The following is a 174,711-nucleotide window of genomic DNA, read 5'->3' on the forward strand; positions in this document are numbered from 1 at the left end:
TTCAATGTGTCCCAAATTCGATAAAGCGATGCAGCTGATCAGCAAACGGTGGACGGGCTTAATCATTCACCAGCTGCTGGACGGCCCTAAGCGATTTTGCAACATTGAATCCGCCATGCCCATTAGCGGCCGGCTGTTGTCCGAGCGGCTGAAGGAGCTGGAACAGGAGCGAATCGTTCATCGGGAGGTCTATCCCGAGACGCCGGTTCGCATCGAATATTCGCTGACCGAGAAGGGACTTGCGCTGGGCCCGCTCTTCAAGGAGCTGGAACACTGGTCGCACGAGTGGATCGAACTGGACGAGGCGGATTGCCCGGCCGTCGCGGAAGACCGGGCTTAGGCGGCCAATCGCTTGCCTCCCGCTCTCTGCCGGCGCATGCCAACTATATAAGGAACAGCCCGCTGCCGGAATCGGCGAGCGGGCTGTTCACGTTGAAGGACATTCATGATTAATGGGCATAATTCACGGCGTTAATCCACGTCGCGTTCCGCACGTTCCGCACGTTCCGCATCTTCCGCTTCCCGCTGCATGACCTGATCCGCAAGCTTCTCCAGCCTGCGCAGATGGAACGCGTATTCGAACACGGCGGAGCCGACGAAGATGAGCCGCTTGCGCTCGTCCGGGTCCTGGATGAGGTACTCGGTCAGCTGCATGGCAAGCCGCGCCTCCCGCTCTTCGGGGGGCTCGAACGATGCGCTTTGCTTCAACTTGCCTTCGAGCTTAAGCAGAATCTGCTCGTGGTATTTGGTCAGATCTTCGATCTGGTCGTCGAACTGCTTCGCCCATTTGCCGGCCTCCGGCGCGGCAAAATAATGTTCCTCGACCGCCTCCAGCAAATCCGCCCCCCGCTGCAGCGCTTTGATGTGCTGTTTGGAGACGAGCAGCTGCCGCGCTCTAGCCTGACGGCGGTTCGGCAGCAGCGAGCGCTCCTCCTCGAACAGCGTATAGCGCTCCTCCAGCTTGCGCAGCGTGCCGGTCAGCTTCCCTTTCTCCTTCCGGTGCACATCTTCCTTCAGCTCGTTGGAGATCGCCATACGCAAGAGCAGCGACAGCTCGTTGAACGCTTCGTGCACCTGCTCGTTGAACTGCTTGCGCGGGCGCGGCGGGAAGATGAGCAGATTGACCGCGAAGGCGGCCCCCATCCCCGTCAGCACCTGGAAGAACCGCTCGGCCGCGAACCACCAGCTTTGGCCGTCGGTCTCCATGATGACGACGACGGTCACGAGCGTCAGTGCGATCGCGCTTTCCATTCGCAGTTTGATACAGATCATAATCACGATAATACAGACAAGTCCTACCGATATGGCCGTCTGGCCGAACAGCTTGATCGCCGCCAAGCCCAGAATTGCGCCGAGCACGTTCGTCTGCAGCTGGTCGACCGTGTTCTGCCACGACCGCGAGATGGACGGTTGAATGGAAATCGCCGCGATAGCCGCGATAATCGGGGTCGTGAAACCAAGCAGCCCGCTGAGATAAATCGCCAGCGCCACCGCGAGGCCCGTCTTCAAGACACGCGCTCCGATCGTCATGGAGCCGCCCCCTCTCCCGCGCCGCGCAGCCGCATCTCCGCATGCGCCGCTTCGCGGCCGTTGACGAGCAGCCACAGCCGGTGGACGCCGGGATAGTGCTTGCGCGTCGTGAGGTCCGCCCAGCTGAGACGCTTGGCGCCAGCGATCCGGGCCCCCGGTTCGGCCAGCGTCTCCTTCAGCAGGAACTTCTTGCGCGATACGCTGCCATTGGCCTTCACGTAGTCGACGCCCAGCTCCAGCCGCAGCTTGAAGGCCCCCTGTTCCAGTTGCTGATCCGCCGCCGTGCCCGCAACCGGGTTCAGTTGAGCCGCATAGCGAATTTCCGTCGTCTCGCCGATGCGCGCCTCGTCCGGCGTCACGTCCACCACGGCGTGTGCCACGTTGGCGGCAGCTTCTTCGTCCGCGTAGCCCAACAGCGCCATGATGGCCGGATCGGCCGCTTTGATGAGCGACCGGCAGCCGCGCCGCACGATCCAATTCGTCCGCTCGTTATCCCCGATCCAGCGCTGCGCGATGTCCAGCACAAGCGCCGGGTGATCCTTGGCGATATCGTTCAAGTTATTGGCCACGCTCTTGCGCACGTAGAGCGAGGCATCCGCCTTCAGCTTCTCCAGAATCGGCAGAATCGGCGCGGGGTCGCGCTTGAACGCCGGCAGTGCCGGCGCCCATGGCAGTCTTGGCCGGCAGCCCTCGCTCGCCAATCGCCGGATATGCTCATCCTCGCTGTCCGCCCATTCGAGCATGCGCGCCATCGTCTTCTCCGGCTCCGCCAAGATGAACGGGCGAATCGCGAACTCCGCCGACGACTTGCCCGTGAACCGGGCGAGCGCGTCCATCGACCGCGCCCAATCATTCATTCCGTACACTTCGACGAAGTCCGGGAAGAACAAGTAGGGGAACCCTGTGCACCGTTCGTCGATCGCGTACAGAATATCCAGCGCCTTGCTATATTCGGCTGGCAGACCGGCCCCCAAGGAGACCGTAATCCGCCGCATTCTGGCCTTTAGCTCCAGCTGCTCCCACTCTCCGCTGAGCACGAGCGCGACGAACCGTTCTTGGTCGAATGGCGCCCATGCCGAATGGACGAGCGCCGCGAATTGCCGCAGGAACGGCTCATTGTACATCGCTTTTAATGGCTCGGCCATCTTCACATCGCCTCCTCACGCTATTATAGCCGATCCGTCTATTGCCCGCATCCGGACGTATCCAGACACATCCGGACGCTTGGTCCTTCGGCCAACTTTTATACCCCCGGGGCCCGGTTAGCAACCATCCCCTGTTTGCGCGCCAAAAAAAAGCGCGGGGCGTCTCTTCCAAGACGACGCTCCCCACGCTTTGGCTTCGTGCTATTGAACCAGGCTGCTCATCGCTTACGAGTAACGGGAAATTACGTTCGCCAGCTGCTGCGAGATCGAATAGGGTCCCGTCGCCAGCTCGCTATTCGAGAATCGAACGCGGACGAACGTTTCGTCCATATCCATCGCTTCGGCGAACAGCCCTGCGAGCCCCCGCGCTTTGCGGTCAATCTGGAGCAGCACTTCCAGCTCCGTGCCGCGGTTATAGAAGATCACTTCCAGCTCGTCGAGACGTCCGCGGTAGCTGCCCGAGGTCGGCACGAACTCGAACTCCTGCACGAACGGGTACCGCCCGCCGATCCGGGATGCGTACTCGCACTCCGCCTTGCGAAGACGGAAGCCCAGCTGCTCCACCGCTTCGAGCACGGTCGCCATGCCTTGCGTCGGCACGACTTCGATCCGGTCGTTGTCGCCCGGGTCGAGCGCTCCGCGGATCGCCAGCTCCGTCTTCACCCATACCGGCGCGCGTCCGATCGTAAGCGGCGTCTCGAGCGGCAGCACGAACGAGAACGGCACTTCCTTCTGCTCGCCTGCGCGCAGCTTGAACGGGCTGCTCACGTGGAACCGGGCCAACGCGACCGTCACGTTGTGCTTATGATCGTTGCTTTCCTTAATATACTCCGTCATGACCGACACTTCGATCGTGTCGACGTCTTGCTCGACGCTGCCGCCTTTCATGCGCACGACGCCGCGTACTTCCTCGCCCGGCGTGTAACGCGCCTTCTCGAGCAGCGTATCCAGCGTGGCCGAGCCGATTCCGATACTCGCAAGAAAACGATTGAACATGAAAAATGCTCCTCTCCAATGATCCCGATATGGTATGCGCGGTCCGCATGCAGCTGTATTTCGTTATGCTATTCGTTTTGTACGCGGCAATCGCGCCGAAGGTTTCGCCGCCTCCGCCGCGTAACGGACCGTCCTGGAATGGACAATCGGACATGGAGCGCCGACGATCGCCCCTGTGCGGCCGCCTAGCGCAGCGGATATTCGCAGCGGCTTAAGCCGCATGACGCGGTATCCCGTTCACAGGTCGGGGCGCGCCAGCTCCACGTTCAGCCGAGCCGGATCGGCGTGACCTTCTCGGCCGCCGCTTGCGGCTCCTCTTCTTCCGCAAGCTTGGCATATGGGAAAATGATCGCGAACGTCGTACCGACGCCGAGCTCCGACTCGACCTCGACGCGGCCCTGGTGGTTGTCGACGATTTTGTAGCTGACCATTAACCCAAGCCCCGTCCCCTTCTCCTTCGTCGTATAGAACGGCTGCCCGATTTTGGAGAGCGTCTCTTCGGGTATGCCGGGGCCGCAATCCTGAATGCGGATATAAATATCGTCCGCTTCCCGTCGGCAGTTGATCTGGATTTTGCCCCCGCCGCTCATCACTTCGATCGCGTTCTTCAGGACGTTGATGAACACCTGCTTCAGCTGGTCCTCCACGCCGTGAATCCACAGCGCCTCTTCGCCCAGCTCCGACTCCAGCTCGATGCCGTGCAGCAGCGCCTGCGCCTCCAGCAGGACGACCGTATCGCGCATAATATGGCGGATGTCCCTGTAGGTCAATTCATATACTTGCGGCTTCGACAGCATGAGCAGCTCGCTGACGATGGATTCGATGCGGGTCAGCTCGGACTTCATGATGTCGAAGTAATTGCGGTTGCTCGCCCTGCCTGTGGAGATGAGCTGGATGAACCCTTTCAACGAGGTGAGCGGATTGCGGATTTCGTGGGCGATGCCGGCTGCGAGCTGGCCCGCCACGTAGAGTTTCTCCGAATTAATGAGCAGCTCTTCGTTCTTCTTGCGCTCCGAGATATCGCGGATGATCACCTGATAAGCCGGCTTGCCGCCGAACTTCGTCCGGGTCTGGACCACCTCCGAATGGAACGGCTTGCCTTGGGCTGTATACCACTGCATCTCGACCGGCTGAGGGAACCGTCCGCCAGACATTGTATTCAGCAGTTTGCGCATCGATTCATGGCAATCCGGATGCAGGAACTGATAGATCGAACGGTCCAGGAGCGCCCGGTCGTTCTCCGCCTCGAACAGCGCGAGGCCTGAGCGGTTGACGTACTCCCAGCGGTCGTCCCGGATGATCGCGATCATATCGATAGAGTTCTCGACGAGCAGGCGGTATCGTTCGTTCATCGTGCTGAACCGCTGATCGACGAAGTTCGCGAGCAGGCTGAAGATGAAAATAAGCGACGTCGCCATCCCCAGCACGACGGCGAGCAGCTGCATATATTCGTTGAGCTTGTCGGTCGTCAGCACGACGCTGTATTCCGCGGCGACCGATTGCACGCTGAACAGCTGAACCGCGAAGCTGACCATGCCGAAAATAATGCCGGGCAGCAGCGGAAACGCGCCGCGGTTCCGTTCGAACAGGGCGAAGGCGACGACCGTGCCGACGAAGCTCAGCGCCCCGCCGAGCGTCATCATACCGACGTTCAGCTCCACGTGATCCACCTGGCTGCTCAGGAGCGAACCGTAATTCAAGAACGCCTGGCCCAGCGCGATCAAGAGCCCTGCCGCTGCCAGACGCAAATAAGGATTCGCTTTGCCCCGCATGAGCCGGAAGGCGAAATACGCCGTTATCATGACGAGCAGCTTCGCAACCGACGTCCAATCCATGAGCAGCATCGTATCCGTGGCGAACAGCATGATGAACTGCGACACCCAAAGCCCCAGTCCGTAGACGACCGCCCCGCTGAACAGCCAGTAACGGCGAAGCGTCCGCGTCATCCGAAGATGGCCGAGCATATAGCACATCGTGAACGACGAGAACACGTTGATCGCGAGCGCCAAGAGAGGAAACATCCACATATCCGAGCGGATCAGCTGCGTCATTCTATATAACCCCGATCCTCGTAGGTTTGACAATCGAAGGTAAATTTCGACAGTTTTACAGATAATCCTTTTTTTCGACGCGAACAAAATGCCACTTAAGACTTTCGACTCATGTCTCACGTCTATAATGCAAGGCGTCTTCGGCCGCGCTATAATGAATCGATAAAGAGAACGTGTAGAAGGAGTTTGGACGTATGTGGAAGGTATTAAAGGAATTCAAAGAGTTCGCGGTCAAAGGCAACGTGCTCGACCTCGCGGTCGGCGTCATTATCGGCGGGGCTTTCGGCAAAATTGTCACCTCGGTCGTGAACGATATCATAATGCCGCCGATCGGCAAAATACTAGGAGAGAAGAGTTTCGTTGACCTCTTTATCAACTTGGATCCCGAGAAGGTACTGCCGAGCGGAGAGAAGCCGCATACGTTAGCCGAAGCGAAAGCGCTGGGCTCGGCGGTCATCGCCTACGGCAGCTTCATCAACGTCATCCTCGATTTCACGATCGTCGCCTTCTGCGTCTTCATGATCGTCAAGGGCGCGAATGCCCTGCGCCGCCTGAACACGAAGGAAGAGGCGCCGCCAGCCGCCGAGCCGGCCGAGAAGGAGTGCCCGCAGTGCCTCTCGCTCGTGCCGATTCGCGCGAAGCGCTGCAAGTATTGCACCTCCCATCTGCATGATGCGGAAGAGCTCGGACCCGAAGGAAGCGTGGTGACGTAAGCCATGACCGGCATGTCCAGCAATCGGGCGGAGGAACGCTTCGATATTTATGACGAGGCTGGCGCCTGGATCGGCACCGCCGCGCGAAGCGACGTACATAAACACGGCTATTGGCATCATTCCATACACTGCTGGCTCGCGCGTGCGGACGAGCAGGGGCGCAAGCTCGTGCTGTTCCAGCAGCGGCATCCGGGCAAGGACACGTTCCCATTGCACTTCGACATTACGGCGGCGGGGCATCTGTCGGCCGGCGAGACCTACGAGGAGGCCGCGCGCGAGATCGAGGAGGAGCTGGGCGTTCCCACCCCCTTCGAGACGCTGATTCCGCTTGGCGAGACCCGTAGGGAGATGAGCGGATCGGCGCAGGGCGTGCCGTTCGTCGACCGGGAGATCAGCCGGATATTCGGCCTGCCGTTCGAAGGCGAGCTGACAGACCTGCGCCTGCAGGCGGACGAGGTCGTTGGCGCGTACGAAGCCGAGCTGTCCGCGATGATCGATTTATTCGAAGGAAGGCTCGCACAGGTTGAAGCGCAAGGCGTCCGGTTGACCGCCGAAGGCACGCTGACGCCGGCCTCCGCGATGATCGAAGCCAGGCACTTCGTGACCCGTCCCGCTTCCTATTACGTCGGGGTGTTCCGGCAGCTGCTAGACCTGCTGGAACACGGGAATCCGTCCGATTGACCGCCGTCTTCCCTCGGCAATGACAGCACGAATAACCTCTACCGCTCGTATTTTCTGCGTGGTAGAGGTTTTTTCGCATGCTGCACCAAAGACCGGCGCTCTATCGCCGACCGTATCGCCCGATGCAGCATCTCCCGCCTAGCCCCCAACCGCTTGCTATTAAGCGCCAGGCGAACAACTCTGCGGTCTCTCATGTTGTCCGCCGCCGCGAATAAGCACGACGATTGAATAGGCTTCCCTTACTTTAACCTCGGCGCGCCTTACCGGCTGCTTCTGCGCGGCTTCGCCGTGACCGCGAGCAGCGGCGGGGTCAACCGCCCCTTGCGCTTGCTCTCTTGCGACGTCCGGGCGTTCTTCTTCCTCGCGTTGCCCTGCCCGGTTGCCGGGTGCCTGACTGCGGGGGATTGCGAGCGCACATTGACATTCCCCGCGATTCGCTGCACCGGACTCGGCGCATTAGCCGATTTTCCCCCAGCCGAAGCTTCCTCCTCCGCTTCGTCGTCCCGGCCGCCGCTCATGGCCATCTCCCATTGACGGTACCAGTTGTCGATCATACCGTGAATGTTATAGAAGATTGTATTGCGCGGCGCGAGGTCGAAGTCGTTCAGTTCAGGTTCGCCGAATATGCGGGCCGCTTCCTGATGAATGCAGCCATGCAGGTTGGACCCTTCGATGAAGCGCCCCAGCTCGTCGGCCGTCGAGAACGATTGCGGCGCGTTGCGGATACGCATTTCCGCCTGCAGCGGATAGCAGGCCGAACGTCGGATCGGCTCGGGCACTTCTTGCCAGGCCGCGACAAGTCTGGGATCATACCCCGCTTGCTGATACCACTGCAGCGCTCGGCGGATATAGTCCCGATGGAAGCGCAGGAACAGTTCGCCATAACCGGGCGGCAGCACGGACGGGTTGTCATGATGATTGGCATGATGCCAGCGGGCGTGCTCGGCGAGCAGCGCCTGCGGGAAATTCGGAATCGTCGACATGCCGTGTCCTCCTCTCTATGCGTTTGTCGTTGCTTCTTCCAGTGTATGCGGCAACTGCCCCGCCCGTTAGCATGCCAAAAAGGGAAAGCACCGCCGTGATCACGGCGGGCTTCCCCCTCCTCGCTTCTTGCGCTGAAATCGTTTAGCCGAACGTCAGGTTAGGACCGCACGGTCCGTTGGAGACGCAAATATCGAACGTAATGCGGACGTCGCAGCAGGTGCCGAACACGCAGGTGATCCGGACGCAGGAGAAGCGGCCGTGACGGAAGAAGCAGACCACTTGGCAATCCGGTCCGAGCAAATCCTCGATCACCCGTTTGCTTCTACAACGGATGGCGCGAACCAACCGTGCGGCATTCGCCTCCAACTGCAGTTTATCGAAAAAGTTGGACAGTTCCCGGCCTGCTTCCTGGATGCCCGCAACCGCGTTGTCCCTGTGGCCGTGTCCATGCCCGCAGCAATCGGATACGCGAGCGCGCTTGGATCTCGCGCCCATCGACATGTTGATGTTTTTTACTTTCAGTCTGGCAGACATTCGTTTATTCCTCCTCCCTACCGAACATACTGCAGTTTATGAACGATACCAGAGATTGGTATAGACGTAAGACGCGGGAGAATCGCACAATTGAGCGTTTGCCGGTTATTCGATAGATTTGGTGGCGAGCCCGATTGTAAGGTAAAATGGAAGCTGCGAGGATAGGCAAATATACGCTTCGGCGGAGGGACAAATACGTTGGCATCCATACAAAGCAATCAAGATTCATGGAATACAGGGGCATACGCGGCATGGGTGAGCCGATTCGGAACACCCTCGGAGGCGGCAGGCAAAATGACGGACGATCCAGCCAAGCGTCTCGGCGCGGCCATGAAGCATCTGGGCGATGTGCGCGGGAAGCGAATCGCCAACCTGCTCGGCTCGAACGGCGCGAAGGCGGTCCCGCTCGCCCTGCTGGGCGCGGAGGTGACCGTCATCGATTTCTCCGCCGACAACCAGCGCTATGCGCTTGAATTGGCCGAGGCCGCAGGTGCGGAGATTCGCTACGTACTGTCGGATGTGCTGCAGCTGCCGGAGGAGCAGTTCACTGGGGAGTTCGACATCGTCTACATGGAACATGGCATCCTGCATTATTTTCAAGATTTGCGTCCGCTCTTCCGCGTCGTGCACCGCTTGCTGCGCCTTGGCGGGCAGCTGGTGCTGCAGGACTTTCATCCGGTGACGACCAAGCTGATCTCTTCCCGCGGCACGACGGCCAATATCCGCAAGCACAAAGTGGACGGCGATTATTTCAGCGCGGAGCTGGAGGAGAAGGACGTCGCATTCGCGAAGTTCCTCCCGGCAGGCAGCGCCGCCGCGGCGCCCAAGGTGCAGCTGCGCAACTGGACGCTCGGCGAGATTGTCACCGCGGTGGCCGGCGAAGAGTTGACCGTCCGCGTGCTGGAGGAGCTGCCGAACCTGTCGTCGGACGTGTTCGACAAGGGCATCCCGAAGACGTTCACGCTGACGGCCGAGAGACGGTAAGCGGCGTGAAGCCCCGCCCCTGCGGCTGGTCGCGATCGCGACGACTGCTCGCGGGGCTTTTTTTATTCGGGCGCGAATCAGGGGAGTGACTTGTCGGGTCGGATGCTCTAAGATGAGGGTTGACCGCTGACTTGCGGCCGTGTACCGTATCGAACGCCGTGCGATTAATGTTCGCTTATAATATTCCTTGACGGGAATATTCTGTTAATGGTATATTCGTTTTGCAAGCAAGAAGTCCTCACTAAGGATAAAGGAGCAACGGTCCATGGACAGGGAAACGATCCTATTCGGGGCGTTGGCGGACGCAGTGAGCTAACGAATGGCAAGGCGAGTAACCACTTTTCGAGGAGGAATGGCAAATGGCGAATCAACTGGCAACGAAGGTCGAAGGACAGGTATTGACACTGGAGCGGGTATTCAATGCGCCGCGGGAGCTCGTCTTCCAAGCGTTCACGCAATCCGAGCATTTGAAGCATTGGTGGGGACCGCGCGGCTGGGAAATCACCGTCAGCGACATGGATTTCCGCCCGGGCGGCAGCTGGCACTACTGTTTCAAGTGCATGGACCAGAGTCAAGGCGATTTCTACGGCATGGAATCGTGGGGCAAAGCGGTCTACGACCAAATCGAGACGCCGGAGCGGATCGTCTATACCGACTATTTCTCCGATGCGGAAGGCTCGCTGTCCGATACGATGCCTCCCTCCCATATCGTCATGACGTTCGAGACGACCGACGGCGGCAAGACGAAGGTCGTCAACCGCGCCGCTTATGCTTCGGCCGAAGCGCTGCAGACGGTGCTGGACATGGGCATGGAGCAAGGCATCGGCGAGACGTACGACCGCCTCGACGAATACCTGGCGGCACAGCAATAATCACCTTCATCATACAAGCAGCGGCAAGCCGCGGATGCGCTTCATCCGGGATTGCCGCTGTTTTTTCGGCTGGCAGGCAGCCGGCTCGATCCTCCCTCAGACTTGACGCATCAGGACCGTCGGCGATGCCTCACGAATTGCGATCGGCAAGCTCAGGTCCGTAATCAGCCTCCGGCGCGAATCGGCCCTTTCCCTTCAGGACCTCGTCGAAGAATTGCAGGATCAGCCGATTTTCGGTTTCGAGGCATGCCTTGGCGTCGACGGCCGCTTCCCCGCCCTGCAGCAGGTTGGCCAACAACGGCGACACCATCGACAGATCGGTGAAGCTCAAATGCTTGGCCCCCTTAAAATGAACGGTGCGCATGTCTGCGGCATTCCGGTCCGCGGCCGCGTTCCCCGCATAGGTCGAATTGCTCTGCAGCTGTCCCCACACATCGTCGGAATACAGATTGAACAGCGGGGTCGCGTATGGTTTGCCGCTTGCCTTGAAATCGCCGGAGGCTGAATCGTAGGTAAGCTCACTGAACATCGGGCCGTCCAAGTTGACGACCGCGTCGACATCGCTCCGTTCCCGGCCTACCCAGACGCTCGCCGCGCCGCCCATCGAGTGGCCGAACACGCCGATCCGGCTCGCATCGATATGCGAGTAGACCGAAGCGCCGTCGCCCTGCGAGGCCGCCAATACCGTATCGATCACGAAGTCCATGTCGTCCGTCCGCAACCGCATCCACTTTTGAATGAGTCCGTAAACCTGCTCAGTCGTATATATGCCATCTTGATTGGCGTCTTGCACTTCCTTCAAATACGATTGGTCGATGAAGGTGCGCTCGCCGTCCTCGGACACCGAATACAAAGCGTGATGCGGATGGTCGATCGAACATACGACGTACCCATGGCTGGCCAGCTCCCTGAACGTGGAAGCGTTGCTGGCCTTGATGCCGTTCGCCCCGTGCGAGAAGACCAGCAGCGGGAAGCTGCCGTCATCCGTTCGCGGATACCAGAACTGTACATTCACGAATCGCTTCTTGCCGCCGCTCGCGAAAGGATCGAGGCGATCTTCGTCCGTAAAGGTGTGCGTTTCCGTCGAAATCGCGTACTCGCCCGTGGTTCTTGGCGGCGTATACGGCGGGAACACAATAAGCGGCGCGAACGCGATGAAGGACAGGACGATCATTGTGAATGCCTTCATCAGAATGCGCACGGGGCGATATAAAGCTTGATCCGCGCGTTGCCGTGCGAGCGAGTACGCCGCCCTGCCGGTTAGCAGGAGCAGCAGCAGTGCGGGCAGCACCCAGCGGAAGCTCCATTGGGCCGCTGGCGTAAGAAGCAGGATGACCAGCATCACGCCGCCCGCGATTCGGACGGAAGCCCGCAACCGTGTATGAATTGTTTTCGTCGCCATGCAGTAAACCGCGTAGGCAATCTCGAACAGCAATATAAGTCCTAGCAGAATAAGTCCCATTGTAAATCTCCTTTCGGCCTTCGCCGTTTGACGTAATGTTAGCTAGCATAAGAAAACGCCGAAAGGATGTATATAGTAAATCGATAAGCTGTATCTACAGACCGATAAGTTGCAAAAAAAGCGGTCCAGCCGCTAAGCTAGACCGCCTCGTCGCCAGCTGCGGCCAAGCGGCCCGCCTGCGCAATGCCTTCATTCTCCCTTGTTCCTCCACGCCCGGAGCTGCGCGTTGATTTCATCGGCCGATCTGCGGTCGCTCCGCCAGGAGAGCAGACGCACGATCGCATAGACGACCGCGATTTGCGCCGCCAGCAGCAGCACGCCGGATGCCTGCTCCACGAGCCCCATCATCGCGGCCAGCGCGACCAAGATCGCCTCTAGCGCAATAAAGTGCACAGCCATCCGCATGCGCATCTGCCGCTCGGTCGCCTGCTCCGGCGCATACAAGATCAGCCCCGTCAGAGCCGCGGCCAGCGAGAAGACCATGATCGTATAGATGGATTTCAGATCGAACGCGAGATTCGGGTCATACAGCTGCCGTAATACCGTGAGCATCATCATGATGGACGCGAAGATGATGAAGAATTGCATAGTCAATTTATGTAGATGCGCGAACAATTTCATGCCGCTCCTCCTTACAGGCCGAGTTTTTGTCGAAGCACGGGCACGTACTGCCTGGATATGACGACTCTTTCCCCGTTATCGAGCACCGCTTCGAAGCGGCCGCTCAGCGTCGGGTACACGTGGGCGATTTTCGTCATATTCAGAATCGTCGATTTGGAGGCGCGAAAACATTTCCTCTCCTCGCACAACGCCTCCAGCTCATACAGCTTCTGCTTCACTTCATAGACGTTGTCTTTGCCGTACAAAAACACTTTCCCGTCCACCGCTTCGAAATAATACACGTCGCTCAATTTGACGCGATGCGTCCGGTCTCCTCGGTACCCGAGCAGCAGGAACGTCTCCATTCTCAGCCTGCTCGCGAATTCGACGAGGTCGGGATCGACCTCATGGCACCGGATCAGGATTTCTTCATCCTCGTTCCGGGCGATTTCCTCCACCGATACTTTCATGTGCTCCTCCCTTTTGGCGCAGCCTTGTTCAGTCCCCATCGGATACAAAAAAGGCGCGGAACCGAAAAATCGGTACCGCGCCGCAAATGGCGTGAATGGTGCTGATGAAGGGAATTGAACCCCCGGCCTACGCATTACGAGTGCGTTGCTCTACCCCTGAGCTACATCAGCATAGTAGTCAATCGCTTCAAGCGACTCTTATAATGTATAATACCCACCACGTTCAAGTCAATCCCTCGTCGTAAAAAAATCTGTGTTAAGTGTCGTTGCCACAAATAAATGAAGTTTCTTGCCCAACTTCGGGAACCAAACCCAGGTCTCGTTCGTCCCTAAATAAGGGCTCGCAAGCAGCTTCTTGCGAGCATTGTCCATCCGTGTAGAAATTCGACGAAACCGGGCAAATATGGTATAAGTTAAGAAGTTATGAACTCAAAACCGTTACCTTGAAGTTAGGAGTGTTCGGCCGGTTATGCTGTTTAACTCGTATGTATTTATTTTCGCTTTTCTTCCCATAACGGTAATCGTCTATTTTCTGCTGAACCGGTTCCGTTTGTCGTACGTCGCCAAGACATGGCTGGCGCTCTCCTCCTTATTCTTCTACGGATGGTGGGACGTCAAGTATGTGCCGCTCATTCTCGGCTCTATCGCCTTCAACTACACCATGGGACGGCTGCTCATGCGGGTGCCGGGCGGGTACAAGCCTCCCGATGACCAGCCGCTCGCCTACCAGACCGAGCCGGGCGTGGGCAAACGGAAAGCGCTGCTTGCCTTCGCCATCGTCAGCAACGTGCTGCTGCTAATCTACTATAAATACGCCGACTTCTTCCTGACGAACCTGAACGACATTGCCGGCACGGACTTCGCGCTGCTGAAGCTTGTCCTGCCGCTTGGCATCAGCTTCTTCACCTTCACGCAGATCGCCTTCCTCGTGGACGCGTACAAGCGCAAGGCGCGCGAGGCGAATATCGTCAGCTACGTGCTGTTCGTCACGTTCTACCCGCATCTCATCGCCGGCCCGATTCTCCACCACGGCGAGATGATGCCGCAGTTCGACCGCGTGCGCAGCAAAGTATGGAATTGGAAGAACGCCGCGCTTGGCGTATTCGTCTTCGGCATGGGCCTCTTCAAGAAGGTCGTCATCGCCGATACGTTCGCGGGTTATGCCAGCGACGGCTTCAATACGGCGACGCAATTCGTCGATTCCTGGGTCGCGGCTCTCTCGTATACGTTCCAGCTGTACTTCGACTTCAGCGGCTACACGGACATGGCGATCGGCGCTGCGCTGCTCTTTAACATTCGTCTGCCGCAGAACTTCAACTCGCCGTACAAGGCGCTCAACCTGCAAGACTTCTGGCGCCGCTGGCATATGACGCTCAGCCGCTGGCTGCGCGACTACATTTATATCCCGCTTGGCGGCAACCGCAAGGGCGAAGCCCGCATGCTCGCCAACAACATGATCGTATTTCTCGTCGGCGGACTTTGGCATGGCGCGGGCTGGACGTTCCTGTTCTGGGGCTTCCTGCACGGGTTCGGCCAGATCGTACACCGGCTGTGGGGCAAGCTGTGCAAGAAGCTCGGCTTCCAGCTGCCGAAGTGGACCGCATGGCTCATCACGTTCGTCTACGTCATCATCGCATGGGTGTTCTTCCGCGCTACGTCGTGGGATCAAGCGATCCGCATTCTGAAAGGCATGAGCGGCCTTCAGGGCTTCGACTTCAACCGCCTTACGATGGATGCGCTGCTGCCGCCGATCCTGCTGCTGCTGCTCTTCTTCCCGATCGTGCTGTTCACGCGCAACTCCTCCGAACGGATGGAGACGTTCCGGCCGACCTGGAAGATCGGCTTCGTCATTGCGTTCTTGTTCATTATGTCGCTGCTGTATTTCAACCAAATCAGCGAGTTCCTGTACTTCAATTTCTAGAAAGGCGGCGAGAGGAACATGGCCTCCGAAGAGATTTTACCGAAGCGATCGCGATTTCCGAAGCCGCGACGCACCGTCTCGATCCGCGCCAGCAAACGTATGCTGGCCGGCTTCGTCAGCGGCTCGCTCGTATTCGCGGCGGTCGCCGTGGCGTTCATGTATTTCATAGATCCGCTTCAGTTCTACCATAAATCGTGGTACACGCCGGTGTTCTCGAACGAGCAGCGTTACCAGAATCCGGGACTAGCCCGGAATTATGACTACGACACGATCATTCTCGGCTCGTCGATGACCGAGAACTTCCTGCCCGCCGTCGTCGACGAGGAGCTGGGCGGCAAGACGCTGAAGCTGTCCATCCGCGGATCCTACGCGCAGGAGCAGAACGATATCGCACAGGTGGCGTTCGCAACCGGCAAGGTTAAGCAAGTGCTATGGGGACTCGATTACTTCGCCCTCAAGCCCGCAGACCTGGACGCGCAAGGTCCTTATCCGCATTACCTGTACGATGACAAGTTCTGGAATGATTACAAGTACTGGTTTAATGTGACGCCATATCGCGAATTGGCGGAAGGCCTCTACAAGCGATCCTCCGCGACCGAGAACACGAAGCGGCTGATGGGTCTGGAATATTTATACAACTGGAACTATTACGTCACGTACGGCAAGAAATACGCGATGAAAACGTACCAAAAGGCGCTGACCGACGAGGCTGGCTTCGGCAACAACGAAGAGCCGCTCGAGGTCGTGCAGAACAACTTCACCACCTATGTAGAATCGGTGATCAAAGCCCATCCGGAGACGGAATTTTATATTTACTACCCGCCGTATTCCATCCTTCGCCAAGCCGTATGGCGCGACCTGAACATCCCGCGCTATGAGCAGCAGCTGACGATGAAGAAGTGGATGTACGATCGGTTCAAGCAGTACCCGAACGTAAAGGTGTACGACTTCCAAACCGAGGCGGAATGGACGTTCAACCTCGATCTGTTCAAGGATTTGTCCCACCACAATATGAACGTGAACACATGGATCACGCGGGCGATCGGCGCGGACGACCCCAAATACCGGGTGACCGACGCGAACGTGGATCAATTCGTGACCGATTTGCGCGAGCAGGTCGAGGACGTCGCGGTCAACGCCGCTGGCGATCTGCTGCGCGTGCCCGTCCGTCTCGCCGACAATCCGTCCAAGACAGTCACCTTCTCCGCCAAAGTGCTGCGCGGGCAGACGAACGAGCTGCTCGTACCGGGCAAAGAAGCGGCGAGCGTCCTTGGCGCCGAGATGACGTATGACGCGGCGACGAAGACGCTAACGATCGTCCGTGGTGACCGCAACCTAATCATTACGGCAGGACAGAAGGAAGCGACGTTGAACGGCGCCTCGATCGCCGTCGCGACGCCGGTCGAGATTGTCGGCGGCCGCTCCATGGTCCCGCTCGTCTTCCTCGCCGAGACGCTCGGTTGGAAGGCAGAGACGACGGAGACGAACGCGATGACGAGAACGATCACGCTGCAACAATAGCCAATGCCTAGAACGACGAAGGGCGCCGCAGGAGAAAATTCCTGCGGCGCCCTTCGTCGTTTCGTACATGCTGCTCTACAACAGCCTCGCTTACCTGGCCTCCGACCGGGCTAGCTCCGGCTGCGTACCGGCGCCAACTGCGTCCGATCCGTCCTGCCGTGCGTCAGCGGACAACTGCAGCGGCAGCGATAACGTAAACTCGCTCCCCTTGTGCTTCTCGCTGCGCATCCCCAGTCTCCCGCCGAGCAGCGTGGCGAGCTGACGGCTGATCGAGAGGCCAAGGCCTGTCCCGCCGTAGGTGCGGTTTATCGCCCCGTTCTCCTGCCGGAACGCCTCGAAGATCAGTTCCTGCTTGTCCTTGTCGATGCCAATGCCTGTATCCGAGACGGTGAACGCGATTCTCGGCCGGACGGCAGACGCTGCAGCCGCGCCCGCGGCGATCTCCGCCGCGGCTGCGGGCTGCCTTGCGCAAGCCGCCGCCCCGCGCCATACGCGTCCCTTTCCCCGCTTCGGCACCTCCTTCGGCACGGCTGGAACGTCCAGGCGGACGGCCAGCTTCACGCTGCCCTCGCTCGTGAATTTGAACGCGTTCACAAGCAGGTTGCGCAGAATCTGGTTCGTGCGGAGCGCATCGGTCATAATGGTGCACGGCACGTTCGGATGGACGTCCGTGTCGAAGCGCAGGCCTTTCTGCTGCGCCAGCGGCAGGAACTGATGATGAAGATTCTGCACCAAGTCGTGGGTCGAGACGCGGTCGATCATGATATCCATCTTGCCGGCTTCCACCTTCGAGAGATCGAGGATGTCGTTAATCAATTGCAGCAGATCGTTGCCCGCGGTCTGAATCAGCTCCGCATATACCGTATCTTCCGCATTATAACGTTCTTCCTCGTTATCCCGAATGAGCTGCGACAGCAATATAATGCTGTTCAGCGGCGTCTTCAGCTCGTGCGACATGTTGGCCAGGAACTCGGATTTGTACGAAGAGGCAAGCTCCAGCTCCTTCGCCTTCGCCTCGATGTCCCGCTTCGCTTCGCGCAGCTGGCGCGTCTGACGGCGCAGCAGCTTATTCATCGTGAGCAGCTCGTCGGTCCGCTGCTGCTCCTTCTGGAAGTCGCGGAAGAAGAACAAGAATAAGGCGCACATGAGCATACGGCTCGGGAGCGCGTATGGCGTAACTTCCGTCCAGTATTCCCACGGCGTCATCGACTTGTTAATGAGCACCGAGCCGGTCGCCAGTACCGCGTTCAGCAGATTGACGGAAACGATGAGGAAGACGCTCTTCCACAAGTAACGCCAGCTGAGCCGCTTCATCGCGACATGCAGGCCGGCGCAGGCCGCGCCGATGACGACCATCGTCACGCACCCGAGCACAGCCGTCAAATCCCAACTAAAGAAGAAACGCCCGCCCCCGATACCCGCGCCGATGACCAGCGCCATCCAGGGACGGGGCAGCACGAGCACCGCGACGAGCGTGGGGACAAAGCGCAAGTCCAGCATCGTCACCGCCCCGATCCGAACGCCAAAAACCATCGCCAGCCATCCGCTGACGATGAAACAGACGATCGCAAGCCCGTACTTCATGCGGGCCGAGGCGTGCGCGAATAAATATTTGTATCCGATATTAAATAAATAGGCAATCGTGATCATCATGCTAATGCTGGCAAAGAATGTTTTGGCTAAGGTCATGGTGCCGCCTCCCAACTAGCAGAACGCCCCGATCCATCACGTGCCCATCGGTGCGGGAAAACGCTGCCAACCCCATTGTACAACAGGCTTGTTTGTTCTTACCAGAGACCATTCGCGCATAAATTAATGGCGTAACAAAGAGAGGCATGCAGCGCAAGCTGCCGTGAGGAGGAAGAGGATGTACGGGAATCCGGGTCCCCATGCGGGGGCACCAATCGTGTATCAAGCCGAGCCGGGACTATCGTTAACGGTACAGCATATTCGCAAAAGGCTTCACGATCTATCCGCCACTTACCTGCACCGCGCCGTTCGGGTCGAAAGCGTTGATAGCGTCGTCTACGAGGGCATCATCGTTCATGTCGACCGTTGTTTCCTGTATTTGCAGTGCAGCGCGGCTATCCCCGACGGACGAGGATTCGCAGCCCCATACAGCACGGTACTTCCGCTCGTCTTATACGAATTGCACGTTATTACCCTGCTCGCCGGATCATGAATCATGATCGGGCTTAGGACCGCGGCCCGCCGTCCCCGTCGATAGCGCTTCGATGACGGCATCCAATTCGGCCGCGCACTCCAGCGCATCGCGGAACGGCCGCTGCTCGCCCAGCGCCCGCTCGATCCATCCGCGCATCGGCTCGGATAGCGCAAGCTCGCTCCGCCAATCCCCATCATCCGCCTCATCTTGCGGCGCGTACCCAGAATACAGCAAGAACAGGGCAAAGTGCCCCGCGCCGTATAGGTCGCTCCCCGGCTCCGGCCGCCGCATCCGCCGCTTCACGCCCCCCCAATCGCCGTCGCTGCCCGCCCGGTCGCCGTCTTCTTCCCCGAGCGCCTGTCGAAGCGACTCGGGCAGACGCTCGCCGATGCGGCAGGCCAGACCGAAGTCGATCAAATAGATGACCGCCTCCTCGGCATCCGTCCCCTTGCATTCGAGCACGTTCGGAATACGGACATCGCGATGGACGAAGCCATGCGCATGCAGGTGCTCAAGAGGCGCAAGCAGCTCGCGCAACGTACGCGCCGCGGCCAGCTCGTCGTAGACGGCCCCCTCTTCCATCATGCGCGTCTCGAGATTCGCGCCGCGTACGAGCTCCATCACCAGCACCGAGCGGCGTCGTTCCTCCTTGTAATCCAGCCATCGCGGGATTTGGGGATGATCGAGCGCCCGCATAATGTCGCTCTCCCGCCGCAGCAGCGTCCGCGCGGTCTCGCCTTTGCTCGGCTTGCTTACCTTGACAAGCACCTTGGCGCCGCTATCCCGATGCATGGCCGCATACGCCTGGCCATAGCTGCCCATGCCGAGAAATCGCTCCACGCGATACTTGTCCGCGATCACCGTTCCCTCGCGCAGCGGATAGTCCCGCCATTGCTGCGCGATTCGGCGCAGCCGTTCTTTTAATGTGCCACCCATCATCTATCGCCTCGCCTATTTGCGCTGCCTTCGGAAACCTTCCCGCGCATTATCCGTATGAAATATCAAGAGCATACACAATGTGTACGTACGATAACAAGGAGGGATTCGTCCATGCTGAAGCATATGCTGAAACGTTTCGTCTATTCCCTTATGGGTAATAAGCATTACGGTCACCATGGTCACCACCATCATTACAGCAGCAGCGATTATAAGCACGGGTATCACCGGCCGCCGCGGCAGCCTCACTATCCGCCACCGCCGCCGCCGAACCATCATTACGGTCACGGCCATTACAAACGCAAATACAGCAGCTTCTCCAGCTAATGCCGGAGAAGCCGATTCGACAGTGGGCCGCCTGCTTATCGCGAAGGGCGGCCTTTGTCGTTCGCAAATATCCATCAACAGGCATAAGCGCCATGAATCGGAAGCACAATAGAGCAACAACAATTGATGCAAAACTCGAATCGCCGCGAAATTTGTTAGAAATGATTGAGCAAATTAAACATGCGTCTGACGCAGCCTTTATAAGCGGCTAAAAACTCGGAGCTATAATCAAAGTAACCAATATCACCCGGAGGTGCATGACAATGACGAAGGTCATTACCTTTAAAAATCGCAAAGTACCCGTCCACTATCCATCCGAGCACAAAACAGCCATCCAAATGCTCCACAATAAATTGCGCGAAATGGAATTAAACTTCGATTTCCGCCGGAAGTGGAAACGCATCGCTTCCGTCGAAATGGTGCGCGACGTCGCCATTCTGCAGTACAACGACGGCACGAAATTGTACATGGAAGTCTCTTAATCATGCGGCGCCTAGTCGAAAGGGGCCGGTGCGGAATCTCCGCGTGCCCGGCCCTGAGCGGCCGGCATGCGGTTTTTTATTTGTTCCGGAGAATTCCGAAGAAGAGCTGATACCAAAAAAAGGACAGATGCCCGCGGCGCCCCTCCCCTTGATTCGGTCTTAAGCTAATTTCGCCAAATGCTCGCCCACGCCGCGCGCTTCAACCGGCCGGCCGAGTAAATGCCCTTGCAGAAAATCACAGCCCCACTCCCGTAGAAGGGCTAGCTGATCCTCGTCTTCAATGCCTTCCGCTACCACTTCGAGCCCGAGCCGATGAACGAGCGATATCATCGACTCGACGATCACGCGCTCCGTATGCTGGCGGCAAATCGGATGGATAAAGGAACGGTCGAGCTTCAGCGTATGAATCGGCAGCTCCCGGAGGTACGTCAGCGAGGCATAGCCCGTGCCGAAATCATCCAATGCGATCCGGACGCCCGCTTGGCGCAGCCTGCGAAGCGAGGCGATCGTCGTCTCGCCGGCCTCCAGCATGATGCTCTCCGTAATTTCGAGTTCCAGTCCGCTTGCCGGCATTCCGCCTTCCGCGAGCAGCCGCAGAATGCCGTCCACGAATGCGGGCGCGCGAAGCTGCACCGGCGAGAGATTCACCGCCATGACGATGCCCGCGTTCCCCTTGCCGACCGCCTCATTGTACATGCGGCACGCCTCCCGGATGACCCATTCGCCGATCGGAACGATGAGGCCGGTCTGTTCGGCCAGCGGCACGAATTCCGCGGGCGAGATCGCCCCGAGCTCCGGATGCGCCCAGCGCAATAGCGCCTCGAAGCCGCGCAGCCGCCCGGATGCTTCGTAGATAGGCTGGTAGTGCAGCGACAGTTGTCCCCGTTCCAGCGCACTGCGCAGCTCTCCCTCCAGCTGCAGCCTCCGTCCGGCCCGAACCGCGTCCGCTTCCGTATACACGCCGATCCGGTTGCCGCCCGCCGTCTTCGCTTGCTGCATCGCCGTATCCGCGTGACGAAGCAGCTTCTCCGCGCCCCGCCCGTTCTTCGGATATTCCGCGATGCCGATGCTGCACGTTGGGTACAGCACATGTCCATCCACGACGAGCGGCGCTTCCACCTGCGCCTTCAGACTGGCGATGCAATCGGCCTCCTCGCGACGGCGGCATTGCTTGAACAGCACGAAGGCATTCCCGCCGATGCGGCATGCGATGAAACCGGCCAGCTCCTCCGCTTGGAATCGTTCCGACAAGAGACGCAGCGTTTGATCGCCGAATACCGTCCCCCTGGATTCGTTAATAAGATGAAACCGGTCGAAATCAACGACCGCGACGATGACCTCCGCATTCGCTCCCCTTGCGTAGGCAATGACCTGCTCCAATAATACGAATGCCGCCAGTCTGCCCGGGAGCCCGGTCAGTTGATCCAGCTCGCCCGACTTGCCGCCGACTCTCTCCTGTGCAGCCCGGAGCAGTCCCCGAACCGGATAACCTGCATCCATTCCTTTCATGTTTCCTCTCCGCTTCATCATGATGGTAGTTGTGCGTAACCTCTGCGATGACCATGTCGTATAGTCCGATTCTCACACAGATTCATTAGGAAAGTTAGACGATAATGATTAGAATTCCGTTAAAGGGGGATTCAAGCCTTGCTTTTATTATAACGCAAGAAGTCCTTGGACCTATATAGGAATCAAAAAAACCGTCCTTCACGCCAGAGCGCAATGAACGGTTTGGGATGGATAAATATGCGTTACGAGCCGGATCGGGTATTGTTCTCCTGCACGTACTTGTAGCCAACGCCCCATACGGTGCGGATGTACTTTGGCTCTTTGGGATTATGCTCTACTTTACGTCTTAAATTCACAATATGAACATCGATGGCCCGGTCGGTGACGAACGAATCGAAACCGCGGATGGCGCTAATGAGGTCTTCACGGCTGAATACTTTGCCCGGATGGGCGAGAAACAGCTTCATCAGTTCGAATTCCGAGAACGTCGTCTCGACCAGTTGTCCGCGGACGAGCAGCAGTCTGCGCTCCGTATCCAGCCGGATTGCCGTCTCGGCTTCCTTGCCAGTCTCCTGCGGGGCTTTGGCCGCGGCCGCCCCCATCTGCGAATGAATCAACTGCGCACGACGGATTAATGCTTCCGAACGCGCGCTCAGCTCATGCATACTGAACGGTTTGCACAAATAATCGTCCGCCCCGGCACGGAGCGCTTGAACCCGTTCGCTCACGTCCGTCTTCATGGATACCACCATTATCGGTACGCTGGAGAATTGCCGAATCCGCTTGCAAAGATCGGTGCCGTCCCCATCGGGCAGCATCAGATCCAATAGCACCAGGTCCGGCGTAACCGATTCCAACAGCTTAACCCCGGTCGCTCCGTCGAACGCCTGATGAACCTCGTACCCTTCGCCCGACAAATACATCGATAGCATATCGCTCATCATGACGTCATCTTCAATGACTAATATTTTATACATTGCTGTCACCTCGAAGCGAATTGAAGATTGGCGTTGACTGCGTCTACTATCAATATACAATAGCTGGCACGGTGCAACAATAGATTGTTAGAAGATTGTTAGAAAAGTGTGTCGATTTGGTAAGTATTGTGCAACTACTTGTCATCGCCCGCCAGCGCTTTCAGCATCGGACGAAGCACCAGCTGCACGCACGCCGCTGCGCTGTTGATGGCTTGCACGTCGATGCGTTCGATCGGCTGCTTCAGCAGCGATTCCAGCTGATCAGCCATTGCGGCCAGCTCGGCCGCCGACAGATTGCCCGCTGAGCCTTTGAGCGTGTGAGCCAGCCGCCGCGCCGTCTGATAGTCGCTCGCCAGGAGCGCTTGGCGAAGTCGGTCGCCGAACTGCGCGCTCTCCGCGGCGAAGACATGCAGCATATGACGCAGAATCTCCCGCTTGCCGCCCACCCGAGCGAGCGCGGAGACCATGTCCATCCCAGGCACGCTCAGCAGCGCGATTCCCTCGTCGCTCGCGTGGAGCGGCGATTCCGCCGCGGCAGCAGAGAGCGCTGCGGCCACATGCCCCTCTTCGCCGGCATGGAGCCACTTTAACACGGTCTGTCGCATTTTCTCGGCTTGGATCGGCTTGGTCAGCACGTCATTCATGCCGATCTTGTAATAGCGTTCGTGGTCCTCCTTGATCACATTCGCGGTCAACGCGATGATCGGCAGCTTGTCGAATCTCGCTTCCGAACGAATAATCGAGGCCGCTTCGTCGCCGTCCATCTCCGGCATATGGATATCCATCAGAATCAGGTCGTACGTCTCGCCGCTGTCGAGCATTTGGAGCACTTCAAGTCCCGTCTCCGCCACCTCGACCGTAAAGCCCCATTCGCTCAGCTGTTCGGCCGCCACAAGCTGGTTAATCGCGTTATCCTCGGCTAGCAGGATCGTCCCTCGCCGCGGGAAGTTCTGCTCCTCAGCCGCAGACGCTTCCGCTAGAGCGGCCGTCCCTTCGCTGACTTTGCCGAGAACGGGCACCAGTGTCTGATAGAGCGCCATGCGGGTGACCGGCTTCACGAGAATGGCGTCAGGACGTTCCTCCTGCGGCAGCTTCAGCAGCTCCTCGCGCCCGAACGCCGTCGTCAGCGCAATCGTCCGTACGCCGGTCGCCAGCGCCGTCTCGTGGAAGGACTGCCACGTGTCGTCGCCGAACATATCCGGCATCTCGAAGTCGAGCAGCACGGCAGCTGGCAGCGCGCCGATTCCCGCCCGCGCAAGACGCTCCTGCGCCGAACGCCACGAGCCGTGAGGGATCGGCAGGAGCCCCATGTCCTCGAGCATGCCCGACCAATGCTGTGCCATGAGCGGATAATCCTCGACGACCCAGATCGCATTCTCGTCGAGATGATAAGGCTCGTTCATTGCGTCGGACTGCGCCGCGAACTGCAGCGTGAATTCGAAACGGCTGCCGACGCCGGCTTCGCTCTCGTACGAAATCGCGCCGCCCATCATCTCGACGAGGCTCTTGGCGATCACGAGCCCCAAGCCCGTGCCGCCGTATTTGCGCTGCGTGGACGATCCGGCCTGCGAGAACGACTCGAACAGGCGCGCCTGCTGATCTTCCGCAATGCCGATGCCGGTGTCCTCCACGCTGAACCGGACGACCACATCTTCGCCCGGCTCGAAGACGAGCAGCTGCACATGCAGCTTGACGTGCCCCCGGTTGGTGAACTTCACGGCATTGCCGCACAGGTTGAGGAGCACCTGCTCGATTCGCAGCGGATCGCCGATCAGCGCTGCCGGCAGCCGCTCGGGTGTCTCCATCAGGAATTCGAACTGCTCCTTGCCGCCGACGAACACGCTTAGAATGTCGGCCAGCTTCTGCAGCATCTCCTCAAGATTGAAGGAGACCGCGTTCAGCTCGATTTTGCCGGCCTCCACCTTCGAGAAGTCGAGAATATCGTTAATGATGCGCAGAAGCGCCTCGGAGGACGCTTGCATCTTGTCCGCGTAGTCCCGTTGGAGCTGCGTCAGCTCCGTCTTCTGCATCAGCCGCGTCAAGCCGATGATGCCTGCGAGCGGCGTGCGGATTTCGTGGCTCATCCGTGCAAGGAACAGCGTCTTCGCCGAGCTCGCCTCGTCGGCCTCCCGCTTGGCTTCCGCCAGCATCTCGTTCACCCGGGTCGTCTCCGTCACGTCGCGCGCGATGCAGGAGAAGAAGCGTTCGCCAGTGCCTTCGTCTTGATGGGCGACTAATATTTTGGACACGTTCACGATCCGTCCGTCCGGCGATTGAAGCTCGGCCATATTCTCCGTGAAGCCATGGGCTATCGCGTGGTCGATCCCCAGCAGCAGCGTCTCGACGAACCGCTCCGGCACCTCCTCCGCGAGCGGCGCTTCCCCGGACATGTCCAAGCCCAGCATCGCCCTGCCGGCGGGGTTCAGATAGATCAGGCGATAATCGGCGTCGAACGTCGCGATCAAGTCGTGCGCCGCCTCCAAGACAGCCAGCTGTCGGCTGCGCGTCTTCTCCTCCTGCTTCTGCTTCGTAATATCGCGCGAAATCCCGACGACGCCGACCACTTTGCCTTCCCGGTCCGTAATCGCGCTCGAGCTGTGCGACACCGGAATCCGCGTACCGTCTTTATGCACGAGCACCCACTCCCGTTCGTAGTTCTTGTTGTCTAAGCGATGTTCGCGCAGCACCGATATATCGGGGGCGACCGGCCGGCCCAGGTTCGCGGAGAGCAGCGATGCCGCCTCTGCCAGCGACTCCGGCGCGATGAACAGCAGCGGCGTATGCACGCCGATGACCTCCTCTGCGCTGTAGCCGAGCATCCGCTCCGCGGCTTTGCTGAAATAGGTGATTCGGTAATCTTGATCCACGACGATGAACGAATATTGATTCTGATTGATGATCGCTTCTAACTGGTCGAACATCTCGCGCAGGTGAACCGTCATCTCGTTGACCGAATGCGATAACCGCGTAATCTCGTCCCGGCCTGTCTCCGGCACCGGGATGACGTCGAACTGCCCCGCGGACGCTGCCTCCGTCACATCGGTCACCCGCTGGAGACGGTCAAGCAGCCGGTTAATGTACAGCCACAGCAGAAGCGCCATGACGATCTCCGCGGCCGCGATCCGCAGCACCATCCGCCAAATCAGCGGCGTCAGCGGCTCCTCGAACTCCTTCATCGCCACCTGCATGCCGATATGCCAGCCGGTCTGGGCGACGTCGGCGTGGAACACCATCGTCCGTCCAAGCGCCGAATCTGTCTCTGTATAGCCATGGTCGCCGCCGAGCATGCTATCGGCGGCCGACGCGAAGGGCAGCTCCGGTGACCGCACGTTATAGACGAGTTCCTTGCTAATGTCCGGGTAATACAGGATGCTGCCTTCCCGGTTATACAGCAGCACGATGTCTCGCAGCCCGACGCGAAAATCGAGAAAGTTCTCCGCCAGCGTGTCCATGCGAATCGCCGCGTTCAAATAACCGGCCGGCTCATTGTCCTGGCCCGGTACTGGCAGTCGGATCATGAATAGACGCTCTCCCGTTCGGGGTCCGACGAACGGATCGGTGATCGACGAATAGCCGATGCTCGTCGATTTCGCCCACGGCCGCCAATTCGGCCCGGCTTGAGTGCCGCTTGGGAAATGCGTGTAACCCTGTCCGTCCGTATAGGATAGCGAGAAGTATGGCGAGTCCTTCCGCGACGTTTCGATATGAAGATAGGCCAGGCGCTCGGTCTCGCTGCCAAAGCGGACGATTTCGGAGCGGCTTATCGCCATGACTTCCGCGCGGCGTTCATCCAGCCAAACCGACAGACTGTCCGCGCTGCTGCGTACCTTGGCATACGCCTTCTCGATCAGCGCTTCCTTGATCGTGGCTTTCGCCGTGGCATAGTTGCTCATCCCGACCAAGACGAGAGGCAGCAGCGTGATCAAAATGACGAAAACGAGAAATTTGGTGCGGATCGATACATGGCTCATCCCATTGTTCGCCCTCCTGCGTAACTTTATGTACCGATTCTCCCTCTATATGGGAAGGGACTGCCTTCATTATAACGGCCGTCCGGACGAACGCCTACTTGGAAACGTTATCCATAATTGCGATACAGACAAACCTGGAATCCGATGGTAAAATTGTACCGTTCAATACGATTTAGCCAGTTGAATTTTAATCGCCTTATTGACTATACTTTGTCTAGCAATGCGTGACCGGATAGGAACGAGGTGAAGGAATCATGCCTGTTTTCAGAACGATTTTTGATACGATGGATACGCCGATGGCGCTGCTGAAGGACGCCGCGAACGGCCCCTACTTCGAACGGGTGAACGAAGCGTTCGTCCGTTTCGTCGGCTTGCCACGGGATGAGCTGACCGGCCAGTCGTTGGAGGCGCTCTTCCCCGGCTGCCGGTTGGAAGAACTGCAAGAGACTGCATGCGTCTATACGTTGCAGGGCCTTCAGGAACAAGCGATGCGCATCAAACTCTCCTGCCGCAAGCTCGATATTGCCTTGGAGGCCATCTGGCTGCTTACGGCGGAGGACGTCAGCGCCGCGCAATGGATCGAGCGCCAGTCAAGCGCCCATCCCGTGCTCATGTCAGGCATCGTCGAGGCGAATTACGTGATCAGCAAGCTGGAGAAGACCTCCCCTTCGGCGGCGCTTGCGCCCGTGCAGGAGCTGGACTACCTGCAGAAATCGATCCTCTCCATTATTCACCCGGACGAGCAAGCGCGCACCATCGCGGCGATTCAAGAAGCCGCCCGAAGCCGCAAACCCGGCAATTTGACGATTCGAACTAAGCGTCTGGCCGACGCGGTAGATCTGGAAGTCCGCCTCGTGTTCCAGCCCTTCTATGACGGGAGCGGCGAGCTGAAGCAGTATGCGTTCGTAGTTATGGACCTGCGCCCGAGTACGGAGCCAGTCGATCCTGCCGTCAAGCTGAAGATCGTCATGGCCCGCTGCAATATCACCGCCCTGCAGCTGTCGGAGACAACCGGCATCTCCGTGCAGACGATCTCCAAGCTGCGCAATGGCAAAATCCGCAAGCCGCAGCGTCTGACAGCCGAGCTGATCGCCACAGAGCTGGGCGTCAAGCCGCAAGAGATTTGGAGCTGAGCCGCCGTCGCGACTATATCGTTCCATCGAGCCCGCAGCGCGTCGTCAGCGAGCATACGGCTCCTTGGGCGGCGCCAAATCAGGAACAACAGGCTCGCCATAACACAACAGAGGGCTGTTGATCGTCGCCTCCGACGAACAACAGCCCTTATTCATGCGCTGCACGTATTCATGACTCAAGAAACAATCGACGTCTTCTCCGTCTCGTCCGCCGCTACGAGCCGCAGCGTCCGGTCGGAAGCCGCCGTCTCCAGGAGGAAGCGCGAGTCGCTCGTGGCCAGACGCGTCCAAGCTTCCACGCAAGCCGGATCGAAGTGCGTGCCGCTGCCCTCCAAAATAATCGCCATGGCGTTATCATGCGACATCGCCTTGCGGTAAGAGCGCGAGGAGGTCAACGCGTCGTAAACGTCGGCGACCGCCGTAATCCGGGCAAGAACCGGAATGCGTTCCCCTGCCAGACGATCGGGATAGCCCGTGCCGTCCCACTTCTCATGGTGGGAGCGAATGACGGACAGCTCGTCGGCGAAGAAACCGAGCCGCCTGCACATGTCATATCCCCAGACCGGATGGCGCTCGATCATGCTCCGCTCCTCCGGACTCAGCTTGCCGGGCTTGTTCAGCACCGCGTCAGGCACCTTGATCTTCCCGACGTCGTGCACGACGCCGCCCTGCGCGATCGCGCGCAGCTCCTCGGCCGATCGGCCCATCTCTTCGGCGAGCCGCAGCGCGTACAGCGCCACCCGCATATTGTGGCCGGCCGTGTAAGCATCCCGAACCTCGGTCGCCATGATCAGCGCCCGAACGCTTGGTGTAATGCAGGCTTCGAGCCAAGCGCGCGGATCGGATTTGAACAGCACTTTCAGCGAAGAGCTGAAGGAGCCCTGCGAGAAATATTGGCGGGCCAGGCCGCTGAGCATGATCACCATCGAAGCGAGCACCAGCACGTGATACATCCACCAGCTCAGCATCCAGGCTTCGCCGGTAATCATAATATATTGGGAGGCGATCAGCAGACCGGTGCTGTAGACGATCGCCCGTTGAATTGGGAATCCGGCAGCCAAGTAAGATTGGCGGTAGTGGAACATCGTCCATAGACAGCCCGCGCAGGTCAGCGCGGCCGCGATCCATTTGTACGGATGCTGGTTAATATGGAGCGACTCGACCGCATTCGGCATCAGGAAAGCCAACACGCAGATTAGTCCAAGCAGCGTCCCCCAGACCGGCATCAAGAAGCGCCGCCGCTGCGCCAGCCAGCGGACAAGCGGCAGGTCTGTCGGCGCCGCCGATAGACAGAGCCAGACGACTGCGAGCATGATGCTGAGCTGAGACGCAATACCCGGCAGAGTCGAGGCGTGGATCAGCAGCCCCGGCGTCGAAAGCCCGTGCAGAATGAACAGCTCCGCGAGGGAAAGGTAGGCGAGCGCCAAAAATTCCACCTTGATATTGCGCAGCCGATAGCCGGTAATGCCGACCGCCACCGCGAACAATGTCGCGAGCGCAGCGATGATGCTCACGATATAGAAGTGCCCCGATGGGGAGTGAATCGATATGTCTGCCGTATGTGCCGATCGCAGCCATTCATAGCAAAATAAAGGGATCGTTGTCGCGAGCAGCGGGCCGAGAAGAAGCACCGTTCTCTCTTTCACGCGCATGGAGATTCCTCCTGTTGTCCGTAGGACGATATACCTTGCCTAGTCTCTCCTCTCAGAATACGCGCACCAGTCCTTGTCCGTCAACGGAAACGAGTAAAAGCCGGCTGTCCCGGACATATTTCCCCCTCCAGGTCAACCGGCTTGTCGCCCATGGCCGCTAAGGCCTATCTGCTCCGAACGCCTGCCGGGCCGTTCGACCCGCAAGCGGACCACTCCCGCTCCCGGCATCCTCGGCCGCAAGATTTGGCTTATCGGCGCTCCAAGTATAGATTTCCCGAGCCCGTCTCGACCTCGACGCGAATGTCGCCGCCGCCGAAGACGACCTGCTCCTTCGCCCCATCCGCGTCCGACTCCTGCCCCTCTTCCCACTCGTTCTTCAAATCGCCGGAGCCCGTCGCGAACAAGAAAGTGGCCGATTCCGGTGGCGCAAGCGTCGCGATCGTCACATTGCCGCTGCTCGTCTCCGCGATTACGTCACCGCTTAATTGATCCGCGGTCACATAGATATTCCCGCTGCCCGTGTCGGCATTCACCTTACCGGCCGCAACGTCCGTGAGCCTCAGGTTGCCGCTGCTAACGTCCATCTGCACGACGTTCGCCGTTGACGATTCCGCATGGATGTTGCCCGAACCCGCTTCCAGCTCCATCTTCCGCGAAGTCAGGTTCTTCACGTGCACATTCCCCGAACCGATGCTCGCGACTAGCTCGTCGATCTTCAAATCCGACAGGTCCACGTTACCGCTTCCGCCCTCGATCGCAAGCTTGCTCCACTCGCGATTGGGCACTTCAAGCCGCAAGTCCACGTCCAGGATGTTGAGTCCAATCGAGAAGCCCGTACTCGCCTTGACATCGACGAGAAGCTCCTTGCCGCTCGGGACGAGCTTCACCTCGATGCGATCGAGGAATTTCTTGCTTGCGCGGCCCGTCAGCGTCGCCTTGAACGCATCGCCCTCGCCCGGAACGATATCGATATCGGCCGCGCTCGCGCCCAGCTTGATCCGTTCGATGCCTGCGGCGCTCACGCTAGCCTCCTTCTCCACTTTGACGGTGCCGAAGGAGAAATCGCCTTCGGAGCCGAACGTCACGACCGTACCGATCGCCCCGGCCGCGAATAACGTTAATCCGGCAATGACCCAGTTTCTCATTTCGCGCGCCCCCCGATAATTCTAGAATTGAATTTCAAATAGTTCACGGTCATCCGCATAAATCCGCGCGTCACGACTTTCATGCCCGCCCCGGCGAGCATCGACAGCCCGATCAGCGTCATCGCGATGAAGGCCCCTTGCACCCGGTTGAAAGCCTCCCCGAACAAGCCTTCGTAGACCGCATAGAGCGAGGAGAGCGCGAGCGCCCCGACGACAACCCACAGCGCCAGGATGACCGCCAGCAGCCCCACGTAAGGCCCAAGGACGAAGATCAGGTTGAAGAAGCCCATGCTGACCGTCGTGAGGACCGCCCGCGAGACCGAGGAGATCCGTCCGCTGCGCGCCGCTTCCTCCACCCGGTAGCCGAGCAGCAGCTCTCTGGCGATCTGACGCGGGTCGCCAAGCTCGCTCGCCGCCTCGGCATCGCTGCGTCCCTGTGCGGCCGCCATTCGAAAATGTTCTTCGTAGTCGTACATCCATTCCTTCCGCTGCCCCTCCGGCACCGGTGCCAGCAGATCCCACAGCTGCTGCAAATATTGCGCGCGTATCGTGCTCATCGTTCCACACCTTCCTTAATGATTTCGTCCACAGCAATGGAGAACGAGCGCCATTCCGTAATGAGCGCCATCAGGTGCGAGTGTCCCTGCGGCGTGAGTTTGTAATATTTGCGCGGCGGCCCTTCCGGCGATTCCCGCAAATACGTGGAGAAATACCCCTCCTGCGTCAGACGGTTGAGCAGCGGATAGACGCTGCCGACCGCCACCTCGAACTTGGACGACATCGCCACCGCCAGCTCGTAACCGTAGCGGTCTTCCCAAGCGGTCAACGCGAGGACGCACAGATCGAGTACGCCTTTCTTGAACTGAACATTCATGCAACCGCTCCCTATGCGATATGGTTTGGTATTCAACAATACAGAATAGCTAATCAAAAAAAATTTCTAGCTTCCAGTTGTTCCCTACAGCTATAGTATATGGCTTGCTATTCAATAATGCAATATAGCCTAAGAAAAAAATGGAAAATACCCGCAAACGCCCTTTCTCCGCCGCTCGCCTGTTTCTTCTAGACGGACGAGGCGAGGCGGCAGCGCCGTCTTTTGCGGCGATGCGCGTTACATTTCAGGAGAGGCTGATTGGTTCGCGTTCGCAATCGTGAGATTGGAATGCAGCACTCAGCGGTAGAGAAAAATGACTTATAGGCATGAAACGTATAAACGATTGTATTTCAAGATATGGTATGCTAACCCAGAGAAACACGCCAAGTACGATAAACACACGGAGGTATATGAATGAGCCAGTATGCAGTCACGCAGCATGAAGACGTCTACACGCTGTACACGTTAGCCGACGCTTCCACCGATTCCGCGGTCACCATCTGTCCCGAGCGCGGCGCCATCGCCATCAGCTGCCGCCTGAACGGCGAAGAGCTATTCTATCTAGACCGGGATACCTTCGTCGACCCAGAAGCTAACATTCGCGGCGGCAATCCGATCCTGTTCCCGATCTGCGGCCAGCTCGTGAATGGGCGCTACGAATGGGATGGCGTGACGTACCCGATGCGCAACCACGGCGTCGCGCGCAACCGCCCGTGGGAAGTCGTCTCGTATTCCGCCGAGGGCGAAGCGGTGTTAACCGTGCGCCTTGTTAGCGGAGAAGGTACGCTCGGCGAATATCCGTGGCACTTCGAGCTGTTGTTCACGTACGTGCTGAAGAACGGCGAGCTGCACATCCGCCAAACGTACCGGAACCTCTCGGATACCGCTATGCCGATGTACGCCGGATTCCACCCGTACTTCCGGACCTCGTCGAAGGCGATCGTCTACAACACCGACGCGACGCGGTATCTCGACTACAACGACAACGAAGTGAAGCCGCTTGAAGGCGTTGTCGATCTTGAGGGGCTGAAGGAATCGATCGCCCTGCTGGACGCCGGCCTCAGCCAGATCGGCTTCCCGGGTCCGGACGGCAGCGGCGCGGTCACGCTCCGCTATAGCGATGCCTTCAAATACGTCGTGCTTTGGCAGGTCGACGGCAAACCGTTCATCTGCGTCGAGCCGTGGATGGCGCTGACGACCGAGCTCAACCGGCGCGAGGAGCTGCCGATGGTAGCCGCGGGCGAAGAGCTGCAGCTCGAGCTGAGCATCGCTTACACCAAGGCGTAGGCCGAAGCTTAGGACAAGATGTTCGAGCGGGGTTCATAGGATCGCGCGTCTTCGCCCACAGAACACGCGCCATGGCGACCGCCTGGAAGCCCCGACGAAGCGTATTCGATACGAAAGACACGCACGATTGCGCTCCTCCCGTGTAGACGAGCGAAATTTAAGCATGTAAACAAAGGGCCGTATCTCTCGCATGGCATGCTGCCATCCGTGGAGATACGGCCCTTCTCTTGTGCTTGCTTACCGCGATCGCCGGCGCTTTGCCGTTTGCTTAATGAGCTTAAACACCGCATTCAAAGCATCCTGCCCGCGGCTTTCGTTCATCTTCGCGATGTAGGTCTCCCGGTCGCGGAACAAGATGCCGACGCGCTCGAGCAGCGTGCCCGACGTGATCGATTCTTCCTGCAGCACCTCGCAGTATCCGGCGGCCTCGAACGACTCGGCGTTCAGGATCTGGTCGCCCCGGCTCTGCTGGCGGCTAAGCGGAATGAGCAGCATCGGCTTGCGGAGCGCGAGAAACTCGAAGATCGAGTTCGCGCCCGCGCGGGAGATGACCAGATCCGACATCGCCAGCACGTCCGGCAGCTCCGCCTGCACGTACTCGTATTGCCGGTAATCCGGCGATTCCAGCTCCGGCAATACGTTGCCCTTGCCGCACAGATGCACGATCTGGAAGTCGCGCGTCAGCATGCCCAGCGACGCCCTCACCGCTTCGTTGATGCGACGCGCGCCCAAGCTGCCGCCCATTATGAGCAGCACCGGTTTGCCTGGTTTGAAGCCGCAGAACGCGCGCCCGCGCGCGGCGTCCCCCTGCAGCAGCTCCTCGCGGATAACCGCGCCCACATGATGCGCCTTGCCCGCAGGCAAATGCGACTCCGTCTCCGGGAACGTCGTGCAGACGCCCGTCGCGAAGCGAATGGCGATCCGGTTCGCGAGCCCCGGGGTTAGATCCGATTCGTGCAGCAGCACCGGTACCCGGTTCAGCCAAGCGCCGAGCACGACGGGCACGGAGACGAACCCGCCTTTGGAGAAGAGCACATCCGGCTTCACGCGGCGTATGATCTGGTACGCCTGCATTGCGCCCTTGACCACCTTGAATGGGTCCTTGACGTTCTGCCAATCGAAGTAGCGTCTCAGCTTGCCGGTCGCAATGGCGTGATAACGGACGCCCGGAAGCGTGCCCGTGAGCTGCTTCTCGATCCCATTCTCCGAGCCGACATAATCGATCTTCCAGCCTTCTTCCTGAAAACGCGGAATGAGGGCGAGGTTAACCGTAACGTGTCCGGCCGAACCGCCCCCCGTGAACATGATTTTCTTCATACAACCTCACCAGCTTATGTTAGTTGCTTGCGTATACCTCACCTTATGACGAAATGCCGTCCGATCATGACTCCCGTCGCAAAACCTTAACGGGAGAGCTGATTGGTTTGCGTTCGCAATCCGAAGATTGAGAATGCAGCATTCAAGGCTGATTGGTTTGCGTTCGCAATCCGAAGATTGAGAATGCAGCATTCAGCTTTAATATCTTGTATTTGAGCAAAGCAGCACGTGCCGCTCGAACCGACCTTTGCGCACGACGCATCGGTCCAGAACAGCCATTCCCGCCAAAGGCAGCTCATCGTCGATCGTCTCCGTCGTCACGATCGCGACGCGGGGCGCCAAGCGCCCAGCCGCCCGAAGCATGGCAACTCGCACATCCGGGGACAGCACCGAACATAAATTATACGGCAAATCGAGGACGACCGCATCATAAGCCTCTTCGCCTTCCGTCTCAAGCAGATCGCCGCGCTTCACGACGTCCGGCATGCCGTAATGGGCCAGATTCGCTCTCGCTCCCCGCACCGCAAGCGGGTTGATGTCGCGGCCTACGATATCGATGCCCATCGACAGCGCCTCGATGACGACCGTCCCGATGCCGCAGCACGGGTCGATCGCCTTCGTCCCTTCGATGCGGGGCACCGCGATGTTCGCGACCGCCCTCGCGACCCGGGTGCTTAGCGCCGTCGAATATGGATGCGGCTTCTGATTATGCGTCAGCCAGGCCGCTTCGGCGCGCTCATAGTCGCCGAGCAGCCAGCGGCCGTCCGCATGCGCGAGTCCGATCAGCCGATCCGGACGCTTCATCTCCGCGCGCCCCCGGATCGCGCTGCCGATTCGCCGCGCCGCAGACAACCGCTCCTCGTATGACGCGGCGCCGTCCGTCTCCACGAAGACGACTTTGTACGAGTCCGCGCCGATATCCAGCCCCGCGGCCGCGGCCGCCAGCTCGTCAAGACTAGCGGCGGCCAGACTGACCTGCAGCCTGCCGCGAATGAACGGGCTGCGCGCCGGCGGCAGCGAGAAGGCCGCGCGCACGCAGCCCTCCCGCGGATCTTGTCCGAACAGCGCGCGCATCTCCATGGCGCATAGCTCCGTCTCGTCCTCATGACAGACGACGGGATAAAGATATATAGGAGCCAAATCGGTCTCAATCATGATGCGAACACTCCTTTAGTTCCTCCGGCCGGGTCCCCGGTCCCTCTTGGCGGGGCCTCAAGCGCCAAGCCCCCTCGTGCCAAAGCAACCCAAGACGGGAACGCCGATCCACCAGCGCAGCCTGCGGCACCCTACGCCCGCTCCTTCCTTACTGCCCGCCTGCCCGGCGGTAGGTCCGGAACACAATATCCTGATTATAGTTGCCGAAACCCTCGCCGTACAGCGTCATGCCGCCCACATGAGTCGCGACGGAAGGCACTTCGAGCCGCAGCGTCCAGTCGTTGCGCGTCATGACGATATCGGACAGCGTCACATCCGACAACCGCTGCCCATCGATGAACGTCCCTTCTTCCGTAACCCGCACCATTTTGAGCCAGCCGTACTGGTTGACCGTCCACCACATCGGCGTAAGCAGTCCTCGCCCCTCCCCCGGATCGCCCGGGCTCGTCCAGACGCCGAGCAGCGTGTCGTTCAAGTAGAAATGAATATCCGATGGCCAGTTCTCCCGCGTCCCCGGCGCTTCCGATCCGATCTCCATGGACAGCTCGATCTCCTCGAGCGTCTGTCCCGGCAGCACGTAGTTGGGGATGCGGTATTCGACGAACCCGTGCCCGAACCACAGAATCTGGGCGTTCATCCGTCCCGGCTCGAAGAAATAACGCGGATCGTCGAATTGCCCGATCACGCTCTCCGTCGTCGCCAAGCCGCATGTCGGATGCACCTCGCAGCGCGTGAAATGGCCGACCGGGATGGCCACCTCCTGGCAGTCCCGCCGCGTCTTGTCGGCGCCTCCCACCTCGGGGAGCGCCATCTCTACCCGGCTGGCGGCGAGCGAGCACATCTTGTGCGTGCCTCCGCCGCGCCGGATCAGCTCGGAGCGGATGAGACCGCCGGTCTCCAGCTTCTTCGTATGCATCGTCACGATCGCGCTGGAGAGCCCGAGCGCCTGCGCCAGCTCCTTCACGTTCATCGGCCCCTCCGCAAGCAAGTCGAGAATGCGCAGCCGTACGTCGCTGGCGAGCGCTTCGTAGAGCGGCAGCCATTTGCGGTCCGTGTTGGATTGAATAATCGTCATTGTCGTTCTCCTTCATTAATTACTGCATTAACAGAAATATTAATTCAAAAAACGGGAAAAGAAAAGCTTGAAATCGCTTTTATGATCGTGTTTAATGTTGTTGAAAGCAGAAATTCATTAACTAGTTAATAATATAATTAATTCTAAGCAGAGGTGACCATCATGTCAATTAAAGCTACCATGATCGTGGATAAAGATTTCAAGATCGGCGAAGTGGACAAACGCATTTATGGCTCGTTCATCGAACATCTCGGCCGCGCCGTCTACGGCGGCATCTACGAGAAGGATCATTCGACGGCGGACGCGCAAGGATTCCGCGGCGACGTGCTGGAGCTCGTGAAAGGGTTGGACGTGCCGATCGTCCGCTATCCGGGAGGCAATTTCGTCTCCGGCTACAATTGGGAGGACGGCGTCGGCCCGGTCGAGCAGCGTCCTAGCCGGCTGGAGCTCGCTTGGCGCACGATCGAGCCGAACTGGGTCGGTTTGAACGAATTCATGGACTGGTGCAAGAAGGCGAACACCGAAGCGATGATGGCCGTCAATCTCGGCACCCGCGGACCTGCGGAAGCACGCGACCTGATCGAATACGCCAACCATCCGTCCGGCACGCTGTTCAGCGACCTGCGCCGCAAGCACGGCTATGAGCAGCCGCACGCGATCAAGACGTGGTGCCTTGGTAACGAGATGGACGGCCCTTGGCAGATCGGCGCGAAGACGGCGGTCGAATACGGACGGATCGCCAACGAGACGGCCAAGGTCATGCGCCTGGTCGACCCGACGATCGAGCTCGTGGCGTGCGGCAGCTCGTCGCTGCAGATGCCGACATTCCCGGAATGGGAAGCAACCGTGCTCGATCTTACCTATGACAACGTCGATTTCATTTCGCTGCACCAATACTACGGCAATCCATCCAACGATTCCGCGAACTTCCTGGCGCTCTCGCTCGGCATGGACAGCTTCATCAACACGGTCATCTCCACCGCCGACTACGTGCAGGCCAAGAAGCGCAGCAAGAAGAAAATCAATCTCTCGTTCGACGAGTGGAACGTCTGGTTCCATTCCCACGCTGCGGACCGCAAGCTCGATCCGTGGCAGATCGCGCCGCCGCAGCTGGAGGACATCTATAACCACGAGGATGCGCTCGTCGTCGGCTGCATGCTCATCAGCTTGCTGAAGCGTGCCGATCGGGTCAAAATGGCGTGTATCGCCCAGCTCGTCAACGTTATCGCGCCAATCATGACGGCAAACGGCGGCGCGGCTTGGAAGCAGACGATCTACTACCCGTACATGCATGCGAGCCTGTTCGGCCGCGGCACAGCGCTCGTGCCGCTGATTCAATCGCCGAAATACGACGCCAAAGATTACACCGACGTTCCTTACCTAGAGTCGGTCGCCGTGCACAACGAAGAGACAGGCGAAGTGACGATCTTCGCCGTCAACCGCAACCTGGAGGAATCGCTCGGCTTCGAAGTCGATCTGCGCAGCTTCGGCGGCTGCAGCCTGATCGAGCACATCGTGCTGGAGAATGACGATCTGAAAGCAGCGAACACGCTGGAAGCGCCGGATCGCGTGAAGCCGCATACGAATGGCAGCGCCCGCGTGGACGGCAGCAAGATCGAAGCATCGCTGCCGAAGGCGTCGTGGAACGTCATTCGCGTGAAACTGGGTTAATCAGATGAACGAAAAGCGCCCGCGGGAATCTCTCCCGCGGGCGCTTCTGCGTTGGAGCGGACGGGCGCTATTTGCGTCCACGCAGCCGCACGACGCGCACCCCGCCGCGCACGGCTGGCCGGCCGCCCATCCCCGCGCCCGCCGCGGGCGGTTCCTGCCACGGCGAAGGCAGCGTCTTCACGCGCGCAAGCCCCGTCCCCGCGGACACGGCCCGCTTCAAGACGGCCGGCGCGAACGAACTGCCGATGAACGCGGCGACCTCGGACCAGTGCCCTTGCTTCATCAGCCAGTAACAAGCCGTGCCGCCGATGAAGTCGTAGACCATCATTTGTTTCAGCATCGACACCGGTATGACGAGCATGACGAACCGAGTCCGCCTGCGTTTGATTGCGATGCTCACGGCAACCTCCCTTTTCATTGCCCGGGCCCCCGAGCCAGTCTACCTCTCACCAGCTTATTCGATATGGGCGTTGTCCCATGTATTCGTGTCGTACAATTCACAAAAGAAGACTATTGTGCGCATAGGCCGCATTATATGTAATAAGCGCAGGGCTTGGCCCTGCAGGGAAGAAGGGAGTGTGCATGACCGTTGAGCGGACTTGCCAAATCGCGCGGGGCGGACAACGACCAAGCGGCCGCGTTGTCGCACAGCGCCGATATTCTGCTGGACTCGAATCTGCATAGCTTGGAGCGATTGGAAGCCGGCGGCCCGATGAAGGTGACCGATTGGAGCGCACTCTCCGTCCGGACGCGACTGATCGTAATACTGGTGGCCGCATCTTCGCTCGCGGCGATTGCTTTCGCCTTGTACGCCGCAATCGCGATCGCCTGAATCTTTGCGGTGAACCCTCAACGCCAAGGCGAACGACCAGCTGAGAAACACATAACAGCCCCGTCCGGTACGATCCGGACGGGGCCTGCGTTACTAACCAAACCTTGTCTACGGCTGCCGTTGCTTAACCAGCTGCTCCTGTGCAAGACGAATCATCTCCCGAACCATCGTCCCGCCGATTTGGCCGCCGATATGTCCGGCCGCCTCCGTGGTCAGATTGCCGTTGCCGCCCTCGCGCGACAGCGGCACGCCAAGCGATTGCGCCACTTCGTATTTGACGTCGTCCGGCCGGCTGGGATCGACCGCGTAACCTTCGCGGCGCATCACTTCCGCCTTGAACGCGGCGAGCCCCTGCTCGGCGCCGGGCACGACATGTTTTCTCCGGTTTCTTCGCGCCATCTTCGCTGCACCTGCCCTTGTCTAAAGGATGTGCTTCTATGTTGCCCGGGCTATCGCGCGAATATGCTACCGGTACCGGAAGGTCAGCGTGACGACGCCGCCGCTGCCGAACGTGCACTCGAACGCCTGCACGGCGCCGGTGCGGAAGACGGGGGCTTTGAGCGGTTCGATATCCTTCGTCGACATGTAGGTCCGCTTGACGGTCAGACTAAGCTCACGGCGCGCGATGGCTTCCTCGACCTTTGCTTCGAATTGCAGCGGATCCTCCGCCAGCAGCTGATTATGCCGATAGTAGTTGTACATCGTCCCGAGCGCCGCGGGAAGACCGTTATCCACCCATTCATGGTCCTGCCGAAGCTCATCGTCCGTCACGTTGAAATAGCCGTAATAGACGCGTCCCTGTTTGTCGGGGACCGGATCGTCCCACGTGACGTCTACGTTGTAATAGTCGCCCTCCAGCCGGATTTTATTCCATGCATGAGGCTCGCCGCCGACCGTACCCGTGACGATATGCGCCTCGATCCCCGACATGTTGAGCAGCAGGTTGGCTGCGTTCGCGTAGCCCTGGCACACCGCGATCCCCTTCACCAGCGCGCCGTAAGCGCTGTAGGAATCGTCGGGAACCGTTCCCTGCTTATAGTTCGCTTCGTCGTATGCGGTATGCAGCACGAGGTAGTCGTGAATAGCCAGCTCTTTCTCGTAATCGCTCATGCCGGGCTCCACGATGTGCTGCAGCGCCTGCTGGGCGGCACGATAGATCTCGCCCAGCCGCCCGCCTGTGGCAACCGGCACGTATCCCCGCTTCACTGCTTCGAGCAGCTCTTCCTCGCTCGAGGCCCTGATCGCACCGTACTGCTCGCGGATCCGGTTCACGATCACGGCAGCCTCCTCGACCGTCGCCGCCCCTTTAGGTCTGAAATACACCAGATCCGCTTGGATGCTCCCCTGCATAAGCCCGCTTGCCGCCATCGCGCCGACAGCTTCCCTCGACCAGCCGGCAATCCGGTCCTCGTCCGCGAACGCCGGGACGGATGCGAGCTTCATTTGTTCCCGAATGCCTGCCTTGCCGATCGCATTGTAAAGGATAAGGGCCATCTGCTCGCGCGTCACCGGCGACTTCGGGTCGAACCTTCCGCTGCTCGCGCCGTTCACGAAGCCCAGCTTATAGCCAAGGGCCGCGTAGAAGTTGCGCGTATCCTTGAACGGATTTGCAACCGGATCGTTCAGCCGCTGATCGGTGAGCGACTCGTAGAGGAGTACGGCCAGCTCTGCGAATTGCTCTCTCGTAATCTTATTGCCGTAACGACCGCTCACCCATGACGGCATTAATTGATGAGCAGCAGCTTCCCTTATATCGTCGGCGGCCCATTCGCTCGGTCCCCGCGGCGCGGCGGCCGCTTGCGGATGCCCTTCTCCCCAAGGCCACGCAATCGCGCACCCCGCCAGGAAAAGCAGCCCCAGCAGCATCGTTGTCGTTCGTATGCGTCCCATCTTTTTGTTATCCATCTCCCATGTTCAATCCGCGCGAGAGCCGCAATGTCTCACTCGCACGCCATAAGTTAAACGCCATCCATAGGAAGAAGTTTCGCGTTAAATAGGAACTTTTTTACAAAAGAAAAGACGGCTATCCAGCCGTCCTCCCTCTGCTTCTTCAAAAACGCCGCGCTCCCGTCTTCAGGCCAGCCAGCCGTTCTTCTCCGCAATGCCGATCGCGTCGATCCGATTCTTCGCCTCCAGCTTCTGAATCGCTTCGGACAAGTAGTTGCGCACCGTCCCCGCGGTCAAATACAGCCGCTTGGCGATATCGCCGGCGCTCAGTCCTTCAGCTGCCAGCTTCAATACCTCTCTCTCCCGCTCCGTGAGCGGATTCTCTGCCTCCCAGAACGTGAGGGCGAGCTCTGGGCTGACCGCCCGGCCGCCCTCGTACACCGACCGAAGTGCGGCCGCCAGCTCCTCGATCGGCGAATCCTTCAACAAGAATCCCTTCGCTCCGGCGCGAATCGCCCGTTGGAAATACCCCGCCCGCGAGAACGTCGTCAAGATGACAACCCGGCAGGACGATTGCTCCGCCTTCAGCCGTTCGGCGACGTCCAGCCCGCTCATAAGCGGCATCTCGATATCAAGCAGACAAATATCCGGCCGTTCCTCGGCGACGAGCGCCAGCGCCTGTTCGCCGTTGGCCGCTTGGCCAACTACCTCGATATCATCCTCCATATCCAGCAGGGCGCTGAGCGCGCCGCGCAGCATCGCCTGATCTTCCGCGATGATCACTCTCATCGTCCGCTTGCACTCCTTTCGACCGCGACCGACTTGGCCACCTTCGGCGCCGTAATCGACATTCTTGTCCCCTTGCCTTCGGCTCCGGACTCATATCGTATGCTTCCCTCGATCAGCCGAAGCCGATCCCGCATGCCTTGCAAGCCGCTTCCGCCTTGGCCTGGCGCGACCGGTACCCGCCCGGCCGCCTCCGGCATGCCGACACCGTCGTCCTCGATCGTCAGCACCGTCTTGTCCGCTTCCTCCTGCAGCGCGATGACGCAGCTCCGCGCTCTGCTGTGCTTCACGACGTTGGTCACCGCTTCGCGCAGACACATCCCGAGCAGATTATCGATAATCGGCGAACCGGCCCGCGCGCCGACCTCCCCTTCCGTCCGCAGCTCGATGCCCGCCGCCTCCAAGATGCGCGCCGCGCTCGCCACTTCGCTCTCCAGCGTCACCGCGTTCATCTGGGCGACCAGCTCCCGCACCTGCTTGAGCGCCGCGCGCGAGGTCGACTGAATGTCCCGCACCTCCTGCACCGCCCGCTCGGGGTTCTTGGCGATCAGCTTCTCGGCCAGCTCGCTCTTCAGCGTAATGAGCGAGAGCGTATGGCCGAGCGTATCGTGCAGATCGCGCGAAATCCGCTGCCGCTCTTCCTGACGTGTCAGGCGCGCGATCTCTTCGTTCGCATCGGAGAGCCGCTCACGCAGCTCTCTGGATCTGCGTCCAAGCCGCATCGCGACAGGCATCGAGAACATGACCAGAACGGCCGGCAGCAGCTGGAGCATCTTCTCTGAATCGCTGAACAGCGAATAATATTGGAAGACCGAACCATAGAGCAACAGCAGCACGCTCATGGAGAAGAGCATGTCGCGGCGCGACTTGAGCAGGCCGATCACCGGCGCTGGATAGAAGGCCATGTACAGGAAATTCTCATCGTACCTGAAACAGGCCAACGCCACGAACGCGATTTGCACCATGACGAGCGTCAGCCGTCCGGATTCCTGACGATAGCTTAGTACGTAAATAAAGGCGAAAATCGCCACGAAGCCAAGCCCGATCAGCCGCTCCTCGAGCGGCCGATGGAACAACGTGTAGAGCGGGAAAGCCATATACACAAGCCATACGAGCGTAAAGCTTGCCGGCGGTCCCTCCCGGGGCCGCTCCGAGCGACGAAATCGAAACATGCCGTCACACCGCTTCCTGTTTTTTGATAATATACGACGATACTAGCATAAAGACGATCACGTATGCAGCCAGAATCGCGATGCTCGCCCACTCGACGGCGCCCCCGGCCACGATCCGCCACGCGCCTTGGCCAAGCCGGTTGGTCGGCAGCGCCTCCGCGATATCGCGCATCAGCTTCGGCATCGTCTCCGTCGGCATCCACAGTCCGCCCGCGACCGACATCGCCATGTACACCAGGTTGCTGACCACTTGGACCAGATCCACGTTGCGGATCGTGCCAAGCAGCGTGCCGAGCGACATGAACGCGAACCCGCCGAGCCAAATCCACAGCCCGCTCTCGATCCACTGCCCGGCCGTCAGCTCGACGTCCTTCACGAGCGCGCCCAACAGGAACAAGAACACGATCGTGAAGAGATTAAGCACGCCTTGCGAGACGAGCTTCGCGACGACTTGGGCGTAGCCCGGCAGCGGCGTGATCCGGACGAGCCGGTGCCAGCCCTGCGCCCGTTCTCTGGAGAAGCGGACCGCCAGCGACGTGACGCTCGCGCCGACGACGCCGTACACCGTCATGGACATCAGATAATACGCCTTCCAGTCCGTACCGCCCACTTGCACCGAACCGCCTACCGTCCCGGTGAATATAAAGTAGAATACCGCCGGCATGATAATGGTAAAAATAACGAACCTCCGGTTGCGGACCGTCCGCAGCAGTTCTGCCTTCACCTGCGCGACAAGCGCGGTCATCGTTCCGTTCATTAGCCATCGCTCCTTCAGTTAAAGTTATTTCGCGCTTTGGACCAGCGACTGGAATGCCGCCTCGAGTCCGCCGCTTTGAATTTCGATATCCTTCATCGGTACCTGCCGCCCGATCAGCTCCGCGATCAGAGCGTCTGTGTTCCCGCTGCTTACATGCGCCCGCGGCCCATTCCACTCGACGCCGCTGACGCCGGGAATCGCCAGCAGCGTCTCGTTCGTTACGCCTGCGCCCGGCACGAACGAGATGATCCGTCCAGTCGTCTCCGCCTTGATCTCGCTCGGCGTGCCGTCTGCGACGAGACGCCCGTTGTTGATGACGACGATCCGGTCCGCGATGCTATCCGCCTCTTCGAGATAGTGCGTCGTCAGGACGATCGTGCGCCCGCTGCCGGCCATCGCCCGCACCGTATCCCAGAACACCTTGCGGCTCGTCACGTCCATGCCAACGGTCGGTTCGTCGAGGAACAAGACCTCGGGATCGCCCGCCAGCGCTAGTGCGAAGCCGAGCCGGCGCTGCTGGCCGCCGGAGAGAGAAGCAGCCATTTTATCCCGTTCCTCCTCCAAATTCGCAAACCGGAGCAGCTTCTCGAGCGGCAGCGGATTCGGGTAGTAGCTGCGGAACAAGTTGATCGTCTCCGCCACCTTCAACCCGTCGACGACGCTCACCTCCTGCAGCATGGCGCCGATCCGCGCCCGCACCCCGCGCTCGTTCGGCGATCCGCCGAGCAGCTTCACTTGTCCGCTCGTCGGCTGCTGCAAGCCGAGGATCATCGAGACCGTCGTCGTCTTCCCCGCGCCGTTCGGTCCGAGCAGCGCGACTACGCTGCCCCGCTCAATCGCCAGGGACAGGTTATCGACCGCCCGTTTGCCTTTGAATGCCTTGCTCACTTGCTTCAATTCGATTGCCGCCGCCATCAGGCTTCACGCTCCGTTCATTGGTTTCGCCGTGCGCTTCGCCGCACACGGATCAGGTTATGCAGCTATCGTACCGAATCGGGGGATACGGTAACATGCATGAATAACACCCGTTTCATATGACAGTTGTCATACTGGGACTCAAACCACACCTGCTTAGCGGGCATGCACAAAAAAGGCGATCCTTCGGTCATCAAGAGATGACTGTAAGAATCGCCCTGTTGCCCTTTGCATAGGCGCGCTGCAGATCCGGGGTCAGACCGCGCTTGTAGACACCGTATACGGGGGAAGATTGGTATTCTCTTGATAAAAGTGCTCCACGCAGCTTGCTATGTAACTAATATCTGCTTCACTAAGATGTGTCCCCATGGGCAAGCTCAAGAGCTCGTTGACGTACCTTCTTGATCTATAATTGGCGTACAACATCTCATGTCCTGCGATAAAAGGCTCTTGACTAATAGCCGTTGGATAATGAATACCACATTCCACGCCCGACTTCAAAAGGTGCTCCATCAACTCGTCCCTTCGTTCGCACCGTATTGCATATTGATGGTAGACATGGCGATTCTCCGGCTCGACCATCGGGAGCACGATAGGCTTCACGTCCGCGAAGACTCTTGCATAGACCGCAGCGACCTCGTTACGCGCCTTAATCCAAGATTCCAAATAATCTAACTTGGTCACGAGTACAGCCGCCTGAATGGAGTCCAGCTTGGAATTACGGCCGGTTCGGCGATATTCGTATTTCGATATTCGCCCATGGTCTCGGATCAGCCTGATTTTGTCCGCTAACGCCTCGTCGTTGGTCGTAATAGCCCCTGCGTCGCCGAACGCCCCCAAATTTTTGCTGGGATAGAAGCTAAAGCAGCCTAAGTCTCCGATCGAGCCGGCCATTCGGCCTTTGTACGTTGCACCATGGGCTTGGGCGCTATCTTCAACGACGGCCAGATTATAGGCATCCGCCAATTCCATAATCTTGGTCATAGGGGCCGGATGTCCGTACAAGTGAACGGGTATGATCGCTTTTGTGTCTGGGGTAATTAATCGTTCAAGCTCGTCCGCATTCATCGTCAAATTTGAACCTACATCCGCGATCACTGGTCTCAACCCGACGTTGATAACGGCATTCGCGGTCGCGATGAACGTGCAGTCCGGAATGATCACTTCTGCGTCTTTCGGCAAATCAAGCGCCGCCAAGGCAATCTCCAGCGCATCCGTCCCGTTACCGACCCCAAAGCAGTATTTCACCCCCAGATAGCGGGCGAACTTCTCTTCGAAAGCGAGAACGTCGCTTCCGTTGACAAAGGTATTATCGCGAATGATCGCCGTCATTTTCTCGATGACGTCGCCACTCACCTGCTGGTTGACGGTTGCAATATCCGTTAACTTAATCATGATCGCGACCTGCCCCGATTTGTATAAGTTCGAACCCGCTATTGCGGCACTGTTCTTTCGTCAGCACTCTTCTGCCGTCATAGATGAGCGTTTGGCGCATGCGTTCTTTCAATTGTGCGAGATCAGGCTCGTAGAACTCTTCCCATTCTGTTAGAATCAACAAGGCATCCGCATCGATTACCGCATCGTACTTGCCGGCCGTATACTCGACCGACACCCCCTCCAGCACAATCTGGGCTTTGCGCCGCGCGGCCGGATCGTAAGCGCTTATGGACGCCCCCAGCGCGCTTAATGCATGAATTACGTCGAGGCTTGGCGCCTCCCGCATGTCATCCGTGCCAGGTTTAAACGCCAATCCCCAGACGGCAAAACGGTATCCTGCCAGATCATTCCCGAACCGCCGTATGATGTTCGCGACCAAACGCTGTTTTTGCCTGTCGTTCACGGACTGAACCGCCCTCATGATCGGCACGTCGAGACCGTAAGTGTTGGCCGTCTTGATTAGCGCCTCGATATCTTTCGGGAAACAACTGCCGCCATACCCAATTCCGGCATTCAAAAATCCGCTTCCGATGTTAGGGTCCATACCAACGACATTCCGCACGGAAGCAATATCCGCGCCTACAGCTTCACAAAGATTCGCCAGTTCATTAATCATGGATACTCGTGCCGCCAGCAAATAGTTGGAGGCGTATTTGGCCATCTCCGCCTCCACCGGACTCATGATTTGAATGACCGGATTTTGCAAACCGGACTCGTACAAGCGCACCAATCTGTCTGCAGCACGGGGATCCTTCGTACCGATGACGACCGAATGAGGATGGAGAAAGTCTTGCAAGGCGCAGCCTTGGCGTAAAAATTCCGGATTCATCGCGATGCTGAAGTCGACTTGCTTGCCAAGTTTGGCCGCCGCATGCCGTATGACGCGTTCCAGTCGCGCCGTTGTACCGGCCGGGACCGTAGACTTGACAACAATGACCGTGTCGTTCGGAATGACAGCCCCTAATTCTTCGCACACGTTAAGCAGGCTGGAGAGATCAGCGATTCCATGTTTAACGGAGGGAGTCGGCAAACAGAGGAAAATCAATTTCGCGGATTCTAGGACATCGGATAACCTGGAGTGAAACGAGAGCCGTCCATCGTGAACGCCTTGTTGTACCAACTCGTGAAGACCTTCTTCGTATATATCAACCTGCTCGGCTTCGAACTGCCTCAGCTTGCTCTCGTTATTCTCGACGCAATACACCCTGCAGCCGAAACTAGCGAAAGACGCGGCGGCAACCAAACCGACATATCCTGCTCCGATAACGACAATATCCACCTTTATTTCTCCTTATGTTGTAGTCATATTTAGTGCCAACGCACCTTTCGGGTTGGCACCTAACGCTTGCATTCTCAACCCCATAGGTAAGCGCACCTCCCCCTCGCTATATTGTGATACAAATTGTATACACCAATAAGTGGAAAAGGTTTCAGGGTCTAACGGACTATTTTCGTTTCCTGAAACTTGAAGTTGCGTTTTCATCGCGTTTCCTGTAAACTATTGATTTGTAGTACAAGTAACCCCTTATTATTTCCTCAATTAGGATTATTGGATTTATCTCACAATTCCTCACATCCGAACACCATTCCTTTTTATTCAAACGGCTGCAAGAAGGAACACGGATTCACACTGGCGCGGTCTTCGGAACCGCAAGGACGATTGAGAGGTTAGGGCTTTCGTTGTTTTCGTGCAAGACATGACATTACGGAAAACATGAGCGGTTACGCTACCATATATGGCGCAGGCAAGCGCATAAATGCACAAAGACCCTCGTTTCTTCGCGAAACGAGGGTCGTCTAATTTCATTATCTTCAAGCGCCGCGGCCGATGGTCGCCATCCCGCGCTTGTTCGTCAGCGCAGACGCTAACGTGGCCGCTCCGAGCCCCAGCCCGATCAAGAAGCAAAGTCCTGCCGCGATCGGCAGCGCCGACCATTCCAAGACCGGGTGGCCGATCATCGTTTGCCAGCCCATGAGAAGCAATCCGATCCCGTACGACAAACCCGCGGTGTGCACGACGCCCTGTCGAACGCGGGCCGACCACGGCGTGCGCAGCGTCAGCCAGGCGATGATCGGGTGCGCCTGCAGCGCGTGGAAGCCCAGGCCGTGCAGCCAGATGATATTCCCCTCCGCTCCGACGTAACGGCCGAGATTGAGCGAGATCCAGATTCCCGCGCCGAAGGAGATCATGACCGCCGCCATCGTATATCGAAGCGCCAGTGTCAGCTCCGGATGCCGTTCATACGTGCGGCGCCGGAAGAAATACGTCGCGAATACCACATAGAAAACCACCAGCAGCATCGCGACAGTTGCAAACACATTACCGACTGCGGCATCGAAAGCCTCGGTACTATTCGTGAACCGGGGATTGATGCCCCTTGCGTTCTGCACCGTCTCCGCCGCGTACGAATACAACGCCAGCACAATATACGACCACCGGAAGAATGCGCGCATTCTTCCGCCCATGCCCGCCAGCGGCATAACCGCCGCGGTCGATAGGATGAAGAGGCCAAGAGCTCCATCGAACGAGAACGCGTTCCTCATATTGCCCTCCGCCCCGACCTCCGCTCCGCTGACCAGCGTCCAAATCCCGCATATAGCCGCCAATACGAAGCCTAACAGCCCAACGCCGACCAACCATTTTTCCCCCGTGAAGAACGTCGCTTTCGCGTTGTTCCCCCGCGTCCCTCCCGTTCGCGCTTTCATCGCTTCTACCACCCTTCGCCGATTGGATACCCTCATTCTAGAGGAAGGATATGGATGGGCACGACGGGCGGCGGACGGAGCGCGGACTGGACTTAAGTGACGCCATCTCCCTCCGTCCCCGGAAGGAGCGCGCAAGAACGGAAGACGGAGCCTGCCGTGGTCGTCTGGGTATCGACATCAATGTCACGGTTAGCGGCCCCGCAATGAACGATCGCACGAAAAGCCCCCTCCGGCAATGAACCGAAGGAGGCAGTACTATATTATCCGGAGTAATAGGGCAGATTCGCATTCAGGTCGCGCCGTCTAAGTGGTCAAGCTATCATCGGTTCAGCCCCATTGCTTCAATGACCCCCTTATATCGGATAGTGCACAGGTACGAAGTAGGTCACATAACCTCGATAGCCGCTTGGGAAGGCGTAATCGGTTGACCGCCAACAGGACGGGTGCCATGGCGTGAAAGCACACCAAGGCGGTCTCGGCGTGCCGCCACCGCCCGGGAACGGCGGGAACGGAGGTTGAGGCGGCTGTGGCTGCGGCTGTACTTGCTGCGGGAGTGTCGGCCCCAAGTATTGAATGCCGACCAAGTCCTGGTTGCTCACCTGGGTGAACTGGAAGCTGCCGTCAGGATTGACGATATTAATCGAAACGGTGCCGCTGCCCAGATCGGCGCCAGGCGCCGGCGGCGTGAAGGCAATCAGCTGCCACGTTACCAGACCGAAGCCCGGAATACTGGAGCGGAAGAAATGGCCTACGCGGCCGTTCAGAATTTGTTGGTTAATGACTTGCGGGTTAATGAACTGCGGCGTGATCGACAAACGAATCGTTCCCTTCATCGTGAAATTCACTCCATACAGGTGTACGCCCATCGGCTTGTATGGGTGAATTGTCTCCGCTCCAGCCCAGAACGTCCCGTCAGGTCCGCTCCTATCCTGCTGCAGCGGCACGCGCGGCTGGCACAGACAAGCATCGCGCCCGACCTACCCGTCCGCCCGACCCACCTCGCGGTAAGCATCGATGAACGCCTGCGATGCTTTGGTCAGCCTGCCGTTCTGCAATCCGATCAGTCCGCTCAGCGCGGGCGCCGGGTTACCCTCCAGCTCGAATTTGCGGAAAGGGACGCCCCTGTGCAGTTTGACGACCGTCTCGGGCACGATCGTCGCGCCGAAGCCCGTCGAGACGAGCTGCATAAGCGTCGTCATGTCCGAGCATTCGCAGACGATGTTCGGCGACAGGCCGCGTTTAACGAATTCGTCGCGAATCATTTGATTGATGCCAAGCCCTTCCGTGCTGGGCACAATGAGCGGATAATGTTCGATGCGGCCAAAAGAGATGGAGCCGCCCGTCTCTTCGATATCGTAGCCGCCGACGAAATAATAGGGCTCCGACTTTACGTAATGCAGCGTGAATCCGCTTAGTTCAAGCGGCAGCCGGACGATCGCCAGATCCAGCACCCGCTCCCGGACCAGGTGGCACAGCTGGGACGAATCGTTCTGCTGGATGCTGAACGTGAATTGCGGGTAACTCTGCTGGAAGAGGCGCAGAATGCGAGGCAGGCGCTCGTCCGACAACGTGTTAACCCCGATCGACAGCCGGCCGGTCCAGCCTTGGCGGATCGCCTGGATTTCCTCCTCCGCTTCTTGCAGCGAGGCAATGATTCGGGTCGCATGGCGATACAAGGCCCGCCCTTCATCAGTTAGCTGCATCCCTCGGCCTTCCCGCTCGAACAGCGCCGCGCCCAGCTCCTGCTCCATCGCCTTCAGCTGCTGGGACAGCGGCGGCTGTGCCATATGAAGTCGTTTGGCCGCCGCCGTAATCTGCCCTTCCTCCACGATCGCCACGAAGTACCGCAGCTGCTTGATGTCCATGTACGATCCCCCTTCCCATCCCAATCCATATGAAAAAGATATGATAGACAGATGATTTTCATACTTTCTATATCTCACACCCCATGTTACCATGTGGGCTGACATCAGAGAGAACTTATTTAGGAGGAATGCGCCATGAATAGCGGGCGTATAACGCCGAAAGTCGCATTAGCCGGCGTACAATGGATGTTCTTCATCCTCGCCAATACCATCGTCGTGCCGATTACGCTTGGCCAGCTATTCGGACTGCCGCCCGGACAAATCGCGTTCACGCTGCAAATATCGTGTATTTTGACCGGCGCCGTCTGCATCCTGCAGGCGCTCGCCGGCCACCGCTTCGCGATCATGGACGGTCCTTCGGGCGTCTGGTGGGGCGTGACGCTCAGTCTCGTCGCGGCCGCTTCCGCGAGCGGCACGCCGATCGCCGAGATCGGCGGCGGACTCGCGGCCGGCTTCATGCTGGCCGGCTTGCTCATGGTCGTGCTCGGCGGCCTTGGATTCAGCCGCCAGCTGACGAAGTTGTTCACGCCGGTCGTGATGAGCATATCGCTGTTCCTGCTCGCCGTGCAGCTCATTATGCACTTCTTCGAAGGCATGCTCGACATTCAGCCCAGCGGCCACATGAACGGACCGGTGGCCGCCTTGTCCGTCGGCATCGCGGTGCTCGTCGGCATCCTGAGCGTCAAAGGCCGCGGCCCGCTCGCCAACTTCTCCATGCTGATCGGCATCACGGCCGGCTGGCTCGCGTACGAGCTGCTGTTCCCTTCCGCCGGCGGCCCAGCCGCCGTGCAAGCAGCGAGCGCGACGCCGCTGTTCCCTTGGGGAGCGCCTCGCTTGGACGCGGGCATTCTGCTCGCTTCGTTCATCGTCGGCCTCATCAACATGTCCAACACCGTCACGGCGCTGCATACGACCGGCCGATTATACGGCCAACCGCCGACGGATGGGCAGCACCGGCGCTCCTTCCTTATCACGGGGCTGTCGTCGATGATCGCCCCGCTGTTCGGCCAGCTGCCCTTCGGCACGTTCGTCTCCTCGCTCGGGCTGCTGGAGAGCACGCGCATCCTGCACCGGCAGGCGCTTGCCATTGGCGGCGCATTGTTCCTGGCGCTCGGCCTCGTGCCGCAGCTGGGCCAATGGTTCGCCGCATTGCCGATCAGCGTCGGCAGCGCGGTACTGTTCATCGCTTACCTGCAGATGTTCGGCACCGCGTTCCGCGCCATTCAAGGCCAAGGCATCGATGCCCGCGGCTTCTACCGGATCGCCGTGCCGCTGCTGCTCGGCATCAGCATCATGAACACGCCGGCCTCCGTATTCGCCGAGCTGCCGCTGTTCCTCCGTCCGCTCGTCGGCAACGGACTCGTCGTCGGCATTCTCGTCTCGGTCGCGCTGGAGTTTCTCGCCCGTCGGGCCGCGCAAGCAGAGGCCCGGCTTCCGGGCGTGGGGGCAGAGCCATTGAAGATGGATGGTTAATGTATGGCAAACTAAAAAACACAGCGCTTCGGAACGAATCGAAACGCTGTGTTTTTATTATTCTAACCTTTCCTATGCTTAAACCTTCACGCCCTTAACCTTTCGCCAGCTTCGCCGCCAGCTGTTCCACCATGTAATGGCTGCCCAGCACCTGGTCCGCGCGAATCGCGCAGCGCGATGGATCGGCGAGCGAGTCGAGCACATGCTGGACGACGCCCTCGAAGCCGCGGCGCTTCAGATGCGAGTCCCAACCGCCGAAAGCAAGCGAACGGCTGCCGGCCGCCGCGTCGAACAACACTGCCCGCTCCAAATCTTCCACGATCGCCGACCGGCCGCCGCCGTGCAGTTCAACCCGTTCGGCATCCGCGCCGGCAGCGCGGTCCATCGAGAACGTGCCTGCGCACTGCCGGCCGACCGCGCCCTGCAGCATGCCGAAGACAGAGCGCAGATAGCCCTCGCCGTCCGCCGCGATCGATGCGCCCGCCAGTTCCGGATCAGCGCCTTCGTCGCCGCCGCACAGCCACATCGCCAGGTCGATGCCGTGAATCGCGTCGTCATAGAGCGTTTCCTTCACGCTGCGCTTCTGCGGCTTCGTCCGGTTCTTCTGGACGATGACCGTCGCCGCGCCGCCCGCTTCCGCCATCCAGCTCCGCGCTTGCGCGATCATCGGCGCGTATCGCCGGTTGAACCCGACGGCCAGCAGTCTGCCCTGGCGCTTCGCCTCGGCCGCCATCTCCTCGGACTGCCCGATATCGCAGGACAGCGGCTTGTCCACGTAGACGTGAATCCCTTCGGCCAGACAGCGCATCACGATGTCATAATGCGTCTGTGTCGCGCTGTGAACGAAGACCAGCTCCGGCCGCTGCTCCAGCAGCGCCTCCAGCCGGTCGTAACGACCTTCGATCCGGTACGGATCGGCGGCAGCCTGTACGGAAGCCAGCGTCCGGCTCATCAGACCGACGATCTCCACCTGCGGATGAACGCCCAGAATCGGCAAATACGCCTTGCGCGCGATATCCCCGATCCCGACGATTCCGACTTGAATCCGTTTCTCTCCCATCGCTCTCGCTCCCTCTCTAAACCTACTGCCAGCATAGCACGAACCACCTCGCCCGACAAAAAAAGAAACCTTCGCGCCCGGACGACGGGGACGAAGGTTTACTCGGCTTCCATGCTTTTCGGTTGTCTTAAGACCATCGCCTGCAGCGAAGGCATCCGCTTCTCCAGCCAATGAACGCCCATCAGCAAGAGCGTCAGCCCCGCCAGCGAGCAGCCTACGAGCACCGGCACATGCCATGCCGCAACCGCCCCGGAGAAGAACGGGATGAACGAGACGGCGAGCACCGGCGGCGCGTTCAGCTTCATGAGATGTATGAGCTGAATGACGATCAGCGTATTCAAGAACAGCGCCGCGATACCGGGCACGTAGTTGAAGATAACCGTTCCGACCAGCGTAGCGATAAAAGCGCCCAGCGCAATCCGCGCGATGCCTCGGTAATCGGTGCGGGACATGAACAGGAAGCAGAACGCCCCGAGCGCCGGATAGAAGAGCATCCGGAGCGAAGGAATATGATGGGCAACCCAATAAATAAGCGCGACGTAGCCGCAAATGGCCCACACGCGCAGATTGAAATGAAACATGTTCGGCCAACACTCCATTGTAACATGTAGTGTCAGGTTAAACCCGACCATTGACCATTCTACTCCCCGTAGTCCGATGCGTCAATCGCTAATTATGCGAGCTTATCCGAACCGTGTGCGGCATGCATCCATGCGTACTCACCATACATCGAGCCGACTTTCGTCACTTGGAAATAACCCCCGGCTTAGCTTCATTCGAACTAATCTCTCGAATCGCGTATAATAGGACCATAGACACTCGTAGAAAGAAGGCTTCGGATTGCGCAAACGCATAGTATTAACCGGACTGCTCTGCGCCTTGTTCATGCAGGTCGCTCCGATTCCCGGTCACTCGGAGAGCGGCCCGTTGGCTACGGGGTTGAAGAACTACCGGCTGCCTGCAGCGGGAGGCGACCTCTCGGCCAGTCTGCTCGGCGCGGACAAGTTCCAGGTCGCATGGCGAGTTGCGGCAGGCGACCCGAACTGGCCGCTTCGCGTTGCGGCAGACGGCACGTTCTTATATTCGAAGGCCGGGAACATCGCTGGACTGCTCCCTTCGGGCGAGTCAGTGACTCCAGACGGAACGGCCGCGCTCGTCGCATCCACGCCTCGCGCGGGCATCGCGTTCGGTCCAAGCTCCATCGTCTCCACTGTTCGCGGCCAAGCATGGACCTATCCTCTCGCGGACGGAACATCCCCGCTCCCCGGCTCCCTTCAGACGGATGCTTCGGGTAATTTGTACGCGCAGGACCAATCCGGCGGCTGGTACTCGCTCACCGCGCAGGGCCAACTTCGCTACCGGCTCCAAATCGCGTTACCGGCAGGCAGCCGCATGTCATGTAAAGTCGCGCCTTCCGGCGACGCGGCGTGCCAATCCGGCCTGCTGGGCATCATCGGCATCCGGGAGAAGAACGCTGCGCCACGCGTGCTGATCGATGGACGGGAGCAATTTTACGGACAACGGCCTTTCATTCGCAGCGGCGTGACGCTCGTTCCCCTTCGCGGCATATTCGAAGGACTGAAGGCCGATGTTCGATGGAATGCGGACAGCGGCACTATTACCGCTTCGCGAGACGGCGTCGTCGTCAAGCTGACCGTCGGGAGCGCGGGGGCCAAGATCGGCTCGCGCACCATCGCCCTTTCCCAGCCGCCCGTGATCGTGAACTCGGCCGTATTCGTGCCCTTGCGGTTTATTGGCGAGTCGCTGGGCGCGACTGTAATCTGGGAGAAGACATCGACGATCCAGATTTTCTCGCCATAATCCGGGCTTGTGCCCCGCTTAGCGAATTCTGAGGAGGAAACAACTTGATTCATCATCGCAGCTTCAAAATCGCCGCCCTCATTGTCGTACTGCTGCTTCTGCTCGCCGTCGCGATTCGTCAACTTTTCGCGGAAGACCCGGTCCAGCGGCAATCGTTCGTCCCCATCGAGACCACCCAGGTGCTCAACAACCCATTCATGGGGTTCGTGGCGGACGCCCGTTACGATACCGCTACCCAGCCGGTCCGTCTCGCGCATGTGAATCTGACGTGGGCGGATCTCGAGCCGCTCAAAGGCCAATATGCCTTCACCGAGATCGAGCGCAAATTCAATTTCGAACGCTGGCGGGCGCAGGGGGTTAGGCTGGTCGTTCGCATCATATTGGATTACCCTCGCGACACGGCCCATAAGGATATTCCCGATTGGCTGTATGAGGAGACCCGTAAGCGCGGCACCGCCTACAATACGGAGTATGGGCGTGGATTCAGTCCTGATTATACGAACCCGGTACTCATTCAATACCACCGGGAGCTGATCAAGCAGGTGGCGGCACGCTACAACGACGACCCTTTGATCGCCTTCGTACAAATCGGCAGCGTCGGACACTGGGGCGAGTGGCATACGTATGACGGGGATGTCGTCGCCAAGCATATCCCATTCCCGACTCATAACGTCACCGATCAGTATGTACAGCCTTACGTCGACTATTTTACGGACAAGCCGCTTCTTATGCGCCGGCCGCATGAAATCGCGCTGCGTAATGGCATGGGTCTGTTCAATGACTCCTTCGGCAGGGAAGACGCGACGATGGAGGAAGGAATGCTCGGCTGGTACACGAAAGGCTATACGAACTGGCTTACCGACGAAGAGGAGCCCGCCATGCCGGATTTCTGGACAAAGGCGCCGAGCGGCGGGGAGTTCGCCGGAACGTCGGGACTGCTCTCGGATGGCAGCATTGAGGAAGCGATCCGCGAGGCCAAAGCAACCCATGTCTCTTGGCTCGGTCCTTTCGCGCCGACGACAGAGCCCGCTGGTGGGGCTATGCAGCGCAATATCGACCGCTTCCTGACGACGATCGGCTATCGTTTCGTCATTGCGGAAGAATCCCATGAGGAAGAGGCACAGCCGGGCGGCAAGTTGAAGGTCGAACTCAGCGTGAACAACCGCGGCGTAGCACCCTTCTATTTCGATTGGCCATTGGAATTGTCTCTGGCCGACGACAATGGCAGCATCCGTACTTCGGTGAAGACTAGCGCGGATATTCGAACTTGGCTCCCCGGCGTCTCGCAAGTCTCGTCCGAGCTGCCTGTCCCGAACAATCTGCCTCCAGGTGAATATACCGTGACGGCCGCGATTTTAGACCCTGATACGGGAGTCCCAGGCGTCGATTTCGCGATCGAGGGCAGAAGAACAGACGGACGTTTTTCCCTGGGTACCGTGACGATTACCGGCGAATAAAGGCATACACCGCCTAAGATTGGGATTGAACATGGCCTTTAACCCTTATTTTCCATATAAATAGTTCTTAATGACTACCTGTTTTACGTTACTATTCGTCACATTAGTCTCTAAGACTCATGTTAGAATTTGCTGGAATATATTATCTTTACTTTAGAAAACCGAAAAGGCAAACCTGGGGAAACCCAGTGACGCAAAACTATAGGGGCTTCCGCCGCATGCCGGCGATGCCAGCCAGTTACCGAAGTTGTATCGGACCTGTACACCGACAGATCCCGGACAACCCGGGATCTGTTTTCTTTTCTATTCATTACATAGAAGAGGGTGCATGGTCATGATGAAAACAAAAAATTGGTTTATCGCTTTGCTCGCATTGATGTTCCTGGTTACGACGCAACCGGTCGGCGCTTCCGCGGAATCCTATTCCAGCGGAACCGGCAGCAAGCTGCTCATCTACTACGCGACGCCGAAACTGATCAATAACGTGCGCGACGATGCCGCGGCTGCCGCGATTTTCGCCAAATACGACTACGTCGTACTCGGCGCGGGTCTGGAAAGCCCCTCCCATGCTTATAACGTTTCGACACGGAATATTATCGGCCTGGCGAAATCGATTCACCCGTCCATGAAATTTTTCGGTTATGTCGACTTGGGCGTGACCACGTATAACTACACCATCGATGTCATGCAGACGAAAGTCACGCAGTGGAAGAGCATGGGAGTAAGCGGTATTTTCCTTGACGACGCCGGCTACGATTTCCAAACGCCGCGCGCCCGCCTCAACCTGATGCTGGACTACCTGCACAGCAACCAGCTTAGCGGTTTCGTGAATGCCTGGAAGCCCGAAGACGTGATGGGCAGCGAAGTGAACGCCGCCTACAACCCAAGCGGCATTGCCACTCGCATGGGTCCTAACGATTACTACTTGCTGGAGAGCTTCATTCTTAATACGGTAACGAGCTCCTCCACTTACGTGAGCAATAGCGGTTATGCGATTGGGAAGTACATCAAACAACGCGGCGATAAAGCCATGAATTATAAGAAAACGCTCGGCGTTAAAATGATGGCAATCAACGTCGTAGATTATGTAACGCGTACGGATGCGCAAATTCGCAAGTATTTCGAGATGATGGAAGTAGGCTCGCTGCTGTTCGGCCTGGATGGATACGGCCTAAGCGCCGCCAACTATAGCGCAAGCGGCACGAACCGCTTCTTAGTTAAGGATCATGCTTACAATCCGAACTACAAGACACTCGTATCCAGTTCATCCAGCTATACAACTAACGCCACGCTGACCGAGTTCAAGCGTGCGGGTTATACGATCCATAACGAACCGAGTTCGCACTGGTGGAACTTCCGTCAATAGTAACCAGCGTTAGCTTAAGACAAATAAAGAACCGTCCATCGACGATCGCGTCGATGGACGGTTCTTTTGTTTATCCTGCATATGCGCCAGTTATACGCGCACCGCGCATAATAGCCGATTGCCGATGGTTCACGGCGCGTAATCGCCATTGTAGCTAACCAAAACCGCGTCTTTCACGCCGTCGATCGCGGAGATTTCGCTGACGAAGGCGGTATTGTCATCCCGCAGCCGAAGTTCAACCGTCATTTCGGTCTGGTCTTTGCGAACGGTTTTCGATTTCAACACATACTTCATTTTACGCAGCACAATTTTCACCTGATCGCTGGCACGCTCTTCGTAATTGACGATGAGCAGGTATGGAGCGTCTTTTCTTTTGCGCTTCGACAAGAAGAATAGCACGGCACTGATCGCGAGAGAACCGATTATCGCAATCGGGTAGATCTTGGCGCCAGTCGCGATTCCGACCGTAATGGCCCAGAACATGAACATGATGTCGAGCGGATCTTTCACGGCCGTCCGGAAACGAACGATACTGAGCGCGCCGACCATGCCGAGCGAGAGCACGATATTGGTGCTGATCGTCATGATGACAATCGTCGTCAGCATCGTCATAATGACGAAAGTCAGGTTGTAGTTGTGGCTATACACGACGCCTCGGAACGTCTTGTAGTACGTCCAATAAATAAACATGCCGAGCACGAAGGAAATGAGCAGCCCGATGACGATCTCGAGGATCGACACCTGCTTGAAGGCTTCCATTTCTATTATGCTTTTCTTGAATACTTCTTGAAAATTCAGTTGATCTCCCATGTTGGCAATTGCTCCCCCTGACGCTAGTCCGCGTAACTTTTTCTTCTTTCTCTGCAGATGACATACTTGGAAATGGTAGAACGATTCGCGGCAGACATCTGGATCAAGCCATACACGAAATCCGGAAGAAACTGATTGTACTTCACTTCCAATATCGTCTTCGGCCCTTCGATCGACTCCACCATCGGCAAGTTCGGATCAAAAATATCGAGCGACTGAATGCTTCCCTTCAGGCTCTTATCGAACGTAATCCGCACGTCGCTGACCGGGAAAATGTACGCTTCCCGCTGGTAATCCACGACAACTGCCGGTTTAAGCAAGCCATGCTTGTTGTCGAAATAGAAATCGCGCGCCAGCGGGCTCTCTGAATTCCGCAGAAACTCCCAGTCCCCTGCGATAATGCGGTCGTACTCTTCCCTGGTCATGCTGGCCGACTCTTTGGCGATATATTCGTGATACTTACTCTTGCGTTCCAGCTTAATCACGCGGTCACTCTTGTTATAGATGCGAATCCGGTATTTCTTCCGTTGAAAGATGCCGTCGTTCTTGTCGTTAAGCGCCGCCTCATGCATATTGTCGAAATAGAGGCTGCGAATATGGTAACCATCTCGTCCGATTGAGTTCTTGTCCATGGTCAACACGGCGCCAACCCGCTCGCGCAATCCCAAATATTCATGATAATGAATGTAATACTTCATTTCGTGGCGGAGCTTCTTGCCGGCGAATTGCATGCCCTCACGCTGCCTTTCCTCGCTGATCCTCATGTAGTCCGTACTTCTGGAGATCGCGGTCGCTAAGATCGAACTGCTGCTTGAGCTGTGCGATAAGTGCCCGACTGAGGCCGCGATGCATAATCCTTGCGCTTTCTCGTTTGCTGGAGCCAATCTTCAACCGATCCGCCCCATCTTTCCAGATGCGGGACGCCATCAGCCGCCTTTTAGTCCACATAGAAGTCTTTCACGCCGAAAAACTCTTCCCCATCCACGTCCTGGTACATATCGAATGCCGTAACGTCGTTCCCCTTGCTGTCCTTCGACAGCACTTTGAGGAAGTAGTGGCCTTTGGCCAGTTTATCCACTGAAATTGAATTCCATTGGTAATTTTCCTTTTTGACGATCGGCCGCGCGAAACTCGGCTCTTTGGCGAGCATGAACGTATACGTCAAATCATCGCCCTGCAAATCATAGGAAGCATCCCATCGGAATTCCCACTTGCCGTCTTTCAGCTCCGGCTCCCCAAGGAAGAACGGCATCGGGTTCTCCAGCGCCTTCAGAAAATTTTGCTCATTGACGACCGGCAATTGCTTCATCCGGTCCACTTCATTGTTCCACTTGGCATACGGATAGTGCAAGGTCGTCAGATCCGGTACCCGTCTGACATATTGATTCACGATCGGCTTATAAAGATCGATGAGCGCGGTCGTTTTCTCGGGGCTGAAGTAGGTTTTGACCTCCTCCATTTTGGCGAGAAGCTGCTGCACATTGGCTGGATCCTTAAAGAATCGGTTCTGCAGCTTGCTGCCCCAATAGTTTGCGATCCCGCGCTGCCATTTCGCCCGTCCGCCATCGTCGATGCCCTCGAACTCGTTATAGCCCCATGCTCCGTCGTAGTCCCAAGGAAGGAAGAACCACTTCTCCGAGTTGAGCGGCGAATACAAGTAGAAGTTCTGCGTATTCGTATCGATGTCATCCGTCAAAATATTGATGCTCATCCAAGTCAAGAAATTGTCCCGATCGAAATAGCGATCGAATACGTCGTTGATGTCCAATGACAAATTATTGACGTCGTCTAGCATGGCAAGCAGCTTGGTGTTGTCCTCGTTGCCCTTCACTTCCATAATGCTTTGGAACTTGGCGTCGTTGTACTCCGGATCATCCTTCGCCTTCAATGCATCTGGATAACGAAGAAACTCGAAGTTGGTAGCCTTGTACAAATGCCCGTTCGGATCCAAACCGTGCGACTTCAGAAACTTCTTGTTCGGCTGTTCGATCTGGGTGTACAATCCGTAATCCTGATAGCCTGCTATGCTGCTCGTCAGGTCTTTTACGTGCAAATGCACGAATTGCGTCCGCAAGCTCGTGAAATCCGGCACCTGCCTAAACAAGTCGAAGCTGAGCTTGTTACGCATCCGGGTAAAATCATAGGCATGCTTAATCAAGTTAACCGTGGTTTGGCCTCGCCACAGGCCCGCTTGATCATATAATTTCAGCTTGTAGGCTTTCTGGTCAGCCCGTATCGATGAGTTGCCGCGCAGACTGATCTCGGCATTCGGATGCGTTGCGCCGTACCCGAAGGAACCTGACTTAGCGCCATTGTCATCGCCTTCTTGCAAGATGACTTCCATCGTCTTATCTTCCGTATTCTCCGCCTTGCTGTTGATGCTATTCAATTGCTTCCACGTGATCGGATGCTCCGCCGTCAAGTTCGTATCCGAGACCGTGATATAAAAATCCACCACGGTACCCGGCTGATCGTCCGCGTACACGGAGCGATCCTCAACCAACTTCGTGCTGTACGCCGCCGCCAGTTCGATCTTGCTGTCTGGCGTCTCTACGCTCGCATTCGCCGCTTCTTCCGTCTCCGTCGTTGCGCAGCCGCTCATAAGTCCGACCAATAACGCTCCCGTACAGCAGGCGATGATGCCTTTCTTTCTTATATTCATGTTCTCCTCCTACAAAAAAACGCTCTTCTTGTCCTACTCGTCTACCGAATGATTGTGTTTCAGAATGCGCGTATAACGGTTGTCGTACTCTTTGGCAATCAGCGGCTGAGCGCTGAACGTGTAATAGTTGAGATTGCGCAGCAGGTAGATCAGCCGCGCTAGTGCAAACAGCAGCGTTATGAAAGCGGCGACGAAGAAGGAAAGGCCCTGCTCGCCCATGAACACCGACAGGATCGTGAACAGCGTGTTGAGCAGCAGGAATGCCGCCGACAGCAGCAATACGCCTTTGCGATCATCGAAATAGAGCAGAATGAGCGTGACGATCGTGAAAATAATATACGAATAAAAGCCCATAACCAAAATGTTATATACGTCGATCTGCGCCGAGGTGAAACCGATAAGCGGCAGGAAACGAATCCCCATCGCGATCGCCATGATCGAGAAGAACAGCTGCACCCCCATAATAATGGAAAGCTGCTGGGAGATGATCTGATAGATCGATTTTCTCGCCCCGTCGATCTCCGAGATCGACCCGCGCGACAGAATCGCCGAGTAGTACGACTTGAACCTTGGATAGAAGGCCGTCTCCAAACCGACTGCGAAGAGAATCAGCGTCGGCACTGCCGAAATAAAGCTATAGAACACGGCGATATCGTACTCCGGCGCCATCCGGAAATAGCCCGCCACCTTATGGCCGGCCGGGCCGAACCATTGAATGAACTGATGGGAGTAGAGGCCGAGTCCGTTGAGCGCCCCGATCGCGATCAGCGAAGGGTACTTCTTCAAGAAGGCGAAGAACGAGAAGCTCGGCATCGTCTTCTCCGTGCGGAAGAACCGTTCCACTTGATACATCAGCATCCCGGCCGTTACGGCGAACCCGAGATCGACCGCGAACAGAATTGCGCCGATATGCGGCTTCTCGTAGCCGAACAGCACGGCCAGCACGAGCAAAATCGAAATGACCGCTCCGATGGCGAACGCCCACCCGATCTTGCGGTAATCCTTCATCGCGGAAATAAAGATGTTCATGTTCCAAATCGTCAGCAGCAGCATGTATAGAAGGAACATGGCCAATTTGAGCGAGAACGGCAGCCCGAGGGTCATTAAGTAGATGATCGCGGGAATGCCCCCGACAATGTAATTAATGATGATGACGCCATAGAACGAAGACAGCAGCGCGTGAACATAGCCCATATAGATAAAATCGGACACGACTCGCGTCACGAACATGGACGTTAAATTCGCGATGATATAAGAAAACGTAAACGCGTAGACGACGGAGGCCAGGAATAGCTCACGGTCGACATAGGAGACGCCGAACTGAAGCAGCAGCACCTGAATGACCATGACGAGCAGGATACAGGCGAGCATCGGCCCGATCGTGACGACCGAGGAATACGTGAAAGCCTTCGCTTTATTGACTAATCCTTCTTTGTCGAATAGCTTCTTTAATTCAAACCCGATACCGGCCATTTTCGCTTCTCCCCGTGTGTGTGGTATAACGTTTTGTAATTGTCGATGAACGCCTCGTTCGTATATTGACTCCGTACGCGATTAAGTCCGTTCATCCCCATCTCGCGGCGCTGCCGCTCGCTGCGGCACATGGAGACGATCGCTTGTCCGACCTGCTCGTAATTCATGACTGGCACGACATAGCCCGCTGTGCCGAACTCGTCGTTCACGCCATAGAGCAGCTCCTTGCAGCTTCCTACGTCGGTCGTGACGAACGGTTTGCCCGCCGCCATGCCTTCCAGAACGGCCAGCGGCTGCCCTTCGCTAATGCTCGTGAGGACAAGAATATCCATCTTATTAATATAATCTTTGATATTGATGCTGCCAGTGAACACGACGTCCTGCAGTTGAAGCGACTCTACCAGCGCTTTGCATTCCTCGTAATACTCGAGATCTTCCTCGTAAGGGCCCATGATGAAGAACTTCGCATCCGGCACCTCGTATTTGACGATCTGGAAGCTTTGGATCATCGTCTTGATATCTTTGATCGGCACGACGCGCACCAGACCGCCGATCCAGACCGGTTCACCCTCCGGCTTGGCCGGAAGCCCTTGGAAATCTTCGACGCGCACGCCGTTCGGCATTATCCGGATTTTCTCCGCCTCGCACCCCAGCTCGATCTGAATCTCGCGATTCCGGTTGAACAGCGTAACGACCTCGTCCGCATACTGATACGCGCAGGAAGATAGCGTGTAGAAATATTCGATCCATACGTCCTTAAAGTAACCTTTGACCCAATCCGCCTTGATGATCTCTTCCTCCCGCTCCCGGGAGTAGATACCGTGCTCGGTTAGAATCATCGGCTTGTCGTACATGTATTTGCCTAAGCTCGCGATGACGCCTGCATAGCCGGTGGACACTGCATGGTACACGTCGGCCTCCGGGATCGTGCCGCTAATGGTCAACAGCAGCGGGAGAATCATCGAGCGCACCGTCCAGAACATCTCGTTAAATGGAATCTGCGCGTATTTCTCCGCGCATAGCTCGCTCATGATATCGAAGTAGTCCTTGCTCATCAGGAAGTTAGAAGCATTATCAAGCTTAGGATTGCGCAGCACGTCGAATATCGGCTTCCAATCGACGCCTTCGCCTCCCCCGATGAGCGTTTTCAACGCTTCCCGCTCCGTCTTCGTCAGGCGTACCCGGTGTCCCCACTCGCCCTCGACCCGCAAGTAATCATCCAGGAACACTTCCCGGACATCCACGATGTTCGCCGGCAGCTCGTACTTGAATTTGCCTTGCTGCTTCCGCTCCGCGGCGATGGCGTAAATGATGAATTCGTGCTCAGGCATGTTGCGCACAAGCGCGTGAATCCAGCTCGATACGCCCCCGGTAATATACGGATAAGAGCCTTCGGCTACCAAACAAATTCGCATCGGCTAGCCCTCCAATCCGATCGTAAATTTTGCGGCCCGCGCCTCGACAAGATACACGCCGTCGTCGATTCGCTGAACCTTGCAGTTCACTTCGTCGGTAATCGACTTCTCCGAACGAAGAATATAGTACAGCTTGCTGCCTTCTTTATAGTTGTTCACATACCCCTCGATGCCGTCCGCTGCATGCACGAAGTGAGGCTCGCTCAAGGTGAAACGCTCGACCTCAACGCTCGCTTCCGACGCCGTCATGCTGCGCAGCCAGCTGAACCGTCCAGTGATTTTGCTGATAAAGTCGTTGGTCATCTTGAACAATTGTTCCCAAGAAAACGGAAAGCTTCGTTCATGGTCCAAGATATCATCGGGATGGATGAAGTGCGAGAACACGCCGATCGAGGACGCCGTGTTAATGGCTGCCCAATCGTTAAATTCGTCTTGCTTGTAACCAGAGGTCACACGGGGCAGCTCCACGATCCCGTCCGAAGCCACGCCAAATTCCTGCACGTAACTCAAATTCAGCGGATCCTCTGCGTAGACAGCCGAGATAGATTGAAGCTCCGGCCAGCCTTTCTTGAGCGCCTCCCTGCCTTCGGCCGTCAGCGCGTTAGAAGGCGGCACATAATTATGCAGCCTATAGTTCGGGAACTTTGAATTGATAAAGGACTTGGCCGTCCGGACGGCTTCCTCCATATCCGAGACGGATTGCCAAGGTTTGTAACCAAACCCCGCGCTTATCCGGGGATCCATCGTCAACGATTGGTGGTTGTAACCATGTATACCAATCTCCCCGCCGCGTTTCAGCACTTCCAGGCCGAACGTCACGAGTGTCGTGCCATCGGAGTCCTTCGTATCGTCAAAAGGCGGTTTAACATTGTTGTTGTACGATTGAATGACGACCCCCGTATATTTCAAATCGCGGGCAGCTGCCATGCGAAGCATGTCGGGCCACCACACTTCCTTGAAAAAGCGCGGCATGTCCAACTTGTATTCCTCGAAAATATCCTTCGCCACACCTTGCGGCAGCGGGGCCGGGAAATCATCGATATACATCATTTTCGTATTAATGACGGGGTATATATCGTCATCATGCAGCATGTTAATCCCGCCGGCGAGAATGCCGCGGCTCATCTTCTCCTGAAGCATCGTCCCATTAAAGACAATGAACTTGCCTTTGCCTAAATCGGATTCCCACATCAGCGGCATTCCGTTCAAATCGACAGCATGAACGGTGCTCTCAGCCGATAGATGCACTTGGAGCGACGTATTCTCGATGGTGACTTTACTGAACTTATCGCCCGCGCTGTGGATCAGCACGTTCGTCTTCAACTCGATCCCTTCGGTAAGGTCGTAATCACCCAATTCATCGATGCCCAGCTTCCGGTACATGGAGTACAGCACATCGTCCACGGACGGCATCGCCGCGAACAGCACGCGGCCGCCCCTCTCGACGAAGTTGGGAAGCCAACCGGCGTTACGCATCTTCTTCAAATCGGAGAAGGCGATGATCACCGAGCTGTAGCCTGTCCCGTTCCCTTCGTACTCGGCCACGTCGACGACGTCATGCGCTTTCTTCATGTAGCCGAGCATATGCTCCGCGTTCCCCTCTACCCGCTTGCTGAACGTAACGGAAGGATCGTACAGCAGCAGCGTCTTGTCCTCGTCAAGCGCCGCGACTTGCTCAGCGGTCAGCGCATTCACCGTACCTTGGTTGCCGGTGAGTTCATGATCGTTCATCCGTCCCCCGAGCGACAGCATGGATTGCGACCGCGTGAATTCGAGAACGACCGTCAGAATAAGGACGAAGAGCAGAATGTAATAGACTTGTCGACTAAGTTTGAATTGTTTCACGATCAAGCACCTTTTGCTGACCAATATCGGATGACGTTCAATCCTTTATTGGACACACTTATTTTTGAAGCTTTCAGAGCTTCCAGCGTTTCCTCGAAAGGCTCTTTCAATTGCAGCGTATAATAGACGTCCAGCAAGACAAGGTAGGCGTCCTCGCTTGTCTCATACTGCTCAAGGAACCGCTTCGCATACCGAAGCGCCTCGTCGTAATGGCCGAGCGCCATCTGAGCGCGCACGACGTCTGCGTACAACGCCTCGCTCGCCGCCTCGGTTCGCAGCAGCTCCTTCAGCAAACGAACATAAGTCATCCTGTAGCCGGTCTGCGTCCGCTTGTCCATGAATCCGCTGTTCAAGTAGCGCTGGATCGCTTCGGCGTATGCCAGCTGCGTCGGCAGGTGCGTCTTATCCGCCTCATAGCGGACGGAATACTTCTGAATGTCCAGCAGCAGCTTCCGCTTAATCTCCATAACCGCGGTGACCGCATAATGTGATGTCTCCGTATCTTCGTTGCTCATGGCCTGCTCCAGCAGCGGAATCATCTTCTCGTCCATGTCTTCTTTCAACACGTCCAGCAGCAGTCTTCTTCGCGTCCCGGTCTCGTTCACGATGAGCGCCTCTTCCAATGGAAGAAGATTGACTTCGCGGCCGACATTGACGCGCTGGAAGATCCGATCGCTTGCCGCTCGCGCGTTCATTAACTCGCGGAACCGTTCCTCGTCGCTTGCCGCTTCTCCGCGCGCCGCGAAATCCTGAATGATCGCTAGCGGAAGACCGAACACCGGCAGACCGGCCACGAGCAGCACCGTGTACCTAAAGTCGCGAAGGCCGCGCTTGGCGCTCAGCAGCAGATAAATCAGCGCGAGGAGATAATAAGCGGCCAATCCCCACTCAACCATATACCTCATCCTCGCTTATCACTCGCGTTGCGATGCCGTTGTTGCGCAGGCGCTGGATCACCTTGCCCGCTTCGGCGACATTCGAATTGGACAGCAGCAGCACGAATTGGTCGCGGATCATGCCCAGGTAATCGGATTCCCGCAAAGACGGCGTAATCCGATCCGCCACGGATTTGGCCGGCATGTCCACGGAATCGAACCCGAGCAGCACGTATTCGGCGTTGTGTTGCTGTTTGGCTTGCGCCTTGGTCTCCAACAGCTGCAGGAACACATCGGCCTTGAGCACCGTGGTGTCGTCGATGTAACGGTCGCTGCGCGTAATGCCCACATATTTGAATGCGCGGGACAGCGAGCCCGAGATTAGCTCCACGCTCACGCGGAACAAATTCTCCGTATTCAAATTAAGCCGTTCGAACGCAAGATCGTGGACCGCGACGACCGCGACGATCTGCCCTTCGTGGAAAATCGGCGCCGCCATCATCGGCACGCCGGCCTCCATCGCTTTATTGACGAATAGCTTGCCGCCCTTGGCAATTTGCTGCAAATAGGAATGCTCGGACACGCGGATCGTCTTCGGCAGATCAAAGCCCGCATCGCTGGATTTGATCATAAGCCGCATATAATCCGTTTGGTTCATCGTATACACGGAGATGCGGCTGGTCTCGAGCAGCGACGTCAGCACGCCGACCGAGGAGGTCACGATCTCTTCGGGCTCCAGACTCTCCAGCTGCTTGATGATGCCGTGGATGCGTCCGATGCTGTCTTTGCTATTGATGAGCTGGCGCTGCAGCTCTTCCTTGACCTTCCGCGTGTCGCGATAGACTTCTTTCAAGAACTGGTATTGTTCTTCGGTCTTCTTAAGTTCCGCTTCGATCTTCTTGTTCTCGCGGCGATACTTATCCGACACGTAGCCGATGACAAGGCCAAAGAATAGATACATGGCGATGACGAACAGCGCTTCCGGATCGTACAGCAGCGAGAGCCAATCCCGGCCGTTATTCAAGCTCTCGTAATAATACAGACCGGATACGAGGAACGCGGAGAGCGCGGATTGCTTCGTGCCGTAGATGATGCCCAGGAGAATGACGTAGACCAATTTGAAGTCGACGCCGGTGTGGAGCAGAATGTCCGTCGCGTATAACGTCATGAACGCCAGCACCGCGAATGCCAGGATGTTCTCTACGAAAGGCTTGATGACCGCCCATTTCGACCGCCCCGACTCCCGCTTCTTCTTCTGGCCCGCCGGACGTTCGATCTGCTTAGAAGCCGTGAACCATTCGTAGGTCTGCCGCAGTCCTTCGTCCAAACTATGGATCGGGACCCAGTCCAGATCGCGCTTCACCCGCGTATTATCCAAGCTGGAACGATAGATATCTCCCTGGCGCGGTTCGAGATACTTGACCTGCGGCGCCTTCGTCATCTTGCCCAGCGCGTCGATCAGCTGGTTGACGCTCGTCTCCGTATTGGTCGACAAATTGTACACGCCCGTCACATCGGCATTGGCGCCGCGATAGATCGCATCCACCAGGTCTTTGACGAAAATGAAGTCGCGCGTCTGTCCGCCGTCCCCGAAGACGCTTAGTTCTCGCCCATCGCGCAGACATTCCATGAAGATCGAGACGACGCCGCCTTCGCCTACGCTGCCTTGACGAGGCCCGTAAACATTGGAGAAACGGAAACTCAGCGTATCCAGGCCGTAAAGTTCCTGCCACTTCTCGCAGTAATATTCGCCGAGCTGCTTGTTAATACCGTAAGGAGAGATGGGATTACCGGACAGATTTTCCGAAAGAGATACTTGGTCGTACGGACCGTAGACGGCTGCGGATGAGGCGAAAATGACTTTCCTCGCTCCGCTGTTCTTCGCGGCGCGAAGGATGTTCACAAGTCCCAGAATATTGGACTGCGTATCCAAATGAGGTTCATTGATCGAGGTAGAAACATCGACTTGCGCGGCCAGATGAACGACGATGTCCGGCGATATGCTCCGCAGCACGGCGTCGCATCGGCGGTCTTCGACATCGAGCTGATAGAACTTGTGCGGCACCGTCACGTTAGACCTTTGGCCGGAGATTAAATTGTCGATAATGTAGATCTTATGCCCTTCTTTGTGGAAGCGTTCGGCGACAAAAGAGCCGATGAACCCGCATCCACCCGTTATGACAACATTCACGATAAACCCTCCGCTCATTTAATAGAGATAGTATAACACAAGTCTCTTTACAAATTGTTCGTAATCTCACAATTTTCTGGGTCTACCGATCTATAAAATTTAGGTAAAGCCGACAGAATTCTAAGCGTAAACTGAGAATTCTTCAGCGTTCGTCATAGAATGCCATAATATCGCGATCTTGCTCTCAACCAAATGACTAAAGACCTACTCTCCGACGGTGTCCTTATGCCTTCACGCGAGCTTATCTTGCTCTCCCATTTAGCGTCAATTCCGGTTTCTTGCATTCGCGTTTCTTAGATGTCTGATCGTGCTGGAAACCGGGCCGAAAATAGACGGCTCTCCCAGCACGCACGCGACACCCGCGGAATATAAATATCTAGCATCTCGAAATCTAGCATCGGCATATTTCGTATAGAAGAGGACGTGACGCGATGAACGACCGGTTCCCTCCGTACTCCCCCACCATGAAGAAGAGCTCCGAGCAGCTGCACCGTTTCATCCGCAAGCTGCGCTACAAGCGACGCGAGAAGCTGCGCTTCCTGCTCGTCTACGACGTCGAGCGTAATGGCAGCCGCCTGAAGGCTCCCCCGAACAAAGGCGGATTTCGGGCCTCCTCGGGACCGGGCTGGTCTGCCCCCCATTCCGCCGGCTCTGCCTCGGAGGCCGGTGCGGTAGTGATGCAGCCGGTTGCCGCCCGCCTGGACAAATCCGTAACGCAAATCCAACTGCCGGCGAACCGCGGGCGCGCCGTTCATTTGCTCGGACGGAACGCGCAGGGCTACGCCGTCTTTATGGGAATTAACCAGGGAGGAGTCAAGGATCGCGACATTCGGCGAGTCAACGCGCAGTTTATCGACGTGGATTTAAACAAAATCGTGGAGACCTATCCGACGAAAGCCTTGCTCGACCGGCGGGTCCATGCCCTGAGATCGAACCCCGCCGAGCAGCTCCGGACGCTTGCGGTCAGCCGGGATTCACGCGGACAGTTCGTGTTGAAGGCCCAGCGGACCGACGCCCGCGTCGCCCAGCTGAAAGAACGCTTCTTGAAGAAATACGGGGGAATGCTGCGGCAAGCCATGATCGTGGAAACCAAGAACGGCTATCATGCGTATTGGCCCATCCAAGGCGGATCCATCGCCAAATTCGTGCCGATCCAAATCGCTTTGGCGAGCAAATTCAGCGCCGATCCGCACATTACCAATCTGTCCCGCGTGATGCGCGTGCCGGGCTTCTACCATATGAAGAACCCGGACCGCCCGTTCCTGGTCCGCGTCGTCCGCTGGGGGAGGAAGAAGCCATTCACGCAGAAGGAGCTGGTAGCACGCTTGGGACTAAGGGTGTAGCGGCAAGATGCACGACAGAGCAAAGAAAGACACCGCCCCCCGGTGTCTTTCTGTCTGACATGACCGATTATTCTACTCCCGAAAGGTTTAATCGGCTCTTATCCCATAGCTGCTCAATGTTTGGCAAAAGGGGCGAGTCCCCAGTCATTCGACACTGCCCGCACCATCCGCAGCCGTTCGAATGTTTGAATGGCCGCCCCGCCGTGTAAAGATAGGTACAGCCTTTACCATTCGAGAGGAGCGATTGACATGACCAATCATGACAACGGGCTTGGCGATAAAGTAAAAGGCAAAGTCTCGCAGTTCAAAGGCGAACTCAAGGATCAATGGGGCAATGCCACCGACAACGCGTCCTTGCAGGCCGAGGGCAAGCTGGACAAGCTGAAGGGCAAAGGCCAAGAGGCCATCGGCGAAGCGAAAGAAACGCTGTCGAAGTAGCGAGCCGCCCGGCGATCGCCAATGGTCGCTTTCTGACGCGAACTCATTCTACCCCATAGCAGCAGCATGTCCTGCATGCAGCCGGTTGGCGCATGCAGGAAGGGAAGGCGCCGCATCCGTGTACAACACGGGTACGGCGTTTTTTTTGGGAACATTTTCCCCTTTCTACCGTATGGTTAATTATGGGTTTCGAGGTTCGAGGAGGGCTGCTATGGTCACGGCGCGATTTTGGATGGTATTCGGCGCGATCCTTTGTGCCATTAACGGATATGAGTTCTTATCGGCTTGGAGCGGGGAATCGGATATTCTATACAGCAAGCTGTTTCTCTTTCTCGGCGGCGTTCTGCTGATCGTCATTCATTGGCTGGAGATCAAGCAATTAAAGAAGATGCGGACGGACTTGGAACGATGAAGAGCCGCTTACTTTGTTCATAAATAAAGCAAGGCGCTGAACGCCCCGTTTCGGGTCATTCAGCGCCTATTTCGTTTTGCTCGCCGCAATGGCTTATTCCTCTATACGGTAACCGCCATCTTGCTTCGCATCCTCGCTGTTATCGCGAATCGTCTTCTGCAGTACGAACGAGGACATCGTCAAGAACAGCGCCGTCACGGCATAGTAGCCTTTGACCGGCAGGTCCTGCTTCAGCGTGTAGATCCCGATGAACATCGCAAGCATCGCGCAGCCGAACGCCGCCCAAGCCATGAACGTGAAGGCCGCCGTGTTGCGCTTCTTGCCTTCCTCCGCATCCTCCATGTTATCGCGCACGACCTTCTGCAGCACGAACGCGGACATCGTCAGGAACAGAGCGGTAACGGCGTAATAGCCTTTGACGCTGAGCGCCTCGTCGAGCGTGTAAATGCCGACGAACATGCCGGCGAAGGCGCAGGCGAACGCGACGTAAGCCATAAAGGTAAATGCGGAAGTGTTGCGTTTGCGAGTGATGTTCATTGTATTGTCCTCCAATAATGGGTTGTGGTTGTGCTTCATATCCACATTATAGGAGGATGGTCGCAGGCCTCACAGTACCAACTTCATCTAGTACCTGGTCTTAGACCCAGCCTATGCTGCGCATCCTGCCGTCCGCTATCAACCGGCGATTCGTCTCGCCCTGCCTTCGCCTTGGGCCGGCTTCTTCCGGCCTGCGAGGAGGCGGCGGACCGAATAGGTCCCATCCCCGTTCAGCGCGAAGAACAGCGATACCGCGATCAGCATCAGGTCGAACTCATACCCGCCCATGAACGGCTTTTTGTAGCCCAGGGTGATCATCACGACGGTCATGATGACGACGAACGCCGCCCCAATTAGGCGCGAGCCGATCCCGATCGCCAGCAGGATGCCGCCGGCCACTTCCACGATCGCCACGATGTACGCCATGATTTCCGGCAGCGGAATGCCGAGGCTGCCGAAGAACCCTCCGGTCCCTTCGATCCCATTCTGAAATTTACTCATGCCGTGCGCGAGGAACGTAATCCCCAGCAGCACTCGCATCACCAGCATTCCGACGTCTGTCTGCACCTTGTTCACCATCATCCATCTCCCTCCAAGGTCGCGGTCTAAGCCGCAAGTATATAGTTCATTAACACTACACAATGTAGTGTATAATGACAAAAAAAGATTAGGAGCAGGCAAGTATAAACAATGCTCCTAATACAGCAATCACATGGACAGAAATCGCGGCCTGGACGAGCGGCACTTGGAGCTTGGCCCGGTCGCTCGGCTCGAGTAATTGGCGAATGCGCTGGTTGACGCCCGTGTCCGCGAACGAGACATGCGCCACCGCCGCGTACCCCGTTCTGCCGTAACGCAGCATCTTGACGAGCGCGCCTGACAACGACGCCGGCGTCCCTTGACGCTCGATCGCATAACGGTCGGCCAGAATTTCGCGGGTCAGCTTGTATCGCGCGTGACCCCATCTCAAGATCGGGATGTACCACAGTACCGCGCCGAAAAAATGCAGCAGGTACGTCTTAATCGGATCATGGTAACGCTGATGGAACCGTTCGTGGTGAATGACCGCCGCCAGCTCGCCGGCATCCAGGAGCTTCAGCAGCCCGGTGGACAGCACGATGAGCGGGCGACGGAATCCGAACGTGAACGCGATCGGTTCGTCGCAGCGCGCGACGATGATTTTGCCCGCGCCGCTGCCATACAGCCGGTTGTACTTGGCGCTTGCCCGCACGTCCATGGCCGCATACAGCTTCCGGCGCGTTCTGCGGGCGACAGCCAGCTCCCGGACGACCATCGCCAGCGCCATGACGAGCGTCGAGACGACGACGGCATCGAGCGAGTAGACGGCCAGCATGAAGCCGAACTTGCGCACGACGCTGCTGCATAGTTGGAACAAATTGAAGCGGAGCTCGAAGCCGATCGCAAGATGCAGCGCGTAGATCACCATCTGGGACAGCATTAGCGCCGCGGGCAGCGCGCACGTCCAAAATAAACGTTTCGAGTGTTTACTCCACATCGGTTATTTTCCTTTTTTCCACTTTTGAATTTTGAGTTCCAGCTTCTGGATCAAATCCTCGTCCGCTTCGTCGAGCGCATCGAGCATGTGGCTGACGACGAGCGGGCCGAACTCTTCCATTAGCTCGTTGGTCAATTCCTTCGACTGCGTCTGCAGAAATTCATCGCGGCTCTGAACCGGACGGAAGTAGGAGGTTCGCCCTTCCGTGCGCTTGCGCAGAATGCCCTTCTCTACCAGCCGGTTCATGACGGTCATGACGGTGTTGAAATTCATCGTCTTCTCCCGCTCCAGCTTCTGCTGCACATCCTTGATCGGCATTTCGTCGCCGGCCCATAGAATGCTCATGACTTTCGCCTCGAGCGGGCCGAAGAAGCGGTTCAGCCCGCTTTCGTTCGTCTTAAAATTCGGGATTTTCATGGGAGCACCTCACACTACTAATTGTAGTGTTTCCAAATTCGGACTGTCAAGGGACTTAAGGCTTGAGCGGCCGCGTCAGCTCGCTCCCGAAGAACCATGTATGGAACAAACGCGAGAGGACCAGCACACCCATCACGCTGAGCAGCGTCCAGTACCATTCCCAGTGAATATAGTCGATCAGCCGCGTCATGCGCATGATCAAGTATTCCGGCCCCGTCAGCGCGAGGCCGAAGCCCAGCGTATAGGCCACCTGCCACTTTCGTCGCGCTTTCGCGGGGAATAGCAGGTTATAATACACCGCGATCGTCGGGAGCAGCAGGAATTCGAACGAGAAGCTCGTATGGCTCGCCTGTTGAAAATCGCGCACCGGATAGCTGATCCAGCCCAGTTCCACAACCGCCAGACCCAAAATCCAAGCCGGGAACTGTTGGAACAGAAAGATTGCGGCCGCTTCCTTGCGCCTTCCCTTCGGCACGAGCGCCAGCAGGATGATACCGATCGCGTCAAACGCCATCAGAAGAATCGTATCTCGCCAAGCTTGCACCGTCCGCCACCTCCTTCGCGCCGAAGACGCCCCGCCCGAAAAACCACATATAGCCGATCCGCGCGCTAACCAGGCCGGAACCGTAGACCAGCACTCGCAGCAGCCAACCCATATTCCGAAAATCGATCAGCCGGGTATACGTGCTGACCACCCACGTGAACAGCGCCAGTCCCGCCAAGTACGCGGCCAACTGCACCGCATTCCGCCATAACCCCTTCGGCACATATAAGGCATAGAACACCGCGACCGCTGGGTAGAGAATAAAATTGAATGAAAAATTGCTGCCCGACGCCCGCACGAATTCACGCACTGGATTGGCCGCAGCGCCGCTCTCCACCAGGACCAGACTCATCGTCCATGTGTACGTCTGGTTGAGCAGGAACGCGAAAACCATCTCCCGCCGCCGTTCCTTGGCTATGCCGAAGAATAAAGCAGGCAGGCAGACGACCCATACGCTTAGCAGCAGCCAACGCTCGACATTCATCGCGATCATGCCGTCCCGCCCCTTTTTTCGCGTCTCGTCCCGCCTCGACCGCTCCCTCGACGAACTAAGCGACACTAACAATATGCGCATCCGGGCCCAAAATAAACCAAGCCGGGGAAGCGGTGCGCCCTTCATGGGCGTGTGCTTCCCCGGCTTGATGGCGGGTTTGGCGGCGGCTGTTCGGCTCAATAACGGTGCCTGGCTCACTATATCATGCTATCTGGCGGCTGCCCGACCCAATAACGACACCCCGCCCACTATTGCGCGCTAACTGGCGGCTGCCCGGCCCAATAACGACGCCTAGCTCACTATTGCACATTTTCCGGCGGTTGCTCGACTCAATAACGACACTCAACTCACTATTGCGCGTTATCTGGCAGCTGCTCGATCCAATAACGACGCTTAACTCACTATTACGTGCAGCTCAGCAGCTGTCGCGACAGACGTTAGCGGCTCCCCTGCTGCTCCGCTCCGTCGTTCCCCGCCGCCTCTTGCAGCACGGTCAACAATTCATGCCAATCCGTGATGCGGGGAATAGTAAGCTGCCGGTTGTACGACGTGTCTTTCACGTATGCCTTGAGCAGCGGCAGCTCGGCCAGCGTATCCAGTACGGCCGGCTTATCGTCGAAGTAGTAATCGAGCCCAAGCTTGCGGATAATATGTACTTTCTCGGTATCGCTCATGCCGCAATAGAACTTATCCGGATCGACCGGGAACCCGGCCGCGATCATCCACTCCCGGGTCTGCTCGCAGAACTCCGGCGCCCGCGCGGTAATGTAATAGACCTCGTGGCCGTCCTCTACCAGCTGCTGCAGCACTTCGATCGCGTTCGGGAACGGCGGACAGGCCGTGAAATAAATTTCGCTGCGGTTATCGTTCCACATCCGGCCGCCCTCCTCGCGCGTCAGCCCGAACAGCGAATGAATGGGCACGTCGGTCAGCTTGTGGAACTCTGCGATATCTACCTGCTTGTTCAGCTTCCGGGAATAAATCTCGAACGCGAACTGCCGCAAATTAATAAGCGTATCGTCAATATCGAAACCGAATTTCATCGATCCTGTTCTCCTTCTTCTTTCATCATCATGCCTCCATTGTAACAGATGCGCCCGCGTCATGCCTGATTGACCGCGCCGGGTTCTCGGTGAAGGAGACGTACAGCCTTGAACGAAAGGAGCACGCCATATGATCAGCCGATTCCGAATAACCGGCAAAGAGGACATTTCACTCGCGGATTTCGATCCCGAAGATACCGCGGATATCGCATCCAAAGACGCCATCGCGGACGAAATGAAGCAGCTGAAAGCGCGTTTGCAGGAGGAACAGGAGAAGCTGTTCGCGAGCAAGACGAACGGCATTCTCGTCATTTTTCAGGGAATGGACTGCAGCGGGAAGGACGGCGTGATCCGCAAGACGCTCGCCGGCCTCAACCCGAATGGCTTCCGGGCGGAGAGCTTCAAGAAGCCGACGAACGAGGAGGCCGCCCACGACTTTCTGTGGCGAACCCACAAGCTCGTGCCAGCGAAGGGCTACATCACTGCCTTCAATCGCTCCTACTATGAAGAAGTGCTCATTACGCGGGTTCATGGCGATATCGATGAAGACGAGGCTAAGCGGCGGCTGAAGCATATCCGCAGCTTCGAGAAGCATTTGGCGGATAGCGGCATCGTCGTGGTGAAAATCTTCCTGCACATCTCGGCGGATTTCCAGCTGCGCAAAATCCAAGAGCGGATGCAAAATCCCGAGAAGCTGTGGAAGTTCGACCCGAACGATCTGGAAGAGCGCCGTTTCTGGGACGAGTACCAAGCGGCTTACGAGACCGCTTTCGCCGCCACCGCCTCCAAGCGCAACCCCTGGTACATCGTGCCGGCCAACAATCGTTGGTTCCGCGACTACCTCGTATCGCGCATTCTGACTGCGGTAATGGAGAAGCTGGAGCTGTCGTATCCGCAGGTCGAGATCAGCTCCCCGTTACCGGGCGCGGACACGACCGGATTTTAACCGCGCGGGCGAAGCGGCCCGCGCAATAAATAAACCTCGCGTATCATTCCTAACATTGAAGATTTAGCCGATAAAACAAAGCGCGCGTCTCCACCGACCTCACATCGGGGGCGACGCGCGCTTTGTTAGTCGAGGACCGGCATGCCGCACGCGAGTGCGGCCGCAGTTATCGCCGGCACACAGGACCGCCTAGCCCTTCGTCTGCACATGCAGCCCGTTTCCCGCTGACCATTCCGCGTACAGAACGTCCTCCGTCCGCTCCACGCCCTGCACCCGCAGCTCCTTCATCAGCCACGGCTCGTCGAGGCCGATTTCCTTCAGCAGCGCGTGTTCCACGCAGCCGTGATCGATCAGAATATATGTCATCGGGACCGGCTTCTCCGGCAGTCCGAGATCCTCGCGGCTCACCTCGTCGGTCTTCGCATTTCGCATGACGCTCAAACTGCCGTTCGTCTCGAAGATCGCGTAGGCGACGTCCTGCACGCTGAACACGTTTTGCTCGCGCAGCAGCATGCCCAGCTGATGCATGTCCAGCTTATTGCGCTTCATGGCAGCCTCGTCGATGCGTCCGCTCCGAATGACAATATCCGGACGACCGCTAAGCGGACGCGACAGCCAGGGGAATCGCTGCATCGCCTTCTCGAGCGCAAGCGACAGTGTCATCCAGACCGCGAGCGCGAAGAGCAGCTCGATCACCTTCACCTCGCGGTCGTACACCGTGTTGCCGACCAGTTCGCTCAGCATAAGCGACGTGACGAAGTCGAAGGGCGTCAGCTGCGAAATTTCCTTTTTGCCCAATAACCGCGTCATCGCCCACAAGCCGATGAAGCCGGTGATCAGCTTGATTGCGATATACGTATAGTCCATGCGCCGTCCCTCCCGTCCATTGGAAACTTAAGTTTCCTTAACCGGGGGCGGGATACGGGGAAACGAGGAACGGCTTGTTATACAATTATCCCTCGCGACCCTCCACAAACCCAAGCAGCTCCCGCAACTGTCCGATCCGGCCCGCATACGGAATGCCGCGGCTGTCCAGCGCCTCCGTCGTCGCGCCGTAATGCACGAATGGCACGTTCGCCTCGCAAGCCGCCCGAGCGTCGATCCAGGAATCGCCGACCGAGATCCACCCCTGCTCCGGAATATCGGCGAAAAACGCTTTCGCCGCCTGATAACCCGACGGATGCGGCTTCATCGCCGTCATCTGCTCCCGGCCGACGACCAGTTCGAAATAAGGCGCAATGCCCGTCCGCTCCAGCGCCTCGACCGCGGCCGCATGCGCGTTGTTGGTCACGATCACAAGCCGCAGTCCGCGCCGTTGCAATGCTTCCAGCAGCTCGACCGCCCCGTCCTCCAAATCGGCATCGATCATGCCGGCCTGCTCATGTTCGGCGCAAATTTGCATCGCGCCTTCGTAGCCTTCCGGCGTCAGACCAGCCTGCGCGGCCGCAAGCGCGAGCAGCGTCGCCGTCGTGTGCTCCTGAACGATCACATTCACCGGTAGCGAGCCGATGCGCGCCAAGTAAGCCGCCACCGCCGCTTTCATCGCCGCGAAATCGATCCGCGACCGCAGCACCGTATTGTCCATATCGAAAATAACGCCTTCCACCGCCCCTATCATCATGCGCGCCGCCTCCCCTTCCTATATGAAAAAACGGCTCATGCAAAACGTATGCATAAGCCGCCGAGATGATTGCCGATTCGATTGTGAATTGCGCACATCGTGCCGGGCACGATTATGCTTCCGGCTTGAACTTGAACGTGCGCGCGATATACAGCACCGGCGTCGACGCCGCAGAAATAATGAACTTAAATAAATACGTCGTAAAGAAAATTTGAATCCACACATCGAACGTATAATCCCCGCTCAGCCCGAACGCGATCGTGCAGAAGATGAGCGAATCGACGAATTGGCCGACCAGCGTGCTGCCGTTGTTGCGAATCCACAGCTGGCCCGGCTTCGGGAACCGCCGTTTCAAGTACGAATAGATGCGCACGTCGAGGAACTGGCTGACGAAATACGCGGTCAAGCTGCCGATCGCGATACTTGGCAGCAGGCCGAAAATAATCTCCATCGGCTCCTGGCCAAAGTCCGTTTCCACCGGATTGAACTTGAGCGCCATCTGCATGATGATCGTCGAGGCAAGCAGCGAGAAGAAGCCGAACCAGACCGCCTTCTTCGCGTCCCGATCGCCGTACTTCTCGTTCAGCAAATCGCTCGCGAGGTAAATCGTGCCGTACGCGGTATTGCCAAGCGTCATGACCAAACCGAACATGTCGATCGTCTTGACCACCTGAATGTTGGCCAGCACCGTCGCGAACCCGATCCATGCGTACATGCCGGACTTGCCGAACGCCCGGTAGCAGATCAGGAACAGCGCGAAGTTGACCAGGACGAATAAGACGCCCCACCCAAAATTGAACATTTCTTTCTTCCTCCTAGTTTTGATAACGCGGGAGTTTGCGAACCGCGGCTCCTTCCCGGAGCTTGGACCATTATAGCACAGGGCGGATGGGCGGCAAGCGAAAATGCTCCGGTCCGGCAGGAATGCGGTCATCACGGCCCGCAGCGCCAGCTTTTCCTTTACCGAGCGCCTCTCGACATGCACGCACAACGGCAGTTGAACTCCTCGTCCTAATGAACGCCCCACGGAACATGCCCACGGAACGGCCATGTCTACACGCAACAAAGCGGCGAACCCTCGACACCAACCGCCGCATGCGACGAAAAGCAGACCCGGCAGGTCTGCTTCGCTACGCGCTATTCCTAGGCTTTCCTTACACCGACGCCGGCTTCTTATCCAGCAGCTTCACGATCTGATCCTCGAATTTCGCCGGCGCCGTCGCCGGAGCGATCCGCTTCACGACGCTTCCGTCGCGATCGACGAGGAACTTCGTGAAGTTCCATTTGATCGCGGAGCCGAGCATGCCGCCTGCCTCTTTCTTCAGGTAGTTGTACAGCGGATCGGCTTCCGGTCCGTTCACGTCGATCTTCGCGAACAGCGGGAAGGTTACGCCGAAGTTGATTTTACACGCCTCTTCCACTTGGCCGTTGTCGCCCGGCTCCTGATTCATGAACTGGGCCGATGGGAACCCGAGTACCGCGAAGCCGCGGTCCTTATATTTCTCGTACAGCTCCTGCAAGCCGTCGAACTGCGGCGCGAACCCGCATTTGGTCGCCGTATTCACGATGACCAGCACCTGTCCGCGATAATCGGACAGCTTCTTCTTCTCCCCGCGAATCGTCGCCACTTCGAAATCATGTACGCTCATGGTCTCGCCACCTCATTTATATTGATTACAATTATATTGTACACAATTTAAATCCATTTGAAAACCCCTCGCCTTAAAATTCGCCGCCCGCTCTCCCGGTCTTTCGATTCTTGTCATGATGCCGCTTTCTTGCTAAGATGGGGAAAGATTTGGTCACGTCCGCGGGATACGGAAGCAGCGCTCCTGCCACCGGTTTGCGGCATGTGTCCGTTAGGATGATCGTCATGAACAAATTAGAAGCCGAATTCAGCAACCTCGTGAAGGCGTACCGCAAGCGCCATATGGGCAAAGGTCCCGGCCGCATCACGACCACGTTCTGCAAGAACTGGGCGATCTGCGAGATGGAGGGCAATCTATCTCCCGTGGAGAAATTCATCGCGGGCGCCGAGGATGGCAAGCAGATGCTGCGCGAAGCCCGCACGCAGTGGGTGAAGGAGATTTACCGCAACCACCCGCCCGTCGAGATGGAGGAGCTGCTCGGCGCGCGTTTCCTCGACTTGTACGTCGACATCGATATCGATAAGGACTTCGGCATGTCGATCTTCGTGTTCGACCGCGTCTTGCCGCAATCTTAAGCCTATATGCATACGAAGCCAGTCCGCGCTCGGCAGCGAACCTGCCGGAGACGAACCGCTAAGAGACATTTTTCAATCTTGAAAAATATCCCTCTTGAGCGGTTTTTTTATTCCATTAATACCTTTAGTTCAAGAAAAGAGGATGATTCCATGGGACGCACCAAACATACCGGCCCGATCAAATTGCCGTCGAAGCCCGACCCGAAGCTGTGGGTGAGCAAAATGCCGTTCGGCCTCGGACGCGTGAAGCCGCATCATATCCGCGAGACGATGAAGGTGATGGCGGATAACCGCGACAACCTGCCTTACGCGCTGCGCATTCTGACCCAAGGCGTCTGCGACGGCTGCGCGCTCGGCGTGTCCGGGCTGTACGACCAGACGCTGGCCGGTCCGCATCTGTGCACGACGCGGCTCAATTTGCTGCGCCTCAACACGATGCCCGCGATCAAACCAAGCGTGCTGCACGCGGATATCGAGGAGCTGCGGCGGATGGACAGCACCGAGCTGCGAAAGCTCGGCCGCCTGCCGTATCCGCTCATTCGCCGCAAGGGCGAGCGCGCGTTCAGCCGCATCTCGTGGGATGAGGGGCTTGAGACGATCGCGTCGAAAATCAAAGCAATCGACCCGAAGCAGCTCGCCTTCTACCTGACGGCCCGCGGCATCACGAACGAATCGTATTACGCCGCCGCCAAGGTCGCCCGCTTCCTCGGCACGAACAACATCGACAACGCCTCCCGCATCTGCCACTCCCCGTCGAAGACGGCGCTCAAGCGGTCGGTCGGCATCGGGGCGTCCAGCTGCAGCTATAAGGATTGGATCGGCACCGACGTGCTCGTCTTCTGGGGCAGCGTCGCCGCCAACAACCAGCCGGTCTCGACTAAATATATGTACGCCGCCAAGCGCAAGGGCACGAAGATCATCGTCATCAACCCGTATCGCGAGCCGGCGATGGACGGCTATTGGGTGCCGTCGATTCCCGAGTCCGCCCTGTTCGGGACGAAGCTGGCCGACGACTTCTACCAGGTCAACATCGGCGGCGATATCGCCTTCATGCACGGCGTCATGAAGCACTGGTTCGAGATGGAGCAGCGGGAGCCAGGCTCGGCGATCGACCACGCGTTCGTGGCCGAACACGTCAATGGCTACGAAGCGCTCCGCGAGCATGCGCAGAAGCAGGATTGGGAACAGTTGACCCGCTCTTCCGGCCTTTCGCGTGAACGCATTGCCGACTTCGCCGAGCTGCTCGCCCGCTCGAAGTCGGCCGTCTTCGTCTGGAGCATGGGGCTGACGCAGCACCGCTTCGGCACGGACAACATTTCGCAGGTGGCCAATCTGGCGCTGCTGCGCGGATTCCTTGGACGCGAGCATTGCGGCCTCATGCCGATTCGCGGCCACAGCGGCGTACAGGGATCCGGCGAGATGGGGGCCGATCCATTCAGCCTGCCCGGCGGCGAATTCAAGGGTGAGGATATTCCGCGCATTGAGAAGGCGTGGGGCTTCGCGCTGCCGAGATGGCAGGGCGATATCGTCGGCGTCTCGCTCGAGAACGCGCTGCTGCCGGATGCGCACGAGCGCAAGCTCAAGCTGTTCTACACCTCAGGCGGGAACTTCATCGAGACGATGCCAGACCCGGATTTCGTGCGGCGCTGCCTGGAGTCTGTCGATATTCGCGTCCACCAGGATATTCTACTTAACACGTCGACGCTCGCGGATGCCCGCGAGGCGGTCATCGTCCTGCCGGCCATGACCCGTTACGAGCAGCCCGGGGGCGGCACGTCGACCTCGACCGAGCGGATGGTGTACTTCTCGCCGGAGATCAAAGGGCCCCGCATGCCCGAAGCTCGCCCGGAATGGCGCATCTATACCGAACTGGCCGCCAAGGTCGATCCGGCACGCGCGGCGCTCGTGCAGTTCAACGATGCGGACGCGATTCGCGCGGAGATTGCGCTCGCCGCGCCGAACTACGACGGCATTCAGCACTTGAAGCGCAAAGGCGACGTGTTCCAGTGGGGCAACGCGTGGCTGTGCGAGGGCGGCGTCTGCCCGACGCCGGACGGACGCGGCAACCTGATTCCGGTCGAGCTGCCGGAGCTGCGCAAGCCGGAAGGACATTTCTACGCAACGACGCGGCGCGGCAAGCAGTTCAACTCGATGGTGTACGGCGCGATCGATCCGTTCAACGACGCGCACCGCGACGATATTATCGTGAGCCGGAAGGACGCCGGGGACATCGGCATCCAGGACGGCGACGCGGTCGTCGCCTACAACCGGCATGGCGTGTTCCACGGCCGGGCGAGAATCGGCGACGTCGCGCCGGGCAACCTGGAGCTGTTCTGGCCGGAGGGCAACGTCCTTCTCGCCAAGGGGCGCTATGAGCCGATGGCCGGCATCCCGGAGTACAACATCGCCGTCGTGCTCGAGAAGGCCGATACGTACCACGCCTTCAAGGATACCCGCTACGTGGAGAAGCGGATCGAAGAGCTCGAGACGGAGGCGCCGGGATCATGAACCGGCAGCCGACCGCAAGCTGGCCGGTCGCGAAGTTCACCGTAGACGAGGGACGCGGCAGCTCGCTATTCGAATATGAGGATGCGATCGCGGCCGAGACGCCGTTCACCTTCCGGGTGAACGGGCGGGAATTCGCGACGATCGTCTGCACCCCCGCCGATCTGGAGGAGATGGCATACGGCTTCCTCGCCTCGGAGGGGGTCATCCGGGCTGCCGCCGACGTTCGTCGGCTCGATATCGACGAGGACCGCGGGTTCATCTATGCGGAGCTAACGGGCGAGCTGCCCGATTCGGCGTTAGCCGATACGTCCAAGCGCGTCATCGGCTCCTGCTGCGGCAAGAGCCGCCAGTTCTACCTGGCGAGCGATCGGGCGACGGCACGCACGTCCACGTCCCGCATCCGGCTGACACCGCCGCAGTGCCTATCGCTCATGCGGCAGCTGCAGGAGAGCTCCGCCGACTTCCAAGCGACGGGCGGCTTGCATAACGCCGCGCTCTGCACGCCGGACGCCTTGCTTGCCGTCCGGTCGGACATCGGGCGGCACAATGCGCTCGACAAGCTGCTCGGATACAGCCTCCTCGGCAAGCTGAACACGCGCGACCTCATCGTCGCCTTCAGCGGCCGCCTCTCCTCGGAGGTCGTACTGAAGGCGGCGAAGCTCGGCGTCGGCGTCCTCCTCTCGAAGTCCGCGCCGACCGACCTTGCGCTCGAACTGGGGCAGGATCTCGGCGTAACATGCGTCGGCTTCATTCGGGGCGGGTCGATGAATGTGTACACGCATCCGGAGCGGATTGCGTTTCATGAAGGCGGCGTATAAACGCAAAAAGCGGAAGGGCTCGATGCCCTTCCGCTTTTGTTATGCTATCGTTCACTTGAAATACCCCAGCCGCTTTACCCGCTCATATACTGCCCGCGCGTCTTCCCCGTTAATCGCTGGCGAACTGATGATGAGCTTCGGCCGCCCTTCCCTTTTCACGCCGGTTAACCACTCATAGAATGCGGCATCCGTAATTTCAATGGCGTAATCCGACGTTGCTTCATCGTAGAAAATCTGCCCAATATACGTCCGCTTGGTTCCTTCATAATAGATAAGTCCTGCTCCGGGCGTAAAAAGAATCGTTTGAAGCGTCCTGTCCCCGATCTGCATCGTACCCTTAAAGGCGTTCTCCTTCGCATTATACGTGCCTTCGATCAACATATTAACGGTCTTGCCCGGCTGATCGCCGAACATATAGGCCGGATCGTCCAGCTTGATTGTCTCCGCTTGCTCCGAGCACCCCGACAACAATATGCCAACCGCAAGCAGCAGACTAATCGTCCAGCGCCATTTGCGCATCATGGTTCACCTCATCCCTACCATACCATGGAAAATAGCCACCGGTCATGAGCAAATATGGTTATCCTGCCTTTAGATTTCCTCCTATCGGCAAAAACACGGCGAAAAGAACGAATCAACCGATAATATTGCCGGCGGGATATTGTGTTTATATTTTTATTCTTCCTGGTTGTTAATTCGTACACTCGCGACACTGTATATATCATCAGGCAATCCAGAGTGACACAAGATAGAGTCATCTCGAAGATTCGCTTGATACAAGAGACATTCCCATGGTGCCTAATGAGGGATACATTTGGCACGGTGGTATCCCGATTGTCTTCTTAACCACAAACCTCAAATTCGAAAGGATGTATAAAAACATGGCTACTAACTATTCGTACTTCGAGCAATCCGCTTCCGGCTCTACATTTCGTGTTATTAAAACACACGTAAGTAACCTAAAAAATGAAATCATCAAAAAGCCGGTCTGCAACACAACCTTCTACGGCATTAATGGCGGGGTTTTCAACTCCCCTAACGGCTATAGCAGTGCTCCGACTGAGGGACTTGCAATTGGCTGGAACAAAGGGGACACGACTTTCAATGACGCTAATGCCTATGGTAATAAGTCCAGGGGTACATTGTTCACCTATTTCGACGCTGCTGCAAACACTACAAAAGCAGGGATCACACGATGCACAAACATTGCGAATTTGAAAAGCCAAATGGGGCAAAACTTGGATTATCGCTTAATGATTGGCGGTGGCGATTTCGCACTCGGTATCACAAGTGATTCCGATTGGAAAACACAAGTGTTTGATCCAGAACAATGGTCGACTGTTCCCGATGTCGGTGGCGGCCTTATCCAAGACCCTCGCCGTTCGGGTATCGGCCTCGCCGTAGAAAACGGAAAATGGGTCGCTTATCTGGCAATCTCTACAGCCAATGCAACGCTTTATGACTTGCGTAAGCTCTTCAAAGACCTTGGCTGCTTCAACGCAATTCACTTGGATGGTTCTGGTTCGGCGCAGATGCAAGTCTATGCGAATAATACCACTATCAAAGATCGAGGGTCTGATCCAGACCGTTATGTTTGGAACATGGTTCGACTCATTGCAACCACCTAAAATAGAGAAAAAGCCAGCTGCAGATGCGCTGGCTTTTTCTCTATTTTATATTAATCTCAATTGCTTCTGTCAGATGATCGTTTGCAAATCGCCAAGTAATCTCGGCACTCTTCCCTTTTTCAATCGCAGTAATGTCTGCCTTTTCCTTTTTATCACCTGACTGTTTATAGATAGAAGTATTTTTAGTGACTGAGAACGTTCCGCTCGACATTTCACTTTTGTTAGACTGATCTTCAGGCTGGATGTCCGTTAATTTAATGATGTATTCCGACTTAATGCCTTCCACAACGCCCCCTGACTTCTCTACAGTATCAATATCTCCGTTTACTTTGTACGTTTCTTCATTCTGATCCGCTTTACTACATCCGGCAGCAAAGATTAAGGCGACAACGAAGACCATAATAAATAGATTTTTTTTCATCAGCGTACAACTCCTTGGGTTTTCTTTTTGGACTCCGATAGGCTAATACCATCATTGATGTCTATTTCGCGGCGGGGCAATTTCCCGTTTAGTCATTTAACGAAAATTGTTCCTATTTTGTTTCATCAGACATTGATAACCAATTTTTATATTTACTAAACCTTCCATAAAGGAAGTGTATATTTTATAATATATAGGAACATATGTTCCTATTATGGTTGTTTTTTTCGATAGTTGGAACACTGTATTAGGTAAGACTTATTCATTCGATCTATTAAGAAAGGAACTGCTACTTATGAGACAAGATAACTTTACTGCTCGCCCTATATTTGATGTAGAGGTAGCACTTCGGCACCCTGTTCTACGAGGATTTTGCACCCACCCTGGAAATGCAAATTCCGTCCGGAAATACATTAACGAATCCACTCCAGAGAATCTTGAAAAACTCAACCTTGCATTTAAGAGGTATTTCTTCGCTATCCGATTCACGAAATACCTCAATTCACTCATAACCAACGGGAGAATAGATTTCGTCAGGAAAAACAAACGCTCTGAGGAAAGGGAATTAGTAATTTTCAATAAACAAATATCGGATGAGGAAGAGGCGGAAATTGGAGAGTTGCTTACTGCTGTTTACAGCGGTGATGATTTACCGCAGGTTACCACCAATCCGGATGTATTCCAAGAACAGATAAACAATGAATGGCTGTACGAAGGATTCTCTCTCCTTACTTCAAAACAAAAAGTTGTAATTACTCTCGCTTACTCAGCGCTTTCAAGGGATAGCGAAATCGCACTACTGCTTCATGTCACGCAGCAAGCCGTTTCCAAAACAAGAAAATCGGCCCTGCAAAAAATTCGCCAATGTTTTCCTCATTGTCATCAGCTCCCATTAAGGGCAAGGAGGTGACTGGACATGGATCAATCCCAATTAGTACCTTTGGTAACCACTGCGATTGGCAACTTCGGTTTCCCGATTGTGGTAACCGGATATTTGCTGCTTCGATTCGAGAAAAAAATAGATTCCCTTACAAACACCATGCAAGAATTTAAGATTGCTTTGACGGGGGAGAATGATAAAAAAAGATGACAAACGATGAACTCTTTGAAAACGTCCAACGAGCACAATACGGCGATCGTCCTGCTATGCAGAGTATTATAGAAGCATACTATCCTCTTATCCGAAAGCAAATCCGAGCTTTAGCCCCAACGGAGTCAAAGGAATTTGAGCAGTCTATAATCGAAAAGATTGTTCGTGCAGTTCATAATTATGACTTGAACGCTCTACCTGACTTCATTACATTCTGTCATTTAGATCCACTAGAATGATCATGACTGTCCCTGTGAAAAAGTATAATCGGCAGTAATATCGAAGAGCGTACTGGCTAAGATGGCCGGTACGCTCTTATTCTATAGCGCAGACAGATCTCCGTGGCTGCGGTTCGACCGGAGCGATCCCCGTGCCAGCTTGCCGGCGGAACGGCTGGCGCGACGGCCATCTCGCCGCTTGCGGCCGGGCGACTCTCGCGGTCCCCCGCAGTTGTCGGGATTTGCAGCCGCCGACATACTCTCCCCGCCAAGCGCCGCCGGCAGAACGACTGACGCTCGCCGGTCGGCCCCGGCACTCGGCCGATCGACACGCGCGGTCCCCGCGCAGCCGCCACGATTGATCTGTAGCAGGTTCGAAATCCTCCCCGTCGGGCACTCCTGCGACGTTCGGCGCGCCCGGTTCAGGTCACCGTCGACGGCCGGACAATCCGCGCGAAGAATCCGCGGTAATTCAACGACTTCAGTCTAATACTTTATTTTCATCGAACGCCTGCCGCATATGACAAAAGCAGCCCTTCCGGGCTGCTTCCTCTTCTCTCTTCTCTCTTCTCTCCTGCTCCGTTATGCCGATTTCCGCCGATCATACACATAGCTCGCCACCAGCATCACCAGTCCCGCCGCCGTCAGCCCCCCGCCCACGAGCGGGAGCTTCGCCAGCCCCCAATGCGTAATGACCGCGCCGCCGATGAAGGCGCCGCTCGCGTTGCCGAGGTTGAGCGCGGAGTGCGTCGACGTCGCGGCAAGCTCGGGCGCTTCCTTGGCCAGGTTCATGATGCGCAGCTGCAGCCCCGGCAGGATGCCGAACGCCGCGACGCCCCAGACGAACACGGTGACGATGGCCGCGGCAGGCACCTTGTCGGTTACGGCGAACAGCGCCAGAACGCCGGCAAGCACCGCGAAGTTCACGAGGAGGGACGGCATCAGCTTCCAATCCGCCAATTTGCCGCCGACGATGTTGCCGACCGTCACGCCGACCCCGAACAGCACGAGCACCCACGAGACGGCTCTCTCCGAGATGCCGGTAATCTCGGTCAGAATCGGCGTAATGTACGTGAACACCGCGAACAGGCTGCTGCACCCGAGCGCCCCGATAAGCAGCACGAGCAGCAGCTTCGGCTGGAGCAGCGCCCGTACCTGCTGGCCCAGGCTTACGTCGGACTTATTCTCCACGCGCGGGATGAAAATCATAATGCCGATCAGCGAAATGACGCCCATGATCGCCACCGAGCCGAACGACGCCCGCCAGCCGAGATGCTGGCCGATGAACGTGCCGAGCGGAACGCCGATAATGTTCGCGATCGCAAGCCCCGCCATCATGATCGACACCGCGCCCGCCTTTTTCTCCGGACGCACTAGACTTGCCGCGATGACCGAACCGACGCCGAAGAACGTCCCGTGAGCCAGCGCCGTCACAAGGCGCGCGGCCATAACGACCGCATAGTTCGGGGCGACAACCGCGATCAGGTTGCCAAGCACGAAGATGGCCATCAACAGCAGCAATAGCGCCTTCTGCGGCAGCCGGTGCGTCAGCATCGCGAGTATCGGCGCGCCGAACGCGACGCCCAGCGCATAGCCGGTGATGAGCTGCCCTGCCCGCGAGATGCTGACGTCCAGCGCGGTTGCCACATCCGGCAGAATGCCCATGATGACGAACTCCGTCATGCCGATCGCGAATGCGCCGACAGTCAGGGAATAGATCGAGATCGGCAGTCTCTCTTTGGCGGCCGGTCTCTCCTGTACGACTTCAGTGTGACTCATTGCTTCCTATCCGTCCCTTCTCTCTAACGCATAATACCCCATTGTAGTCCGCCCGCCGCAGGCGTACCAAGTTAAATTATTCCACCCCCGCCGTTTGCTGAAGTTTGTGCGCATGCCGATGCCGTGAAGGTTATGTTAGAACTACAGCGATCGCCGCCGAATCTATCGTCCCCAGCGTGGCCTGCCCGTAGAGACGGTAGAGACGCAATAGCGATACTCAAGTCACTCAAGTCGCTATCGTCGGCGCGGCCCAGTCGTAGAGGTACCCGCACCCCGTCCCCAAGCTCGCCCTAAGCAAATCAAAAAGCCCGGGAATCACCAGATTCCCGAGCTTCAAACTCGACCGCGAGCCCTTGCCGGCTCGCTTCTAATAATCGCCGACAGCCGACTCGCTTATATAAGGCTCGATGCGCACCGCACAGGCTTTGAAGCCCGGCATCCGGCACGTCGGGTCGAGCTCCGGCAGCGTCAGCTTGTTGACGTTCTGCGTATCGCCCCAATGCATCGGCACGAACACGGAATCCGGCCGAATGTCGGTCGTAATCCGGCCTCGCACGACGATGCTGCCCCGCCGCGACGTGACGCGTACCAACTCGCCGTCGGCGATGCCATATGTGCGGGCCGCCTTCGGATGCAGCTGGACGAACGACTCGAAGTCCCGCGCCGCCAGGGTGTGGCTGCGCCGCGTCTGCACGCCCGTCAAGTACTGGGTCAGCACCCGGCCGGTCGTCAAATATAACGGATACGCATCGTCGGCCGACTCCGGCAGCCGATGGTTCTCGACCGGAATGAGCTGCGCCCGGCCGTCCTCATGGGCGAATCGCTCCGCGAACAAGCGGCCCTCGCCCGCCGAGCCCGTCGACGGACACGGCCAGTAGACGCCTTCTTCGCGCCGCAGCCGGTCGTACGTAATCCCATAGTAGTCGGCGATCCCGCCGCGGCTCGCCACCCGCAGCTCCTCGAATATATCCTCCGCCGATTCGAAGCGGAAGTACTGCCCCCGGCCCAGCTTCTCGGCGATATCGCCCATGATCCGCCAATCGTGCCGTGACTCGCCGATCGGCGGGCGCTTCGCTTCCCGGAGCAGCACGCGCCCTTCGAGATTCGTCAGCGTCCCGTCGTTCTCCAGATACGACGTGCACGGCAGGACGAGATCGGCCAGTCGCGCCGTCTCGGAGAGGAACATGTCGGCCACGACCAGAAAATCAAGCTTGCGCAGCCCCTCTTCCACGAGATTCGCATTCGGGTTGGATACGATCGGGTTGGAGCCCATGATGATGAGCGCGCGGATTTCCTGCGCGTGTACCTTCTCCATCATTTCATAGGCGGAGACGCCCTTGCCCGGCAGATCCTCCGGTTCGATATCCCATACATCGGCGATGTAGGCGCGATCTGCCGGGTTCTCGATTAGCCGGTAGCCCGGCAGCTGATCCGCCTTTTGGCCGTGCTCGCGACCGCCCTGTCCGTTGCCTTGACCCGTCACGGCGCCGTAGCCGGAGCCGGGCTTGCCGATTTTGCCATTCATGAGCACCAGGTTCAGGAAGGCGCGCACCGCCATGTAGCCGTCCGTCTGCTGCTCGACGCCGCGGGCCGTGAACACCATGCCCGTCGGCGCCTGGCCGAACGCGAGCGCCGCCTTGCGAATATCCGCCGCGGAGACGCCGGTCAGCCCCGCAATCTCTTCCAGATCGAGCGCGGCCAAATGCGCCTGCAGCGCGTCGAAGCCATTCGTCCGCTCGCGAAGGAACTGCTCGTCGAGCAGTCCTTCCTCGAGCAATACCTTCTGCAGCCCGTTGGCGAGCGCCGCGTCCATGCCCGGCTTTACCTTCAGATGCAGGTCGGCCAGCTTAGACGTGCCCGTCTCGCGGGGATCGATGACGATCAGATAAGAGCCGTTCTCCTTCGCCCGCGTGAAATACGGCATAAGCGTCGGCTGACATTCCGCGATGTTCGTGCCGGCGAGAATGATGCATTTGGCCAGCTCGATATCCGACAGCGGATTCGTCAGCCCCCGGTCGACGCCGAACGCCTTGTTACCCGCGGAAGCAGCGGCCGACATGCAGAACCTGCCGTTGTAATCGATATACTTCGTACGCAGCGCAACCCGCGCGAATTTGCCCAGCAGATAAGCGGACTCGTTCGTGAGCGAGCCGCCCCCGTAGACGCCGACCGTGTCGCGGCCGTAGATGCCCTGCAGCCGTTCAACCCGCTTGCCGATGATGTCGAGCGCTTCGTCCCAAGAGATCGGCACGAAGCCTTCTCCTTCTCGGCGCAGCGGCTGCCTGATCCGCTCGCCGCTCAACGCGTGTTGGTACGCGTTCATGCCTTTAATGCACAGCCGCCCTTCCGAGGCCGCGTTCATCTTCGGCTCGACCGTGTAGACGGGCCGGGACGCGCCGGGCGCCCACGTCTCCGTTACGGTGGCCTTACATTGTACGCTGCAGAACGGGCATTGCGTATCCAAGACGTTCACCACCGGCGTCAGGCCGGCCTGTTCCTTTGTCTCTAGTCTCATCCGATCCCTCTCCCTGCCGCACCTGCCAAAATTCCGCCCCTTGCGCTGCTCGGACAGCGCCCGAGTAGCTCCGTACGCCTCAGAGGGTCGAACAGCCCTTCGCGCAGCGGCACAATGCCGACCTGCTCGATCCATTGCCAGACCCGCTGGCCGTATTCCGCTTCCTCGCGATACCACTGCGTGAACGCAGCGGCAATCTCGAGTGCCGTCTCCTCGCCATCCGCCACGCCAAGCAGCTCTGCCCGCTTCAATTCTTTCACCCGGCTGCCGCCGACGTAGATCTCCCAGCCGGCCGGCGCCGCCGTCAGGCCAAGATCAGCCGTGAGCGTCCCCGCTTGATGCAGGGGACTAGCCGAGACCGCCGCCGCGAATTCGGCCGGCAGCTGCATCGGCTCGAGCAGCCGCTCCAGCCGAGCGCCGAGCGATACAGAATCGCGCACGGCGCCGCCGTCGTAGCGCGGCGCGCCGTAAGTCGCGACGGGACTGAGCGGCTTGCCGTACGAATCGGATGAAGCCTCCATCCCAAGCGCCGCTTGCACCTCGGATAGCCGCATCGGATCGACGCCGCGCAGCTCGATGCCGCCCGAGACGCCGAGCTTCACTTGCGGGATGCCGTAGCGTTCTGCCACCTCGGCGATGCGCCGCAGCTGGTCGCCCGTCGCCACCCCGCCGTACAGGCGCGGCGCAACCGCGCAAGTGCCGTCCGCAAGAAGCGCGGCGGTAGGTTCGACAGCCTGCGCCCCCGGCGGCGGAACAGACGCTGCGGCAGCCGCTTCAGCCGTGCTCGTAACGCTAGCCGCCATCGAAGCGGCAAGCCCCGCGTAATATCTTACCGCCGGGCGGCAGACGCGGCATCCATCCGCGCTCTGCCACCCGAGCGCCCGCATTGCCGTCTGCGCATCGGCATAGCCGCCTTGCATGACCGCGGCGCGCAGCTCCTCGTGGCTGAGCGGCGTACAGCCGCATACCGTCACCTTCGCCGGCTCCGGCTCAGCTTCGTTCGCGAGCGTATACGCCAGAATCGCGGAGACGAGCGGCTTGCAGCCGCCGCACGAGCTGGACGCCTTCGTGCAGCTGCGCACTTCCTCGAACGTCTCCAGCCCCTCTTCGCGTATCGCGGAGACGATTGCGCCTTTGCTCACGCCGTTGCAGGAGCAGACCGTCTCTTTGTCCGACATCGCGCAGACGAGCTCGTCGTCCGAACCTCCGGCCGCGCCGGCTCCATCCTGCTCGAGCACCGACGCATCGGCGCCCTGCTTGATATGGCCGAGCAGCTTGTTGCCTTCGGCGCTGTCGCCGAACAAGACGGCGCCGACGACTTTGCCGCTTCGTACCATGACGCGCTTGTACGTGCCTTTAATGCCGTTAACCACTTTAAGCGAAGCATCGATTTCGCTCTCGCGGATCTCGCCCGCGGAGAACACGTCGACGCCGGATACTTTCAAGTGGGAAGCGAGAATGGAGCCTTCGTACCCCGGCGTTCGGACGCCGCACAGATGAGCCGCGAGCACTTTGCCTTGCTCATATAACGGGGATACCATGCCATAGACCATGCCGCGGTGCTCCGCGCATTCGCCGACGGCGTATACATCCGGCACGTTCGTCTGCATGTAGTCGTTGACGAGAATCGCGCGGTCGATCTCGATGCCGCTGTCCGCCGCCAAGCGGACGTTCGGCCGGACGCCGACGGCCACGACGACGAGATCGACGGCGATTTTGGTGCCATCCTTGAACAACAGCCCCTCGACCCGCTTCTTCCCGATGATCCGCTCGGTATGCTTGGCGAGCAGGAAGCGCATGCCCTGCTTCTCCAGCTCCGCGCGCAGCATGATGGCCGATTCCCGGTCCAGCTGTCGTTCCATCAGGTATTCGTTGATATGGATAACGTCGACTTCCATGCCCAAATTGAGCAGGCCGCGCGCCGCCTCGAGCCCCAGCAGACCGCCGCCGATGACGGCCGCGCGCCGGTACTTCTTCGAAGCCTCCATCATCGTGTTGCAGTCCTTGATATCCCGGAACGCCGTGACGCCGGGCAGATCCGCCCCCGGCAGCGGCAGCATGAATGGCAGCGAGCCCGTCGCCAGAATCAGCTTGTCGTAAGGTACGCGTACGCCGCCTTGGCTCCACACCTGCCGCTGCGCGATGTCGATCCGTACGACCGGATCGCCCGCGTACAGCCGGATGCCGTTGTCTTTGTACCATTGCCAGTCGTTGATCGTAATATCTGAAATCCGCGTATCGCCCTGCAGCACCTTGGAGAGCATGATCCGGTTGTAGTTCGGATGCGGCTCGCCGCCGAATATCGTAATCTCGAATCGATCTGGGTCCTGCTTGAGGATTTCCTCCACGCATCGCACGCCGGCCATGCCGTTGCCGATGACCACCAGCTTCTTCTTCTCCATCCCGGTTCCCCTCCACGTTCCCCAGTTGGCCGTATCCATCTCCCGTTCTTGCGTCCGGCGCGCATAGCCGCCTCGCTTTAAGCTCCAAGCAGCGCCGCCGGACGCCAGATCCGTCTCAGGGAGCCGTGACCGCCGTTTTCTCTTGTCTAATTCGAAGGGCCAGCTGATTGACCCCCAGGCATATGCAGGCGAACGCAATCAGCAGCGCGAAGCCGAACGTATACGAGCCGCTCACATCTTGAATGACGCCGAGCGCCAGCGGCGGGAAGAACCCGCCCAGGCCGCCGGCCGCGCCGACGATGCCCGTTACCGCGCCGGTATCGGCCGGCGATACTTCCGGCACCATTTTGAATACCGCTCCGTTCCCGATCCCCAAGAAACAAGCCATGATCAGGAAGCTAACCGTGAACGATCCCGCTTGATCCAGCGATAGCGCGATCGCAAGCCCCGAGAGCGCAATGCCCGCGAAGACCGCCGTCAGCACCCGCCGCGAGCCGAACCGGTCGGCCAGATAGCCGCCACATGGACGGATGAGCGTCGCGGCCAGCACGAACGCCGCCGTCCGAAGCCCCGCTTCCGCCGCGGACAGGCCGAACAGTTCCTTCAAGAAGGTCGGCAGGTAGACGCTGAACGCCACGAAGCCGCCGAACGTAAGCGAATAATAGAAGGACAAGGCCCACGTCGATTTCACTTTCAGCACCTGCATCGATTGAAGGAGCGTCTTCGGTTTGGCCGGCTTCGGCGCGTCGGCGGCGAATAGCCAGAACAGCACGGCTACGACCGTGATCATCCCCGCCAAACTATAGAACACGCCGTCCAGTCCGATGTAGCCGTGAAGCACCGGCACGCCGTAGCTTGCCGCCGCGACGCCGAGGTTGCCAAGTCCGGCAAGCCCGAGGACGAAGCCCTGCTTCTCCGGCGGATACCAGCGGGATACGTACGTGAGCGAAATCGCGAACGTCGATCCGCCCATGCCCAGAAACAGAGCGCACAGCAGCATCGCCGAGAAGGAGCTCGCGAAGCTGGCCGCCAGGAGCGGAAGGATAAGGAACAGCATCGTCAACGCGAACACCCTGCGCCCGCCGTACCGGTCCGTCAGGATCCCCATCGGAATCCGCATGACCGAGCCGAGCAGCACCGGCGCCGCAATCAGCGCGCTCTTCTGAAATCCGCTGAGCCGGTACAGCTCGCTAAGCTGCGCCGCGAGGGGCGCGAGCATATTCCAAATCACGAAGGACGCCGCCATCGCGATGGTCGAATACCACAATGCCTGTGCCTGATTGCCCTGTTTCTTCCCCATATGCTTTCTCCTCCGCTTTCGCTTGCCTCTTACGTCTCTAAGAAGCGATCGTGCTTTCCTCCGGCAGGCTGAGCCACAGCTCGCCGCTCGCCGCGTCGATTTCAATCGGGAACGTCGTCACGCAGCCTTCGTCCGGCGCCTGCGCGAGGCCCTCGCGCAGGCTGATTTTCCAGTCGTGCAGCGGACAGAAGACGTGATGGTCGCATACGATGCCTTCCGACAGCTTGCCGCCCTTGTGGGGGCAGCGATTCTCGATCGCCCTGAGCTCGCCGCCCGTCATTTTGAATACCGCTATCTCCAGTTCCCCGATCCGGACGACCCGCGCCCGCTTCTCCTTGATGTCGCCCACGTTGCCAATATGGATTCGTTTCATCGTCATGGTCATCTTGGCCCCTCTCCTTACCCTGCGGTCGCAGGCGTCTCTTCGCTCATCGGCACGAATGTCTCGTTCAGCTCGCGTTTCTCGATGATTTCTTTCCATGGATCCTTCGTCAGGCTGAGCGCGTGCTCGATGCGTTCCATGAGCGCCAGGCGGTCTTCCTTCTTCTCCAGCGCCGCCTTGATCGTATCCAGACCCATCCGTTCGACCCACTCGCTCGTGCGTTCGTTGTATTTACCGGTCTCCCGGTAGAACTGAACGTAGGCCCCGCTCCACTCGATGACCTCGTCCTCGGTCTTCACCTTCGTGAGCAGGTCGCAGCCGCGCAGCTTCGTGCCGCCGTTGCCGCCGACGTACAGCTCCCAGCCGCCGTCGATCGCCACCACGCCGAAGTCCTTGATCGTCGCCTCGGCGCAGTTGCGCGGGCAGCCGGAGACCGCCATCTTCACCTTCGCCGGGGCGCTCAGCCGCTCGAATTTCTTCTCGAGCTTGATGCCCATGCCCATCGCGTCCTGCGTGCCGAAGCGGCAGAACGTCTCGCCGACGCACGTCTTGACCGTACGCAGCGTCTTGCCGTATGCGTAACCCGACGGCATATCCAGGTCCGCCCACATGCCCGGCAGATCTTCCTTCTTCACGCCGAGCAAGTCGATCCGCTGGCCGCCGGTCATCTTCACGAGCGGCACGTTGTATTTCAGCGCGATGTCCGCGATCTTCTTCAGGTCCTCCGGCGTCGTCACGCCGCCGTACATCCGCGGCACGACGGAATAAGTGCCGTCCTTCTGGATGTTGGCGTGGTTGCGCTCATTGACGAAGCGCGATTCCCGCTCGTCTTCGTGCTCATCCGGCCATGCCATGCCAAGGTAGTAGTTGAGCGCCGGGCGGCACTTCGAGCAGCCTTCCTCGTTCGCCCAGCCGAGCACGTTCATCACTTCTTTGGACGTCGTCAAGTGCATGCCGCGGATCGCCTCGACCACTTCGTCCCGGCCGAGCGTCGTGCAGCCGCACATGCCTTCCTTCACCGTCTTGACGCCGTCCGCGCCGAGCACGTACGTCAGCACGTCGCCGACGAGCGGTTTGCAGCCGCCGCAGGAGGCCGATGCCTTCGTGCACGCTTTGATATCGCCAATGCTTGAGCAGCCCTTCTCTTTAATCGCGCCCACGATCGCGCCCTTCGATACCCCGTTACAGCCGCAGACGATCTCGTCGTCCGGCATCTCCGCGACCAGATCGGCGCCGGATTTCGCCGGGGCGCCGGAGGAGGGGATCAGCACCTCGCGTTCGCGGCCGGTGACGTCCTCGCCGGTGCGGATCATTTTGAACAATCTCGAACCGTCCCCGATGTCGCCGAAGAGCACCGCGCCGATGACCTTGCCGTCCTGGATGACTGCTTTCTTGTAGATGCCCGCGAAATCGTCCTGCACCCGCACCGAACGCGTATCCGGCCGGTCGGCGTACACGCCGGCGGAGAACACATCGACGCCCGATACCTTGAGCTTCGTGGAGACGACCGAGCCGTGATAGCCGTCCGTCTCGACGCCCGCCAGCCGTTTGGCGATGACTGCGCCTTGCTCGTAGAGCGGCGCGACCAAACCGTAGGCAACCCCGTTATGCTCCGCGCACTCGCCGACCGCGTGAATATGCGGGATGTTCGTCTCCATGAAGTCGTTGACCACGATGCCTTGATTGATCGTAATGCCCGTGCTGCGGGCCAGCGCGATGTTCGGCCGGATGCCGATCGCCATGACGACCAGGTCCGCCTCTTCGCTCGTTCCGTCGCTGAACCGGATCGCGTTGACGCGCTTTCTGCCCAAAATCTGCTCTGTATTCTTGCTCATCAGGAACCGCATGCCCTGCGCCTCCAGCTCCTTGCGAAGCAGGATCGAAGCCGTCTGGTCCAGCTGGCGCTCCATGAGGAAGGGGTGCTTGTGCACGACCGTCACGTCCATGTTGAGGTTCAGCAGCCCGCGCGCCGCTTCGAGACCGAGCAAGCCGCCGCCGATCACGACCGCTTTCTTATATTGTTTGGCCGTATCCATCATCGTCTCGCAGTCCTTGATGTCGCGGAACGCGATGACGCCTTCCTTATCCGCCCCCGGCACCGGAAGCATGAACGCGTTGGAACCCGTCGCGATGATCAGCTCGTCGTATGCCGTGCTAAATCCTTTATCCGTCGTGACCGTCTTCTTGACGGGGTCGATACCGGTTACCGTGTGGCTCGTATGAAGCGCGATGCCGTTCTCCGCGTACCAGGAGCGTTCGTTGATCACGATATCCTTCATGTCCGCGTCGCCCGCCAGCACCGAGGAGAGCAGGATGCGGTTGTAGTTGGGATGCGGCTCGCTGCCGAAAATCGTAATGTCATACCGGTTCGGCGCCAGCTTCAGCAGCTGCTCGATGCAGTTCACGCCGGCCATTCCGTTGCCTACCAACACAAGTTTCTTTTTCATCTGAGCTCCACACTCCTACCCAAATATATAACATGACATGTTACCATTTTCCCGTTTGAACTAACATTTACCTTGGAACAGCATGTTCCCTTCCGTTTATGTGATGTTATCTAACATTAATTATTCATACTTTAGCTCAGAGTTGCGAATTTGGCAACAATTAACGAAATAATTATTTTTTATCGCCCAGGTGCACAGTTGTAAGCGTACGTTATACCTGACGCGCCTAGTAAACGTTCGCGATTGGCGTAAACGCCATCTCACAACTCTTTGTAACCCCTTACATTTTCACACGTTTTGCTGCCTATCCATGGTCACCCTACCCCAAAATGACGTCAAGTTCCCTAACATGATTGTGAACATTTCACAAAAGCTAGACAGGTACCGCGAAGACATCTGTTCGTTTTGTGATTTTTTACGAAGCGAATAGGCAGGTACGAGGCGTGATTTTCTGAAAATGCCGGATGCGCCGAAATGGTACAGGAAGCGTGAACACGCGGCGAAAGCTAACATGGCAACCTGGTCTTCAACCGGTCACAGCGGCACGACGAGCGTCAAATCGCAGTCCTCTTTATTAGGAAAAGAGCTCGCGCACGCATCGCGTTGGTCCGTATCACTCTTGGCGCGCACGAAAAAAGAACGCTCATGGCGAAGTCGGCCCGCAAATGCGGGTCTTCACCTAGAGCGTTCTTTTCTCCTTCCATAGGGGCATGCGCATGGGGCTCGGGACTGAGAACCGCCCAGCCCCCTCCTTCACGACGCTTCATCGGCCCACTTTGCAGCCCGCATATCCGCCCAGCCGTACCGGGGTCTTACATCGCCCCCGCCTCAAGGCCAGTTCCAAAAACCGTCGCTGGACTGTTATCTCTTCTTTCCATTCCGTCTACAATTAAGCCATAAGAACAACGCAACCGAAACGAAGCTTAATCGCAAAGAGTTCCCAACTACTAAAGGAGCGATGTATCGATGAAACGTTTATTCCGTTCAAGAACAGACAGCAAGCTGGCCGGCGTGTGCGGCGGCTTCGCCCAGTACCTCGGCTTTGATGCCACGATTCTTCGTCTGGCGCTGATCGTCACGGCCCTCTTCAGCTTCGGCAGCGTGCTGCTGGTCTACGCTCTGGCCGCGGTCGTAATTCCGAAAGAACCGGAGATGACGGGCTTCTACGACGAAGCGATGTACCACCGCTTCTAATTCAACCGCTCGCAGCTCAAATGCCATCGCGGGATGCATCCGCGAATTGTCCACCTAACTACGCTTATCCAACCTAAAAGGAGTGTTTGAAATGGGAGTATTCGAACGTATTGTGAACTTGACGAAAGCCGCAGCGCATGAGGTGCTGGAGAAACTCGAAAGCCCCGTGCTGATGATGAACCAATATATTCGCGACGCCGAGCAAGAAATCGGCCAGGTGCAAGCCGAGATCGCCCGCCAAGAGGCGGCGGCGCGCGGCTTCAAGCAGCAGCATGCGGAGCACACTCGCCTGGCGGAGCACTACGAGGCGAAAGCCGCCGAAGCGCTTGCCGCAGACCGCGAAGCCGAGGCGCGCGAAGCGCTCGCCGCGAAGCTGCACTACGCCGAGAAAGCCGCTCTCCAACTGGAGTGGCACCATCAAGCCTTGGCACGCAAGGACGAATTGACCTACAAGCTCGACAGCGCGAAAGCCGAGCTGGAAGTCATGGTGAAGAAACGGACCGAGCTCGTCGCCCGCGTCGAGCAAGCCGAAGCGAAGGCTCGTACATCGATGCCAAGCTTCAGCAGCGGCCCAAGTTCCTACCTGGAAGGCGGTTCCGCGGCGCGCGGCTTCCAGCGGATGGAGGAGAAGATCCATCAGCTCGAAGCTCGCCTCGAACTGTCCGGCAAGCAGGCGCCTTACGCCGGCACGCCTTACGGCAGCCACGGCGCGTACGGCACGCCAGCAAGCGCGGGCGTACCCGCGGCAGCTGACCCGGCGAAAGAAGCGCTCATCGCCGAGCAGCTGGAGCTGCTGCGCAAGAAGCAAGCTTCGGAGTAATGCGAAAGTCCACCGGCCCTTGGGGCTGGTGGACTTTTTTTGCAGCTATTGCGGATTGAAGCGGATCGCCGGCGTGCCTGCACAATGAGCTCGCTCGTTGGGCCGTTCGCAGCTCCTCCGCCTTGATTGTCCGCCAATAGTCGGCTGGATACCGCTATTTGTGCCCGCTTCGCCCGACAGTCCGCTAATAGTCGGCGGGGCACCGCTATTTACGCCCGCTTCGCCCAGCGGCTCTCTAATAGTCGGTTGGTACCCGCTATTGCGTCCGCTTCGCCCGACAGTCCGCTAATAGTCGGCGGGGCACCGCTATTGTGCCTACTTTGCCCGGCCGCTAATGGTCGACGCCGCCCCCTCCAACCGCCGCCAACATAAAAAGCCCGCCATCGCCGACCGGCGACAACGGACTTCCTTGCTGCTGCTACTCTTGCGAACCATCCAACTTGCACTCATTCAGCTTCAGCAGCCGGGTGCGATGCTTCCACTTATGGCCGAGCCAAAGCACCAAGAACAGCGGAATGCCGATATACGAGGCGAACAGATATGGCCAGTCCACCTCGCCGTCCGACAACGCGCCGTAACTTTGGCCGATAATGACAATGATGCAGAGCACCATCGCGAGGAGCGGGCCGAACGGGAACCATTTGGCGCGGTACGGCAGGTCAGCCAGTGAGCGCCCCTGCGCGACGTAAGCTTTGCGGAACCGATAATGGCTAATCGCGATGCCGAGCCATACGATGAAGCCGGACATCCCGGAAGCGTTCAGCAGCCACACATAGACAGCGCCGTCGCCGAATAACGACGAGAAGAACGCGAGGGTACCGAGGGCCGCCGTGACGGCCAGCGCGAGCACCGGCACGCCGTTCTTGGACAGACGCGCGAGGAAACGCGGCGCCTTGCCTTCTTTCGCCAGCGTCCACAGCATCCGGGTCGACGCGTACATGCCGGAGTTGCCGGCCGACAGCACGGACGTCAGGATAACCGCATTCATGACGGAGGCAGCAATGCTGAGGCCCGCTTTCTCGAAAATAATCGTGAACGGACTAGTCGCGATCGCATCGCTCGCGAGCCGCTCGTCTGCATAAGGAATCAACAGCCCGATGACGAGAATCGCGAGGATGTAGAACAGCAGAATCCGCCAGAAAATCGAGCGGATCGCCCGCGGAATCGATTCGCGCGGGTTCTCGCTCTCGCCTGCCGCGACGCCGATCAGCTCCGTCCCTTGGAAAGAGAAGCCCGCCGCCATGAACACGCCAAGCACGGCGAGGAAGCCGCCCGGGAACGGCGTATCGGTCATGGCCGTGAATCCGACCGATTCCCCGCCCCAGATCCCGATGAGCATGAGCAAGCCAATGCCGATGAACACGACGACCGTCACGATTTTGATCATAGCGAACCAATACTCGGATTCCCCGAACCCTTTGACCGACAACAAATTCAGACCGACCATCACGATCAGGAACAGCGCGCACCAGAGGAACGAGGAGCTGTCCGGGAACCAAAATTTCATGATCATCGTCGCGGCCGACAGCTCGGCGGCGATCGTAATCGCCCAGTTATACCAATAGTTCCACCCGATCGCGAACCCGAACGAAGGGTCGACGAAACGCGACGCGTAGGTGCTGAACGTGCCGGACACCGGCATATACGTCGCCATTTCGCCAAGGCTGGTCATGAGAAAATACACCATAATGCCGATAAGCAGGTAGGCGAGCAGCGCGCCGCCCGGTCCCGCGGAATGAATGGCCCCGCCGCTGGCGAGGAATAGCCCTGTCCCGATGGAGCCGCCCAGCGAAATCATCGTCATATGACGGGCCTTCAAACCTCTGCGCAGACCGCCGGAGCCCGGGGCTGCACTTGTCTTGCGATTGTCGTGTTGCTGATCCACGCTGTTGTTTCACACTCCCTGATGTATACGTATAGAATCGAAGTCTGCAGGAGTAGGCAAGCGCCCAAAAAGCGGGATACTTGCCACTAGCTTGCTTCGGATACGCAAATTTTAACCAGCGTATATTGTAAGAAAAACAATCGGCATTATGCAACTGTAAATAAATAACTGTCCCGCCTCGCAGCCAACCGCTCCCCAGGCCAAGGTCTAGGTCGCAAACCATTCCCGCGTCCGTTCCGGCCGCTATCCTCGCGGCGGTAAACTGGGGATTAGAGATGAACGCCTGTAGCGTTCTTATGATTTAGGAGGTTGTTGGGGTTGTATAGTTTATTCGTTGGACTCACGCTCGGAGCGCCGTTCTTGCTGCTGGTGCTCGGCTGGATCGCCGGGACGAAAGCGTCCCGGCTCGTATACAGCGGCTCCGCGCCGCGCATGCACCGCAAGGCACGCAAACTAATTACGTGGACGTTCATCCTGACCTTGCCGGTTGCGGCGCAAGCAGCGGCGGCCGCCCTGCTCATGCAGCAGTTCGATCCCGTCTATTGGCAGGATCGACTGTTCATTCTGGCGCCGATGACCGCGCTGCCGCTGCTGGCCGCCTGGTTCGTCGCGGTGCCGAAGCTGCTTATGCTCCGCCGGGAGCTATCCCGTTACGAAGAGGAGACGCCGCTTACCAGCGAGACGCTTGGGCGCGCGTCGCAGCCAGGCATCGTCGCGCCGTTCCAAGCGCTGGCTTGGAGCGCAGCCGCCGTGTTCCTGCTCGCCATGACAATGGCCGCGCCGTTCGATTGGCTAGACGCGGGGATTCCCGTCGCGGTCGTACTGCTGGTCTGGTACGGCCTCGGGGTCAAACACCGCCGCCGTTCGCGCAAAATCGCCGTGACGGAGACCCCCGTCGTCTCGCGTCCTTGGCGCAGCGCAGCCGCCGGATTCGGCGCGGCGATCTTGCTCGCGGCCATCGCCGTGCCGCTCGGATACCTGGCCCGGGAGACCAGCTTTCTGCCGGCAACGGTCGATATGACCAGCGGCCCGGCTGATTTCGGCGGAGGCGCGACGCTCGCCCATGCGCACGGGGTGGAAGCCGCCGCGCCCGGTTCCGTATTCGTCTCCGACCTGACCGGACCTCGGGAAGGCGAACCTGATCAGCGTTTCACGCTCACCGCCGAGAAGAAGACCGTCCGCCTCAGCTCTGGCAAATCCGTGGAAGCGTGGACGTTCAACGGCCAAATTCCCGGTCCGCAGCTGCGGATGAAGCAAGGCGAGCTGATCGAAGTCACGCTCGTGAACAAAGATATCGAAGGCGGCGCCACGATCCATTGGCACGGCCTCGACGTGCCGAACGCCGAAGATGGCGTAGCCGGAGCCACGCAGAACGCCGTCATGCCGGGCGAGTCGCATACGTACCGTTTTATCGCCGAACAGACCGGCACATACTGGTACCATTCGCACCAGCATTCGAGAGAAGCCGTCGCCAAAGGACTGTTCGGCGCCTTGATCGTCGATCCGGCCGCGAGCGCGGATATGGATGTTCAAGAGCCGGACGGGGCGACGGATATGAACGATGTTCCGGGCGGCGCGGAAGAAGTGCCGGGAACGGAACCTAACGAAAATTCCGACGACGCGTTCGCGACAGATACGATAACGACACCTAACGGGACCACCGACAACGGGACGAATGCTGCTTCGGGCGCGGCCACCAGCGAACCGGCATTACCCGCGGAAGGAACGGCGCCGACCGACGCGACGGAAGCGCCTGCTGACGGAATCGCCGATCACGAAACCGGCTCCGATGCCGATTTCGACCTGGATGAAGAAGGTCTGCTCGACCTCGCCCGCCCGAAGACGGAGGATGCCTCAGCCGGGACGCAGCCCGAAGCTCCGAACACAACCGATTCGAAGGACGACGGCGCCGCGCGGACAACCAACCCGCCATCAAGCGCGCTACAGCCGAAGGATGCCGGCGGGCTGCAGACGAAGCCGGGAACGACGCAGGATCAACTAGAAACCAAGACGCCCTCCTTCGATATCGGATCCGGCGATGACGCGACACTGGCTTTGGCGAATGGCCCCTCGTCCGACGACGGCTTCACTTTGGCCGCGTACCAGCCGTCCTTTGCGCCGAAAGGCGAGGTTAACACTTTAGCCGCCGAAGGGACGACGCCAGCCGATAGCCTCCAAGACGGCACGGATGACGCGAACAGCGAGGGCGACACCCTCTTCTCGGCAAATGCGGTTGCGATTGAAGGCGAGCGGGATTTTACCGTCATGACGCACCTGTGGGGGAGCACGTTCGCGATCGGCGCGAACGACGGCGTGCAGCGGTTCGACGTCCAGCCGGGAACGCCCGTCCGGATGCGTCTCATTAACACCGACGACTGGGTCCGCCAGTCGTACATGTTGACCGGAACCGCCTTCCAGGTCTCCGCCATCGACGGCACTAACGTCAACGATCCGGGCGAGCTGCGCGACGTGAAAGTGACGCTGACGACCGGCGGAAGGTACGACCTGACGTTCGACATGCCGGAAGATCCGGTGTTCCTAAGCGTCGGCGGCCGGAAGGACCTCGGCATCTTCCTGAGTCCTGACGGCAAGGGCGATCTCCCCGCCATTCCCGAGATGGAGGCGTTCGACCCGCTGCACTACGGCCAATCCATGGCGACGCCGTTCGATGCCTCGAGTACGTTCGACCGCTCCTTCGACATGATCATCGACAACAAGCTCGGCTTCTATAACGGTGTCTTTAACCAGCTATATACCATGAACGGTGCCGTATTCCCGAATACCCCGATGTACATGGTTCGCGAAGGGGACCTGGTGAAAATCAAAATCGTTAATCGCAGCATGGTCGATCATCCGATGCATCTGCACGGCCATCATGCGCTCGTGCTCTCACGCAATGGCGAAGCCGCGGACGGTAGTCCGTGGTGGACCGACACGCTCGACGTGCAGCCGGGGGAAACCTACGAGATCGCCTTCCGCGCCGACAATCCCGGCCTGTGGATGGATCATTGCCACAATTTGCAGCATGCCGAAGCTGGCATGTCGATGCATCTCATGTACGAGGGCGTACTCGCCCCGTATACGGTCGGCAGCGCGACGCAGAACCACCCCGAATAAAAAGAGACACGCTTGAGGGCGGGTCGGACTCTAACGAGAGTCCGGCCCGTTTTTTTGTCGCACAGCGAGATAAGCTTTGGCCGCAAGGACAAAAGCTTCATGCGCACTGCCTCCTCCTTCCCCTCCGCCGCAATGTCGTCAGGTTAAGAGGAAACATTCGGGTGAAGAATGCGTGCGCTCCTTGATAACGACATAAGCATTGCTATTGCAGGCTCGGACGGCCTACGGACGATCCACCTCCTCCTCCGTCCCGTTGCACTTAACCTGACAGCATTGATCTAGATGGGGCGGAGCCCTAGGGGATCAAGACGTCGTAAGCTTTGTCCGCAAGGACAAAAGCGTACCCCGAACGAAAACGATCGTTTTCCACCGATCCACTGCTGTCAGGTTAAGGAAATACGTCCGGTGAAGCCACCCATGGCCTATAGCTGACAGGCTTATGACTTCGGACTGACTTCAAAACCGACTGAAGCTTTGTCCGCGAGGACAAAAGCGTGCCAGCTCGAAGCAACCCGCCGACTGCGAACAAACGAGCCAGCACGAAACGGGGAGTCCAGAGGGCGAAGTCTGAGCGTTTTCCAACGGAAAGCGCACTTCGGAAGCATATGCTTGGTTCCCCTCAGCGGAGGGGGAAGGGGGAGGGAGCAACAAAAGCGGGGTCAAAGGGGCGGAGCCCCTTTTAACCTGACAGCATTGGCGGAGGGGGTAGGGGGATCGACCTCCACTAGTCATGCGGAACGCCGCCGGCGAATACGTTAGCTTAGACGGCAGTTTTGTGTAACGGGAAACGAAGCGGCGATACGCCGCATGAGGGGGAGACGAACGATGCAAATTCATGTCGTGCAGCCAGGCCAATCGCTGTATGGCATCGCGCAGGCGTACGGCACTTCGGTGCAGGAGCTGGCCGAGGCCAATGAGATCAATCCCGCCCTGTCGCTGGTTATCGGCCAGGCGCTGGTTGTTCCGATCGTCGGCCGGTATTATTTCGTGCAGCCCGGCGACACGCTGACCACGATCGCGAGCCGTTTCGGCACTGACGCCGCCACGCTTGCGCGCGTCAACAATCTCGGCGCGAGCAACCAGCTCATCGTCGGGCTGCGCCTGTACATACCGCCGCGTCCCAAGCGGAACGCGGAGGTCAACGCCTACGTCGAACCGCGCAGCGCAGGCGTCACGCCGGCGCTCGAGCAGTCCGTCCGCGACGCCGCGCCCGAATTGACGTATTTGGCCCCGTTCAGCTTCCGTATTAACCGGGACGGCACGCTCACCCCGCCCCTGCTGAACAACTTCCGCGCGATTGCAGATCAGCACGGCGTCACGTTGATGATGGTCGTCACCAACCTGGAGAACGACCAGTTCAGCGCGGAGCTGGGCGAGATCATCCTGAATAATGAGGCGATCCAAAACACACTGCTGGACAACATCATCGCCACCGCGCAGCGGCTTGGCTTCCGCGACATTCATTTCGACATCGAGCATCTGCGTCCGGCCGACCGGGAAGCGTATAACCGGTTCCTCCGCAAAGCCGCGGCCCGTCTGCACGCGCAAGGTTACCTCATCTCCACGGCGCTCGCACCAAAGACTAGCGCTGCTCAGACAGGCGAATGGTACACCGCCCATGATTACAAAGCGCACGGCGAAATCGTCGATTTCGTCATCATCATGACGTACGAATGGGGCTACAGCGGCGGTCCCGCGATGCCCGTATCCCCGATCGGGCCGGTACGGCGCGTGCTCGAATATGCCTTGACCGAGATGCCCGGCAGAAAAATCATGATGGGCCAAAACCTGTATGGCTACGACTGGACGCTGCCGTTCGTCCAAGGGGGCCAATACGCGCGCGCCGTCAGCCCGCAAGAGGCGATCAACATCGCCCGGCGCGAGAACGCCCGGATCGAATACGACTACACGGCACAGGCGCCGACTTTCCGCTATTGGGACGACAACCGCAAAGAACACGTCGTCTGGTTCGAGGATGCCCGGTCCATTCAAGCCAAATTCGACCTGCTCAAGGAGCTTGGTTTGCGCGGCATCAGCTATTGGAAACTCGGCCTTAGCTTCCCGCAGAACTGGCTGTTAATCCAGGATAATTTCAACGTCGTGAAACGTTAACCTAGCGAACAAGGACGTCTCTGAGGCTGCTGCTCCTCGAAGACGAAGCAATCCACCGTTTAACAAGAGATCCCGAAATATTCGCTACACGCCCGCGAAGGTTGCGGTTACCCCATCCGCGCAGGCCGCAGACGTTCGAACGTCTGCAAGCTCCCCCGATAGCCTCTTGCGCAACCCCTGGCCAGCGCTCCATGCGCGGCTAGGGGTTATTCGCGCGCTGCCGACTAGCTGCCGCCCCTCCATGCACCCGTTCCCCACTTTCGTTAATTTTTTGCATAAAATGAATCCGTTTTCCATTTGAATTTAGTATGATACAGATAGACGGCCCCTCGGCCGAAACTTCCCCCTGCGGAAGGAGGGACAATTCATTTCCCACATGAAAGGCTAACGACGTTAAACGCCGGAACGTCGGCTTCGATCATAAGCCTTTCGGCGGTCGGATGTATGCCGCGCTTCACCTTTAGCGCACCTCGAAGGAACAGCGTCGCAGTCGCCCTGCGAAGAAGGCGACGGACCCGAATGCAGCGTTCGCGTTCGATTTCGTTAGCGGGCGTTTTTTCGTCCCACGCCCCCTCGGTTCACCCGGTTCTTCCGTGAACGGGTTTGTTCGCGAGTCTGTCATTTGACGAAATATCGTTTAAACACTACAATTTGTAGTGTGTGCCGATGCGCCAATCTCCCTTTTTTTGACGCGCGGCCTGTCTTTCCTACCATCATCCTTTATACTGGAGGTTTTTCCGTTGCAAAAAGCTACCGCCAAAGCCGCGAATAAGGCCAATTATAAGACAATCCGCCAACAGGAGGCATTGAAGAAGAAGCAGCGCATGCGCTGGGTCATGGCATTGACCGCCGTCGTATTCGTCGGCCTGATCACGCTCGCCGTCGTCCTCAAGCCGAGCGACATCGTCGACTTCGATTACGAAGCGCTGCCGCTGAGCGGCCAAGCCGACGCCCCAGTCAAGATCGTCGAGTTCGGCGACTACAAATGTCCGGTCTGCCAAACATTCAGCCAGACGATCGTGCCGCAGATTGAGAAGGACTTCGTCGACTCCGGCGACGTCGGCCTGTATTTCGCCAACTTCTCGTTCATCGGGCCGGACTCCTTTACCGCCGCCTATGCCGCGCAGTCCGTCTTTCATCAGAACAAAGACGAGTTCTGGAAGTATTACGATTTGATTTATAAGAACCAAGGCGCCGAATCCCAGCAATGGGCTACCGCCGATTTCCTCGTCAAACTGGCGCAGGACAACAAGATCGACGTCAATTACGACACACTCCGCAGCGACATTGAGAGCGGCAAGTATAAAGGCGAGGTCGAAGACCATAATGGCCTGGCGCGTTCGTCCAAGGTGACGGGAACGCCTTCGATTTTCATTAACGGCGAGAAATTCGACAATGTCATGGACTACGGCGCGATCAAATCCGCGATCGAGAAGGCGCTTAGCGACGCGAAAGCCGGCAAGGACGCTGCATGATCAAGTCGTACGCGCTCTATTTTGCCTGGGTCGTGTCGCTTGTCGCCACCGGCGGCAGCCTGTTTCTCAGCGAAGTGATGGATTTCATGCCCTGCACGCTATGCTGGTACCAGCGCATCCTGATGTATCCGCTCGTGCTCCTGCTCGGACGCGCGGCTTACCGCAACGACCGCGGGATCATCGGATACGCGCTGCCGCTGAGCATCATCGGCGCCGGATTCTCGCTCTATCACTATCTGGAGCAGCAGATCCCCGCGCTGGCCAAGGTGCTGCCATGTACGCAGGGCATTCCGTGCAACCAGGATTATCTCGACTGGTTCGGCGGCGTCGTCACGATTCCATTCCTGGCGCTCATCGCTTTCATCCTGATTACGATCTTCCTCATCGCGGGAAGAAGCGCACAACAAGTAACGGCAGAAGAAGAGGAAGCGTAAGCTTGATTCGATAGCCCGGTTGCAGTCCATCCCCGCCGCGTGCGAGGGTGGCTGCGCCGGGCTTTTTTGGCGTCGTGGCGATCATGGCGCGCCAGCTCGCTGTTCGCCCTTTACCCGCCTGCTTCAGCACCCAAAGTGCGCTACAGCTCACTATTGCACGCACTATGCCCACTTCCGCACCCGATAATGCTCTACAGCTCACTATCGCTCGCCCCCCGCCTGCTTCCACACCTAATAGTGTGCTACAGCTCACTATTGCACGCTCCCCGCCCACTTCCGCACCCGATAATGCTCTACAGCTCACTATCGCACGTTCTCAGCACCCGATAACGCTCTACAGCTCACTATTGCACGTTCTCCGCCCACTTCCGCACCCGATAATGCTCTACAGCTCACTATCGCTCGCTCCCCGCCCTCTTCCGCACCCGATAATGCTCTACAGCTCACTATTGCACGCTCCCCGCCCTCTTCCGCACCCGATAATGCTCTACAGCTCACTATCGCTCGCCCCCCGCCTGCTTCCACACCTAATAGTGTGCTACAGCTCACTATTGCACGTTCTCCGCCCACTTCCGCACCCGATAATGCTCTACAGCTCACTATCGCTCGCCCTCCTTCTGCCGAACACTTCACGAGCCTCTTAAATACTGCCCCACACGCAAAAAACCGGCTGCCTGCCGGCAACCGGTGCTCCTCTCCCCTATACGTTCACCCTCCCACACGGGGCATACGCGTACAGCCCGTCCCTTCACCCATCAATCCGGCACATTCACCGTGAACGGCACGACGAATGTCTTGCCCCCGCGTTGAAATTGACCCCAAATCTTGTACACGCCGCCGTGCGGAAATGTCGTCATGAACGTCGCGTCCGGTCCTTTGGCCTTCTCGTCAACGGGATGCACATGCAAATACTGCTCGGTATCCGCACTCAGAATGACGACGTGCCCAACGGCGCCGAGGTATGGCTCCAGATCGGTTATCTGTTCCTTCGTCGCCGCATCCTTCATCGCGAAATTCAGCTCCACTTCCATGTCCGCCATCAAATGCTCCGCCGCAAGCGTCACCTCCACGCCAGCCACGGTTCTCGTCAGCTGCTTGTCCGGCGCGATCTTCGCCTGCGCGCCTGGCGTTCCGCTAACCGTCAGCCACGAACTCTGGGTCGTCGCGCTGCCGCCTGAAGGCATGTAGTCCGCGATCAGCTTATACTCGCCCGCTGCCGGGAACGCCGTCGTCACTTCGAACTCGCCTTTGCCTTTGTAGACCGGGTGGATATGGTTGAAGAAGCTCAAGTCCTTGCTAACGACGATGAGATGCATCTCCTTCTCGTGGTTGATGTCGAACTTCTCGACCGCCTTGCCGTCCGCGTCCTTCACCTGAATCGTCACCACGTTATCCACGCCCGGCGCAGGCTTTTCGTTGGAATACGACCAAGCCGCCTCCGTCTTGACCGCTTCGCCAGCGCTCTCCTCATGACCGCTTGCCGCGGAGCCTCCATGGCCGGCATGACCGCCTTGCGCTTTGGCCGCCACTTCCGCATTCTCCTCATGACCACCAGCTGCCTCACCTGCCGGTGCGCCCTCGTTCGTGCCATCCCCCCCGGTCGCGACGTCGCCATCCCCGTCACTTCCGCTCGCGGCGTCATGACCGTCGTGGCCGCCTGCCTTCGCGGCCGCCGGCTTCGCGCCTCCTTCTTCCTTCTTCGCGCAGCCCGCCGCCACGCCCAGCACGAGCGCGGCAGCCAGCGTGGCGACCAGCCATTTGCGTACCATAACCTATCTCCTTCTCGCTTAAAATTTGACCCGCTGCAGCCGCAGCGCGTTGAGCACGACCGACACCGAACTGAGCGCCATTGCCGCGCCTGCCAGCCATGGAGCCAGGAACCCGCTGGCGGCGATCGGAATGCCGATTACGTTATAAGCAAGCGCCCAGAACAGATTCTGCTTAATATTTGCCATCGTTTTCCTACTCATCAGTATGGCATCCGCGATGCCATTTAAATCACCGCGCATGAGCGTCACATCTGCGGCCTCAATCGCCACGTCCGTCCCGCCGCCGATCGCGATGCCCACGTCCGCCGTGGCCAGTGCCGGCGCATCGTTGATCCCATCGCCAACCATCGCCACGACCGCACCGCCCTGCTGCAGCTTCTTCACTTCCGCCGCCTTGCCCTCCGGCAGCACCTCTGCCAGCACGCGGTCCACGCCCGCTTCTTTCGCAATGGCGCGAGCCGTCCGCTCGTTATCGCCGGTGATCATGACGACTTCGATCCCCATCGCCTTCAGGCGGGCCACCGCTTCTCTCGACGTCTCGCGTATCGTATCGGCCACGGCCAGCAGTCCGGCCAGCCGGCCATCGACCGCGACGAGCATCGCCGTCCGCCCCGCTTCCTCCAGCCCCGTCATGTCCGCCAGCAGCGCCGACGCGTCGATTCCTTCTTCATTCATCAGCTTGCGAGTACCGATTAACAGCTCATGCCCTTCTACCGTCGCCCGGACGCCGTGACCCGGGATCGCTTCAAAAAGCTCTGCAGCCGGGAGTGTGACGCCTCTCTCCTTAATGCCCTCCACGATCGCTTCGGCCAACGGGTGCTCCGAGTTGCGTTCAGCCGCGCCGATCCACGACAGCAGCTCGGACGCGTCCCAGCGGTTCTCGAGCTTCACGTTCGTCAGCACCGGCTTGCCGTGCGTGATCGTGCCCGTCTTGTCGAGGACGACCGTCGTGAGTTGATGCGCGGATTCAAGATGCTCGCCGCCCTTGAACAAGATGCCCAGCTCTGCCGCGCGGCCGGAACCGGCCATGATCGACGTCGGCGTCGCAAGGCCCAAGGCGCATGGGCATGCAATGACGAGCACCGCGATTGCTTTCTCGAGCGCGCCGGACAGATTGCCGGCGTCGATGCCGAAATACCAAAGGAGGAACACGGCCGCCGCGATTGCCACTACGATCGGCACGAAGATGCCGGAGATAGCGTCAGCTACGCGCTGGATGGGCGCTTTCGACCCTTGCGCCTCCTCGACGACCCGGATGATTTGCGCCAGCGCCGTCGCCTTGCCGACCTTGGTCGCCTGCACGGTCAAGACGCCGTTCTTGTTCAGCGTCGCGCCGATTACAGCATCGCCAGCCCGTTTGTCGACGGGGATACTCTCGCCCGTCAGCATCGACTCGTCGACCGCGGATGCGCCTTCGAGCACGACGCCGTCGACCGGTACTTTCTCGCCAGGACGGACCAGGCAAATATCGCCCAGGACGACCTGTTCGACCGGCACATCCACCTCTTGACCGTCGCGCAGCACGCGCGCCGTCTTCGCCTGCAGTCCCATCAGCTTCTTGATCGCCTCGGAGGAACGCCCTTTGGCCAGCGACTCGAACAGCTTGCCGAGCAGAATCAGCGTGATCAGCACGGCACTCGTCTCGTAGTACATCTCCACGCCGCCATGATGATGCGGGTTCGCCGCAGCCTCGATCGTCAGATACAGGCTGTAGAAGTACGCCGCAGACGTCCCGAGCGCGACGAGCACATCCATGTTCGCGCTGCGGCTGCGGAGCGCTTTGTAGGCCCCCGTGTAGAAATGCGCGCCGATCACGAACTGCACCGGCGTCGCCAGGGCCAGCTGGAACCACGGATTCATGAACAGCTCCGGTACCCACAGCCAAGACGTAAAGGAAAAGTGGCCCGCCATCGCCCAGAGCAGCGGGAGCGACAGCAGCGCGGAGATCGCGAACTTGACCTGCTGCTTGCGGATCGCCGCCTGCCGCGTATCGCCGCCGTCCTCCTGCTCGACCTTCGGCTTAGCGTGATAGCCTAGCTGCTCTACTTTATGGACAACCTGATCGATCGTAAGTCCCGATGGCGCGAAAGCCACGTGAGCCGTCTCCATCGCAAAGTTGACTGTCGCCTGCTGCATCCCCGGCAGCTTATTCAAGCCTTTCTCGATCCGGTTCGCGCACGCCGCGCATGTCATGCCCTCGATTGCCAGGGTCATTTGTTCGATTTCCGGACTCAATCGCTCGCCGCCTTCATGCGGCATCACACTTTCGCTCATCGGGTTCACCTTCCGTATCTATAATAACGAACCATACCCCTGTAGGGTATAAATTCGAGCTAAATGTAGGAGCCGCCTCTTCCGAGGCCGGCTCCCTATGCCAAGCAAGTTACACCACGTCGTAACCTTGATCCTCAATCGCTTCTTTGATCGCGCTTAGCGATACTTTCGACGCGTCGAATTCGACGGTGACGGATTTACCGGCCAGATCGACTTTCGCTTCCGCATTGCCCAGTTTCTTCACGACACCTTCGACCGAACTTACGCAATGTCCGCAGGACATGCCTTCCACTTTCAATGTTTCGCGCTGCATCGTACAGCCCTCCGCTTCCTATTTCATTAATTTCTTCACGGTAATGAGCAGCTCGTCGATAACGTCGTCGTCGCCCGCTTGGATCCGCTCGATGACGCAGCTCTTCATGTGTCCTTCCAGCAGCAGCTTGCCGACGCTGTTGAGCGCCGACTGAATGGCGGCGATCTGGTTCAGTACGTCGTCGCAATAGGCATCCCGATCGATCAAACCTTTCACGCCGCGAATTTGTCCTTCGATCCGATTCAGGCGCGAGATCAAATTCGACTTCGTTTTGTCCGAATGATGGCTCTTGCGCTCGCCGCCGGAGTCGTGACCGCACGATTCGTGCCCGCACTCCGCAGTGACTACGTTGTTATCTTCCATGTTCATAGCATGCTCACCTCGTGAATCAAATATACAATACCCCCCAAGGGTATGTCAACGGGCGAAACCAACTTTTTCAAGCCTCTTCCCCTACGCTGTCCGATCCTCGCCCCGGTTATGTATATGGACGCGACCATGCGGGTATTCGGGCATTCGCGAAATCGCGCGCCATTTATCCTTTCGCCTCGATTGTGTCCGCTTTTGCTCACGCTCGCCGGTCTTCTCCATCTGTAAGGATGCGGGCAGTCGTGCGGGTAACGAATATCGCGTAGTTGGCAAACCGATGATGGGAGTGAGAGTTCCCTCTGCACTCTCGTTATCGTTCAGGCTGGTGCTGGACCACTGTCGCAAATAGGCTTCACGCACACACCCAAGGGGTATCTCTTTGGTCCTCTTCGCAAATAAATTCCCCGCTGATCGTGCGAACTTATACCGAAGACGCCGAGCGGGAACCCGCTGAATCTTCATTCCATCGTCCAAAACCGGGACCGAGGGAGGAGACTCTCGAAGGGTTTATGGTTTTGGGGTGGCGAAATAAATTTATATTGACAAAATTAATTTTATGTGTTATAATAAAATATTTTGTTTACACAACGGCTTTTTGCCGCTATTCTAGTAGTCGTAGAAGAACCATCCCGATTATTGGAGGCGATTGCGATGCATTATTCGAATCCAGTCACCATGCTCACCCTCACCGCTCATTTGCTCGGCGAAGAACGCACGATCCATCCCGTCTTGCTGCAGGACGGCGAATCCGCCGTGCTCGTCGACGCCGGGTACCCCGGCCAACTTCCGCTCTTGGAGCAAGCCATCCGGGAAGCAGGCTCATCACTCGAACAATTAACCGCCGTCATCGTCACCCATCAAGATCTCGACCATATCGGCGGCTTGCCGGGACTGCTGCAGGCAGCACCGAACCAGCTGGAAATATTGGCCCACCCGTTCGAGCAGCCCTTCATCGAAGGCCGTCAGACGCTGCTCAAGCTTAGCGGCGATGCGCTGAAAGGCATCGATAGTTGGCCCGAGGAGATGAGCGCGCCGTTCAAACGATTAATCGCCAATCCGCCGCGTGCCGACGTCACTGGGCTCTTGCTCGGCGGCGAGACGCTTCCATATGGCGGCGGCGTCACCGTGATTCCAACGCCAGGCCATACGCCGGGCCACCTCAGTTTGTATCATCCCGCCAGCAGAACGCTGATCGCCGCCGATGCCCTCCTCATCGAAGACGGCGAACTGCAGATATCCTCGCCCGCGCTGACATGGGATATGCAAGCCGCCCTTCAATCCGTCCGCGAGTTGTGCCGCTATGAGATCGAGACCATCATCTGCTACCATGGCGGGTCATATGCCGGCAATGCCGCCGCGCGCCTGAAGGAGCTGGCTCAACTGACGGTCAGATAGTCGCACCATAACACCTGCCGAATTTTAACAAATCTATAGGGAAGGAAACGCCTTCACTTCCACCCCGTATGCTACAATAGCAATGCACACCACAGTTGGATATACCAAGGAGGAACGGGTAGATGTTTGGTAAAGTGGCTGCCGATATGCTCGGCCTAAGCGATGTAGGCGCGGTAATTCGCCCCGAGAACTACGATAAGGTAGATGCGGACGATTACGTCTTTCACGAAGACAACGAGAAAATTTTCTTCCTGATCAAATCCAAGGCCGACGAATACTGTTTCACGAATTTGGCCCTTGTCCACCTGAACGGCACAAGCGCCATGAGCAAGAAGCGGACGCTGGAGCGTTATCCGTACGGCACGCACCGCATCTCCAACGTTACGCTGGAGACGGCAGGCACGGTCGACCTCGACGTCGAGATCAAATTCACGATCGGCAGCACGACGCTCTCGATCGACGTGCACAAGAAGCATATCGAAGAAGTGAAGGACCTGTACAAAGCGCTCCTTCGCATCGCCGAGATTACGCACGAGAACGAAATCGCGCTCGACTTCGCTCGCCAGAGCTTAGACATGGCCGCCTCGACGGTCAGCCACATCCAGAAAGCCGACATCAACGTCGCCGAGCAATTTAACGCGATTAACCAATCCGCGTTCGACTGGCTGACCGCGGCGCAGAAGCAATATAAAGTGAAGGACTATACGCACGTGTTTGAGCGGTACATTAACCGTTAACAACGTGTAATGATTGTCGCATTAAGCCCGTACTTCCTTCCATACTAAATGCGAAAGACCGTGTTCCTCCGGTGAGGACACGGTCTTCTTTCGTGGCGATAGTGCCCGCTGCTCCTTCACTTCCACAGCGTCACGACGAGCACGCCGACCATTGACGCGGCGAAAGCTGCGATAAAGAAATACCCGAATAACCGGACAGTGCCCGGCATCGCCTGCCAATCGACGGGACGCGGCGGCCCGCCGCCTTCGATCCGCTGGCTGCCTGACAGCTGTTCCAGCACGTGCGTGTCATCCAACAGGTTTTGTCCGACTTGCTCGGCCGGCTGTGTCTGATGCAAAGTGGAACGCTCCATCCCTTATTCGCCTCCTAGTAAAACCGTTCCACGAACGGAATACGCATTTTTTCACCATACTCTCCTGTATCTTAAACGCCCTTAACCCAGGAATGGTTGCGGCCGGATATGCCTAATAGAGGCGCAATCTTGGAACCACATTTGGGCATCCTAGCCCGTGAAGGAGATGATTCGCATGACGGAATCGCACCGTCTCTTCGTCGCGATCTCGCTGCCCAAGCCGATCAAATCGGGGATCCACGCTTGGTGCGCGCCGCTTGTGCGCGAGCTGCCTTTTCGCAAATGGACCCACCCGGAGGACCTGCATATTACGCTGCAATTTCTCGGCAATACGGAGACCGACCGCCTGGAGCAAATAACCCGGAAACTGTCTGCCGCGGCGGCCGATCACGAAGGGCCATCGCTCGCGTTGACGGCCGGCTCCCTCGGCACGTTCGGACGACCGGCGTCGCCGGCCATTCTATGGGCCGGCATCGGCGGGGACGGCGCCGAGCCGCTGCACGAGATCCAGCGCCGCGTCGCCGATGCCATGAGGAGCATCGGCTTCGTGCCCGACAACCGTCCCTTCCACCCGCATCTGACCGTCGCCCGCGAATATCGAGGCGAGACGCCGATGCAGCCGGATACGCTCGGGGCCTATGGCAAGCCTGCAGACCCGCTCGGCAGACCGTTCGCTTGGGAGGCCGCCGATATTGTGCTCTATCGCAGCCGCTTGAACCACAAGCCGATGTACGAGCCGCTAGCCCGCTTCCCGCTTGGACAAGCCGGAGGCGGGTAGCCCGGTGTCACTTGGGCGCACATGGAGACGCGCCTTCGGTTCACCGCGGGCATGACCACCTTGGATCGATTCGAACCATTCGCGGCAGAATCCGCCGCCGGATCGCTCGCTGCGGATGGCCATTCTAATCAGCCTTCGCCCATGCTTTAAGAGTATGGGCTGCCCCCCGAGAACGCACGAAAGGCCGACTCCGCCAATACGGCGCGAAATCGGCCTTTCCCTGCTTCCTTATTTCGGATTAACCTTCACGGCGGCTTGCTTGCCGCTCACTTGGATGCCGCTGTCGCGGGTGCCGAAAGCGACCAACTCCTTGGTCAGCCGCTCCAGCAGCTCGCGCGCCTGCTGTCCCTCTTTGCTGCCGGACAGCTTCACGACCAGCTGCACGGCATGTCCGGATGCGAGCAGCTTCTCGGCCTGCCGCTTCTTCGTATCATAATCGTGCTCCTCGATATGAGGCGTCAGCCGCAGCTCCTTTACCTTCGCCCCCTGCTCTTGACGGCGCTCCGCCTGCTTGTCCTTCTGCGCCTGCTGCTTGGCCGCTCCCGCACCGATTAGCTTGCACGGCGGCGGACTGCTCATGAGCGACGTGCATACCAAATCCACCTTCAGCTTCTTCGCCAGCGCCAGCGCTTCCTCGCGCGGCATGACGCCAAGATCTTCCCCGTCCACGCCGGTGAGATGCACCTCCGACGCTTTGATTTTCTCATTCATGATGATCATCTTGCCTGTCCTCCCACCGTTTTCCCCTTATTATGAACGATCTCGCTCTCTTCTGTCGAGGCGGCAGGCTGCACTTCGGCATCGGGTCGCCCATATGGTATAATGAAGGTGAACCGGCTGCGCCGTCTTTGCGGCGCCGCGCGTTTCATTCCGGAGAAATACAAGACCCTTAGGCGGAAATAAGGCACCCGGACGGGCAGCCTCGACCGTACTTAACCCTGTTTATATTTTAGGAAGCGGAGTGAATCGGATGGCCAATACGTATACCTACAGCCGCCGGGAAGAAGTCGCCAACGCCATTACCCATGGCATCGGCGCGCTTCTGAGCGTCGCGGCGCTCGTGCTGCTCATTGTCTACGCCAGTCTGCACGGCAGTGCCTGGCATGTCGTCAGCTTTACCATTTTCGGCTCGACCATGCTGCTGCTCTATACGGCTTCCACCCTCGTACACAGTTTCCCGGAGGGACGGCTGAAAGACTTCTTCGAAATCATGGATCACTCGTCCATTTATTTATTCATCGCCGGCACGTATACCCCGATTCTATTCGGCATTCTGCGCGGCCCGCTTGGCTGGACGCTGTTCGGGCTAGTGTGGGGCATCGCGCTCGTCGGCGTCGTGTTCAAGTCGTTCTTCACGAAGCGATTTCTCTTCACCTCCACGATTTTCTACATTGCGATGGGCTGGCTGATCGTCTTCGCCTGGGGACCGCTAACCGCGAGCCTGCCGGCAGGCGGGCTGAATTTGCTCATCGCGGGCGGCATCTGCTACACCGTCGGTACGATTTTCTACGTCTGGCGCGGCTTCCCTTACCACCACGCGGTCTGGCATCTGTTCGTGCTGGCCGGCTCCGCGCTGCACTTCTTCTCGGTGCTGCTGTATATGCTGCCAGCTGCCTAGATCTCCCGGCCGTTCGCGGTCTTACCCGCGAGAATCCCGTTCGCCGCTTCGTTTGCGGAGAGCGGGATTTTTGGTTGTAAGGACACGTATAGCGGCCGCCTCATCCGAGTAATCTGTAGAAGCGCCCTGATAACGGCACGCGACGTTACTTTATCTCTCAGGCCAACAACCAATTATTCGAAAAACGCGGTTAGCAACACATACAGCCTCGCAATCCCACACTTTAATGACATATTTCCTAACCCAAACTTGACACATTGTCTCCATTTGGATTAATATGACATCAATAACGGCAACTGAATACGTCAACTTTCGTATAACCTTAATAATCGGATTAAGGGTCTCTACTTAGAAACCGTAAATTTCTAGCTACGAAAAATATGCTCGCCAGCGTATTTTTCGTGGCTTTTTTCATGCCCGCTGGCCAGGTGCCGCTCACTAAAGGAGGAACCGCCCATGTCCAAACTGCTGATCAAGAACGCGCAGATCGTCACGATGAACAAAGCGGAGGAGATCATCCACGGCGATCTCCTGATCGAGAACGACCGCATTGCGGCAATCGGAGCAAATCTGAATCCGGGACCTGTCGACCGCGTCATCGATGCCACGAACCGCACCGTCATTCCCGGCTTCGTCCAAACGCATATCCATCTATGCCAAACGCTGTTCCGCGGCAAAGGGGACGACCTCGAGTTAATGGATTGGCTGCGCAAACGGATTTGGCCGCTGGAGGCCGCGCATGACGAGGAGTCGCTCTATTACTCGGCGATGCTCGGCATCGGGGAGCTCATCGCCAGCGGCACGACGACGATCGTCGATATGGAGACCGTGCACCACACCGATTCGGCGTTCCAAGCGATCGCCAAGAGCGGCATCCGCGCCCTATCGGGCAAAGTGATGATGGACCGCAAAAGCAGCGACATTCCGGCCGCGCTGCAAGAAGAGACGGCCGGTTCCATCCAAGAGAGCGTCGATCTGCTCGAGAAGTGGCACGGACACGACAACGGCCGCATCCAATACGCCTTCTCGCCGCGCTTCGTCATCTCCTGTACGGAACGGCTGCTCACGGAAGTGCGCGATCTGTCCGCTTCCTATAACGTGAAGGTGCACACGCACGCCTCGGAGAACCAGGGCGAGATCGAAATCGTGCAGGCGGAGACCGGCATGCGCAACGTGGTGTATCTCGATCATATCGGGCTGGCCAACGAACGGCTCATCCTCGCCCATGCCATCTGGCTGGATGCCGAAGAGAAACGCATCCTTCGGGAGCGCGGCGTGCACGTCAGCCACTGTCCGGGTTCCAACTTGAAGCTGGCTTCAGGCATTGCGCAGACGCCGGAATTGCTGCATACGCATGTCTCCGTCAGCTTGGGCGCGGACGGCGCGCCGTGCAACAACAACCTGGATATGTTCAACGAGATGCGCCTCGCCGCCCTCATCCAGAAGCCCGTTCATGGCCCGACGGCGATGGACGCGCGCACCGTATTCCGGATGGCGACGATCGGCGGCGCCCGAGCGGTCGGCCTAGCCGATCAGATCGGCAGTCTCGAGGTCGGCAAGAAGGCGGACCTGGCCATTTTGAACCTGTACAACTTCCACACCTTCCCATCCTTCGACGTCGATCCCATCTCGCGCATCGTCTACTCGGCAACCCGAGCCGACGTCGAGACGACGATCATCGACGGCAAGACCGTCATGCATCAGGGCATCATGGCCACCGTCGATAAAGACATCGTCCTGCGCGAATCGGACCGTGCGATCAAGCGCCTGCTCAGCCGCACGACGATCGCCTGACGACTCGCTCGCCGCAACGTATAACGAGCGCCCCGGTCTTATAGGCCGCCGCGGGAACGGAATACGCACATCTATTCAATAGAAAAGCAGCCGCTGCCAGGCATGAACCCGAGCAGCGGCTTAGCGGCGTTGCAGCCCAAAGCAAAGAGGCGGCAAACGCCGCCTCCCTTCTCAACTTAGAACTTGAACTCGCCGATAATCGTCTTCAGCTCGCCGGAGAGTTCCTGCAAGCGGTCAGCCAGCTCGACCAGATTGTTGCTAACGCCAAGCTGTTCGCTGCCAAGCGATGCCACTTCCTCCGAGGAGGCCGACGATTGCTCGGCAACGGCGCTGACGCCGCTCATCGTCTCGGATAGCTGGCGCTGCGTCTGCTCCAGCTCCTGGACCGAAGTCGTGACTTCCGACAGCTTGGCGGAGAGGCTGCCCATGCGCTCCTGCACGCTGCCGAAGATGACGTCCGCTTCTTGTACGGACACCGCCTGCTGGCGGAACATCGGATATACCTCGGAGAGCGAAGACACCGTCTCGGCCACTTCCAGCTGGATTTGCTTCGCCATCTTGCTGACCGTCTGGATGGACGACTTGGACTGCTCAGCCAGCTTGCGGATCTCGCCCGCCACGACCATGAAGCCGCGCCCGGCCTCCCCGGCGCGGGATGCCTCGATCGTCGCGTTCAGTGAAAGGACATTCGTCTGCTTCGTAATGTCGTTCAGCAGCACCGAGATCTGGTCGACTGCCTTCGCACTGTCTCCGAGCTTGCCGACCTTCTCGACGAGCGCGCGGGTCATCTCCTCCGTCTTGTCCGTCTGCACGATCAACACCTTCATCGCATCGGTTCCTCGCGCGCTGGCTGCCCGTACTTCCTCCGCGGAAGCTCCCATCTCGTCGTTGGCATGGATCGTCCGCACAACACGCTCGTTAATCGCGTCGGTCAGCGATTGGCCGCGTTCGGCTTCGATCGCAAGCGTGGACGCGCCGCCGGCGATCTCTTCAGTCGCCGTGGAAATTTCCTTCGCCGCTTGGGCGGTCCGCTTGGAAGCATCAGCCAGCTCTTGCGCGGTCTTCAGTACATGCAGGGCCGATTCATTCGTACGCGTGACCAGCTTCGTAATATTCTCCATCATAACGTTGAAGCTCATTCCGAGTCGCCCGATTTCGTCCCTGCCTTTAATGTCGGAGCGAACGGTCAGATTGCCCTGCTCGCCCTCGTTCATCAGCATACTAAGCTGCACGAGCGGGCGGGCGACTTTGTGTACGATGAACCAGCCAATCCCGATGGCCAGCACCGCCGCGAGCACCGCCATGATCACGACGAAATTGAAAATTCGATCCGCTTGCGCAACCAGCTCCTCCGAACTGAAGCTGCCGACGACCAGCCATCCTTCCACGGCCGTCAGGTTCTGGTAGAGCATGATCATTTCCTCGCCCTGCACTTTGTCGTTGAACGAGCCGGCGGCCGCTTTCTCCTTCGGCATCTCGATATCGGCTCGCTTGCCGACTTCCGTCAGATCCGTGGAGGCAATGACCATCATATCCTCGCGTACGATCCGCTTGAGCCCGCCGGATTCGCCCAGCTTCACGTCCAGTTGCTTAGCCAGCGCTTCCGCCTTCATCTCCAGCTGGATGACGTACAGGTCGGAGCTCGTCGCCGGATTCTTAATCAGACGCGTCATCGTTACGACCGGCACTTCGCCGTTCTTCGCAGCGCTCCACGCCATCTTATCCTTGTTCTTCAGCGCAGATCTGAACCAGTTCTCGCCGGCGACGTACTTGACGTTATTGGCCGTATTGCCCATATGAAGGAATTGATTGCCCTGCAGCGTATAGAGAGATACGCCCAGCACGTCCCCATCCGAGAGCAGCCGCTCCTGCAGACGCTGCTTCAGGACGAGCCCCGCGGCCATCCGCTGCGCGTCCCCCTTCGCGGCGATCATGCCCTGTGCTTGTTGGATGATGTCCGATTCCATCAGAATGGAGGAGACAAGCGATTCGTACCGCATTAATGTCGCGTCGACCTTGTCGCCAGTCAGCATAACACTCTGTTCACTAGCGGCGGATACGTTATCCTCCAGCATATTCTTGGCGATCGAGTACGAGAACGATCCGACGACGAGCACGAAGGCGACGATCGCGACGAATATCGTCGTAAACAGCTTAAAGCCGACCGAGTGCAAAAACTTCAACCCGCCTTTGAATTCTACCTCCCTGATCTTCCGGCCCACGTTCGCTTCTTTCCACTTGCGGACCGCCACGCGCACGAGCGGGCGCGCCTTCGCCGAGGCTGTGTTCCCCCATGACTTTAGCATCTTCAACCGCTTACTTGCGTTAAGCCGCTCCTTCAACCGCAATTTCGCCACCCCATCTTTTATTCATCATCATGCCAGGCTACAAGCAGTTTCTTCTGTATTACATTGATGTCACGAAACTTAACATTAAAAATAGTAATGCCTATGCTAGAAGATTGTCAACCTATGACTATGTATGTCGAATTAGGTAGTTTCGACTAATATTCTATCACGAAACTCACCTTTAAATAAGCATATAGGAATTTAATGGCTAAATTTTTTTTGCAAAAAAACCCTCGACCGCGGATAGTCGCGTTCGAGGGTTGATTGCCCGATTCGATCGGTTATTTCGCCGGTGTAGGAGCAGGCGTTGCTGTCTCGCCCGCTTCTTGAACGGTGTTGCTCTCCTGATGCGGCTTCACCTTACGGATGAAGAAGGCCAGCACGAGCGCCGCAATCGTAATCCATGTCGCGACGACGAAGGAGTGGTTGATGCCATCTACCGTTGCTTGCTGAACGATCGCGCCCATTTTGACTTTGTCCGTCTGATCGACTTGGCCGGCGATCACGAGTTCTTTCACCCGGTCCGCAGCATGGTTGGACATGATCGTCACCAGCAGCGCCGTGCCGAGCGCGCCCGCCACGTTGCGGAGCGTCTGCGACATCGCCGAGCCGTGCGCATTCAGCCGCGCCGGCAGCTGGTTCATGCCCGCCGTTTGGATTGGCATCATCAGCATCGACATCCCGAACATGCGGGCTGTGTACATGAAGAGCATGTGATTGTACGTCGTATCGACCGTCAGCTTGCTGAATTCGTACGTCGTGATCGTCGTGATGATCAGACCGACGACCGCCAGCCAACGTGCGCCGATTTTATCGAAAATAATACCGGTGATCGGTGACATGATACCCATGAGAATCGCGCCAGGCAGGAGCAGCAAGCCGGATTCGAGCGGCGTGAAGCCCCGGATCGTCTGCAGATAGATTGGCAGCAGGATCATGCCCGAGAACATCGCCATCGTGATAATAACGTTAATGACTGTCGTCAGCGAGAACATGCCGTAGGAGAACACGCGGATCTCCAGCAGCGGCTTGTCGACGGTGAGTTCGCGCCAGACGAACAACGCCAGCGAGACGACGCCCACGATGAGACAAGTCAGCACGATCGCGCTGTCCCAGCCGTCTTTGCCGGCGTCGCTGAAGCCGTACAGCAGACCGCCGAAACCGAGCGTCGACAGAATGACGCCGAGCGTATCGAGCTTCGAGTCGACGTTGCGCGTCACGTTCTTCATCGAGATCGCGCCGTAGATCAGCGCGAACAGCGACAGCGGCAGCACCACGTAGAAGAGTACGCGCCACGAGTAATGCTCGACGATCCAGCCGGACAGCGTCGGTCCGACCGCAGGGGCGAAGATCATCGCAAGACCCATCATGCCCATCGCCTTGCCGCGTTCCTCGACCGGGAAGATGGTCAGGAAGACGATCGACATGAGCGGCATCAGAATACCTGCGCCGGCGGCTTGCACGAGACGGCCGGCCAGCAGCGTCTCGAAGCCTGGCGCGATGGCGCACAGGATCGTTCCGAGAACGAATAGAGAAACCGAGGTGATAAATAAATTCCGCGTCGTAAATTTGCTAATCAGATAGGCGCTGACCGGAATCAGAACCCCGTTGACGAGCATATAGCCGTTAGACAGCCATTGCACCGTATTGGCGCTGACGCTCAAATCCGCCATGATCTTCGGAAGCGCGACGTTCAGCAGCGTTTGCGCGAGCAGGGCGACGAAAGCCCCGATCAGCAGGGAGGCGACGATCGGTCCCCTCCGCAGCGTTTGCGTTATAGCTTGACTCATGTTTGTTCCCTCTCTCACTCTCTGTTTAATGTATGGTGAAGGCGACGCGCGTCTATTCGGCAGCCCGGGCGCTTGCTTGCGCATCGCTCGACGGGCGGTCCAACAGCAGCGTGAAGATCCGACACAAATGCTCGATGTCCTCGTCGTCCAGCCGGGCGAAAATCGTCTCGAGCGCATCCTGCTGCCGGTTTTTGATCCGTTCGACGAACTCGCGTCCCTCATCCGTAATGGCAAGAAGGGCGACTCGCCGATCGTGGCCGTCGCGCGTACGCGTCACGTACCGCTTTTGCATCAGCCTGTCGGCTAGCCCCGTCACCGCGCCCGGCGTTACGCCGAGCATCTCCGCCAGATCAGCCGACTTCCCAGGTCCTTCGGCATGCAGCGCATAGAGCATGCGAAACTGCGAAATGGACAAGTCGTGCTCCATCGTCTCTTTCCACTCTTGCGTCGCTTTCTTCATGAAACACTTGAATAGCGCAGGTAACTCCAGCAACCGGGCATTCGCCTGCATCGGCTCCACCTTCTTTTTCATTTACCGCTCAATTGTTTAGATCTAAACCTTTAGCTCTAAAACATTTAGTAATATACCTTATTTCCTCGCTCTAGGTCAATGGTATTTTTGCTATCGGCAGAAATCATTCTTAGATTGCCCCCGCCATTATGCTCTAATTCACTATGCATGCCGCCTTCTCCGCAAGCGGAAGCCAGCACTCGTCCGGACGGCATGCCAAAAAGACCCACGCTGCCGTGGGTCTCTTCAAACTTAGCGTTATTGTCTGCGGACGTGTCCCCCCGCCGCTCTCGAAGGCCATTCGATTGGCTACAGCACCTTCGACAAGAAGACGCGCGTCCGCTCCTGCTTCGGCTGCTCGAAAATCTCCGACGGCGATCCGATCTCCACGATGCCGCCCTGCTCCATGAAGACGACCCGGTCCGCCACTTCTCGGGCGAAGCCCATCTCGTGCGTTACCACGACCATCGTCATGCCTTCCTTCGCCAGCTGCTTCATGACCGCAAGCACTTCGCCGACCATCTCCGGGTCGAGGGCGGAGGTCGGCTCGTCGAACAGCATGATCTTCGGCTCCATCGCCAGCGCCCGCGCGATCGCCACCCGCTGCGACTGTCCGCCGGAGAGCGAAGCAGGATAGGCGCCGGCCTTCTCCGCCAGCCCCACCTTGCCGAGCAGCTCTATCGCTTTGGCCTTCGCCCGCGCAGGATCTTGCTTTCTCACTTTAATAGGAGAAAGCATAATGTTGTCGAGCACCGTCAAATGCGGGAACAGATTGAACTGTTGAAACACCATCCCAACCTCGGTCCGGATCTCGGTCAGCTTCGTCGCCTTGTCCATGAGCGACCGGCCCTCGATGCGAATATCCCCGTTCTGCGCGGTCTCCAGCCCGTTCAGACAGCGAAGCAGCGTCGATTTGCCAGAGCCGGAAGGACCGATCACGACCATCACTTCGCCTTCCTGCACATCCACGCTGACGTTCTCGAGGACTACGTTCGCGCCGTAGGCTTTTCTCAGTTGGCTTACTTCAATTACGGCCGCCATGGGCTACACCTTCCTCTCTACGTAGCTGAGCACCTTGCCAAGTACGTACGTCAAGATGAAATAGATGAGCGCCGCTGCCAAATAAGGCTCCCATACGCGGGAATACTGCGCCGCCATCGCCTTGCTCCAATACATAATCTCCGGCGCCGTGATCACCGCTACCAGCGACGAATCCTTGATCAGCGTAATGAACTCGTTGCTGAACGCCGGCACCATTCTCCGGATCGCCTGCGGCAGGATGACGAGCCGCATTGCCTGGGCGTGCGTCATGCCGAGCGAATACGCCGCCTCGGTCTGGCCGCGGTCGATCGATTGAATGCCGGCCCTGTAGATTTCCGCCGTGTAAGCGGCTGCATTAAGCGCCAGCGCAACGACGGCCGCGATGATGGCGTCCGTGCGGTCCAGAATCAGCGGCACGAGGCCGTAATAGACGAGGAAAATTTGCACGAGCAGCGGCGTGCCGCGGAAGAAGTTGATGTAGATGCTCGCGGGATAATTGAAATACCAGCGCACGGACATTTTGCCCAGGCTGATGACAAGACCGAGAATCGAACCGATGATAATCCCCGCAAGCGAGATTCCGATCGTGTACAAGGTTCCCTTCATAAGAAGCGGTAAGTAGTCCAGTATGATATCAAACCTAAAATCCATGTATGTCGCCCTTTCCGCTTTATTAACTCCGACTGAATGCTGTATTCCCGGTCTTACGACCGTGAACGCAAACCAATGCGCATGGGCTGAATGCTGTATTCCCGGTCTTACGACCGTGAACGCAAACCAATGCGCATGGGCTGAATGCTGCATTCGCAATCTTCGGATTGCGAACGCAAACCAATCAGCCTTATTAGCGCAATGCTGCATTCCCGCTCTTTCGACCGTGAACGCAAACCAATGCGCATGGGCTGAATGCTGCATTCGCAATGCGCGAATGCAAACCAATCAGCCTTCTCAAACAAAAAGCATGCGTGTCGCTACCGCTTGACGCATGCTCCGAATCCGTACCTGCCGCTTACTTCGCTTCTTCGTGCTTCTTCAGCTCCGCGAGCAGGTTCGTCGTGTCCGGCTCTTCGCCGAACCAAGTCTTGTACACTTCCGCGTATTTGCCATTCTCGATGACCGCTTTCACGGCCGGGTCGAGCTTCGCTTTCAACTCGCTGCCTTTCGGAAGCAGGATACCGTAATATTCGGAGGCGAACGAAGGGTCCGTTACGCTTTCGTATTTCTTGTCCGGATTGTTCTTCAAATACTCTTGCACGATCGCAATGTCCGCGACGACCGCGTCCGCGCCGCCTTGATCCATGTCCATGAACGCCAGCGTGTTGCTCTCGAAGCGCTTCAGCTTCGTGTTGCCGTTGCCCATGATGCCGGTCATAATCTCATCGGCCGTCGTGGAGATCTGTACCGCGACCGTCTTGTCCTTCAAATCTTGGGCAGACGTGATGCCGCTGCCTTCTTTGACGAGGATGATGTTCGTCGATTCGAAGTATGGCAGGGAGAAATCATAGGTCTCCAAGCGCTTGTCGGTGATCGTCACGGACGAAATCGAGCCGTCGTAGTCTTTGCCCTGCTGCACGCTGGCGAGCATTGTCTCCCACGCGACGTTCTTCACTTCGTACTTCAGTCCCGCTTCTTCCATGACGGCCTTGAGGAAGTCGATGTCGAAGCCGACGATATCTTCTTTGTCCATGTACTCCATCGGCGCATAGGTAGCGTCGCTCGCGATCATGTAGGTCTTCGCATTTTCACCGCCGCTTCCGCTGTTAGCCGCATTGTTCGTGCTTTCGTCATTTTTCGATCCACAAGCCGCCAGAACAACGACAAGTAACGCAAGAATTGACAATAACTTCAATTTCTTCATACGAACACCCTTTACTATTTGATGGATTTATCAAAATAGTAGCAGGAATCAGATATCTATACAATGAAAGATTTGCAAAAATGTTAGTAAACATAACATCTCTGCCTTATCCTGAAGTTTCGACCCGGTTGCGGCCGTTCGCCTTGGCCATATAAAGCGCTTTATCCGCCCGTGCGATTAGCGCTTCGCCGGATGGGTCGTCGTCATCGCTCAACTGCGCCGCGCCGAAACTCATGGTCAGCTCATAGGGCGGCAGCGATTGTTCGATGACCGCTACCCGAAGCCGCTCCGCTTCCTCGGCCGCCGCTTGGCGATCGCAGCCCGGCAGCAAAATGCAGAACTCTTCCCCTCCGTAACGGAAGGCAAACCGGCTGCCCGCTTCGCCGCCTTGAAGCACGCGAGCCGTATGACGCAGCACCCGGTCTCCTTCCAAGTGGCCGTATCGGTCGTTGAACTGTTTGAAGTGGTCGATGTCGCACAACACTAAGCTAAGCGGCATGCCGCTGGATAGCGCAGCCTCGGCCATCGCGGCCAAATGCACGTTCAGCTGCCGCCGGTTCGGTATGCCGGTTAAGCCGTCCAGCAAGGCCAGCTCCTCTATTTTGCCGAATTTCAGCTTCAGTTCCATGCGCATGACGTCGATGCCCGCGATAAGGCGGTAGAGATCGTCACGCTCTCTGCGGGCTGGCAAGCGTTCGTCGAATTTGCGGTCCCCGAAGCCGCGCACCGCCTCGGACAGGTCGTGAAGCACCGTCGTATCCCGGTGAAGCTTGCGCGCCAGCAGCATGATTAACAGCACGATAATCGCAATTGCACCGATTCCGAACCCAAACAGCTTGATCCCAATACTGCGCTGCAGATGGGAGAAGGCGGCTTCCTTCTCTCCCTGGAGCACACTCCCCGCGAAATCGATTTTCCGCCGGAACTCGTCGAACAACTGCTTCCCTCTCGCCAGCTGTTCGGTCCCGGAGGTATGGCCGAGCCGTTTGGCCGCGATCTGTTCTTCCGCGTAATCGTGCCAATACAACCCTTGTTTGATCGCCTCCTGGATCGCGACGGAGGCTTTCATATAGGTGTTGCCCTCCACGTCGATAACCGCGATCAGCCTGTAGAACTCAAGCGTCCCCGATTCGTACGGCTCAAGAAACGCATCGTCGCCCGTCAGCTCGAATCCGCGCTGACCGGTCTCTTGGTCGATCAGGGAGGAGCGCAGCTTATCCAGATGCTGCGTAAACTTGTGCAGTCCGCCTTGCGCGCGGATGGATTCTTTGAAATCCTGGTTGATCCAGTACAAGCCCATCGATTCCAGCAGGATGAGCAGCAGCCCGCCCGTCAGCACGGCGATGTAGATGGTGCGTCCGAATCGATGCCTCGGTATATACAAACGGCTAAACATCGGCTCCTCCCTTCCTGATGAATACGTTTTCGACATGCCGGCCAGCTTTCCTCTCGTTCAATCCTATCCGCTGAGAAAAAGCAGCCTATCCCTCTGACGACAGCACAAGATCGGATTCCCGGCCCTTCCTCCCCAGCCCCGGACCAAGTCCATCGTCACCGCTTCCGCACATAAGCATGGCCGAATTGATCCGCCGGCAAGGGCCGGCTGAAATAATAGCCCTGAATCCAGCCACACCCGCGCGACCTCAGGAATTGGTACTGGTCCGCCGTCTCGACGCCTTCGGCGATGACTTCCAGCTTCAAACTCGACGCCATAGCGAGAATCGCCTCCACGATCGTCGCCTGCTCTTCGTTCCCGCCGATGTCGCGCACGAATGTCTGATCGATCTTCAGCTTGTCGACCCGGATTCGTTTCAGCACGCCGAGCGACGAGTACCCCGTGCCGAAATCGTCCATCGCAATTTGGATGCCGGCATTCTTAATAGCCAACAGCTTGACGATGGCGTCCCCCTCGTCTTGGATCGCAATACTCTCCGTGATCTCCAGCACCAGCCGATCTGGCGGCAGTCCGGTCTCCTCGACAATTCGCAGCACGCCCGCCGCGAAATCCGTCTCTTGGAATTGACGCGACGATACGTTGACCGAGATTTGAAACGCACCCAGCCCCTCCCCGAACCATTGCAGCGCCTGTATACATGCGGTCCGGATGACCCATTCGCCGATCGGCACGATGAGCCCCGTCTCCTCGGCGATGGGTATGAACGCAGCCGGCGAGATCATCGCACCGCTCTTCGGCTGCCAGCGGATGAGCGCCTCGGCGCCTACGATCTGCTGCGTCTGTGCGTTGACCTGCGGCTGGTAATGCAACCGGAGCTCGTCCTGCTCGAGCGCTCTTCGCAGCGCCTGTTCCATCTCCAACTTTCGCGTCACCGCCTCCGACAGCGCCTCCGTGTAGAAGACGACCTTCCCCCCGCCTTGGCTCTTCGCTTTGTCCAAGGCCAGATCCACGCTCCGCATCAGGTCGGAAGCCTCCTCCCCGGACTCCGCTACGGTAATGCCGAGACTCGCCGTCATGAGGAATTCGACTCGCTGCGCCAGATGGAACGGTCTTGATAGGGAACGCTGCACACGCTGCGCCCATTCCTGGAGATCCAGCCGATCGTATCGCCCTTCCAGCAGAATCGCGAACTCGTCGCCGCTCTGCCGCGCGACGATTCCCCGGTTGCCGACGACGGCAGTCAATCGCTCCGCTACCTGACAGATAATCAGATCGCCGGCCGCATGTCCGTACGTATCGTTCGCGTATTTGAAGCGGTCGAGGTCGACGATGATGACCACCGTCTTCATTTCCGCCCCCTGCATCTCTCTTCCCGCCAGCGCCTCCTCAACCCGCTGCTCGAAATACCGCCGGTTCGGCAAATTGGACAACGGGTCGTGATTGGCCAAATATTCATAACGCTCCAGCAGGTGTTGGGATTGCTTGACCAGCGCTTCATTCTCGCGCAAGACGATCATCTGGCGGACGACGATAACGGCCACCGTTAGACTGCCGCCGATCAAGACGCCATTCCATTGCTCGAGTTGATCCAGGGCGCAGCCGACGAGCACGACCAGTGCCACAGCTGGCAGGAACGTCCTGATCTGCGAGCGAGCGGGGGACGAGAGTTGCTCCTCCCTACCAGGTGTCTCGTCCTGCCGCGCATTGGGGAATAACCCTGCCAATGGAAACAGCATTATGCTGATGCCGTAGAGCGGCGCGGTCCAGCTCGCGATGAAGCTCTCGCCCCGATGGGCTAGCAGCGCGTATAGACCGTCCGAAATGCCAAGCAGCACGATGGCGGCGGTCATAACGAGCCAAGCGCGCGTAGATAGAAACGTGCGATACCCGAAGAACAGCGCCGACATGCTGCTGAGCGCGATGAAGTCGTAGACGGGATACATGGCCGTCGCAAGGAACTCGAAGCCGTTCCTCGTTTCCCAGAACGCCCATAGCCCTGGAGATACCGCGTACACCCAGAACAACGTCCCCACCACCATAATGACTGTGAGCGTGTCCAGCAAATAGCGCATGCCGCGATACAAGTTCCGATGCTTGCCGAATAAATAGACGAATGCCGCAATCATGGTGAAAATTTGCAGATTCCAAAGTAAATCCGCTAGGCTGGGGGAACGCGGGGGGCCGTCATTCGCCAGATACAAGGCGTCCCAGACAAGCTGAGCTGCCGCATAGATCAAGCTGCTGAAGCCAATCAGCTGCCAGAACCTGCGCAAGGTCGCGTCATGCTGTGCCGCGATACGGCGCAGCATGACCCATGACGCCAGAGGCGGAGCCAGCGGCAGCGCAAGCAACGGCCCCTCGCCCCATGGGCTAAGATAAGGCGCGTATATGAGGAGATAATGCAGTCCCGCATATCCCGCTATGGCTATCGCCAATAACCAGATTCGTGTATTTGCCTTAGTTACCCTCAAGCTATTGACCTCCAGCTCTCTCGCGCGCAGGTTGCGTTCATCGCCATCTCTGTTTGTCGTCTTCCCGGCCAGACGGTACAATAGAAGTATCCGAGTTCGCACCGGGAAGGGAGGACCTTATATGCATAACCAGAAGCTGCTAACCGATCAGGATTTCGCCGAGGCCATGGACAAAGGTGCCCGCCTTCGGGTGTTCCAAGACGATCACGTCATCGATTCCGGCGGCGTCATTATCCGATTCGATGCCGAGACGGTCGTGATCCAATCCTCCGTCAGCGACGTCGCGTACCACTCGCGGCGAGGCTGCGAATTTTTCGCTATGAAACGAAAATAGCCCCGCCCCTGCCCGAACGCCCTTCCTCCCGAAGGGCGTTCGCCGTTATCGGACAACCGGCGAAGGGCTAGGCGAAGCCACGATCCGGTTGCGCCCGCTGCGCTTCGCCTCGTATAACAGCGCGTCGGCTTCGGCGAAGAACGCGGCTTTCCCCTGACCTGGCTGAAGCGCCCGCAAGCCGGCGCTGATCGTCGCCGTCCCCTCTTCCATCTCGGGATGGCGCAGCCGGCTGATCGCGACGCGCACGTGCTCCATGAGCCGGAACGCCTCGTCCATCGTTTTGCCGCTGAACAGGATCGCGAATTCCTCGCCGCCGTAACGCGCGACGAACTCCGCCGCCGTCACGGACTCCGCGATCGTCTTGGCCACTCGCCGGAGAATGGCGTCCCCCGCGCTATGGCCGTAATTGTCGTTAATCCGCTTGAAATGGTCGATGTCCACGATCGCCAGCTGAACCTCCGACTCCCCGCGGCAGCCCCGATCCACCAAGCGGTCCAGTTCCTCCTGGAACGTCCGGTGATTATACAAGCCCGTCAGCGAATCGGTTCGGGCCATCTTGTCGACGATCATCTTCTCGATCCGCAGTTCTTGCTCGGTATCGATCGCCTTGCGAAGCGACCCCATGACCTCGACTTCCCGCTGCAGCACCGCGTAATAGATGATGTATCCCGCGCACAATAGGGCGGTGTAGGCCATCAATTCATAGTGCAATAGCCGATCCTGATACTCCGGAAGAAACACGTAAGCCAGCATGTAACTAAACAGGCTGGCCACGAAACTGAACATGAGCACGCCTAAGCGAAAGAAAATGAGCGACACCGCCATCGGCAGCAGGAGCGCCAGTTCCAACCCGTGCACGTCCGGCATCGTCACCGTAAGCGCCATCGTGATGCCGATGCCGCCCAGCACCAGCACGTAGATCGCCAGCGACCGCGGAGCTACGCGAACGATCGCGTAGGTCAGACCGATCACCGCCAGCTGCATGATCGTCGGTCGTACGACGATCGAGACGAAAAAGTCCATCTGCAGCCCTTCGCTAATCGTGCGCGTGATCACCCAGGCCAGCATTTCGCCCGTCACCGACAGCATGACGATGAACAAGTAGAAGAGCAGTATGCGCCGGGACCAATAGTCAAAATTCAACAGCGTCGGATCGTCCACCGCCCTGCCCTCCTTCCTCGAGCCGCATCCGGGTAAGTTCTACTCCGTAGGATGCCACAATCTGGGCGCGTTCAATCGTTGCGCGATGCAAGAAAAAGCCGCGGACAGGATCGCCTGTCCGCGGCTCGCATACGTGCAGCTTCATGAAGTTTCGGATCGCTTCTTGTTCAGTTCTTCCCGCCAACTGGCCATGAACGGATTTTGCCGAACCAATCGTTCCAGCTCCGACAACGCGGCAGCCCGCTCCCCCAGTTCCCAATCGATATCGCTGCGCAGCTTCCGATACCAGACATGCTCCGGGTTCCCCGCCAGCGCCGCGTCGATCTCCGCATCGGCGATGGTCAAGTAGGCGCGATCGCGCCGCTCCATGTAACCCTCGTAATAGAGCCGTGCTTTACGGTCATGCGCGGCATCATCGTATATTCCGAATGCCATACTCCGCTCTAAATAGCTGACCGCATCCGCCAGCCTTTCTTGACTTGCAGCCCGTATCGCGCGGTCATAATAGGTCTGCGCGAGCAAGGTGCTGCCGGCCAGGAGAGCTAACATGATACAACATGCCGCTATCGGGGCCTTCGCCCATCCTGCTCGCAACCCGGCGTCGCGCTTCACCAGGTTATCGCCGTCTTCCGTTTGAATGCCCAGGAAGATGAATAGCGCGAACAAATACGGAGAGGAGAACGTAAAATCGAGCAAGCTTTGCAGCCAAAGAGCGATACAAGCCGCCAGCCGCGCGACCTCGAACGAATGCAGCCCCTCCTTGCTTCGACGCACGCTTCGGATGCCGTTCGCCACGACAAGCACCGTGACGGCCAGGAATGTTCCGACTCCGACTATTCCGGCGTCCAGCCAAGTTTGCAGCAGATGATTGTGAAGATAAGCGATATAATAATCCGCGCTCTGATAGCGATACTGCAGCTCGGCCCAAGCCCCACCGCCATACCCCGTCCAGATGGAATCACGGATCATGTCGAGACCGTCTTCGTAATAAACAAGCCGGGTTCGCAAGTCGGTCAGATTGGAGGAGAGCGACAGCCATCTGAAGATGCTCCCGCCCCAGAGCACGAGCGCGGCGAAAATCGCAGCTAAGGCGCCCATACCGACTGCGGCCAGCGGGAGTCTCCGAGTCGCCATGCGCGACAGCCCCCAGACGAATCCCCCGGCGAAGAGGATCGTCAATGCGAATAACCACAGCGAATTGCCGTAACAAGCCGCCCCCGCGACGCCCATTAGCGATACGCTCGCATAGTTCCCCCACGCCAGCCGGTCGCCTCTTCGGGAGGCCAACAGACTAACGAACGCGCCGAGAACGCCGAGCGCAAATACGGTTCTCGATTGGGTCAATCCTATGCCGAGCGCGAAGGTATAGGCTGCCGGCAAATAAAACGTCTGCTTGCCCGCCATGTATAAGGGAAACCCAAGCACGGAACAAACCAGCAGGAGAATACCTAACCCGTTCGCATAATCCATGAAGCCCGCCAGACGACCCTCATAGAATAGGCCGAGGGCAAGCCCGAGTATCGTCGTCAGCGCGGCGGACATCACCATAACCTGAATAAGCTTCCGGTATGCCGTCGCGGTAATCGCCCATCCAAGGACGGCTACCGACACAGGAATGATCGATTTCAGCGCCTCCTGGAGCGCATGCGCTGGCGCAACCGCATAGAAGACGGGGATGCCATAGCCAACCATGCAGGCGGCTAGCGCTCCAATCAACGCAGGCTGGCGCAACCGAAGCCGGTCACTCATGGCAACGAGTAACAGCAGGAGGGCGCATACAGTCGAGGCCGTCAAAAATTCGCGTTCCAGCAGGAGACCGTGAAGCAGCATACCCGAAACAAGGAAACCCGCGAGCGCCCAGAAGGCGACGCGCTCCGTGTTGGTTTTGGCGGGCGAAGCCGCCGAATTGCGTTTCGTTCCCATCACACCCTACATCCTTTTCCATTCGGAACTAAACAACGAGAGACCCGCTTGCACGGGCCTCTCGAGTGTACATCATTATTTAGAAGAATGCTGCAGAAGATTCCACACCATCTGAGATGCTTCAGCTCTAGTAGCTGCGCCTTGTGGCCGGAAATTGCCCATTGCGTCGCCCTGCACGAGGCCGGTCCGAAGCGCCTGAGCGGAAGCCTCTTTGGCCCACCCGCTAATTTGCTTCTGATCTTTGAAGGCAGCACTGCCTTGCTGTGCGGCCGCCTCCGTTCCGTTCAGCTTAAGCGCCTGCACCAGAATCACGGTCATCTCCTCGCGCGTAATCGGGCTCAGCGGGCGGAAACGCTTCGCTTGATCGCCTCGAACCAGACCAGCTTCGTAGGCGGCAGCCGCTTCATCCGCGTACCAGGCGCTGGACGCCACGTCGCTGAACGGCGCCGCGCCGGACGCCTTAAGATCCAGCGCCTTCGCGACCATCGCGATAAACTCCGCGCGCGTAAGCTTCTTCTCCGGCGCGAACGCGGTAGCCGATACCCCTTGTACGATCTGACGGGCAGCCAGCTGCTGAATGACGCCGTATGCCCAGTGCTTGGCGGATACATCCGCGAACGTCTTCTTCCAAGTCAGGACGCCGTACGTGCTGAAATGATGAACTTCCGCAATAAGCGCATCGCCTTCCCAACGGCCGGCGACGTACTCCAGCTTGCCATCTTCACCGATGAAGTACACATGCGTAAGATTCTTATCCACGCCTGCCGCCGCCTTCAGCGTCAGCGTAATCGGCTCGTCGAATTCGGACAACGTCTTGCTTTGTCCGTCCTTGGTCGAGACGGTGAGCTTCAAATTATATACGGTCCCGGCTACGACAATCTCGTCGCCGCCGGAGCCAAGCTTGCCAAGCTCCGCGCTTGACACCGGCTCCATCGCAAGACCGACGCTTGCGCCTGTCTCTTGCCCGCTCGGGATGAGGGAGGAGAGCTGCTTCAATACGGCAGCCGGAAGCTGGACCGTACCGCTCTCCGATTCGATCGCAACCCCTTTGTCGATGCTGCCTACCTTCAATACGCTGGCCGGGAGCGACACCTGCTGGGCACCTTTAACGTCCAGGTTCAGCTTGCCGTTGACCGGAGCCGGAAGCGTTGCTTCCGTGAACTCCGCTTTCTTCGCTCCGGATTGCTCCGGCGGTGTTCCCGCGTTGCCCGGTACGCTACCTGGCACGCCGCCTGGTACACCGCCGCCTGCGCCGCCACCGCCGCCGCCGTTGCCGCCGCCGTTGCCGCCGCCGTTGCCGCCGCCTTCATCCGTGTCCGTTAGCGTAATGGATTGCTGCAGCTTGATTTGCTCGTTCGGTCCGATCGGCAAGGAGAACTCCACGGTATACTTCCCGGCAGGGAGCGTCCATGGAATATCCAAGCTGCCTTCCAGCACATTCATTTGATTTTTGAGTACGCTCTTCCCTTGGCTATCCTTCACGGTGACATTCGCGAACACGCTATTCGCGTAGTTGAAATTACCTTGGTACGGATAAGTCGTTTGTTCCGCGGCCCGCAGTCCGAGCGGACCGGTCGGCGGATTGATGCTTTGCCGCATGACGTCGACCGATAACAACTGAAGGCTCCCGCTCATGATTTTAGGGGAAATCGTCAGATAAGCCCCGTTCTCGCCTTTGACGTGCTTCTGACTCAACAACAGGGAAGAAGATGCCGCTTCAGCTTTGCCCGTAAACGGAAGAACCATATCGCCCTTCACATTCAGGGGCGACGCCGTTTTCCATCCATATTTCCAAGGTGTTTCGTTCGTTTCGCCTCTTACCGTAGTAAACGAAAGCGTCTGTCGACCTTCGGTAACCATAAGCCGGTCCAATGCCGAGTTGAGGTCGGAATAATAGTAAGAGTAATAACTATTCCCATTGTATTTATCGTAAGCGAACGATGTAAATGAACGGTCCCCTTGCAACTTCACAGTGCTGGTCGGCAAAGAATTAATCGAAAACTTGTCCTCCGCCGCGTTAAGCTCCCCTTCTTTATGAATGACGTAACCCGTTGATTTGAAATCTCTTGCAGAGGCGCTCCAGTTGAACCGAGGCACATTCAAGACGATGCCATTGCCCGGATAACTATAGAAGACGAACGGCTCCTCGCTGCCTTCAACCGGTATCGCCAACTCGGCATACTGAACATAGTAAGGCCGCATGGGCTCAAGAAGGTCATCAGACTGAAGCAACGTGCCTTCTCCGACTTTTACGCTTTGCAAATCGAGCAATTGTCGGCCAGTCAACGTCAGCTGCGTGTAATATGCGCGTGCCGATGACGTCTTGTTCTCGCTCATCGTACCGTTAATATGCAAGGTATACTTCTTGTCGGCTTGCACGGCGGATACGTCGCGTATTACGAGCGCCCCCTGCTCGATGTAACCGTAGATCCGCTCGTTTCGATCGGACGACAAGATCTGTGCCGACCCCCAATCGCGGAGGAACGGATAGGATTTAGGCCCGACCAACGGGATTCGTTTGCCGCTCAACGCGGTCGTGGTCTTTTGATTCACTAGCGTCATTTGGCCAGCGACTTGCTTCACATCCGTCGGGAATAGCTGGTTGACCAACCGGAGAGTGTATGCACCTTCCGCAGCCGGCGCATTCAGACTCACCGCATCGAAGGACTCCGCGCGGATGACGTCTCCCACAGCCTTATCGTCTTTATCATATAGCTGATATTCCAGCACGGCAGGCAGCGTTGCCGCCGCGGCCGCTTTGGGCGATGTGCCGGAAGAAGCAGCATTGATTTCGTTGTAACGCACGCCCTCCGGAGCATCCACCACGACCATCGTCTTGATTCCGCTCGAGGTTATCGCCTTGAACTGCGCACCCTCTACAGTATTGGCAACCTTCGGGACGGCGTTAACGAGGCTCACTTTGTATAAATCGGACTTCTCTTCGCCCGCATAATAATCCGTGTAGATCTTCTGGTTGACGATGCCCGCTTCCATCGCCCCTGTCGCATCCATGCGCAGCTCGCGCGCGCCGACGCTGAACTGCCGGTTCTGCTGGACATTATCCAGGAACGCCTTGAACATATAGCGGTAATTGTCTTTCGTCACGGTATAATATACGTCCGTGCTGACGCCCTTGCTTACATCGTAAACCGCCGCTTCCTTGCCGCCCGCCTGGAGCAGAATGGTCGCGTCTTCGAAACCGGATGGCGGCGTCAGCCGAACAACATCTCTGTCCAATTGAATGGCTTTCGCTTGGCCTGGGACGAGGTCGAACGTGCGCTGGAGATAGTAGCCGTGATTGTCGGCTTCGTCCTGCAGCGCCGCCGCGGCGTTCAGCGTGCGACTCGTATGGGCATAAAGCGAAGCCGTGCCCTGCTTATCGAACGGTACGAGGACCGGCCAAGTCATATACCCATTATTGTCATTCCCGCTCGTCGTCAGAAGCACGGAGTCCGAGCTGTCCGCATGAGCGGACGTGAACGTTAATTTGGACAAATCCTGACCTTTAAACGAAAGTTCGTCTTGACCGGCCGTGATGGACTTGTTGTAGTACACTTTGCTCGTCAGGTCGGCGCTCTGCCCAACGACCACGACGTCATAGTTGTGCCCTGCGAGCAGATAGGCGTTCGGGATGAAGAACTTGCCCGGCTCTGCCAGCTTGGCTTGGAAAATCGGCACCGAGTAATAGGCCTCGCGGTCTGGATTGTAGCTGTACGGATGCTTCTCGTACAGGTAGATCTGTCCTGCCCGAAGCGCAGCGCCCGTCTCATCCTCCGCCGCGACCATGGTCCCGTTCAGTTGGTCCGTATGCGTGGACACCACATCGTAAGAGCTCGAGACCGTCAGCGGCTTCTCCAATCCAGGGAAGTTAACCGTAGCCGACAACACGTACTTACCGGATGCCAGCGGTTTCGCGAACTTCTCATTCCAATTGAATCGCGACCCGTTCGGTCCACTGACCTTATAGGCTTGAACGTTCTCCCCCGCTTGATTCTGAATGGCGTACTCGGCGTAGTAGCCACTCGAATCCATGCCGGGCTTCAGCCAAAACTCGTTCAGACGGAAATCGCCGCTCTGCACGTAAGTAGACACGTTCACTTCTTCACCGCCGCCAAGCTTGACTTGGCCGAACTTCAATTCGGGCTTCCCGAACTGGAGCGTCGTCTCTCCCGTAATCTCTCGATTACTGATCATCCAGAATAACGACCGATTCTCGAACTCTTCCAGAAGATATACTTGGTACACCCCGTTCGCTACGTACACGGTCCCAATACCATACGGATAGGAGAAGCCCATCTCTCCATCGTTCAGGATGACCTGCCCGTTATCCACCGTTGGGATATGAATGGCGACGCTAACGGTCGCGAGCTCCTCTTCGTGGAACGCCACCGTTGTCTCTTCGGCAATGTCGACGGTTTTTCGCAGAAAATAGCCCGCCCCTGCCTTCGTTCCGCTCAAGCCAATCTCCAACTTGCCGGGCTTCATCAGCAGAATCGTATTCACGTTGCCTCCGACAATAGGGTTAAATAGATTGGGCTTGGACTCCTGTTGAACCTTATATTGAACCTGGCTTCCTTGAAACCCCTTGATCGCGGTCGTATCCACGTGGACGGCCACCACGGTATCATCGACTTTCCAGCTGGCATTCGCCAGAAGTTCGGTTTTGGTCATATCGGCTGATTCGATATACCGAACATCCCTTCCGTTCCCATCCCCGAAACGCGCCATCAAGGTAATCCGATATTTCTCTGCCGGCATATTGGCGATCGCGGTCGCAAAGTTAAGACTTTGCGAAGCATAGTCCCATCCTGCATAGTTTAAACTCTCTAAATTGCCGCTAGCTGAAACCACCTGGATATACGCCTCCGCATACGATACGTAGTATCCTTCCGGCGCTTCGATCTTCACGACGCCCGGCGTGGAAGAAACCTTCGCAGCACTGGCCGATTGCGCCTCAGAAGCGCCCGCTTCCGGTAAAGGAAGCTCCTGATCCGCTCCTCCAGGCAGCGCTTGCTGGACGGGAAGATCCGTCCCCGCGCCGGCCTCCGTGCCAACCGTATCCCCTTCCGCAGCCGCCGGAGCTATGCTCCCCAATGTAAGCGCTGCAACTAAAAGCCATGACCACCATCTTTTCCCCATTCGCGAATGCCGCCCCTTCTCTCCCCGTTATCATGGCTTGACTCTACTATTTATTATGTAGATCGAAATACCTATCAAGCTACTTAAGTATAATGAATGCGATTGTAAAATTAAACAGAAATCTGGAAATATTCCACGTAAAGATTCTGCGAATAAGAGACCGGCCGGACACGGGGGCGCCGTATGCAAAGAGGCCGTCTTTCCCTCCGAACATCGGGAGTCGACGGCCTCGCTTCGTATTGATCTCCTTGCGGCGCTATCGTTCTAATCGACCGAGCAAATTCCGCACCATCTGAACAGCCTCGGCACGGCTTGCCAATCCTTGCGGACGCAGCCTGCCCTCCGCATCGCCGTTGATCAAGCCCGCCCTTACAGCCACCCGGGCAGCATCCTTCGCCCAACCGCTAATACGATTTTGATCCTTGAACGCAGCCGCAGTCTCGTCCGCCTCATTTGGAATGTTACTCCGTTCAAGCGCTTTGACCAGAATAACGACCATCTCTTCGCGCGTGATCGGGCTCAGCGGGCGGAAGCGCTTCGCCTGATCGCCTCGAACCAGACCAGCTTCATAGGCGGCAGCCGCTTCATCCGCGTACCAGGCGCTGGACGCCACGTCGCTGAACGGCGCCGCGCCGGACGCCTTGAGATCGAGCGCCTTCGCGACCATCGCGATAAACTCCGCGCGCGTAAGCTTCTTCTCCGGCGCGAACGCGTTGTCCGATACCCCTTGCACGATCTGACGGGCCGCCAACTGCTGAATGACGCCGTATGCCCAGTGCTTGGCGGATACATCCGCGAACGTTTTCTTCCAGGTCAGGACGCCGTACAGGCTAAAGTGACGCACTTCCGCTATTAGCGCATCCCCGTTCCGGCGTCCTTTCTTATACGCGACCGTGCCGTTATCTGCGATGTAGTACACATTCGTCAGGTCCGGATTAACATCCGAGTTCACCTGCAGCGAAAGCGAGATCGGTTCATCGAAATTTCTGAGGAATATCATCTTGCCGTCCTTGCCCGTTACGGACAGACTCAGTTCATAAGCGGCACCGGCGACGGCGAATTCTACTCCGCCACCGGCGATACGCCGCAATACGTCTTCCGCCGATATCAGCTTGATGTCAAGGGTGACGACAGCCCCTTCTTCCTGTCCGGCTGGAAGTAGCGCGACCAGCTGCTTGATCACGGCCATTGGAATCGGTACTTCGACGCCTGCAGCCCGGATCGCTACACCTACGATGTCGCTCCGCCGAGTGACGCTAGCCGGAAACTTGACCGTTTCCGCGCCGCCGGCGCTTAGCCGGAGCCATTTGTCTACCGGCGCCGGCAAGGCGGACTCCGTAAATTCAATCGTCTTGGCCAAAGAAGACGCCTCCGTCTGTCCTCCCGGCAATGCCGCGCTTCCGCCAGCGCCGCCTCCGATGCCGCCCATACCGCCGCCGCCGCCAGCGCCGCCGCCCGGATTACCGCCAATGCCGCCCTGATTGCCCCCGGCATTCACGGTGACGGACTGTCTAAGCTTCGTCTGTTCGTTCGGCCCCGTCGGAATCGACATCTCCACCAGATAACTGCCGGCAGGGAGCGCTGTACCTAACTTCTCGTCTCCCGATATTGCGAAGCCGCTGTCCTCATACACGATAGCGCCCTGAGCATCCTTCACCGTCAACGTTCCGAACACGCTGCTATAAGCGTAAAATTCACCTTCGTACGGATAAGTGGTTTGCGCCGCGGCACGAGCCCCTCCCAAAGGACCTGTCGGGAACCGCATATATTCGCGCATTACCGTGATGGATTCAACCTGCAGTCCGCCGCTCATAAGCTTAGGGGATATCGTCAGATAATAACCCTTGCCCGCCTCGTAAGACTGTGCGATCTGCAGCGAGGACGCCTCCTCTACGACTGTACCGTAGAACGGCAGCGTCTCGTCCCGTTGGATGTCCATCTCTTCGGAACGCCAACTGTACAGCCACGGCGATTCGTTTGCGTCGATGCGGATCGTTTCGAATTTCAGCCGCTGCGTTCCTGGCGTTACGCGCAATTGATTAAACAGCTTCCGAGGATCATAGCTGCTGATCCCAATCCTCGGCCTCTCATAACGTTCCACATCGAAATTCACGAAGCTTTTGCCATTTTGCAGTTTCACGCTATGCAGCGGTTTATTCGCTACGTCAAACTTTCCGGACGCGCTGTTCCATACCGCTTCTTTATATAAGCCATATGCCTCTGTGCTTATCGCCCCGCGCGCGCCTATGTACCACGCGATGCGCGGCACGTTCGTAATGATATCCCGTCGTTCGTCTGCAGCAAACGCGAAGGCGGCATCCGCGCCATGGGCCGGAATAACGACCTCCATTTTCATGACTTGGTTGAATGCGTCCCAATCGGCCATATCGCTGCTGCCGAGGCGGTTACCTTCCCCGACCTTGATGCTGCCTAACTTGAGCAGTTCCCCGCCCTTCAGCGTGTGCCGCGTGTAATATTGGATGCGTTGTCCGGTCCGACTCGCCAATAGGCCATAAAGATGGAGCGTATAAGTCTTGTCCGCTTGGATCTGCTCGAAATCCCGAATGACGAGATCGTTCTCGTCAATGCCGCCGTAGATCGTCTCCTCGCCCGGCGAACGAATTTCAACGCCCCCATTCCAATTGACGACAACCGGATACTCATCGGTTCCCACCAGCGGGATGCGCTTCCCGCTGTTCGCATACTCGTTCACCAGCCTCACTTGGCCCCGGTAGGACTTCAGATCGTCCGGAAAAAGCTGATTGACGAGCTTTAACGTATAGGCGCCCGGAATATCGGGGGCTTGCACGTAAGCCGACTCGAACGAACTGGCAAAGATCGGCTCGCCCACCTGCACATTATTCGCATCGTACAACCGATACTCCAATACCGGCGTCAGTCCAGCGCTCCATGCAGACGATCCGGCCGATAGCGCCGTCGCCTGATAGGCAAGAAGGCCTTCCTTCGTCTCCGAAACGGTCATCAATTGCGTATCGCTTCCCACGGCGGCCTCGAATTGAATGCCGCCGTTCGCCGCGATGCCGGGAGGCGCACCGCCGATCCGACTGACGGCGTACAAATTGGCGCGCTGTTGTTGCTCGTCGTAGTAATCGGTATACACCTTCTGGTTGACGCCTCCGGCTTGGAGCGTGCCCTGACTGTCCAAGCGGTTGTCCCGTTCGCCCACGGCATATCGGATGTCCTGCTGGATATCGAATGCATCCGACTTGAACGTATACCGGTATTCCCCGTTCGTCACGCTGTAGTAAGCCGTCGCGCTCGAACCTTTGTTTACCTTATAGACGGCCGCCTCCACTCCGTTCAAATACCGGGAAGACACCACCTTAATGGCGGCATCATCGGCGTTTGCCGGAGGAGTCAACCGAACCATATCTCCTTCAAGCGTAACGTTAAGTTGCTTCGCGCCTCTTAGATGTGCTTCTCGCTCCAAATAGTAGCCCGTATCAGACTGCTCGTCGTACAGATTCGCGATCGCCTTCACCCGCTGGCTGGTCTGCGCGTACACGACCGCTCGCCCGCTCCCGTCGAAAGGCAGCAGGATCGGCCAACTCGTCTGTGCATCATCGCCGCCGATAATCGACAGCAATAGAGCGTCATTGCCGTCTGCGTTGGCAGAGGAAAAGGTCACCCGGGTCAGCTGTTCGCCGCGCAGCACGATGTCCCCCTCGCCGGCGGTGATCGAACGATGATAGATAACCCTGCTCATCGGACTCTCGCTGCTGCCTGTTACGACAAGCTCGTACTGCCGGCCGGCTAGCAAGTATGCATTGGGCACGAAGAAGGCGCCCGGTTCAACCACTCCGGTCCTGTACACCGGCGCATAGCCGATTGAACTCGTTCCCGCCGCCCCGACCGTCCTTTTCTCGTAAACGAGTAACTGCCCGGCTTGAAGCGGATTGCCTGCTTCATTCTCCGCCCGAACCATCGTTCCGTTTAGCATGTCCGAATCCATGACCGCCACTTCGAACGCGCGCACGGCTGTCAGCGATTCGGTAAAGCCCGGGAAAGTCACGGTAGCGGTGAGCTGATAGGTCCCCGATGGTAGCGGCGGCTCGAAGCGTTCCGCGTATTGAAAGCGATAGTCTTCCGGGTCGGATAGCTCTTGAGACGAAACGATACGCCCTGCGGCATCACGGAGCACATATTCGGTATGGAAGCGCTCGGCGAGATTGCGCCCGCTCACGTCTCCCAGCTCGAAGTCCCCTCTGCGCACAGGCGTATAACCGTACACCTCGCCGGCGCTTGCCGATAATCGCTCGAATTGCATCTCAGGCTCGCCGAACAGGTAAGCCGTATCTTCCAATACGGTTCGCGAGTCGCTGTGCCAGTGTACGGTTTGTTCCTCCAACTGCTCATCCATGCTGACTTGATACGCGCCGCGAACCGCCCGTATTTTCTTCGTTCCAATCGGGAAGCGAAAGTAGGCGCCCTCGGTATTTACCTGAAATTCAAACGCTCCTGCGACAGGCAATTGCATGCTTACGGCATCGTGAACCAAGTCTTGTTCCGCGAATCGAAGCGTCATCGCCTCATTGACCCGGATCGAATTCCGCTGAATATAGCCGACTCCCGCCTTCAGGGCGCTCCATGCATAATCCAGCTGCCTCGGTGCCGTGAATAGCGTATAGCCATCGGGATGACGGAAATAAATATTTCTACTCCCTTCCTTAAACATCGCATAGGCTAAATCAAAATTTTGATAGTCTTGCAGCTCATCGCGATTCAAACGGACCTTGACGGCTGAGGAGGAGACTTCCCAGCTCCTTTTATCCGCAAGCTCTTCATAGGACAACACCGCTTCATCCACATAATAAAGATTCTCGCCGCCATTCGTTGAGCGCAGCGATACCGCAAGTACAATCCGGTATCGGCCGTCGGGGTCCCATTCGATCGCAGACCCAAATTCAAATGTCCCGTTCAAGGCATTATAAGGCAGATAGCCGACGGAAGCGTACGCGCCTTCTTCAACCATCTTCTGTATATACGCCTGGGTATCGTAAACCTTGTATCCATCGGGCGTCGCGAACTTCACGGCTCCCGGTCCTTCGTAGTCTGACATCGTCGAGCCCGCTCCCGCCAGGCCATCGGCCGCCGTCGTTAGCGGAAGCTGTTGCGCCTGATCGGCTGCAATCGTGCCCGCCGCAACCCCCTCATCCGCGGCTGCCGTCGATACGCTCCCCGTTAATAGCGCAGCTGTTAACACAATCGCCCACAATCTCTTCCCCATGTTCAAACGCCTCTCCCTTGCCTTATGACTAATGTATTCGGCTAGCTTCTATTACGATTAGAAAATATTTCTATCATCGACAAGTATAATAAAATGATTGACAAAAACAAACAAAAAATTGAAGGAATCGATATTTTTTGACAAAAAGTCCCCACGCCTCCCCCAACGCAACCGCAACAAAAAAATCCCGGCCATTAAGGCCGGGATGACACTCCATTACCTGCAGCTATTCTTCGTACTTCACGATAATATCGTCCAACTCGCTGGCATGCTCATGGCTTGCCGCGATAATCTCCTGGTCGACCGGATTCTCGCCTTGAATGGCGGTGCCTGCTTTGATCTGGCGGTCCAGCTGTTTCTCAGCTTGACCCAACCCCAGCGCGCCTTGATGGCCTCTGCTTGATGTCATGCGCTTCTCCCTGCCTTTGCACGTGGTGTGCGGCATCGCTTCTTGCCTTGCCGCCTCCTATACCGTGCGCCATCCCGGGTTCATTTATGCCGCGCGCCTCACTCCCACGGATATTTCGTCAACAGATAATCGGCGAACTTCTTGCTCTCCGCTCGACGGTGCTTACGCATCTGCGCCCGCTCGTCCGCCGTCTCGTACAGCTTCTTCTCCTCTTCCGTCTCCGGCACGATCTGCGGCACCTCGATCGGCCGGTTGTCGTCGCCGAGCGCGACGAACGTCAGGAATGAGGTCGCGGCGATTTTGCGTTCGCCGCTGCGCAAATCTTCACGGATGACTTTCACGAAAATCTCCATTGACGTGCGGCCCGTATACGTGACGAACGATTCCAGCGATACGGAATCGGTCTGCCGGATCGGCTGCAGGAAATCCACGGAATCCGTGGAAGCAGTAACCGCCGATACCCGGCACAGCTTCGACGCGGAGATGGACGCGATATCGTCGATATAGGACATCAATTTGCCGCCGAAGAGCGTATCGTGATTGTTGACGTCCGTCGGGAACACGCGGGCGACCTTAAAGCATCTTGTTTCACGCACAAACTTTTTCTCCATCCAAAATCCCCGCCTTCTGCCATTCTCAGTTGCTAGCATTGTACCCTACGACATGTCCGGGTATGCATGACGTAACGCCGCCGCGTAAGGGCCAACCGATCTCGCACGAGAACACCATGATGGTGCATGCGGCTTCGTTAGAGCTGACGATAACGCCGCTCGGTAGGAAATGGCTAGAATAGTTGGAAGTCGCCGCTTGACACAAGCACATATGTTCGCTATTATAAAGTCAATCATAACCACTACGAACGGAAGCACCGGAGCGTAAGGGCCACTGCCCTTGCCTTCCGGTGCTTTTTTGCGTTCGCAGCTATTTAAGGAGGCTAATAAGATGATCCATCGCAACGCGCCTTACGCCCCATCCTTCCACTTGTCGCTGCTATTCGCTTCCATCCTGTTGCTGCTGACGCTATCCGCTCCGCTTGCCGTCTCGGCCCTCTCGCTGACCGAGAGCGCGAAGTCCGCGCTGGACAAGACCGCCGCCGAAGCCGATACGGCGACCCGCGGCAAGCTGCAGTCCGGCTGGAACGAACTCGTCTTGCTCGAACGCCAGCAGGAGCAGCAGGATGAACGCATCGACGCTTTTCACTACCGGAATACGGATGCGCTGGCGGCCGTTCGCAAGTCGATCCGAGAGATCGGCCAATCGCGCATCGCGAAGCTAGAGCAAGAGACTGCCGCCAAGAAGAAGCAATATGAGCCGCTCTTCGCCAGCTACAGCTCGGTCGGCCAACAGCTAGCGCTCGCCCGGCAGATCGGCAGCAAGACCGCGGCTTCGCTGCTGAAGGCGCAGCAGGATGCCATGAAGCCGGCCGTCCAGCTGGCCAAGCTCGATATTCGGGCCAAGCAGGAAGCGCTTGCCGCCGCCAAAGCGCAAGTCGCGAAGCAGATCAAGCTGGCGCGCGAGGTGCTCGAGGGGATCGACCCGCTCAATACACGCATCCAGGCTTACAAAAGCGCCATGCGCACGCCCAAGAAGCATCTGTCGACGGCATGGAGCAACTTTACTTCCGCCGCTCGCAAGAAGAACGCGGCGGGCGCGCTCGCGGGATTAACCGCAACGCTTCAGTTATCTCGCCAAATCTTGGAGCAGAAGAAAGAGGTAGCCGCGTGCGAGGAGCGCATCTATGCCGTTATACTTCGCACGAAAACACAAATTCCGGCAGCCTGACAGCGGCTTGGCCTCCCGCCCGGTCGGCTAATGCGGCCAGTCGCGAGGTGCTTGCCCGAAGCGAGCGCTTGTCCGAGCTGCGGGGACAACCGTCGACAGCTTACTCTTTTCATTTTGCGCCGGCGGCAGTAGAATAGATGAACTGTCTGTTTAATCGCATCTTAGGAGAGAGTATTCAAGTGAAACCAACCGCACCGCCGATACCGACGATCGCACCCCTGCTTGTCGGCATGATTGCCATCTCGTTCGCGCCGATTTTAGTCCGTTATTCCGATGCCCCTGTATCCGTTCAGGGCATGTACCGGATGCTATTTACATTCTTGCTCATGCTGCCTTTTGGCGCCAAATATATGCCAGCCTTCAAACGGCTGACGCTGAAAGACTGGTGGCTGCTCTTCTGGGCTGGCTTCTTCCTGGCGCTCCACTTCCTATTATGGATGGCCTCGCTTACGTACACATCCATAGCCAGTTCGACGATTCTGCTATCGCTTGAGCCGGTGTTCGTCATGATCGGCACGTTCCTGATCTTCAAAGACCGGGCAAGCCGGCTTGCCGTTATCGGTATGGTCATCGCGCTGGCCGGCGCGATCATCGTCGGCTCTGGCGACATGAGCATCTCGCAGGAAGCGGTATTCGGCGACCTGCTGTCTTTCCTAGGCACCGTGGCCGTCGCGATCAACATGCTGATCGCCAAGCAGATCCTGACCCGCGTGCCCGCTTATCTGTACAGCTTGATCGTGTTCTTCTTTACCTTTCTTTGCTTCTTGGCCTACAACCTGTCCATGGGCATCGAGCTGACGGGGTATCCGCGCAAAGAGTGGGTGGTCTTCCTGCTGCTGGCCATCATCCCGACCGTGTTCGGCCATCTCGTCTTCAACTGGCTCATGCAATACGTCAAGGCGACGACGATCTCCATGTCGGTGCTGGCCGAGCCCATCGGCGCCAGCCTGCTCGGCATGCTGCTGTTCAGCGAGATGGTGTCCGGGATGCAATTGTTCGGCGGTGCCTTCATTATTTACGGTCTTTACCTATACTTGCGAGCGGAGAAAGCGGAAGCAGGCGCCTCGCCGCGGAAGGAGCCGGCGCCCACGCCCGGTCTTACTTCATCCGCCCCTCCTCCCTTAACCAAGGAAGGTTAGTGCCGCATGAATTCAGGTGCGAAGCTGTAGGTTTCGCCCAGCCACAGACAATAGACGAAAGGCAGGTCCGCTTTGCGGCCTGCCTTTCGCTTTTGGTATAGTCTCACGCCCGCGACTACACGTCATTGCCCGTCTTATCGCCCAGCCGCGGAATCTTGTCGTCGATGCGCTGCAGCAACGCGCCCTCGACCGCGCCTGGTTCCATCGGGCGGTAGAAGTAATAGCCCTGGATCAGCTCGCACCCGCTCTCACGCAGGAACCTTGCTTGCTCCCGCGTCTCCACGCCTTCGGCCAGCACGTCCAGACGGAACGACTTCGCCATCAGTATGATCGCTTGAATCATCGCCCGGTCCCGCTCGTCCGATCCAATCCCGCGCACGAAGTACTGGTCCAGCTTGATCTTGGTCACGGGGAAGCGCTTCAGATAGCTAAGCGAGGAGTAGTGCGTGCCGAAGTCGTCGATGGAGATGGCCACGCCGAGGCGTCGCAATTCTCTTAACGTCTCCAATTGCTCGTCCTTCATCGCCATATTCTCGGTAATCTCCAGCTCCAGGTCCGACGGATGAAGTCCTGTAGCCGCGAGCGCCGCCTGCACCTTGGCGACGATTTCCTTCTCGCGAAGCTGCCTCACTGATAAATTGACGGATACTTGCAGCGGGATGCCATAAGTCTGCTGCAATCGTTTCGTGTACCCGCACGCCTCGCGCAGCACCCACTCGCCTATAGCCGAGATCAGATTCAATTCTTCGGCGAGCGGAATGAATTGCGCCGGCGAGATATAACCGCGGCTCGTATGATTCCACCGCAGCAGCGCCTCGATACCGAACACCCGCTCCATCGCGCAGTCCACCTGCGGTTGATAATGTACCTCCAACTCGCCCCGCTGCATCGCTTCGCGCAAATGATTGCCCATCTCCAGCTTGAGCAGCGACTCCGTCTCCATCAGCGGCTCGAAAAACCGGTAATGGCCGCCGCCTTCGCGCTTCACTTGATACATCGCGATATCCGCCTTCATGAGCAGCGTGCCCTGGTCGGCGCCATCCTCCGGGTAGCGGGCAATCCCGATGCTCGGCGACATGTAAATGGATTGCCCCAGGATAACGAACGGCTCCTCGAACGCGGTCAATACCGTCTCCGCGGCAGCCTTTACTGCGCTTCGACCCATTTCCTCCGCCGGACCCGCCAGCAGAATGGCGAATTCGTCGCCCCCGAAGCGAGCGATCATCCGCGCATTCAGCCTTTTCGCCCGGATGCGACCCACGACCTCGATCAACATCTCGTCGCCTTTCTGATGGCCATAATTGTCGTTGATGGACTTGAAGCGGTCTAGGTCGAAGAACAACACCGCCGCCGACATTTCATCGCCGCCGGACAACGTCCGCCCGAGCTCCTTCAAGAAGGCAGCCCGATTGGACACATTGGTCAGCATATCGTGATAAGCCATATGGCTCAGCTTCTGTTCGGATTCGCGCAGCGCGTCGGCGTACTGATCGAGCAGTACGTATTGTTCGCGAAGTTCCCGCTCGCCGGACGCCAAATTCTCATTAATGGCGGCGAGTTCCTCATTGGATTCGCGCAGCTCCCGCGTCCGCCGATCGACCATCCTGCGCAGCGTGTCCCGCTGCCGCCAAATGCCCACGTACAGCAGCATGATCAGGACCAGCGCGAACAGCCCCATGCCCCGAACGATATCGGCCTGCCTCCCCGCCTCGCGCAGACTCTTCTCCGAGGGAGTGACGCCCATTTCCCATCGGTTGTCCATAAAGATGACGTCGCGCGCGAAATGTTTGCCGTCGAACAAAGCGTTATCGCCGTAGAAAGCCGGCTCCCCGGTCTGACGGATCGCCATAGGCGCTTCGCCTTCCCCGATTTGGGATTGCGCCAGCAGACGCTCCAGATCCAGCGATACCGAAATAAATCCCCAGAATTGTCCATGGCGGTATACCGCCTTGCGGGCGATGAGCGCGGTGTTGCCCTGAAGCAGCTTGACCGGTCCATAAATATGCATCTTCTTATCCGCTAAATCGTGCTGGATTTGCCGCTGAATCTCCGGTCTCGGATCCTCGAAGAAATTCCAGCCGACGATCGCCTCGTTCCCGGCCGTAGGATAAACGTAGGAAGCGATGCCCCTTGGCGCGATGATGAAATTAAACGCAGTGCTCCCGGAGGAATCGTAGAGCGTACGCAGAAAATTCGGCGTTAGCGATTCGATCGCCGCCTTCGGATAGGCATCATCGAACGAACGCACATAGGCGTCCAGGCTTGCCATCAGATCAAAATTGCGGTCGGCGACAGCCTGCAGCGTCATGCTTGCGGAGGCCAACTCGGCCTGCGTATCGCTATCGACGGCTTCAAGCAGCGATTTCTCGTACTGGCGCATGACCGATTCGCCCAACCATAGCAGCGTAAACAGCACCGCCGTCAGCAAGGCCAGATGCCGGTATATTTTCACGGCTCTCATCTCCTATAGTTAACCAGCTAGCCCGTATATCTATTGTCGAACGCAGCGGCGTCATTTTGAATAGCTGCGAGGAAAGTTATTCTGGAAGATCAACAGACGCCCCTCACTCTAACCGTTGGGCGAATGCCTGGATCTCCCGCGCGTACTCGCAAGCGGTTAGGCAACCGCATATATATAGGGGAATCCGACTTGATAAAAGGAGTAGAACGCATGGCAAATCCGGTATGGGGCGTCGATTCCGCGGCGCCCGTGAACCAGCAGCTGCTGGACTGCGTGAAGAGAGAGTTCGGTACCCCGAAAGTATGGGGCCGCTATATTAAAACCGTGCCTGGAGCCGCCGATGGCTTGACCGCGCAGGAGATATCGTTAATTAGAAGAAACGGGATCAAAATCTTGCCGATCTACAGCGACTTCCGCCAAGCGACCGGCTACCGGGAAGGCCAAACGGTCGCGCGCAACGCCATCTACCATGCCGGTCGGTTAGGCATTCCGAAGAATGTGGCCATATTCGCGAACGTCGAGCGGTTCTTCGCCGTGGATGCGGCCTGGATCCGCGGATGGGTCAACACGTTCTATGTTAGCGATTATAAGCCGGGTATCTATCACGACCCGATCGAAGGCGGTTTCAGCGCGGCTTACTGCGCGGCGCAAGCGGAAGACGAGAAGGTTCGCGCGCATACGATTCTGTGGAGCGCGGAGCCCGAACCCGGTGTCACCAAACCGTCCGAAGCCCCCGCATACAAGCCGCAGACGCCGCCATGCGAGGCTCATGTTTGGGCTTGGCAGTACGGACGCAATGCGGAATCATGCCCGATCGACACGAACCTGTTCTCGCCGCTTCTGATTCCCCATCTTTGGACTTAACTCCGTCGACGCATTAACGCGTCAATTTTACTAACACACTCGCGTCAACCAATACACCCATATATTTCTATATTTATGTTGTTCCATGACGCCCAATCGGGCGTCTTTTTCTCTATTAATCCCTTATATGAGTCATCATTTTACAATTTGTCGCATTTTGTAGGTGATATTGATCCTATTTTCTTATTTTTCGCTGAAAGTTTAGTATACCAATTCGAACCTATCTGCATTATGATAGATTTGTAAATATAGATAACATGAAGGGAAGGTTCTTGCATGCAACAACCTAACAAGAAGCGCCTCAGCTCGATGTTGGCGACCTCGCTGACATTCAGTCTGCTTGCCCTGCCATTCGGCGGCACGTTCGCAGAGGCGGCCGACGCCGGATCCACGCTGAAAATGCGGATCATGGAGACGACGGACATCCACACGAATATCATGAACTATGATTACTACAAGGATGCCGCATCTGATACCGTCGGTCTTGCTAGAACGGCCACGGTGATCAAAAACGCGCGCGCCGAAGTGAAAAACTCGTTCCTGGTCGACAACGGCGACCTGATTCAGGGCACGCCGCTTGGCACATATAAGGCGACGGTCGCTCCCCTGAAGGCAGGCGAGACGCACACCGTCTACAAAGCCATGAACCAGCTGGGCTACGATGCCGCTACTTTCGGCAACCATGAGTTCAACTACGGCTTGGACTACCTGGGCAACGCGATCAAAGGCGCCAACTTCCCTTATGTCAATGCAAACGTATACATCGACGACAAAGATACCAATCCGGACAACGACGTCAACAAGTTCGAACCTTATAAAATCATCGAGAAGAAATTCCTCGATGAATCGGGCAAAGAGCAAGTCGTGAAAATCGGCGTGCTTGGCCTTGTCACGCCGCAAATCACGACGTGGGACAAGACCTGGCTCGAAGGCCAAGTCATCGCCAAGGATATCGTCGCGACGGCGGAGAAATTCGTACCGAAGCTGCGCGAAGCGGGCGCCGACATCATCATCGCGATGACGCACTCCGGCTTCAACGGCAGCGCGACGGCCAACTCGATGGCTGAAGACGCGATTCTGCCGCTGAGCAAAGTGCCAGGCATCGACGCCATCACGTTCTCCCACACGCACAAAGTATTCCCGGCGGCAGACGTGAAGTCGCTTGACGCCCTGTTCAAAGACGCTTCCGGCAACGCGCTTCCGGGCGTAGACAATGCCAAGGGCACGATCAACGGCGTTCCGGCCGTGCAAGCCGGCTACGGCGGCAACAACCTCGGCCTGATCGACCTGACGCTAGAGAAAGCAGACGGCAAATGGAAAGTCGCGACTTCCCAATCGTCCACGCGCGCGATCTACGATTCGGTCGCGAAGAAGCCGAAAGTCGAGCTCGACCAAGCGATCGTGGACGCGGTCAAATCCGACCACGAAGCGACGATCAAATATGCGAACAGCCCGATCGGTACGACGACAGCGCCGATTCACAGCTACTTCGCGCTCGTGCAGGACGACCCTTCGATCCAAATCGTGACGAATGCCCAGAAGGCCTACGTTGCCGATTACGTGGCGAAGAACCTCCCGCAGTACAAAGATACGCCAATCCTATCCGTAGGCGCACCGTTCAAGGCAGGCCGCAACGGCGTCGAGGAATTCACGGAGATCAAAGCCGGTCCGCTGGCGATCAAGAGCGCAGGCGACCTGTATCTGTACGACAACACGCTGAAGGCGATTCTCGTCAAAGGCTCGGTCGTGAAAGAATGGCTCGAGATGACCGCGGGCAAATTCAACCAGATCGACCCGTCAAAGACGGAAGAGCAGCAGCTGCTTGACCCGCAATTCCAGGTGTACAATTTCGACGTCATCGATGGCGTCACGTACCAAGTCGACGTCACCAAGCCGGCCAAGTACAAATTCGACGGCACGCTGGTGAACGCGGATTCCAGCCGAATCGTCAACCTGAAGTACAAAGGCAAAGCCCTCGACCCGAACCAGGAGTTCATCGTTGTCACGAACAACTACCGCGCTGGCGGCGGCGGCAACTTCCCGGGCGTTAAGGGGAGCAAATACATCATCGACTCGCCGGACGAGAATCGCCAAATTCTGATGGATTACATCACGTCGCAGAAGGAAATCAACCCAACGGCCGACAACAACTGGTCGATCGCACCGATCTCCGGCAACGTGAACGTGACATTCACTTCGTCGCCTAAAGGCGCGGACTACGCCAAAGCAACGACGAACATTACGTACACGGGCAGAACCGACGAGAAAGGTTTCGGCATCTATTCCATCAACTTGAGCAAATCGTTCGCGGACGTGCCGGCTTCCCACTGGGCATCCGCATCGATCAACAAGCTGGCGGGCAAAGGCATCGTAACAGGCAAGACGGAGACAACGTTCGATCCGAACGCATCCGTCACCCGCGCGGAGTTCGCTACCCTGTTGGCCAAAGCGCTTGATCTGAAAGCAGCGGGCAAATCCTCGTTCAAAGACGTTGCAGACGGCAAATGGTTCACGCCATACGTAACGGCGGCGTTCGAGAACGGTCTTGTGAGCGGCGTCAGCAAGACGGAATTCGCGCCGGATCGGACGATCACGCGCGAGCAAATGGCGGTTATGGCCGCGAACGCGCTTGAACTGCAAGCCAAAGCAGAACTGAAAGCGGACAAAGCGGCTTCCTTCTCCGATAGCAAAGCGTTCAGCGCTTGGGCTCAATCGGCGATCGACCTCGTCGTCGACCGCGGCGTCATGAACGGCAGCGCCGGCGCATTCAAGCCGCAAGCTTCCACGACGCGCGCCGAAGCGGCGAAAGTCATCGACACGCTGACGACGGACATCTCCGTTCAGCTGCTCGGCATCAACGACTTCCACGGCCAGCTGGACTACAAGAAGGACGTGAAGGACGCTGCTGGTAAAGTAACGGCGACGCTCGGCGGCGCGGATTACCTGGCGACATACCTGAAGCAGCGCGAAGCGACGAACCCGAACACGCTGCTCGTGCACGCAGGCGACGCGGTAGGCGCTTCCGCTCCGGTATCGGCGCTGCTGCGCGACGAGCCGACGATCGACTTCCTGAACCGCCTTGGCTTCGACGCAGGCACGCTCGGTAACCACGAGTTCGACCGCGGCGCAACTGAAGCGCTCCGTCTAATCAACGGCGGCAAGAACCCGGACACGGGCGAGGAATTCGCGGGCGCGAACTTCCCTTACGTCGCGGCGAACGTCATCGGCGCAGACGGCAAACCGCTTCTCGATCCGTACGTGGTGAAAGAAGTTGGCGGCGTGAAGATCGGCTTCATCGGCGTCGTGACCAACATTACGCCATCGATCGTGAAAGCCGAGAGCATCAAAGGCGTTACGTTCGTCGAACAAGCACCGGTCGTGAACAAAGCCGTGGCCGAGCTGAAAGCTCAAGGCATCAAATCGATCGTCATCCTCGCGCACGATCCATTTGAAGGCAAAGCGGACGCGCCTACGGGCGAAGTCGTTGACCTGGCGAACGCGGTAGACGACGAAGTCGACGTGATCTTCGCCGGCCACAACCATGGCGGCCTGAACCAAGTCATCGACGGCAAAATCGTCGTCGAAGCGTACTCCTACGGTACGGCATTCGCGGACATCGACCTGTCGATCGACCGCGCGACGAAGAACATCAACGTCGCCAAGTCCAGAGCCGAGATCGTGGACGTGAAGCAGCAAGGCGTAACGCCGGATGCCGAAATCTCCGCCATGATCAAATCGTACCAAGAGAAGAACGCGCCGGTCATGAACGCGGCTGTCGGCAAGTCCGCTGCGGCAATCACCCGCGACGTAACGGCTGCCGGCGAATCCGCGCTCGGCAACCTGATCGCGGACGGCATGCGCGAAACGATGAAGACGGACTTCGCCTTCATGAACTCCGGCGGCATCCGCAACGATCTGCCGCAAGGCAACGTCACGTACGGCAACATGTTCAGCATTCAGCCATTCGGCAACGTGCTGATCAAGATGACGCTCACCGGCGCCCAAATGAAAGAGCTGATGAACCAGCAATGGGCGGGCACGTCCGCGAAGATCGGCCAAGTGTCCGGCTTCACGTACAGCTATGACCTGAGCAAGCCGGTCGGTTCCCGTATCGTCGACATCAAGAAAGCCGACGGCACGGCGCTGAAGGACGACCAAACGTATACGATCGTCGTGAACGACTTCATGGCGACGGGCGGCGACGGCTACACGGTGCTGACGAAAGGCACGAACCGCGAAGCAGGTCCGGTGGACCTCGACGCGACGATCGCCTACGTCAAATCCAAATTCGGCACGGCCGACATTACGGCGAAGACCGAAGGCCGCATTACGAAAATCGGCTAGTACGGCACGCCATCACCCCGTTCAACCGAAATCCCCGCAGGCAAGCTGGAGTTCCAGCCGCCGTGCGGGGATTTTTTTATGGAATGTTTAATCGGATTTAAGGTGCGTTTAATAGAAGACGGTTATGCTTTATTCATGGCAGCGCGTAATTGAAACGGTTCGTTATCCCCGCCGTATAACCAAACACTGCGCCCTCCTTTACGGATGTTTCCATAGCGTTGCAACCCAATCACGAACCATAACCGACGAGTTCTACATAAATCGAGAAGAAGGTGCTTTACCGATGAAATCCACCCGAATGATTATGGCCGCCTCTCTGGCAGCCGCCATCACCCTGAGCAGCGGCTTGCTATACGACCGCGGTTACGCAGCCGCCTTGGCGCCCATGCCGGTCAAGACGAAGCAGGCCGGCCAACCAAGCGCGCAGCAGCAAGCTCCGCACGCGGAGCAGCGTTTCCTGCAAGCCTTGGGCGCTTCCTCGGCGGAAGAAGTGCGCGAAGCGCTCTACAGCGGAGGTTCGCTGGCCGAGATCGCTTCCCGCGGCGGCGCGAGCGCCCAGCAGGTGGTCGATCTTCAGCTGAGCGAATTGGCGGACCAGCTGCATCAGCGGTACGCAGCCGGCAGCATTACGCTTGCCCAGTACGAGGCGCATCTCGCCGAACTGCCGGCACTCGTCACGGACAGCGTATTTGCCAAATACGCCTAAGTCAAGACCGATCGCGGCGCAGTCGCCCGCTTCCCTCAGGTTCCAATCGTGGCGACCCTAACACAAAAGCGGCTTTTCCAACTGTCCCAATTAGGGCGCGAGCTGGAAAAGCCGCTTTTTTGGCGTTATGAAGCCTAGAGCCGCACATCATTTATACAACCGGTATCGGCGCAGGATGCAGCTTTGGCGTTTAGAATCGGCCTGTCGATGGCGGCCGCTTCACGGGGATTTTGCCGCCCTGCACGTCCTCCTTCTCCTGTTCGGACAGTTCTTGCTCAATATCTTTCAGCTCCGCCTCTTGCTCGGCTGGCTTCTGGTCGTCGGACATCATTCGCACCTCCCTGACTCGGTTCTGCCTGCATCATACTACATGCGCATCCGCTTGCCATCACCCGTTTGGGGGAGGAGATGCCCTTGCAGCGCAAAAAAGCCTCCACAGCCGACTCGCGGCACTGAAGGCTTGATTGTATGCTCCGTTAGGGTCTATCATTCTCTTCCGGCTGCCAGCGGCTAATGCGCCGTTCGTACCGAGTCCGTCCCGGCCTCCCCGCCCGCGGCGCAGGCCGGACATGTTCCGTAGAACTCCAGCCGCACGAAGTCCACTTGATACCCTTGTTCCGTGTGCAGTAAATGCTGCAGCTGCCGGGCGTCTTTCACGTCCACGTCATAAATCTCGCCGCACGATTTGCAGTTGAAATGCGCATGCTCCTCCTGCGTCAGCTCGAAATGGCTCGACCGGTCGCCGTACGTCAGCTCGTTCACGATGCCCAGATCCTTCAGCATCTTCAGCGTGCTGTATACCGTCGTCTGGCTGACATAGGGAAACTTCTTCGACATGAGCGAATACACCTGCTCGGCCGTCGGATGCGACAATTGATACAACAGCGTAATGACCTCAACCCGTTGGGGAGTGAGGCGCAGCCCCTTCTCTTTCAGCCGTTCGAGTACGGCTTCCATGTCCATTGGCTCGTTCATTGCAGCTCCCCCTTTCACCTGATTTATATTCAGTATACGCGCTTGTAAATTTAATATCAATTAATAACGATTATAATCAAGAACTCAATATTGCCTAATCTCCACCTTGTAAGCGGATAACGCGCCGAATAGCCAAAAGCCGCGTCTTCCTGTACGTACAGTTTGACGCGGCTTTTTGGGTTATGAAGATGCGCTTGGCCGCAGCTGGAACCGGCCGGTCGTGCTCGAGCTAGCCTGCGCCGCCGCCAAGATATAACCGCCTGCCGGCCTTGTCACGGCTGCTCGCGGACTGCGCTGCTCCCGATATCGGGTCGCATGCAGCCGGACCGGCTAGATCGCAGCCCTTGAGGCTTCTGCCCCCGGAAGGCGCTTGGGTGCCTCCCTCAAGCGGACGAGAACTCGGCAACCTTATTCGCCTTGCGGCGCCGGCAGGCCAAGACCTTCCGCAACGCGGCGCCCGTATTCGGGATCCGCCTTATAGAAGTGGCCGATCTGACGGATCTTGATATCGTCGCGTTCAACCGGCTTCATGGCACCGACGATCGTGTCGATCAGGTACGCGCGCTCCGGCTCGCTCATCAGCCGGTACAGATCGCCAGCTTGCGTATAGTGGTCATTATGGTCATAAGCTACGCTGTCCGCGTTGCCGGTAACCGGGAATGCCGAGATGCGGTGCTGCGGCGCTTCCGTCGGTCCGCCGAAGCTATTCGGCTCGTAGTAGACGCCGGAGCCGCCGTTATTGTCCGGACGCATCGCGCCGTCGCGCTGGTTGTTGTGAACCGGGCATTGCGGCTTGTTGATCGGCAGCGCATTGTGGTTCGCGCCGACCCGGTAACGGTGCGCATCGGCGTAGGCGAACAGGCGGCCCTGCAGCATTTTATCCGGCGAAGCTTCGATACCCGGCACAAAGTTGCCTGGAGACAGCGTCACCTGCTCGACTTCCGCGAAGTAGTTCTCTGGGTTCCGGTCGAGTACCATGCGGCCGACTTCGATGAGCGGATAATCCTTCTGCGACCATACTTTCGTCACGTCGAACGGATCGAATCGGTAGGTGTCGGCGTCCGCAAGCGGCATGATTTGCACATACAACTTCCAAGCCGGGAACTCGCCGCGTTCGATCGCGCGGAACAGATCTTCCGTATGGTAGTCCGGGTTGTCGCCTGCGATCTGCGCCGCCAGCTTCGGATCCAGGTTGCGGACGCCTTGCTCCGTCTTGAAGTGGTATTTCACCCATACGCCTTCGCCCTGCGCGTTGACCCATTTGAAGGTATGGCTGCCGAAACCGTGCATATGTCTAAGAGTAGCCGGGATGCCGCGGTCGGACATCAGAATCGTCACTTGGTGAAGCGATTCCGGCGAGAGCGACCAGAAATCCCATACCGCGTTCGGGTTCTTCAAGTGCGTCTGCGGGTGGCGCTTCTGCGTGTGAATGAAGTCCGGGAACTTGATCGCGTCGCGGATGAAGAATACCGGCGTGTTGTTGCCGACCAGATCGTAGTTGCCTTCTTCGGTGTAGAACTTCACGGCGAACCCGCGCGGATCGCGCACCGTATCAGCCGAACCGAGCTCGCCGGCTACCGTCGAGAAGCGAATGAACATCGGCGTGCGTTTGCCGACTTCCGACAGGAATGCAGCTTTCGTATATTGGGAAATATCGTTCGTCACTTCGAAATAACCGTGCGCCCCTGCGCCTTTCGCGTGCACGACGCGTTCCGGAACGCGCTCCCGGTTGAAGTGCGCGAGTTTCTCAAGTAGATGGATGTCCTGAATAAGTACGGGTCCGCGCTGTCCCGCGGTCAACGAGTTCTGGTTGTCGCCAACGGGAGCGCCCGTGCTTGTCGTCAAGTAGTTCTTGTCTGCCGTCATCGATAGATCACCTCATATGTGTTGTTGGGCTTATGAGGATATGATAACACTTATCAGAGAAATATCAATACTTTTTTATAATAATTATTATTTAGTATTTATTTTATGATTTTCGACAGGGGTAACCGCCACCATTCGCTGCCGGAGCGTGACAATCAAACGGCAAAAAGCCGATCCCTCGGGGTTTCCCCTGGAGGATCGGCTTTTTGCGATTGCGTATTTAAGTGCGAGCCGTGAAGAGCGGCGCGACGAACGACCGGACGAACTGCTCCGCGATCTGCGGGCCCGTATATCCTTTGTCGTCGAGATAGAAGAGCAGCTCCGGCGAGAGCGACGCCGCGATTAGGCTCGCCGTGAACACCGGGTCGATCGGCGGAAGCTCTTCTTTCTCCACCGCCTCCTCCAGCAGCGTCTGCACCGTCTGGAGCATGAACACGAATGGCGGCGATTCGAATGCATTCGTCTTGACGTCCTTCAGCTTCCCGGATCGGAACAGCTCTTTCATCCAAGCGATGTCGGAATGGCAGAATACGATTTGCTTCGTCATAATGCCGGACAGCCGCTCTAACACTGGGACCTCGGCATTCGCTGCCAAATAGAGGCGGATCTCATCCAAGAAACTATCGATCTTCGATTGCATGATCGACATGCACAGGTTGCTCTTGCTCGGGTAGCGCCGATACAATGTGCCCTGCCCCACGCCGGCCGCCTTCGCCACCTGGTGCATGCTCACGGCTTCTACGCCATGTTCGGCGAATAACCCTTGGGCCTTGCGCAGAATCTGCACGCCCAGTTCATCGTTACCGCTGGTCATAGGCCAACTTCCTCCTTGAAGGAATACCGCTTAAGCTGCCTGTTTGGCCTGCTCCTCGGGTGCTTTGGTCGGTTTGATGAAGAATCCGATGACGAGCGCGGCAATGGAGATGATGAATGCCAACGTGAAGGCGTCATCCATGCCTGCTACCGTCGCCTGGATCATATCCTGCGGAGTTGGGGCCGCTGGGTTATCCACCCCGCCGAGATATTCCTTCGTACCGGACGTCATCACGCTGATGAACAAAGCGGTTCCGATCGCGCCGGCTACCTGCTGCAGCGTATTCATGATCGCCGTGCCGTGCGGATACAAGCTGCGCGGCAGCTGATTCAGCGCCGTCGTCTGCGCCGGCATCATGACGAGCGAAATGCCGACCATCATGATGATATTGACGGCGATAACGTGCCCGCGGCTCCACTCGGATGAGATACCCGTGAACAACCAGATGGACAATACGATCAGAATCAGACCTGGAATGACGAGTACACGAGGCCCGAACTTATCGAACAGCTTACCGGATACCGGCGCCATAATGCCGTTCACGATGCCGCCCGGCATCATAGTGAGTCCGGCCGCGAATGCGGAGAGCAGCAGCACGTTCTGCAGATAGAGCGGCATGATGATCATCGTCGAGAAGAGGGTCATCATCATAACGAGCATGAGGATCGTCACGAGCGAGAACATCGGGAATTTGAAGGCGCGCAGGTCGAGGATCGGCTCCTTGACCACCAGCTGACGCCAGACGAACAGCAGCAGGCCGATAATGCCCGCGATGAGCGTCAAGTATACCTCTTGTTCGTGCCAGCCAATCTCGCCGGACTTACTGAAGCTGTACACAAGTCCGCCGAAGCCGACCGTCGAGAGAAGAATCGAGATGATGTCTACCTTCGGACGCGTCAATTCGGATACGTTCTTCAAGAATACGAATGCGAAAATAATCGAGAACGCCGCCAGCGGAATGACGGAGTAGAACAGCCAGCGCCAGTCGAGCTGCTCGATGAGCAGGCCGGCCAGCGTCGGGCCGATCGCCGGACCGAACATGATGACCAGACCGATCATGCCCATCGCGCCGCCGCGCTGCTCAGGCGGGAAGATCGCGAGGATCGTGTTCATCATAACCGGAAGCATAAGCCCGGTTCCAAGCGCCTGGATAATACGGCCGATCAGCAGCATCTCGAACGATGGCGCAATGCCGCATAATATCGTGCCCACCAAGAACAATATCATAGCCGACAAGAACATCTGGCGGGTCGTAAACCACAGCTGCAGCAGCGCCGTGACCGGTACAAGGATACCGATGACGAGCATGTAGGCCGTGGACAGCCATTGAATCGTGGCCGGCGATACGGCGAATTCGACCATTAGATCCGGGAAGGCGATGTTCAGCAGCGTCTCGTTCAGAATCGCCACGAACGCGCCGATAACGAGGGCCGCGACGATCGGGCCTCTCTTAATGCCGCTCAAATCGAGATTCGAAGCGGTTGATTCTGCGCCTGCAGGGTTCAAGCAAAGTTCCTCCTCTATGTAACGCTTGTCGCGGACAATTGTCCGCAGCGTACAAAAAAATGACCGGACAATTGTCCGATAGACCGAGTGTAGCAGAGCGTCTAAGGGGATGTCAAAAGAAATTTGCGTAAATTTCATCCGGATTATGCAGACAAGCGCAGCGCCTACCATGGTAATTTCGAACAATGCCACTACTGCCAAGCCCGATCATCCGGTTATTCCCCGCTCTCGAAAACAAATCGGCGGCGCATCTGCCGATGCCGCGCCGCCGATTCATCCCACCGTCTTAACCTGATCTTAATACCCTTCGCCTTGAAGCCCTTTCACGATGGCGACGCTCGCGCTCGCGCCGATGCGCGTCGCGCCCGCTTCGATCATCGCTTGTACCGTCTCCAGGTTGCGCACGCCGCCGGATGCTTTGACGCCGATGTTAGGACCGACCGTCTTGCGCATAAGAGCGATGTCTTCCGCCGTCGCGCCGCCCGGACCGAAGCCCGTGGATGTCTTTACGAAGTCCGCGCCCGCCTTGACGCACAACTCGCACGCCTTCACCTTCTCTTCGTCGGTCAACAACCCCGTTTCCAGGATCACCTTCAGAATAGCGCGCCCTTGGCAAGCCGCAGCCACGGATGCCACGTCGCGTTCAACTTCCTCATACAGACCGGACTTCAGCGCGCCCACGTTCAGCACCATATCGACTTCCGTCGCGCCAGCCGCGATCGCGTCGCGCGCTTCCAGCGTCTTGGCGATCGTCGTCGAAGCGCCGAGCGGGAAGCCGACTACGGTCGTAATGCCGACATTCGTGCCCGCCAGCTCCGCGGCCGCCGTGCTGATCCAATACGGGTTGACGCATACCGTCGCGAACCCATATTCTTTTGCTTCCTTGCACAAGGTGATAACGGCCTCTTTCGTGCTTTCCGGCTTGAGCAGCGTATGGTCGAAGTAAGAAGCCAGTTCCTGCTGCGAATAAGTTGTCATGGTTGATTCTCTCCTTTGGCTTGAGTGGGGGCGTCTTGCGCTCCCTCTAACAGATAGGCGGCGGTCACATGGTCGGTAATCAGCACATTCGTATAACCGCCTCGGAGCGCGCCACGAATGCCGTTTACTTTGCGGGCGCCGCCGGCGACGAGAATGGACTGTTCTTTGTGACGGAGCTCCTCGAGATCGATGCCGATCGTACGCTGACTGAGTTCTTCGGAACACAGCTGGCCTTGTGCGTCGATATAACGAGAGCAGATATCGCCCGCTCCCCGCTCATAGATGAGCGCTAGCTCGTCTTCCGTAAAGTAATCCGCCCGGATCAGGACGGAATCTTCAGTAGGCGCGCCTACCGTGACAACGGCGATATTCGACTGTTTGCCCAGCTCCAGAATGCCCCGGATGTGCCGGTCCGATTCGATCGACTGCTTCACGACCGGATGATCGACGATTGCAGGCAGCGGAATGAAATATGGCACGGTATGGAACGCTTTGCCGAACAAGTGGATGATCTCGTGAGCGTATGTGTTCGTCTCCGAGTGGCTAACGCCCCCGTTGAGCTGCACGACCTTCACATCCTTGACGTGCTTGTCCTTCAGGTTCAACGCCACTTCGTATAGCGTCGTTCCCCAGGTTGCGGCAATGATATCCCCATCCTTCACCGTGTCTCGCACATACTCCGCAGCCGTCTCGCCCAGATACTTCTTCACGATCTCCTCGTCATATTGCGGGACCGTCACGACGACGGCTTTCTTCAACCCGAACGCCTGCTCCAGCTGTTCCGCCAGCATAACGCTGCTCTCGCGCGGATCGTGAATCGTAATTTGCACGTACCCTTCATCCTTCGCCTGCTGCAGGAAACGGGACACCGTCGGACGGGATACGCCGAACAATCGGGCGATCTCCTGCTGGCTGTAATCCAGCTGATAGTACATGCGGGCCGCATCGATCATCTTGGCCAGCTTCTCTTCCGCGCGCTCTTCCATGTCGACCCCCGCCGTTGTTTTGTTGACAAATGTTAATTGGAAAATGATCATTTGTTCACACTTATTCTACAGATGCGCTTCCCAAAAAGCAACTCGCATCCCAAGCCCGCTTCGCGGATTTTGAATGCCCATATCCCGGTTTCGCGAATTCGAACGGCGTATTCAAACCGGTATTCGAGCGGCCTATTCCCGCTTTCCGTTCATCCCCGGCTTAACTCATCCAGCACTTTTATGTTAAATTCATTTACGGAATTATTTTACATATATTATTCAACATAATCCGAAAGTCTAATGTAATTTCAGTAAGAAGTCTGACGATATAAGGCCATTTTTTACGTTATAATAGAACAATTCAAACAAACACTTAGCGTTCCCTCCCTTTATATTCCAATATTTCATCCAGAATCGGAGCAAATCCCATGCGCTTATTATCTAAGTATCCGAAAGAAATCAACGTGTTTCTCGGCGCTAGTCTTATCAATTCGACCGGCAGTTCGCTTATGTGGCCGCTGATCGCCATGTTCGTGTTCGACGAGCTCGGCCGTAATATGAAAGCCGCGGGCTTCGTCATCCTGATCCATTCCTTGGGCGGCATCTGCGGTCAACTGCTAGGCGGAGCGTTATACCATCGCGTCGGCGTAAAGCGGCTCATCGTCGGAGCCTTGGGCATGAACGCGCTTGGCTTATTCGCGCTTCCGATCGCGAGTCAATCATGGCCCTTATTTATCGGACTCATGGCGCTTATCGGCTTGTTTAACGCGCTCTCCATGCCTGCGATTCAAGCCTTCATCGGCTTTCGTTTCCCCGAACGGCGTGGCGAGCTGTTTAACGTCATCTACGTGGCGAACAACATCGGCGTGGCGGTCGGTACCGCGCTGAGCGGCTTCCTGGCAGACGTCTCCTATACGCTCAGCTTCGTGCTCAACGGCGTCACGTCGGGCGCTTTCGCCGTCTTTTTCTTCCTTTATCTTGGACGGACCGAGCATGAATCCGCGGGTTCTCCAGTCATGACCAAGGCAGCCGTCACGAAAGCAGAGAGCGCCTGGATGCTCATGCGTAACATCCGCATCTACCTATACATGTCTGTAGCTGTGCTGCTGCTGAACGTGGGTAACTCGATATGGAATACGGGCGTCTCCCCATTCATCATCGCCGAAGACATGCCCAAGCGGATGTACGGCTTCTTGTGGACGTTGAACGGTATTCTCATCTTCGTCGCTCAGCCGCTAATGACGCTGATCAAACGAACGGCGGCCCGCACCATCAATGGCCAAATGACGGCAAGCGCCATTTTCTATATGGCCGGTTACGCCTGCATTCTGACGATGCAGAGTTATCCGGGCATGGTGCTCGGCATGATTCTGGCGACATTCGGCGAAATGCTCATCGCTCCGGCGATCCCCGCATTCCTCTCCGAGCGGGCCGGCAAGTATACACCGTTCTACCTGGGCCTCTCTGGCGGCATCGGCTCCGCCGGGCGGGTGCTTGGGCCTTACATGATGGGTGCTTTCTATGATCAAGGCGGATTAAATCCCGTTGCATGGCTGGCCGTCGTCACCGCGCTGCTGTCGGTCGGATTTTTTGTCATCCACGCCATCGCGAGCCGGCCTAGATCGATCAAGCAGGCAGGCGCCGCATCGGTCAGTCAGTCGTAATAGTTCCGCGAAGGAGCTTGGAGACCCGGAATCCTTCCGAACAACCGACTGGTTTGAACGCAAGAATCAACCTGAACCCACCGCTTCCTTGCAGTCCCTTTATGCGTTGCTTGCGTCGGGTGGCGTGCGGCTCTGACCACCGCTCCTTTAGTGCCTCTTACCAGTACCTTGAGCGCCTAACGTCGCGTGTGCTATTTTCGTGTTTTCGGTGCCCCGACAGTTTGGCCGAGACGAGTGACCGCCAGGCGCGCTTGATGCGCGAACCGGCTGACCCGAGTTACAGCATTCGCGCCGCTTTCTCGCTGCAGCTATCCTATCCAGCCCCGACTCTTCCTCCCGAAGGGTTGGGGCTTTCTGCTCTTGCTCCCATCCAGGCAGACAGGGAGCGACAACGCTCGCAGGCGAAGCGCGCGACGAGGCCGTTTTCCCCGCAATAACACTAGTTTTAGCGATTGCCCACTACCTTTGTCTCCCCGGCAGGGAGGGGACCTGCGCATGGCGAATACAGAGGCCAAGACGTTGAATGAGGTGATGGGATGATGATGAAAACCAAAGAAGTTGCGCGGCATTTGGGGGTAAGCCAAACGACGATCAGACGCTGGATGACCCTTCTTCCGTCCACACCGGCCAAAGACGCCTTCGGCAGCTTCCTGTTCGATGAACGCAATCTGGCGCATCTGCGCGACATCCAGAACCAAATCGAAAGCGGCAAAGGGATGGGCGAAGTTAAGCTGGCCGTCCAAAGTGTTGCTTCGGTTGCTTCGGTTGCTTCGGTTGCTTCGGACGCCTTGGTTGCTTCAGGTGCTTCTAATACTTCTGTTGCTCCAGTGGCTCCAGTTGTCTCGAATGTCTCGGAGGTCTCGAGTGCCCTGGTTGTTTCAGGTGCTTCGAATACCTCAGATGCCTTGGCTGCTTCAGTTGCCTCGAATGTCTCGGAGGTCCTGGTTGTTTCAGGTGCTTCAAGTGCTTTCGATGCTTCGGCATCGCGGAAGCCGACTGAACCGCTAGAGACTGCCGGGTTGCCGCCCGAATACGAATTTGACCCCGCCATGCAGCAGCTGATTCATGAGATTACGAGCAACGCCGTATATGCAGAAGCGAGCCCGTCGGCCCCGAGAGCATCCATCGACCAAACTCCATCCGCCACGGAACTAAAGCCGGAACAGCTGGAGACCGTCACCAATGACGTCCGCGAACGGCTTCACCAGCTGGAGCTGGCACTCGCGCAAAAAGCCGACGAGGTCGTCTCCGTTCAGCTGCTCCAGCACCGCGAAGAGCTGGAAGAACTGCGTCTGACCGTCAGTCAGCTGGCCGCGGCGGTCGAGCAGCTTCAAATGCCCATGCAGATGGCCGCAGCGGCAGGCTGGGATTCGACGAACAAGCTGGCGCCGATTCCAATCAAACAAAAGCCGAGGAAACGCAGCTTCCTGCGGCAACTCTTCTTTTTCATCTGATATCTTTCGCGGTCATGCGGCATGCCGATGTATAGCTCGCCAATCCGGCATATGACCATTCGCCCCTTGACCGCGAGTCCCGCTTTATCATGGTATCTACACGGCTACCTCCTGTCTCTGAGCGGGCTGTGCCGCCGGGTCTTATCACCCGTCCCACCGCGCTAAGTCCGTCAACTTCCCTCCTTCGCGTTTCCCCATTGTATTGCGCCCGTCCAGCCTACACCACCGCCGAATGGCTACTACTCTCCTGCACCACCGCTGGGTGGCTATTACACCTACCCTACCGCTGGCTCACTACTACACAGACGAATCTGCTCGCGCTCAACGCCGCAATCGAAGCATCCCGCGACGGCGAGCACGGAACGCTTACACCTGCTTCCGCCTTACTCCCCACTCTCGTCCGTCCTAAAGCAATGCTCCCGCGGACAAGACTTCCCATCCATGTAACGCGAAAATCAACGTCGACCACCAACCTTCTTCCGGTCTGTAAAACAAGCCTGCCTCTCCTGTCCCTCCTCCATTAGATAAACATAAATATTAATATATTCATAAAAATACTATTGACTCTTCCGTCCGTTTTGCCGACAATGTAAGGGTATACATAAGGAGGTCTAACAGATGAAATTGAAAGCACTTGCCCTTGTATTACTCGCCGCATCCCTGCTGTCGAGCGGCTGCAGCGGCTCGACCGATAATGCCGGCGCCAATCATACGAATAACGCCACGAATGCCGCTGCTACGCTGCCGGTATTCGAGAATGTCTCCGTGCACGACCCGTCTATCATCGAGTCGGACGGCACGTATTACGTGTTCGGTTCCCATCTCGCTTCCGCCAAATCGACCGATCTCATGGCTTGGACGCAAATTTCCACAAGCGTATCCGACGATAATCCGCTCATCCCGAACGTCAAGGAAGAGCTCGCCGAGACGTTCGCGTGGGCGGAGACCGACACGCTCTGGGCCGCGGATGTCATTCAACTTGAAGACGGCAAATACTACATGTATTACAACGCCTGCCGAGGCGATTCCCCGTTATCCGCCATGGGCGTCGCCGTATCTGATCATATCGAAGGACCTTATCGCAATCTCGGCATCATGCTCAAGTCTGGCATGATAGGCGAGGCCGGCGCAGACGGAGAGATTTACGATGCAACCTTGCACCCGAATGTCGTCGATCCCGACGTTTTTTACGACAAGGATGGCCAACTGTGGATGGTGTACGGCTCCTACTCCGGCGGTATTTTCATCCTCAAGATGGATCCGAAGACCGGCTTCCCTCTTCCCGACCAAGGGTACGGCAAGAAGCTGCTGGGCGGCAACCACAGCCGGATCGAGGGTCCCTATATGCTCTATAGCCCGGATACGGACTATTACTATCTGTTCCTCTCCTACGGCGGCTTGACGGCCGACGGCGGCTATAACATCCGCGTGGCCCGTTCCAAGAATCCGGACGGCCCGTTCGTCGACTCCGAGGACAAGCCGATGGAAGAAGCGATGGGCGCCTTCGGCACCACCTTCGACGACGCCTCCTATGCGCCATACGGTGCTAAATTGATGGGCAGCTTCGCATTCCAGCCCACTGAGGGAGATCCGGACGACAGCGAATACGGCTATGTCTCGCCAGGTCATAATTCCGCGTACTACGACGAGAAGACGAAGCGTTATTATTTGATCTTCCATGCGCGCTTCCCGGGTCTAGGGGAACAGCATGAAGTCCGCGTCCATCAAATATTCTTCAACGAGGACGGCTGGCCGGTCATCGCGCCTTACCGCTATGGCGGAGAGAAGATCGGCAAGTATGCCAAGGCCGATATTGCCGGCGAGTATAAATTCGTGAATCACAACAAAGACATTACGGCCGACATCCAGCAATCGACCCTCCTCACTCTTTCGGAAGACGGTACGGTAACCGGAGCGGTCAGCGGCGCATGGGTGCTTGGCGACGATCACACAGCGACGATTACCATCGACGGCACAGTATATAAAGGTGTCTTCCTGCGCCAATACGATGAAACCGCGGCGCGCCAAACCATGACCTTCACGGCCATGTCGAACGAAGGCATCACGATCTGGGGAAGCCGTACGGTAACGCCTTAGCCATCCAATATATAGACAAAAGCAGGACACCCCTTCTTCAGGCGGCGTCCTGCTTTTTCCATTCTGCGGTATAATCAATCCTATACGGGCCATATCTTCCATCGCTCGTTATCCCGGATCCAAATCGCTCGCCGCGCTGCAGCGCAAAGGAGGAACGCTCACATGAAAATCGTCATCGCTCCCGATTCGTTCAAAGGGAGCCTAACCGCCCCCCAAGCCGCGCAAGCGATCGAACGCGGCATCCATAACGCTTTTCCGGCCGCTGTCACGGTGATCGTCCCGATGGCTGATGGAGGGGAAGGCTCCTTGGAGCCGATCGTTCACAGTGCGGGCGGCACGTTCGTTGGCTGTACCGTTCAAGGCCCGTTAGGCACTTCGGTAGACGCTGCCTACGGCATGCTCAGCCGCGACAAGACGGCTGTGATCGAGATGGCGCGCGCGTCAGGTCTTCTGCTCGTATCTCCCGCCGAGCGCAATCCGATGCTGACGTCTACATACGGTACGGGGGAGCTAATCCGCCATGCTTTAGACCAAGGATGCAGACGGTTTATTCTCGCGCTTGGCGGGAGCGCGACGAACGACGGCGGCGCGGGTATGCTGGAGGCGCTCGGGATGTCCTTCTATGATGCTAGCGGAGACGTGATCCACTCTGCCGGCGGTAACCTCGGCCGGATCGCGGTCATCGACGACACAGGGTTCGATTCGCGCATCGCCGAATCCGATTTTCTCATCGCCTGCGACGTGAACAATCCGCTGCTAGGCGCAAGCGGGGCCTCCGCGGTCTATGCTCCGCAAAAAGGCGCCTCTCCCGGCGATATCGAGCGGTTGGAACAGAATATGCACCACTGGGCGGATCTCATAGAGGCGAAGATGGGCCTGCGTCTGCACGATTATCCAGGCGCAGGAGCCGCGGGCGGATTAGCGGGCGCCTTCCTCGCGTTATTCCCTTCTCGATTGCGTCCTGGCATCGAGGTGGTCATCGCGTCCACCGGACTGCGCGACCATTTGTCCGGAGCCGCCTTGGTCATAACGGGGGAAGGGCGCATCGATGCGCAGACCGCATCTGGCAAGGCTCCTCTGGGCGTTGCCCGGGAAGCCAAATCGCTCGGGATTCCCGTCATCGCGCTTGCCGGTGCGGTCGGTCCGCACTTGGATGCGCTTTATGAAGACGGCATCAGCTGCGCTTTCAGCATCGTCAACGCCCCCATGACGCTGGAGGAAGCCATGTCCCGTGCTTCAGAACTGCTGGAGCATGCGGCCGAGCAAGCTGTTCGCGCTTTTCTCGCCGGTCGCTAACCAATCTGCACACCGAACTGCTAGAAGCTTCTGGAGACCAGCATCGCGCACATGCCCGGCCAGCGGCATCGGTCGCACGTCGGGGGCGGCTCATCGTGTTACCCACATACCACCCAACTTCTTCTTACTTTCGCCTCCCCCGGCAGCGCCCTGCTCGCCAAGGCGCTGCCGATGCATACCCGTATACACCACCATCTCTCGGCCCTACGTACACACTCACTCGCTAAAGGCATCGTCTCCTGCCGTGCAGTCTTGAGTCAAGGACCCGGGTCAAGCGAATCATACATGATGAAGACGGGGAATTGTTTCGAACTGACTTGAAATCCAACCGATTCGCCGTTACGGCCCCGATACGAAACCATGTACGTCCCGAACTGCGATGAATATTCCAACTTTTGAAACGTTAAATCGCGATCGCCATAATGAAGCACGACGTATAACGCGGCCGCTGCCCGCGCCGTCATCCGCTGCACCGGGCCGAACGACAACAGGATGAACAGAACTGCCACTACGATTAACAACACCTTCGTGCTCACTCGATATTTGGCCATCTTGTCCCCTCTTTATCACTCCATCTATAATCAGCACCTTCACCATTGCCTGTCTCCCTCCCTCGGAAATTCGGCACCTTTGCCAACAGGCAATGGCTCGTCGTGCTATTCCCCTCTAATCCCAAGACGACCGCCGCCCGTTGAAAGATTGCGTACGTATGCAGAAAAGCTGCCCGTCGACAGCCAGGCAGCTTCTCACTTACGCTCCTACTTGCAGCGCCATAATAATGGCCGTCAAGCCGAAACACACGTTAAGCAGACATAGGAACACTAGCGTCTGCTTCTGATTCAGGCCAGTCGCCAGCAGCTTATAATGCGCTTGGGAAGCATCGGCTTTGTAAATCGGTTGGGAGGCCAGCATCCGGCGAACAACGACGATGACATTATCGAAGATTGGTACGCCGAGCGCCAAAATTGGGATAAACAGCGACAGCAGCGTCGCCCCTTTGAAGGCTCCGTCCAGCGCAATAATGCCAAGCATGAACCCCAAGAACGTCGCCCCTGCATCGCCCATGAAGACCCGCGCGGGAGGCTTGTTATAGCGCAAATAGCCAAGTGCAGCCCCGACCAAAATGATCGACATCAGCGCGGAATCGCTCTGCCCCATCGTAAGCGCCACCACGAACAGCGTCCCACCCGAGATCGCCGACAAACCGCCTGCTAGCCCATCGATGCCATCCGAGAAATTAATGACCGTCGTGACGCCAAAGATCCACAAAATCGTGAGCAGCAGCTCCAGCCACGCGGGCAAATTAACGAACTGCCCGTTAAGCGGATTCGTGAAGCCTTCAAACGCAATACCAGATAAATAGACAATAACCGCTGCGCCTACCTGTACGACCAGCTTGGGCAGGGACGCAAGTTCCTTGCCACGCGTCTTATACCAATCATCGATAAGCCCGATACCGAGAATACATAGCCCACCGCCTGTAATCGCCCACGTCTGTGCAGAGAAAGAGCCGCTGCATACATAATAGATGGCGAAAAACCCGACAAATATCGCGATTCCCGCCGTGAGCGGTATCGGTTCACGGTGAATTTTACGTTCGACGTCCGGCCTAGGCTTGTCCACGAAATCGATGCGTACCGCCAGTCTGCGCAGCGGTGGAATAAGCAGCAGCACCAACAAAAATGACAACGTAAAACCAATCCAATAGAGCACGTGGATCCTCCTCATTATCAGATGACCTGTTCGGCGTATGTATGGCTTCTCTTGATGCATAGCATGTCCAAATGACGACGAAATCCGCAAAAAAGTTGCATACCTCACTAGATTTTTCCACAAGCCTCACTCAATATCTATAATTGAATGCAAAAAAACCGACGAAATACCGTCGGTTACGATTGAAAGATGGTCGGGATGACACGATTCGAACATGCGACCCCCTGGTCCCAAACCAGGTGCTCTACCAAGCTGAGCTACATCCCGTTATGCAATTGGCATCTCATCCATGCAAAGCATGAGATGAAGGTGGAGGCGCCACCCAGATTCGAACTGGGGGTGAAGCTTTTGCAGAGCTCTGCCTTACCACTTGGCTATGGCGCCATAAGAATGGAGCGGAAGACGGGAATCGAACCCGCGACCCTCGCCTTGGCAAGGCGATGCTCTACCGCTGAGCCACTTCCGCTTAATAATATTTGGTGCGCGTAGAGGGACTTGAACCCCCACGGTCGCCCGCCAGATCCTAAGTCTGGTGCGTCTGCCAATTCCGCCATACGCGCGAGTTGTTGCGATCTTCTTCTTAAGATCAGCATATGAAGAAAGTGAGCCATGTAGGACTCGAACCTACGACACCCTGATTAAAAGTCAGGTGCTCTACCAACTGAGCTAATGGCTCAAACGAATGGCTGGGGATCAAGGATTCGAACCTTGGCATGACGGAGTCAAAGTCCGTTGCCTTACCGCTTGGCTAATCCCCAACAATGATGGGGCGATCGAGGGGAATTGAACCCCCGAATGTCGGAATCACAATCCGATGCGTTAACCACTTCGCCACGACCGCCACGGTACAAGAATGCTTCTGGCAGGGGCAGCAGGAATTGAACCCACACTAACGGTTTTGGAGACCGCTGTTCTACCTTTAAACTATGCCCCTATAACTGGTGGAGGATGATGGATTCGAACCACCGAACTCGTCAGAGAACAGATTTACAGTCTGCTGCGTTTGGCCACTTCGCTAATCCTCCATGAAGCTGGTGCCGCCGAGAGGACTTGAACCCCCAACCTACTGATTACAAGTCAGTTGCTCTACCAATTGAGCTACAGCGGCGTATAAATTGAAATGGTGGCTCGGGACGGAATCGAACCGCCGACACGAGGATTTTCAGTCCTCTGCTCTACCAACTGAGCTACCGAGCCTTATTCAAATGGCGGAGCCGACGGGATTCGAACCCGCGGTCTCCTGCGTGACAGGCAGGCATGTTAGGCCTCTACACCACGGCTCCGCATGAAAATTGGTTGCGGGGGCAGGATTTGAACCTGCGGCCTTCGGGTTATGAGCCCGACGAGCTACCGAGCTGCTCCACCCCGCGTCATTGTAATACTTATATGGTGGAGGCTGACGGGATCGAACCGCCGACCCTCTGCTTGTAAGGCAGATGCTCTCCCAGCTGAGCTAAGCCTCCAAAATGTTGGTGACCCGTAGGGGATTCGAACCCCTGTTACCTCCGTGAAAGGGAGGTGTCTTAACCCCTTGACCAACGGGCCTTATGTATAAAGAACGGAGAAGGAGGGATTCGAACCCTCGCACCACTTACGCAGTCTAACCCCTTAGCAGAGGGTCCCCTTGAGCCACTTGGGTACTTCTCCATGAAAATGGCTCCCCGAACAGGACTCGAACCTGTGACAACTCGATTAACAGTCGAGTGCTCTACCAACTGAGCTATCAGGGAACATCACGAACTTATATGGTGGAGCCAAGCGGGATCGAACCGCTGACCTCCTGCTTGCAAGGCAGGCGCTCTCCCAGCTGAGCTATGGCCCCTTAATAATTTAAATGGTTGGCCTTAGTGGACTCGAACCACCGACCTCACCCTTATCAGGGGTGCGCTCTAACCAGCTGAGCTAAAGGCCAGTAAATAACAAAACCCACAAAAGAGTGGGTGGATTCCATTGTAAGCAAGGCGTTACACCCTGAAAACTGGATACGAAACTCAACACTTTAGCTGTGTTTGTTCAAGCTCTT

Annotated in this window: 144 protein-coding genes, 20 tRNA genes, 1 pseudogene and 2 riboswitches (1 of these 167 running past the window's edge); of the genes and pseudogenes, 50 read left to right on the top strand and 115 right to left on the bottom strand. The window is 57.8% G+C overall.

All coding sequences use genetic code 11. The features are described 5' to 3' along the window. On the top strand, nt 1-340 hold the 3' portion of the coding sequence (locus ACFFSY_RS07875) for a winged helix-turn-helix transcriptional regulator (protein WP_377492452.1). 8 nt of this gene lie to the left of the window's left edge; the window shows 340 of its 348 coding nt (coding positions 9-348); the start codon falls outside the window, past its left edge; its stop codon occupies nt 338-340. A gap of 131 nt (nt 341-471) precedes the next feature. Here ACFFSY_RS07875 and ACFFSY_RS07880 read toward each other — a convergent pair whose 3' ends face one another. From ACFFSY_RS07880 to ACFFSY_RS07895, 4 genes are all read right to left on the bottom strand, one after another. Continuing rightward, entirely contained in the window at nt 472-1,530 is a 1,059-nt protein-coding gene (locus tag ACFFSY_RS07880; RefSeq protein ID WP_377492455.1) for an FUSC family protein, read from the bottom strand. Next, a complete protein-coding gene (locus ACFFSY_RS07885; RefSeq protein WP_377492458.1) occupies nt 1,527-2,675 on the bottom strand; it encodes a DNA alkylation repair protein in 1,149 nt (382 codons plus the stop codon). Before ACFFSY_RS07885 ends, ACFFSY_RS07880 begins: the two co-directional genes overlap by 4 nt. Before the next feature lie 225 nt (nt 2,676-2,900). After that, nucleotides 2,901-3,671 (bottom strand): sporulation protein, encoded by a 771-nt coding sequence (locus tag ACFFSY_RS07890; RefSeq protein WP_377492461.1) that lies wholly within the window; start codon nt 3,669-3,671, stop codon nt 2,901-2,903. Nucleotides 3,672-3,937: 266 nt separating this feature from the next. After that, a complete protein-coding gene (locus ACFFSY_RS07895) occupies nt 3,938-5,722 on the bottom strand; it encodes an ATP-binding protein (protein WP_377492464.1) in 1,785 nt (594 codons plus the stop codon). 194 nt (nt 5,723-5,916) lie between these two features. Here ACFFSY_RS07895 and mscL point away from each other — a divergent pair, with 194 nt between their 5' ends. Both mscL and ACFFSY_RS07905 read left to right on the top strand, forming a co-directional pair. Beyond that, nucleotides 5,917-6,435: a large conductance mechanosensitive channel protein MscL gene (gene mscL / locus ACFFSY_RS07900; protein WP_377492467.1), complete on the top strand. Its 519-nt coding sequence runs from the start codon at nt 5,917-5,919 to the stop codon at nt 6,433-6,435. Nucleotides 6,436-6,438: 3 nt separating this feature from the next. Further along, on the top strand, nt 6,439-7,116 hold the full coding sequence (locus ACFFSY_RS07905) for an NUDIX hydrolase (protein ID WP_377492470.1): 678 nt from the start codon (nt 6,439-6,441) through the stop codon (nt 7,114-7,116). 260 nt (nt 7,117-7,376) lie between these two features. On the opposite strand, the gene ACFFSY_RS07910 is transcribed toward ACFFSY_RS07905, so the two are convergent. Together ACFFSY_RS07910 and ACFFSY_RS07915 are read right to left on the bottom strand one after the other, a co-directional pair. After that, on the bottom strand, nt 7,377-8,099 hold the full coding sequence (locus ACFFSY_RS07910) for a hypothetical protein (protein WP_377492473.1): 723 nt from the start codon (nt 8,097-8,099) through the stop codon (nt 7,377-7,379). Between the two features lie 142 nt (nt 8,100-8,241). Continuing rightward, nucleotides 8,242-8,634, bottom strand: a complete 393-nt coding sequence (locus ACFFSY_RS07915) for a hypothetical protein (RefSeq protein ID WP_377492476.1) — start codon at nt 8,632-8,634, stop codon at nt 8,242-8,244. 198 nt (nt 8,635-8,832) lie between these two features. Between ACFFSY_RS07915 and ACFFSY_RS07920 the strand changes: the two genes are divergently transcribed. Both ACFFSY_RS07920 and ACFFSY_RS07925 read left to right on the top strand, forming a co-directional pair. After that, nucleotides 8,833-9,618 carry a class I SAM-dependent methyltransferase gene (locus tag ACFFSY_RS07920; RefSeq protein ID WP_377492479.1) on the top strand — a complete coding sequence of 262 codons (786 nt, stop codon included), beginning with the start codon at nt 8,833-8,835 and terminating at the stop codon, nt 9,616-9,618. A 359-nt stretch (nt 9,619-9,977) separates the two neighbouring features. After that, on the top strand, nt 9,978-10,490 hold the full coding sequence (locus tag ACFFSY_RS07925; RefSeq protein ID WP_377492482.1) for an SRPBCC domain-containing protein: 513 nt from the start codon (nt 9,978-9,980) through the stop codon (nt 10,488-10,490). A gap of 130 nt (nt 10,491-10,620) precedes the next feature. Here the strand turns inward: ACFFSY_RS07925 and ACFFSY_RS07930 are convergent, their stop codons facing one another. From ACFFSY_RS07930 to ACFFSY_RS07945, 4 genes are all read right to left on the bottom strand, one after another. After that, nucleotides 10,621-11,952, bottom strand: coding sequence for an alpha/beta hydrolase family protein (locus ACFFSY_RS07930; RefSeq protein WP_377492485.1), 1,332 nt, complete (start codon nt 11,950-11,952; stop codon nt 10,621-10,623). A gap of 189 nt (nt 11,953-12,141) precedes the next feature. After that, the gene (locus ACFFSY_RS07935) at nt 12,142-12,573 is read right to left on the bottom strand and encodes a DUF3021 family protein (protein ID WP_377492488.1); all 432 of its coding nucleotides are present in this window, start codon (nt 12,571-12,573) and stop codon (nt 12,142-12,144) included. Nucleotides 12,574-12,584: 11 nt separating this feature from the next. Then, nucleotides 12,585-13,022 (bottom strand): LytTR family DNA-binding domain-containing protein, encoded by a 438-nt coding sequence (locus ACFFSY_RS07940; RefSeq protein WP_377492491.1) that lies wholly within the window; start codon nt 13,020-13,022, stop codon nt 12,585-12,587. A gap of 96 nt (nt 13,023-13,118) precedes the next feature. After that, nucleotides 13,119-13,193: transfer RNA gene (locus ACFFSY_RS07945), tRNA-Thr, on the bottom strand. A 298-nt stretch (nt 13,194-13,491) separates the two neighbouring features. On the opposite strand from ACFFSY_RS07945, the gene ACFFSY_RS07950 reads away from it, so the two are divergent. After that, nucleotides 13,492-14,943 carry an MBOAT family O-acyltransferase gene (locus tag ACFFSY_RS07950; RefSeq protein WP_377492494.1) on the top strand — a complete coding sequence of 484 codons (1,452 nt, stop codon included), beginning with the start codon at nt 13,492-13,494 and terminating at the stop codon, nt 14,941-14,943. Between the two features lie 18 nt (nt 14,944-14,961). Then, nucleotides 14,962-16,464, top strand: a complete 1,503-nt coding sequence (locus tag ACFFSY_RS07955) for a copper amine oxidase N-terminal domain-containing protein (RefSeq protein WP_377492497.1) — start codon at nt 14,962-14,964, stop codon at nt 16,462-16,464. A gap of 90 nt (nt 16,465-16,554) precedes the next feature. On the opposite strand, the gene ACFFSY_RS07960 is transcribed toward ACFFSY_RS07955, so the two are convergent. Then, nucleotides 16,555-18,153 (bottom strand): sensor histidine kinase, encoded by a 1,599-nt coding sequence (locus tag ACFFSY_RS07960; RefSeq protein WP_377492500.1) that lies wholly within the window; start codon nt 18,151-18,153, stop codon nt 16,555-16,557. Between the two features lie 178 nt (nt 18,154-18,331). On the opposite strand from ACFFSY_RS07960, the gene ACFFSY_RS07965 reads away from it, so the two are divergent. After that, complete coding sequence (locus ACFFSY_RS07965) at nt 18,332-18,646, top strand: acetyl-CoA acetyltransferase (RefSeq protein ID WP_377492503.1); 315 nt, start codon at nt 18,332-18,334, stop codon at nt 18,644-18,646. Here the strand turns inward: ACFFSY_RS07965 and ACFFSY_RS07970 are convergent. Beyond that, complete coding sequence (locus ACFFSY_RS07970) at nt 18,641-19,567, bottom strand: serine/threonine protein kinase (RefSeq protein ID WP_377492506.1); 927 nt, start codon at nt 19,565-19,567, stop codon at nt 18,641-18,643. The genes ACFFSY_RS07965 and ACFFSY_RS07970 overlap by 6 nt on opposite strands. A 111-nt stretch (nt 19,568-19,678) precedes the next feature. On the opposite strand from ACFFSY_RS07970, the gene ACFFSY_RS07975 reads away from it, so the two are divergent. Both ACFFSY_RS07975 and ACFFSY_RS07980 read left to right on the top strand, forming a co-directional pair. Next, nucleotides 19,679-19,891, top strand: a complete 213-nt coding sequence (locus ACFFSY_RS07975; protein WP_377492509.1) for a hypothetical protein — start codon at nt 19,679-19,681, stop codon at nt 19,889-19,891. A 263-nt stretch (nt 19,892-20,154) separates the two neighbouring features. Continuing rightward, on the top strand, nt 20,155-20,373 hold the full coding sequence (locus tag ACFFSY_RS07980) for a hypothetical protein (protein ID WP_377492512.1): 219 nt from the start codon (nt 20,155-20,157) through the stop codon (nt 20,371-20,373). A gap of 159 nt (nt 20,374-20,532) precedes the next feature. On the opposite strand, the gene ACFFSY_RS07985 is transcribed toward ACFFSY_RS07980, so the two are convergent. The 3 genes from ACFFSY_RS07985 to ACFFSY_RS07995 all read right to left on the bottom strand — a co-directional run bounded on the left by ACFFSY_RS07985 (nt 20,533) and on the right by ACFFSY_RS07995 (nt 26,830). Further along, nucleotides 20,533-21,882: a putative bifunctional diguanylate cyclase/phosphodiesterase gene (locus ACFFSY_RS07985; protein WP_377492515.1), complete on the bottom strand. Its 1,350-nt coding sequence runs from the start codon at nt 21,880-21,882 to the stop codon at nt 20,533-20,535. 242 nt (nt 21,883-22,124) lie between these two features. Beyond that, the gene (locus ACFFSY_RS07990) at nt 22,125-22,859 is read right to left on the bottom strand and encodes a response regulator transcription factor (protein WP_377492518.1); all 735 of its coding nucleotides are present in this window, start codon (nt 22,857-22,859) and stop codon (nt 22,125-22,127) included. A 134-nt stretch (nt 22,860-22,993) separates the two neighbouring features. Further along, nucleotides 22,994-26,830: a response regulator gene (locus tag ACFFSY_RS07995; protein ID WP_377492520.1), complete on the bottom strand. Its 3,837-nt coding sequence runs from the start codon at nt 26,828-26,830 to the stop codon at nt 22,994-22,996. 254 nt (nt 26,831-27,084) lie between these two features. On the opposite strand from ACFFSY_RS07995, the gene ACFFSY_RS08000 reads away from it, so the two are divergent. Next, complete coding sequence (locus tag ACFFSY_RS08000; protein ID WP_377492523.1) at nt 27,085-27,963, top strand: helix-turn-helix domain-containing protein; 879 nt, start codon at nt 27,085-27,087, stop codon at nt 27,961-27,963. A gap of 176 nt (nt 27,964-28,139) precedes the next feature. Here ACFFSY_RS08000 and ACFFSY_RS08005 read toward each other — a convergent pair whose 3' ends face one another. The 4 genes from ACFFSY_RS08005 to ACFFSY_RS08020 all read right to left on the bottom strand — a co-directional run bounded on the left by ACFFSY_RS08005 (nt 28,140) and on the right by ACFFSY_RS08020 (nt 31,634). Beyond that, entirely contained in the window at nt 28,140-29,615 is a 1,476-nt protein-coding gene (locus tag ACFFSY_RS08005) for an HD-GYP domain-containing protein (RefSeq protein WP_377492525.1), read from the bottom strand. 248 nt (nt 29,616-29,863) lie between these two features. Continuing rightward, nucleotides 29,864-30,760, bottom strand: coding sequence for a DUF4097 family beta strand repeat-containing protein (locus ACFFSY_RS08010; protein WP_377492528.1), 897 nt, complete (start codon nt 30,758-30,760; stop codon nt 29,864-29,866). Beyond that, on the bottom strand, nt 30,757-31,317 hold the full coding sequence (locus tag ACFFSY_RS08015) for an HAAS signaling domain-containing protein (RefSeq protein WP_377492531.1): 561 nt from the start codon (nt 31,315-31,317) through the stop codon (nt 30,757-30,759). Before ACFFSY_RS08015 ends, ACFFSY_RS08010 begins: the two co-directional genes overlap by 4 nt. Further along, nucleotides 31,314-31,634: a PadR family transcriptional regulator gene (locus tag ACFFSY_RS08020; RefSeq protein ID WP_148932273.1), complete on the bottom strand. Its 321-nt coding sequence runs from the start codon at nt 31,632-31,634 to the stop codon at nt 31,314-31,316. The genes ACFFSY_RS08015 and ACFFSY_RS08020 overlap by 4 nt, the downstream gene beginning before the upstream one ends. A 414-nt stretch (nt 31,635-32,048) precedes the next feature. Here ACFFSY_RS08020 and ACFFSY_RS08025 point away from each other — a divergent pair, with 414 nt between their 5' ends. Beyond that, nucleotides 32,049-32,921, top strand: coding sequence for an aldose epimerase family protein (locus ACFFSY_RS08025; protein ID WP_377492534.1), 873 nt, complete (start codon nt 32,049-32,051; stop codon nt 32,919-32,921). Nucleotides 32,922-33,158: 237 nt separating this feature from the next. On the opposite strand, the gene murG is transcribed toward ACFFSY_RS08025, so the two are convergent. The 3 genes from murG to ACFFSY_RS08040 form a co-directional block, all read right to left on the bottom strand. Then, a complete protein-coding gene (murG, locus tag ACFFSY_RS08030) occupies nt 33,159-34,238 on the bottom strand; it encodes an undecaprenyldiphospho-muramoylpentapeptide beta-N-acetylglucosaminyltransferase (protein WP_377492537.1) in 1,080 nt (359 codons plus the stop codon). A gap of 198 nt (nt 34,239-34,436) precedes the next feature. Further along, a complete protein-coding gene (locus tag ACFFSY_RS08035; RefSeq protein ID WP_377492540.1) occupies nt 34,437-35,393 on the bottom strand; it encodes a TRM11 family SAM-dependent methyltransferase in 957 nt (318 codons plus the stop codon). A gap of 148 nt (nt 35,394-35,541) precedes the next feature. Continuing rightward, the gene (locus ACFFSY_RS08040; protein ID WP_377492543.1) at nt 35,542-36,468 is read right to left on the bottom strand and encodes an ArsR/SmtB family transcription factor; all 927 of its coding nucleotides are present in this window, start codon (nt 36,466-36,468) and stop codon (nt 35,542-35,544) included. Nucleotides 36,469-36,630: 162 nt separating this feature from the next. Here ACFFSY_RS08040 and arfA point away from each other — a divergent pair, with 162 nt between their 5' ends. Beyond that, on the top strand, nt 36,631-38,139 hold the full coding sequence (arfA, locus tag ACFFSY_RS08045; protein WP_377492546.1) for an arabinosylfuranosidase ArfA: 1,509 nt from the start codon (nt 36,631-36,633) through the stop codon (nt 38,137-38,139). Between the two features lie 67 nt (nt 38,140-38,206). On the opposite strand, the gene ACFFSY_RS08050 is transcribed toward arfA, so the two are convergent. Continuing rightward, complete coding sequence (locus ACFFSY_RS08050; RefSeq protein ID WP_377492549.1) at nt 38,207-38,539, bottom strand: hypothetical protein; 333 nt, start codon at nt 38,537-38,539, stop codon at nt 38,207-38,209. Nucleotides 38,540-38,728: 189 nt separating this feature from the next. Between ACFFSY_RS08050 and ACFFSY_RS08055 the strand changes: the two genes are divergently transcribed. Next, nucleotides 38,729-38,971, top strand: a complete 243-nt coding sequence (locus ACFFSY_RS08055; RefSeq protein WP_377492552.1) for a hypothetical protein — start codon at nt 38,729-38,731, stop codon at nt 38,969-38,971. A 108-nt stretch (nt 38,972-39,079) separates the two neighbouring features. On the opposite strand, the gene ACFFSY_RS08060 is transcribed toward ACFFSY_RS08055, so the two are convergent. The 11 genes from ACFFSY_RS08060 to ACFFSY_RS08110 all read right to left on the bottom strand — a co-directional run bounded on the left by ACFFSY_RS08060 (nt 39,080) and on the right by ACFFSY_RS08110 (nt 50,496). After that, nucleotides 39,080-39,370 (bottom strand): alpha/beta-type small acid-soluble spore protein, encoded by a 291-nt coding sequence (locus ACFFSY_RS08060; RefSeq protein WP_377492555.1) that lies wholly within the window; start codon nt 39,368-39,370, stop codon nt 39,080-39,082. Between the two features lie 66 nt (nt 39,371-39,436). Next, nucleotides 39,437-40,861: a transglutaminase domain-containing protein gene (locus tag ACFFSY_RS08065; RefSeq protein WP_377492558.1), complete on the bottom strand. Its 1,425-nt coding sequence runs from the start codon at nt 40,859-40,861 to the stop codon at nt 39,437-39,439. Nucleotides 40,862-41,044: 183 nt separating this feature from the next. Continuing rightward, the gene (locus ACFFSY_RS08070) at nt 41,045-41,647 is read right to left on the bottom strand and encodes a response regulator transcription factor (RefSeq protein ID WP_377492561.1); all 603 of its coding nucleotides are present in this window, start codon (nt 41,645-41,647) and stop codon (nt 41,045-41,047) included. Beyond that, nucleotides 41,644-42,816: a sensor histidine kinase gene (locus ACFFSY_RS08075; RefSeq protein WP_377492564.1), complete on the bottom strand. Its 1,173-nt coding sequence runs from the start codon at nt 42,814-42,816 to the stop codon at nt 41,644-41,646. Before ACFFSY_RS08075 ends, ACFFSY_RS08070 begins: the two co-directional genes overlap by 4 nt. A gap of 4 nt (nt 42,817-42,820) precedes the next feature. Further along, a complete protein-coding gene (locus tag ACFFSY_RS08080; RefSeq protein ID WP_377492567.1) occupies nt 42,821-43,573 on the bottom strand; it encodes an ABC transporter permease in 753 nt (250 codons plus the stop codon). A gap of 24 nt (nt 43,574-43,597) precedes the next feature. Further along, on the bottom strand, nt 43,598-44,488 hold the full coding sequence (locus tag ACFFSY_RS08085; protein WP_377492570.1) for an ABC transporter ATP-binding protein: 891 nt from the start codon (nt 44,486-44,488) through the stop codon (nt 43,598-43,600). Nucleotides 44,489-44,743: 255 nt separating this feature from the next. Continuing rightward, nucleotides 44,744-45,883 (bottom strand): DegT/DnrJ/EryC1/StrS family aminotransferase, encoded by a 1,140-nt coding sequence (locus ACFFSY_RS08090; protein WP_377492573.1) that lies wholly within the window; start codon nt 45,881-45,883, stop codon nt 44,744-44,746. Then, nucleotides 45,876-47,204, bottom strand: coding sequence for a UDP-glucose dehydrogenase family protein (locus tag ACFFSY_RS08095; protein WP_377492576.1), 1,329 nt, complete (start codon nt 47,202-47,204; stop codon nt 45,876-45,878). The genes ACFFSY_RS08090 and ACFFSY_RS08095 overlap by 8 nt, the downstream gene beginning before the upstream one ends. A gap of 533 nt (nt 47,205-47,737) precedes the next feature. Then, nucleotides 47,738-48,631 (bottom strand): hypothetical protein, encoded by an 894-nt coding sequence (locus ACFFSY_RS08100; RefSeq protein WP_377492579.1) that lies wholly within the window; start codon nt 48,629-48,631, stop codon nt 47,738-47,740. A gap of 353 nt (nt 48,632-48,984) precedes the next feature. Continuing rightward, a complete protein-coding gene (locus ACFFSY_RS08105; RefSeq protein ID WP_377492582.1) occupies nt 48,985-49,464 on the bottom strand; it encodes a hypothetical protein in 480 nt (159 codons plus the stop codon). A gap of 144 nt (nt 49,465-49,608) precedes the next feature. Next, on the bottom strand, nt 49,609-50,496 hold the full coding sequence (locus ACFFSY_RS08110) for a LysR family transcriptional regulator (RefSeq protein ID WP_377492585.1): 888 nt from the start codon (nt 50,494-50,496) through the stop codon (nt 49,609-49,611). Nucleotides 50,497-50,631: 135 nt separating this feature from the next. On the opposite strand from ACFFSY_RS08110, the gene ACFFSY_RS08115 reads away from it, so the two are divergent. After that, nucleotides 50,632-51,969, top strand: a complete 1,338-nt coding sequence (locus ACFFSY_RS08115) for a uracil/xanthine transporter (RefSeq protein ID WP_377492588.1) — start codon at nt 50,632-50,634, stop codon at nt 51,967-51,969. Between the two features lie 94 nt (nt 51,970-52,063). Here the strand turns inward: ACFFSY_RS08115 and ACFFSY_RS08120 are convergent, their stop codons facing one another. After that, nucleotides 52,064-53,029: a Gfo/Idh/MocA family protein gene (locus ACFFSY_RS08120; protein ID WP_377492591.1), complete on the bottom strand. Its 966-nt coding sequence runs from the start codon at nt 53,027-53,029 to the stop codon at nt 52,064-52,066. Nucleotides 53,030-53,127: 98 nt separating this feature from the next. Continuing rightward, nucleotides 53,128-53,610 (bottom strand): hypothetical protein, encoded by a 483-nt coding sequence (locus tag ACFFSY_RS08125; RefSeq protein WP_377492594.1) that lies wholly within the window; start codon nt 53,608-53,610, stop codon nt 53,128-53,130. A 259-nt stretch (nt 53,611-53,869) separates the two neighbouring features. Here ACFFSY_RS08125 and ACFFSY_RS08130 point away from each other — a divergent pair, with 259 nt between their 5' ends. The 3 genes from ACFFSY_RS08130 (at nt 53,870) to ACFFSY_RS08140 (ending at nt 57,673) form a co-directional block, all read left to right on the top strand. After that, complete coding sequence (locus ACFFSY_RS08130) at nt 53,870-54,850, top strand: copper amine oxidase N-terminal domain-containing protein (RefSeq protein WP_377492597.1); 981 nt, start codon at nt 53,870-53,872, stop codon at nt 54,848-54,850. 44 nt (nt 54,851-54,894) lie between these two features. After that, nucleotides 54,895-56,307, top strand: a complete 1,413-nt coding sequence (locus tag ACFFSY_RS08135; protein WP_377492599.1) for a DUF4832 domain-containing protein — start codon at nt 54,895-54,897, stop codon at nt 56,305-56,307. Between the two features lie 158 nt (nt 56,308-56,465). Further along, nucleotides 56,466-56,553, top strand: a riboswitch (cyclic di-GMP riboswitch). A gap of 88 nt (nt 56,554-56,641) precedes the next feature. After that, on the top strand, nt 56,642-57,673 hold the full coding sequence (locus tag ACFFSY_RS08140) for a hypothetical protein (RefSeq protein ID WP_377492602.1): 1,032 nt from the start codon (nt 56,642-56,644) through the stop codon (nt 57,671-57,673). A 129-nt stretch (nt 57,674-57,802) separates the two neighbouring features. On the opposite strand, the gene ACFFSY_RS08145 is transcribed toward ACFFSY_RS08140, so the two are convergent. From ACFFSY_RS08145 to ACFFSY_RS08180, 8 genes are all read right to left on the bottom strand, one after another. Further along, nucleotides 57,803-58,483 carry a DUF4956 domain-containing protein gene (locus ACFFSY_RS08145; protein ID WP_377492605.1) on the bottom strand — a complete coding sequence of 227 codons (681 nt, stop codon included), beginning with the start codon at nt 58,481-58,483 and terminating at the stop codon, nt 57,803-57,805. 23 nt (nt 58,484-58,506) lie between these two features. After that, nucleotides 58,507-59,247, bottom strand: a complete 741-nt coding sequence (locus tag ACFFSY_RS08150; RefSeq protein ID WP_377492608.1) for a polyphosphate polymerase domain-containing protein — start codon at nt 59,245-59,247, stop codon at nt 58,507-58,509. Nucleotides 59,248-59,420: 173 nt separating this feature from the next. Further along, nucleotides 59,421-61,145 carry a CotH kinase family protein gene (locus ACFFSY_RS08155; RefSeq protein ID WP_377492611.1) on the bottom strand — a complete coding sequence of 575 codons (1,725 nt, stop codon included), beginning with the start codon at nt 61,143-61,145 and terminating at the stop codon, nt 59,421-59,423. 33 nt (nt 61,146-61,178) lie between these two features. Beyond that, nucleotides 61,179-62,618, bottom strand: a complete 1,440-nt coding sequence (gene pelG, locus ACFFSY_RS08160) for an exopolysaccharide Pel transporter PelG (protein WP_377492614.1) — start codon at nt 62,616-62,618, stop codon at nt 61,179-61,181. After that, nucleotides 62,594-64,033 (bottom strand): GT4 family glycosyltransferase PelF, encoded by a 1,440-nt coding sequence (gene pelF / locus ACFFSY_RS08165; protein ID WP_377492617.1) that lies wholly within the window; start codon nt 64,031-64,033, stop codon nt 62,594-62,596. The genes pelG and pelF overlap by 25 nt, the downstream gene beginning before the upstream one ends. A 3-nt stretch (nt 64,034-64,036) precedes the next feature. Beyond that, a complete protein-coding gene (locus ACFFSY_RS08170) occupies nt 64,037-65,878 on the bottom strand; it encodes a DUF2194 domain-containing protein (RefSeq protein ID WP_377492620.1) in 1,842 nt (613 codons plus the stop codon). 2 nt (nt 65,879-65,880) lie between these two features. Beyond that, nucleotides 65,881-66,774: a hypothetical protein gene (locus ACFFSY_RS08175; protein WP_377492622.1), complete on the bottom strand. Its 894-nt coding sequence runs from the start codon at nt 66,772-66,774 to the stop codon at nt 65,881-65,883. Next, nucleotides 66,767-68,944, bottom strand: coding sequence for an NAD-dependent epimerase/dehydratase family protein (locus ACFFSY_RS08180; protein WP_377492625.1), 2,178 nt, complete (start codon nt 68,942-68,944; stop codon nt 66,767-66,769). Before ACFFSY_RS08180 ends, ACFFSY_RS08175 begins: the two co-directional genes overlap by 8 nt. A 431-nt stretch (nt 68,945-69,375) precedes the next feature. On the opposite strand from ACFFSY_RS08180, the gene ACFFSY_RS08185 reads away from it, so the two are divergent. The 3 genes from ACFFSY_RS08185 to ACFFSY_RS08195 all read left to right on the top strand — a co-directional run bounded on the left by ACFFSY_RS08185 (nt 69,376) and on the right by ACFFSY_RS08195 (nt 71,137). Then, nucleotides 69,376-70,287 (top strand): DNA-primase RepB domain-containing protein, encoded by a 912-nt coding sequence (locus ACFFSY_RS08185; RefSeq protein WP_377492628.1) that lies wholly within the window; start codon nt 69,376-69,378, stop codon nt 70,285-70,287. 249 nt (nt 70,288-70,536) lie between these two features. Then, entirely contained in the window at nt 70,537-70,725 is a 189-nt protein-coding gene (locus tag ACFFSY_RS08190) for a CsbD family protein (RefSeq protein ID WP_377492631.1), read from the top strand. Nucleotides 70,726-70,936: 211 nt separating this feature from the next. Beyond that, entirely contained in the window at nt 70,937-71,137 is a 201-nt protein-coding gene (locus tag ACFFSY_RS08195) for a hypothetical protein (RefSeq protein WP_377492634.1), read from the top strand. A 93-nt stretch (nt 71,138-71,230) separates the two neighbouring features. Here ACFFSY_RS08195 and ACFFSY_RS08200 read toward each other — a convergent pair whose 3' ends face one another. The 8 genes and pseudogenes from ACFFSY_RS08200 to ACFFSY_RS08235 form a co-directional block, all read right to left on the bottom strand. Then, entirely contained in the window at nt 71,231-71,479 is a 249-nt protein-coding gene (locus ACFFSY_RS08200; RefSeq protein WP_377492843.1) for a YiaA/YiaB family inner membrane protein, read from the bottom strand. Continuing rightward, nucleotides 71,453-71,674 (bottom strand): annotated as a pseudogene (locus ACFFSY_RS08205) (YiaA/YiaB family inner membrane protein); the annotation flags it as partial. The pseudogene ACFFSY_RS08205 and the gene ACFFSY_RS08200, both read right to left, overlap by 27 nt. Nucleotides 71,675-71,812: 138 nt before the next feature. Beyond that, nucleotides 71,813-72,256: a DoxX family protein gene (locus tag ACFFSY_RS08210; protein WP_377492637.1), complete on the bottom strand. Its 444-nt coding sequence runs from the start codon at nt 72,254-72,256 to the stop codon at nt 71,813-71,815. A gap of 85 nt (nt 72,257-72,341) precedes the next feature. Beyond that, a complete protein-coding gene (locus tag ACFFSY_RS08215) occupies nt 72,342-73,190 on the bottom strand; it encodes a M56 family metallopeptidase (RefSeq protein ID WP_377492640.1) in 849 nt (282 codons plus the stop codon). A gap of 3 nt (nt 73,191-73,193) precedes the next feature. Next, entirely contained in the window at nt 73,194-73,607 is a 414-nt protein-coding gene (locus tag ACFFSY_RS08220) for a BlaI/MecI/CopY family transcriptional regulator (RefSeq protein WP_377492643.1), read from the bottom strand. A 55-nt stretch (nt 73,608-73,662) separates the two neighbouring features. Then, nucleotides 73,663-74,151, bottom strand: a complete 489-nt coding sequence (locus ACFFSY_RS08225; protein WP_377492646.1) for a CBO0543 family protein — start codon at nt 74,149-74,151, stop codon at nt 73,663-73,665. Beyond that, nucleotides 74,111-74,644 carry a CBO0543 family protein gene (locus ACFFSY_RS08230; protein ID WP_377492649.1) on the bottom strand — a complete coding sequence of 178 codons (534 nt, stop codon included), beginning with the start codon at nt 74,642-74,644 and terminating at the stop codon, nt 74,111-74,113. The genes ACFFSY_RS08225 and ACFFSY_RS08230 overlap by 41 nt, the downstream gene beginning before the upstream one ends. 437 nt (nt 74,645-75,081) lie before the next feature. Next, nucleotides 75,082-75,687, bottom strand: a complete 606-nt coding sequence (locus tag ACFFSY_RS08235) for a 5' nucleotidase, NT5C type (protein WP_377492652.1) — start codon at nt 75,685-75,687, stop codon at nt 75,082-75,084. 130 nt (nt 75,688-75,817) lie between these two features. Between ACFFSY_RS08235 and ACFFSY_RS08240 the strand changes: the two genes are divergently transcribed. Then, on the top strand, nt 75,818-76,633 hold the full coding sequence (locus tag ACFFSY_RS08240; RefSeq protein WP_377492655.1) for a PPK2 family polyphosphate kinase: 816 nt from the start codon (nt 75,818-75,820) through the stop codon (nt 76,631-76,633). Nucleotides 76,634-76,822: 189 nt separating this feature from the next. On the opposite strand, the gene ACFFSY_RS08245 is transcribed toward ACFFSY_RS08240, so the two are convergent. From ACFFSY_RS08245 to ACFFSY_RS08260, 4 genes are all read right to left on the bottom strand, one after another. Next, the gene (locus tag ACFFSY_RS08245; protein WP_377492658.1) at nt 76,823-77,500 is read right to left on the bottom strand and encodes a DUF421 domain-containing protein; all 678 of its coding nucleotides are present in this window, start codon (nt 77,498-77,500) and stop codon (nt 76,823-76,825) included. An 85-nt stretch (nt 77,501-77,585) separates the two neighbouring features. Next, complete coding sequence (locus ACFFSY_RS08250) at nt 77,586-78,254, bottom strand: HAD family hydrolase (RefSeq protein ID WP_377492660.1); 669 nt, start codon at nt 78,252-78,254, stop codon at nt 77,586-77,588. Nucleotides 78,255-78,366: 112 nt separating this feature from the next. Then, nucleotides 78,367-79,056 carry a queuosine precursor transporter gene (locus tag ACFFSY_RS08255; RefSeq protein ID WP_377492663.1) on the bottom strand — a complete coding sequence of 230 codons (690 nt, stop codon included), beginning with the start codon at nt 79,054-79,056 and terminating at the stop codon, nt 78,367-78,369. Nucleotides 79,057-79,408: 352 nt separating this feature from the next. After that, a complete protein-coding gene (locus ACFFSY_RS08260) occupies nt 79,409-79,903 on the bottom strand; it encodes a glutathione peroxidase (RefSeq protein WP_377492666.1) in 495 nt (164 codons plus the stop codon). 224 nt (nt 79,904-80,127) lie between these two features. On the opposite strand from ACFFSY_RS08260, the gene ACFFSY_RS08265 reads away from it, so the two are divergent. The 3 genes from ACFFSY_RS08265 (at nt 80,128) to fdhD (ending at nt 83,804) form a co-directional block, all read left to right on the top strand. Next, a complete protein-coding gene (locus tag ACFFSY_RS08265; protein WP_377492669.1) occupies nt 80,128-80,478 on the top strand; it encodes a Na-translocating system protein MpsC family protein in 351 nt (116 codons plus the stop codon). Between the two features lie 150 nt (nt 80,479-80,628). Then, nucleotides 80,629-82,986: an FdhF/YdeP family oxidoreductase gene (locus tag ACFFSY_RS08270; protein WP_377492672.1), complete on the top strand. Its 2,358-nt coding sequence runs from the start codon at nt 80,629-80,631 to the stop codon at nt 82,984-82,986. Continuing rightward, nucleotides 82,983-83,804, top strand: a complete 822-nt coding sequence (gene fdhD / locus ACFFSY_RS08275; protein WP_377492675.1) for a formate dehydrogenase accessory sulfurtransferase FdhD — start codon at nt 82,983-82,985, stop codon at nt 83,802-83,804. The genes ACFFSY_RS08270 and fdhD overlap by 4 nt, the downstream gene beginning before the upstream one ends. A 51-nt stretch (nt 83,805-83,855) precedes the next feature. Here the strand turns inward: fdhD and ACFFSY_RS08280 are convergent, their stop codons facing one another. Next, nucleotides 83,856-84,326, bottom strand: coding sequence for a hypothetical protein (locus ACFFSY_RS08280; protein WP_377492678.1), 471 nt, complete (start codon nt 84,324-84,326; stop codon nt 83,856-83,858). Between the two features lie 359 nt (nt 84,327-84,685). Between ACFFSY_RS08280 and ACFFSY_RS08285 the strand changes: the two genes are divergently transcribed. Beyond that, on the top strand, nt 84,686-85,432 hold the full coding sequence (locus tag ACFFSY_RS08285) for a phosphodiester glycosidase family protein (protein ID WP_377492681.1): 747 nt from the start codon (nt 84,686-84,688) through the stop codon (nt 85,430-85,432). A 40-nt stretch (nt 85,433-85,472) separates the two neighbouring features. Here the strand turns inward: ACFFSY_RS08285 and ACFFSY_RS08290 are convergent, their stop codons facing one another. Then, nucleotides 85,473-85,853, bottom strand: coding sequence for a hypothetical protein (locus ACFFSY_RS08290; protein ID WP_377492684.1), 381 nt, complete (start codon nt 85,851-85,853; stop codon nt 85,473-85,475). A 295-nt stretch (nt 85,854-86,148) separates the two neighbouring features. Here ACFFSY_RS08290 and ACFFSY_RS08295 point away from each other — a divergent pair, with 295 nt between their 5' ends. The 3 genes from ACFFSY_RS08295 to ACFFSY_RS08305 are packed head-to-tail and all read left to right on the top strand — an operon-like array spanning nt 86,149 to nt 87,182. Continuing rightward, entirely contained in the window at nt 86,149-86,763 is a 615-nt protein-coding gene (locus ACFFSY_RS08295; protein WP_377492687.1) for a sigma-70 RNA polymerase sigma factor region 4 domain-containing protein, read from the top strand. Nucleotides 86,764-86,769: 6 nt separating this feature from the next. Beyond that, a complete protein-coding gene (locus ACFFSY_RS08300) occupies nt 86,770-86,943 on the top strand; it encodes a YvrJ family protein (protein WP_377492690.1) in 174 nt (57 codons plus the stop codon). After that, the gene (locus tag ACFFSY_RS08305; RefSeq protein ID WP_377492693.1) at nt 86,940-87,182 is read left to right on the top strand and encodes a helix-turn-helix domain-containing protein; all 243 of its coding nucleotides are present in this window, start codon (nt 86,940-86,942) and stop codon (nt 87,180-87,182) included. Before ACFFSY_RS08300 ends, ACFFSY_RS08305 begins: the two co-directional genes overlap by 4 nt. A gap of 56 nt (nt 87,183-87,238) precedes the next feature. Here the strand turns inward: ACFFSY_RS08305 and ACFFSY_RS08310 are convergent, their stop codons facing one another. The 7 genes from ACFFSY_RS08310 to nirB (ACFFSY_RS08340) form a co-directional block, all read right to left on the bottom strand. Then, a complete protein-coding gene (locus ACFFSY_RS08310; protein WP_377492696.1) occupies nt 87,239-87,493 on the bottom strand; it encodes a hypothetical protein in 255 nt (84 codons plus the stop codon). A 250-nt stretch (nt 87,494-87,743) separates the two neighbouring features. Continuing rightward, the gene (locus ACFFSY_RS08315; protein WP_377492699.1) at nt 87,744-88,940 is read right to left on the bottom strand and encodes an MFS transporter; all 1,197 of its coding nucleotides are present in this window, start codon (nt 88,938-88,940) and stop codon (nt 87,744-87,746) included. Nucleotides 88,941-89,307: 367 nt separating this feature from the next. Further along, entirely contained in the window at nt 89,308-91,455 is a 2,148-nt protein-coding gene (gene nasC, locus ACFFSY_RS08320) for an assimilatory nitrate reductase catalytic subunit NasC (RefSeq protein WP_377492702.1), read from the bottom strand. Continuing rightward, nucleotides 91,452-93,857: a nitrite reductase large subunit NirB gene (gene nirB, locus ACFFSY_RS08325; protein WP_377492705.1), complete on the bottom strand. Its 2,406-nt coding sequence runs from the start codon at nt 93,855-93,857 to the stop codon at nt 91,452-91,454. Before nirB (ACFFSY_RS08325) ends, nasC begins: the two co-directional genes overlap by 4 nt. Nucleotides 93,858-93,972: 115 nt before the next feature. Continuing rightward, complete coding sequence (locus ACFFSY_RS08330) at nt 93,973-95,157, bottom strand: MFS transporter (RefSeq protein ID WP_377492708.1); 1,185 nt, start codon at nt 95,155-95,157, stop codon at nt 93,973-93,975. A gap of 37 nt (nt 95,158-95,194) precedes the next feature. Beyond that, nucleotides 95,195-95,530, bottom strand: a complete 336-nt coding sequence (gene nirD / locus ACFFSY_RS08335) for a nitrite reductase small subunit NirD (protein ID WP_377492845.1) — start codon at nt 95,528-95,530, stop codon at nt 95,195-95,197. 26 nt (nt 95,531-95,556) lie between these two features. After that, nucleotides 95,557-97,986, bottom strand: coding sequence for a nitrite reductase large subunit NirB (nirB, locus tag ACFFSY_RS08340; RefSeq protein WP_377492711.1), 2,430 nt, complete (start codon nt 97,984-97,986; stop codon nt 95,557-95,559). 966 nt (nt 97,987-98,952) lie between these two features. Here nirB (ACFFSY_RS08340) and ACFFSY_RS08345 point away from each other — a divergent pair. Then, on the top strand, nt 98,953-99,180 hold the full coding sequence (locus ACFFSY_RS08345) for a PspC domain-containing protein (protein ID WP_377492714.1): 228 nt from the start codon (nt 98,953-98,955) through the stop codon (nt 99,178-99,180). A 91-nt stretch (nt 99,181-99,271) separates the two neighbouring features. Continuing rightward, the gene (locus ACFFSY_RS08350) at nt 99,272-100,000 is read left to right on the top strand and encodes a PspA/IM30 family protein (protein WP_377492717.1); all 729 of its coding nucleotides are present in this window, start codon (nt 99,272-99,274) and stop codon (nt 99,998-100,000) included. Nucleotides 100,001-100,418: 418 nt separating this feature from the next. Here the strand turns inward: ACFFSY_RS08350 and ACFFSY_RS08355 are convergent, their stop codons facing one another. After that, entirely contained in the window at nt 100,419-101,804 is a 1,386-nt protein-coding gene (locus ACFFSY_RS08355) for an amino acid permease (RefSeq protein ID WP_377492847.1), read from the bottom strand. A 399-nt stretch (nt 101,805-102,203) separates the two neighbouring features. On the opposite strand from ACFFSY_RS08355, the gene ACFFSY_RS08360 reads away from it, so the two are divergent. The 4 genes from ACFFSY_RS08360 (at nt 102,204) to ACFFSY_RS08375 (ending at nt 109,023) form a co-directional block, all read left to right on the top strand. Further along, nucleotides 102,204-105,002 carry a multicopper oxidase family protein gene (locus tag ACFFSY_RS08360; protein WP_377492720.1) on the top strand — a complete coding sequence of 933 codons (2,799 nt, stop codon included), beginning with the start codon at nt 102,204-102,206 and terminating at the stop codon, nt 105,000-105,002. A gap of 825 nt (nt 105,003-105,827) precedes the next feature. Next, a complete protein-coding gene (locus ACFFSY_RS08365) occupies nt 105,828-107,114 on the top strand; it encodes a glycoside hydrolase family 18 protein (RefSeq protein WP_377492723.1) in 1,287 nt (428 codons plus the stop codon). Nucleotides 107,115-107,854: 740 nt separating this feature from the next. After that, entirely contained in the window at nt 107,855-108,589 is a 735-nt protein-coding gene (locus ACFFSY_RS08370; protein WP_377492726.1) for a DsbA family protein, read from the top strand. Then, a complete protein-coding gene (locus tag ACFFSY_RS08375) occupies nt 108,586-109,023 on the top strand; it encodes a disulfide oxidoreductase (protein WP_377492729.1) in 438 nt (145 codons plus the stop codon). Before ACFFSY_RS08370 ends, ACFFSY_RS08375 begins: the two co-directional genes overlap by 4 nt. Nucleotides 109,024-109,778: 755 nt before the next feature. On the opposite strand, the gene ACFFSY_RS08380 is transcribed toward ACFFSY_RS08375, so the two are convergent. The 4 genes from ACFFSY_RS08380 to ACFFSY_RS08395 form a co-directional block, all read right to left on the bottom strand. After that, complete coding sequence (locus ACFFSY_RS08380; protein WP_377492732.1) at nt 109,779-110,792, bottom strand: DUF8832 domain-containing protein; 1,014 nt, start codon at nt 110,790-110,792, stop codon at nt 109,779-109,781. A gap of 18 nt (nt 110,793-110,810) precedes the next feature. Continuing rightward, nucleotides 110,811-113,066, bottom strand: a complete 2,256-nt coding sequence (locus ACFFSY_RS08385; RefSeq protein ID WP_377492735.1) for a heavy metal translocating P-type ATPase — start codon at nt 113,064-113,066, stop codon at nt 110,811-110,813. A 109-nt stretch (nt 113,067-113,175) separates the two neighbouring features. Beyond that, nucleotides 113,176-113,379, bottom strand: a complete 204-nt coding sequence (copZ, locus tag ACFFSY_RS08390) for a copper chaperone CopZ (protein WP_377492738.1) — start codon at nt 113,377-113,379, stop codon at nt 113,176-113,178. 18 nt (nt 113,380-113,397) lie between these two features. Next, entirely contained in the window at nt 113,398-113,742 is a 345-nt protein-coding gene (locus ACFFSY_RS08395; RefSeq protein WP_377492849.1) for a metal-sensitive transcriptional regulator, read from the bottom strand. A 657-nt stretch (nt 113,743-114,399) separates the two neighbouring features. On the opposite strand from ACFFSY_RS08395, the gene ACFFSY_RS08400 reads away from it, so the two are divergent. Continuing rightward, nucleotides 114,400-115,143: an MBL fold metallo-hydrolase gene (locus tag ACFFSY_RS08400; protein WP_377492741.1), complete on the top strand. Its 744-nt coding sequence runs from the start codon at nt 114,400-114,402 to the stop codon at nt 115,141-115,143. A gap of 122 nt (nt 115,144-115,265) precedes the next feature. Continuing rightward, a complete protein-coding gene (locus ACFFSY_RS08405) occupies nt 115,266-115,880 on the top strand; it encodes a PH domain-containing protein (RefSeq protein WP_377492743.1) in 615 nt (204 codons plus the stop codon). A gap of 116 nt (nt 115,881-115,996) precedes the next feature. Here ACFFSY_RS08405 and ACFFSY_RS08410 read toward each other — a convergent pair whose 3' ends face one another. Then, entirely contained in the window at nt 115,997-116,233 is a 237-nt protein-coding gene (locus ACFFSY_RS08410) for a hypothetical protein (RefSeq protein WP_377492745.1), read from the bottom strand. 175 nt (nt 116,234-116,408) lie between these two features. Here ACFFSY_RS08410 and thpR point away from each other — a divergent pair, with 175 nt between their 5' ends. Beyond that, entirely contained in the window at nt 116,409-117,011 is a 603-nt protein-coding gene (thpR, locus tag ACFFSY_RS08415; RefSeq protein ID WP_377492747.1) for an RNA 2',3'-cyclic phosphodiesterase, read from the top strand. Nucleotides 117,012-117,239: 228 nt separating this feature from the next. Here thpR and infC read toward each other — a convergent pair whose 3' ends face one another. After that, entirely contained in the window at nt 117,240-117,731 is a 492-nt protein-coding gene (gene infC, locus ACFFSY_RS08420) for a translation initiation factor IF-3 (RefSeq protein WP_377492749.1), read from the bottom strand. 250 nt (nt 117,732-117,981) lie between these two features. Between infC and trhA the strand changes: the two genes are divergently transcribed. After that, entirely contained in the window at nt 117,982-118,629 is a 648-nt protein-coding gene (gene trhA / locus ACFFSY_RS08425) for a PAQR family membrane homeostasis protein TrhA (protein ID WP_377492751.1), read from the top strand. 292 nt (nt 118,630-118,921) lie between these two features. Next, nucleotides 118,922-119,021, top strand: a riboswitch (purine riboswitch). A gap of 64 nt (nt 119,022-119,085) precedes the next feature. Continuing rightward, on the top strand, nt 119,086-120,423 hold the full coding sequence (locus ACFFSY_RS08430; RefSeq protein WP_377492753.1) for a 5'-deoxyadenosine deaminase: 1,338 nt from the start codon (nt 119,086-119,088) through the stop codon (nt 120,421-120,423). A 176-nt stretch (nt 120,424-120,599) separates the two neighbouring features. Here ACFFSY_RS08430 and ACFFSY_RS08435 read toward each other — a convergent pair whose 3' ends face one another. From ACFFSY_RS08435 to ACFFSY_RS08470, 8 genes are all read right to left on the bottom strand, one after another. Beyond that, a complete protein-coding gene (locus ACFFSY_RS08435; protein ID WP_377492755.1) occupies nt 120,600-122,729 on the bottom strand; it encodes a methyl-accepting chemotaxis protein in 2,130 nt (709 codons plus the stop codon). 323 nt (nt 122,730-123,052) lie between these two features. Beyond that, nucleotides 123,053-124,561, bottom strand: a complete 1,509-nt coding sequence (locus ACFFSY_RS08440) for a DHA2 family efflux MFS transporter permease subunit (RefSeq protein ID WP_377492757.1) — start codon at nt 124,559-124,561, stop codon at nt 123,053-123,055. A 52-nt stretch (nt 124,562-124,613) separates the two neighbouring features. Then, nucleotides 124,614-125,093 carry a MarR family winged helix-turn-helix transcriptional regulator gene (locus tag ACFFSY_RS08445; protein ID WP_377492759.1) on the bottom strand — a complete coding sequence of 160 codons (480 nt, stop codon included), beginning with the start codon at nt 125,091-125,093 and terminating at the stop codon, nt 124,614-124,616. 288 nt (nt 125,094-125,381) lie between these two features. Then, nucleotides 125,382-126,113 carry an amino acid ABC transporter ATP-binding protein gene (locus tag ACFFSY_RS08450; RefSeq protein WP_377492761.1) on the bottom strand — a complete coding sequence of 244 codons (732 nt, stop codon included), beginning with the start codon at nt 126,111-126,113 and terminating at the stop codon, nt 125,382-125,384. Nucleotides 126,114-126,116: 3 nt separating this feature from the next. Next, nucleotides 126,117-126,764, bottom strand: coding sequence for an amino acid ABC transporter permease (locus ACFFSY_RS08455; protein WP_377492763.1), 648 nt, complete (start codon nt 126,762-126,764; stop codon nt 126,117-126,119). 358 nt (nt 126,765-127,122) lie between these two features. Continuing rightward, the gene (locus ACFFSY_RS08460) at nt 127,123-127,971 is read right to left on the bottom strand and encodes a basic amino acid ABC transporter substrate-binding protein (protein ID WP_377492765.1); all 849 of its coding nucleotides are present in this window, start codon (nt 127,969-127,971) and stop codon (nt 127,123-127,125) included. 106 nt (nt 127,972-128,077) lie between these two features. Next, the gene (locus ACFFSY_RS08465) at nt 128,078-129,367 is read right to left on the bottom strand and encodes a sensor domain-containing diguanylate cyclase (RefSeq protein ID WP_377492767.1); all 1,290 of its coding nucleotides are present in this window, start codon (nt 129,365-129,367) and stop codon (nt 128,078-128,080) included. Nucleotides 129,368-129,522: 155 nt separating this feature from the next. Then, nucleotides 129,523-131,838, bottom strand: a complete 2,316-nt coding sequence (locus ACFFSY_RS08470; RefSeq protein ID WP_377492769.1) for a putative bifunctional diguanylate cyclase/phosphodiesterase — start codon at nt 131,836-131,838, stop codon at nt 129,523-129,525. Nucleotides 131,839-131,959: 121 nt separating this feature from the next. On the opposite strand from ACFFSY_RS08470, the gene ACFFSY_RS08475 reads away from it, so the two are divergent. Then, a complete protein-coding gene (locus ACFFSY_RS08475; protein WP_377492771.1) occupies nt 131,960-132,172 on the top strand; it encodes a hypothetical protein in 213 nt (70 codons plus the stop codon). A gap of 45 nt (nt 132,173-132,217) precedes the next feature. Here ACFFSY_RS08475 and ACFFSY_RS08480 read toward each other — a convergent pair whose 3' ends face one another. From ACFFSY_RS08480 to ACFFSY_RS08505, 6 genes are all read right to left on the bottom strand, one after another. Then, nucleotides 132,218-133,333, bottom strand: a complete 1,116-nt coding sequence (locus ACFFSY_RS08480) for a GGDEF domain-containing protein (protein ID WP_377492773.1) — start codon at nt 133,331-133,333, stop codon at nt 132,218-132,220. 141 nt (nt 133,334-133,474) lie between these two features. Further along, the gene (locus ACFFSY_RS08485) at nt 133,475-135,256 is read right to left on the bottom strand and encodes an O-antigen ligase family protein (RefSeq protein ID WP_377492775.1); all 1,782 of its coding nucleotides are present in this window, start codon (nt 135,254-135,256) and stop codon (nt 133,475-133,477) included. Between the two features lie 75 nt (nt 135,257-135,331). Continuing rightward, nucleotides 135,332-140,395, bottom strand: a complete 5,064-nt coding sequence (locus tag ACFFSY_RS08490) for an S-layer homology domain-containing protein (RefSeq protein WP_377492777.1) — start codon at nt 140,393-140,395, stop codon at nt 135,332-135,334. Between the two features lie 256 nt (nt 140,396-140,651). After that, the gene (locus ACFFSY_RS08495) at nt 140,652-145,643 is read right to left on the bottom strand and encodes an S-layer homology domain-containing protein (RefSeq protein WP_377492779.1); all 4,992 of its coding nucleotides are present in this window, start codon (nt 145,641-145,643) and stop codon (nt 140,652-140,654) included. A 226-nt stretch (nt 145,644-145,869) separates the two neighbouring features. Next, entirely contained in the window at nt 145,870-146,052 is a 183-nt protein-coding gene (locus ACFFSY_RS08500; protein ID WP_377492781.1) for a hypothetical protein, read from the bottom strand. 98 nt (nt 146,053-146,150) lie between these two features. Further along, on the bottom strand, nt 146,151-146,663 hold the full coding sequence (locus ACFFSY_RS08505; RefSeq protein ID WP_377492783.1) for an acyl-CoA thioesterase: 513 nt from the start codon (nt 146,661-146,663) through the stop codon (nt 146,151-146,153). A 331-nt stretch (nt 146,664-146,994) separates the two neighbouring features. Here ACFFSY_RS08505 and ACFFSY_RS08510 point away from each other — a divergent pair, with 331 nt between their 5' ends. Then, nucleotides 146,995-147,834 carry a hypothetical protein gene (locus tag ACFFSY_RS08510; protein WP_377492785.1) on the top strand — a complete coding sequence of 280 codons (840 nt, stop codon included), beginning with the start codon at nt 146,995-146,997 and terminating at the stop codon, nt 147,832-147,834. Between the two features lie 179 nt (nt 147,835-148,013). Continuing rightward, a complete protein-coding gene (locus tag ACFFSY_RS08515) occupies nt 148,014-148,973 on the top strand; it encodes a DMT family transporter (RefSeq protein WP_377492787.1) in 960 nt (319 codons plus the stop codon). A gap of 115 nt (nt 148,974-149,088) precedes the next feature. On the opposite strand, the gene ACFFSY_RS08520 is transcribed toward ACFFSY_RS08515, so the two are convergent. Further along, the gene (locus ACFFSY_RS08520) at nt 149,089-151,425 is read right to left on the bottom strand and encodes a bifunctional diguanylate cyclase/phosphodiesterase (protein WP_377492789.1); all 2,337 of its coding nucleotides are present in this window, start codon (nt 151,423-151,425) and stop codon (nt 149,089-149,091) included. Nucleotides 151,426-151,644: 219 nt separating this feature from the next. Here ACFFSY_RS08520 and ACFFSY_RS08525 point away from each other — a divergent pair, with 219 nt between their 5' ends. The 3 genes from ACFFSY_RS08525 (at nt 151,645) to ACFFSY_RS08535 (ending at nt 157,348) form a co-directional block, all read left to right on the top strand. Next, on the top strand, nt 151,645-152,298 hold the full coding sequence (locus tag ACFFSY_RS08525) for a glycoside hydrolase domain-containing protein (RefSeq protein ID WP_377492791.1): 654 nt from the start codon (nt 151,645-151,647) through the stop codon (nt 152,296-152,298). Nucleotides 152,299-152,574: 276 nt separating this feature from the next. Continuing rightward, on the top strand, nt 152,575-156,642 hold the full coding sequence (locus ACFFSY_RS08530) for a bifunctional 2',3'-cyclic-nucleotide 2'-phosphodiesterase/3'-nucleotidase (protein WP_377492793.1): 4,068 nt from the start codon (nt 152,575-152,577) through the stop codon (nt 156,640-156,642). 283 nt (nt 156,643-156,925) lie between these two features. Next, nucleotides 156,926-157,348, top strand: coding sequence for a hypothetical protein (locus ACFFSY_RS08535; RefSeq protein WP_377492795.1), 423 nt, complete (start codon nt 156,926-156,928; stop codon nt 157,346-157,348). A 190-nt stretch (nt 157,349-157,538) separates the two neighbouring features. Here the strand turns inward: ACFFSY_RS08535 and ACFFSY_RS08540 are convergent, their stop codons facing one another. The 7 genes from ACFFSY_RS08540 to deoR form a co-directional block, all read right to left on the bottom strand. Beyond that, a complete protein-coding gene (locus tag ACFFSY_RS08540; RefSeq protein WP_377492797.1) occupies nt 157,539-157,679 on the bottom strand; it encodes a hypothetical protein in 141 nt (46 codons plus the stop codon). Nucleotides 157,680-157,858: 179 nt separating this feature from the next. Continuing rightward, the gene (locus tag ACFFSY_RS08545; RefSeq protein WP_377492799.1) at nt 157,859-158,323 is read right to left on the bottom strand and encodes a Fur family transcriptional regulator; all 465 of its coding nucleotides are present in this window, start codon (nt 158,321-158,323) and stop codon (nt 157,859-157,861) included. A 408-nt stretch (nt 158,324-158,731) separates the two neighbouring features. Next, entirely contained in the window at nt 158,732-160,189 is a 1,458-nt protein-coding gene (katA, locus tag ACFFSY_RS08550) for a catalase KatA (RefSeq protein WP_377492801.1), read from the bottom strand. Nucleotides 160,190-160,409: 220 nt separating this feature from the next. Then, nucleotides 160,410-161,003 (bottom strand): TetR/AcrR family transcriptional regulator, encoded by a 594-nt coding sequence (locus tag ACFFSY_RS08555; protein WP_377492803.1) that lies wholly within the window; start codon nt 161,001-161,003, stop codon nt 160,410-160,412. A gap of 30 nt (nt 161,004-161,033) precedes the next feature. Then, nucleotides 161,034-162,467 carry a DHA2 family efflux MFS transporter permease subunit gene (locus ACFFSY_RS08560; protein WP_377492851.1) on the bottom strand — a complete coding sequence of 478 codons (1,434 nt, stop codon included), beginning with the start codon at nt 162,465-162,467 and terminating at the stop codon, nt 161,034-161,036. Between the two features lie 339 nt (nt 162,468-162,806). Then, nucleotides 162,807-163,487, bottom strand: coding sequence for a deoxyribose-phosphate aldolase (deoC, locus tag ACFFSY_RS08565; protein ID WP_377492805.1), 681 nt, complete (start codon nt 163,485-163,487; stop codon nt 162,807-162,809). Beyond that, complete coding sequence (gene deoR, locus ACFFSY_RS08570) at nt 163,484-164,473, bottom strand: DNA-binding transcriptional repressor DeoR (protein ID WP_377492807.1); 990 nt, start codon at nt 164,471-164,473, stop codon at nt 163,484-163,486. The genes deoC and deoR overlap by 4 nt, the downstream gene beginning before the upstream one ends. A gap of 419 nt (nt 164,474-164,892) precedes the next feature. Between deoR and ACFFSY_RS08575 the strand changes: the two genes are divergently transcribed. The 4 genes from ACFFSY_RS08575 to ACFFSY_RS08590 all read left to right on the top strand — a co-directional run bounded on the left by ACFFSY_RS08575 (nt 164,893) and on the right by ACFFSY_RS08590 (nt 170,975). Next, entirely contained in the window at nt 164,893-166,128 is a 1,236-nt protein-coding gene (locus ACFFSY_RS08575; RefSeq protein ID WP_377492809.1) for an MFS transporter, read from the top strand. A gap of 536 nt (nt 166,129-166,664) precedes the next feature. Then, nucleotides 166,665-167,582 (top strand): MerR family transcriptional regulator, encoded by a 918-nt coding sequence (locus ACFFSY_RS08580; RefSeq protein WP_377492811.1) that lies wholly within the window; start codon nt 166,665-166,667, stop codon nt 167,580-167,582. 618 nt (nt 167,583-168,200) lie between these two features. Next, complete coding sequence (abnB, locus tag ACFFSY_RS08585) at nt 168,201-169,679, top strand: arabinan endo-1,5-alpha-L-arabinosidase AbnB (protein ID WP_377492813.1); 1,479 nt, start codon at nt 168,201-168,203, stop codon at nt 169,677-169,679. A 162-nt stretch (nt 169,680-169,841) separates the two neighbouring features. Beyond that, a complete protein-coding gene (locus ACFFSY_RS08590; RefSeq protein ID WP_377492815.1) occupies nt 169,842-170,975 on the top strand; it encodes a glycerate kinase in 1,134 nt (377 codons plus the stop codon). 257 nt (nt 170,976-171,232) lie between these two features. On the opposite strand, the gene ACFFSY_RS08595 is transcribed toward ACFFSY_RS08590, so the two are convergent. From ACFFSY_RS08595 to ACFFSY_RS08695, 21 genes are all read right to left on the bottom strand, one after another. Then, on the bottom strand, nt 171,233-171,526 hold the full coding sequence (locus tag ACFFSY_RS08595; RefSeq protein ID WP_377492817.1) for a hypothetical protein: 294 nt from the start codon (nt 171,524-171,526) through the stop codon (nt 171,233-171,235). Between the two features lie 199 nt (nt 171,527-171,725). Further along, nucleotides 171,726-172,703, bottom strand: coding sequence for an MraY family glycosyltransferase (locus ACFFSY_RS08600; RefSeq protein ID WP_377492819.1), 978 nt, complete (start codon nt 172,701-172,703; stop codon nt 171,726-171,728). 175 nt (nt 172,704-172,878) lie between these two features. Further along, nucleotides 172,879-172,955: transfer RNA gene (locus ACFFSY_RS08605), tRNA-Pro, on the bottom strand. 43 nt (nt 172,956-172,998) lie between these two features. Further along, nucleotides 172,999-173,072 (bottom strand) — tRNA-Cys (locus ACFFSY_RS08610). A 7-nt stretch (nt 173,073-173,079) separates the two neighbouring features. Then, nucleotides 173,080-173,154: transfer RNA gene (locus ACFFSY_RS08615), tRNA-Gly, on the bottom strand. An 11-nt stretch (nt 173,155-173,165) separates the two neighbouring features. Beyond that, nucleotides 173,166-173,248: transfer RNA gene (locus tag ACFFSY_RS08620), tRNA-Leu, on the bottom strand. A gap of 43 nt (nt 173,249-173,291) precedes the next feature. Beyond that, a tRNA-Lys gene (locus ACFFSY_RS08625) sits at nt 173,292-173,364 on the bottom strand. A gap of 7 nt (nt 173,365-173,371) precedes the next feature. Next, nucleotides 173,372-173,446, bottom strand: a tRNA-Gln gene (locus tag ACFFSY_RS08630). Nucleotides 173,447-173,453: 7 nt separating this feature from the next. Beyond that, nucleotides 173,454-173,529: transfer RNA gene (locus tag ACFFSY_RS08635), tRNA-His, on the bottom strand. Nucleotides 173,530-173,548: 19 nt separating this feature from the next. Then, nucleotides 173,549-173,622: transfer RNA gene (locus ACFFSY_RS08640), tRNA-Trp, on the bottom strand. Nucleotides 173,623-173,627: 5 nt separating this feature from the next. Next, nucleotides 173,628-173,713: transfer RNA gene (locus ACFFSY_RS08645), tRNA-Tyr, on the bottom strand. Nucleotides 173,714-173,720: 7 nt separating this feature from the next. Beyond that, nucleotides 173,721-173,796: transfer RNA gene (locus tag ACFFSY_RS08650), tRNA-Thr, on the bottom strand. A gap of 13 nt (nt 173,797-173,809) precedes the next feature. Continuing rightward, a tRNA-Phe gene (locus ACFFSY_RS08655) sits at nt 173,810-173,885 on the bottom strand. Nucleotides 173,886-173,894: 9 nt separating this feature from the next. Next, nucleotides 173,895-173,971 (bottom strand) — tRNA-Asp (locus tag ACFFSY_RS08660). A 10-nt stretch (nt 173,972-173,981) separates the two neighbouring features. Next, nucleotides 173,982-174,058: transfer RNA gene (locus ACFFSY_RS08665), tRNA-Met, on the bottom strand. Between the two features lie 17 nt (nt 174,059-174,075). After that, nucleotides 174,076-174,151: transfer RNA gene (locus ACFFSY_RS08670), tRNA-Val, on the bottom strand. A gap of 7 nt (nt 174,152-174,158) precedes the next feature. Beyond that, a tRNA-Glu gene (locus ACFFSY_RS08675) sits at nt 174,159-174,233 on the bottom strand. Between the two features lie 14 nt (nt 174,234-174,247). Then, nucleotides 174,248-174,335: transfer RNA gene (locus ACFFSY_RS08680), tRNA-Ser, on the bottom strand. Nucleotides 174,336-174,342: 7 nt separating this feature from the next. Then, a tRNA-Asn gene (locus ACFFSY_RS08685) sits at nt 174,343-174,418 on the bottom strand. A 16-nt stretch (nt 174,419-174,434) separates the two neighbouring features. Further along, a tRNA-Ala gene (locus tag ACFFSY_RS08690) sits at nt 174,435-174,510 on the bottom strand. 13 nt (nt 174,511-174,523) lie between these two features. Continuing rightward, nucleotides 174,524-174,600 (bottom strand) — tRNA-Ile (locus ACFFSY_RS08695). Nucleotides 174,601-174,711 lie beyond the last annotated feature (111 nt).

The sequence above is a fragment of the Paenibacillus aurantiacus genome (assembly GCF_042431225.1).
GTDB lineage: Bacteria > Bacillota > Bacilli > Paenibacillales > Paenibacillaceae > Paenibacillus_Z > Paenibacillus_Z aurantiacus.

What these genes read in the sequence shown, in the direction of transcription:
- ACFFSY_RS08215 (WP_377492640.1), bottom strand. Translation starts at nt 73,190, where the DNA reads ATGTGGAGTAAACACTCGAAACGTTTATTTTGGACGTGCGCGCTGCCC.
- ACFFSY_RS08005 (WP_377492525.1), bottom strand. Translation starts at nt 29,615, where the DNA reads ATGCGCGTGAAAGAGAGAACGGTGCTTCTTCTCGGCCCGCTGCTCGCG.
- ACFFSY_RS08040 (WP_377492543.1), bottom strand. Translation starts at nt 36,468, where the DNA reads ATGACGATTATTCAATCCAACACGGACCGCAAATGGCTGCCGCTCTAC.
- ACFFSY_RS08435 (WP_377492755.1), bottom strand. Translation starts at nt 122,729, where the DNA reads ATGCTAAAGTCATGGGGGAACACAGCCTCGGCGAAGGCGCGCCCGCTC.
- ACFFSY_RS08545 (WP_377492799.1), bottom strand. Translation starts at nt 158,323, where the DNA reads ATGAACGAGCCAATGGACATGGAAGCCGTACTCGAACGGCTGAAAGAG.
- ACFFSY_RS08465 (WP_377492767.1), bottom strand. Translation starts at nt 129,367, where the DNA reads ATGTTTAGCCGTTTGTATATACCGAGGCATCGATTCGGACGCACCATC.
- trhA (WP_377492751.1), top strand. Translation starts at nt 117,982, where the DNA reads ATGGCCAATACGTATACCTACAGCCGCCGGGAAGAAGTCGCCAACGCC.
- ACFFSY_RS08285 (WP_377492681.1), top strand. Translation starts at nt 84,686, where the DNA reads ATGGCTACTAACTATTCGTACTTCGAGCAATCCGCTTCCGGCTCTACA.
- ACFFSY_RS08065 (WP_377492558.1), bottom strand. Translation starts at nt 40,861, where the DNA reads ATGGGACGCATACGAACGACAACGATGCTGCTGGGGCTGCTTTTCCTG.
- ACFFSY_RS08060 (WP_377492555.1), bottom strand. Translation starts at nt 39,370, where the DNA reads ATGGCGCGAAGAAACCGGAGAAAACATGTCGTGCCCGGCGCCGAGCAG.
- ACFFSY_RS07955 (WP_377492497.1), top strand. Translation starts at nt 14,962, where the DNA reads ATGGCCTCCGAAGAGATTTTACCGAAGCGATCGCGATTTCCGAAGCCG.
- pelG (WP_377492614.1), bottom strand. Translation starts at nt 62,618, where the DNA reads ATGGCCGGTATCGGGTTTGAATTAAAGAAGCTATTCGACAAAGAAGGA.
- ACFFSY_RS08540 (WP_377492797.1), bottom strand. Translation starts at nt 157,679, where the DNA reads ATGATGTCCGACGACCAGAAGCCAGCCGAGCAAGAGGCGGAGCTGAAA.
- ACFFSY_RS08380 (WP_377492732.1), bottom strand. Translation starts at nt 110,792, where the DNA reads ATGGTACGCAAATGGCTGGTCGCCACGCTGGCTGCCGCGCTCGTGCTG.
- ACFFSY_RS08035 (WP_377492540.1), bottom strand. Translation starts at nt 35,393, where the DNA reads ATGATTGAGACCGATTTGGCTCCTATATATCTTTATCCCGTCGTCTGT.
- ACFFSY_RS08255 (WP_377492663.1), bottom strand. Translation starts at nt 79,056, where the DNA reads ATGTTCAATTTTGGGTGGGGCGTCTTATTCGTCCTGGTCAACTTCGCG.
- ACFFSY_RS07935 (WP_377492488.1), bottom strand. Translation starts at nt 12,573, where the DNA reads ATGAAATTGTTCGCGCATCTACATAAATTGACTATGCAATTCTTCATC.
- ACFFSY_RS08485 (WP_377492775.1), bottom strand. Translation starts at nt 135,256, where the DNA reads ATGGGAACGAAACGCAATTCGGCGGCTTCGCCCGCCAAAACCAACACG.
- ACFFSY_RS08455 (WP_377492763.1), bottom strand. Translation starts at nt 126,764, where the DNA reads ATGGATTTTAGGTTTGATATCATACTGGACTACTTACCGCTTCTTATG.
- ACFFSY_RS08475 (WP_377492771.1), top strand. Translation starts at nt 131,960, where the DNA reads ATGCATAACCAGAAGCTGCTAACCGATCAGGATTTCGCCGAGGCCATG.
- mscL (WP_377492467.1), top strand. Translation starts at nt 5,917, where the DNA reads ATGTGGAAGGTATTAAAGGAATTCAAAGAGTTCGCGGTCAAAGGCAAC.
- ACFFSY_RS08080 (WP_377492567.1), bottom strand. Translation starts at nt 43,573, where the DNA reads ATGAACGGAACGATGACCGCGCTTGTCGCGCAGGTGAAGGCAGAACTG.
- ACFFSY_RS08240 (WP_377492655.1), top strand. Translation starts at nt 75,818, where the DNA reads ATGATCAGCCGATTCCGAATAACCGGCAAAGAGGACATTTCACTCGCG.
- ACFFSY_RS08020 (WP_148932273.1), bottom strand. Translation starts at nt 31,634, where the DNA reads ATGAATGTTCAGTTCAAGAAAGGCGTACTCGATCTGTGCGTCCTCGCG.
- ACFFSY_RS07880 (WP_377492455.1), bottom strand. Translation starts at nt 1,530, where the DNA reads ATGACGATCGGAGCGCGTGTCTTGAAGACGGGCCTCGCGGTGGCGCTG.
- ACFFSY_RS08280 (WP_377492678.1), bottom strand. Translation starts at nt 84,326, where the DNA reads ATGATGCGCAAATGGCGCTGGACGATTAGTCTGCTGCTTGCGGTTGGC.
- ACFFSY_RS08365 (WP_377492723.1), top strand. Translation starts at nt 105,828, where the DNA reads ATGCAAATTCATGTCGTGCAGCCAGGCCAATCGCTGTATGGCATCGCG.
- ACFFSY_RS08305 (WP_377492693.1), top strand. Translation starts at nt 86,940, where the DNA reads ATGACAAACGATGAACTCTTTGAAAACGTCCAACGAGCACAATACGGC.
- ACFFSY_RS08270 (WP_377492672.1), top strand. Translation starts at nt 80,629, where the DNA reads ATGGGACGCACCAAACATACCGGCCCGATCAAATTGCCGTCGAAGCCC.
- deoR (WP_377492807.1), bottom strand. Translation starts at nt 164,473, where the DNA reads ATGGAAGAGCGCGCGGAAGAGAAGCTGGCCAAGATGATCGATGCGGCC.
- ACFFSY_RS07895 (WP_377492464.1), bottom strand. Translation starts at nt 5,722, where the DNA reads ATGACGCAGCTGATCCGCTCGGATATGTGGATGTTTCCTCTCTTGGCG.
- ACFFSY_RS08535 (WP_377492795.1), top strand. Translation starts at nt 156,926, where the DNA reads ATGAAATCCACCCGAATGATTATGGCCGCCTCTCTGGCAGCCGCCATC.
- ACFFSY_RS08115 (WP_377492588.1), top strand. Translation starts at nt 50,632, where the DNA reads ATGAATAGCGGGCGTATAACGCCGAAAGTCGCATTAGCCGGCGTACAA.
- ACFFSY_RS08210 (WP_377492637.1), bottom strand. Translation starts at nt 72,256, where the DNA reads ATGATGGTGAACAAGGTGCAGACAGACGTCGGAATGCTGGTGATGCGA.
- ACFFSY_RS08070 (WP_377492561.1), bottom strand. Translation starts at nt 41,647, where the DNA reads ATGAGAGTGATCATCGCGGAAGATCAGGCGATGCTGCGCGGCGCGCTC.
- ACFFSY_RS08315 (WP_377492699.1), bottom strand. Translation starts at nt 88,940, where the DNA reads ATGAGTCACACTGAAGTCGTACAGGAGAGACCGGCCGCCAAAGAGAGA.
- ACFFSY_RS08140 (WP_377492602.1), top strand. Translation starts at nt 56,642, where the DNA reads ATGATGAAAACAAAAAATTGGTTTATCGCTTTGCTCGCATTGATGTTC.
- ACFFSY_RS08015 (WP_377492531.1), bottom strand. Translation starts at nt 31,317, where the DNA reads ATGAGCACGATACGCGCGCAATATTTGCAGCAGCTGTGGGATCTGCTG.
- ACFFSY_RS08265 (WP_377492669.1), top strand. Translation starts at nt 80,128, where the DNA reads ATGAACAAATTAGAAGCCGAATTCAGCAACCTCGTGAAGGCGTACCGC.
- ACFFSY_RS08145 (WP_377492605.1), bottom strand. Translation starts at nt 58,483, where the DNA reads ATGGGAGATCAACTGAATTTTCAAGAAGTATTCAAGAAAAGCATAATA.
- ACFFSY_RS07950 (WP_377492494.1), top strand. Translation starts at nt 13,492, where the DNA reads ATGCTGTTTAACTCGTATGTATTTATTTTCGCTTTTCTTCCCATAACG.
- ACFFSY_RS07910 (WP_377492473.1), bottom strand. Translation starts at nt 8,099, where the DNA reads ATGTCGACGATTCCGAATTTCCCGCAGGCGCTGCTCGCCGAGCACGCC.
- ACFFSY_RS07995 (WP_377492520.1), bottom strand. Translation starts at nt 26,830, where the DNA reads ATGAGCCATGTATCGATCCGCACCAAATTTCTCGTTTTCGTCATTTTG.
- ACFFSY_RS08590 (WP_377492815.1), top strand. Translation starts at nt 169,842, where the DNA reads ATGAAAATCGTCATCGCTCCCGATTCGTTCAAAGGGAGCCTAACCGCC.
- ACFFSY_RS08195 (WP_377492634.1), top strand. Translation starts at nt 70,937, where the DNA reads ATGGTCACGGCGCGATTTTGGATGGTATTCGGCGCGATCCTTTGTGCC.
- ACFFSY_RS08530 (WP_377492793.1), top strand. Translation starts at nt 152,575, where the DNA reads ATGCAACAACCTAACAAGAAGCGCCTCAGCTCGATGTTGGCGACCTCG.
- ACFFSY_RS08250 (WP_377492660.1), bottom strand. Translation starts at nt 78,254, where the DNA reads ATGATGATAGGGGCGGTGGAAGGCGTTATTTTCGATATGGACAATACG.
- ACFFSY_RS08460 (WP_377492765.1), bottom strand. Translation starts at nt 127,971, where the DNA reads ATGAAGAAATTGAAGTTATTGTCAATTCTTGCGTTACTTGTCGTTGTT.
- ACFFSY_RS08150 (WP_377492608.1), bottom strand. Translation starts at nt 59,247, where the DNA reads ATGAGGATCAGCGAGGAAAGGCAGCGTGAGGGCATGCAATTCGCCGGC.
- murG (WP_377492537.1), bottom strand. Translation starts at nt 34,238, where the DNA reads ATGAAGAAAATCATGTTCACGGGGGGCGGTTCGGCCGGACACGTTACG.
- ACFFSY_RS08595 (WP_377492817.1), bottom strand. Translation starts at nt 171,526, where the DNA reads ATGGCCAAATATCGAGTGAGCACGAAGGTGTTGTTAATCGTAGTGGCA.
- ACFFSY_RS08555 (WP_377492803.1), bottom strand. Translation starts at nt 161,003, where the DNA reads ATGACCAGCGGTAACGATGAACTGGGCGTGCAGATTCTGCGCAAGGCC.
- ACFFSY_RS08155 (WP_377492611.1), bottom strand. Translation starts at nt 61,145, where the DNA reads ATGAATATAAGAAAGAAAGGCATCATCGCCTGCTGTACGGGAGCGTTA.
- ACFFSY_RS08235 (WP_377492652.1), bottom strand. Translation starts at nt 75,687, where the DNA reads ATGAAATTCGGTTTCGATATTGACGATACGCTTATTAATTTGCGGCAG.
- deoC (WP_377492805.1), bottom strand. Translation starts at nt 163,487, where the DNA reads ATGACAACTTATTCGCAGCAGGAACTGGCTTCTTACTTCGACCATACG.
- ACFFSY_RS08350 (WP_377492717.1), top strand. Translation starts at nt 99,272, where the DNA reads ATGGGAGTATTCGAACGTATTGTGAACTTGACGAAAGCCGCAGCGCAT.
- ACFFSY_RS08495 (WP_377492779.1), bottom strand. Translation starts at nt 145,643, where the DNA reads ATGGGGAAGAGATTGTGGGCGATTGTGTTAACAGCTGCGCTATTAACG.
- ACFFSY_RS08290 (WP_377492684.1), bottom strand. Translation starts at nt 85,853, where the DNA reads ATGAAAAAAAATCTATTTATTATGGTCTTCGTTGTCGCCTTAATCTTT.
- abnB (WP_377492813.1), top strand. Translation starts at nt 168,201, where the DNA reads ATGAAATTGAAAGCACTTGCCCTTGTATTACTCGCCGCATCCCTGCTG.
- ACFFSY_RS08085 (WP_377492570.1), bottom strand. Translation starts at nt 44,488, where the DNA reads ATGGCGGCGGCAATCGAATTGAAGCAAGTGAGCAAGGCATTCAAAGGC.
- ACFFSY_RS07975 (WP_377492509.1), top strand. Translation starts at nt 19,679, where the DNA reads ATGCTGAAGCATATGCTGAAACGTTTCGTCTATTCCCTTATGGGTAAT.
- ACFFSY_RS08245 (WP_377492658.1), bottom strand. Translation starts at nt 77,500, where the DNA reads ATGGACTATACGTATATCGCAATCAAGCTGATCACCGGCTTCATCGGC.
- nasC (WP_377492702.1), bottom strand. Translation starts at nt 91,455, where the DNA reads ATGAGACTAGAGACAAAGGAACAGGCCGGCCTGACGCCGGTGGTGAAC.
- ACFFSY_RS08295 (WP_377492687.1), top strand. Translation starts at nt 86,149, where the DNA reads ATGAGACAAGATAACTTTACTGCTCGCCCTATATTTGATGTAGAGGTA.
- ACFFSY_RS08525 (WP_377492791.1), top strand. Translation starts at nt 151,645, where the DNA reads ATGGCAAATCCGGTATGGGGCGTCGATTCCGCGGCGCCCGTGAACCAG.
- ACFFSY_RS07890 (WP_377492461.1), bottom strand. Translation starts at nt 3,671, where the DNA reads ATGTTCAATCGTTTTCTTGCGAGTATCGGAATCGGCTCGGCCACGCTG.
- ACFFSY_RS08000 (WP_377492523.1), top strand. Translation starts at nt 27,085, where the DNA reads ATGCCTGTTTTCAGAACGATTTTTGATACGATGGATACGCCGATGGCG.
- nirD (WP_377492845.1), bottom strand. Translation starts at nt 95,530, where the DNA reads ATGAAACGAATCCATATTGGCAACGTGGGCGACATCAAGGAGAAGCGG.
- ACFFSY_RS08075 (WP_377492564.1), bottom strand. Translation starts at nt 42,816, where the DNA reads ATGTTTCGATTTCGTCGCTCGGAGCGGCCCCGGGAGGGACCGCCGGCA.
- ACFFSY_RS08385 (WP_377492735.1), bottom strand. Translation starts at nt 113,066, where the DNA reads ATGAGCGAAAGTGTGATGCCGCATGAAGGCGGCGAGCGATTGAGTCCG.
- ACFFSY_RS08185 (WP_377492628.1), top strand. Translation starts at nt 69,376, where the DNA reads ATGAACGACCGGTTCCCTCCGTACTCCCCCACCATGAAGAAGAGCTCC.
- ACFFSY_RS08220 (WP_377492643.1), bottom strand. Translation starts at nt 73,607, where the DNA reads ATGAAAATCCCGAATTTTAAGACGAACGAAAGCGGGCTGAACCGCTTC.
- ACFFSY_RS07970 (WP_377492506.1), bottom strand. Translation starts at nt 19,567, where the DNA reads ATGATGGGTGGCACATTAAAAGAACGGCTGCGCCGAATCGCGCAGCAA.
- katA (WP_377492801.1), bottom strand. Translation starts at nt 160,189, where the DNA reads ATGACGGCAGACAAGAACTACTTGACGACAAGCACGGGCGCTCCCGTT.
- ACFFSY_RS08190 (WP_377492631.1), top strand. Translation starts at nt 70,537, where the DNA reads ATGACCAATCATGACAACGGGCTTGGCGATAAAGTAAAAGGCAAAGTC.
- ACFFSY_RS08125 (WP_377492594.1), bottom strand. Translation starts at nt 53,610, where the DNA reads ATGTTTCATTTCAATCTGCGCGTGTGGGCCATTTGCGGCTACGTCGCG.
- ACFFSY_RS08330 (WP_377492708.1), bottom strand. Translation starts at nt 95,157, where the DNA reads ATGGGGAAGAAACAGGGCAATCAGGCACAGGCATTGTGGTATTCGACC.
- nirB (WP_377492711.1), bottom strand. Translation starts at nt 97,986, where the DNA reads ATGAAAAAGAAACTTGTGTTGGTAGGCAACGGAATGGCCGGCGTGAAC.
- ACFFSY_RS08405 (WP_377492743.1), top strand. Translation starts at nt 115,266, where the DNA reads ATGTTTGGTAAAGTGGCTGCCGATATGCTCGGCCTAAGCGATGTAGGC.
- ACFFSY_RS08375 (WP_377492729.1), top strand. Translation starts at nt 108,586, where the DNA reads ATGATCAAGTCGTACGCGCTCTATTTTGCCTGGGTCGTGTCGCTTGTC.
- ACFFSY_RS07905 (WP_377492470.1), top strand. Translation starts at nt 6,439, where the DNA reads ATGACCGGCATGTCCAGCAATCGGGCGGAGGAACGCTTCGATATTTAT.
- ACFFSY_RS08345 (WP_377492714.1), top strand. Translation starts at nt 98,953, where the DNA reads ATGAAACGTTTATTCCGTTCAAGAACAGACAGCAAGCTGGCCGGCGTG.
- ACFFSY_RS07985 (WP_377492515.1), bottom strand. Translation starts at nt 21,882, where the DNA reads ATGAAAGGAATGGATGCAGGTTATCCGGTTCGGGGACTGCTCCGGGCT.
- ACFFSY_RS08010 (WP_377492528.1), bottom strand. Translation starts at nt 30,760, where the DNA reads ATGAGAAACTGGGTCATTGCCGGATTAACGTTATTCGCGGCCGGGGCG.
- ACFFSY_RS08395 (WP_377492849.1), bottom strand. Translation starts at nt 113,742, where the DNA reads ATGGAAGATAACAACGTAGTCACTGCGGAGTGCGGGCACGAATCGTGC.
- ACFFSY_RS08105 (WP_377492582.1), bottom strand. Translation starts at nt 49,464, where the DNA reads ATGAAGGGAACGATTCGTTTGTCGATCACGCCGCAGTTCATTAACCCG.
- ACFFSY_RS08400 (WP_377492741.1), top strand. Translation starts at nt 114,400, where the DNA reads ATGCATTATTCGAATCCAGTCACCATGCTCACCCTCACCGCTCATTTG.
- ACFFSY_RS08355 (WP_377492847.1), bottom strand. Translation starts at nt 101,804, where the DNA reads ATGACGATGATTTCGCTGGGCGGCTCCATCGGGACAGGGCTATTCCTC.
- infC (WP_377492749.1), bottom strand. Translation starts at nt 117,731, where the DNA reads ATGATCATCATGAATGAGAAAATCAAAGCGTCGGAGGTGCATCTCACC.
- ACFFSY_RS08430 (WP_377492753.1), top strand. Translation starts at nt 119,086, where the DNA reads ATGTCCAAACTGCTGATCAAGAACGCGCAGATCGTCACGATGAACAAA.
- ACFFSY_RS08575 (WP_377492809.1), top strand. Translation starts at nt 164,893, where the DNA reads ATGCGCTTATTATCTAAGTATCCGAAAGAAATCAACGTGTTTCTCGGC.
- ACFFSY_RS08260 (WP_377492666.1), bottom strand. Translation starts at nt 79,903, where the DNA reads ATGAGCGTACATGATTTCGAAGTGGCGACGATTCGCGGGGAGAAGAAG.
- ACFFSY_RS08410 (WP_377492745.1), bottom strand. Translation starts at nt 116,233, where the DNA reads ATGGAGCGTTCCACTTTGCATCAGACACAGCCGGCCGAGCAAGTCGGA.
- ACFFSY_RS07960 (WP_377492500.1), bottom strand. Translation starts at nt 18,153, where the DNA reads ATGACCTTAGCCAAAACATTCTTTGCCAGCATTAGCATGATGATCACG.
- ACFFSY_RS08500 (WP_377492781.1), bottom strand. Translation starts at nt 146,052, where the DNA reads ATGACATCAAGCAGAGGCCATCAAGGCGCGCTGGGGTTGGGTCAAGCT.
- ACFFSY_RS08230 (WP_377492649.1), bottom strand. Translation starts at nt 74,644, where the DNA reads ATGATCGCGATGAATGTCGAGCGTTGGCTGCTGCTAAGCGTATGGGTC.
- ACFFSY_RS07925 (WP_377492482.1), top strand. Translation starts at nt 9,978, where the DNA reads ATGGCGAATCAACTGGCAACGAAGGTCGAAGGACAGGTATTGACACTG.
- ACFFSY_RS07965 (WP_377492503.1), top strand. Translation starts at nt 18,332, where the DNA reads ATGTACGGGAATCCGGGTCCCCATGCGGGGGCACCAATCGTGTATCAA.
- ACFFSY_RS08490 (WP_377492777.1), bottom strand. Translation starts at nt 140,395, where the DNA reads ATGGGGAAAAGATGGTGGTCATGGCTTTTAGTTGCAGCGCTTACATTG.
- pelF (WP_377492617.1), bottom strand. Translation starts at nt 64,033, where the DNA reads ATGCGAATTTGTTTGGTAGCCGAAGGCTCTTATCCGTATATTACCGGG.
- ACFFSY_RS08450 (WP_377492761.1), bottom strand. Translation starts at nt 126,113, where the DNA reads ATGGCGGCCGTAATTGAAGTAAGCCAACTGAGAAAAGCCTACGGCGCG.
- fdhD (WP_377492675.1), top strand. Translation starts at nt 82,983, where the DNA reads ATGAACCGGCAGCCGACCGCAAGCTGGCCGGTCGCGAAGTTCACCGTA.
- ACFFSY_RS08200 (WP_377492843.1), bottom strand. Translation starts at nt 71,479, where the DNA reads ATGGAGGATGCGGAGGAAGGCAAGAAGCGCAACACGGCGGCCTTCACG.
- ACFFSY_RS08445 (WP_377492759.1), bottom strand. Translation starts at nt 125,093, where the DNA reads ATGAAAAAGAAGGTGGAGCCGATGCAGGCGAATGCCCGGTTGCTGGAG.
- ACFFSY_RS08100 (WP_377492579.1), bottom strand. Translation starts at nt 48,631, where the DNA reads ATGAAAGCGCGAACGGGAGGGACGCGGGGGAACAACGCGAAAGCGACG.
- ACFFSY_RS08505 (WP_377492783.1), bottom strand. Translation starts at nt 146,663, where the DNA reads ATGGAGAAAAAGTTTGTGCGTGAAACAAGATGCTTTAAGGTCGCCCGC.
- ACFFSY_RS08440 (WP_377492757.1), bottom strand. Translation starts at nt 124,561, where the DNA reads ATGAGTCAAGCTATAACGCAAACGCTGCGGAGGGGACCGATCGTCGCC.
- ACFFSY_RS08600 (WP_377492819.1), bottom strand. Translation starts at nt 172,703, where the DNA reads ATGAGGAGGATCCACGTGCTCTATTGGATTGGTTTTACGTTGTCATTT.
- ACFFSY_RS07990 (WP_377492518.1), bottom strand. Translation starts at nt 22,859, where the DNA reads ATGTATAAAATATTAGTCATTGAAGATGACGTCATGATGAGCGATATG.
- ACFFSY_RS08510 (WP_377492785.1), top strand. Translation starts at nt 146,995, where the DNA reads ATGATCCATCGCAACGCGCCTTACGCCCCATCCTTCCACTTGTCGCTG.
- copZ (WP_377492738.1), bottom strand. Translation starts at nt 113,379, where the DNA reads ATGCAGCGCGAAACATTGAAAGTGGAAGGCATGTCCTGCGGACATTGC.
- ACFFSY_RS08580 (WP_377492811.1), top strand. Translation starts at nt 166,665, where the DNA reads ATGATGATGAAAACCAAAGAAGTTGCGCGGCATTTGGGGGTAAGCCAA.
- ACFFSY_RS07915 (WP_377492476.1), bottom strand. Translation starts at nt 8,634, where the DNA reads ATGTCTGCCAGACTGAAAGTAAAAAACATCAACATGTCGATGGGCGCG.
- ACFFSY_RS07930 (WP_377492485.1), bottom strand. Translation starts at nt 11,952, where the DNA reads ATGGGACTTATTCTGCTAGGACTTATATTGCTGTTCGAGATTGCCTAC.
- ACFFSY_RS08025 (WP_377492534.1), top strand. Translation starts at nt 32,049, where the DNA reads ATGAGCCAGTATGCAGTCACGCAGCATGAAGACGTCTACACGCTGTAC.
- ACFFSY_RS08090 (WP_377492573.1), bottom strand. Translation starts at nt 45,883, where the DNA reads ATGATTAAGTTAACGGATATTGCAACCGTCAACCAGCAGGTGAGTGGC.
- thpR (WP_377492747.1), top strand. Translation starts at nt 116,409, where the DNA reads ATGACGGAATCGCACCGTCTCTTCGTCGCGATCTCGCTGCCCAAGCCG.
- ACFFSY_RS08120 (WP_377492591.1), bottom strand. Translation starts at nt 53,029, where the DNA reads ATGGGAGAGAAACGGATTCAAGTCGGAATCGTCGGGATCGGGGATATC.
- ACFFSY_RS07885 (WP_377492458.1), bottom strand. Translation starts at nt 2,675, where the DNA reads ATGGCCGAGCCATTAAAAGCGATGTACAATGAGCCGTTCCTGCGGCAA.
- nirB (WP_377492705.1), bottom strand. Translation starts at nt 93,857, where the DNA reads ATGGAGAAGAAGAAGCTGGTGGTCATCGGCAACGGCATGGCCGGCGTG.
- ACFFSY_RS07940 (WP_377492491.1), bottom strand. Translation starts at nt 13,022, where the DNA reads ATGAAAGTATCGGTGGAGGAAATCGCCCGGAACGAGGATGAAGAAATC.
- arfA (WP_377492546.1), top strand. Translation starts at nt 36,631, where the DNA reads ATGTCAATTAAAGCTACCATGATCGTGGATAAAGATTTCAAGATCGGC.
- ACFFSY_RS08175 (WP_377492622.1), bottom strand. Translation starts at nt 66,774, where the DNA reads ATGGTTGAGTGGGGATTGGCCGCTTATTATCTCCTCGCGCTGATTTAT.
- ACFFSY_RS07980 (WP_377492512.1), top strand. Translation starts at nt 20,155, where the DNA reads ATGACGAAGGTCATTACCTTTAAAAATCGCAAAGTACCCGTCCACTAT.
- ACFFSY_RS08300 (WP_377492690.1), top strand. Translation starts at nt 86,770, where the DNA reads ATGGATCAATCCCAATTAGTACCTTTGGTAACCACTGCGATTGGCAAC.
- ACFFSY_RS08110 (WP_377492585.1), bottom strand. Translation starts at nt 50,496, where the DNA reads ATGGACATCAAGCAGCTGCGGTACTTCGTGGCGATCGTGGAGGAAGGG.